The organism is Pseudomonas sp. B10, assembly GCF_900156235.1.
GTDB classification, from domain to species: Bacteria; Pseudomonadota; Gammaproteobacteria; order Pseudomonadales; family Pseudomonadaceae; genus Aquipseudomonas; species Aquipseudomonas siliginis.
In genome coordinates this window covers 3,749,006-3,979,691 of record NZ_LT707063.1, presented here as the reverse complement: position 1 = coordinate 3,979,691, position 230,686 = coordinate 3,749,006, and the positions used below count along the sequence as shown (strand labels likewise).

Below are 230,686 nucleotides of genomic sequence, written 5' to 3'. Positions count from 1 at the left end.
GTCGTAGTTGAGGTCGATGATCGCCCGTTCGAAACCCGGACGGTCGAGGTTCATCAGCGAGCGCCACTTGGCCGGCGAGATCACTGGCGAGCTGAGGATCACGCGCGAGGCGTGTTCCGGCGACTCCTGGAAAATGTTGCGCTCGGCACCGAGGCAGATTTCCAGCGACATCACGATCGCTTCACGCAGCGGGTCGATCGGCGGGTTGGTCACCTGCGCGAACTGCTGACGGAAATAGTCGTACGGCGTGCGTACACGCTGGGACAGCACGGCCATCGGCGTGTCGTCGCCCATCGAGCCCACGGCTTCGTAACCTTGCTCGCCAAGCGGGCGCAACACCTGATCACGCTCTTCGAACGTGACCTGATACATCTTCATGTACTGCTTGAGCTGATCGACGTCGTAGAAAGCCGAACCGTGGTCGTTGTCTTCCATGGTCGCCTGAATGCGCAGGGCATTCTTGCGCAGCCATTGCTTGTACGGATGACGGGATTTCAGACGGTTGTCGATCGCATCGGTGTCGAGGATCTGCCCGGTTTCGGTGTCCACGGCGAAGATCTGGCCCGGGCCGACGCGACCCTTGGCGAGCACGTCTTCAGGCTGGTAGTTCCACACGCCGATTTCCGAGGCGAGAGTGATGAAACCATTCTTGGTGGTCACCCAGCGCGCCGGACGCAGACCGTTACGGTCGAGCAGGCACACCGCGTAGCGACCATCGGTCATCACCACGCCGGCCGGGCCGTCCCACGGCTCCATGTGCATCGAGTTGTACTCGTAGAACGCACGCAGATCCGGGTCCATGGTTTCGACGTTCTGCCACGCTGGCGGAATGATCATCCGCACGCCACGGAACAGATCGATGCCACCGGTGACCATCAGTTCGAGCATGTTGTCCATGCTCGACGAGTCGGAACCGACACGGTTGACCAGCGGGCCGAGCTCTTCCAGATCCATCAGATCATTGGTGAACTTGGTCCGACGGGCCTGCGCCCAGTTGCGGTTACCGGTGATGGTGTTGATTTCGCCGTTGTGGGCGAGGAAGCGGAACGGCTGCGCCAGCGGCCATTTCGGCAGGGTGTTGGTGGAGAAGCGCTGGTGGAACACGCAGATCGCGGTTTGCAGGCGCTCGTCACTCAGGTCCGGATAGAACGCGGCCAGGTCGGCCGGCATCATCAGGCCTTTGTAGATGATGGTCTTGTGCGAAAAGCTGCAGATGTAGTGATCAGTGTCAGCGGCGTTGGCCACCGACGAACGGCGACGGGCGCTGAACAGCTTCACGGCCATGTCCTGATCGCTCAGGCCTTCGCCGCCGATGTAGACCTGCTCGATCTGCGGCAGGCGCTCAAGGGCCAGGCGGCCGAGGACGCTGGTGTCGATCGGCACTTTGCGCCAGCCGATGAGTTGCAGGCCTTCAGCAAGGATCTCGCGGTTCATGTTCTCGCGAGCGGCTTCGGCCTTGGCCGGATCCTGATTGAAGAACACCATGCCCACGGCATATTGCTTGGGCATATCGACGCCGAAGCTTTCCTGGGCAATGGCTCGCAGGAAGGCGTCGGGTTTTTGAATCAGCAGACCGCAACCGTCACCGGTCTTGCCGTCGGCATTAATCCCACCGCGGTGGGTCATGCAGGTCAGGGCCTCGATGGCCGTTTGCAAAAGGGTATGACTGGGCTCGCCCTGCATATGAGCTATCAGGCCGAAACCGCAGTTATCCTTGAATTCATCTGGTTGGTACAGACCTGCTTTCATAGACACTTTCTCACCAGGCTGCCTCTACTCGAGGCAAATTTCTTTTCAATTCAACCACTTGCGTTCCGCGCCGAACGTACGCCGGCTTAGCGGGGGCAAAAGGGTGGTCATTGTACACAGCGACACAGAGGCTCACAAATTTGACGACGAACTGTCGCAAATTCATGTCGCATTTGTGAAAGGTTTAAAGCGATCTGCTGTGCTAGTCAAAACTTTTTTAAATTCTGACCGCAACGACTCAAAAACTACTGTGACGCAGACACCACAAGGCACGCGGCCCTTACAGGCGGCGCGCACTCGTGGAGATTTTGAGGTGCCGGGAGAGGCGGCCTGGGTAAGGCCGCCGAATCTTCAGCGAGTTGTTGCCAGTTCCTGTTGGACGCTGGCGACAGTGCGAGGCCAAGGTTTACCAGCCTGAACCTTCGCTGGCAAGGCCTTGATGGCAGAAACGGCCGCATCACGATTGGCAAAGTTGCCGTAGGTGATCACGTAAAGCGGCTTGCCGTTGAGGACTTTCTTGAAATAACGGTACTCGCCGCCCTGCTCCTTGACGAAGTTCTGCGCGGCGGTCTCCGAGCTGGTGCCGAGGATCTGCACGACATAGTTGCTGGTCGGCTGACCGGCGTACCAGCTGCCACCGGCAGCCTTGGCCACGGTAACGGGCTTGTCGGCAGGCTTGGCCGGAGCAGGAGCCGGTTTCGCAGCTGGCGCCGGGGTGGCCGGAGCAGGCTTGGCTGTGGCGATCTGCGTCGGTGCCGGGGTTGGCGCCGGTTTGGCGGCAGGAGTCGGAGCCGGTGTCGGCGCAGGACCGGCCGGAACGCCAGCAGGCGGCGCGGAGGTGGTTACGGTCGGCGGCGTATCGCTGGAGCCTTCCAGCGGCACGCCGTCGTCGCCTTCGGTAATGCCACCGGCAGCTTCTGCCAGCGGGCCACGCATGACCGGCTGCGAGTTGCCGACCAATGGCAGCGGCATCGGCTGGGTGTTGCCGGCGAATTCGACGGACGGGTTGGCGCCGTTCGCTGCGCCCTGACCCAATGGCAATTGCGCCTGTTCATTGGCCGGAGCACCGGTGGTCGGTGCCTTGCTGCGACCCGGCATCAGCCAGGCGGCGGCAACCGCGACCACAACGACGGCGGAAATCGCCAATACGTGTTTCTTCGGCATGTTGAACCCCATACTTGGACGCTTGACCGCGGAGCGGCTGGCAATCATGACTTCGATCAGTGCATCGCGAGCGACCTGGTTGATGTTGCCCGGCCAGCCCTCGGAGCTTTCGTGAATATCAGAGATCTGATCTGCGGTGAAAAGTTCGACACCCCGGCCCGCGCCTTCCAGCCGCTGGTCGAGATATTCGCGGGTCTCTTCTTCGGTGTACGGCTGCAATTCGATGACATGGAAACGCTCTTCTTCGAGCTGCAACGCCTCAAGCTGAGCGATCAGCGACGACTCGCCGAACAGGAACACATGCGGACGACCTTCCGGCGTGCCGGCGCCGAGCGCCATCAACGCTTCCAGCGCGGACTCGTCGAGCTGCTCGGCATCGTCCACCAGCAGATAGACTTCCTGCCCGGTCAGACCCAGTTGCACTACCTGCTCGAGAATCGCGCCGACTTCAGCCTGAGCGACATCCAGCGCCTGCGCCACCTGGCGCAGCACGCCGGCCGCATCACCGGCGCCACGGGCGGAAACCACCACGCTTTGCACCGATTGCTTGTTGGTACTGGCAACGAGCGCCTGCCGCAGCAGGGTCTTGCCGCTGCCTTGCGGGCCGGTGACCACCAGCAGCAACTGGCTGTAGCGCGCTAGGTGATGCAGTTGACCCAGCACCGGTTTGCGCTGGGCCGGGAAGAATTTGAAGCCCGGCACCCGTGGCGCGAACGGGTCGTGACTTAACTGGAAATGGCCGAGAAACGCCTCGTCGGCATGCAAACTAGTCATCGGAATCGTTTTAACCTTTAAGCTGAGCCAGGGCGCGGTAATCCGCTCCCAGCGTGGCCTGTAGAACCTCTTTCGGATAATCGTCGGTCACTACCGCTTCGCCCATCCGGCGCAGCAGCACCAGGCGCAGACGACCGTCGATCACTTTTTTATCAATTGCCATGTGTTGGAGAAAATCGGCTTCGGTCATTTCTGTCGGCGGAACGACCGGCAAGCCGGCGCGCTGGAACAGACGAATGCCACGATCACGCTCCTGCTCGCTGATCCAGCCCAGGCGCGCGGACATTTCCAGCGCCATCACCGTGCCCGCCGCCACCGCCTCGCCATGCAGCCAGACACCATAGCCCATGTGGGTTTCGATGGCGTGGCCGAAGGTGTGGCCGAGGTTGAGCGTAGCGCGGACGCCGGTTTCCTTTTCATCGGCACCGACCACCGCAGCCTTGGCCGCGCAGGAACGCTCGATCGCATAGGTCAGCGCGGTTTGATCCAGCGCGCGCAGGGCGTCGACGTTTTCTTCGAGCCAGGTCAGGAATGGTTCGTCGCAGATCAGGCCGTACTTGATGACTTCCGCCAGGCCCGCCGACAGCTCGCGCTGCGGCAGGGTTTTCAGCGATGCGGTATCGATCAGCACCACGTTCGGCTGATAGAACGCGCCGACCATGTTCTTGCCCAGCGGATGGTTGATGCCGGTCTTGCCGCCGACCGAGGAATCGACCTGCGACAACAGCGTGGTAGGAATCTGGATGAAATCGACACCGCGCTGATAACAGGCGGCCGCGAAACCGGCCATGTCGCCGATCACCCCGCCGCCCAAGGCGATCACGGTGGTGCGGCGGTCATGACGGGCGGTCAGCAGACCATCGAAAATCAGTTGCAGGGTTTCCCAGTTCTTGAAGGCTTCGCCATCAGGCAACACCACCGAGATCACCGAGAACTGCGCAAGGCTGCGGGTCAGACGTTCGAGATAGAGCGGCGCGACGGTTTCGTTGGAGATGATTGCCACCTGCCGCCCATGGATATGCGGCGCCAGCAGTTCCGGCTGATCCAACAGACCTTCGCCAATATGAATCGGGTAGCTGCGCTCGCCTAGATCGACCTTGAGTGTCTGCATGTGTCCCCACAGTGAAGATGGAAGCAGGCATCCTGCCCTGAAATTATTGGTGTTCTGCGGCTCGTAGCGGTATGACGCCGCTCGCCCGGCATCCGCCACACCCTCGGCGGGCGCTGACAGGACGCCGAGGATAGCGCATTTCGGGCAACGCTTTAACGGGGTGGCAGCTGCGCGAGGCGGTCGAGAATGTCGAGCACCACCATGCGTGGCGGCCGCTCGTCGGTTTCCACCACCAGATCGGCAATTTCCCGATAAAGCGGATCACGGATCTCGAGCAGGTCGCGCAGGGTTTTCGCCGGATCGGCGGTACGCAGCAGCGGCCGATTGCGGTCGCGGGAGGTGCGGCCGACCTGCTGCTCGACGGAGGCGTGCAGATACACCACGCGCCCGCCTTCATGCAGGGCCTTGCGATTGGCATCACGCATCACTGCGCCGCCGCCGGTCGCCAGCACCACGCCATCGAACGCGCACAGCTCGGCGATCATCGCCTGCTCACGGTCACGAAAGCCGGGCTCGCCTTCCTTGTCGAAGATCCATGGGATATTGGCACCCGTGCGCAGCTCAATTTCCTTGTCGGAATCCTTGAACGGCAGGCGCAGCTCTTTGGCCAGCAATCGGCCGATGGTGCTTTTGCCAGCACCCATCGGTCCTACAAGTATCAAATTTCGCACAGAATCAACGACTCACAGCAATCGCCTGGTTATTCATGATACGCGGAGTGAGAAATACCAGCAGCTCGGATTTTTTCTCCGAAACCACATCACGCCGGAAAAGGCGGCCAAGATACGGCACATCGCCAAGAAATGGCACCTTATCTACGACCTTGCTCTGAGTATTTGAAAAAACACCGCCGATTACGATGGTCTCGCCGTCATTTACCAGCACTTTGGCGTTGACCTCGTTTTTCTTGATCGGCGGCACATCCTGCACTTTGTTCAGGTAGTCGGGCTCATCCTTGGTGACCTTGACCTCCATGATGATGCGGTTGTCCGGGGTGATCTGCGGGGTGACTTCCAGTGACAGCGAAGCCTCCTTGAACGACACCGAGGTCGCGCCGCTGGAGCTGGCTTCCTGATAGGGAATCTCGGTGCCTTTGAGGATCTTCGCGGTTTCCTTGTCCGAGGTAACCACCTTCGGCTGCGAGACGATTTCACCGTTGCCGGTCTTTTCCATCGCCGTCAGTTCGAGATCCAGCAGCACGTTGTCGGTGATGAAAGCAATGCCGATCCCCGAAGTGTTATTGACCGTGCCCATGTCGACGAACGGCGAGTTGGTGCCGGTGCTGCCCGGCGTACCGATAGTGCTCGACGAACCGTTGACCCCGGAGGCGTTCCAGTTGCCCTTGTTCTGCACCGAACCGCCCCAGCGCACGCCCAGGCTCTTGTCGTAATCGACGTTGGCCTCAACGATGCGCGCCTCGATCATCACCTGGCGCACCGGAATATCCAGCTGCGCGACGATCCGCCGGAGTTCGTCGAGGCGATCCTGGGTCTGGTAGGCAATGATGTTGTTGGTTCGCTCATCGACAGTAATCGAACCGCGCTCGTCGACCTTGGCCTCGGCGCTGGTCACCGACTGGAACAGCTTGGCGATGTCCGCTGCCTTGGCGTAATTGACTTGCAGCAGCTCACGACGCAGGGGCGCCAGCTCGGCGATCTGCTTCTGCGATTCCAGCTCCTGGCGCTCGCGGGCGGCAATTTCATCGGCCGGCGCGACCAGCAGCACATTGCCGATCTTGCGCTTGTCCAGGCCCTTGGTTTTCAGCACCAGATCCAGCGCCTGATCCCACGGCACGTTCTGCAGGCGCAAAGTGATACCGCCCTGCACCGTATCGCTTGCTACGAGGTTGAGGTTGGTGAAGTCCGCGATCAGTTGCAGCACCGAGCGCACGTCGATGTCCTGAAAATTCAGCGAGAGCTTGTCGCCGACATAGGCCTGACGGTCGGCGTTGCGCTTTTGCAGGTCGTCGATGCTCATCGGCCGCACGCTCACGGTGAGCTTGTTTTCGGTCTGAAACGTGGAGTAGTCGAAGGTGCCGCTGGGCTCGACACTGATCACGGTGCGATCGCCGGTGAGCGCTGCGTTGACGAACTGCACCGGCGTGGCGAAGTCCTTGACGTCCAGGCGCACACGCAGTTTTTCCGGCAATTGCGTGCGGGCGAAGCTGAGGATGATCTTGCCATCGTGCTCCTGGATATCCGGGGCGATGGTCGGATCAGAGAGGTCGATGACTACGTTGCCCTCGCCCTCGGTGCCGCGCTGGAAATCGACGCCGCGAATCGCCCTGCTGCGTTGCGCGGCTGGTCTGGCAGGTGCCGCAGCGGCCGTGGCGGCCGTGGCGGCCGGGCGCGGCGCAGTCGCGGAAGCGCCCTGACCGACCACCACAAACAGATTATTGCCCTCGACCCGCGTGCTGTAAGGCGCCAACTGCGTCAGGCTGACAATCAGCCGGGTGCGATCCTTGGCTTCGGCCACCGTTGCGGTACGCGCGTTGCCGCTGCCTAGATCAAGATTTCTGTTGGCCAACTGGCTGGTCACGCCCGGCAGATCCAGTGCAATGCGTGCCGGTGACTCGGTTGTGTAGCCCTTGGGCTGTGGTGGCGGGCCGTCGAATGACAGCTTCAGTTCGACGCGGTCACCCGGCAGCGCGGCAACATCCAGCGCTTTCAGACTGGCCGCCATTACCATCGGTGACACCAGCGCTATCCATAGCGAAAAACCGAGGGTGGAGAAAATCCTGTTCATTGTTCGACTTCCACTATGAGTGCTCTTTCAAAGGAATGGTGCGCGGCCGCTCCAGCCAGGCGCCGGCGCCGTCGGGCACGATCTCCACGACATCGACCTGGGTAGGGCTGATGGCGACGATGCGGCCGTCGTTGCGGCCCAGGTAGTCGCCAACCTTGAGACGATGCACCCCGCCTGCGCCGCGCAGCAGCGCGAACGAGCCCGAGGCATTGGCGATCGTGCCGACCATTTCGAACTGCTCGATGTTGAACCCTTCAAGATATTGCTTGACCCGGTTAGGGTCGGGTTTGACGTTGCGCGAGCCGTGCTTCTGCCCGGCCAGATCGACCCGCGCCTGCCGCGAAAACGGGCTGCGCAGGTTGGCGGCGCTGTAAGTGAATGTGGGGTAAGACCGGAATGTCGGCGTTGGTTCAATCTTGCCCGCCGGACGCAGGCGCACTTCGTTGAGGTAAGCGTCGAGGTCGCTGAAGTCATCACCGCCACCGCAACCGCTCAACGCCAGCACCATGGGCAGGACGAGATAACGAATCGGGGTCATTTCTCCAGCCCCTTGTCGTTATAGCGATACGTCTTGGCAAGAATACTCATGCGCAGCTTCGTCCCGCCCTCGGGATTGGCCGGCGCCAGTTCGAAATCGTGCAGAGTGACAATTCGCGGCAGGCCGGCGACGCCGCTGACGAAGGTCGCGAGGTCGTGATAGGCACCGGTCACGGTGATCTGGATCGGCAGTTCGATGTAGAACGGCTGGGTCACTTCCGGCAGCAGCTTGATTTCCTCGAATTCCAGGCCGCTGCCCAGACCAGTACGGGTGATGTCTTCGAGCAGGCCCGGCACTTCAGTGTCGCTGGGCAATTGCCGCAGCAGCACGCCGAAGGTGTTTTCCATTTCCTTCATTTGCTGGGTATAGAGCTCAAGGTTCGCCGACAGCCGCGCCTTGCTGGCGAATTGTTCCTTGAGGGTGATTTCTTCTTCGCGCTTGAGGTCGAGCTGATTTTCCATGTCGCTGATGAAGAAGTAATAGCCAAGCGCGAGGATCAACACCATCACCAGCACACCGCACAGGGTTTTCACGGCCGGCGGCCAGGAGCCGATGTTGCTGGTGTCGAGGTCATTGAAATCGATGTTGCGCAGGCTTTGCAGCCACTCGGAGGCGTTCATTGCTCGTCCTCCACAACCTTGGGCTGGGTCTGACGAACGGTCAGCTGGAAGACGTTGGCCTGTTCGACCTGATCGGCGCTGGTGGCCTTGACCTCATTCAGGCTCGGCGCGTCGAACCAGTCGGACGCGTCGAGATTGCGCATCAGCTCGGAGACCCGGTTGTTCGACTCCGCCGCGCCACTGATGGACAGGGTCTTGCCGGCCATTTTCACATCGGTGAAATACACGCCGTCCGGCAACGTGCGTGCCAACTGATCGAAGATTCGCCCGCTGATCTGCCGGTTGCCCTGCAGGTCCTGGATGATGCGCATGCGCTCGACCAATTGCTGGCGGCGCGCCTTGAGCTCGCTGATCTGCTTGATGCGTTCGTCGACCACGGCAATCTGTTTGCCGATGTAATCGTTGCGCGCCATTTGCCGCTCGATGGCCGCAGTGATGATCTGGTCAGCAATCAGCACCGCGCCGATCGAGCCGGCCAGCACGCCGATCAGGACCAGCAGAAAGCGCTTGCGCCGTTCTTCGCGGCGCTCCTCGCGCCAGGGGAGAAGGTTGATCCGCGCCATCAGTCGAAACTCCTGAGCGCGAGCCCGCAGGCAATCATCAAGGCTGGCGCGTCGCTGGCCAGCGCTCCTGCGTTGACCTTACTGCCCAAGGCCATGTCGGCGAAGGGGTTGGCGACCTGCGTCGGCGTGTCCAGCCGCTGTTCGATCAGACGGTCCAGGCCGGGCACCGAGGCGGTGCCGCCGGCCAGCAGGATATGGTCGACCGCGTTGTACTGGCCGGAGGCGAAGAAGAACTGCAGCGAACGCGAGACTTGCTGCACCAGCGCCTCGCGAAATGGCTGCAAGACCTCGCTGACGTAATCGTCAGGCAGCCCGCCCTGCTTTTTCGCCAGGCCCGCCTGTTCGACCGTGAGGCCGTAGCGGCGCTGGATCTCCTCGGTGAGCTGGCGTCCGCCGAACAATTGCTCGCGGGTATAGATGATCTTGCCGTTGTGCAGGACGCTGAGAGTGGTCATGGTCGCGCCGATGTCGACCACTGCCACGGTCAGGCGCTCCTGGGAGGCCGCCAGATGCGTCGCCAGCAGACCGAACGAGCGCTCGAGGGCGTAGGCCTCGACATCCACCACCCGCGCGGTAAGGCCGGCGAGCGCCAGCGCCGCTTCACGCACCTCGACGTTTTCCTTGCGACAGGCGGCAAGCAGCACGTTGACCCGATCCGGGTTGCGCGGCGAGACGCCCTGGACTTCAAAGTCGATGGCGACTTCATCCAGCGGATAGGGAATGTATTGGTCGGCCTCGATCTTGAGCTGGTTTTCCAGCTCGTCGTCGGACAGCCCGGCGTCCATCTCGATGACCTTGGTGATCACCGCAGAACCGGCCACCGCCACCGCCACGCTCTTGACCCCGGTTCGCGCCTTCACCAGCAACCGGCTCAGCGCCTGGCCGACGCCTTCGAGGTCGGCGATGTTCTTTTCGACCACGGCGTTCGCCGGCAACGGCTCCACCGCATAGGCCTCGACCCGGTAGCGCTCGCCCTGACGGCTCAGTTCCAGCAGCTTCACCGACGTGGAGCTGATGTCGATCCCCAGTAACGCATTGGTCTTTTTATTGAAGAGTCCCAGCACTACCAATTCCCTATGACTTTCCGTGAGTTACGGACTCTGTAATACGCATTGCGTTCCTTCACCCCCGTCTTGACAGAAGCGCCAATGACGCCCCCGACGGAAAAGTGCTTATAATGCCCAGCGATTTTTTCCGCTTTTTACTGCCCGCGCGGATGGCTCTGTGTGTAACCGCAGCCCCGTGCCAAATTCATTCTTTGCCCTGGATGTCCAAAAGCCTTGATTCGTCTGCTGAAATTTTTCGGTTGGTCCATCGTCGCCGTTTTCTGCGGACTGCTCTTAGGTCTCAGCGGCGCCTTTCTTTACCTTAGTCCGGGTTTGCCGTCTGTGGAGGCGCTGAGAAGCATTCAGTTGCAGATTCCTCTGCGCGTCTACAGCAGCGACAACAAGTTGATCGCAGAATTTGGCGAAATGCGCCGTACTCCGATCCGTTTCGCCGACATTCCGCCCAATTTCATCAATGCGTTACTAAGTGCTGAAGACGACAATTTTGCCAATCACTATGGCGTCGATCCGAGCAGCCTGATGCGCGCGGCAACGCAACTGGTCAAGAGCGGACATATTCAGTCCGGTGGCAGCACCATCACCATGCAGGTGGCGAAGAACTTCTTCCTTACCAGCGAGCGCAGCTTCTCGCGTAAAACCACGGAAATTCTCCTCGCCTTGCAGATCGAGCGACAGCTGACCAAGGACGAGATCCTTGAGCTGTACGTCAACAAGATCTACTTGGGCAACCGCGCCTACGGTATCGAGGCGGCGGCGCAGGTGTATTACGGAAAATCGATCCGTGACATCAGCCTCGCGCAGATGGCGATGATCGCCGGTCTGCCAAAAGCACCGTCGCGCTTCAACCCGCTGGCCAACCCGGCACGCAGCAAAGAACGCCGCGACTGGATCCTCGGGCGTATGTACAAGCTGGGCAAGATCAGCGAAGCCGACTACACCGCGGCGATCAACGAGCCATTGAACGCCAGCTATCACGTACCGACCCCGGAAGTGAACGCACCGTACATCGCTGAAATGGCCCGTGCCGAAATGGTCGGCCGTTATGGCAGCGACGCCTACACCGAAGGTTTCCGCGTCACCACCACAGTGCCGAGCAATCTGCAGGAAATGGCCAACACCGCGCTGCACGAAGGCTTGATGACCTACGACCAGCGCCATGGCTACCGTGGCCCCGAGTCGCGCTTGCCGGGCAAGACCCGCGAAGCCTGGGCCAGCGAACTGACCAAGCAGCGCACCATCAGCAGCCTCGAACCTGCGATCGTCACCCAGGTCGATAAAACCGGCCTGCAGGTGTTGACCCGCACCGGTGAAGAGCACGTAGCTTGGGACACGATGAAATGGGCGCGACCGTTCCTCAACACCAACAGCATGGGCGCCAACCCGCGCCAGCCGTCGGATGTCGCGCAGGTCGGTGATCTGATCCGCGTACAGCGCCAGACCGACAATTCGCTGAAATTCAGCCAGATTCCCCAGGCTCAGGGCGCACTGGTGTCGCTGGATCCGCAGAATGGTGCGATCCGTTCGCTGGTGGGTGGCTTCGCTTTCGAGCAGAGCAACTACAACCGCGCCATGCAGGCCAAGCGTCAGCCGGGTTCGAGCTTCAAGCCATTCGTTTACAGCGCCGCGCTGGATAACGGCTACACCGCTGCCAGCCTGGTCAACGATGCGCCGATCGTGTTCGTCGACGAGTACCTGGACAAGGTCTGGCGGCCGAAGAACGACACCAACACCTTCCTCGGCCCGATCCGCCTGCGTGAAGCGCTGTACAAGTCGCGCAACCTGGTGTCGATCCGCCTGTTGCAGGCCATGGGCGTGGGCAAGACCATCGATTACATCACTCGCTTCGGCTTCAACAAGCAGGACCTGCCGCCGAACCTGTCGCTGGCACTCGGCACCGCAACGCTGACACCAATGGAAATCGCCACTGGCTGGAGCACCTTTGCCAACGGCGGCTACAAGATCACCCCGTATATCATCGACAAGATCGAAAGCCGTAACGGCGACACGCTGTTCGTCGCCAACCCGCCGACCGTGCCACAGGGTGGTTCCGCGACCGACGGTATCGCTGCGCCAGCCACCGAGTCGTTCACGGTCAACGCCACACCAGTTGCCGGTGAAGCGCCCGGCAATCCGGCAGTGCCGCAAGCGCCGGCCGTGGCCGAGCGGATTGTCGATGGACGTACCACCTACATCCTCAACAGCATGCTGCAGGACGTAATCAAACTCGGCACCGGCCGCCGTGCACTGGCCATGGGCCGCAGCGACATCGCCGGCAAGACCGGTACCACCAACGAATCGAAAGATGCCTGGTTCTCCGGTTACAACGCTGATTACGTCACCACGGTATGGACCGGTTTCGACCAGCCGGAAAGCCTCGGTCGCCGTGAGTTCGGCGGCACCGTGGCGCTGCCGATCTGGATGAATTACATGTCGGCCGCGCTGAAAGACAAGCCGCCGCATGTGCAGCCTGAGCCAGAAGGCTTGCTCAGCCTGCGGGTGGATCCGGTCAGCGGACGTGCAGCAACGCCGAGCACACCGGGGGCGTACTTCGAACTGTTCAAGGCCGAAGACACACCGCCATCGGTGAACGAGCTGGGCAACGGCGCCGTGCCAGGCAGCCCGCTGCCGGCGGATGAACAGGCGCCAATCGATCTGTTCTAGGGGAGCAGCTGCAAGCGCCAAGCTACAAGCGGCAAGCAAAAGCGCGAACGATGCACGCTTGTAGCTTGCAGCTTGCAGCCCATAAAAAAACCCAGCACCAGGCTGGGTTTTTTTATGGGCGGCTGCTTTTAACCGTTGAACACGTCATCCACGCTTTTCAGCGGGTAGTTCTTCGGATACGGCAGGGTGGCCACGCCGGTCTCGATCGCGGCCTTGGCCACGGCGTCGGAGATCAGGGTGATCAGGCGCTTGTCCATTGGCTTCGGAATGATGTACTCACGGCCGAATTCCAGCGGAGCGCCACCGTAGGCATCGCACACGTCCTGTGGAACAGGCAGTTTGGCCAGTTCGCGCAGGGCGTTGGCGGCGGCGACTTTCATTTCTTCGTTGATGCGCTTGGCGCGAACGTCCAGGGCACCACGGAAGATGAACGGGAAGCCGAGTACGTTGTTGACCTGGTTCGGGTAGTCCGAACGGCCGGTAGCCATGATCACGTCGCTGCGGGTTGCGTGCGCCAGTTCCGGGGAGATTTCCGGATCCGGGTTGGAGCAGGCGAAGACGATCGGGTTGGCCGCCATCGACAGCAGGCCTTCGGCGCTCAGCAGGTTCGGACCGGACAGACCGACGAATACGTCAGCGCCTGCCAGTGCGTCTGCCAGGGTGCGCTTCTCGGTAGCGTGGGCGAACACGGCTTTGTACTGGTTCAGGTCGTCACGGCCGGAGTGGATCACGCCGGTACGGTCAACCATGAAGATGTTTTCGATGCGAGCGCCCATGCTCACCAGCAGTTTCATGCAGGAGATGGCGGCAGCACCGGCGCCGAGGCAGACAATCTTTGCTTCCGGCAGGGTTTTGCCCGCGATTTCCAGGGCGTTGATCATACCGGCAGCGGTCACGATCGCGGTGCCGTGCTGGTCATCGTGGAACACCGGAATATCGCACTGCTCGATCAGAGCGCGTTCGATCTCAAAGCACTCAGGCGCCTTGATGTCTTCCAGGTTGATGCCACCGAAGGTGATGGAGATGCGCTTGACGGTGTCGATGAAGGCCTGCGGGCTTTCGGAGTCGACTTCGATGTCGAATACGTCGATGCCGGCGAAACGCTTGAACAGTACGCCTTTGCCTTCCATTACAGGCTTGGAAGCCAACGGGCCGAGGTTACCCAGACCCAGAATCGCGGTGCCGTCGGAAATGACTGCCACCAGGTTGCCCTTGCCGGTGTATTTGTAGGCCAGTTCAGGATCGCGAGCGATCTCGCGCACTGGTTCAGCTACGCCGGGGCTGTAGGCCAGCGACAGGTCGCGGGCGGTAGCAGTGGCCTTGGTGAGCTCGACACTCAGCTTCCCCGGACGAGGATTGGCGTGGTATTCGAGAGCGGCAGTTTTCAGATCAGACATTTTGGCATTCCGCTTTTTTACTGTTGGACAGACTGGTCAGCGAGGATACGCGCCTCGCAAAGTCCCCACAAGACTGGGCAGTCACCGCTGTCAAGCGCCCTGCCTTACGACTTTGGGCCAAGAGCCACGGCGCACAAGGGCTGGACTGTTCACAATCAATCGGAAAAATGTCTACAATTTTTCTTCAGCGCGGTACGTGCAGCATCGAAGGATCGGTCAACGGCAGCAACCAGCGCGCCTGACCTTTTTGCAGACCACCTCGCCGGGATCGGTCAACCACCCAGCCACGCGCCTCGATCTGCCTGCCTTTCAATGCTTGCAAACCAGCACTGTCAAATTGTCCGAGCAGATTGGGTGCAACCCGCAATACAAGCGTGTCCTGCAACTCGATCCAGATTCCGCCGCGATTGCGCTGCACCTTGTTCACCCGACCGCTGACTACGGCAAAGCCCGAACGCTGGATCTCCTGCGCGTTCTGCACCGGCGATTGCCGCCAGAGACCAAGCCCGGCCTGTCGAGCGCTGCGTTCGGCGGCCTGCTGGCAGGCGACCAGGTCGACATTCGGCGCGACCGCAACGTGAAAACCCAGGCCATCGGCAAGCATCTGCGCTTCGAGATTCACTCCGCTGACGCTGTAAACATGCGCGAGCGTACGCCCGTAATGGTCTTTCGCCTGCCTGCCGGGCCGCAGACCGACCCGGCCGCCGCTGTCATCCACCAGCGCTTGCAGGCGTTTGCGCGCCGCCACGGCGAACGGTTCGTCGCTGCGGCCCTGCTTGCCCAGTTCCGGCGTATTGAGGCCGATCATGCGCACATTGCGCCCGTCGCTCAGGCGCAGGGTGTCGCCATCGACCACCCGCTGCACGGAGACGCTGGTCAGCCCTGCGGGTGTCGGGCAGAACGCCTGGGCGGCGGACAGCCAAATCGCAGACACAAAAAAGGCGCCCGCAAGGGACGCCTTTTTCATCAGTCTGGAGCAGTCGAAGCGACCTTCCAAAATGATCAGCCTCAGGCTTTTTTGCCGACGCCGAAAGTAGCGAAACGGTCTGCGAACTTCTGCACACGGCCGCCGGTGTCCAGAGTCTTCTGCTTACCGGTGTAGAACGGGTGGCATTCGTTGCAAACGTCGATCGACAGGGCTTTGCCGTAGGTCGAACGAGTTTCGAACTTGTTACCGCAGCTGCAGGTAACAGCAATTTCCGGGTAGTTCGGATGGATTTCGGCTTTCATGGTGTCTTCCTCAGGCTAGCGTGCCGCCACCCAACACTATTGTTGAATACCGCACGTAATTAGGCCGCGGATTCTACCAGACCTTTTCAATCGCGCAAGCTGTCACCGAGACCGACCGTCTGCTAGGCTCCCGGCCTTGAACGCACTTCCCTGTGGGAGCGAGCCTGCTCGCGAAGACGCCATGGCAGTCGACACATGTGTCGCCTGACCCACCGCCTTCGCGAGCAGGCTCGCTCCCACAGGTCATGCATATCCGATCATTTTGCGTATCGAGATCCCCCCGCGTGCCCGACGCCATTCTGCGCCTTGCCCTGCCTTCGCCTTTGCGCCGCCTGTTCGATTACCGGGCGCCGGCCGGGGTGCGGCGTGAGCAATTGCAGCCGGGCATGCGCCTGCGGGTGCCGTTCGGCCGGCGCGAGATGATCGGCATTCTGGTCGAGATCACCGACACCAGCGAAGTGCCGGCAGAAAAACTCAAACCGGCACTGGCCCTCCTCGACTCGACTTCACCGCTGCCGCCGGCGCTGTTCAAGCTGTGCCTGTGGACGGCGCAGTATTATCAGCACAGCCTCGGCGACACCTTGAACTGGGCCTTGCCGGTGCTGCTGCGTCAGGGCGAGCTGGCCGAGGCCCGACAGGAACGCTTCTGGTCGATTGCCCCCGGCGCCAGCGTTGACGACCCGCGAGTGGCCCGTGCGCCACGCCAGCGCGAGGCGCTGACCACGCTGGCCCAGCATATTCACGGCGTCGCCCATCAGTTGTTGAGCAAACTGATGCTGAGCAAGGACAGCCTCGATCTGCTGCTGGCCAAAGGGCTGGTGCAGGTCGAGATCCGTCGCCACGCCCCCGGCGCTCGCCATGAACACTGGCTGGCGCAACCGGAGCTGCCGCTCAACAGCGAACAACGCGCGGCGTATGAAGCGATTCGCGCCGGTTTCGACAGTTATCACGCGTTTCTGTTGGCCGGCGTCACCGGCAGCGGCAAGACCGAAGTCTATCTGCAGCTGATCCGCGAGACCCTCGAAGCAGGCAAGCAAGCCTTGGTGCTGATTCCGGAGATCAATCTCGGCCCGCAAACCCTGGCGCGTTTCGAACAGCGCTTCAATGCGCGGATCGCCCTGCTGCACTCGGCGGTGAATGATCGCGAACGCCTGGAAGCCTGGCTCGCCGCCCGAGATGGCGAGGCCGATATTATTATCGGCACACGCTCGGCACTGTTCACGCCAATGAAAAATCCCGGGCTGATCATCATCGATGAAGAACACGACGGTTCCTATAAACAGCAGGAAGGTCTGCGCTACCACGCTCGCGATCTGGCGCTGGTACGCGCACGGCAGGAAAACATCCCGATCGTGCTCGGCTCCGCCACGCCGTCGCTGGAAAGCCTGCATAACGCTTACACCGGTCGCTATGGCCTGCTGCGCCTGAACGAGCGCGCCGGCGGCGCCAAGCAACCGCGCTTCCTGCGTCTGGACGTCAAAAGCCGTCCGCTCGACAGCGGTATTTCCGGGCCGATGCAGCAAGCCATCGGCCAGACCCTCGCCAACGGCCAGCAGGTGCTGGTGTTCCTCAACCGGCGCGGCTTTGCTCCGACGCTGCTCTGCCACGATTGCGGCTGGATGTCGGAGTGCTCGCGCTGCGATGCGCGCATGACCGTGCATCAACGTTACGGCGAGTTGCGCTGCCACCACTGCGGCAACGTCGAGCGCACGCCGCGCCAGTGCCCGAAGTGCAGCAAGGTCGATCTGCGCCCGGTCGGTGCTGGTACCGAACGCGCCGAAGAACGCTTGGCGATTCTGTTCCCGGATTACCCGGTACTGCGCGTCGATCGCGACAGTACATCGCGCAAGGACGCGATGAATCAGCTGTTCGCGACAATCCAGAAAGGCCAGCCGTGCATTCTGGTCGGCACGCAGATGTTGGCCAAAGGGCACCATTTCCCACGGGTGACGCTGGTGTCGATTCTGGATGCCGACGGCGGCCTGTTCTCCGGCGACTTCCGCGCCAGCGAGCGCATGGCGCAACTGATCGTGCAGGTCGCCGGGCGCGCCGGGCGGGCTGAGGAACCGGGCAGGGTGATCATCCAGACGCATTTGGCCGACCACCCTTTATTGGTGCAACTGACCGAGCAGGGTTATTTCGCCTTCGCCGAACAAGCCTTGAGCGAACGCCGCGCCGCCGGGTTGCCGCCGTTCGCCCATCTGGCGCTGTTGCGTGCCGAAGCGCACAAACCGGGTCAGGCGGAAGGTTTTCTCGATGAAGCGTGCAGCGAGGCCGAACGCTTGCTGGCCGAATTGAATCTGAGCGGCATCGAATTGCTCGGGCCGGTGCCGGCACCGATGGAGCGCCGCGCCGGGCGTTATCGCGCCCAGCTGTTGTTACAGGCGACCGCGCGGGCACCGCTGCACCGCTTGCTGGCGAGCTGGATGCTGGTGCTGGAGCAGATGCCGAGTGGGCGGGCGGTGCGCTGGTCGCTGGATGTTGATCCGGTGGATCTGTATTGAGCTGAAGATCGCTTTCGCGAGCAGGCTCGCTCCCACAGTGGATCAGCGCCGTACATACCTTGTGTGTCCTGCGCAAAACCTTGTGGGAGCGAGCCTGCTCGCGAAAGCGGACTTTTTGTCACCACATATCCACATCCTGCCTGCTAAGGTTGGCAAGCCCGTCTTCGCAACGGATAATGCCCAGTTTTTCCACCCGCGCATCGATGCGCCCGCCGCGCTTGCGGTCGAAAGAGAAGACCATGAAAGACACCATTCGCCAGCTGATCCAGCAAGCCCTCACCCAACTCGTCAACGAAGGTGTGTTGCCTGAAGGCCTGACGCCGGCGATCCAGGTGGAGAACGCCCGCGACAAGACCCACGGCGACTTCGCCAGCAACATCGCCATGATGCTGGCCAAGCCTGCCGGCATGAAGCCGCGCGATCTGGCGGAGAAAATCATCGCCGCCCTGCCCGCTGACGAGAACGTCACCAAGGCCGAAATCGCCGGCCCGGGCTTCATCAATTTCTTCCAGAACACCCAGGCACTGGCCTCGCGCCTCGACGCCGCACTGGCCGACGCCCATGTCGGCGTGCGCAAGGCCGGCCCGGCGCAACGCACCGTGGTCGACCTGTCGGCGCCGAACCTGGCCAAAGAGATGCACGTCGGCCACTTGCGCTCGACCATCATCGGCGACGGCGTGGCCCGCGTGCTTGAGTTTCTCGGCGACGAAGTGATCCGCCAGAACCACGTCGGCGACTGGGGCACCCAGTTCGGCATGCTGATGGCGTATCTGCAGGAAAACCCGATCACCAGCGACGAATTGTCCGATCTGGAAAACTTCTACCGTGCGGCCAAGCAGCGTTTCGACGAGTCCGAAGAATTCGCCGATCGCGCCCGTGGCCTGGTGGTCAAGTTGCAGGCTGGCGATGCTGAATGCCTGGCGCTGTGGACCAAGTTCAAGGACATCTCGCTGTCGCACTGCCAGAAGATCTATGAACTGCTCAACGTCAAACTGACCATGGCCGATGTCATGGGCGAAAGCGCCTACAACGACGACCTGATCAATGTGGTCAACGACCTGAAAGCAGCGGGCATGCTGGTCGAGAGCAACGGCGCCCAGTGCGTGTTCCTCGACGAGTTCAAGAACGCCGATGGCGACCCGCTGCCGGTGATCATCGTCAAGGCCGACGGCGGTTACCTGTACGCCACCACTGACCTTGCCGCCGTGCGCTACCGCAGCGGCAAGCTCAAGGCTGATCGCGCGCTGTATTTCGTCGACCAGCGTCAGGCCCTGCACTTTCAGCAGGTCTTCGCGGTGGCGCGCAAGGCCGGTTTCGTCACCCATCCGATGGAAATGGAGCACATGGGTTTCGGTACCATGAACGGCGCCGATGGCCGTCCGTTCAAGACCCGTGATGGCGGCACCGTGAAGCTGATCGACCTGCTCACCGAAGCCCAGGAACGTGCCTACAACCTGGTGAAAGAGAAGAACCCGACCCTGGCCGAAGACGAGTTACGCAACATCGCCAAGGTCGTCGGCATCGGCGCGGTGAAATACGCCGACCTGTCCAAGCATCGCACCAGCGACTACAGCTTCAACTTCGACCTGATGCTCAACTTCGAAGGCAACACCGCGCCATACCTGCTGTACGCCTACACCCGCGTGGCCGGTGTGTTCCGCAAACTGGGCAAGGACTTCAGCGAAGTCGACGGCCAGATCGTCCTCGAAGCGGCGCACGAGCAGGAGCTGGCGGCGAAGCTGGCGCAGTTCGGCGAAGTGCTGAACAACGTGGCTGAAAAAGGCACGCCGCACATTCTCTGCACCTACCTGTACGATGTCGCCGGCCTGTTCTCCAGCTTCTACGAGAACTGCCCGATCCTCGCCGCCGACACCCCGGCGCAGATGCAGAGCCGTCTGCGTCTGGCCGCACTGACCGGTCGCACCCTCAAGCAAGGCCTGGAGCTGTTGGGTCTGGAAACTCTGGAGCGTATGTAAGTTGGCTGCCAAGAAAAAACCTGCACCCAAACGCGGCGCCAGCCGCTATCAGGCCCCGGCGAAACAACCGATTCCGGGCTGGCTGTGGATGGCCATCGGCCTGACCGTCGGCGCGTTCATCGTGTTTCTGATGAAACTGGAACCGGGCAAGGGCAGCGACACGGTCAAGCGCGAGAAAGTCGAACAGCAGCAGAAAGCGTCGAAGATCGCCGAGGCCAACAAGACCCCGCCGAGCCCGACGCAACCGGTGAAGCCGAAGTACGACTTCTACACCCTGCTGCCGGAATCGGAAGTGATCGTGCCGCCGGACGCGGTGCCGGAAAAGACCCTGCCGACGCCGCAAGTGCCGGCCGTCCCGACCACGCCGGTAACCCCGGCCGAAGCGGCGAAGATCGACACCGCGCGCGCACAGGCAGCTCTGGCGGGGATCACGCCGCCGCCAGCGCCACCGGTGAGCAAGGCCGCGCCAGTGACCAAGTTCTTCCTCCAGGCCGGTTCGTTCCGCAAGGAAACCGATGCTGACAAGGTACGTGCGCAGATCATTCTGCTCGGCCAAGCCGTGTCGGTGGAGTCCGGCACGGTCAAGGATGAAACCTGGTATCGCGTGCTGGTCGGCCCGTTCAGCAACCGTGAACAACTGACCACGGCGCAGAAACAACTGGCTGGTGCCGGCTTCAGCAACCTGTTGTTACAACAACGCCAGAGCCGCTGACTCATTGGCGATCGTTCCCACGCTCCGCGTGGGAATGCCTCAAGGGACGCTCTGCGTCCCCGGCAGCGAAGGGACGCGGAGCGTCCCGGGCTGCATTCCCACGCGGAGCGTGGGAACGATCAGTTGGCAGACACCGCTCGTCCTCTCACCTGCACCAAGGTTGAAATCCCCTCCAGCACCCCCATATGAATGGGCATAAGGCATTTTCGCCCCGCTGCGTGGAGACTCTTCCCTTGACCACCATCGTTTCAGTCCGCCGCCACGGCAAAGTCGTCATGGGCGGCGACGGCCAGGTTTCTCTCGGCAACACCGTGATGAAAGGCAACGCCAAAAAAGTCCGTCGCCTGTACCACGGCCAGGTCATCGCCGGCTTCGCCGGTGCCACTGCCGACGCCTTCACCCTGTTCGAACGTTTCGAAGGCCAGCTCGAGAAACATCAGGGCCACCTGATCCGCGCCGCCGTCGAACTCGCCAAGGAATGGCGCACCGACCGCTCCCTGAGCCGCCTCGAGGCGATGCTCGCGGTTGCCAACAAGGATGCCTCGCTGATCATCACCGGCAACGGTGACGTAGTCGAACCCGAAGATGGCCTGATCGCCATGGGTTCCGGCGGCGCTTACGCGCAAGCCGCCGCCAGCGCCCTGCTGAAAAAGACCGACCTGTCGGCGCGCGAGATCGTCGAAACCGCTCTCGGCATCGCCGGCGACATCTGTGTATTCACCAACCACACCCAGACCATTGAGGAGCAGGATCTCGCTGAGTAAGCCTGTTGCGGCCCGTGTGCCACGGCTTGTTTCTGCTTGAGGACCGTCAATTACTATGTCCATGACTCCCCGCGAAATCGTCCACGAACTCAACCGCCACATCATCGGCCAGGACGATGCCAAGCGCGCCGTCGCGATTGCCCTGCGCAACCGCTGGCGCCGCATGCAGCTGCCTGAAGAGCTGCGCGTTGAGGTGACCCCGAAGAACATCCTGTTGATCGGCCCGACCGGTGTCGGTAAAACCGAGATCGCCCGTCGCCTGGCGAAACTGGCCAATGCGCCGTTCATCAAGGTCGAAGCGACCAAATTCACCGAGGTCGGCTACGTCGGCCGTGACGTCGAGTCGATCATCCGTGATCTGGCCGATGCCGCGATCAAGATGCTCCGCGAACAGGAAATGACCCGCGTACGCCACCGCGCCGAAGACGCCGCCGAGGATCGCATCCTCGACGCGTTGCTGCCGCCGGCACGCATGGGCTTCAGCAACGAAGAAGCGCCGAGCTCCGATTCCAACACGCGTCAGCTGTTCCGCAAGCGCCTGCGCGAAGGCCAGCTGGACGACAAAGAAATCGAGATCGAAGTCGCCGAAGTCTCCGGCATCGAAATCGCCACGCCGCCAGGCATGGAAGAGATGACCAACCAGCTGCAATCGCTGTTTGCCAACATGGGCAAGGGCAAGAAGAAGTCGCGCAAGCTCAAGGTCAAGGAAGCGCTGAAACTGGTGCGTGATGAAGAAGCCGGGCGTCTGGTCAACGAAGAAGAGCTGAAGGCCAAGGCGCTGGAAGCGGTCGAGCAGCACGGTATCGTCTTCATCGACGAGATCGACAAGGTCGCCAAGCGCGGCAATGTCGGCGGCGCCGATGTCTCCCGCGAAGGCGTACAGCGCGACCTGCTGCCGCTGATCGAAGGCTGCACCGTTAATACCAAACTGGGCATGGTCAAGACTGACCACATCCTGTTCATCGCCTCCGGTGCGTTCCACCTGAGCAAGCCGAGTGATCTGGTGCCGGAGCTGCAAGGCCGTCTACCGATCCGCGTCGAGCTCAAGGCGCTGAGCCCGGAAGACTTCGAACGCATCCTCAGCGAACCGCATGCATCGCTGACCGAGCAATACTGCGCGCTGCTGAAAACCGAAGGCCTGAACATCCAGTTCCAGCCCGAAGGCATCAAGCGTCTGGCGGAGATCGCCTGGCAGGTCAACGAGAAAACCGAGAACATCGGTGCCCGTCGCCTGCACACCCTGCTCGAGCGCCTGCTCGAAGAGGTGTCGTTCAGCGCCGGCGACCTGGCCAGCGCCCACGATGACAAGGCGATTCTGATCGACGCCGAATACGTCAACAGCCACCTCGGCGAATTGGCGCAGAACGAAGATCTGTCCCGCTACATTCTGTAGAGCGGCAAGCTACAAGCTACAAGCGGCAAGCTGAGTTAAGCTTGCAACTTGTAGCTTGCAGCTGAAGGCTGTTTTTCATGATTCCCACCGACATCAAACTGCACAAAGCCTCGAAAACCCTGACGCTCACTTACGCGTCAGGCGAGGAATTCACCCTGCCCGCCGAGTTCCTGCGCGTGCACTCTCCCTCCGCCGAGGTCCAGGGCCACGGCAAACCGATCCTGCAATTCGGCAAGCTCAACGTGGGTCTGAGCAAGCTGGAACCGGCTGGCAACTATGCACTGAAACTGACCTTCGACGACGGTCATGACAGCGGCCTGTTCACCTGGGAATACCTCTACGAACTCGGCAAGCGCCAGAACGAACTCTGGGACGATTATCTTGCCGAGCTGCGCGCTGCCGGAAAATCCCGCGATCCGAACGAGTCGTTCGTCAAGCTGATGCTCTAGGCCGTGGCTCTCGCTCTTTAGAGGGCATTTTCTAACTTCATCTGTTTGAATGCTCCGCGCATATGGCCCCGGATCGGCCGCTTGCGAAAAAAATTAAACTCGGGTAACCAATGGAGCTGGCAAGTTCCCTGCAGTGCTCTACGACTGTAAAGCAGCTATGCAGAATCAACGGTCACCCGAGCAGTAGTACCCGGCATTGGCTGTGGAAGCGACAGCGTGAAACCGGGTACTCGTCTCAGGACAATGGAGCGTCGTAGATGAGTGACAAGAATAACGATGACCTGAAGTACCAAGCCTCGGAAAACACTCTGGGGCTTAACCCCGTCGTCGGGCTGCGCGGAAAGGATCTGCTGGCCTCTGCTCGGATGGTGCTGAAACAGGCCATCAGACAACCGATTCACAGCGTCAGGCACGTGACCCATTTCGGCCTCGAGCTGAAGAACGTGCTGCTGGGTAAATCCGCGCTGCAACCGGCCGGTGACGACCGCCGTTTTGCCGACCCGGCGTGGAGCCAGAACCCGCTGTACAAACGTTATCTGCAAACCTATCTGGCCTGGCGCAAGGAACTGCATGCCTGGATCGATGACAGCAGCCTGTCCGCCAAGGACATCGCTCGCGGGCATTTCGTCATCAACCTGATGACCGAAGCCATGGCGCCGACCAACACGGCGGCCAACCCGGCGGCGGTCAAACGCTTCTTCGAAACCGGCGGCAAAAGCCTGCTCGATGGTCTCTCGCATCTGGCCAAGGACCTGGTGCACAACGGCGGCATGCCGAGCCAGGTCAACATGGGCGCGTTCGAAGTCGGCAAGAGCCTCGGCGTCACCGAAGGTGCTGTGGTGTTTCGCAATGATGTGCTGGAGCTGATCCAGTACCGGCCGATCACCGAGCAGGTCCACGAGCGCCCACTGCTGGTAGTGCCGCCGCAGATCAACAAGTTCTACGTTTTCGACTTGAGTCCGGACAAAAGCCTGGCGCGCTTCTGCCTGCGTAACAATGTGCCGACCTTCATCATCAGCTGGCGCAACCCGACCAAGGCCCAGCGTGAGTGGGGTCTGTCGACGTATATCGAAGCGCTGAAGGAAGCGGTCGACGTAGTCACCGCGATCACCGGCAGCAAAGACGTCAACATGCTCGGCGCCTGCTCCGGCGGCATCACCTGCACCGCCCTGCTCGGCCACTACGCCGCGCTCGGCGAGAACAAGGTCAACGCCCTCACCCTGCTGGTCAGCGTGCTCGACACCACCCTGGACAGCGACGTCGCCCTGTTCGTCGATGAGCAGACCCTGGAGACCGCCAAACGCCACTCCTACCAGGCCGGCGTGCTCGAAGGCAAAGACATGGCCAAGGTCTTCGCCTGGATGCGCCCCAACGATCTGATCTGGAACTACTGGGTCAACAACTACCTGCTCGGCAACGAGCCGCCGGTGTTCGACATCCTGTTCTGGAACAACGACACCACCCGCCTGCCCGCCGCGTTCCACGGCGACCTGATCGAGATGTTCAAAAACAATCCACTGATCCGCCCCAATGCACTGGAAGTGTGCGGCACGCCGATCGACCTCAAACAGGTGACTGCCGACATCTTCTCGCTGGCCGGCACCAACGATCACATCACGCCGTGGAAGTCCTGCTACAAGTCGGCGCAGCTGTTCGGCGGCAAAGTTGAATTCGTGCTGTCGAGCAGCGGCCATATCCAGAGCATCCTCAACCCGCCGGGCAACCCGAAATCGCGCTACATGACCAGCGAAGAGATGGCGGCGACTGCCGATGACTGGCAGGAAAACTCGACCAAGCACACCGATTCCTGGTGGCTGTACTGGCAGGCATGGCTGGCCGAGCGCTCGGGCAACCTGAAAAAGGCCCCGACGAAACTGGGCAACAAAGCGTACCCGGCAGGCGAGGCTTCGCCGGGCACTTACGTTCACGAGCGGTAACTGACACCACCCATTGTGGGAGAGGGCCTTGTGGCGAGGGGATTTATCCCCGTTGGGTTGCGAAGCGACCCCGAATCCTGAAACCGTGATTTGTCAGACGCACCGCGGCTACTCGATTCACGACTGCTTCGCAGCCGAACGGGGATAAATCCCCTCACCACAAGGTCCGCTCCTACAGGAATACGGGTGGACTTGAAATCTACAGGGCCTGAAGCATGCCGCAACCGTTCATATTCCGCACCGTCGATCTGGATGGCCAGACCCTCCGCACGGCGGTGCGTCCCGGCAAGCCTCATTTGACGCCTCTGCTGATTTTCAACGGCATCGGCGCCAACCTGGAGCTGGTGTTTCCGTTTGTCGCAGCGCTCGACCCGGATCTGGAAGTGATCGCCTTCGACGTGCCCGGGGTCGGCGGGTCGTCGACGCCGAACCGACCGTATCGCTTCCCCGGCCTGGCCAAACTGACGGCGCGGATGCTCGACTATCTCGACTACGGTAAGGTCAATGTGATCGGCGTGTCGTGGGGCGGAGCTCTGGCGCAGCAGTTTGCCTACGACTATCCCGAGCGCTGCAAGAAACTGGTACTGGCGGCCACCGCCGCCGGTGCGGTGATGGTCCCCGGCAAACCGAAAGTACTGTGGATGATGGCCAGCCCGCGCCGCTACATCCAGCCATCCCATGTGATTCGCATCGCGCCGATGATCTACGGCGGCTCGTTCCGTCGCGACCCGACGCTGGCTGCCAGCCATGCGGCAAAAGTGCGCTCGGCGGGCAAGCTCGGTTACTACTGGCAGCTGTTCGCCGGCCTCGGCTGGACCAGCATCCACTGGCTGCACAAGATCCATCAGCCGACGCTGGTGCTGGCCGGCGATGACGACCCACTGATTCCGCTGATCAACATGCGCATGCTCGCCTGGCGCATTCCCAATGCGCAGTTGCACATCATCGATGACGGCCATCTGTTCCTGATCACTCGCGCCGAAGCGGTGGCGCCGATCATCATGAAGTTTCTCGAAGAGGAGCGTCTGCGCGCAGTCATGCACCCGCATCCGACCCCGCTCGGCGGCTGATCGCGGCGGCCTGCTTTATGCAGCACTTTTCAAATCAAGCGCGCGGCAGGACGCCGCGCAGGCAGCAACCGGTAACAGCGTCTATGGTGTTCTGGTTCGGTGAGTGTGTTTTTGCCCTGAAGACGAAGGAGTGTTGAGTCATGCGCGAAAAACCAGCGACGGGCGTGGTGCCCAGCCCCGCCGTGTTTATCAACGCCCAAAGTGCGATCGCCGGTCTGCGTGGCAGGGATCTGCTGTCGACACTGCGCAGCGTCGCCGCCCACGGCTTGCGCAATCCGTTGCACAGCGCAAAGCATGCGCTGAAGCTTGGCGGGCAGTTGGGCCGCGTGCTGCTCGGCGAAACCCTGCACCCGACCAACCCGCAAGACAGCCGCTTCGCCGATCCGGCGTGGAGCCTCAACCCGTTCTACCGGCGCAGCCTGCAGGCGTATCTGGCTTGGCAAAAACAGGTCAAAAGCTGGATCGATGAAGGCGACATGAGCCCTGAAGATCGTGCCCGTGCGCACTTCGCTTTCACCCTGCTCAATGACGCCGTAGCGCCCTCCAACACGCTGCTCAATCCGCTGGCGGTCAAGGAGCTGTTCAATTCCGGCGGGCAGAGTCTGGTGCGTGGCCTGAGCCATCTGTTCGATGATCTGTTGCACAACGACGGCCTGCCACGGCAAGTGACCAAGCAGGCGTTCGAGGTCGGCAAAACCGTAGCGACCACCACTGGGGCTGTGGTGTTTCGCAATGAAATGTTCGAGTTGATCCAGTACAAATCGATGAGCGAAAAGCAGTACGCCAAGCCGCTGCTGGTGGTGCCGCCGCAAATCAACAAGTACTACATTTTCGATCTGAGCCCGCAGAACAGCTTCGTCCAGTACGCCCTGAAAAACAGCCTGCAGACCTTCATGATCAGTTGGCGCAATCCTGATGTGCGCCATCGCGAGTGGGGCTTGTCGAGTTACGTCGAAGCGGTCGAAGAAGCGATGAATATCTGCCGGGCGATTACCGGCGCCCGCGAAGTCAACCTGATGGGCGCCTGCGCCGGCGGCCTGACCATCGCCGCCCTGCAAGGGCATTTGCAGGCCAAACGGCAATTGCGCCGGGTCGCCAGCGCGACGTACCTGGTCAGCCTGCTCGACAGCCAGATCGAGACCCCGGCCACGCTGTTCGCCGACGAGCAAACACTGGAAGCGGCCAAACGTCGCTCGTATCAGCGAGGCGTGCTCGACGGTCGCGACATGGCCAAGGTCTTCGCCTGGATGCGCCCCAACGATTTGATCTGGAGCTATTTCGTCAACAACTACCTGCTGGGCAAGGAGCCGCCAGCCTTCGACATCCTCTACTGGAACAACGACAACACCCGGCTGCCGGCGGCGCTGCACGGCGATCTGCTGGACTTCTTCAAGCACAACCCGCTGATCCACGCTGGCGGTCTCGAGGTGTGCGGTACGCCGATCGATCTGCAGAAGGTCAATGTCGACAGCTTCAGCGTCGCCGGCATGAACGACCACATCACGCCATGGGACGCGGTGTATCGCTCGACCCTGCTGCTCGGTGGCGAGCGACGTTTCGTGCTGTCCAACAGCGGCCATGTGCAGAGCATCCTCAACCCGCCGAGCAACCCGAAAGCTGCCTACGTCGAGAACGCCAAACTGAGCAGCGACCCGCGTGCCTGGTACTACGATGCCAAACACGTCGACGGCAGCTGGTGGCCGCAGTGGCTGGAGTGGGTCGCGCAGCGCTCCGGCGCCCTTAACGAGACCCGCACAACACTGGGTAACCCGAACTATCCACCGATGGAAGCGGCACCCGGCACCTATGTGCATGTGCGCTGACGCTCAACCGAAATTTTCTAAGAAGACTGGATGAAAACCCGCGACCGGATTCTCGAATGTGCGCTGCAACTGTTCAACGAAAAGGGCGAGCCGAACGTGTCCACCATGGAGGTGGCCAACGAAATGGGGATCAGCCCCGGCAATCTCTACTACCACTTCCACGGTAAGGAACCGCTGATTCTCGGCCTGTTCGAACGCTTCCAGCACGAGCTCGCGCCCCTGCTCGACCCACCGCCGGACGTGGAGCTCGCGCCGGAGGATTACTGGTTGTTCCTGCATTTGATCGTCGAGCGACTGGCGCAGTACCGGTTCCTGTTCCAGGACCTGTCGAACCTCGCCGGCCGCTTGCCGAAACTGGCCAAGGGAATTCGCAATCTGCTCAATGCGCTGAAGCGGACGCTGGCGTCGTTGCTGGCGCGATTGAAGGCTTCAGGGCAACTGGTCAGCGACACCCAGGCGCTGGGGCAACTGGTCGAGCAGGTGACCATGACGCTGCTGTTCTCGCTGGATTACCAGCGGATTCTTGATCGTGAGGGCGAGGTTCGGTTGGTGGTCTATCAAATCATGATGCTGGTGGCGCCGCATTTGCTGCCGCCAGTGAAGGTGGCGACAGAGCGGATGGCGCTGCAATACCTTGAGGATCACGACTGACCCGAGCGCTGCGCCTACTCACAATCCAATGTGGGAGCGAGCCTGCTCACGAATGCAAACTTTCAGCTGATGCCTGTGCAACTGATCCACCGCTTTCGCGAGCAGGCTCGCTCCCACAGGGACTTGCAGTGATCGAGATAATCTCCACAAACAAAAACGCCCGACCTTCACAGGCCGGGCGTTTTTGATTTGCCCTGAAATCAGGACTGACTGGATGGCGTCGACGGTGTCGATGCCGCAGTCGGAGTAGCTGCTGCCGTGGGTGCCGCAGCGGAGTTTGCCGCGTTGGCCAGAGCTGTTGGCGCCGTCGATGGTGCGGCGGCCGGTTTCGGCGCAGCGGCTTTCGGCGCGGCCGGTTTTTTCACTGCAGGCTTTTTCGCCGCAGCCGGTTTGGCGGCAGGCTTCGCAGCGGGTTTGGCGGCAGCAGTTTTCGCTGCTGGCTTGGCCGCTGGTTTCGCTGCAGCTTTAGCCGCAGGTTTTGCTGCTGCTTTGGTTGCCGGTTTGGCAGCGGCTTTGGCGGCAACCGGTTTGGCTGCCGCTTTGGCCGCAGGCTTGGCGGATGCAGTTTTTGCCGCAGCTTTCGCAGCCGGTTTTGCTGCCGCTTTGGCCAGTGGCTTGGCTGCGGTTTTCGCCGCAGGTTTGGCCGCTGCAGTTTTACTGGCAGGTTTCGCCGCAGCGGTTTTCGCCGCCACAGGCTGAGCTTTCAGACCGGTGAGTTTTTCGATCTGCCTGGTCAGCGTGTCGACCTTGGCGTTGAGTGCCTTCACCTCATTGCGGCTCGGCACACCCAGGCGCGAAATCGCGCTGTTCAGGCGCTTGTCGAAAGCCCCTTCCAGCTCGTCCCACTTGCCCAGTGCGCGATCTTTCACGCCACTGATACGCGACTTGGCCGAGGAGGTCGAGTCCTCGACTTTCTTGCCGACGGCAGTCTTGGTGAGCTTCTCGGCTTTCTCGCCGTCTTTGACCAATGCATCGAAGAGTTTGCTGCCGTCAGTGTCGATCTTCGAGTACACGCCTAAACCAGCCAGCCAGATTTTGCGGGAGTAGGACTCGACCTTCCCGACCCACGAGCTGCTTTCTTTATCGGTGTTCTTTTTGCCAGCCATCCCGTTCTCCTTAAGATTTTCGCGCGACGCGTTCGAGCAATGCCGTCAGCTCATCGAGCTTAGCAGAGAGTGCCTCAACGTCATGTTTAGACGGAATGCCGATCCGATTCAAGGCGCTGGCCACACGGTTGTCGAAGGCCTTCTCGACCTTGTCGAGCTGAACTTCAACGCGACCCTTGAACGAGCTGACCTGAGTGGCCGCGTCATCGATCTCGGCGTTGGCCGCATGGAGTTTTTCGCTGACGGCTTTTTTGCCTTTCTTTTCAACAGTTTGACCGGCGGCGACGAGTTCTTGAAAGTACTCGCTGCCCTCCTGGCCGACCTTGGTGTAGGCGCCCAGGCCTGCCAGCCAGATCTTGCGGGCATAGGATTTGACGTCGCTCAGGGTAGAAGTCGGAGCGTCGATTTTTTTCTTCAAAATGACTTTGGCCATGGTGCACCTCACGCGCAGAAGGTTTGAGGAACTGCCGGACGAGTGTCGGGCTCAGGCACAAAATAGGGAGAAAAATTAGAAAGGGCACCCTAACCAGCGGGAGCATCACTAAACAAATGTGGGAGCGAGCCTGCTCGCGAAAGCGGTTTGTCAGTCACGGATAATCTGACTGAAAGACCGCTTTCGCGAGCAGGCTCGCTCCCACAGGGGACTGGATTTCAACCTGGAAATCAGGCCAGGGCTTTGTCGAGGGCTTTCTCGATCTCGGCTTTGATCATGCCGCTCATGGCCGACATCATCAGGCCCAGTTCGACGTCGACCCTGATCGAATCGTCCGCCACATGCACCTCGCCTTTCACGCCCGAGCGCTTGAGGTTCAGGGTGTCGCCTGACCATTGCGGCTCCAGGCCGTATTGTTCATTGAGCTTTGCGGCCAGTTTGTCGGCCTTTTCGCGGGCGGCGTCCTTGCCCAGGGTATGGGCGCGCTCAACACTGATTTTGGCCATGGAATGACTCCTGATGATTGAATGGCTGACGTTGAATCTTGACCGCATCTGCGGCAAATCGTCCCGAAGGTTGCCCATCTTACCTTTAGCCATTCCAAGACAAAGCATGGCTTGGGGATTAGAATGTCGCGCATTCTCTTTTGGTGACAGCGATATGACTGATCAGCGCAAAGGCAGCGATGCCGAACCCACCACTCACTTCGGCTTCAAAAACGTTCCGGAAAGCCAGAAAGCGGAAAAAGTCGCTGAGGTTTTCCATTCCGTAGCCGCTAAATACGACCTGATGAACGACCTTCTGTCGGGCGGCATGCACCGTCTGTGGAAGCGTTTCGCGATCGAGCTTTCCGGCGTGCGCAGCGGCAACCGCGTGCTCGACATCGCCGGTGGCACCGGCGACCTGACCCGCAAGTTCTCGAACCTTGTCGGCCCGACCGGCCAGGTCGTGCTGGCCGACATCAACGAGTCGATGCTCAAAGTCGGCCGTGATCGTCTGCTCGATCTGGGCGTTGCCGGCAACGTCGAATTCGTCCAGGCCGACGCGGAAAAACTGCCGTTCCCGGACAACCATTTCGACTGCGTGACCATCGCCTTCGGCCTGCGCAACGTAACGCACAAAGAAGACGCGTTGCGTTCGATGCTGCGCGTACTCAAGCCCGGCGGACGCCTGCTGGTGCTGGAGTTTTCCAAGCCGACCAACGCACTGATGTCGAAAGCCTACGACGCCTACTCGTTCGCCTTCATGCCGCTGATGGGCAAGCTGATCACCAACGATTCGGAAAGCTATCGCTACCTGGCCGAATCGATCCGCATGCACCCGAATCAGGAAACCCTGAAGTCGATGATGGTCGAGGCCGGTTTCGACCGCGTGACCTATCACAACATGACCGCAGGCATCGTCGCCCTGCACCGCGGCATCAAACCCTGATGTTGCTCACCGGGCTGCTCGCCAGCGTCGAACTCGGCCTCAACCGGGTGCTGCGTCTCGACAGCACGGCGCTGCCGCGCCTGGCGCATTTGACCGGCAAAGTGATTGCCGTCGACTGCCGCAACCCGGCGCTGCAACTGTTCATCCTGCCCAGCGACGAAGGCCTGATGCTCGCTGCGCAGTGGGCAGCGGACGTCGATTGCACGTTGCGTGCACCGGCCTCAAGCCTGGTGAAACTGGCCCTGAGCAAAGACAAGACCGCGGTGCTGCACGCACCCGAAGTCGAGCTCGATGGCGACAGCGGTGTGTTGCTGGAGCTGGCCGGCGTACTGCAGGATCTTGAGCTGGACTGGGAGTACGAACTCTCGCGCTGGCTCGGGCCGGTCGCCACGCAATTGCTCGGCGGCCATCTGCGCAGCCGCGCGCGCTGGTATCAACAAGGATTTGCCAGCCTCAACCAGAATCTTGCCGAATACCTCGCCGAAGAATCGCGCACCCTCGTCGGGCAACGCGAAGCGGAAGCGCGGTTCAGCGAACTGGACCGGATCAAACTTGATCTGGAACGACTCGAGGCGCGTTTCGAGCGCCTTTCCCGATCCCTCGACCCAAGCGATAACGCATGAAGCTGCTTGCCGTCCGCCGTCTGTTGCGCATCCAGCGCGTCGTGATCCGCTACCGCCTCGATGACCTGCTGTTCGATCTGCCACTGCCCTGGTTCCTTCTGGCCGTGCGCTTTTTGCTGCCGTGGCGCTGGCTGCCGCGCAAGCCGCTGGAACTCAATCGTGGTGCGCGCTTGCGTCTGGCGTTGCAGGATCTGGGGCCGATCTTCATCAAGTTCGGGCAGATTCTTTCGACCCGCCGCGACTTGCTGCCGGAAGACATCGCCGATGAGCTGATGCTGCTGCAGGACCGCGTGCCGCCGTTCGATTCGCAAGTGTCGATCAAGCTGATCGAAGAACAGCTGGGCAAGAAAATCAGCGAAGTGTTCAGCCGTTTCGACGTTGCCCCGCTGGCCTCGGCCTCGGTGGCGCAGGTGCATGCGGCGCAGCTCAAAAGCGGCGAAGAAGTCGTGGTCAAGGTCATTCGCCCGGGCCTGAAACCGATCATCGCGCAGGATCTGGCATGGCTGTTCATCCTCGCCCGCGCGGCGGAAAAATTCTCCGCTGACGCGCGCCTGCTGCACCCGGTCGACGTGGTGCAGGATTACGAAAAGACCATTTACGACGAACTCGATCTGTTGCGCGAGGCGGCCAACGCCAGCCAGTTGCGCCGCAACTTCGAAGGCTCGCAGTTGCTTTATGTACCGCAAGTCTATTGGGACTGGTGCCGGCCGAAAGTGCTGGTCATGGAGCGCATCTACGGCATTCAGGTCACCGACCTGGCGACCCTCGCTGACCAGCGCACCGACATGAAAATGCTCGCCGAGCGCGGCGTGGAGATCTTCTTCACTCAAGTGTTCCGCGACAGCTTCTTCCACGCCGACATGCACCCGGGCAACATCTTTGTCAGCACGGTCAATCCGTGGAGCCCGCAATACATAGCGATCGACTGCGGCATCGTCGGCAGCCTGACCCCGGAAGACCAGGATTATCTGGCGCGCAACCTGTTCGCGTTCTTCAAGCGTGACTACCGCCGTGTGGCGCAGTTGCACATCGATTCGGGCTGGGTGCCGGCGGAAACCAAACTCAACGAATTCGAAGCGGCGATTCGTACGGTGTGCGAACCGATCTTCGAAAAACCGTTAAAAGATATTTCATTTGGCCAGGTGCTGATGCGCCTGTTCCAGACCGCACGCCGCTTCAACATGGAAGTGCAGCCACAGCTGGTGCTGTTGCAGAAGACCTTGCTGAACATCGAAGGTCTCGGTCGTCAGCTGTATCCGGACCTGGATCTGTGGAACACCGCGCAGCCGTTTCTCGAGCGCTGGATGCGCGAACGCGTCAGCCCGAAAGCCTTGCTGGGCAACGTGCAGAGCCAGCTGGAACAGATTCCGCACCTGTCGAACATGGCCCGCGATCTGCTCGAACGCATGTCGCAACCCCACGCCAAAGACCCTCCGCCGCCGTGGCGCAAACGCAAGGACGATTGGTTCCTGCGCCTGCTCGGCTGCGCGCATCTGGCCGGCGGCGCGATCCTCGCTGCAGGTGGTCCGTTGACCGAGTGGGCGCACTGGCCCGCCGGAATCATGGTGGCGGTCGGTTTGTATCTGGTCGTTCGCCGATAGCACGAATCAGCTGCAAGTTATAAGCTGCCAGCTGCAAGCTTGACGACACCGGAACACCGCAACCTGCTTTTACTTGCAGCTTGAAGCTTGAAACTCGAAGCTGCTTTTCAGGAATTGAAGATGAAAAACTGGCTGGACGAGATCAAGTGGGATGCTGACGGCCTGGTGCCGGCGATTGCCCAGGATCACAAGACCGGGCGCGTATTGATGATGGCCTGGATGAACCGCGAAGCGCTCGAACTGACCGCTGCGGAGAATCGTGCAATCTACTGGTCACGTTCCCGTGGCAAGCTGTGGCGCAAGGGCGAAGAGTCCGGCCATGTGCAGACCCTGCATGAAATGCGCCTGGACTGTGACGCCGACGTGATCATCCTGATGGTTGAACAGATCGGCGACATCGCCTGCCACACCGGCCGTCAAAGCTGCTTTTACCGGGTCTTCGAAAACGGCGACTGGAAAACGGTCGACCCGGTACTGAAAGACCCGCACGCTATCTATTCCGCAGGACACACACATGAGTGACACCCTGACCCGCCTCGCTCAGGTACTTGAAGAGCGCAAAGGCGCAGCCGCCGACAGTTCGTATGTCGCCAGCCTGTATCACAAGGGGCTGAACAAGATTCTGGAGAAAGTCGGCGAAGAGTCGGTCGAAACCATTATTGCCGCCAAGGATGCCGCCATCAGCGGCGATTGCAGTGATGTGATCTACGAGACCGCCGACCTGTGGTTCCACAGCATGGTCATGCTCGCCCAACTGGGGCAGCATCCGCAGGCCGTGCTGGATGAACTGGACCGTCGCTTCGGCCTGTCCGGACACGTCGAGAAAGCCTCGCGTCCGTCCGCCTGAACAACTTTTAGAGAGGAATCGCCACATGGGCATTTTTGACTGGAAACACTGGGTCGTCATTCTGATTGTCGTGGTGCTGGTATTCGGTACCAAGAAACTGAAAAACCTCGGCACCGACGTTGGCGAATCAATCAAGGGCTTTCGCAAAGCCATGAACGATGACGAAAAACCGGCCGAGCCGAGCGTGACCCCGCCGGCCCAGCCAGTGCCACCGGTGCAGCCGCAAACCACCGCTCAGGCCAACCCGCCGCACACCATCGACGTGCAGGCGCAGAAAGTCGAAGAGCCGATCCGCAAAGACGTGTGAGCACTGACTAATGTTTGGTATCAGCTTCTCTGAACTGCTGCTCGTCGGCCTCGTCGCCCTGCTGGTGCTCGGCCCCGAGCGTCTGCCGGGCGCGGCGCGCACCGCCGGTCTGTGGGTCGGCCGCCTGAAGCGCAGCTTCAACGCGATCAAACAGGAAGTTGAACGTGAAATCGGTGCCGACGAGATCCGTCGGCAACTGCACAACGAACATATTCTGTCGCTGGAGCAAGAGGCGCGGAAGATCTTCAATCCGAACCAGCAGGAGCCGACGCCGGCGCAGCCGCCCGCTGAGCCGACGACGCCTGCGCCTGTTGTCGCGCCGACACAATCCGCTCCCGCAGAAACGTCGGTTGAACACGTAGCCTCGAATACCGCGCCGATCACACCTGCGCCTCACGACACCACTTTGCCGCCGCGAGCCCCATGAGCGATCTCCCCGAAAACGACCAGCACATGCCGCTGGTTTCGCACCTCACCGAGTTGCGCACCCGCCTGCTGCGTTGCGTGGCGGCGATCTTCATTATTTTTGCCGGGCTGTTCGCGTTTACCCAGCAGATCTACACCTTCGTCTCGACGCCGCTGCGCCAGTACCTGCCGGTCGGCGCGACGATGATCGCCACCGACGTGTCGTCGCCGTTCCTGACGCCGTTGAAGCTGACGATGATGGTTTCGCTATTCCTCGCGATTCCGGTGATCCTGCATCAGATCTGGGGCTTTATCGCACCGGGCCTGTACAAGCATGAAAAACGCGTTGCGGTACCGTTGCTGATCTCCAGCATCCTGCTGTTCTACATCGGCATGGCGTTCGCCTATTACTTCGTCTTTCCGTTGATCTTCAAATTCTTCGCCGCTGCCACCCCGGCCGGCGTGGAAATGATGACCGACATCGCCAGTTACCTCGATTTCGTCATGACGCTGTTCTTCGCCTTCGGCGTGGCGTTCGAGATTCCGGTGGCCGTAGTGCTGCTGGTGTGGATCGGTGTGGTCGACGTCAAATACCTGAAGAAGATCCGCCCGTACGTGATCATCGGCTGCTTCGTGGTCGGCATGATCCTGACCCCGCCGGACATCTTCTCGCAGACCCTGCTGGCTGTGCCGATGTGGATGCTGTTCGAGATCGGCATCCTCTTCGGCGCGCTGGTCAGCAAGCGCGAACGCCCGGAAACGCCGGCCGACGACCACAACGACCAGCCGCCAGCGACCCAGGCATGAACCTGCTGCTGCTCGAAGAGGCCGACTTCATTGCGGCCGACCGCGTGATCCTGCGCGACCGGCGCCTGACCCACATGCAGGAAGTGCATCGCTCGGAAGTCGGCGACAGCCTACGCGTCGGGCGCATCAACGGACTGATGGGTTCGGCTGAGTTGCTCCGTCTGGAAGCGGGCGAAGCAGAGTTGCGTGTCAGCCTTGATCAGCCTCCGCCGGCCAAGCTGCCGCTGACCCTGGTGCTGGCCCTGCCCCGGCCGAAAATGCTCCGCCGCGTGTTCCAGACCGTCGCGACCATGGGCGTGGCCAAGGTGATTCTGGTCAACAGCTATCGCGTCGAAAAAAGCTTCTGGCAGACGCCATTTCTGGAGCCGGAAGCGATTCGTGAGCAGTTGATCCTCGGGCTCGAACAGGCTCGCGATACCGTGCTGCCAGAGATCGTCATTGAAAAGCGCTTCAAGCCTTTCGTTGAAGATCGCTTGCCGGCGATCGCCGAGGGCACACTAGGCCTGGTCGGCCACCCCGGCAACTTCCCACCCTGCCCGCGCGCCCTGGACGAACCGGTGACCCTGGCCATCGGCCCCGAGGGTGGCTGGATTCCTTACGAAATCGATCTGCTGGCCAAATCCGGCCTACAACCGGTGCAATTGGGCGAGCGCATCCTGCGCGTCGAAACCGCCGTCACCGCCCTGCTCGCACGCCTGTTCTGACGCGACCGCGTCGGACAAAAGGCGTTACAGATTGCCATCACCCAGCCGATACAGCCCCTATAAGTCCAATTAAGTGGTCCGAAGGGAGTGGTCGCATGTACCGTTGGTTAGCCGAGAGTCTTGGAAACGTCAGCGTCAAACGCAAGCTGGGCATCGGTTTCGGCCTGGTGCTGTTGCTGACGCTGTTGATCACTTTCACCGGCTGGACCGGCATGAGCGGCATCATTAGCCGTGGCGACAAGCTCGGCTTCATTTCCAGCCTCAATGAGCTGACCAAAGACCTGCGCCTGGCGCGCATGGACTACGACATGCGTCGTGGTGAACAGGGTCCGGGCGCGGTCAATGAATTGCTCAGCAAACTCGAAAGCGGTTTGCAATCGGCACGCGGCATGATCGAGCAGCCGTCCGATGTGGCGATGGTCGATCAACAGCTTGCTGCGGTCGCCGAATACAAACGCGCTTTCGGCGAAATGACCCAGGCCACCGTGCACCGTGAAGATGCGCGGAGCAAGCTTGGCGCCAACGCTGACAATGCTGTGGCCAAGGTCGGCGAAGTCGAAAGTGCGCTGCTGCAAGGCGACAGCGTTGCGCAGTACAACGCTGTCATCGAGCTGAGCAAACTGTTGCAGCAGGCGCGCTATCAGGTGCGCGGTTACACCTACAGCGGCAAGGCCGATGCCGAGCAACCGGCGCTGACCGCCATCGACAACGCCCTGAAAAATCTCGAGAGCCTGCCGACCCGCGTGCCAGAGCAGCACATCGCCAACCTGCAGCAGGCCACCGACTCGCTCAAGGCTTACCGCGCCGCTGTCGCTCAGTTCCGTGATTCACAGGTCAAGAACGCCGCCGCACTGGCCAACATGTCGGCTCAGGGCGACATCCTGATCGCGGCCAGCAAGAAGCTCACCGAATCGCAAACCGTTGTGCGCGACACCGATGCCGCCCATGCCAAGAACATGCTGCTGATCGCCACTGCGCTGGCGCTGGCCTTCGGTCTGATTGCCGCTTGGGCGATCACTCGGCAAATCATCATTCCGCTGACCCAGACCCTGAAAGTCGCCGAGCGCGTGGCCGCCGGTGACCTGACCCACAACCTGGTGTCCCTGCGTCGCGACGAACTCGGGCAATTGCAGCGCTCGATGCAAAGCATGACCCAAGGCCTGCGCGAGTTGATCGGCGGTATCAGCGACGGCGTCACGCAGATCGCCAGCGCCGCTGAAGAACTTTCGGCGGTGACCGAGCAGACCAGCGCCGGGGTCAACAATCAGAAGGTCGAGACTGATCAGGTCGCCACCGCCATGAACGAGATGGCCGCCACCGTGCAGGAAGTCGCACGCAACGCTGAAGAAGCCTCAGAGGCCGCTGTCGCCGCTGACCAACAGGCCCGTGAAGGCGACAAGGTCGTCGGCGAAGCCATCGCGCAGATCGAGCGTCTGGCAATCGAGGTGGGTCACTCCACTGAAGCCATGGGCGAGCTCAAGCGTGAAAGCGACAAGATCGGCAGCGTCCTCGATGTGATCAAGTCGGTGGCCCAGCAAACCAACCTGCTGGCCCTCAACGCCGCCATCGAAGCGGCCCGCGCCGGTGAAGCCGGACGTGGTTTCGCCGTGGTTGCCGACGAAGTGCGCAGCCTCGCCCAGCGCACCCAGAAGTCCACGGAAGAGATCGAGGAGCTGATCGTCGGTCTGCAAAACGGTACCCAGCAAGTGGCGACGATCATGGACAACAGCCGCAGCCTCACCGACAGCAGTGTCGAACTGACCCGGCGTGCCGGTGGCTCACTGGAGAGCATCACCCGCACCGTCTCGGCGATCCAGGCGATGAACCAGCAGATCGCCGCAGCCGCCGAGCAACAGAGCGCCGTAGCCGAAGAGATCAATCGCAGCGTGCTGAACGTGCGCGATGTGTCGGATCAGACCTCGGCGGCGAGTGAAGAGACCGCTGCGTCCAGCGTTGAACTGGCGCGGTTGGGCACGCATCTGCAGATGCTGGTGGGCCGCTTTAAAGTCTGAGTTGATGCACAACCTCGGTTCGCCTGTAACCGAGGTGACGCCATTCGCGAGCAGGCTCGCTCCCACAGGGAAACGCATTCCAAGGTGGGAGCGAGCCTGCTCGCGAAGGCAGCGGCGCGGTCTGCGCGCCCTAGTTAACGAGCGCGCCAATTCGGCGACGAATGCTATGCACTGGTTTTTTTGTTTAAGGCTTGATCGGGATTTGTTCGCAGCTCAACAGCGGACATAAAAAAACCCCGCTGAATCAGCGGGGTTCTCTTATCAGGCCGGCTGAGCCTGCAGGCTCACCGGTCGCAGCGGCAGCAACGGCGCATGCGGATCGGCTTTCACCGAAGCGCGCCAAGCATCCAGCCACTCAGCGTGACCTTCGGCCCAGACCTGCTCGTGCAAACGTGCCAGTGCAACAGGGTCGCTGAGCAGTTGCAGGCGATCATGGTTGTTCAGCCCGGCCGGGCCGACCTTGATCGCGTGACGCACACGTTCCTGACGCAGCCACTCGATCGGCTCGGCCTGGCCGTGACGCGAGGTCGCCAGCGAGCACGCCAAGGCATTCTGCTGAGGATCGACCACGGCGCGGACGAAGCCGTCGTTGAGGGCGTGATAGCGGTTCTCGTGGGTGTACTGATCGGTTGCCAGCAAAGCCTGTGGCGGATTGTATTCCTCGGGGATGAGGAACAGGCTCTCGTCACGGGTTTTCAGACCGAGGCCGACACGGCTGGAGATCACCGATACCGGGATCGACAGCATCAGCGAACCGACGATCGGCACCAGCCACCAGAGGAAGCTCGGGTTCAGCCAGATCACCAGCAACGCCCACAAGAAGCCCAGCAACGTCTGCGGACCGTGGCGCTTGACCGCTTCGCTCCACGGCGTCGAATCGTCGTCACGCTGCGGCGAGTTCCAGGTCGCGGCCCAGCCGAGGAACGCGGCGAGAACGAAACGGGTGTGGAAAATCATCCGCACCGGCGCCAGCAGCATGGAGAACAGCATCTCCAGGAGCATCGACAGGGTCACCTTGAACTTGCCGCCGAACTCTTTCGCGCCCTTGGCCCAGATCAGGATGATGCTCAACAGCTTCGGCAGGAACAGCAGCACGATGGTCGTCGAGAACAGCGCGATGGCCTTGTCCGGGTGCCATTGCGGCCACAGCGGATAGAGCTGGCGCGGTTCGAGGAAGTACTGCGGCTCCATCAGCGTGTTCACCGCCAGCAGCGCGGTCGACAACACCAGGAAGAAGAACCACAACGGCGCCGACAGGTAGGACATCACACCGGTCAGGAACACCGCGCGGTGCACCGGGTGCATGCCTTTGACCAGGAACAGGCGGAAGTTCATCAGGTTGCCGTGGCACCAGCGGCGGTCACGCTTGAGCTCGTCGAGCAGGTTCGGCGGCAGCTCTTCGTAACTGCCCGGCAGGTCGTAGGCAATCCACACGCCCCAACCGGCACGGCGCATCAGCGCAGCTTCGACGAAGTCGTGGGAAAGGATCGCACCGGAGAACGCGCCCTTGCCCGGCAACGGCGCCAAAGCGCAGTGGTCGATGAACGGCTTCATTCGGATGATCGCGTTGTGACCCCAGTAGTGGGATTCACCCAACTGCCAGAAGTGCAGACCGGCGGTAAACAGCGGGCCGTACACGCGGGTGGCGAACTGCTGCATGCGCGCATACAAAGTGTCCATGCCCGACGCACGCGGCGCGGTCTGGATGATCCCGGCGTCCGGCGTGGCTTCCATCAAGCGCACCAGACTGGTCAGGCACTCACCGCTCATCACCGAGTCGGCGTCGAGCACGACCATGTACTTGTAGTCACCACCCCAACGACGGCAGAAGTCGTCGAGGTTGCCGCTCTTGCGCTTCACACGACGGCGGCGACGGCGATAGAAGATCTTGCCGAAGCCCTTGGCCTCGCGGCAGACATCCAGCCAGGCCTGTTGCTCGGCGACGCAGATATCGGTGTCGTTACTGTCACTGAGGACGAAGAAGTCGAAGCGATCCAGATCACCGGTGGCCGCTACCGATTCGAACGTCGCGCGTAGACCGGCGAATACACGCGGCACGTCTTCGTTGCAGATCGGCATTACCAGCGCAGTACGCGCATCTTTCGGAATCGGCTCGTTACCGGCGCTTTTCCCGGAGATACGGTATTTATCGTGGCCGGTGAGCAACTCGAGGAAGCCCATCAGCGCGGTCCAGAAACCGGCCGAGACCCAGCAGAACAGAATCCCGAACAGAATCAGAATGCTGGTTTGCAGCGCATACGGCAGCACTTGCGTGGCGGTTTGCAGCAGCGGCTGATGCAGGACTTCTTCCAGATCGACGAACGACCAGCCCTGGTACGGCATGATGCCTTTCATATACCAGCCGGCAACGATGGTCTGGCCGAGCATCAGCAGCAACAGGATGTAGCGGCGGATCGAACCGACGGTGCGCCAGCGCGCGGCCGGCAGGACATTGGCGTCCTTCGGCGGCTGCGGCGGGTTGGTGCGCCCGGTCAGACGGCGCCAGCCACGCACCAGAATATTGGTGCGCCATGGCTCCGGCACGACCTTGGTGCGGCGGATCGGTGGAGTGGCCTTGAGGCTGACCCGACCACTGGCATCGAGCACCAGCATCTCCGCTTCAGCCAGTTCTTCGGCAGTGCTCAGGGTCAGACGCTTGCCCACCGAAGCCTGGGCGGCTTCGGCAGGGGCGTCGAATGTCGAGGACGACAGGCGTTCATGCAGCTCGCTGAACGACTGGCAACCCGCGAGTTCCGCGCGTTGCTCGTCGGTCATCGGCAGATGCGCCAGATACTCGGACAGAGTCTCTGGCTGTACTGGTGAATTACTCATCGGCAGGCAACTGATAGCTCCAGGTCTCGGTCAGGACTTCTTCAGTCGGCGCCGATTCCGGTGTGGCTGGGGCCGCGTCGGCAGCGACTGGCTGCTTGGCGTCTTTGTTGGCCTTGTCCTTGGCGTCGGCTGCAGGCTTGGCTTCAGCCTGTTTGGCTTCGGCGGCCTTGGCTTCCTTGTCGAGTTTTTCCTGTTGTTTGGCAGCAACCTTGTCAGCCTTGGCGACCGACGAGTTGGAGGCCGGGACCGATTTGCCCAGATCCGCGGTGACCACCGGCTGAACCAGAGCAGCGCGCATCTCGGTCGCTTTGCTCGGATCCTTGATCTTCATCCGCAGGGTCAAACGCCAGCCCTTGGTTTCCGGGTTGTAGCGCACGCTGTTCTCGACCAGTTCGGCGTTGTCACCGACGCTGACCTGACTGCGCACGTCGGCATCCGGCGTCAGTGCCGCCAACGACGGGCCTTCGAAGTCGACCAGATAGGCCACGCTGCCATCGGGCTGACGGATCAGGTTCGATTGCTTGACGTCACCGGTCGAACGCAGGGTCTGCGCCACCCAGGCGCTGTCCGGCGCATGGAGTGCTGCTTCGTCCATGGTCCAGTGCATGCGGTAGGCGAAGTCCAGCGGCTGACCTGGCTCCGGCATTTTTTCCGGGCTCCAGAACGCAACGATGTTGTCGTTGGTTTCGTCAGCGGTCGGAATCTCTACCAGATCGACAGTGCCCTTGCCCCACTCGCCCTTCGGCTCGATCCAGGCACTTGGGCGCTTGTCGTAGCGGTCGTCGAGGTCTTCGTAGTGGCTGAAGTCGCGGCCACGCTGCAGCAGACCGAAACCACGCGGGTTCTCGACGCTGAAGTTGCTCACGGCCAGATGTTTCGGGTTGTTCAGTGGGCGCCAGATCCACTCGCCGTTGCCGGCATGAATCGACAGACCGCTGGAGTCGTGCAGTTCACGACGGTAGTTGAGGACTTTCGACGGCTGGTTGGCGCCGAAAAGGAACATGCTGGTCAGCGGCGCGATGCCCAGTTTGCCGACCTTGTCACGCAGGAACATCTGCGCCTTGACGTCGACGATGGTGTCGCTGCCTGGACGCAGGATCAGACGGTAGGCACCAGTGGCACGCGGCGAATCGAGCAGAGCGAAGATCACCAGGTGCTTGTCGCCCGGCTTGGGCTGCTGAATCCAGAACTCGCGGAAACGCGGGAACTCTTCACCCGACGGCAGCGCGGTATCGATCGCCAGACCACGGGCCGACAGACCATAGGTGTGGCCCTTGCCGACGACGCGGAAGTAACTCGCGCCGAGCATGGTCATGATCTCGTCTTGCTTGTCGGCCTTGTTGATCGGGTACAGCACACGGAAACCGGCATAACCCAGTTGCTCGGTGGCTTTCGGATCGAATTTCAAATCGCCGAAATCGAAGCGGCTCGGATCGTATTTGATCTCCGAGACGGTATTGGTGGTGATTTCGTTGATTTTCACCGGTGTATCGAAGTGCATACCCTGGTGATAGAAGGAGAGCTTGAACGGCGTCTTCTGATCGGCCCACTCAGCCTTTTCGGTGAGGAAGCGGATCTTCTGATAGTCCGCGAACTTCATTTCGCGGAATTCGTTCGGCAGGTTGCTGCGCGGGGCTTCGAACTTCTGCCCGGCCAGCTCTTTGGCCTTGGCCGATACGTCGTCAAGATTGAACGCCCAAAGCTGACCGGCGCTGAGCAGGCACAGGAGCGCCGAACCCGCTACCAGAGCACTTCGCATGCGTTTGGCAGACATTTTTGCTGCATTACAGGGACTAACAATCACGAGCAACCCTCGCCGAAAACAGATCAATAAACCAACGGCCAGCTATCTTTATGCCAGGTTGGCGAGCATTGTTCCGACTCCGCCGGGGCAAAATGATTCCCCAATCGGATCCAGACAAGTCTCTACCTAAGTCAAAACGGATCAACGAATGTCGATCCCCGCAGCGCGCGATTATCTAGTAGCCCGGATGACAACGCATCAGGGGTAACAAAGTATTTATCGCGAAAACAGCCTAAAAACAGTCGAAATCACCGAAAAACATGTTTCAGGCACTGTCAGGTCTGTAACAGGAAGGTTACCGGGCCATCGTTGACCAGGTGCACCTGCATATCGGCGCCGAATCTACCTGATGCCACAGTGCCATGCACCTGTTTCGCCTGACTCAATAAATAGTCGAACAATTCTTCACCCAGCGCCGGCGGTGCGGCCTTGGAAAAGCTCGGACGCAGGCCGCTTTTGGTGTCGGCGGCGAGGGTGAACTGAGAGACCAGCAGCAACCCGCCACCCACATCCGCCAGGGACAGATTCATCTTGCCCTCGGCGTCACTGAATACCCGATAGTTAAGCAGCTTATGCAGAAGTTTGTCGGCGCTGGTACGCGTGTCGTCGGGTTCTACCGCCACCAGCACCAGCAAACCCTGATCGACCGCGCCGACTACCTCGCCGGCGACCTTTACCCGCGCGCCGCGTACGCGTTGCAACAGCGCCTTCATGCTTCTTCGAGCGGCAGGTCGAGCAGGCGCTGGGCCATTTTGCTCGCGGCGCGCACCAGCGCATCGGTGATGCCCGGCTCGGACGCGGCGTGGCCGGCGTCGCGGATCACCTGCAATTCGCTGTTCGGCCAGGCCTGGTGCAATTCCCAGGCATTGTCGAGCGGGCAGATCACGTCGTAACGACCGTGAATGATCACGCCGGGCAGATGAGCGATCTTGCCCATGTCGCGGATCAACTGGTTCGGCTCAAGGAAGGCGTTGTTGGTGAAGTAGTGGCATTCGATCCGCGCAATCGACAACGCGCGCTGCGGCTCGGAGAAACGATCGACCACCAGCGGATTCGGGCGCAGGGTCGCGGTGCGCCCTTCCCAAGTAGACCACGCCTTCGCCGCATGCATCTGGGCGATCTGATCGTTGCCGATCAGGCGTTTGTGGAAAGCGTTGAGCAGGTCGTCGCGCTCGTCCAGCGGGATCGGCGCGATATAGTCCTGCCAGTAATCCGGGAACAGACGGCTGGCGCCGGCCTGATAGAACCATTCGATTTCCTGCGGACGGCACAGGAAAATCCCGCGCAGAATCAGACCATGGACCCGCTCCGGGTGAGTTTGCGCGTAGGCCAACGCCAGGGTCGAACCCCAGGAGCCGCCGAACAACACCCATTTTTCGATGCCCAGGTGTTTGCGGATGCGCTCAAGGTCTTCGACCAGATCCCAGGTGGTGTTGTTTTCCAGGCTGGCGTGCGGGGTGGAGCGACCGCAGCCGCGCTGGTCGAAGGTGACAATGCGATACAGATTCGGATCGAAATAGCGTCGGCTCTGAGCGTCACAGCCGGCGCCGGGGCCACCGTGGATGAACACCACCGGCAAACCCTCCGGCGAGCCGCTTTCATCGACGTACAGCGTATGGGTGTCATCGACAGCCAGATCGTGCCGGGCGTGGGGTTTGATCTGCGGAAACAAAGTCTGCATTGCGCGCTCCGTAAGGGGTCGAGGTCATCCCTGGGGGGACTCGTATTATTCTGCCGTTGGGCATCATAAACCCGATTTGCGTCAATGAGCATGCTCCGGGGCCTGATCGTTCCCACGCTCTGCGTGGGAACGCCTCTTGGGACGCTCCGCGTCCAGTGACGCGGAGCGTCACGGGCTGCATTCCCACGCAGAGCGTGGGAACGATCAAAGATCGCAGCCTTCGGCAGCTCCTACAGGGGTGCATCAGGCGTTGTGGTGTTTTTCACCCCAAGCGAGCAGTCCCTGCAGCAATTCCCTGAGCACCACCCGCGTCGGTTCGGCCAGGTCGGCGCGGTAGCGGAACGGTTCGAACTCTTCCATGTAGGTGGACTGGCACAGTTCCAGTTGCAGGGCGTGGATGTTCTGCGCCGGGTCGCCGTACTGGCGGGTGATGTGCCCGCCCTTGAACCGCCCGTTCAGCACATGGGTGAACTGCGCGTGCTGCGCACAGATCGCTTCCAGTTGACTCGCCAGTTGCGCATCACAACTGGCGCCATTGAAGGTGCCGAGGTTGAAGTCTGGCAGTTTGCCGTCGAACAGGTGCGGGATGATCGAGCGGATCGAGTGCGCATCGAACAACAGCGCGTAGCCGAATTCGGCTTTCAATCGCGCCAGCTCTTGCTGCAAGGTGCGATGGTAAGGCGTCCAGATCTGCTCCAGGTAAGTCGCGCGCTCCTCTTTCGACGGTTCCAGACCTTGCTGAAACAACGGAATACCGTCGAACAACGTCGCCGGGTACAACCCGGTGGTCGCCCCGGCATACAACGGCTTGTCGTCGGACGGCCGGTTGAGGTCGATGACGAAACGCGAATACTCGGCAGCCAGGGTGCTGGCGCCCAGCTCCTCGGCAAAGTCGTAGAGCTGCGGGATATGCCAGTCGGTGTCCGGCAAACTTTTCGCGGCGGGGATCAACCCGGCTTCGACCGCCGGGGTCAGACGCACGCCGGCATGGGGCATGCTGATCAGCAACGGCACGCGGCCTTGTTTGAAACTCAGAACCTTGTCCACAACCGCCCTCCTAGAAATTCGATTCAACGCCGTGACGCACGACGCGCTTGTCCAGATCGCCACCGAGCCAATAGGCCAGATCCGCCGGACGCTCGATGTCCCACGCCACGAAATCAGCGACCTTGCCGACCTCCAGCGAGCCGTGGGTCTGCGCCATGCCCAGCGCCTGCGCGGCATGAAGGGTCGCCCCGGCCAAGGCTTCTTCCGGGGTCATGCGGAAACAGGTGCAGGCCATGTTCAGCATCAGACGCAACGACAGCGCCGGCGAGGTGCCGGGGTTGAGGTCGCTGGCGATGGCGATTTTCACCTTGTGCTTGCGCAGCGCTTCCATCGGCGGCAACTGGGTTTCGCGCAGAAAGTAGAACGCGCCCGGTAGCAGCACGGCGACGGTGTCGGCAGCGGCCATGGCGATGGCATCGTCCTCGTCCATGAACTCCAGGTGATCGGCGGACAAGGCTTTGTAGCGCGCGGCGAGGCTGGAGCCGTGCAGCGAGGACAATTGCTCGGCGTGCAGCTTCACCGGCAGTCCGAGTTGTTGCGCGGCGACGAACACCCGCTCGACCTGCTCCGGCGAAAACGCCAGGTATTCGCAGAACGCATCCACGGCATCGACCAAACCTTCGGCGGCAAGGGCCGGGAGCATCTGTTCGCAGACCAGATCGATGTATTCGTCGGCGCGATCCTTGTACTCCGGCGGCAACGCGTGCGCCGCCAGGCAAGTGCTGCGCACGCTGATCGGCAGCTCTTCGGCCAGGCGCCGGATGACCCGCAGCAGCTTGCGCTCGTTGGCCAGATCGAGACCGTAGCCGGATTTCATTTCCACCGTGGTCACGCCGTCGCGCATCAGGCTTTTCAGGCGCTTGGCGGCGCTGGCGAACAGCTCGTCTTCGCTCGCTTCACGGGTGGCGCGCACGGTGCTGGCGATGCCCCCGCCCTGCGCGGCGATCTCGGCGTAGCTGACGCCTTGCAGACGCTGCTCGAACTCGCCGCTGCGGTTGCCGCCGAACACGGTGTGGGTGTGGCAGTCGATCAGACCGGGGGTGACCCACGCACCCTGCAAATCATTGACCGCCGGGTATTCACCGGTCGGCAGTTGGGCGCGCGGGCCGATCCACTCGATCAGCGTGCCGGACGTCACGATCGCGGCATCCTCGATGATCGAATAGACCCCGTTGGCCATGGTTGCGACGTGGCAGTGTTGCCAGAGGGTTTTCATCCCGGTTCCTCTTATAGTGATCGTTCCCACGCTCTGCGTGGGAATGCAGCCCGTGACGCTCCGCGTCACTGGACGCGGAGCGTCCCTTGAGGCATTCCCACGCAGAGCGTGGGAACGATCAGTGGGTAGGGTTAAAGGCTCGGCAAAAGCTTCGCCGGCACCAGCTCGGTCAGACACCGCGACGCCAGCAATTGCGTCGCAGCATTGATGTCCGGCGCAAAGAAGCGGTCCTTCTCATAGAACGGCACTTCCTTGCGCAAAATCGCCCGCGCCTGTTCCAGCTTCGGCGAGGTCTTCAGACCGTTGCGCAGATCCAGCCCCTGCACCGCCGCCAGCCATTCCACGGCGAGAATGCCGCGAGTGTTCTCGGCCATTTCCCACAGACGCTTGCCCGCCGCTGGGGCCATCGATACGTGGTCTTCCTGGTTGGCCGAGGTCGGCAGGCTGTCCACCGAATGCGGATGGGACAACGCCTTGTTTTCGCTGGCCAACGCCGCAGCGGTGACCTGGGCGATCATGAAACCGGAGTTCACCCCGCCATTGGCCACCAGGAACGGCGGCAGTTGCGACATGTGCTTGTCCATCATCAGCGAGATGCGGCGTTCGCTCAGCGAGCCGATTTCAGCGATGGCCAGGGCCATGTTGTCAGCGGCCATGGCCACCGGCTCGGCGTGGAAGTTGCCGCCGGAAATCACGTCGCCTTCAGCGGCGAAGACCAAGGGGTTGTCGGAAACCGCGTTGGCTTCCACCGCCAGCACTTCAGCGGCCTGACGGAACTGGGTCAGGCAGGCGCCCATGACTTGCGGCTGGCAGCGCAGCGAGTACGGGTCCTGGACCTTGTCGCAGTTCTGATGCGAGGCGGAGACTTCGCTGCGCTCACCGAGCAGATCGCGGTAGGCCGCAGCGGCATCGATCTGACCTTTCTGCCCACGCGCGGCATGAATGCGCGCGTCGAACGGCGAGCGCGAACCGAGCACGGCTTCTACGGTGAGACTGCCCAGCGCCAGGGCACCGGCAAACAGGTCTTCGCCTTCGAACAAACCGCGCAGCGCAAAGGCTGTGGAAACCTGGGTACCGTTGAGCAGCGCCAGACCTTCTTTAGCCGCTAACGTCAGCGGCGCCAGGCCGGCGACTTTCAGCGCTTCGGTGGCCTCAAGCCATTCGCCCTTGTAGCGGGCCTTGCCCTCGCCCAGCAGCACCAGCGACATGTGCGCCAACGGCGCCAGATCCCCCGACGCACCGACCGAACCTTTCAACGGAATATGCGGATAGACCTCGGCATTGATCAGCGCGATCAGCGCATCGATCACCTGCCGACGGATTCCGGAAAAACCGCGGCTGAGGCTGTTGACCTTGAGCACCATGATCAGTCGCACCAGCTCATCGCTGATCGGCTGGCCGACGCCGGCCGCGTGCGAGAGCACCAGCGAACGCTGCAGGTTTTCCAGGTCTTCACTGGCGATGCGCGTCGAGGCCAGCAGACCGAAACCGGTGTTGATGCCGTAGGCGGTGCGGTTCTCGGCAAGGATCTGCTCGACGCAGGCGACGCTGGCCTCGATCTGCGCGCTGGCGCTGTTGTCGAGGGTCAGTGTGACCGGGTTCTGATAGACGTCACGCAGTTGGGCCAGGCTCAGTTGGCCGGGGATCAGGTTCAGCGCAGTCATTAAAATGCTCCTGTCAGGCATTGTTATTAACTACCAGTCGCTCCGGAGCATTCCGTTATCCGTCGTTTCTCGTCTTGTGAACGATCCACGCCTTGGCACGCTGGTATGGGTAGTTGTCAGTGCAAATTCGGTAGAACGTTGTGCGGCAGATTCGGGTCTTTCAGCACGGTCGCAGCGGCAACGATATCCGGCGCCAGCCAGCGATCCTGATCGTAGGCTGGGACCGTTTCGCGCAGCAGTTTCCACGCGCAGTCAGTGCCCACGCCAAAGCGCTGTTCCTTGAGGAATTCAAACGCCTGCGCCGCCAGCAGGTATTCAATCGCGAGGATCTGCGTGCAGTTTTCCAGCGCGCGATGCAGCTTCAGCGCGGCGTTGGTGCCCATGCTCAGGTGATCTTCCTGCAGGCCCGAGGTGATGTAGTTGTCGAGTACCGCCGGTTGCGCCAATTGACGGTTTTCCGCACACAGCGAGGCGGCGACGTATTGCACGATCATCATCCCCGAGTTGACCCCGGGATTGGCCACCAGAAACGCCGGCAGACCGCTGACGTACGGATTGACCAAACGGTCCAGACGGCGCTCGGCAATCGAGCCGATTTCGGCCATGGCAATCGCCAGCAGATCCGCCGCCATCGCCACGGATTGACCGTGCGGGTTGGCCTGCGACATCACCCGGAAATTGTCCGGGGTGCCGAGCAGTAACGGGTTGTCGGTGCAGCCGTTGAGTTCGGCTTCCACCTGTTTGATTGCGTGCTCCAGTTGATCACGCGCGGCGCCATGCACCTGCGGGATCGAACGAATGCTCAGCGCGTCCTGAGTGCGAATGCCTTTGCTCGCGGCAATCACTTCGCTGCCATCGAGCAAGGCGCGTAGGTTGTTGCCGACCTGCTGCATGCCCGGATGCGGCTTGAGCGCAATGATCTCGGCATCGAAGGCATCGATCTGGCCGCGCTGGGCTTCGAAACTCATCGCACCAATGACATCGGCCCATTGCAGCAGCCGCGTGGCATCGGCAATCGCCAGACAACTGAGGCCGGTCATGCACGGCGTGCCGTTGACCAGGCACAAGCCATCCTTCGCGCCGAGCTGCACAGGTTGCAGGCCCTCCTCGGCCAGCGCCTGTTGCGCCGAAATGATCTGCCCGCGATAACTGACATTGCCAACGCCGAGCAGCGCGATGCCGATGTGCGCCATGTGCGTCAGGTAGCCCACCGAACCCTGCGACGGCACCTGCGGGGTGATGCCGCGATTGAGCAGCGCCAGCAGCCCTTCGACCACACGCCGATGCAGGCCGGACTTGCCGTGGCTGTAGTTGTGGATCGCGGCGCAGATGATTGCGCGGGTCTGCTCGTCGCTGAGCACCGGGCCGACACCGCAGGCATGGCTGAGCAAGGTGTTGCGCGAGAGTTGGCTGAGCTGTTCGTCCTGCAGCGAGACGTTGGACAGACCGCCCAGACCGGTGTTGACTCCATAGGCGCGCTCGCCGCTGGCGACGATGCGCTGGACGATGGCCTGAGCGTTGTCGATGCGCGCCCAGGTTTCGCTGGACAGTTCCAGTGGCGCACCGTGCCGGGCGACGGCGACCACGTCCTGCCAACGCAGAGGGCTGCCTGTGATAACGATTTTTTCAGCCTGGGACATCTAAAACCTCATACCAATTCTGTTGATGCCGGTAACCCTGTGGCGAGGGGATTTATCCCCGTTGGGTGGCGAAGCCACCCCAAACCATGCCCGCAAATCCGTCAGACAGACCGCTGTGGCCGCTTTTACGACTGCTTCGCAGCCGAACGGGGATAAATCCCTCACCACATAGGCCACTCAGTGTCACACCACCGCCGCCCGCCGCTGCACGAACCGGTCGACATACTCATCCGCCGGCGAGTGCAGGATCTCTCTTGGCGTGCCCACCTGGATCAACCGGCCATCCTTGAGAATCGCGATGCGATTGCCGATGCGCACGGCTTCGTCGAGGTCGTGGGTGATGAAGACGATGGTTTTGTGCAGGGTCTTTTGCAGTTCCAGCAACTGGTCCTGCATCTCGGCGCGGATCAGCGGGTCCAGCGCACTGAACGCTTCGTCCATCAGGATGATGTCGGTGTCCGCCGCCAATGCACGGGCGAGGCCGACGCGCTGACGCATGCCGCCGGAGAGCTGGTGCGGGTATTTGTTTTCGTAGCCTTTGAGACCGACGGTGTTGATCCAGTGCAGCGCGCGTTCGGCGCAGACCTGCTTGCTCTCGCCGCGCACTTTCAGGCCGTAGGCGACGTTATCGAGCACGGTTTTGTGCGGCAGCAGACCGAAGCTCTGGAACACCATGCTGATCTTGTGTCGACGAAATTCGCGCAGGGCGTCCATGTCGTACTGCAGGATGTCCTCGCCATCGACCAGAATCGCCCCGCTGGTGGGGTCGATCAGCCGATTGAAGTGCCGTACCAGGGTGGATTTGCCCGAGCCGGACAGGCCCATGATCACAAAGATTTCGCCGGTGCCGATACTCAGCGACAAGTCGTTCACGCCGACCACGCAACCGGTTTCGCTGAGCACCTGGTCCTTGCTCTTGCCCTGGCCGACCATGGCCAGCGCATCCTTGGCGCGGTTGCCGAAAATCTTGAAGACGTTGCGCACTTCGATCTTGCTCACGCTTGCGTTGCTCATTTGCTCACCTCATGGCGTGGCCGACCGTACGCTTGAGTGATGCGGTCGATGACCACCGCGAGAATCACGATCGCCAGGCCGGCTTCGAGGCCACGGCCGACGTTAAGGGTCTGAATCCCCACCAGCACGTCTTCACCGAGGCCACGGGCGCCGATCATCGAGGCGATCACCACCATCGACAGGGCCATCATCGTGGTCTGGTTGATCCCGGCCATGATGCTTGGCAGCGCCAGCGGCAGTTGCACGCCGAACAGTTGCTGCCAGCGGTTGGCGCCGAAGGCGTTGATCGCTTCCATCACTTCACCGTCAACCTGGCGAATGCCCAGATCAGTCAAGCGAATAAGCGGCGGCGCGGCGTAGATCACCGTGGCGAAAATCGCCGGCACCTTGCCCAGGCCGAACAGCATCAGCACCGGAATCAGGTACACGAAACTCGGCATGGTCTGCATGATGTCGAGCAGCGGCATCAGCACCGAACGCAGGCGATTGCTGCGCGCCGAGAGGATCCCCAGCGGGATGCCGATCAGCACCGAAATGATCGTCGCGACCATCATCAGCGCCAGGGTCTGCATGAGTTTTTCCCACAGGCCGACCGCGCCCACCAGAAACAACAGACCGACAATCACGGCGGTGGTGACGACCTTGCGCGTGGCGTGCCAGGCGATGACACCGACGATTGCCAGCATCAACCACCACGGCGCCGCACGCAGCAAACCTTCGAGACTGACAATGGCCCACAGCAGCGTGTCGGAGATATGCCGGAACACGTCGCCGTAGTTGGTCACCAGCGAATCGACCCAACCGTTGACCCAGTCGGCGATGGAAAAGGTAAAGCTTTCGGGAAACATAAGGGACTCTCAATCAAGGGGTTGCGATCAAGCGTCCGGCTGCCGTGCTGGCAGCCGGGAAACCTGACCTACAAGGCCGCGTCGATTTTCTTGGCTGCGTCGTCGCTCACCCATGCGTGCCAGACTTCAGGATGTTCCTTGAGGAACATTTTCGCCAGTTTTGCCGACTCGATACGTTCCTTGGCCATGCGCCCGAGGTTCTGATTGAGCAGGTCGATCGGCAGGTTGACTTTCTCCAGCACGGCGACCAGTTCCGGGGCTTCGTCGTGGAAGGTTTTCGACAGGCCGACCTTGATGCTGACGGTCTTGTCGACGCCGGGTTTCTCTTCCAGTTTGACTGCATCGATCTGGCCCATCAGCGGCGTCGGCGACCAGTAGTAGAAGAGGATCGGCTCGCCGCGCTTGTAGCTCGACAGCACCGCCGCATCCAGCGCAGGTCCGGTGCCTGGACGGAAGTTGGTGTAGCTGTTTTCCAGACCGTAGCTCTTGAGCATTTCGCTGTTGTCGAGCTCGCAGGTCCAGCCGGCCGGGCAGTTATAGAAGCGGCCCTTGGATGGCTCTTCGGCGTCCTTGAACACGGCGGAATACTTGCCCAGGTCAGCGATGTTTTTCAGGTCCGGGGCTTTCGCCTCAAGCTTGCGCTTGGCGTCGCCTTCGATCACGTAACGCGGCACGTACCAGCCTTCGACAGCGCCCACCACCGGTGCACCGACGCCAACGACCTTGCCGGCCTTCTCGGCCTTGTTCCAGACCTCGCTGCGGCCGACCCACTCTTCGGCAAACACTTGAATATCGTTACTGCTCAGGGCGTTTTCCATGGTGATGGAATTGCCCGGCAGGCTGTCGGTCTTGCAGCCGTAACCTTTCTCCAGCACCACTTGCATAACGTCGGTCAGGAGCATGCCGCTTTCCCAGTTCAGCCCGGCGAATTTCACCGGTTTGCCCGATTCGCACCAGCCGGCGGCTTGCGTCGCACCGGCACTGGCCAACAGGCCCATGGACAGCAATGTGGTCAGCAGGGTCTTGTTCGATTTCATTGTCGTGACGCTCCTAATCATGAATGGGCTTACGGCAGTTCAAGAGGCATCCAGCCTGGTCCACGTCCAGATCAGGCCTGCGCCGCAGCGCGACCGGCCCCGCTCGTTTTTGCTTGTAGGGTGCTGTTCTGCTCGACCGGCAGAATCAGGCGATCGGGCACGGTGCTGTGCCATTTCTTTGCGCAGAAGTAATAGACGGCGGCCGGGAGAACCAGGCCGATGATCCAAGAGATATCCACATCCCCCAGCGCTGCTACCAGCGGCCCGGTGTAGAACTTGGTCGAGATGAACGGCAGCTGCACCAGTACACCGAACACATAGACGCTGATGCCGAGCAGGTTCCAGCGTCCGTAGCGACCGTTCGGATCGGCCAGCGCCGGCACGTCGTAGCGCTCGCGGGTAATGCAGTAGTAGTCGACCAGATTGATCGCGCTCCACGGGGTGAAGAAGGCGAGCAGAAACAGGATGAACGACTTGAACGCACCGAGGAACGAGTGCTGCCCGAGCAGGGCAATCAGCGTCGCCGCGCCGACGATGAACAGCACGAAGATCAGCCGCTGCATGCGCGTCACCGTCAGGTGCCCTTTGAAGCCACTGATGATGGTGGCGATGCACATGAAGCTGCCGTAGGAGTTCAGCGTCGAAATGGTCACCTTGCCGAACGCGATGCTGAAATACAGCAGCGCGGCGGTGGCGCCGGTGCCGCCTAAACCAACGATGTAAGCGACTTCGTGACCGGCGAATTGACCATTGGCCGAAGCGGCGGCAAATACACCGAGAATCATCGCGACTTGCGCGCCGATCACTGAACCTGCGCCAGCGGCGAAAAAGGTTTTCACCGATGAAGTGGCGCTCGGCAGGTAACGCGAGTAGTCCGCTACATACGGGCCGAAAGCGATCTGCCAGGACGCCGCCAACGACACCGCCAGCAGAAAGCTGCTCCAGCTGAAATGACGAATCTGCAGGAGCGCACCAACGTCGGTCTGGCTCATCAGCCGCCAGAACAGGAACACAAAAGCGATCACGCCAATCACGCTGGCGACGCGGCCGATCCAGTGGATCACCCGATAGCCGAGCACTGTGACCAGCACGATGACACTGGCGAAAATCAGGATGCCAACACTGTCGCTGACACCGAACAACTGCCCCAGCGCCTGCCCGGACAGCACCGTTCCGGTGGCGGTGAAGCCGAGGTACATCAGGCACACCAGCACGATCGGAATCGCTGCGCCATAAACGCCGAATTGCACACGGCTGGAGATCATCTGCGGCAAGCCCAGTTTCGGTCCCTGCGCGGCATGCAGCGCCATCACACCACCGCCGAGCAACTGACCGATCAACAGACCGATCAGCGACCAGAACACATCACCGCCGAGCACCACAGCCAAGGCCCCGGTGACGATCGCAGTGATCTGCAGGTTGGCGCCCATCCACAGGGTGAACTGACTGAACAGACGACCGTGTCTTTCCGCTTCCGGGATGTAGTCGATCGAACGCCTTTCGATCAACGGAGTACTGCCTGCACGTTCGTTGTTAACCGCCATGATTCAACCTCTGTGGATTGCTATTCGGGTTCACTGAAATTCCTCTGTGGGAGCGAGCCTGCTCGCGAATCGGTGTATCAGGCACAGCAGTAGCGACTGACACGACGCCTTCGCGAGCAGGCTCGCTCCCACATAAAACCAGAGCGTGTTACCCGCCAGTGATCATCGGCAGATTCAGCCCCTGCTCTTTCGCGCAGTCGATGGCGATCTGGTAACCGGCATCCGCATGGCGCATGACGCCGGTAGCCGGGTCGTTGTGCAGCACGCGAGCGATGCGCTCGGCGGCTTCATCGGTACCGTCGCAGACGATCACCATCCCCGAATGTTGCGAGAAGCCCATGCCGACCCCGCCGCCGTGGTGCAAAGACACCCAGGTCGCGCCGCTGGCGGTGTTCAGCAGGGCGTTGAGCAGCGGCCAATCGGAGACGGCGTCGGAACCGTCCTGCATCGATTCGGTTTCGCGGTTGGGGCTGGCCACCGAGCCGGAGTCGAGATGGTCGCGACCGATCACCACCGGGGCCGACAGCTCACCGCTACGGACCATTTCGTTGAAGGCCAGACCGAGCTTGGCGCGCTGGCCCAGACCGACCCAGCAGATACGTGCCGGCAGACCCTGGAAGCTGATGCGCTCGCGGGCCATGTCCAGCCAGTTGTGCAAATGCGCGTCGTCCGGGATCAGCTCTTTGACCTTGGCGTCGGTTTTGTAGATGTCCTGTGGATCACCCGACAGCGCCGCCCAACGGAACGGGCCGATGCCACGGCAGAACAGCGGACGGATGTAGGCCGGCACGAAGCCCGGGAAATCGAAAGCGTTTTCGACGCCTTCTTCCTGAGCCATCTGACGGATGTTGTTGCCGTAGTCGAAGGTCGGAATGCCTTGCTTCTGGAACTCCAGCATGGCTTTGACGTGCACCGCCATCGACTGCTTGGCGGCTTTGATCACAGCGGCCGGTTCGGTCTTGGCGCGGGCGCGGTACTCGTCCCAGCTCCAGCCGGCCGGCAGGTAGCCGTTGAGCGGGTCGTGGGCGCTGGTCTGGTCGGTGACCATGTCCGGGCGCACGCCGCGCTTGACCAGCTCCGGCAGGATTTCCGCCGCGTTGCCGAGCAGCGCGATGGAAATCGCTTTGCCTTCTTTGGTGTATTTGTCGATACGCGCTAAAGCGTCGTCGAGGTCTTTGGCTTGCTCATCGACGTAACGGCTCTTCAGGCGGAAATCGATGCTGACTTGCTGGCATTCGATGTTCAGCGAGCAGGCGCCGGCCAGGGTGGCGGCCAGCGGTTGCGCGCCGCCCATGCCACCGAGGCCGGCGGTCAACACCCAGCGACCCTTCAGGTCAGCGTTGTAATGCTGGCGGCCGGCTTCGACGAAGGTTTCGTAGGTGCCCTGAACGATGCCCTGGCTGCCGATGTAGATCCAGCTGCCGGCGGTCATCTGGCCGTACATGGCCAGGCCTTTGGCGTCGAGTTCGTTGAAGTGTTCCCAGCTCGCCCAGTGCGGCACCAGGTTGGAGTTGGCGATCAGCACGCGCGGCGCGTTGCTATGAGTCTTGAATACGCCGACCGGCTTGCCCGACTGCACCAGCAGGGTTTCGTCGTCGTTCAGATTAGTCAGGCTTTCGACGATCTTGTCGTAGCACTCCCAGTTCCGCGCAGCGCGGCCGATGCCACCGTAGACCACCAGTTCCTTCGGGTTCTCGGCGACTTCCGGGTCGAGGTTGTTCATCAACATGCGCAGCGGCGCTTCAGTCAGCCAGCTCTTGGCGGTCAGCGTGTTACCGCGTGCGGCGCGGATCTGCACGTCACGAAACTTGTTGCTGTTCTGGGTATTGTCAGTCACGAAAAAGACTCCTCAGCGATCAATTCAAACCAACCCTGGCAGTGGGCAGCAGCCTGCGCGCTGTGCTGCGCGACAAGCGAATCAGTGGACGCTGCGGAGAGTCTCGACCGACTCATACGCATACGTCTTTACTTGTACATACAAGCATATGCAATCGAGCGGCCAACTTGTTGGAGGAGTGTTCAGGAAAAATCACGGGCATGGCTGGAGAGCGCCTGAATCGAGGGTTCTGGCGTGGATGAAATTTTCCGGGAGGAGATTCTGAGGAGATGCGGCTGGGCCAAGTGAGCGTGTTTTTGCGCCACGCTGGGGCGTTCGGTAACAAGTTGGTGCGTGGAGGGAAACAAGAGTGGGGATGGCTTGTGGCGAGGGGATTTATCCCCACTGGGCTGCGCAGCAGACCGCTTTTTTCAATCTGGAATGAGGCCGCTTCGCGACCCAGCGGGGATAAATCCCCTCGCCACAGGGTGTGTTCAGTTCTGGAGGAGTTCGATCACGCAGCATGCGGCGTTGGTGGAGACTTCGACCAGCCCGCTGTTACCGTCCAGTTGCAGGCAATCATGCCGACCGAGCTGCGAAACGCCGTCGCCAACAAGCACGTCCATCCGCTCACTGACACTGAACACCAGCAGCGTCGATACCGAGCTGAAGAACCGCTGCTCGCCGTCCAGCCACTGCAACCGCGCGCTGTAACGTTGCGGCGCATAGATCAGATTGAAATCGCGAATCGCACCGCCGAGCAAGGTGCAGGACACTTGGCTTTCGCCGCTGAAAGCAAACGGGTCCAGGGGTAACAATGGCCGGGTATCGTCACCGTCGACGCACAAGGTCATGCCGTCGCCCTGCAACACGGTGATGACTCGCTGGTAACCGGCGAATGTCGAGAAACCGCCCGACTCGGTGATGTCGGCAATCGACAGACGCCAGCCGAAACCGTCCAGGCCAGCGCCGGCATCACGGGTGATTTCCTCTGTACTGCCGCCGCCGTTTTTCCACGGCATGCGCGGGTAGCCTTCGGCGCGTAGAACCTTCACTTGATAATTCATTTATGAAAGCGCCCTTCCAGACGATGACGTGAGCCCGGGTGGATCAAACGCGCCGCCGTCACCGGTTGACGCCCCGACCAGGTTCGCCGGCGGATCAGCAGGCACGGCTCGCCCTTTTCGATCTGCAGCAACTTGCACTCCGACGGCTCGGCAAGAATCGCTTCGACCACGTGCTCGCCCTCGGTCAGCGGCGCGACCTGATTGAGATAGGCATAGGGCGTTTGCAGGGTGAAATCCTGCTTGAGGTATTCCGGCGCGACCAGGGCGTTGACGAAACGGTCTTCGATCTGCACCGGAATGTCGTTTTCGTAATGCACGATCAGCGAGTGAAAGACCTTCTGACCTTCGCGCATGTCCAGCGCCAGCGCGCGTTCGGAACCGGCGGCCTCTTCTTCGAGGGTGATGACCTGGCAGGTGTGGCGATGGCCGCGCGAGGCGATTTCATCGGCGATGTTGTGCACTTCGAACAGCGCAGACTGGCTCTTCGGTTCGGCGACAAACGTGCCCACGCCTTGCATGCGCACCAACAGGCCGTCGGCGGTCATCTCGCGCAGGGCGCGGTTGATGGTCATGCGGCTGAAGCCGAGCTGGCTGACCAGTTCGCTTTCGGACGGCACGCGGTAGTGCGGCGGCCAGTTACCGCTGTCGATCTGCTGGGTGATCATCTGTTTGACGCGGGCGTACAAGGGCGCCGGACTGTCGCCCATGTTCGCGGCCAACGGAGAAACTGGAGGCGGAGTCGGCACGGTTGATCCCTGTTCATTGGATGAAAGTGACTAGCTTGCCGGAGTTTACCGAGCAGGCAAACGTCTGTATATGTATATACAAATAACACACGATGGGGTGCCGAACGATGTCCGCCTTCTTTGCCGAACGCGCACTGCTGCCTAACGGATGGGCCAACAATGTACGTCTCGAGGTCAGCGCCGATGGCCTGCTGACCCGAATCCAGGCCGATTCCAGCGCAGACGGCGCCGAACGGCTGCGCGGGCCGTTGCTGCCGGGAATGCCCAATCTGCACTCCCACGCCTTCCAGCGTGCCATGGCTGGATTGGCCGAAGTGGCCGGCAACCCCAACGACAGTTTCTGGACCTGGCGCGATCTGATGTATCGCCTCGTCGGAAAAATCAGCCCGGATCAGCTCGGCATCATCGCCCGTCAGCTGTACATCGAAATGCTCAAGGCCGGTTACACCTCGGTCGCCGAATTTCACTATGTGCACCACGACAGCAACGGCCAGCCGTATGCCGATCCTGCCGAACTGGCTTTGCGTATCAGCCAGGCCGCCAGCGAAAGCGGCATCGGTCTGACCCTGCTGCCAGTGCTCTACAGTCATTCCGGTTTCGGTGGGCAAACACCTAACGATGGCCAGCGTCGCTTTATCAACAGCACTGAGAACTATCTGAATCTGCAAGCGCGTTTGCAGCCATTACTGGCGCAGCAGAAGGCACAATCGCTGGGCCTGTGTTTCCACTCGCTGCGGGCGGTGACGCCACAACAAATCAGCGAAGTGTTGGCGGCCAGTGACAAACAATGCCCGGTGCACATACACATCGCCGAACAGCAAAAGGAAGTCGACGACTGCCTGAGCTGGAGCGGTCGTCGTCCGCTGCAATGGCTTTATGAGAATACTGAAGTCGATCAGCGCTGGTGTCTGGTCCACGCCACCCACGCCAACCCGGAAGAAGTCACGCTGATGGCCAACAGTCGCGCGATCGCCGGGCTGTGCCTGACCACTGAAGCAAATCTGGGCGACGGAATTTTTCCGGCGGTGGACTTTCTTGCCCAGGGCGGGCGCATGGGCATTGGCTCCGACAGCCATGTGTCGTTGAGCGTGGTGGAAGAGTTGCGCTGGCTGGAATATGGCCAGCGCCTGCGTGATCAGCGGCGCAATCGCTTGTATGGCGCGCAGCAGCCGATGGTCGGTCGCACCCTGTATGACGCGGCGCTGGACGGCGGTGCACAGGCACTGGGGCAGCCGATCGGCGCGCTGGAAGTGGGCAAGCGCGCGGACTGGATTGTCCTGGACGGTAGCGATCCGTATCTGGCGACGGCCAATGGCGACGGGATTCTGAATCGCTGGTTGTTCGCCGGCGGCGATCGCCAAGTGCGCGATGTGCTGGTCAATGGTCAGTGGGTGGTGCGCGATGGACGGCATGCCGGCGAAGAGCAAAGCGCCCGAGCTTTCACCCAGGTCCTGCGTGATCTCTTGGGCTGACCCAAAACCAAACTGTGGGAGCGAGCCTGCTCGCGAAAGCGGTGTATCAGTCAACATTCATATCGACTGATACACCCTCTTCGCGAGCAGGCTCGCCCCCACATTTGATTTGCATAGCGGCTTAATTGGATGTCTTGGCCATCTGCCGATCCGACGCCCGCCAGATCAGGCGTGTGGTGTCGTAACCCTGCTGACGCGCCTTGCTCAGCAATTCTTCACGCACTACGCCGTTGACGGTCGGTGTGCGTGACAGCAGCCACAGGTACTTGCGACTCGGATCGCCGACGATGGCGGTTTTGTAATCGTCGCTGACGTACAACACCCAGTACTCGCCCTTAGCCACACCCGGCACCAGGCGCGAGAACCAGTTATCGAATTCGACCCAGAGCTTGTCGGTCTTGCCCGGCACTTGTGGATAAGCCGTGCCCTTGGCTTCTTCCCACTGCCACTCCGGAGTCAGGCAACGGTTGAGCACGCCGACATTACCGTCAGGCTTGAGGGTGTAATGGGCTTCGGATTGCGCACAGTGGCGCTGGAAGTACATCGGCAAGCGGGCCAGTTCATACCAGGTGCCCTGATAACGCTTGAGATTGACGCTGTTGACGGTCTTGGGCGCCAACGGGTCGACGCCGGAAGTGGCGCAGCCAGCCAGTACCAGGCCAGCAAAAAGGATCAGCAATAACCGCTTCATTTTTTTCTCCGTGGGCGCGAAGCCCCGGTTTACTTCAGGCCTTGGCCGGAAAACATCAGCACTTTGTCACCGGCGTATTGCACGCTGATAAAGCTGTTCTTGTCGCCCCAGGTGCAGCTGGACATACCGAGCGCGCCCGAGCAATCGGTGGGCTTGCCGAGAAGGGTTTCCACTTCGGACTTGGCCATGCCGGCCGAGAGCTTGGAGTAGTTTTCCTGATTGACCTTGCTGCATGCGGCCAACAGCACGCAAAACGACAGCAGGGCGATAGATCGCAGCGACATGGTGAAACTCCTGGAACGAGGGGGGATGGCATGGTGCCAACCAGAAGCTTAGAAGAGAAAAGTGTCATCTGGTTCCGTGACCGAACGCCTATTTATCAGCCCGCCCGTCCGGCTTTTGCCGGTAAATCAAAAACTTTGTGAAGCCGTCGAGCATTTCGTCGACTTTCCCTGCAAGCGCCTAATCTTTGGCGCGGCGCGGTCGAAAATAAGAGCAGCGCAACGCTGCCGAATATGGCAAATTGCCGCCCCTTCCTGACCAGCCCCTTCGCGGTAGTTCATTCGATGACCAGAAACATGAAATTCAGCCACAAGATTTTGCTGGCTGCTGCCCTTGTGGTGGCCGTTGCGTTCGCCTGTTTCATCTTCTTCAACGACTATCGCCAGCGTCAGGCCTTGAGCAGCAGCACCGAGGCGACCATGCAGGAGCTGGGCAGCCTGACCACCAGCAACATCCAGACCTGGCTGGAAAGTCGGATTCAACTGCTGCAATCGCTGTCGCAGCAAGTCGCCGTCGACGGCAACGCGCCCGCCAGCCTGAAGCGCATCATCGACCTGCCCGCCTACACCGGCAATTTCCAGCTCAGCTATTTCGGTGGCGCTGACGGCGTGATGTTCTCGGTGCCGGCCGGCAACCGTGCGCCGGACTACGACCCACGGGCGCGTGGTTGGTACAAAGCGGCCAACAGCGCGCAGCAGACCATCGTCACCGAACCGTACATAGCCGCTTCGTCGGGCAAACTGGTGATCACCGTCGCCACCCCGGTGCAGCGTCAGGGCCAAATGCTCGGCGTCGCCGGTGCCGACATCGATCTGACCAGCGTCAGCGCGATCATCAACTCGCTGAACTTCGGCGGCCACGGTCACGCATTCATCGTCAGCGCCGAAGGCAAGATTTTGATTCACCCGGACAGCAAACTGGTGCTCAAAACACTGGCCGAGGCCTATCCGAACGGCGCGCCTCAAGTCAGCCCGGGTCTGAAAGAAGTCGAGTTCGACGGCAAGACCCAGTTGATTTCGTTCACTCGCGTCAACGGAGTGCCGTCGGCTGACTGGTACGTGGCGCTGGTGCTCGACAAAGACACCGCGTTCTCGATGCTCAGCGAATTCCGCACCTCGGCACTGATCGCCATGGTCATCGCCGTGCTGATCATCATCGGCCTGCTCGGCATGCTGATTCGCGTGCTGATGCAACCGCTGCTGACCATGGGCCGTGCGATGCATGACATCGCTGAAGGCGAAGGCGACCTGACCAAACGGCTGGTGATTCACGGCAACGATGAATTCGGCGCACTGGGTACGTCGTTCAACCGCTTCGTCGAACGCATTCATACGTCGATCCGTGAAGTGTCCTCGGCCACCGGCCAGGTCAACGAAGTCGCCTTGCGTGTGGTCGCTGCCTCGAACTCGTCGATGTACAACTCCGACCAGCAGGCCAGCCGCACCAACAGCGTCGCCGCCGCGATCAATCAGCTCGGCGCCGCCGCTCAGGAAATCGCCCAGAACGCCGCCCTCGCCTCGCAGCATTCCAGCGATGCGCGCAGCCTCGCGGTCGACGGCCAGCAGGTGGTGGATAGAACCATCCACGCCATGCAACAGCTGTCGGCAAAGATCAGCGATTCCTGCGGCAACATCGAAACGCTGAACAGCAACACGGTGAACATCGGCCAGATTCTCGAAGTGATCACCAGCATCTCCCAGCAGACCAACCTGCTCGCGCTCAACGCCGCCATCGAAGCCGCGCGCGCCGGTGAAGCCGGACGCGGTTTCGCCGTGGTCGCCGACGAGGTGCGCAACCTCGCGCACCGCACCCAGGATTCGGCGCAGCAAGTGCAGAAGATGATCGAAGAGTTGCAGGTCGGCGCACGTCAGGCAGTAACCATCATGACCGAGAGCCAGCGCGAGAGCGAAAGCAGCGTCGGCATCGCCAACCAGGCCGGCGAGCGTCTGGGCAGCGTGACCCAGCGCATCGGCGAAATCGACGGCATGAACCAGTCGGTGGCCACCGCGACTGAAGAGCAGACGGCTGTGGTCGAGTCGATCAACGTTGATATCAACGAGATCAACACGCTGAATCAGGAAGGCGTGGAGAACTTGCAGGCGACGTTGCGCGCCTGTTCGGATCTTGAGCAGCAGGCGGCGCGGTTGAAGCATCTGGTCGGCAGCTTCAGGATTTAAGCTGCGGCCTCAGGCCTCTTCGCGAGCAGGCTCGCTTCCACAGTGGAATGCATTTCAATTGTGGGGGCGAGCCTGCTCGCGAAAGCGGCATGAGCCGCACTGAAAATTCAAAATCTTGAACCGGGCCTGGACAGAAACTCCAACTCCTCAGTCGTAGACTTCCGCCCCAACACCGAATTGCGGTGCGGAAATCTTCCAAACTGCGCAATCACCTTCCGATGCCGCTCGGCATAGTCCAGGTTATCGGCAAACACCGCCCGCTCCGACTCTGGCTGTTCAGCCACCAATTCAATAAATCTGGAAACGGCTTCGTTCTGCACTGCGAGGTTTTCGCAGTGTTCGAACACCAGATAAATGAACACACGCTGAATCGGTTTCAACTGACGATCGAAATCCGCTGCAATGCCTTGAGCGACGAGCTTCTGTGCGAGCAGATCACCGGAAAACGCTTTGGGGGTGTCGCGATAGATCATGCGTGGCAGTTGATCAAGCAACAGCACCACCGCCAGCCAACCTTCGGGACATTGCGTCCACTCGGTCAATTCGCCGGCCAGGGCCTGATCGACAAAGACCCCGAAACGCGTCTGCGCTTCGAGGTCCTGGCTGTTTCGCTTGCCGAACCACAACTTGCCCTTTTCAGCCGCTACTTCGCTGGCTGATTCGGCGTGTCCGAACCACCAGTCGAGCAACGGCTGCCAGGGCGCGTGCATGGTTTATTCCTTGTGGTAGGCCGTAGCGCGGGCGACTTCTTCTTTCGAACCGAGGAACACTGCAACGCGCTGGTGCAGGCCTTCCGGCTGAATGTCGAGAATGCGCTGGTGACCGTCGGTGGACGCGCCGCCGGCTTGTTCGACGAGGAACGACATCGGGTTGGCTTCATACATCAGGCGCAGCTTGCCCGGTTTCGACGGCTCGCGGCTGTCGCGCGGGTACATGAACAGACCGCCACGGGTCAGGATGCGGTGGACGTCGGCAACCATCGCCGCGACCCAACGCATGTTGTAGTTCTTCTTCAACGGGCCTTCTTCACCGGCCAGCAGCTCGCCGACATAGCGCTGCACCGGGGCTTCCCAGTGACGCTGGTTGGACATGTTGATGGCGAATTCCTGGGTGGTTTCCGGGATGGTGATGTCTTCGTGAGTCAGGACGAAGCTGCCCATTTCGCGATCGAGGGTGAAGCCTTTGACGCCGTCGCCCAGGGTCAGCACCAGCATGGTCTGCGGGCCGTAGATGGCGTAGCCGGCGGCCACTTGCTGGGTGCCTGGCTGCAGGAAAGCTTTTTCGTTCAGCGGCTCGTTCTGGCTCAGGTATTCGTTCGGGCAACGCAGTACCGAGAAGATCGTGCCGACCGGGGCATTGATGTCGATGTTCGACGAGCCGTCCAGTGGGTCGAACACCAGCAGGTACGCGCCTTTCGGGTATTTGCCCGGGATCTGGTAGGCGTTGTCCATTTCTTCGGACGCCATGCCGGCCAGGTGACCGCCCCATTCGTTGGCTTCGAGCAGGATCTCGTTAGAGATCACGTCGAGCTTCTTCTGCACTTCGCCTTGCACGTTCTCGGTGCCCATGCTGCCCAGAACACCACCCAGGGCGCCTTTGGACACGGCGTGGCTGATCTCCTTGCAGGCACGCGCTACCACTTCGATCAAAAAGCGCAGATCGGCAGGAGTGTTGTTGCTGCGGGTCTGCTCAATCAAATAGCGACTCAAGGTAACGCGGGACATGGACGGCTCCGGTGGAATGGGGGGCGGAAAACCCGCGCAGTTTACAGGGAGTCTGAAAACCTAGCGAGCGAAGACGCCGGCTAACGTGCGCCTGGGTGTATTTGCCTGTATGAGACGTGATTGTCGGTGGAGAGTTCAGGTGTCGGATTGAGCGTAGTTCGGTTCGGCATGAGCGATTGAAGATTTTCAGTGTCTGCCCGGGCGCTTTCGCGAGCAGGCTCGCTCCCACAATGGAATGCATTGCCCTGTGGGAGCGAGCCTACTCGCGAACGGCGCAAAGCGCCGCCATGCTCAGGTGTTGGCAGGCGGCTTGCGCAACAGGCTGAACGCCATCGCCCCGAGAAACACCACACTGAGCAGCAACACTGCCCACAAGCCGAACTTCTTCCAGTTGGTCCCGGCCACCGCAGCCGTCGTCGCCGTTGAGGTTTGCGTGGCCACTGCTTCGCCCTGCACCGTCGCCTTGCCCAGGCTCGCCAGCTTTTCTGGCTTGAAGTCCGGAATCAACGTTGCCAGCGGCAGGTTCGCCGTTTTCACCGTGGCATTGCCCAAGGCCAGACTGTACGGCCCTTCGCCCCGGGCGAGGAAGATCACCTGCGTGGCGCGCACCGCATATTTCAGGTCCGGCGCCTGCTCACCCAGACCGCCGCCGCGCTCATCCACGGTCAGCTTGAGTTGCTGCACGGTCTGCCCGGACAGCGGGATTTCGTTCTGCACTACGTCCTGATTGTTCTGGCTCAGGCGATACAGCAAACCACTGTTCAGTGGCTGCCATGGCAAGTTGCTCTCGCGCCGGCCGGCCAACGTGACCGGCGCCAGACTGTTTGGCTGTTTCAGCTCGATCTGCACCCGCTCGACATTCAGCCCCATCGGCAGCTGCCACATGTATTCCCCGGACTTGGTGCTGCTGCCGGCCACGCTGGGCGACCAGACCAAGGGCAGCGGCAGGTTGCGCGGGTCGCTGCTTTTCAATTGCGCCGACGTCAGGACGGGCGCCGAACCCGGCGACTCCCACAGCAGGCGCACATAGCGCGCGGTCTGCCCCGGCAGGGTCACTTCATGCTGTTCGATGCGCTCATCGGAAAAGGTCAGCCGCGCCACTTGGCCCTCGCCCCATGACTGCCAGTGCTGCAGATCGTCGCTGGCCTCGATACTGAAACGCTGGAAACCGTCGCGCTCGCTGGTCCAGTCGAGGATCAACTGCTGCAACGGTGCCTTTATCGCACTGGCATCGAGCAGCCAGCCGCGCAGCACTTCTTCGCCCGCCTCCAGCTGCGAGGACGGTTGCACTTCGACCAAGGTGCCGTTGGTGGTCGACTGCACGCGCACATTCGGCGCGCGCTCGCTGGCGTCGGCGGCGTTGTACAGCGGGAACCATTTGACCTCGTGCAGCTTGCCGTCGTCGCGGGTCTGCGCCGATTCGCGAGCCAAGGCATAGGCCTGCGCTTCGCCGGCGGAGTTGAACACACGCAGGTCGCTGAGATCGGTCTGGCGCGCCTGCAATTGCGCGCTCAGCGGCAAGTCGAGGCGATACCACGGGCCATTGCCGCTCACCGTCAACGGCAACTGCGTGGCGAAGTCCGCCGGTTTTTCCTGAGCACCAGCGACCATCACCACGCCCAGCGCCAACCACCCCAGATTCAGCATGCGACTCAAGATGCAACTCCTTCGGTATCCGGCGCGGGTTTGTCCGCCACCGGTTCAGCCTCGACGCGTTTGGGTGGCAGCGGCGCGAAGTAGCCAACCACCAGCAGCAATACGCCGACACCGATAAACGAGACGATCCGGGCGAGACCGCCACGGTTGCTCAGTTCGACAAAAATCAGCTTGGCCACCACCAGCGCAATCAGCGCCGCGCCGATCAGCCACACTTCGCGGCGATGGCGCAGATGGCCGCCGATCATCAGTCCCAGCGCCATCAACGTCCAGACGATCGACAGGCCGGCCTGCACCAGCATCGACGCGAGCAGTTGATCGAGCTCGAACGGAATGCCGGCCCAGTGATGCGCCGCGCGGGTGACCAGTGCGGTGCAGAAGGCAAACAGCGACACACCGGCGATCAGTTGCGTGGCGTGGTCGGCGTAGTCCTGGCGGATCGACAACTGCGCAACCGCGCTGCGCGACCAGACGTATACGCCGAACAGCGCAAACAGCAGCCCCAACTCCAACGGATTAAGCAGCGGCACGTAAGGCAACGGCTCGGCATTGCCATCGCTGACGCCATTGGCCAGCCAGAACCACGCCAGCATCAGCACCGCCAGCGGTGCCGCCGCATACAAGCGGTACTCCCGAGCAAATGCGGCCACCGGCCACGGCCAGTTGCGCGGTGCAGCCATCAGCAACAGATAGAAGCTCGGCAGAATCGCCCAGCCCAGCCAGCGCCACGCGTTGTATTGCTCGGACAACAGCAGCAGGCCGTAACGCAACTCCAGCGCCAGCACGCCAATCAGCAGCCAGCAACCGAGCACATGGGCCGCACTCAATGCGCGCGCCGGCAACAGCGATGCCAAGCGGCGCAGGCTGAAGAAGTGCACCGCGAACAGCGCCGGCCACGCCAGCCAGCCAAAGTCGGCAGCCGGGTGATAGCGTGCATGCCACGCGCCGAGCAAAACCAGCGCCGCCGCCGGAATCAGCAAGGTGCAGAGCAACCCCAGCGCCGGCCATTTCAACCGCAGTGACAACAGCGTCCACAGCGCCACACTGATCGCAGCGACCAGCAGCAACAATGTGCCTTGCAGGTTCGGCGAAGCGAAACGCAGGATCTCGCTGACCCATGCCAGCGTCCACCAACCGGCGCCCCAGACCAGCAGCACTTGCGACAAGCGCTGCAAACTCAAGGCTTCGAAAGCACTGGCATGGTTGCCCAATTGCAAGCGCCACGCGCCGATCAGCGCGGCCAGCCCCAGCACCAGTGGCGTCCAGAACCCTCCATGGGCCAACGGTTTCAACCCTTCGCTAGACAGCGACCCGAGCCATTCGGGGCCGGCGAGCAGAAACGCTGCGCCGCCGACCACCTGCAACAGCAGGCCGAAAACGAAACTCAGACGCTGTTGCAGGTACAGGCTCAGCCAGATGATCAGCAAACCGCTGGCCGCCCACACCGCACTCGCGGTTTGCCACGGCAGCACGAACAGCACCGCCAGATTGATCAGCACCAAGCCGGCCAGCAGCACCACCGACAAGCCGCGCAGCAGGCGCACATCGCCGCGCACCATCTCGTCCCGCGCCGCCAGCAGCATGCCGCCAATCAAGGCCAGACCGATCAAGGACGCACTGAGCAAACCGCTCCAGCCAGCGCTGAACACCGCCGTCGAATCTTCGCCGGCCGTTTGCAGGCGCAGCAGGAACAACGCGCCGCCCAGCAACTGCACGGCGAACGCGGTGAACAGGAATGTGCGTGATTGAATCCGCAAGCCGACAAACAACGTTGCCAAGCCGGCCAAGGCCCAACTGATCGCCGTGCCCTGGATGAACAGGAACAACGGTGCCAGCAGATACAGGAACGTCAGGCCCAGACACGCCAGCACTGGCAGTCCTTGCCTTTCCCACGGCAATTTTTGCTCGGGCGTAGCCTTGCGCAGTTGGAAGAAACTGAACAGCAACGCGGCGCCAAGCATCAGCGCGCCCAGCGGTGCGCCGTCGAGCAGGCTGCTCTCGCCGGGCTGCAACTGGCTGAGAAATGCCAGCGCCGACCCCAGTTGCAGCAGTAAGGCAAAGGCCCGGGCAAACGGTCGATGCTGACGTAAACCAAGCCAGAAAATCCCTGCGCCTTCAACGGCCCACGCCGCAGAAGTCCAGCGCGCATCGAGCCCCAGCGGAATCGCGAGACTGGCAAAAATCACTCCCAGTGCCAGGCAGGTTTCACCTAGCAGCATCGCGCGCCCGCCCATCAAAACTTTGGCCAGCGCCATATAGATCATGCCCAGCGCCAACGCACTGAACGCCGCCGCAAATTCGAGGTGCTGGACCAACGCAAACTGCAAACCGAAGCCAATGATCGGCGGGCCGAACAGCATGGTGCCGTCGACATAATCACCCTTGCGGGCCGACCATTGCAGCAGCGCCTCGCGATCAGCCTCCGCCGGAGCATCCTGCAGGTCGCGCAATTTGCGCCGGGCGAAGAGCAGGCCGATGGCGAGGTACATGAGGAAAAACACAATCAGGAACGGCTCGGTGCTCCACAGCAGCTCCGGCGTGTAGGAACGCAGGCCCCAGGCGAAACCGATACCGAAGGTGCCGACGAAACCGATCAGGTTGAGCAGGCGCCAGGCCTTGAACCAGGCGATGGCGAGAATGCCTGCGTTGAGCAAGGCGAAATAACTGAACAGTGCGACGTGATTGCCTTCGCCGGTAGAAGTCAGAATCGGCGCGGCGAAACCACCGAGTACCGCCGCTGCGGCCAACCCCAGCGCGTCCTGGGTAATCGCCAGAATGGCCGAGAACACCGTCACCGCGACCAGCAGGCCCAGCGCGGCAGAAGGATCAAGCAACGGATGCAGACGCATCGCCGCAAACACCGTCAGGTACAACACCGCGATCCCGGTGCCTTGCAGCATCAACGCATAGCTGCTGTTGCGTCGGCGCAGCCACCAGCCCAGCGCAAGCAGAGCCAACGCCGCTGCCGCGACGCCGGCGTATCGCAACTCGATCGGCACCACCATGCCTTCAGTGGCGTAACGCAGTAAAAATGCCAGACCGAAAAACAGCAGCACCACACCGACGCGCAGCACTGTATTGCCGCCAAACAGCCAGTTGCGCGCAGCGCCGATGCCGCGTTCGATCAGGTTCGGGCCACGGGGTTCGGCGGGTTTTTGTGGTGGTGCAACGGGAGCCGGTTCGGCGCGCCAGACATCGGCGGGCAGCGGCTGGCTGGTTTCGCGGGCGACGGCGGAAATTGGTTCGAGTTCGGGGGGCAGTTCCCAGATCAGCTCAGGGGTCGGGGCAGCCTGCTCAGCCATTTCGACAGGTTCGGCGACTGGCTCGGCTTCAGGTGGCGGCGCGGGCGCATGCGAGGGCGAACCCTCCAGCACAAACAGCCGCTGAGCCACGCCTTGCAAGGCTTCGCGCACCTGCTCGAGTTGACGCTGTTGCTCCGCCGCCTGCGAGCCAAGGCGCGCAATGCGTAGCGCCTGGCCAATGACCAGCCCCAGCAGCGCACCCAACAGCGCGCCGCTGAATGACTCATCGAGCAGTCCACCGAGCACCAGCCCGATCAACATGAACATCCATTGCATGGTCGATATCCCTAAGCAGCCCCGGGGCGGGGCGATTCCGGCGATGGCTTCAGTCTAGGCACAAACCGTGTGGGAGCGAGCCTGCTCGCGAAGGCGGATTGTCAGCCAACATTTCTGTTTAAGTCGACGATCGCTTCGCGAGCAGGCTCGCTCCCACAGGGTACGGCGGTGATTGATGCCTTTTAACCGGCGCTCAGTATATCGATCCGGCCCAACAAACGTGGGGCCTTGCGCAGATTTGTCGGGGAAAGTTACTCCAGCGCTTTCCAGATATCCGTGGCGTACTCGCGAATCGTCCGGTCGGAAGAGAACCAGCCCATCCGCGAGGTATTGAGCACCGCCGAACGCCACCAGTTCTGCGAGTCATGCCAGTGCGCGTCGACGCGCTTCTGCGCTTCCCAATAGGAGTCGAAGTCGGCGCAGACCAGGAAGCGGTCATAGTCGATCAACGAGTCGATCAGCCCGGTATAACGCGAGGTATCGTCCGGCGAGAACACACCGCTGCGAATCGCTTGCAGCACATCGTTCAAACGATGGGAGGCGGCGATGTCGGGTACGGCGCTGAACTCGTGGTTCTGTTTACGCGCCTCAACCTGTTGCGCGCTGAGACCGAAGATGAACATGTGCTCGGCACCGATGCGCTCGCACATTTCCACGTTGGCACCGTCAAGGGTGCCGATGGTCAGCGCGCCGTTGAGGCCGAACTTCATGTTACTGGTGCCTGACGCCTCGAAACCTGCGGTGGAAATCTGCTCGGACAAATCCGCCGCCGGAATGATGCTTTCGGCCAGGCTGACGTTGTAGTTGGGCAGGAACACCACTTTCAGCAGGCCGCGCACGGTCGGGTCGTTGTTCACCACCCGAGCGATGTCGTTGGTGAGTTTGATGATTAGCTTGGCCTGGTGGTAACTCGCCGCCGCTTTACCGGCGAAGATCTTCACGCGCGGCACCCAGTCGACTTCCGGCTCGGCACGAATCGCCTGATACAACGCCACGGTGTGCATCAGGTTGAGCAACTGACGCTTGTATTCGTGAATACGTTTGACCTGCACGTCGAACATCGCTGCCGGGTTGACCGCGATCCCGAGGCGCTCGTGAATCAGATAGGCCAGCGCCTTCTTGCTGTGCAACCGCTGCTCGGCGAAGGCTTTGCGGAACGCGGTTTTCTCGGCGAACGGTTCAAGTTCGAGCAGGCGCTCTTCGGGATGGTCGAGCACATCCGGGCCGAGAGCGTCGATCAGCATCGAGGTCAGTTCCGGGTTGGCCTGATACAGCCAGCGGCGGAAGGTGATGCCGTTGGTTTTGTTGTTGATCCGCTCCGGATAGAGCTTGTGCAGTTCGGCGAATACGGTTTTGCGCATGAGTTGCGTATGCAGACCGGACACGCCGTTGACGCTGTGGGAACCGAGGAACGCGAGGTTGCCCATGCGCACCCGGCGGCCGTTGTCTTCTTCGATCAGCGACACCGCGCGCAACACGTCGAAGTCATGAATGCCCTTGGCTCGCAACGAATCGATGTGCTGTGCGTTGATCAGGTAAATGATCTGCATGTGCCGTGGCAGCATGCGTTCCATCAGCCCGACCGGCCAGGTTTCCAGCGCTTCCGGCAGCAGCGTGTGGTTGGTGTACGACAGCGTGTCGACAGTGACTTGCCATGCTGCGTCCCACGCGACGTCGTAGACGTCGACCAGTTGGCGCATCAGCTCGGCCACTGCAATCGAGGGGTGAGTGTCGTTGAGCTGGATCGCCGCGTGGTCACCGAGGGTCAGCACCGAGGTGTGCATGTTGCGGTGACGGCGCAGCAGATCCTGCAGCGAAGCGGCGACAAAGAAGTATTCCTGACGCAGGCGCAGTTCTTGCCCGGCTTCGGTGCTGTCGGCCGGATAAAGGACGCGGGAGATACTCTCGGCGCGGGCCACTTCCGCCACGGCGCCCAGGTGGTCACCGGCGTTGAAGCGCTCCAGGTGCAGATCTTCCATGGCGCGGGCACGCCACAGACGCAGGGTGTTGACGCTGGCCCCGCGCCAGCCGACCACCGGCGTGTCATAAGCAATTGCGCGCACGGTTTCCGCTGGCGACCAGACCTGACGAGTCTTGCCGGAGGCATCGGTAACGGTTTCGACGCTGCCGCCGAAGCCGATCGGGTACGCCACTTCCGGCCGTTCGAATTCCCAAGGGTTGCCGAAATCCAGCCAGTGTTCGGTCTGTTCCTGTTGCCAGCCATCGACGATCGCCTGACGGAACAAGCCGTGCTCATAACGAATGCCATAGCCATGGCCGGCGATGCCGAGGGTCGACATGCTTTCCATGAAGCACGCCGCGAGCCGACCAAGGCCGCCGTTGCCGAGCGCCGCGTCGGGCTCCAGCAGACGAATGCGCTCCAGATCGACGCCCAGTTCGGTCAACGCTTCACGGGCGACGTCGAGCAGGCCGAGGTTGCTCAGGCTGTCGTAGAGCAAACGGCCGATGAGAAATTCCAGCGAGAGGTAATAAACCCGCTTCTGGCCTTTGCGATAGATCTGTCGGGTGTGGTCCATCCAGTGTTCGACCATGTGATCACGCGCAGCCAGGGCGATGGCTTCGAACCAGTCATGGTCAAAGGCGTGATCGGGGTCTTTGCCCACGGCGTAGGTGAGTTTGGTCAGGACGGCGTCGCGGAACGCGGCCACCTCTGCTTCGCGAACTAGTGGTTCTTGAGTCATCAACAGGACCTCGAGCGAGCGGGAATTTTCTGAGCCTAGACGGTCTGACCGGCGCTAACGGCTCTGGTTCGGCAGTATTTGCCCGGACTGTGCGCCAGTGCGACATAACCTTGGCGGATGAGCCAATGAATGCAGGGGCCGTGCCGTCCTGTCGGGCAAAATGCGGCCGCTGCGAAAATATCCGGCGAAAGGTTGTTCAAAATTCCACCGCTCCCGGTATGATCGCGCGCCCTGATGCATACACGCCTGGTAACTCCCGATGATGAAGCCCAACCTGATCGCCGCCGCCGAGATTGATCGTCTCGATACGTGGGCCAAATATTCGGCACCGATGTGCGGCTCGTGCATGTCCAGCTGCTGCACGCTGCCGGTCGAAGTGAAGATCAAGGATCTGGTGCGCATCGGCGTGGTCGACGAGTTCGAACTGGGCGATCCGCCGAAGAACATCGCCAAGCGCCTGCAAAAGGAAGGTCTGGTCGAGCGCTTCAATCAGAAGTCGGGGATCTTCACCCTGCAGCGCATGAGCAACAACGACTGCTATTACCTGGATCGTAAAACCCGCCTGTGCACCATTTATGACAAGCGCCCGGACACCTGCCGCAACCACCCGAAGATCGGCCCGCGGCCGGGGTATTGCGCTTATAAGCCGAAAGAAGTCGAGCGGGTGCAGAATTTCAGGGCCATCGACAAATTTTGATCGCTGCTGAAGTTTACGGCGGCTGATCGGCCACTTTCGCGAGCAGGCTCGCTCCCACAATAGAGATCAGTGAACACGGATTTTGTGTGCACCCGAAATCCCCTGTGGGAGCGAGCCTGCTCGCGAAAGGGCCAGTGCAAACACTGCATAAACGCCAGACAAACAAAAACGCCCCCGGTCTCGCGACCGGGGGCGTTTTCTATTCCAGGGCTGGATTACGCCTTGGCTTTCTTGGCAGCGCGGGTACGCTCGCTTTCGTCGAGGATCTTCTTGCGAAGACGGATCGACTTAGGCGTGACTTCGCACAGCTCGTCTTCCTGGATGTATTCCAGAGCCTGTTCCAGGGTGAAGCGAACAGGTGGGACCAGAGCGATGGTTTCGTCTTTACCCGAAGCACGCATGTTGTCGAGCTTCTTGCCTTTGGTTGGGTTCACACCCAGGTCGTTGTCGCGGCTGTTCTGACCAACGATCTGACCGTTGTAGATCTCCTGGCCGTGTTCTACGAACAGCTTGCCACGAGCCTGCAGGGTTTCCAGCGAGTAGGTCAGAGCCTTGCCGGTTTCAACCGAAACCAGAACGCCGTTCTGACGGCCGGACATGTGGCCCGACTTCACTGGAGCGTAACGGTCGAAGATCGAGGTCAGGATGCCAGCACCGTTGGTCAGGGTCAGGAACTGGTTACGGAAACCGATCAGACCGCGAGCAGGGATGTTGTATTCCAGACGAACACGGCCCTTGCCATCCGGCACCATGTTGCTCAGGTCGCCCTTACGCAGACCCATCTCTTCCATGACCTTGCCCTGGGATTCTTCAGGGATGTCGATGGTGACGTTTTCGAACGGTTCCTGCTTCACGCCGTCAACTTCACGGATGATCACTTCAGGACGGCCCAGGGCCAGCTCGAAGCCTTCGCGACGCATGGTTTCGATCAGTACCGAGAGGTGCAGCTCACCACGGCCGGACACCTTGAACTTGTCAGCCGAGTCGCCTTCTTCAACGCGCAGTGCAACGTTGTACAGCAGCTCTTTGTCCAGACGATCCTTGATGTTACGGGAGGTCACGAACTTGCCTTCTTTACCGCAGAATGGCGAGTCGTTTACCTGGAAGGTCATGGAAACGGTTGGCTCGTCAACGGTCAGCGGCTTCATCGCCTCGACGGTGTTGATGTCGCACAGAGTGTCGGAGATGAACAGCTCGTCGAAGCCGCTGATGCAGACGATGTCGCCGGCTGCTGCTTCGTCAACGTCGATGCGGTGCAGACCGTGGTGACCCATCAGCTTCAGGATACGACCGTTGCGACGCTTGCCGTCGGCGCTGATAGCGACAACCGGGGTGTTCGGCTTGACGCGACCGCGAGCGATACGGCCAACACCGATAACACCCAGGAAGCTGTTGTAGTCCAGAGCGGAGATCTGCATCTGGAACGGACCGTCACGGTCAACGGCCGGAGGCGGAACGTGGTCGACTACTGCCTGGTACAGCGGAGTCATGTCTTCCGCCATGGCGGTGTGGTCCAGACCGGCAATACCGTTCAGGGCCGAAGCGTAAACAACCTGGAAGTCCAGTTGTTCTTCGGTCGCACCGAGGTTGTCGAACAGGTCGAAGATCTGGTCCAGAACCCAGTCCGGACGCGCGCCTGGACGGTCAACCTTGTTGATGACCACGATTGGACGCAGGCCGGCTTCGAAAGCCTTCTTGGTCACGAAACGGGTTTGCGGCATAGGGCCGTCTTGAGCGTCAACCAGCAGCAGAACGGAGTCGACCATCGACATTACGCGTTCAACTTCGCCGCCGAAGTCGGCGTGGCCCGGGGTGTCCACGATGTTGATGTGGTAGCCGTTCCAGTTGATGGCGGTGTTCTTCGCCAGAATGGTAATGCCGCGCTCTTTTTCCTGGTCGTTGGAGTCCATCACGCGCTCGTCGTTGAGCTCGTTGCGCTCCAGGGTGCCGGATTGACGCAGGAGTTTGTCTACCAGGGTGGTTTTACCGTGGTCAACGTGGGCAATGATGGCGATGTTGCGTAGATTTTCGATCACTTGTGTATCTCGATCAGAGGATTCGGTTTGCTGACAAGTCATGGCAGCGATTAGCAGTAGTGTCCGGCATGGCCGTTACAGCTTGACGGCGGTGTCGGGGGGCCGGTGACGCAGGCCACAGGCAAACAGCCCCGGGCACTTAGCTCGGTCGATAAACGCGCACATTGGCATGCCCCTCACTGAGCAAATGGTGGGCATGCAGGCGACTCATCACGCCTTTGTCGCAATACAGCAGGTACTGGCGAGTAGGGTCCAGTTCCTTGAAACGTGCGTTCACTGCATAGAACGGCATCGTCTGTACCTCTATGCCGGCGAGCTCCAGCGGGCCATCCTCGGCGGCATCCGGGTGGCGGATGTCGATCACGATCTGACCGGCCAGCGCTTCGCTGACTTCTTCAATCTGCAAATCCTGGCCCAACTCGTCGATTACCCGATCGATCGGCACCAGTTTGGCGTTAGCGAGCGCGCGCTCGAGTACCGCCATGTCGAATTCTTTCTCTTCGTGCTCAACCCGGCCACGCTTGGCGGCGGTCTTGGGGTTGACCGAAATCACGCCGCAATATTCCGGCATGTGCCGGGCGAAATCGGCGGTGCCGATCTCGTTGGCAGTGTCGATGATGTCCTGCTTGTGCGCGACGATCAGCGGTCGCAGCACCAGTTTGTCGGTCACGCAGTCGATCACCGACAGGTTCGGCAGCGTCTGGCTCGACACCTGGGAGATCGCTTCACCGGTCACCAGTGCATCGATGTGCAGGCGTTCGGCGATCTCGGACGAGGCGCGCAACATCATACGCTTCAAAACCACGCCCATATGACTGTTATCGACTTTGCCGAGAATTTCGCCCAGCACTTCCTCGAACGGCACACTGACAAATAGCACGCGTTGCGAGCTGCCGTACTTCTTCCAGATGAAGTGCGCGACTTCCATCACGCCCAATTCGTGGGCACGCCCGCCGAGATTGAAGAAGCAGAAGTGCGCCATCAGGCCGCGACGCATGATCTGGTAAGCCGCCACGGTCGAATCAAAGCCGCCGGACATCAATACCAGCGTCTGCTCCAACGCGCCGAGCGGATAGCCGCCAATGCCGTTGTGCTGGCTGTGAATCACGAACAACCGTTTGTCGCGAACTTCGATACGGACTTCGATTTGCGGTGCTTTAAGGTCGATTCCGGCCGCACCGCACTCGCGACGCAGCTTGCTGCCGACGTATTTTTCCACGTCCATCGAGCTGAACGCATGCTTGCCTGCGCGCTTGCAGCGCACCGAGAAAATCTTCCCGGCCAGTGCATCGCCGTAGTGCTGTTTGCACTTTTCGGTGATGTCGTCGAAGTCGCCCAGCGGGTACTCGTCGATCTGCAGAAAGTGCGCGATACCCGGCATGCAGGTCAGGCGCTCGCCCATCTCTTTCAAGGCTTTGGGGTCGGTAACGCGGGTTTCCAGCTCGAGATTGTCCCACACGCCGTTCACCACCACGGCCGGGTCCAGGTCACGGAGCACGGTGCGGATGTTCTTGGCCAACTGGCGGATGAATTTCGTCCGGACAGGTCGGCTTTTGATGGTGATCTCGGGGAAGACTTTTACGATAAGTTTCATGAAAACAGCGCGCGAACGGCCAGCCGAAAAAGGGGGGCGCGGATTATAGCGGAAATTGCTCAAGGTTTAACCAGTTAATGTGCAGAAGGTTTTGCGCGCACCAAAACAGGTCATTTATGGAATTAAACGCAACATTACGGGGCGGGATTTGTCGATTCAGAACCTCGCACGCCTTAATAAGCGTGAATTTGGGGCAAAAAACCCATGCTGGGGCACTGGCATGCAATTTGCTCCCTTGTGAGGCAGGTTGCCTTGGCAGAGTATTCGCGCCGGCATCACCATTATTAAGGGCATCCACTACCCGCCCTAATTCACCCGGAGGACACTATGTCGAAGTCGGTTCAACTCATCAAAGATCATGACGTCAAGTGGATTGATCTGCGCTTCACGGACACCAAAGGCACTCAGCACCACGTGACCATGCCGGCTCGCGATGCGCTGGATGACGACTTCTTCGAAGTCGGCAAGATGTTCGACGGTTCCTCCATCTCCGGCTGGAAAGGCATCGAAGCCTCCGACATGATCCTGATGCCGGTCGACGAAACTGCCGTACTCGATCCGTTCACCGAAGACCCAACCCTGATTCTGGTGTGCGACATCATCGAGCCTTCGAGCATGCAGGGCTACGATCGCGACCCACGTGCGATCGCCAAGCGCGCCGAAGAGCATTTGAAAGCCACCGGTATCGGTGACACCGTATTCGCCGGTCCAGAGCCTGAGTTCTTCATCTTTGACTCGGTGAAATTCAAGTCGGACATCTCCGGCTCGATGTTCAAGATCTACTCCGAGCAAGGTTCGTGGATGTCCGACCAGGACATCGAAGGCGGCAACAAGGGTCACCGTCCAGGCGTGAAAGGCGGCTACTTCCCGGTTCCACCGTTCGACCACGACCACGAAATCCGTACCGCCATGTGCAACGCACTGGAAGAAATGGGTCAGTCGGTTGAAGTTCACCACCACGAAGTGGCGACTGCCGGCCAGAACGAAATCGGCGTCAAGTTCAACACCCTGGTGAAGAAAGCTGACGAAGTTCAGACCCTCAAATACGTTGTGCACAACGTTGCTGACGCTTACGGCCGCACCGCGACCTTCATGCCGAAGCCACTGTACGGCGACAACGGTTCGGGCATGCACGTACACATGTCGATCTGGAAAGACGGCAAGAACACCTTCGCAGGTGAAGGCTATGCCGGCCTGTCCGATACCGCTCTGTACTTCATCGGCGGCATCATCAAGCACGGTAAGGCCCTGAACGGCTTCACCAACCCGGCGACCAACTCCTACAAGCGTCTGGTGCCAGGCTTCGAAGCTCCGGTAATGCTGGCCTACTCGGCGCGCAACCGTTCCGCTTCGATCCGTATTCCTTACGTGTCGAGCCCGAAAGCCCGCCGTATCGAAGCACGCTTCCCGGATCCGGCTGCCAACCCGTACCTGGCCTTCGCAGCACTGCTGATGGCAGGTCTGGACGGTATCCAGAACAAGATCCACCCAGGCGATGCCGCCGACAAGAACCTGTACGACCTGCCGCCTGAAGAGGCGAAAGAGATTCCACAGGTTTGCGGCAGCCTGAAAGAAGCCCTGGAAGAGCTGGACAAGGGCCGCGCATTCCTGACCAAGGGCGGCGTGTTCTCCGACGACTTCATCGACGCTTACATCGCGCTGAAATCGGAAGAAGAAATCAAGGTTCGCACCTTCGTACACCCACTGGAATATGAGCTGTACTACAGCTGCTGATCCGGTAGCGCTGCGTAAAGTGGCGTGACACAAGAGGCCTCCTTCGGGAGGCCTTTTTTATTGCCCGGCGCAACGCATTTTCCATGTGGGAGCGAGCCTGCTCGCGAAAGCGGTGGGTCATTGATCATTCCCACGCTCCGCGTGGGAATGCAGCCCGTGACGCTCCGCGTCACTGGACGCGGAGCGTCCCAGGAGGCATTCCCACGCAGAGCATGGGAACGATCAGTGTTTTGGCTACCAGTCTTTTCAATTCCAGTTATTAACGGTTTTGGCCAACCGCCCCACCTGTCCTATGCTGCTACCCATCGCTTCCAACCCCGGTCGATTTCATGGGTCGCTCGTTTCTCTACATTCTGCTGCTGATCGCCCTGCCCGCCGCTGCGCAGATCTACAAGTACACCGACGCCAACGGCAACACTGCTTACAGCAATCAGCCGCCGGACGGCGTGCAGGCGCAACCGGTCGAGTTGCCGCCGCTCAATCGGGTCGAGCCGCAAGCACCGAGTGCGCCGCAAGCACCCACCGCAGAACAACCGCAACCACCGCGCAACGCCTATGAAATCCTCGAGCTCGCCGGTCTGCCCACTGACGAGGCGCTGCGCGCCAACAACGGCACCTTCACGGTCAACGTCCTGATCAAGCCGCGCCTGCAACCGCCGCATCAATTAAGGCTGCTGCTCGACGACCAGCCCTATGGCCAGCCGAGCAACGTGCCGGTTCTGCAACTGGTCAACATCGATCGCGGCGAGCATCGCCTGGCCGTGCAGGTGATCGACGGCCAGACCGTCATTCAGCAGAGCCCGCCCGCGGTCTTCACCGTGCAACGGGTGCATACGCCATGATCCGCGCGGGGCTGGTACTCATTCTGGCGCTGATGTCGACGTCCGCCTCGGCGGAGGTCTTTACCTACATCGACGCACAGGGCAACCGCGTCTATACCGATCAGCCGCGCGCCAACGCCAAGCGAGTGCCGATCGCGACAAGCAATCGCATGGGTGTCCCTGCCAACACCGCAGCGCCGATCACCACAGCGAAAAAATCCGCCGAACCAGCGCCCTTTCACTACGACATGCTGCGCATTCTGATCCCGGAGCCTGATGCCACTCTGCGCAGCAGCGCCGGCGAGTTGATCGTCAGCGTCACCAGCGAGCCCGGCCTGCAAAGCGGCCATCGTTATCGCTTGCTGCTGGATGGCAAGGCCACTGGCGAGCCCGGCGCCAGCCCGGTGTTTGCGCTGAGCAACATCGATCGCGGCAGCCACAGCCTTTCGATCGAAATCCTCGACGCCGCCGGTCGTACCGTGGAACGCACCGCCAATCAGCCGTTCCACATGCTGCGCATTTCCCTGGCGCAGAAACGTCAGGTCAAACCCTGTGTCACCGACGACTATGGCGTGCGCCCGGAATGTCCGCTCAAGGACAAACCTGCAGAGCCGAAAAATCCATTCCTGCGCTTCTTTTAACCCCCACAGCCGCGCGCACTCTATTGGTGCACTAAACTGCATCTCGCCCACAACCCAACCCATTTTGGTTCGAAACTTCCCGTTTGAGCTGGCTTCGTGCCATACAAACGCGCGTCAAACGCCTGTTTCAGGGCTTAAACGCTTCTTTTCGGAGCCTTGGTTTGGTTTTTGCATTTTCCCGACATCAGCGCTTTGTTCTCGCGCACGCCTTGCTCCAAAAGGGGTCCAGATGACCATAAGCGACGCTATTCACCGTTTGCTGCTCGACAACCTGACCACGGCGACCATCCTGCTCGACGCCGAATTGCGCCTGGAGTACATGAACCCGGCGGCGGAGATGCTATTGGCCGTCAGCGGTCAGCGCAGCCACGGCCAGTTCATCAGCGAGCTGTTCACCGAATCCCCCGAGGCGCTCAATTCCCTGCGTCAGGCCGTGGAGCAGGCGCACCCTTTCACCAAGCGTGAAGCGATGCTCACCGCCCTCACCGGCCAGACGCTGACCGTGGATTACGCGGTGACGCCGATTCTCAGTAACGGCGAGACTTTGCTTTTGCTTGAAGTGCACCCGCGTGATCGTCTGCTGCGGATCACCAAGGAAGAGGCGCAGCTGTCCAAGCAGGAAACCAGCAAGATGCTGGTGCGCGGCCTCGCTCACGAGATCAAGAACCCCCTCGGCGGCATCCGTGGTGCGGCGCAATTGCTCGCCCGCGAGCTTCCGGAAGAGAGCCTGCGCGATTACACCAATGTGATCATCGAAGAGGCCGACCGCCTGCGCAATCTGGTCGATCGCATGCTCGGCTCGAACAAACTGCCATCGCTGGCCATGTGCAACGTCCACGAAGTGCTCGAACGCGTCTGCCATCTGGTCGAAGCCGAAAGCCAGGGCTGCATCACCCTAGTGCGCGATTACGACCCGAGCATTCCCGACGTCCTGATCGACCGCGAGCAAATGATTCAGGCGGTGCTGAACATCGTGCGCAACGCGATGCAGGCCATCAGCAGCCAGAACGAGCTGCGCCTGGGCCGCATCAGCCTGCGCACCCGCGCCATGCGCCAGTTCACCATCGGCCACATCCGCCATCGTCTGGTGACCAAGATCGAGATCATCGACAACGGTCCCGGCATTCCGGCGGAACTGCAGGAAACCATTTTCTTTCCCATGGTCAGCGGCCGCCCGGACGGTACCGGGCTGGGCCTGGCCATTACCCAGAACATCATCAGTCAGCACCAGGGCCTGATCGAGTGTGAGAGCCATCCAGGCCACACCACCTTCTCGATCTTCCTGCCACTGGAACAAGGAGCCACATCGACATGAGCCGTAGTGAAACCGTGTGGATCGTCGATGACGACCGTTCTATCCGTTGGGTCCTGGAAAAGGCCTTGCAGCAGGAAGGCATGACCACCCAGAGCTTTGACAGCGCCGACGGCGTGATGAGTCGTCTGGCCCGGCAGCAGCCGGACGTGATCATTTCCGATATCCGCATGCCGGGCGCCAGTGGCCTGGATCTGCTGGCGCGAATTCGCGAACAGCACCCACGGCTGCCGGTCATCATCATGACCGCTCACTCCGATCTGGACAGCGCTGTCGCCTCCTATCAGGGCGGTGCTTTCGAGTACCTGCCCAAGCCGTTCGACGTCGATGAAGCGGTTTCGCTGGTCAAACGCGCCAATCAGCATGCGCAGGAACAGCAAGGCCTGGAGGTTGTGCCGGCGCTGACGCGCACCCCGGAAATCATCGGCGAAGCGCCGGCGATGCAGGAAGTGTTTCGCGCCATCGGGCGCCTGAGCCACTCCAACATCACCGTGCTGATCAACGGCGAATCCGGTACCGGTAAAGAATTGGTGGCCCACGCCCTGCACCGCCACAGCCCACGCGCGGCCTCGCCGTTCATTGCGCTGAACATGGCGGCGATTCCCAAGGATCTGATGGAGTCGGAGCTGTTCGGTCACGAGAAAGGCGCGTTCACCGGCGCGGCGAATTTGCGTCGCGGGCGCTTTGAACAAGCCGACGGCGGCACGCTGTTTCTCGACGAAATCGGCGACATGCCGGCGGACACCCAGACTCGCCTGCTGCGCGTGCTGGCCGATGGCGAGTTCTATCGCGTCGGCGGCCATGTACCGGTCAAGGTCGATGTGCGCATCATCGCTGCGACACACCAGAACCTGGAAACCCTCGTCCACGCCGGCAAGTTCCGCGAGGACTTGTTCCACCGCCTCAACGTGATCCGCATCCACATCCCGCGCCTGTCGGATCGTCGCGAAGACATCCCGACCCTGGCCCAGCACTTCCTCAGCCGCGCCGCTCAGGAACTGGCGGTCGAGCCGAAGCTGCTGAAAAGCGAGACCGAGGAATACCTGAAAAACCTGCCTTGGCCGGGCAACGTGCGCCAGCTGGAGAACACCTGCCGCTGGATCACCGTCATGGCCTCCGGTCGCGAAGTGCACATCAGCGACTTGCCACCGGAACTGCTCAACCTGCCGCAGGATTCGGCGCCAGTGACCAACTGGGAACAGGCCCTGCGCCAATGGGCCGATCAAGCCCTGGCTCGCGGCCAGTCGAGCCTGCTCGACAGCGCAGTGCCGGCGTTCGAGCGGATCATGATCGAGACGGCACTGAAGCACACCGCAGGACGTCGGCGTGATGCGGCGGTGCTGTTGGGTTGGGGGCGGAACACCCTGACGCGCAAGATCAAGGAACTGGGGATGAAGGTTGATGGTGGGGATGATGATGAGGGGGAAGAGGGTTAAGTCTCCGGTTCTGCGCTGAACCCATTCGCGAGCAGGCTCGCTCCCACAATTGAAATACGCTCCTCTGTGGGAGCGAGCCTGCTCCGGGCGGCGCTCCGACGAAGCTTTTTGCGCCAGCATGCACCGCATCAATGCACGATGACCCGGGATCGCGCAGAGCCATATCGCCAACCCAGCATCGAAAGGTGCTGAAAAACCCAGACTACAGATAAGCGAAAGCCCCGAGTCCCGGGGCTTTCGCGTTTTCGAAGCGTTTTTTGTTTCAGCAAATTAAAACCTGGCACGCCGCCTGCAATACCTATCTCAGGTGATTCGTTTCACCACCCGTTTCGGGGACCTTGGTACAGGCAGGCCGGGGATTCCCCTCTTTACATCGGGCTCATACCGCAACGGATGAGCCTACCCTTTTGGGATCCTTGGTACAGGCAGGCCGGGGGTTCCCTCTTTACACCGGGCTGACGCCGCAAGCGCAGCCCATGCTTTTGGGAACCCTGATACAGGCAGGTCAGGGATTCCCGCTTTTACACCGCAATGCGCCCCGCCCCTATTCAAATCTGGGGCGCTTGGGCAAAGGGTGCAGTGGCTGACTCTGTCGCCCTCCGTCATAGTTGCGGATTTCATTCTCCAGCCTGTCCAGCATTCTCCCGGGACTCGTTTCCGTATAAAGAATGGCGTCGAGCCTGGCCCGCTCGTTGACTTCGGCGCTGTCATACATTTCCAGAAACCACCACACGCGCCGCTGCAGAAGCGGGCGCTCCACGTGAAACTCGGGCGTTCGACTCAGTCGACGAAGAATTCCGGTCACTGCCAGTGGCATTGCGGCGTTATGCCTGTCCCACAGCGCTTGTTTTTCCGCTATCTGTTCCTGTGGCACATTGCGCAGCCAGAGATCGGCAGTTACATCGCTGCTTTCCTGCCCAAGCCAGATATCGGTGCCTGTCTCTACACGTGCTCGTATCAACCGCCGTAAAGAGGCTGGGTCCATTATCGGATTGCCGATGAGATTGAAGCCCGCTCTGAGCTCCACGGATTCGGGGATCGACCTGATGTGATTGTCCGCAAGATTCAGTTCTCTTGCGGGAATCCTGTCGGTAATGCCCTCGGGAAATCTTTGCAATCGTGTATTGGAAAGATCCAGCTCCTGCAGTGCGGTCATGTGTTCGAGTGAGGGGCTGATCGAAAGCGGATTGCCCCCCAGTCTCAACACTTCCAGCTTCGACGCCACGTCGATGGCATCAAGTCCGGAAGGCAGCAGGTGTATTCCGGTGCGGCTCAGATCCAACACCCGCAGTTCAGTCATGCCTCTGATGTCAGCTGCCACTTGCAAAAAGGTGACTTGCTCCTGATGCCGCATCTGCATGTCCAGGCTGTTCACCGGGGCCTCGAATGTGTTGCAAAGCCATAGCTCGTTTAGCCTGGCAAGGCCTCGTACTGAAAAGTCAGACGTTAGTTCACAGTCCTGCAGGTGCAGCCTTTGCAAACGCGGGAATCTTTTCAATTGCTCGGCAAAGCGCGAATCCAGCCTGAATTTCGAATAAGCCCGTTCGATCACGTTCCATCCTTGAAACCGCCCTTCCACTTCGATTGCCTGACTGGTAATGGTCAGACTTTCAAGATTGGGAAACTGTGCGCAAAACACGTCCGGGTCCAGCCGGCCACGGCCTCTTAAAGTCAGAGAAACCACTGAGCTGAATTTCAAGGAAAGCGGTTTTTGAACTGGCCATATCGTCAGATCGATTTCCAGCTTGAAGCCCACATGCCGCCCATCACGGTAGACCCGCTGTTCGGGCTGGCCTTGCCATCGGTACAACTGGCGAAACGTCGCCCACATATTCCGCGCCTCATGCAACTCCTTGTCCGATGAAATGCGACCTCGACTGATCGGCAGGTCAAAACGCGTCGAGTCCAATTGCGCCAGCCCGAGCTCGATATGCTTGAGCTCAAGCTCTGCCACGTCCTTGTCATCGAACCGGGCGATGAAGGCATCCGCGTCCTCGTCGGTCGTGTCGGGCAGGTACTTGCGGATCTGCTCCCGGGTGGTGGGTTCCACGACTTCACGCGCATACCAAAGTCCGCTGTGCACATCGCGCAGCATCACCGGGCCGGATGGGAGCAACTCGCTTGGCCGCCGGGCTCGATACAGACCCGTCGCAGGATCCACTGCGACAGGCACCAGGTCGCCGTTGACCAGGTCTGCGTAGGTTCGCCGACTGATCACCCGCAAACCCTCACTGTTGACCTGTGGAAGTATCGCTCGGGCGTTGGTGACGTAATTGTCCAGCGAAGGCTGGGTGGCGGGAGGGCGAATACCTTCCGCGAGTGCGCGCACCACAACGGCCGCGGCAGGGGGTATGGCATCCAGGGTCGCGTCACTGGATGATCCGGCGCGCGGCAGCAAATGATGCGGAGCAAAATTCACATCGACGCCTGTGCGACCCGGGTGGCCGTGGAGCGAAATGTCGGCGTCCGCAGCCCGCAGCGGGCTGCCCGGAACGTCCACGTGGGTACCGCCACCGCGAGGGGGTTTGACTGGCATATCTTCATCCTTGAAAAAGACGCCCCATGCAGTCAAGCAAGGGGACGACGGGTTTCGGCATCCTGCCGTTTGAAGGGGCAAACGATAGCGTGGACGAGCATCGGACGGAGATGGGAAAGGGAGACGGCCGCAGTGGGAAACGACCTCAAACAGTGTCGGAGCGCGCCCAGTGATGAGGACTTGCCCCTAGGGCTCGCTCAAGCGAATCTCCAGTCGCCAGCGATCATCGACCTCGCTGCCGACCCAGTCGCCCTGCAACGGGCGCGCTGCCAGCACCGTCAGCAACAATCCGCCATCACTCTTGCGCGTGCGCCAGTTGACGTCCTTGCCGTTGAGCCTGAGCTGGCCTTTCTGCGGTCGACCTTCGGCCTGAAACAGCAGCGCGACGGTGCCATCGATAATCTCGCCGTGCAGTTTCGGCTCGTTGTTGAACCACGCCACCAGGCCGCCATCGGTGACCTCGACACGCTCCAGCACGCTTGGATCGGGCGTGGTCAGACGGCCGATCATCAAGCCGACAATCGCCAGCGAGGCGATGACTCGCGGGAATAGTTTCGAACGGTTGTCCACAGGCGGCGTAGAATGCCGCTCATCTTTACCTTCGGAGCCGTGCATGTTTCACGTCATCCTTTTTCAACCAGAAATTCCGCCGAACACCGGCAACGTTATCAGGCTGTGCGCCAACAGCGGCTGCCACCTGCATTTGATCGAACCACTGGGTTTCGAGATGGACGACAAGCGCCTGCGCCGTGCCGGTCTCGACTACCACGAATATGCCACGTTGCAGCGTCACGCTGACCTGGCCAGTTGTCTGGAAAGTCTGGGCAACCCGCGCGTGTTCGCCTTCACCACCAAGGGCTCGCGGCCGTTCCATGATGCCGCGTTCGTGCCCGGCGATGCGTTTCTGTTCGGCCCGGAAAGCCGTGGCCTGCCGGCGGACGTGCTCGACGCCCTGCCTGGCGAACAGCGCCTGCGCCTGCCGATGCGCGAAGGCTGCCGCAGCCTGAACCTGTCCAACACCGTGGCGGTCGCCGTGTACGAAGCGTGGCGGCAGAACGACTTCAAGTAACGCCGCAAAACAAATGTGGGAGCGAGCCTGCTCGCGATTACGGGGTGTCAGTCAACATTGATGTGTCTGACAGACCGCTTTCGCGAGCAGGCTCGCTCCCACATGGGGTATTGCTGAACCGTCTTACTGAACGGTCGGAGTCTCGCCGCTTTCCTGCATGCGCTGCAGCTCTTGCGCGTACAGGGCATCGAAGTTCACCGGGGCCAGCATCAGCGCCGGGAACGAGCCACGGGTAACCAGGCTGTCCAGGGTTTCGCGGGCATACGGGAACAGAATGTTCGGGCAGAACGCACCGAGGGTGTGGCTCATCGAAGCCGCGTCCAGATTCTTGATCAGGAAGATACCGGCCTGTTGCACTTCAGCAATGAAGGCCACTTCTTCACCGTTTTTCACGGTAACGGACAGGGTCAGCACCACTTCGTAGAAGTCGCCTTCCAGCGCTTTCTGGCGGGTGTTCAGATCCAGACCGACCGCCGGATCCCACTGCTGGCGGAAGATCGCCGGGCTTTTCGGGGCTTCGAAGGACAGGTCGCGTACGTAGATGCGCTGCAAGGAAAATTGCGGTGCGGTTTCTTCTTCGCTGGCTGCAGTGTTCTGTTGGTCAGTCATCTCAGATCCTTATCGATCTTGGGTCTTTTAGGGAGTGCTGTACGTGGGTGCAGCCGTTCAGCCCTTGAGCAGCGCGTCGAGTTTGCCGGCGCGCTCCAGGGCGTATAAATCATCGCAACCGCCGATGTGTTTTGCGCCGATCCAGATCTGCGGCACGGACGTGCGCCCGGCCTTTTTGGTCATTTCGGCACGCAGCTGCGGCTTGCCATCGACCTTGATCTCTTCGAAGGCCACGCCTTTGCTGGCGAGCAGATGCTTGGCGCGCGAGCAGTAAGGGCAGTAATCGCTGGAATAGACGATGACTTCGCTCATGTCATTTCACCAGCGGCAGGTTGTCGCCTTTCCAGCTGGAAATCCCGCCGGACAGCTTGGCGGCGGTGAAGCCGGACTTCATCAGCTCGCGGGCGTGGGTGCCGGCGGTCTGACCGAGGGCGTCGACCAGAATGATGGTCTTGGCCTTGTGCTTTTCCAGCTCGCCGACGCGGGCGGCCAGTTTGTCTTGCGGGATGTTCACCGCGCCGACGATGTGGCCTGCGGCATAATCCTTGGCCGGACGGATGTCCACCACCACGCCCGCGTCTTTATTGACCAGTGCGGTCAGTTCGCCGGTGCTCAGGCTCTTGCCGCCGCCCTGCATCGTGTGCGCCAGCAACAGAGCCAGAAGTACGACGAAGATACCGACAAGAATGTAGTGGTTAGTGGCAAATTCAATCAGGTGAGCAACCATCGAAGGAGGTTCCAAGGCGTTAAAATGTCGGCCAGTATACACAGCCACTATGGTCGGCCAAACCCCGTCCGGCGGTGACGCGGTCGGAACTTCGCTTTAAACTCCAACTCCGTTTTCCATCGCCCTCTTCTTTATCAGCCACGAGTGGATTCCATGACGACTACGCCCAAACCTTTGGTCCTGATGATTCTCGACGGCTTCGGTCACAGCGACAGCCCCGAATCCAATGCCGTGTTCGCGGCGAAGAAACCTGTGCTGGATCGTCTGTGGGCCACCGTGCCGAACGGCTTGATCTCGGGCAGCGGCATGGACGTCGGTCTGCCGGACGGCCAGATGGGCAACTCCGAAGTCGGCCACATGAACCTCGGCGCCGGGCGCGTGGTGTATCAGGACTTCACCCGCGTGACCAAAGCGATCCGCGACGGCGAATTCTTCGACAATCCGACCATCTGCGCCGCCGTGGATAAAGCCGTGGCCGCTGGCAAAGCCGTGCATTTCATGGGCCTGTTGTCCGATGGCGGCGTGCACAGCCACCAGGATCACCTGATCGCCATGGCCGAACTGGCCTTCAAGCGCGGCGCCGAAAAAATCTATCTGCACGCCTTCCTCGATGGCCGCGACACGCCGCCGAAAAGCGCCGCTTCGTCGATCGAACTGCTCGACGCGACTTTCCAGGCCTTGGGCAAAGGCCGGATCGCCAGCATCATCGGCCGCTATTTCGCCATGGACCGCGACAACCGTTGGGATCGCGTCGCCCAGGCCTACAACCTGATCGTCGACGGCAACGGCGAATTCAACGCCTCCACCGCTCAGGAAGGTCTCGAAGCCGCCTACGCCCGTGGTGAAAGCGACGAATTCGTCAAAGCCACTTCCATCGGTGAGCCGGTCAAAGTCGAAGACGGCGATGCCGTGGTGTTCATGAACTTCCGTGCCGACCGCGCCCGCGAGCTGACCCGGGTGTTCGTCGAAGACGATTTCAAGGAATTCGCGCGCGCCCGCCAGCCAAAACTGGCCGGTTTCGTCATGCTTACCCAGTACGCCGCAAGTATTCCGGCACCGTCGGCCTTCGCCGCCGGCAGCCTGGAAAACGTTCTCGGCGATTACCTGGCAAAAAACGGCAAGACCCAGCTGCGCATCGCTGAAACCGAGAAGTACGCTCACGTGACCTTCTTCTTCTCCGGCGGTCGTGAAGAACCGTTCCCGGGCGAAGAGCGCATCCTGATCCCGTCGCCGAAAGTCGCTACTTATGACTTGCAGCCGGAAATGAGCGCCCCGGAAGTCACCGACCGCATCGTCGACGCTATTGAAAACCAGCGCTACGACGTGATCGTGGTCAACTACGCCAACGGCGACATGGTCGGCCACAGCGGTGTGTTCGATGCGGCGGTCAAAGCGGTCGAGTGCCTGGACACCTGCGTCGGTCGCATCGTCGAGGCGCTGGATAAAGTCGGCGGCGAAGCGCTGATCACCGCCGATCACGGCAACGTCGAAAAAATGGCCGATGAAGAAACCCACCAGGCGCACACCGCGCACACCACCGAGCCGGTGCCGTTCATTTATGTCGGCAAGCGTGACCTGAAAGTGCGCGAAGGTGGCGTGCTGGCGGACGTGGCACCGACCATGCTGATGCTGCTGGGTCTGGAAAAACCGGCGGAGATGACCGGTACCTCGATCCTGGTGTAACGCGAATCCAGAAAACGGCGAAACCTGTTGGAAATGACTTTGTGGCGAGGGGATTTAGCGAACCGTCGCACCGCCCCGCTGGGTGACGCAGCCGCCCTGAAATCGAACACCGCGGTATCTCTGGTACACCGCGTGTGCTGGTTTTACGACTGCTGCGCAGCCGAACGGGGATAAATCCCCTCGCCACAGGTCACTCCTGCATTGGTGTGCAGTGTTTTTCTGTCCAGTTATCACACAGCCCCAATTGGGCGTTTTTTTTGCAGCCTCGGGCGGGCATACTAGGCCGTCCCTTACCCTGGTGCCGCCCGCCCCTATGCTTCGCGTCCTGATCGCCCTTGCTCTGACCTGTCTGCTCCAGCCGGCCTTCGCCGACGAGCGCGCGCAAACCCAACAGCAGTTGGAGGCCACGCGTCAGGATATAGCCGAGCTGAAAAAACTCTTGGGCAAGCTGCAGGAAGAAAAGTCCGGCGTGCAGAAAGAGCTCAAGGGCACTGAAACCGAGATGGGCAAGCTGCAGAAGCAGGTCGACGCGCTGCAGAAAGAACTGCAGAAAAGCGAATCCGAGCTACAGCGGCTCGATGCAGAGAAAAAAAAACTCCAGAGCGCGCGCACTGAACAGCAGCGACTGATCGCCATTCAGGCCCGAGCGGCGTACCAGAACGGCCGCCAGGAATACCTCAAGCTGCTGCTCAATCAGCAGAATCCCGAGAAATTCGCCCGCACCCTCACCTATTACGACTACCTGAGCCAGGCACGCCTGGAGCAGTTGAAGAACTTCAACGAAACCCTGCGCCAACTGGCCAATGTCGAAAAAGACATCGGTCTGCAGCAAGCGCAGTTGCTGGTGCAGAAAAGCGACCTCGACACGCAGCGCGAAGCACTCGAGAAAGTCCGCAAGGAACGCCAGCAGGTTCTCGCCAGACTCAATGACGACGTCAAGGCCCGCGACCAGAAACTCGCCGCCCGCGAGCAGGATCAGGCAGACCTGTCTAAAGTCCTTAAAACCATTGAAGAAACCCTGGCCCGTCAGGCTCGTGAGGCAGAAGAAGCGCGGCAGAAAGCGCTGATCGCCCAGCAGGAAGCGGAAAAAAAGCGTTTGCGTGAGGCGCAGGCTGAAAACAGCGACGCCCCACGAAAACCCGTCAGATCAAGCCCCGGCGCGCTGGTATCGAGCAGCGGCGAAACGTTTGGCGGGCCATTTGCTGCAACCCGGGGAAAACTTCCGTGGCCGGTTGATGGTCGATTACTCGCACGCTTCGGTGAAAGCCGTGGCGACGACGCCCGCACCAAGTGGGATGGCGTGATGATCAGCGCCTCCGCCGGCAGCCAGGTGCACGCCGTACACGGCGGGCGCGTGGTGTTCGCCGATTGGCTGCGCGGTGCCGGTTTGCTGGTGATTCTTGATCACGGCAACGGTTTTCTGAGTCTTTACGGCCACAACCAGACGCTGCTCAAGTCGGCGGGTGATGTGGTCAAGGCGGGCGAGTCGATTTCCACTGTCGGTAACAGTGGCGGTCAGGACACGCCAGCGCTGTATTTCGCAATTCGTCAGCAGGGTCACCCGAGTGATCCGGCGCAATGGTGTCGTGCGCAAGGATAAGCGCACCACCTAATTCAGGAGTTCGTTCGACATGCTGCATTTGTCCCGCCTTACCTCGCTGGCCCTGACGATCGCCCTGGTGATCGGCGCGCCTCTGGCGTTCGCCGCGCAACCGGCCCCGACCGTCGCTCCGGCAGGCACTGCCGCGACCGCCAAGGCGCCGTTGCCACTGGAAGAGCTGCGCACCTTCGCCGAGGTCATGGACCGGATCAAAGCCGCGTATGTCGAGCCTGTAGACGACAAGACCCTGCTGGAAAACGCGATCAAGGGCATGCTCAGCAACCTCGATCCGCATTCGGCCTACCTTGGCCCGGAAGATTTCACCGAACTGCAGGAAAGCACCAGTGGTGAGTTCGGCGGTCTGGGCATCGAAGTCGGCGCCGAAGACGGCTTCATCAAGGTCGTCTCGCCGATTGATGACACGCCAGCGTCGAAGGCCGGCATTCAGGCTGGCGACTTCATCGTCAAGATCAACGGCCAGCCGACCCGTGGCCAGACCATGACCGAAGCCGTCGACAAGATGCGCGGCAAGATCGGCCAGAAAATCACCCTGACCCTGGTTCGCGATGGCGGCACACCGTTCGACGTGACCCTGGCCCGTGCAGTAATTCAGGTCAAGAGCGTCAAGGCGCAGCTGCTGGAATCGGGCTACGGCTACATCCGCATCACCCAGTTCCAGGTCAAGACCGGCGAAGAAGTCTCCAAGGCTCTGGCCAAACTGCGCAAGGACAACGGCAAGAAGCTCAACGGCATCATTCTCGACCTGCGCAACAACCCGGGTGGCGTGCTGCAATCGGCGGTGGAAGTGGTCGACCACTTCATCACCAAAGGCCTGATCGTCTACACCAAGGGCCGCATTGCCAACTCCGAATTGCGCTTCTCCGCCACCGGCAAGGACGAAAGCGAAGCGGTGCCGATGGTCGTGCTGATCAACGGCGGCAGTGCCTCGGCTTCGGAAATCGTCGCCGGCGCCCTGCAGGACCAGAAACGTGCCGTGGTCATGGGCACCACCAGTTTCGGCAAGGGCTCGGTGCAGACCGTGCTGCCGCTGAACAACGACCGCGCGCTGAAGATCACCACCGCGCTGTATTTCACGCCGAACGGCCGCTCGATCCAGGCTCAGGGCATCGTGCCGGACATCGAAGTGCGCCGCGCGAAGATCACCAACGAAGCCGACAGCGAATACTTCAAGGAAGCCGATCTGCAAGGTCACTTGGGCAACGGCAACGGCGGCGCCGACAAACCGAGCGGTTCCGGCGGCAAGGCCAAAGCGATGCCGCAGGATGACGATTACCAACTGGCCCAGGCCCTGAGCCTGCTCAAAGGCCTGAGCATCACGTCCGGCCGCTGAGGATGTTGCTGCGTTCCCTCTGCGTTCTGTTGTGCTGTCTGGCGGGTTTTGCCCAAGCAGAGCCCGCCAGCTCCTCGCCGCACAAGGCCTACCTGACACTGATCATCGATGACCTGGGGCAGAACCTGCCCCGGGATCGTCGCGTGCTCGCCCTGCCCGGCCCGGTCACGGCGGCGATCATGCCCGATACCCCCCACGCCACCGAATTTGCCCGCGAAGCCCATCGCGCCGGCAAGATCGTCGTCCTGCACATGCCCATGGACCCGGCCACCGGGCCGTACGCCTGGCACCCCGAACTGCCCATCGAAGAGCTGCAGAAACGCCTGAATGCCGCGTTTGAAAAAGTCCCGTTCACCGCCGGCATCAACAATCACATGGGCAGCCGCATGACCGCGCAGCCTGCGGCGATGGCGTGGTTGATGGGCGAATTGCAGCGTCGGCACAAGTTCTTCGTCGACAGCCGCACCAGCGCTCAGACGGTCGCTGCGCAGCAGGCGCAGAAAATCGATCTGGCCAGCGTTTCCAGAGACGTGTTTCTCGATGATGAGCGCACCGAAGCGGCCATTGCCACCCAGTTGCAGACCGCGATCGCCCTGGCGCACAAACAGGGTTCAGCGGTGATGATCGGCCATCCGTATCCGCAGACCCTGGCGGTGCTGGAGCGCGAATTACCCAAGCTCAAAGCGCAGGGCATCGACTGGATCGATATCCGGCAGATGATCAGCGTGCGCAGCAACCGCGCCATGGCCGGGCATGGCAAGGATGGCGTTTACCGGTAACACCCGGTCACGTTGCAATACATAGTTACCACCGAACGCCCCTCCCCCTTCCGGATAGTGAGACCTGCAACAGGTCGCGGCTCCTTTGAGTCGCTTGCAACTATCAGGAGTGCCCATGACAAATAACGCCCCGATTATCCCGCCCGTTGGGCGGACTGAACCGATCCGCATCGATAACCTGCTGATCAACTTCACAACAGAATTTCTGCGCATCTGGGACACCAACGGTTTGTCGGCCAGACCCGCGTCGTTCTGGCGCCCGACCCCGGCTCCCGACGCGCTGCCCGGTTATTTCCCCTTGGGCGACTTCGTCACCAGAGGCGTTGGCAACATCAACGGCGAACGCGTGGTCGCGGTTGTTTGCGAGGCAGACATTGCCAGCACTGAACCCGGCAAAGGCAGGGCACTGCAACGTCCCGATGATTACGAGCTGGTCTGGAAGGACTCCGGATCAGGCTCGAAAAGAGATCTGTCGATCTGGCGACCGCTAGCTCCCGCAGGCTACGTAGCGCTGGGGTCGGTGTGCTCGAACGATCATGAAAAACCGTCGCTCAACGCGGTGCGCTGCGTTCGCGAAGACCTGGTGATCGCGTCGAATACCACCGATCTGATCTGGGACGACAAGGGCAGCAAGGCCCGACAGCGCGTCAGCACCTGGAGCGCCGTTCCTCCAGCCGCTTTGCCGGGCGAGGTCTACTTGGCATCGGGCAGTTTTTTCAGCCTGAGTGACTATACCCGACCGGCCAGTTTCCCGGTCTACTGCTTGCGCTTGCAGATAGGCCTGCAGATGTCTACACGCCCATCGCCACCGGTGCTGTGCGGCGAGACGCCAACACCTGTAGAGCCAACGGACGATGCGACTTACACCGCCAGCCTCCCCTGGTTCACGGTCAACGATCCGCGTTACACCGCCGCTGAGCAATGGCGTCACTCGCCCTTCTATCTGCTTGAACGCAAGGATCGCTACATCCTCGTCGGTCACGCACGTAATAGTGGCAACGACAGCCAGATATTCAGGTGGAATGCGCAGCGCGCCCAGCGTACTGGCGGCTTGCGTACTTTCACTCAAACCACTTGCATCGAATTCGGCGCCCAATGGCAAACCCGACAGCCCGGCGCGCTGATGTTTTCCGCACGGCTGGGCCACGATTTCACCCAATGCGAACTGCATTCGAACGAATGGCTCAATACAGCGACCATCGAAGTGGTTGCGGTGGTGGACAAAAACCGCTCCGTGGCGGCTTATCTGGCGCAGAGCGAATACAGCCTGGTGCGCGCAGACGGTACGTCAGTGACGGAAGGTTTCAGCTACACCGATGGCAATAGCCTGCACATCAGCCAGTACGCACCCACCGAGCCTGCAACCATCGTCGCGTCGGAGCCAGAGGCGGTCGAAGATCAGACTGTGCTTGCGCCTGCGACCGAGGGCGAAATCAGCGCCTCCCTGCCAGAGCCAGAGGAGTCAGCCGTTACAGATAGCGCGCCATGATTTCATCGACCACGCCTTCCTTGCGCAGTTGATCCAGTGCGGTCTGAAGCTTGTTGACCACCTCATCGGAGACGTCCTTGTTCAGCGCCAGGTACAACTCGGCGCTGTTGAAGCGCAGCACGGTCTTCAGACCGGTCACGCCATCCTGCCGTGCCAGATAACGGCCGGCAGGATCACCCGTGGCCCACAGATCGATCTGGCCATTGAGCAGTTTTTTTGCGTTGTCCTGATCGCGCAGCACTACTACCGGTTTGAGGCCTTGCTTGGTGAGCGTCTCGGCAATCGCATCGCCCTTGTAGGCGCCGATCTTGTATTTGCGCGCGTCGTTGAGGTTTTCGAGGGTGATCTTGCTGTCAGACTTGGCCAGCAAAATCCAGTCGTCCGGGCCGATTGGGCCGACCCATTTGAACAGTCTTTCGCGATCAGGCAGGCGCGCCATGACGAAGGCCCCGTAGCCGGGATTCTCCAGGGCGAGCTTGTAGACACGCTCCCAGGGGAAACGCAGGGTCAGGCTGTAAGTGAGGCCGGCGCGCTGGAACATCTCGCGAACGATGTCCGTGGCAATGCCGTTGATGTTGTCGCCCTGGGCGAAATTCTTGCCGTTCTTCGCCATGTTGTACGGCGGGAAATTTTCGGTGAGCAGCACCAGATCGGTGTCGGGACTGGTTTCGGCCCGGGCATTGCTGATGAACAACAACGAGGCGCTGGCGAGAACAACAAGCAGGCGTTTGATCATGTCGGGCTACCGGAATCCATGGCGTGCCCAAGAGTGCCTTGGGCGCGCCATGCTGTCCACTGGCCTGTACGCTTTAGCGCATGACGATGCCGCGATGCGACATGTAGGCCTTGGCTTCCTGCACGGTGTATTCGCCGAAGTGGAAAATACTCGCCGCCAGCACCGCACTGGCATGGCCTTCGAGAATGCCATCGGCCAGATGCTGCAAATTGCCGACACCACCGGAAGCGATCACCGGAATGCCCAACGCATCGCTGATGGCGCGGGTCACGCCGAGGTCGAAACCGTTTTTCATGCCGTCCTGATCCATGCTGGTCAGCAGGATTTCACCGGCACCGAGGCCTTCCATTTTCTTCGCCCACTCGACTGCGTCGAGACCGGTCGGCTTGCGCCCGCCGTGGGTGAAGATTTCCCAGCGCGGGGTTTCGCCGGGACCGGAGACTTTCTTGGCGTCGATGGCGACGACGATGCACTGCGAGCCGAAATGCTGCGCGGCCTCGCCGACGAACTCGGGGTTGAACACGGCAGCGGTGTTGATCGACACCTTGTCCGCGCCGGCATTGAGCAGGTTGCGGATGTCCTGCACGGTACGCACGCCACCGCCGACGGTCAGCGGAATGAACACCTGGCTGGCCATGCGCTCGACGGTATGCAGCGTGGTGTCACGGCCATCGACGCTGGCGGTGATGTCGAGAAAGGTAATCTCGTCGGCGCCCTGCTCGTCGTAGCGACGGGCGATTTCCACCGGGTCACCGGCGTCGCGGATGTTCTCGAACTTCACACCTTTGACGACCCGGCCGTTGTCCACGTCCAGGCAAGGGATGATGCGTTTGGCTAACGCCATGGGCTTAATCTCCGATTAAGAGTTGCAAGCTTCAAGCTACTAGCTGCAGGAAAGAGCCGATCGCGGTCGAGTTTCTAACTTGCAGCTTGCAGCTTACAACTTGGAGCTGGCCGCGTAGCCATCACAAAAAGCTTGAGCCTCTGCAACATCCAAAGTGCCCTCATAGATCGCGCGGCCCGTGATCGCGCCGATGATGCCCGGTGCCTTGGCGTCGAGCAGCGACTTGATGTCACCCAGATTGTGGATGCCGCCGGAAGCGATCACCGGAATCCTGGTGGCAGCGGCCAGCGCAGCGGTGAACGGTACGTTGCAGCCCTGCATCATGCCGTCTTTGGCGATATCGGTATAAACGATCGAGGACACGCCGTCGGCTTCGAACTGCTTGGCCAGGTCAATGACCTGCACGGTGCTGATCTCAGCCCAGCCGTCGGTGGCGACGAAACCGTCTTTCGCATCCAGACCGACAATGATCTTGCCCGGAAACGCACGGCAGGCTTCAGCAACGAACGCCGGATCCTTAACGGCTTTGGTGCCGATGATCACGTAGCTCACGCCCGCCTTGACGTAATGCTCAATGGTTTCCAGCGAACGGATGCCGCCACCGATCTGGATCGGCAGGGTCGGGTAGCGCTTGGCGATCGCGGTGACCACTTCGCCGTTGACCGGCTGGCCTTCGAACGCGCCGTTGAGGTCGACCAGATGCAGACGACGGCAACCGCCCTCCACCCACTTGGCAGCCATGCTCACCGGGTCATCGGAGAACACCGTGGAATCTTCCATGCGGCCCTGGCGCAGACGTACGCAGGCACCGTCTTTGAGATCGATAGCGGGAATAATCAGCATGCTTTTTCCTTCGTCAAAAGAGCGGCAAGCTGCAAGCCATAAGCTGCAAGCGCGCACGCGCGTCTATCTCTTGCAGCTTGCAGCTTGACGCTTGCCGCTGCTCTTAATTTTTTTCGAGCGCCCACAGGTCGCTTTCGATGCTTTCAAACCGTTCCTTGAGGTGGGTCTGCACATCGAAAATCGCCCTGTTGTAATAGTGCGGAGCAATCTCGCGGGTAAACAGCTCAAGAATTTCCGCCGCCTCGAACGAACCCAGATCCAATTCGAAACGGTCTTCCATGAACCGCTGAATCTTGCGATTGGCCTCGCTCTCCTGCTCGGGAGTGAGGGTCAGGATCGGCGGTCTGGACTTCTTGACAGCCATTTACCAGCGACCGTCCCACGCAGCGAAGTTCTGCAGCAGTTGCAGGCCGTGGGTATGGCTTTTCTCCGGGTGGAACTGCACGGCGAAACGCGAACCGTCGGCCAGCGCTGCGGCGAAATCGACACCGTAATGACCGCTGCCTACCACCTGACGCGCATTGGCGGCGGCGATGTAGTAGCTGTGCACGAAGTAGAAACGCGCCAGATCCGGGATGTCATGCCACAGCGGGTGACTGATGTTCTGCTTCACCTCGTTCCAGCCCATGTGCGGGACCTTCAGGTGCTCGCCGTCTTCGTGCAGATCCTTGCCGAAGAATTTCACCGCGCCCGGAAACAGGCCGATGCAGTCGACGCCGGCGTTCTCTTCGCTGGTATCGAGCAGGGCTTGCATGCCGACGCAGATGCCGAGGAACGGCCGATCCTGGCTGACCTCACGGACCAGCGAGTCGAAGCCGAGGCGACGGATCTCCGCCATGCAATCGCGAATCGCGCCAACGCCCGGGAATACCACACGGTCGGCTTCGCGAATCACGTTCGCGTCGCTGGTAATCAGCACCTTGCCGGCGCCGACGTGCTCAAGAGCCTTGGCCACCGAGTGCAGATTGCCCATGCCGTAGTCGATAACTGCAACCGTCTGCATTACAGAACGCCTTTGGTCGACGGCATTTGCCCGGCCATGCGCTCGTCCAGCTCGACGGCCATGCGCAGCGCGCGGCCGAAAGCCTTGAACACGGTTTCGATCTGGTGGTGGGTGTTGGTGCCGCGCAGGTTGTCGATGTGCACGCTGACCAGCGCGTGGTTGACGAAGCCCTGGAAAAACTCCTGGAACAGGTCAACGTCGAAACCGCCGACGGTGGCGCGGGTGTACGGCACGTGCATCTGCAGGCCCGGGCGACCGGAGAAATCGATCACCACGCGCGACAGCGCTTCATCGAGCGGCACGTAGGCATGGCCGTAGCGACGGATGCCTTTCTTGTCGCCGATGGCTTTGGCGAACGCCTGGCCGAGGGTGATACCGACGTCTTCCACCGTATGGTGGTCGTCGATATGCAGATCGCCCTTGCATTCGATATCCAGGTCGATCAACCCGTGACGGGCGATCTGATCCAGCATGTGCTCAAGAAAAGGTACACCGATATCGAATCGGGCCTTTCCGGTGCCATCAAGGTTGATCGAGGCTTTGATCTGGGTTTCCAGAGTGTCGCGCTCGACAGACGCCTTACGTTCGGCCATCACCAGCTCCGCAAAATCATTGGGCGAAAAAGGCAGCCATTATAGGCACGCAGGAGGCAAACAGAAACACGAGAGGTGAGATGCCTGACGGATAGAACGCCCGGCTGTCGCGGGTAGACATGTCCATACAAGCCATTACAGGCATGCCAGAAACAAATGTGGGAGCGAGCCTGCTCGCGAATGCGGCAGGCCAGCCAACATTGCTGTCGACCGGTGCTCCGTCTTCGCGAGCAGGCTCGCTCCCACAGGTTCGGCGTTTATTCAGCTAACACCTTAGTGAAACAGTACCGCCGTCTTCTGCAGGGTCACCCACACGCCCCACGCCAACGGAATACCCACCACCAGCCAGGCAGCGATCGCCAGAGGCTTGGTGCCCGGCGCAGCTTTCCACTCCAGAACGGTGCTGGCATCGGCACCCTTGTCGTGGCCCAGCGCCTGTTCGGCGGCCAGTTCAGCGTCGGTCATGAAGTACTTGTCGGCCACCGGGCGCACCATCAGGTTGCACAGGAAGCCCAGCACCAGCAGGCCGGCAAGGATATACAGAGTGATGTCGTAAGCAGCAGCGCGTTCAACGCCGATGCTCAACTGATATTCACGCAGGTAGTTCACCAGCACCGGACCGAGCACCCCGGCAGCAGCCCAGGCAGTCAGCAGACGACCGTGGATCGCACCGACCATCTGTGTACCGAACAGGTCGGCCAGATACGCCGGAACGGTGGCAAAACCACCGCCGTACATCGACAGGATGATGCAGAACGCCGCCACGAACAGCGCAACGTTGCCCAGATGGCCCATGTTCGGAATCAGCGCGTACAGGGCAAAACCCAGCGCGAAGAACACGAAGTATGTGTTCTTGCGCCCCAGGTAGTCGGAGAACGAGGCCCAGAAGAAGCGGCCACCGATGTTGAACAGGCTCAGCAGACCAGTGAAGCCCGCTGCGATCGCCGCGATCGAGGCCAGTTGGCCAGCGTCGAGTTGACCGAACGGCACATCGACGCCCAGCAGTTTGCCGCCGAACACTTCCTGCAACAGTGGCGAAGCCATGCCGAGGATACCGATACCCGCCGACACGTTCAGGCACAGCACCAGCCAGACCAGACGGAATTGCGGGGTTTTCCACGCTACGTTCACGTGGACGTGACGGTTGGTGATCATGGCGTTGGAAGCTTTCTTCGCCGGAGCGGTCCAGCCTTCAGGTTTCCAGCCGGTTGGCGGCACGCGGTAGGACAATGCGCCACCGATCATGAACACGAAGTAAATGGCCGCCATGGCCACGAAGCTCTGCCATACGCCCACGCCTTCTGGCGATGCGAAGTGGCTCATCAGTGCAGTCGCCAATGGTGCGCCGACCATCGCGCCGCCACCGAAGCCCATGATCGCCATGCCGGTCGCCATGCCGCGCTTGTCCGGGAACCACTTGATCAGGGTCGACACCGGCGAGATATAGCCCAGGCCCAGACCGATACCGCCGATCACGCCGGAGCCGATCCACATCAGCCAGATCTGGTGGGTATAGATACCCAGCGCGGAAATCAGCAGACCGCCGCACCAGCACAAGGCCGAGACCACGCCCGCTTTACGAGGCCCGGCGTGTTCCAGCCAGCCACCCCAGATCGCTGCCGAGCAGCCGAGGAAGATGAAGAACAGCGTGTAGATCCAGCCGAGCATGGAGATCGGCCAGTCGCAGTTCGACGAAAATACCTGTGCGATGAAGCTCATGTCCGGCGCGCAAGCCACCGGTGCGGTAACGCCGAGTGCCTTGGACAGCGGCAACCAGAACACCGAGAAGCCGTAGGCCATGCCGATGCACAGGTGAATGGCCAAAGCGGCCGGTGGAACCAGCCAGCGGTTGAAACCGGGCTTGGCGATGATGCGTTCCTTGGACAGGAACGCAGGCTGGTCGGCCTTGAGGCCGTCCGCCGTGATGCTCGTGCTCATTGTGTATCCCCCAATTGTTAGTATGGTTCGCCAGCCACTGCTCACCCTCGGCCTTATGCACGCAGGCATGACCGTTTTTTTAGGTGAAGCTCCTTGAAGGCGCGACGTTAAGTCGCAGACGGGCGGACGAACTGGCGAAGGTTACCATTCTCAGGTGACAGAAAAACCAAACTGATATCACCTTTTTTCAAGTCATCTGTTCTCGTACGACTCGGGAAGCCGCCAACCCCGCGTCTGCAAAGGCACCACGCCGCTTGCTACTTGTCCCATTTATGCGTGCGAAAAGTTACCCGTCGTCTGGGCGTGACTGAACGACGGGTGAACCAAGCGCAAAAAATGGCGTCGCAAGCGGGGGCCGGATTGCGCCCTCTGGCGCCCGCCGGGCATCCTCAAGCGCAGGCCCTGTGGCGAAGTTGCAGGTGCCGCCGCCGACCCTCGGCAGATGACGCCACACCGAACCGGGCGCCGGCAGCGCTATACTCCCCGGCCATATGACCAATTCGACTAACTACAAGGACTCGCCCATGAAAGCGTTCGGCAAAATCCTGGGTCTGGTACTTCTCGGGCTGTTGCTGATCATTGTGGCGGCAGGCTTTGCCCTGACCCACCTCTTCGATCCCAACGACTATAAAGACGAGATCCGCCAGATTGCCCGCGACAAGGCCCACATCGAGCTGACGCTCAATGGCGATATCGGCTGGAGCCTGTTCCCGTGGCTTGGTCTGGAACTGCACGAAGCCAGCGTCGCCACCCTGGCCAAGCCTGCCGAACCGTTTGCCGACTTGCAGATGCTCGGCCTGTCCGTGCGCGTGCTGCCGTTGTTGCGCCGCGAAGTGCAGATGAGCGACGTGCGCGTCGAAGGCCTCAACCTGCGCCTGAACCGCGACAAGAACGGCCACGGCAACTGGGAAGACATCGGCAAGGTGCCAGTGGCACCCGGCTCGACGCCACCCGCCACAACGGGCACGACCGCCAGCGAGCCGACCGTCGCCGTGGAAAAACCGGCGCAACCGATCCGCCTCGACATCGACAGCCTGACCGTCAACAACGCCCGCGTTGAATACACCGATGAGCTGACCGGCAAGCAGTTCAGTGCCGAAAGCATTCAGTTGAGCACCGGCCCGGTACACGATTCGACCAATATCCCGGTGAAAGCCACCGCGTTCCTCGGCACCAATCAACCGGTGCTGCGCGTGCGCACCGAGCTCAACGGCGAGCTGCGCTTCGAGCGCGCCCTGCAGCGCTACAAGTTCGAAGATCTGAAGCTGACCGGCGAGCTCGCTGGCGATCCGCTGCAAGGCAAGACCATGACCTTCTCTGCTCAAGGCCAGTTATTGCTGGATAAAGCGGCGAACGTCGCCGAATGGACCGGCATCAAAATTTCCGCCAACCAGTTGCGCGCCCTGGGCGAGTTGAAAGCCAACGACCTCGACAAGACGCCACAGATCAGCGGCGGCATTTCCATCGCCCAGTTCGATCTGGCGAAATTCGTCGACAGCATCGGCCAGACACTGCCGGCGATGGGCGAAGGCAGCCTGAGCAAGGTCGAACTGGTCAGCCGCGTTGCGGCCACCCCGACCAGTCTGTCGTTCGACAATATCAACCTGAAACTCGATGACAGCAGCTTCAGCGGCCGCATCGCCATCGAGGACTTCGCCAAACAATCGCTGCGCGCGATTCTCAAGGCCGACACGTTCAACGTCGACCGTTACCTGCCACCGAAATCGGCCCAGGCCAACAACGCCACGCAAACCCGTCAGGCCGAAGTCGCCAGCACCGAGGCCGGCGCCGTCGCGGGCACCACGCCGCTGCCGGACAAACCGAGCAAAACCGCCTGGAGCACCGAGCGTCTGCTGCCGGTCGAACGCCTGGCCAAACTCGACGTCGATGCCGACCTGGCCTTCGGCCAACTGACCCTCGACAAACTGCCGATCCAGAACGCCGCGCTCAAAGCCACCGGCCAGGGCGGCTTGCTGACGCTGACTAACCTGAGCGGTGATCTGTACAACGGCGGCTTCGTCGCCAACGGCACACTCGACGTACGCCCAAGCGCGCCGGTGCTCAACCTGCAGACCCGGCTCAACCGTGTGCCGGCGGAAAAAATCATCGAAAGCCAGGGCAAGACTCCGCCGGTCAAAGGTCTGGTAACGCTGACCAGCAGCCTCACCGGCAGCGGCAACAGCCAGCAGGCGCTGATCGACACGCTCAACGGCAACGCCAGTTTCGTCATCAACAACGGCGTGCTGCTCAACGCCAATCTTGAACAGCAATTGTGCAAAGGCATCGCCACCCTCAACCGCAAGACCCTGAGCGGCGAGCCACGAGGCAAGGACACGCCGTTCGAGGAGCTCAAGGGCAACCTGACCGTGCGCAACGGCGTCGCCAGCAACCCCGACCTGAAAGTGCGCATCCCCGGCATGACCGTCAACGGTGACGGCGACATCGATCTGCGCGTGCTCGGCATGGATTACCGCGTCGGCATCATCGTCGAGGGCGATACCAGCGCCATGCCCGACCCGGCCTGTCAGGTCGGCGAGAAGTTCGTCGGCATCGAGTGGCCACTTCGCTGCCGTGGCCCGCTGGAACTGGGCGCCAAGGCCTGCCGTGTCGACAATGACCGTCTTGGTCAGGTCGCCAGCAAAATGGCCGGCAACAAACTCAGCGAAAAGATCGACGAGAAACTGGGCGACAAAGTCAGCCCGGAATTGAAAGACGCGTTGAAGGGGCTGTTCAAGCGATGACAGCGGAGCAATTTTCCACGGCGGTGCTGGAGTGGTTCGACCGCCATGGCCGCCACGACTTGCCTTGGCAGCAGGACATCAATCCGTATCGGGTCTGGGTGTCCGAGATCATGTTGCAGCAGACTCAGGTCAGCACCGTGCTCAATTATTTCGAGCGTTTCATGGCGGCGCTGCCAACAGTCCAAGCGCTGGCCGAAGCGCAGGAAGACGAGGTGCTGCACCTCTGGACCGGGCTGGGTTACTACACTCGCGCACGCAATCTGCAGAAGACCGCGAAGATCGTCGTCAGCCAGTACGCTGGCGAATTCCCGCGTGACGTGGAAAAACTCACCGAGCTGCCAGGCATCGGCCTGTCCACCGCCGGGGCGATCGCCAGCATCAGCATGGGCCTGCGCGCGCCAATCCTCGACGGCAACGTCAAACGCGTACTGGCGCGCTTCACGGCGCAAGAGGGCTACCCCGGCGAACCGAAAGTCGCCAAACAGCTGTGGGCCAACGCCGAGCGCTTCACCCCGCACGATCGGGTCAACGCTTACACCCAGGCGATGATGGATCTTGGCGCCACACTCTGCACGCGCAGCAAGCCGAGCTGCCTGCTGTGTCCGCTCAAGCGTGGCTGTGAAGCGCACATGCTTGGCCTGGAAACACGTTATCCGATTCCCAAGCCGCGCAAGGCCATCCCGCAGAAACGCACGCTGATGCCAATGCTGGCCAACGGCGAAGGTGCGATTCTGCTTTATCGCCGCCCGTCGACGGGACTGTGGGGCGGTTTGTGGAGCCTGCCGGAGCTGGATGATCTGGAAGATCTGCAACATCTGGCCGATCAGCACTCGCTGACCATGGGCCAGCAGCAAGCACTGCCGAGCCTGGTGCACACCTTCAGCCATTTCCAGTTGTCCATCGAACCGTGGCTGGTCCAGGTGCAGGAAGCCAGCCATCACGTGGCCGAGGCCGACTGGCTCTGGTATAACCTCGCCACCCCGCCGCGCCTGGGCCTTGCTGCCCCGGTCAAGACCTTGCTCGAACGCGCGGCCGCCGTCTTGAATGCAGGAGAGTCGCCATGACCCGCACCGTAATGTGCCGCAAGTACAAAGAAGAGCTGCCCGCGCTGGAGCGAGCCCCTTTCCCGGGCGCCAAGGGCCAGGATATTTTTGACCACGTCTCGGCCAAGGCCTGGGCCGACTGGCAGAAACACCAGACCCTGCTGATCAACGAAAAGCGCCTGAACATGATGAACGCCGAAGATCGCAAATACCTGCAGGGCGAAATGGACAAGTACTTCTCCGGCGAGGAATACGCCAAGGCCGAAGGCTACGTGCCGCCAGCCGAATAACACGCAGATTTCGTAAGCGACGGAATTAATTTAAGAAATTTTCAAAAAGTCGTTGACGTAAATCCGAAAAACCCTTTTAATGCGCCCCGTTGCCCAGATAGCTCAGTCGGTAGAGCAGGGGATTGAAAATCCCCGTGTCGGCGGTTCGATTCCGTCTCTGGGCACCAAATACCGAAAACCCTGAATCGCAAGATTCAGGGTTTTTTTATGTCTGCGATTTGATGTCCGGAGGAAAATACCTGACATCTGGCTGGTCTCTGCATACCTGACATTCGCTACCGAGATACCGGCATGCTATAGATGATGGGATAACCCGTCGGTTGCGACACAGCCTGTACGGATGTACAGTTTCAACCGTCAGGTGGAGATGGAATCTGCCGTTCGGAAGAACCGGATGATTTTGTGCTTGACTAACCTATTACCGAGCCGATAATTCGGCACCATTTTCAGCATGTCCCTATGGATTGGGGAAAGGGGTTTAATTGTGATCTTCAGCGAACAAAAAGTAGCCCAAATGGCGGCTTACTTTTTGCAAAGACGCGGCGGACGCATGGCCTACATAAAACTCATGAAGCTGCTGTACCTAGCGGATCGTGAGTCGATGGATCGCTATAGCGCCCCCATTTCGCACGATTCGCATGTCTCAATGGCGCAGGGACCTGTCCTCTCTGCAACGCTTAATCTCATCACTGGTCAAATTCAGTCGCCCATCTGGCGAAGCTGGGTCACCTCTGAAGCCCAATTCGAAGTCTCTTTGACCCGTGGCCCGACTGACATTGAAGAACTGGACGAGTTGTCCGATGCAGACATTGAGATCATGGATCATGTCTGGCATCAGTTTGGGCGAATGAAGCGCTGGGAGCTGGTGGATTACACTCATGACCACCTGCCGGAATGGATCGACCCAGGGCGTTCCTCTACTCCCATCAATCCTCGAGCAGTGTTCAGGGCGCTAGGCAAGGACGAGAATCAGGCGGAAGCGCTGGCTCGAGAATTGTTTGAGCGTAAAAGTCTAGGAAGGGCCGTTTCTGAGTTGATCTGATGCCAGGGAATATTTTAAGGAAAGGAACTCTACTGATACTCAGCGGCCCGGCTAACCACCTTCACATCGTGATGAACAACCCTGTTTATTCACATGAACATGGATACGACGGTGTTTTGGCTGTAAACATTTCCTCAATCAAGCCTGGGATTTACCATGATCCTTCATGCATTTTGACTACGGAATGTCACCCTTACGTACGGTGGGACAGCTGGGTAGTCTACAAAGAGGCCGCCGTCTTTGACGCATCTCGGCTTGATCTAAAAGTGGACGCTGGGGAAATCGTAGCTCATCACCCCGTAAGTGATGATTTGTATGAACGAATTCGATCCGGGTTCGATGTCTCCATACACCTCCCAAGAAAGATCGGCAGATTCATTCGTCATAATCATCTCTAAAAACATACGCGTTGGGCACCAAATACCGAAAACCCTGAATCGCAAGATTCAGGGTTTTTTTATGCCTGCGATTTGATCCCCCTCCTCTCTTCGTCCTTCAATACACCCGGATTCCAGCTGTACTGGAAAAAACCGGAAATCTGTATCTCTCCGCGCAAATGGCGTTTCGCCAATACTTCAAGCAAGCCTTGGCGAGCCAATGACTGGCTCTACTTTGCGCCCCGCAACACTCTGGACTCCTGTAGCCCTCAGAGCGCAAAACCCTGATTTTTTGAATCGATCGGCGTCGCCCGCAAGGTCACTTCCTGTCCAGCGAAAAATCTGAAACCCAACCCACAGGCGAACTGCAGTTAGTGCTTTTCAAACATTCCAGGATGAATGCTGGCGCCCCCGTGCGCCCGGCAAAAGAGCGAAACGGACGACGTATGATCAAGCAACTCATCAATGAAGACAGTTATGTGCAGATCGGCGATCTTTGCAGCGCAACGATCCAGCTGAAAATCGAAGGACTGAATCCCGCCGGCTCCATCAAGCTGAAGACCGCGCACGCGCTGATCACTGATCTTGAAGTCCGCGGACTGATCAACCACAAGACCCGCCTCATAGAATCCTCATCGGGCAATCTGGGCGTTGCGCTGGCCATGGTCTGCGCCGCCAAGGGTTACCAGTTCGTTTGCGTAATCGACCCGAATATTTCCGCGCCGAACCGCAAGCTGATTCAAGCCCTTGGCGCGCAAATGCTCATGGTCGATCAGCGTGACGAGAACGGCGGTTACCTGAATTCGCGGATTCGCCTGATCGAACAACTGGTCGCTGACAACGCCGACTACATCTGGCTCAACCAGTACAAGAATCCGACCAACCCCCTCGCCCACTATCAAGCGACTGCCAGGTCCATCGCGCGCAAGTTTCCCCAGGTGGATTACCTGTTCGTCGGCGCGGGAACCACCGGGACGCTGATGGGCTGCAAGAACTACTTCGCCGAACATCATCCACAGACCAAAGTCATTGCCGTCGATACCGTCGGCTCGGTGACGTTCGGCCTGCCGGGCGGCACGCGCCATATTCCGGGGCTCGGCACCAGCCGCCTGCCGGAGATATTCGAGTCGTCGGGCATTCACGACTTCCTGTCGATTCCCGAGGAACAGACGATCAAGGTCTGCCGTTGGCTGGCGCAACGCTACGGCCTGCTCTTCGGCGGCTCCACCGGCACTGTGCTCGCCGGCATCCGCCAGTGGGCGCCGCATATCCGGCCCGACGATGTCGTGGTGGCGATCTCCCCCGACATGGGTGAGCGCTATCTCGAAACCATCTATTCCGACGACTGGGTCACCCAGCGGATCGGCGCAACCGCACTGCTGCCCCTTTTCCCTGAAATCGCTCTGGCACTCTCGGCGTAATCCTCATGACCACACAGAATCCGATCCAGCCGTTCCACGTCATCCCAGGCACTGTCGTCAAAGACATCCTCAACGGGCTGCGGCATGCAACCATCGACATGGTGGCGCAGACCTACCTGACCCACGAGCGTGGCGAAACCGTTAACCCCGACAGTTATTTCCTGCGTTTCCTTGCGCAACCGGCGAACCGGATCATTGCGCTGCCGGCGGCCATCGTCGACAGCGAGGGCGATCAATCCGTCTCCGGGATCAAGTGGATTGCCAGTTATCCCGACAACATCAAGTCAGGCATTCCGCGCGCATCTGCGGTGCTGATTCTCAACGACCCCGAGACCGGCTACCCCTACGCGCTGCTCGAAGGTGCGCTGATCAGTGCCGTGCGCACGGCGGCGTCGGCAGCCTTGGGTGCCTGGTGGCTGAATGGCCAGAACCGCCACGCGGCGACACTTTCGATCATCGGTGGCGGGGTAATCTCAAGAAATATCCTCGAGACTTTCGTCGCCGACGACTGGTCCTTCGACAGCGTGGGCATTCACGATCTCAACGCGGAGTCGGCGCAAGCCCTCGCGGAATTTGGCGGACAACTGGGCCTACCGGATGTACGCCTGCTGTCGCTCGAAGAAGCGCTGACTGCCGACATCGTGGTGTTCGCCACCAGCGCGGGCGAGCCGTACGTAAAAGGCCAGGGCACGTTCCGCCCGGGGCAGATTGTTCTGAACATCTCGCTGCGGGATATCGGCGCTGAAATCATCGCGGAAAGTTACAACTACTTCGACGACATCACCCATTGCCTGAAGGCCAATACCTCACCGCATCTGGCCGAGCAGCAATACGGCCATCGCGACTTTGTAACCGGCACAGTGGCGCAGCTGATTCGCGGTGACCTGCATGTCGCCCTGGACAAACCGCTGATCTATTCGCCATTCGGCATGGGCATTCTCGATCTCGCGATTGGCCGGATGATCCACGACATTGCAGTCGCGGCCGGTACGGCAATTGCCATCCCGTCATTTTTTGGCGAGGAGCGCAGATGGTGAAGGCGCCTGTGCACATCGGCCTGATCGGCTGCGGTTCGCGCGGATTGTCGGTATTCGAGCGCCTGTTGAGCCGCGCCGAGGAACGCCCGCAACAACCGATGGTCATCGACATCTTCGAGCCCAACGTGCTCGGCAGCGGCGCGCACTGGCCCGATCAACCGGACTACCTGTTGCTCAACACCGTCGCCGGTCAGCTCGGGGTATTTCCCGACGCAGCAGCGTTCGGTGATCTGACCGACGCCCGGGAACGGCCAGGGCCGGACTTTCTCGCGTGGTGCCGAGCACAGCGCGTCAAGGTTGACCCCGACAGCGGCCTGCTCGCCGCCGACGGTCGCGACGTCGAGCCGGAGGATTTTCTGCCACGGCACCTGCTCGGCGCTTATCTGGCCGACGCCTTCACGCGGATCCTCGCGACCGCCCCCGCCTGGGTAACGGTCAATCTGCATCGGCATCAGGTCACGGCGGTCGAGCGCCGCGAGAATCAGCAATACCTTCTGCTAACCGCCGACGGCGCTGCGGTGACGGTGGATCGTCTGGTGCTGACCGTTGGCCACACCGGACGCCTGCGCCTGGCGGGGCAGAACCGGGTCGATAATGTCTATCCGCTGCCCGGCAGCCTCACCACCGTTGAGCCCGGCGAAACGGTGTTGATCGAAGGGTTGGGCCTGGGCGCCATGGACACCCTGGCGGCGCTGACGGCTGGCAGAGGCGGGATCTACAAACCCATGGCCGATGGCAGTCACACTTACCAGCCTTCGGGTCAGGAGCCGGTGATCTTCATTCAGTCGCGGGACGGGCTGCCGTTTCGCACGCGTCCCAATGGCTTGATCGGCTGCCCCCGCCATAGCGCCGTGCTGCTCACGAGCGAGCGCATCGAGTCGTTGCGGGTCAACGCGCATAACCGTCGGCTGGATTTCGAACGGGACATTCTGCCGCTGATGCTGCTGGAGATGCGTGCCGCTGCGGTCGCCGTTCTGCATAAACCCTCAGCGCCACAACAGCTGCTTGAGCAGCTCAGAACCGTCAGCGTTGCCGGCCCAGCAGGTGTTGTCGCCTGCGAAGCTTTGCTGCGCGAGTTCGAAGCGATTGCCGGGGCAATCAATCCGCTGGAGCTGATCGGCCACAAACTGCCCGACAGCGTTACGCCTTACAACTATCACGCATGGATTTACGACACCCTCGAAGCCGACTTGCAAGAAGCGCGTCTGGGGCGCGGCGCGTCGCCGATCAAAGCCGCCATCGAAGTCTGGCGCGACTTGCGTGACCGGCTGCGTGAGGCGGTGGATTTCGACGGGCTCACCGAAGATTCGCATCGGCAGTTCTATGGCCGCTGGCACAAGGCGATCAACCGTCTGGTCGCCGGCCCGCAGAAGGAGCGCCACGCCGATCTGCTCGCGCTGTGTGATGCCGGCCTGCTGACCTTCCTCAAGCCCGGCTCACGCCCGGCTATCGAACACTTCAAGCGAGTCGCCGGTTACGTCCAGAGCAGCGGCGTCAGCCACAGCGACTGTGCACCTGTGCGCGACCTAGCACGCCTGGGCCTTGTGCGTCCGCGCACCGATGTGCCGGGCATCGACGGCATCGATGTCGACGCGGCGTCCAACCCCAAGTCGAACAGCGGCGAGACGGTGCGCGACATCTGGGTGTTGGGTCCGCTCGCTGAAGGCTCCTGTTATTACAACCACTACGTCACCTCGGCGGGCGCACCTTCGCGGCTGTTCATGGACGCCCATCGAGTCGCCACCGCCATCCTTGAGACAGGAACTCGCGCATGAAACTTTACTATCAGACGCATTCGCCGTACGCCCGCAAGGTGTTGGTGCTGGCTCACGAACTTGGCATCGCATCGAGCCTTGAGGTGATACACCACGAGACCAGCCCGACTTCACCGAACGCGACCATTTACCAGGCCAACCCCTTGGGTAAAGTGCCGGTGCTGATGCTGCCCGACGACACCGCACTGTTCGATTCCATCGTGATTTGCGAATACCTCGATGACCTGAGCAACGGCCATAAATTCATCCCGGCAAGCGGCCCCGAGCGCTACAAGGCGCTGCGCCTGCAGGCATTGGCGCAGGGCATGTGCGACGTCGGCATCAAGCTGCGCTGGGAAGTCGAGCGGCGCCCCGAGGCCCTGCGTTATCCAGCGTACGCCGAGGGTCAGGCGTACAAACTCAAGGAGGCGTATCGCTTCATCGAAGAGCACGTCGACCTCAATGGTCCGATCACCGTCGGCCACATCGCCTTGGCGACCGCGCTGGACTGGATCGCTTTCCGTCAACTCTCGGACTTCTCGGCGCAAGCACGCCTGAGCGAGTGGTATCAGACGTTCTGCCAGCGCGCGTCCATGCGGGCGACCGAGTACAGCGGACAGACGCACGATTAAGCCAAGGAAACCGCTATGAGCTCTCTCTTGCTGCAAATGTCACCGATCGCGCTGGTGATCGCGCTGATCCTGATCCTCCGGCGTCCGCCGGTACAGGCCGCGCTGGCCGGTGTGGTGCTGGTGCTGGTGCTGTGGGCACTGGGCGCTGCCGGGCCGGTGTCGGCGGCCATCTCCTCGGCGATTTTTCAAGACACCACGATCCTGTTTCTCAGCACCGCGTGCGTCATCGTCCCGGGGCTGGCCTTCGTCATTCTGGTCGAGCGCGGCGGCGCGCCACAGGCCATCGGCGCGTGGGTCAAGGAACTCGGCTGGACACCCCCGGCGCAGGTGATTTTCATCGTGCTGGGCCTGGCGCCGCTGCTGGAAGCGATGACCGGCTTCGGCGTTTCGCTGATCGCCACGGTGCCGCTGCTGATGGGGCTTTTCACTCGCCAATCGGGGATGAAAATCGCTCTCGCCGGCATGGTGATCATGCCGTGGGGTACGCTGGGCCTGGCAACGGTGATCGGTGCCTTGCTGGCGCATTTGCCGGCGCAAACCCTCGGTAGCCATTCGGCGCTGATCAGCGCGCCGGTGTTCCTCTGCCTGGCGTCGCTGGCCCTGTGGCAGGCCGGCATCCGCGGGATCACCGCGTGGCTGGGGCTGATCGTCGTGACTGCCCTGTTCGTTGCCGTGCTGTTTTGCGTCAACCTGTGGCTCGGCCCGGAAGTCTCCGGTGTGCTGGCCGGGCTGGCCGTGGCTTGCGTCGGACTGGGTATCTCCTGGGCGCAACGGAAAAAACTGGTGCGCTGGCCGAGCGCGGCATGGCCTTATCTGGCCTTGCTGGGAGTGATTGTGGCGTCGCGCGGACTGTTCGTGCTGTCGGGCTGGGATGGCCTGTGGGTTGTCAGGGGCGAACACGTTTCATGGAAGCCGCTGGCGTCTCCAGGGCTGGCGCTGCTGATCGTGACCGTGCTGATGGCGTTCAGGCAAACCGCGGGGGCGGGTTTCCCGTGGCAAGCGCTGTTGAACCGGGCGAAGTTTCCGGTCACGACAATCTTCCTGTTCCTGTTGCTGTCCCAGGTGATGGTCAACGCCGGATTCCTTGTCGAGGCGCAAAGCGCGTTGCAATCCATGTCGGGTATTTCGCTGGCGCCGACGATCGCTCTGCTGGCGGGGATTGCCGGTTATGTCACCGGCTCCAACGTCGGCGGCAACACGCTGGTGATGCCGTCCATTGCCGCGCTGAGCAGCGAACACGGGGCGTGGCTGGCGGCAATGGTCAACAGCGCCGCCGGCCATGGCGCACTTGGCTCGCTGTCGATTCTGTCGTTGATCGCCGGACTTGCCGGGGCCAACCGCCAGGAAGAAAACAGCCTGATCCGCTTCGCCTTCGGTCTGGTGGCGCTGAACATCGTCATAGTTGCTGCAACGGGGATCGTTTTGCTCTACTTTCTGTGAATTGTTTCGAATCATCACAGAGAACTTATGGACAGGTTTGATTTGCCGGACAAGCGCTGGCGGATAGTCAAGGACTGGATTATTCGCCAGATCGACAGCGGTGACCTGGCGGCCGAAGCGAAACTGCCGTCAATCCGCGTTCTGGCTCGGATGTTCGAGACCAGCATCACCACGGTGCAGCGGGCGCTGGCCGACCTCGAGGCCGACGCCTACGTCTCGACGGTGCCGCGCGTCGGCTACTTCGTCTCGGCATCAGGGCGGGCAAAACCGTCCGGCGCTTTCGACTTTTCCAGTGTCACCGTCAACGTCAATCATGCGGTGGTCGCGATGCTCTCCGAAGCAGCGTCGCGCACCACTGCATCGCTGAATTCGGCGGTTCTGCACAGCGATCTCACGCCCAACGTGTTGCTCAACAAATGCCTCTCGGTGTTGGCCGCCAGGACCGACAACGCGCTGAGCGGTCTGGTCGCGCCACCCGGCCTGCCGGCGCTGCGACGGCGCATCGCCGGGCTGATGCTGACCCGCGGTGAAGTCTGCGGGCCGGACGATATTCTGGTAACGTCGGGCGACACCATCGCTCTCGAACTGGCCCTCGAAGCCGTCGCGTCGAAAGGCGCTACCGTAGCCATCGAAACCCCGACCTATTACGGCATTCTGCAGACCATCGAACGCCTGGGCATGCGCGCCTTGCCGATCCGCACCGACGGCCGCACAGGCCTGGATGTCGATCATCTGGAAGAAGCGCTGAAGCAAAAAAAGGTCGCGGTGATTTTTCTCAACCCGACGCTGCAGAATCCGCGTGGCTTCATCATGCCCGACGAAGCGCGCGCCCGACTTTCACGGATCGCCCGGGAAGCGGATGTGCCGATCATCGAAGACGACATCTTCTTCGACCTGGTGCCCGAAGCTGATCGACCGCGCGCCCTCAAGAGCTACGACAGCAGCGGCCAGACGATCTACTGCTCGTCCTTTTCCAAAACCATCGCGCCGGGTTATCGCGTCGGCTGGTGTCTGGCCGGCAAATACCGCAATGCCATCCTCGCGCAGATGTTTTCGCGCAACCTGGCCGTTTCCAGCCTTGCGCAAAACGTCCTCAATGAATTCATCGGCCGTGGCTACATGGACGAGCACTGCGCCAGATTGAGGTCGCAACTGTCCTCGCTGGCGAGTTTTGTCGAAGCACTGGTGCGCACGGATTTCCCGCTCGGGACCGTCTATGTGCCACCGCGCGGCGGCTTCATCCACTGGGTCGAAATGCCGGCACACACCGACATGTCTGCGCTGCAGCAACTGGCCACGGAGCGTGGTTGCCACGTGGCTGGCAGCGGCATCTTTTTCGCCGACGGCCAGGCTTCCACAGGCGTGCGCATTTGCCTCGGCACTACGCTGACCCCGGCGGTGATCGGCATTCTCAAGGTGATCGCCGAATGCGCCTGCCTTGCCGCACGCCCGACGAGCCTGCAACAGATGCCGACTGAACAACTTCAAGAGCTGGCAGTTTCCTGACCGGCTTGCGCGAGCCTCGCTTATGAATCAGAAAAGAACCCGTATTCGCTTGCCGCATCCCCGGCCGTATCGCCCGAGCCGCTGGACGTTCTGGCTTACCGTGCTCGCTGGCGTACTGATTGCCTTAGCCGTGTGTCTTTCGATCTACATGCTGATCGAAAGCTGGATCAGCGGCTCCATCACCACCAACAATCGCGGACCGCGCAGCACCTACACCTTGGCACTGCAACCTCGGCGATACTGGTTCGAGTTCATGTGGCAGAGCTTCTGGACCGCGTTCATGTTGGCCATCGGTGTGTTTGGGCTGTGGATTTATCGCAAAGGGCGGGTGCGTGAGCAGAGGCCGAAGGGCAAGCGCTCGCGATGATGCAACTGGGGCGCTTTTTTGAAGCAGCCTCTTACCTGCCTGTTCTTTCATTCCAGCGCAACACCAGATCGCTCACCGCAGCGCTGCCAACTCTGCGGCGATTGACTGGGCAAAAGTACGAAATGGACTACGGACATTTACCCTGATACGCGCCTTTCGGTGGCAATGTCCTGCAACGCCTGTCCCACCCTTCCTTCCGAACTCGCAGGTTCGCCCGACATACCTGCGCCGCCTTCCCCGGCATGCTTGCGTCTCTGTTTCCAGAATGCGGAAGACCCGATGAGCCAGCTCAAACCTGCTGATACGCAAGGCCATAAAATCGATTCACTGCTGGGCGAACTGGGCGAGCTGATTCGCCAGGCGCGGCAAAAAGTGCTACGCGCGGTCGATACGATTCAGGTGCAGACTTGTTGGCAAATCGGCCGGCATATCGTCGATTTCGAACAGAAAGGCGCTCAGCGTGCGGGTTATGGCCAGCAGTTGCTCGCGCTGCTGGCGAAGGATCTAACGGGGCAATTCGGGAAGGGATTTGATGAGCGCAATCTGCGATATATGCGTAGTTTTTATCAGTCTTTTCCAATTTGGAACGCAGTGCGTTCCGAATTGAGCTGGACCCACTACCGCCGCCTGCTACGCGTCGAGAACGAGAAAGCGCGCCTGTGGTACATGAACGAATGCGCCGACATCAACTGGTCAAGCCGCGCCCTTGATCGTCAGATCCTGACGCTCTACTACGAGCGCCTGCTGATGAGTCAGGACACAGCCGAGGTGGTCGAGGAAGCCACGACCAACATCGACGCGATGAAATGCAATCCGCGGGAATTCATTCGCGATCCGGTCATGCTCGAATTCCTCGGCCTGCCCTCGGCAGGCAAAGTCAGGGAAAGCGGACTCGAACAAGCCCTCATCGATCACTTGCAAAGCTTTCTGCTTGAACTTGGCAAAGGCTTTTCCTTTGTCGCCCGCCAACAACGCATCAGCACTGACGGCGTCGACCTCTATATCGATCTGGTGTTCTACAACTACCTGCTCAAGTGCTTCGTGATCATCGACCTGAAACGCGGCAAGCTCAGCGCCCGCGATGTCGGGCAGATGGACATGTATGTGCGCATGTACGACGAGCTCAAGCGCAGCGAAGGTGACAAGCCAACCGTCGGTATCATTCTCAGCGCGGAAAGCAATGACTCGGTGGCGCGTTATTCCATGCTCAAAGGCAATGAGCAACTGTTCGCCAGCAGCTACAAGACGATACTGCCGAGCGAAGAAGAGTTACGTGCTGAACTCAACCGCGAACAGGCGTTGATCGAAGAACGCATGCTCATTCAATCCAGTGAATGAACCGGCCGGATTGTTCTTGATCAGCGCGGCGACTATGGTTGGCACCTAACCGCCGAGGTCAAGCACCATGAGCTGTCAGCAGACATCCGATGTGGGCGACCCAGAGTTGAGCCAAGCAGCTTTGACTGTAACTAAAGCTACGCCCTTCAAGGAAACCGCAGTCGACGGCTACGCACTCGGCGGCTTCACCTGGCGCCACAGTTCGCCCGATCCTCAGCGCCCGGTGGTCATCATCAACGCCGCCACCTCGGTGCGCTGTTGGCACTATTCACGGTTCGCGGCCTACCTGTTCAGCCATGGCTGCGATGTGATGACCTACGATTACCGGGGCATTGGCGAATCACGCAGCGAATCGATCAAAGGGCTGCGCGCTTCGTGGACTGACTGGGGCGCTCTGGATTTCGAAGTGATGCTCAAACGCGCGCAGCGGGAGTTTCCCGGTCAGCCAATCGATGTGGTCGCCCATAGTTTCGGCGGTTGCGCGGCGGGCTTGGCGGAGTCGGGCAAGGTGATCCGACGGTTGGTAACCGTCAGTGCGCAGTTCGCTTATTGGCGCGATTATGCTTCCGAACAGCGCTGGCGGATGTTCGGCAAGTGGCATGTGATCATGCCTTTGATGACGCTGCTCTGCGGCTATTTTCCAGGCAAGCGGATCGGCTGGCTGGAGGACACGCCAACCGGCGTAGTCTGCGACTGGAGCACACCCACTGCACGGTACGAGGATCGTCCAAGCGGTCGGGTGCTGATGAAAAAGGCGGGCGCCCTGCCCTTCGATGGCGTCCGCGCGCAGACCCTCGCCATCAGCCTCAGCGATGATCCTTACGGAACGATCCCGGCGATCGAACGCCTGCTCGGCTACTTCAGCAACGCGGCAAAAACCCATCTGCGCATTGCGCCGCAGGACATTGGCGAACGACAAGTCGGACATTTCGGCTTTTTTCGCAGCGCATACCAAGCCACACTATGGCCCATTGCTCTGACCTGGCTGCAGACCGGCGCACTGGCCGCCGATACACCCGGCCGACAAGTGCCACGCAGCTGAGCCCCTCTCAACGCACGACGGAACACATCATGGCCTCCGCCAACAAGCAGCAAAAACGCGCCACCCGGGCCAAAGCCAAGGCCAAGCAGAACCGCACCAAGCGCGCCGAAGCGCCGGTCGAGCTCGACCCGAACGACGACCGCATCGATTTCGAATCGGTGGACCTGACCGAGCTGTTCAAGAAAATGATCGACGCCGAGAAGATCAGCCAACAGGCCATGTGCACCGCGTTCCTTGAAGATCCGCTGCTGGAACTGGTCTATGAGCAGGAAGGTGAAGAAGGCGCGATGGATTTCATCCTCGCCGCGCTGATCGAGTATCGCCAGTGGTCGCAGGAAACCGACGAGGCCGGCGCGCTGGCGTGGATCGAATCTCCGGCATTCCAGGCTGACTATGTAGCGGCATCCGACGCGATCGCTGCACAAACCCAACAGAAGAACTGAGCTCCCATGGCATCCCTGAACAAGCAACAGAAACGCGCCAAACGCGCCAAGGCCAAAGCCAAGCAGATCCGTATGGTCGGGCGCAAACCGCTGGATCAGGACGAAGATCTCGGCCACCTCGCCGAGCCGATCCCGGAATACACCCTGGCGATGTTCAGCAAAATGCGCGATGCCGAAGCCGTCAGCCGCAACGAAATGCTGCTGACCCTGCTGCGCGAACTGGCCTTCATCATCGTCGACCATCCTGAACTGCTCGACATGGAAAACGCCGACAACGAAGGCATGGCCGCCACCCACCTGGCCGCCGACATGCTCATCGACTACCGCATGTGGGCCGACGGCATGACCATCGAACAAGCCCAGGCCTGGCTGAGCGAGCCACAGTTCATTACGGATTTCGGGGTGGCGCTGGATGCTTATGGCAAGTCGGTAGAGACCCAGGAAGACAAGAGCGAATAAGCCCTTCTCAGAAACAAAAAACGGCCGCTAGTCATCCCTGACAGCGGCCGTTTTTGTTTGGATGGCCTAGCTACTCTTTGTCCGGTGACGATGTATATCCCATTGACATATCCCCAGCACGATCTATCCTGAGCTAATCACAGGAACAGACCCGGGAGCTCGAATATGGAGCAGACCACAATTTTCATGAGCAACAGAAGTCAGGCAGTCCGACTGCCAAAGGCAGTTGCGATGCCCGCCGACGTTAAACGAGTGGAAGTCATCGCGATTGGCAGAACACGCGTCATTACGCCTGCTGGAGAAAGCTGGGATAGCTGGTTTGATGGCGACAGCGTCAGCCCTGATTTCATGGCTAACCGTGAGCAACCCACTGAACAGGAGCGCGAGTCGTTCTGATGATCAAGTACATGCTGGATACAAATATCTGCATCTTCACCATCAAGAACAAACCACAAATTGTCCGGGAAGCCTTCAATCGACATTCCGGGCAGTTGTGCATCAGCGCTATCACCCTTATGGAGCTTATTTACGGTGCTGAAAAGTCGGCGGCCCCGGAGAAAAATCTGGCAATTGTTGAAGGATTTGTCGCGCGACTGGATGTCTTGCCTTTCGATAACGACGCAGCCGCACAGGCCGGGATGGTTCGATCTGAACTCGCGAAGGCTGGAACGCCGATCGGGCCATACGACCAAATGATCGCTGGCCACGCACGCTCACTTGGACTTATTGTAGTGACGAACAACGTAGGGGAGTTTCAACACGTTTCCGGTTTGCGAATCGAGGACTGGGTTTAACCTGACTGGAAAGCTCAGAAACAAAAACGGCCGCTAGTCATCCCTGACAGCGGCCGTTTTTACATCACGCGTTACGACTCAGTTCAACACCACCGCACCACGTTTCTCCAGCTTGCGCCGGCGCGACACCAGCAGACCGGCAGCCACCACCATCAGACTCAGCAGGCCCGTGGCAAGGATTTCCACGCGGTGGGCTTCCTGGAACAGCATGATGGTCAGCGCGGCGACAATGAAGATGATCACCGCCCAGGTCAGACCCGGGAACAGCCACATGCTGAAGACGATTTTCTCGCCGCGCGCCATGCGCTGCTTGCGCATGCGCAGTTGCGAGAAGGCGATCACCAGATACACCAGCAGGGCGATGGCGCCGGAGCTGGCCAGGAGGAATTCGAACACCGCGGCCGGAGCCACATAGTTGGCGAAGGTGCAGAGGAACGCTGCGCCGGTCGACAACATCACCGCCCAGTAAGGCGTACCGCTCTTGTTGGTGCGGGTCGACATGGCCGGGGCATCGCCGCGCTTGCCGAGGGAGAACAGCATGCGCGACGAGGTGTACAGCGCCGAGTTCAGGCAACTGGTCACCGCGACCAGTACGACGATGTCGACGATCATCTTGGCGTTGGGAATGCCCATGCGCTCAAGTACGGTCTGATAGGAGCCGAGGTTGGCCAGGGTAGGATCGTTCCACGGCACCAGCGCAACCACGATGAAAATCGACACCAGATAGAACAGGCCGATCCGCCAGATCACCGAGTTGGTCGCTTTGGAAATCTGCTTGCCAGGGTCCTTCGATTCCGCCGCCGCGATGGTGACGATTTCGGTGCCCATGAACGAGAACATGGTGGTCAGGATCGCGCCCAGCACAGCACCCATGCCATTGGGCAGAAAGCCGCCGCTGTCGAACAGGTGCGAAACGCCACTGACCTGGCTGGTCGGCAGGAAGCCGAAAATCGCTGCAAGGCCGAGGCCGATGAAGCCGATGATCGCAAGCACCTTGATCAGGGCGAACCAGAACTCGAACTCACCGTAATTCTTCACGCTGAAGAGGTTGGTCACGGTCAGCAGCATGGTGATCACCAGCGCGAAAGCCCAAATGTCGACACCCGGGAACCACGCATGCAGGATGGTCGCGGCGGCGTTGGCTTCCAGCGGAATCACCAGCACCCAGAACCACCAGTACAACCAGCCGATGGTGAAACCGGACCAGTGACCGATCGCGCGGTCAGCGTAAGTCGAGAACGAACCGGTGTCCGGCGAAGCCACGGCCATTTCGCCGAGCATGCGCATCACCAACACCACCAACGTACCGGCGGCGGCGTAAGCCAGCAGCACGGCCGGGCCGGCGGCAGCGATGGCGTGGCCGGATCCGACGAACAGGCCGGCGCCGATCACACCGGCGATCGACAACATGGTCACATGACGCGGTTTGAGCCCCTGTTCGAGGCCAGTGGAGCTTGGGGTACTGCTCATAGAGACTACCTTTGCAAGGAAAGCGAGTGCGTCCGGCGCGTCTGAAAATTCTTTCTCGTAAAAAGAATCCAACGGCCTGTTCCTTATTCTGCACGCAATATTTGCGCCAAAATGTTTCAAGTCCTTGAGGGCCGGGGGCTCCGGCATCCGATGCAAGTCATTGAGTTTAATGGCTATTCGCCAGAACGTTACCCGGCGACTCACTTTCAAGACGAATCCGCGCACCAGAAACACACAGAAAAAGTGTGCAGCGCATAGAAAAAGGGCGAATAAGGAACGTTCGGCCGGATAGCGCTTCCAACACCCCGCCAAAGCTGGCAACATCGCGCCTTTTTTTACGCGGCACCCACGGGTTTGCACGATCAAACACCCGTTCGGTTGTTGATGGGGCGACAGTCTGCTGCGCCGATGCGACAACCCGCCACATGCCACCCGTTTACCGCTCGTAGCGCTGTTGGCTGCCATTGAAACGCTATGCTAGCTTGGCCGCCTCGCCAGGAAGGCCCGCCAACAGCAGGAGCGCAACATATATGAGGAACGCACATGGCTGAGGCCACGCCCGCGCTGGAAATCCGCAACTTGCACAAACGCTACGGACAGCTGGAGGTGCTCAAAGGCATCTCGCTGACCGCCCGCGACGGCGACGTGATCTCGATCCTCGGCTCTTCCGGTTCCGGCAAGTCCACGTTCCTGCGTTGCATCAACCTGCTGGAAAACCCGCACCAGGGCCAGATCCTGGTGGCCGGTGAAGAACTCAAGCTCAAAGCCGCGAAGAACGGCGAACTGGTCGCCGCCGACGGCAAGCAGATCAATCGCCTGCGCTCGGAGATTGGTTTTGTATTTCAAAACTTTAATCTGTGGCCGCACATGAGCGTGCTCGACAACGTCATCGAGGCCCCGCGCCGCGTGCTCGGCCAGAGCAAGGCCGAGGCCATCGAAGTCGCCGAAGCGTTGCTGGCCAAGGTCGGCATCGCCGACAAGCGCCACGCCTACCCGGCGCAATTGTCCGGTGGTCAGCAACAACGCGCAGCCATCGCCCGCACGCTGGCAATGCAGCCGAAGGTGATCCTGTTCGACGAACCGACCTCCGCGCTTGACCCGGAAATGGTTCAGGAAGTACTTAGTGTCATCCGCGCATTGGCCGAAGAAGGCCGCACCATGCTGCTCGTGACCCACGAAATGGGCTTCGCCCGCCAGGTCTCCAGCGAAGTGGTGTTCCTTCATCAGGGCCTTATAGAAGAGCAAGGATCGCCACAGCAGGTGTTCGACAACCCGCTTTCGGCGCGCTGCAAACAATTCATGTCCAGCAACCGCTAACGGAGCAACATGCATGCAGAATTTCAAAAAGGTCTTCCTGGCCGCCGCCGTCACCCTCGCGTTCAGCGCCGGTGCCATGGCTGAAACCCTGAAGATGGGCATCGAAGCGGCCTACCCGCCGTTCAACAATAAAGACGCCAGCGGCCAGGTGGTCGGCTTCGACAAGGAAATCGGCGACGCCCTGTGCGCGAAGATGAAAGCCGAATGCTCCGTCGTCACCTCTGACTGGGACGGCATCATTCCGGCGCTGAACGCCGAGAAGTTCGACTTCCTGATCTCCTCGCTGTCGATCACCGAAGAGCGCAAAGCCGCGGTGGACTTCACCGACCCGTACTACTCGAACAAATTGCAGTTCATCGCGCCGAAAAACGTCGACTTCAAAACCGACAAGGACTCGCTCAAGGGCAAGACCATCGGCACCCAGCGCGCAACGCTGGCCGGCACTTGGCTGGAAGACACCTACGGTGACGACATCAAGGTCAGCCTCTACGACACCCAGGAAAACGCCTACCTCGACCTGACCTCCGGTCGTGTCGACGCGATCCTCGCCGACAAGTACGCCAACTATGACTGGCTGAAAACCGACGCCGGCAAGAACTACGAGTTCAAGGGCGACCCGGTAGTGGAAAGCGACAAGATCGGTATCGCCGTGCGCAAGGGTGACAACGAACTGCGCAACAAGCTGAACGCCGCTCTGAAGGAAATCGTCGCTGACGGTACCTACAAGAAAATCAACGACAAGTACTTCCCGTTCAGCATCTATTGATCTGACCTGTGGGACCGGCGCCGTGATCAAGCGGCGCCGGCTCCCGACTTTGCCTGCCGCAGTTTGAACAGAAACCCATGATTATCGACCTCTACGGATTCGGCCCGGCGCTCGCCGCTGGTGCGCTGATGACCGTCCAACTGGCCCTCACCGCCCTGTGCCTGGGTCTGGTGCTCGGCCTGCTCGGCGCCTTGGCCAAGACTTCCCCGTACAAGCCGCTGCAATGGCTTGGCGGCACTTATTCGACGCTGGTACGCGGCGTCCCGGAATTGCTCTGGGTGCTGTTGATCTACTTCGGTACGGTCAACCTGATGCGCACCCTCGGTGAGTACTTCGGCAACCCCGACCTGCAACTCAACGCCTTTGCCGCCGGTGTCATCGCACTGGGCCTGTGCTTCGGCGCCTACGCCACGGAAGTGTTTCGTGGCGCCCTGCTGGCCATTCCCAAAGGTCACCGTGAGGCCGGCCAGGCCCTGGGCCTGTCGAAGTGGCGGATCTTCACACGGTTGATCATGCCGCAGATGTGGCGCATCGCCCTGCCCGGCCTGGGCAATCTGTTCATGATCCTGATGAAGGACACCGCGCTGGTATCGGTCATCGGTCTGGAAGAAATCATGCGTCACGCGCAGATCGGTGTGACCGTGTCGAAACAACCGTTCACCTTCTATATGGTCGCCGCGATCATGTACCTCGGCCTGACGGTGCTGGCGATGACCGGCATGCACCTGCTGGAAAAACGCGCCGCTCGCGGCTTTGCGAGGAGCGCGCAATGAACTGGGAAGTCATCATCAAGTGGCTGCCAAAACTGGCACAGGGCGCGACCCTGACGCTGGAACTGGTCGCCATCGCGGTCATTGCCGGCCTGCTGCTCGCCATTCCGCTGGGCATCGCGCGCTCTTCGAAGCGCTGGTACGTGCGCTCGCTGCCTTACGCCTACATCTTCTTTTTCCGCGGCACGCCGCTGCTGGTGCAGCTGTTCCTGGTCTATTACGGCCTGGCGCAGTTCGACGCGGTGCGTGAAAGCGCGTTGTGGCCCTACCTGCGCGATCCGTTCTGGTGCGCGACCGTGACCATGACGTTGCACACGGCGGCGTACATCGCCGAGATTCTGCGCGGTGCCATTCAGGCAATTCCACCCGGTGAAATCGAAGCCGCGCGAGCCTTGGGCATGTCCAGGCCCAAAGCGATGTTCTACATTATCCTGCCCCGTGCCGCGCGCATCGGCCTGCCAGCCTACAGCAACGAAGTGATCCTGATGCTCAAGGCCAGCGCCCTAGCCAGCACCGTGACCCTGCTGGAACTCACCGGCATGGCCCGCACGATCATCGCCCGCACTTATCTGCCGGTGGAGATCTTCTTCGCCGCCGGTGTGTTCTATCTGGTCATGGCATACGTGCTGGTTCGCGGCTTCAAGCTGCTGGAACGCTGGCTGCGCGTCGATGCCTGCCAAGGCCGCTGATACTTCCCACGTGCTGACGGGCGAGGCTCTACTCGCCCGTTTCGCGGCGCTGGATGCTTTTTTGATTAAGCATCAGGCGCTGTGGAAACCTCGACCGTTCACCCATCTTTCGCTTTCCTGGGAAGCGTCTTATCCCGAGTTGTCTGCGTGGCTACGCGGGCGGTCGCTGGAAGATGCAGAACGCGCGCATAACCATCCTGCTGATCTTGTCGATGCGCCAGAGCCGTTCGCTTCATTGGCGAAGTTGTCGGCAGAGTTGAGTGCGGTCGGTGAATTGCCGGGACGTGCGCTTGAAGCTGCCGGACATCGCTTGAATGTCGATGTGCCCGGGCGCAAGTGGCAGCAAATTGAAGCGTTTGCCAGTCGTTTGTCTTTTGCCTCGCAGCCGACGCATTGGCTGGACTGGTGCTCCGGCAAAGGGCATCTGGGACGGCGCCTGTTGGGTGACGGGCAACAATTGACTTGCGTTGAATACGATCCTTTCTTGGTCGCCAGCGGTCAGGCACTGAGTCAGCGTCATCACTTGCACGCCCTGCATGTCGAACAGGATGTACTCGCGATGGATGCCCCAGCCGTATTGAACGCCGCCCACACCCCCGTCGCCCTCCACGCCTGCGGTGATCTGCACGTGCGCTTGATGCATTTGGCCAGTGCTGCCGGCTGCCAACAAATGGCGATCGCACCGTGCTGTTACAACCGCATCAGTCGTAACGAATACCAGGCCTTGTCCTGCGCAGGATCGACATCACTCCTACAGCTCTCGCTGGAAGATCTGGCGTTGCCAATGAGCGAAACGGTAACCGCCGGTGCACGGGGCCGACGTCAGCGCGACACCTCCATGGCTCGTCGCTTGGCTTTCGACTTGCTGCAACGGCAACTGCGCGGCGTCGACGAATACCTGCCAACCCCATCATTACCCAGCGCTTGGTTGGATAAACCGTTTGCGGACTATTGTCTTGATCTGGCAGCACTGAAGGAGTTATCCACAGTCGGCTCGCCAGATTGGTCGACACTTGAAGCCGCCGGTTGGCAGCGGTTGGCCGAAGTGCGCAACCTGGAATTACTTCGCGGTTTGTTCCGACGACCGCTGGAGCTTTGGCTAAATCTGGATCGGGCGCTTTTCCTCGCAGAACAGGGATACGTCGTACGCCTCGGCACCTTTTGCGGCGCCTGCCTCACGCCGCGTAACTTACTACTGCTCGCCGAACGCGCTTAAAACGTTACAGCCTGTGGATAACTCTGTTGATGGATTTTCCGTGGATCCAATATCTGCGCCTGTTTCGTGGACTTAACAACACTGGTCATTTTTTGTTCATATGAATAAAAACCGGTAAAACAGGGATTTGCGAACAAGATGAGAATGGGTTCACAAAACCTCGCCCAAGCAGTCCTCGCGCCCCTCAGTTGTGCATAAGCTGCCAATCAAAACGACATAACCGACGAATATTGGGCTAGCCGAGTGAATAACTGCAAGGCCCCGAAAGCCCAGACTCAACCGTACGCCCTGCATAAATGCCTTACTGCGCTTGAGGTACAAAAGCCGCATATCGATTTGGTCAGGGCCTATTTTTCCGGAATGCAAAAATAGTCTGAATTCAGGGGTTTACAGGATCTACCCAATCGCTATAATCGTCGCCCACACGCCGGTATAGCTCAGTTGGTAGAGCAACTGACTTGTAATCAGTAGGTCCCGGGTTCGACTCCTGGTGCCGGCACCATACAAAACAGAGCCCCTGCAGAAATGCAGGGGCTTTGTTGTTTCTGCAACAGACGAAAGCCAAGGGCTTTAACCGGATTCAGGCAGGATACAAATTCCGCAACGCCTCCGGATGCTGACTTGCAACCCGCAAGAGAGTTTGCGCCGCACCCGTCGGCTGCCGCCGACCCTGCTCCCAATCCTGCAAAGTCCGCAGTTTGGCAAACGCACTTTGAGAAGCGCCCACTTTGGCACGTGCTTCCGCAGCCATAGAGAGCGGCACCTGTCTTAAGCGCGCGGCCTTTCCGGCCTTCATCTGACTCACAGATTCCAGCAAGTCCTGCCGGAATTGCTCCAGTTCATCGACCATCGCTGATTTCCTTCTTCAGTTGCTTAAGGAAGGATACGGGCAAGTTGCGGCGCTTTGCCTTGGTGTAAGCATGAGCAACCAAATCGAGCCTTTAAAAGGCGCACCATACGGCGCCGCCGTATAAACAAACCATAAACGCTCGTGGGTAAGATCGACGAAAAGCATGGCGTTAAGCGTTGCGAAATCTGTTGTAACGAGAAGCCACCACTAGCCACCGTTGCTCATTCGCCCCTCGCAAAGCTACCGTTCAGCTCGTCGCTGCCAATTCAGCGACCGGGCCTGAGAACCCGCGTAAGATACAGGCGCACCAGCGCCCCAACCCACGATTGCCGGCGCTTTTTTGTGTCTGCATTCACGTGTAATGGCGGCTGTGCGTGGGAGACCTTCCGGTCTGCCGGGTTCCTGTATCTCCGGTTTCTCAGCCTGCGCATAGCTGCCACCCTTTCGCCTGAGAACGAAAATGGCGGCTCTCATTTGATACAGGGAGTTCACAAATGAATGCCATTGATCCGTCCGTAATCCGCAACGCTGCGACATCGGTCACATCACTCCACATCCCTACGTACGGCAGGTGAAGCGAAATGACCGACACCCTCGATTTGAAAACCCCAGGCCTCACCCACTTCTCCTTCCAATCCAACCAAGCGATGTTCCGCACCAACCGCGGTGTGCCCGTGATCGCCGCCCTCGCACACGCCTCACACCTGCTTCACATCTCCAAGCTACTGACCGCTGACTCCACAGTCTCTCGCGACCCTGACCTTCACGCCTACGCCTCCCAATATCTGCAAGAGTTAAGCAAGGCGCTGATCGATGATGTGGTTAAAGTAATGGATGCGCCGCCAGACAAGCCGTTGATGTAAATCACATATGAAGCCCTCGTTGATGCGAGGGCTTTTTGCGTTTCATACCTGACTGATCTCGAGCACATACGAAATCCTCTGCTCGTTCGCACTCCAGACATAGCGCAAGTGCTTGCCCTGCTTCGGAATCGATACCGCCGGCGGCCGAAACGCTGCAACGCATTCATGCCCAGGCAACCGCACGCTGTTATAAAGCAAGCCCCACGACTCGGCGTCGCGCAGTTGCCGCGCGAACAGTTGTGATGGGCCATAGGCTTCAGGATCAGGCTGATGCAGATGATCAAAGCCATGGCGAATATCATGCAGCGGCCTGATCACCTGATTGATGTAAGTACGCATGGTCAATTCGAGATCGGCTTCCTGGGTCGCCGCCAGAAAGCGTTCCTGATGAAAACAGGTTTCAGCGATGGCCGCACTCTGGCTGCTGGCGGCGTAATAGACGCCGAAGGTGCCGTCACTGAAACGGCTGCGTTTGCCGACGTGAGTGAACGCGGCCATCACCGGGCTGGAACCGGGGCCGGACAGGCGATCTTCGGGACGTACGCGGGCAAGGACGCCGGCCTGTTCGACCAGCCGATCATTGGTCAGCGCTTCGATGGCGTAGGCAACTTCGAGGTCCTCGGGGTCGAGGACGTCTTCGAACAACGCAATCGGCGGGAAGCTGCTGTTGACGATGCGATACGCCCGCGGCCATGGCACATCCACCACCAGCGCCGGCGCTTTCAACCGCGCACTCCGTCGAGGTAGCGGCGTACATCGGCGATATCGACCACCCGGCCCGCCAGCATGTAATCCAGCGCGGTTTTGCCATTGAACGGTGCCGCGTTGTTCGGGCTGCTGACCCACTTGTAGGCGCGCTCGCGACTATTGCTGAAGATGATGCTCAACGCCTTGTGAATACCCATCAGGTAAGAGATGCGCTCGAGGGTGTCATGGGGCAGGCGTATGCTTGGCAGGTGTTTGTATTTATAGAACGTGGTGTTGCCGACTCCTCCGAGCAGGGTGCGTTGTTGCTCGGCGTTGCAGCCCCAGTGCTCCATGAGATAGAAAAAGAACTTCAGCGCAACCCGGCCGGCTTCGGGGGCGTCGAGTTGTTCGCGTGGGGTGAGAGCTGGGGATGAGGTAGGCATAGACGCCTCCTGATTTTTTGTCTTAGCTGAAGACTAGTACATAACTGTAATTTTTTAGCGTTTTGATACACAAATGAACGATCGCAACAATCAAACGCACAGAAGCCGGAGTTAAGTCGGCTTATGTATTTCTGCGCTATTTAAACAGTTCTGAATGACTCCCTAAATCCACGAACGTGATCAGGTCTGGACGTGTGTTCTCGTAAACCATCAGAAAATCGCCACCGATATGACACTCGCGGAATCCAGACCAATCTCCAGTCAGCGCATGATCCAGATATTCTGCCGGTAACTGCTGCCCCAGAAATAACATTGCCATCACCTTCTGAACGTCGTTCATATCTCGCCTTCCGGCACGGTTATAGCGATCCCAAGACTTCTTGAATTCAGAAGTCTGTGCACACTGTTTAGGCCGATCAGCGCGTTTTTGCGTTTTCTCCTGTTTCGCCATCAGCATTCCTCAGCATGTCGTCTATCGAGTCGAAACGCTGACGGATTTCTCGTGCTTCCATCATTGCGCGGGCTGTCTTCTCCGATGGAACTCGCACCTCGAAGGGAAGCCCCTGAGTAGCAACAACCTGTCGCAGAAAAAGTCGCATGGCGTCGCTAATGCTCAGCCCGCAAGCGTTCAAGACTTCAGTGGCACGCGCTTTCAAATCCTCATCAATGCGGCAGCGCACATCGGTAGTTTTCAGTAGTGCAGCCATTTCAATTACCTCATCGTGGTTTTGTAGCTACATCAGCGCTACCTCTGCATTGTGTTCGGAGTGATCTTCGTCGGTCAACGCGAAGTTGATAGGTGGTTATCTACCACCATGGCTCGCATGCCAGATATCCATTTCAACTCCTTTGACTGTTGGGCGCTATCAGCTAAATGGTTACTTTACCTGAGAGCTATCTGCGTATGACGCAGGCAAAAAGCTAGGAAGATGTAAGCTGTTTCTCTTCGAAAAGAATCTCCCCGCGCACCAAAACCACGCACTTTTTTGACCTTCATCACCCCCACATCATCAAAAACCCCGATCCTCTGTCAGCCTCCAGCCATCGGCGGGGAAATCAATTCGCTACTAAATCCGCGACAACTATGCTCAGGTGCAGGAATATAGCCGGCATATGGCGCCGTTTCGGTCGTTTCGTAAACAACAATACCCAGCCCACTTCAGAGGGCATTACCCATGGATAGCAGAACCTTACGCAACCTCATGCGCATCGTGCAGACCGGCTCGTTGTCGGCCGCAGCCGAGCATTCGTGCCTGACCGTGCAGGCGTTGGCCGCACAGTTGAACAAGGTCGAAGAGCAGTTCGGTTTCCGCTTGTTTCGCCGCTCCAACAAGGGCCTGACGCTGACGCCGCAAGGCACGGAGCTCACCCCTTACATCGACAAAGTGTTGATCGCCACGCGACAGATGGAAGAAAAGGTCGAGGCGCTGAAGGTGCCCGGGCAGCGGACGTTGAAGGTGGCGTTGAACAACACGCTGTCGCCTGATTTCAACCGGCGCATGATCGGTCGCCTGATCGAGGTGTTTCCTGATTACCAGATGGAATTCAGCTACGCCGAGTCGATGGAAAATCTCAGCAAGCTGAAGAACGAGGATTTCGACCTCGCCGTGCTGATCGGCCCGCAGCGGCCGGGGCTGCCGAGTATCGTGCTGCCAGAGGTGCAGGTGCAGGTGGTCGGTGCGCATTGCGGTCAGGAGAACGATCCGCTGACCTTGCTGGGCAACAAGTTTCAGGTGCGTCCTGCGGAAGATTGTCCGTATTCCCACAGCTTCTTGCGGTTTCTCGACGCCGGGCTGGGCAATCACGAGAACGGCCAGCGCATGGTCTATTCCTGCAGCGAAACCCTGACGCTGTCGTTGATCACGCAGATGGACGCGGTGGGTATGGTCTCGCGCGATGCAGCGCAGAAGAACGGTCTGACGATTTTTCCCGGTTTCGAGGATTTCCTCGAAGTGCGCCTGGCGGTAAACAATCCGGAGCTGTCGCACCAGGCGCTGAACGACGTCGTTGATCTGCCGCTACATGAACGAGCCGAGCGCAATGTACGCAGCCGTCCCCACCGCCACACTGAGAAAGAGGTTTTTGCTGAAATACGCACATAGCAACGTCGGAATCGCAGCATAGAATTCCGGGCGATCGAGCTGGATCTGCCGGTCCTTGATCAACAAGGGCGTGAGGCTGATTGCAGCGACGATCGCCACCGGCAGATATTCCAGCGCCCGCGCCACGAATGGCGGCCAGTGTTCGGTGTTGATTTGCAGTGGCAAGGCGCGCGGCAGGAAGGTCACCGCCATCATCAGCACCACCACCAGAATCAGGAACGTTTGGTCAGGCATACACCCACTCCGCAGCCCACAAATGTGGCGATAAATACGTTGAAGGGCGAACTGCCGATCAGGCTCAGTGCCCCCATGCAGACCACGGCGGCAGCGGCGGCCATCAGTTTGTTGCGCGTGTTGCACAGCGAGACCAGCACGTAGAGCATCATCGCCGTCAGCGCGTAGTCGAGCTGATATTTGATCAAGTGCGCCGCGTACTGCGCGCAGACCGCACCGAGCAAACCGCCGAGCACCCACGAGGTGTGACAGAACAGGTTGAAGCCGATCAGGTAACGCACATTGACCGGTGCGCCCGTGCCGAGCTTGACGCTATGAAAGGCGAAGGATTCATCCGTCAGGCCACCGGCGTAAGCCCAACGCTCCATGCGGCTCAAGCCAAGGGCGCGCAGCGCCTTGGCCATGTACACCGACATCAGCATGTGCCGCGCATTGATCAGGAAAGTGGTCAGCACAATGGTGGTCAGCGATGCGCCGCTGGAGATCAGCGCCAGCGCGGCGAACTGCGAAGCGCCGGCATAGACGAACAAGCACATCGCTACTGGCAGCCACATCGGCAGGCCGGCGTTGACCGCCATCAGCCCGAAGACAAACGACACGGTAAAATACCCGGCGACCACCGGGCTGGCTTCGGCAAACGTGCGCGACGGCTGATGAGTCGCCATCAGCGGCGCGCTGCCGGACCTTTCATTCATAGATCCCTCTCAAATGTCCGTTCGCCGTGAGGCTCGCAAAAACCCTGGGCAGTCCAGAATCGCTTGCCCGCGAGGTTAGCATCGTCGACGAACAGAAACATCCGCAGCACCCCGACCCGTTTCATGTCGGACGACGCTGCTTCGACCAGACGCTGGCCCACGCCCTGACTGCGGTAGCGCGGGCTCACGGCCAGATGGTTGATCGTGCCGCGACTGCCGAGCATGCCGCCGAGCACCGCGCCGACGATCTCGCCAGCCACATCGAAAGCCAGATACGCCGTGGTGGTTTTCTGGATCAACACGCCGCGCAGGCATTTGGCGTCCTGCCATTCGCAGAACGACACTTCGTCGAACTGGCGGAAGAAGCGCTCCATGCGTTGCGCATCCTTGGCGGTGGCGCGGCGCAGCACCACTGGCGTCGAGCACTCGACGCCGTCGATTAGGGTGATCTGATTAGCGAACAATGTCGAAAGCGGTCCCGGGCCGCGAGAAGGAAATCGCCAGAATCTGCCGGTACGCCATGGCATGGGTGTGGGTATTGCGCGCCGGGGTCACGTAATGGCGCATGTCGCGGTCGAGGAAGAAGGTGGTATCGAGAATTTCCTCGTAGGTGGTCGCCGCCAGTTGATGCTCGTGGATGTCGTACAGTCGACTCTCGGCACCCTCTACGTTACTGCGGCCCCAGAAATGCACACCGCTGAACGGATAGCCGTCGCAATGAATGCCTTCAGGGGTGATTTCCAGCTGTTTGCCGGGTTTGATCTCGATGCGGATCTGATGGATCTGGCACTGCCAGATTTCATCGTGCAACTCTTCCGGCAGCACACTTTTGTACACTTCGAAATCGGTGTCGATCAGGCTGCGCATCACCGGCGAGGAGATCACTTCCTCGGAAAAGTCCTGGAAGTGGCGCACCACGCCACCGACGTAAGCGTTGTTCTCTTTCGATTGCACATAGGCGCGATGCTCAAGTTGCTTGAGCTCGCGAGTTTTCGGGTTGTATTCAAAGTCGCTGTAACGACGATAACGCATGCCGGCTTCGGCCTGACCGTAATAGCTGTCAGGCTCCATGTTTTCCCAACTTTTGGTCAGTCTGACGAAGTCGGCAAAATGACCGTAGAGATTGAAGTCACCACCCTGGACGTTGACAAACTTGTCGCGCCGTAGCGATTCGCCCACTTCTCTGTTCAAAACGATCATTACCAAATTCTCCGCTGCGTTGAACGCCCTAATCTATTGGGTGGAGAATTTGCGTCCATGAGAAAGAATTTCAGGCATTTGAAGCACTGCTTGAAACGGAATCTGCAGCGCTTGAAAAACGACTTTTACATGACAAGAACACCGGTTATTTGCGGTTTTCACTAAAAAACGGGCGAAAAAAAACCCCGAACGAATCGGGGTTTTCTCATTTTTCTTACAGCGGATCGATCATCAGAAGATGTTGATCGGATAGTCCACGAATACACGCAGCTCGTTACCGCTGACGTTGTACTCGCTGGATTTCTGCGACACGCGCAGGATCGAGCTGCGCAGCTTCACGCTCAGGTCTTTGGCCGGGCCACTCTGCACGACGTACTTGAACTGGTTGAAGATTTCGCGCTCGGTGCCGCCTTCGCTGGTGGACGTGGTGATGTTGTCGCCGCGCACGTAAGCGAAGTTGTAGCTCAGACCCGGAACGCCGAACGAACCGAAGTCCAGGCCGTAACCCAGCTGCCAGCTGCGTTCGTCTTCGGCGTTGAAGTCAGACCAGTAGGAGTTGGCCAGGTAGATGGAGTTACCGCCGTCGCCGACACGACCCTGGTCTTTCTGATAGCCGCCATAGGCGTAGCCCAAGTTGCTGTCGCCAGTGGAACGCTGATGCGCCACGGTGAACGAGTGCGGGCCAGTGGCGAAGGTGGCTGCCAGGCTCCAGATCTTGTTGTCGTCGCCAGTTACACCGTTTTCGCGGACATAGGAGCTGTCCAGCTTGGTGCGATAGCCGTTGAAATCCAGGGTCAGGGACTGATCCTTGTTGAACGGAATCACATAGTTGGCGTTCACGTACTGTTTCTTCAAGACGTCTTCAACGTCGGACGCATACAGCGCGCCTTTGAAGTGTTCGGTGAACTGATAGCTGCCGCCCAACACGTTGATCGACTTGAGACCGCCGCTGTCACGGCCCTCATCGCTTTTGCGCGACTCGGCAGTGAAACGGCCGGCGTTCAATTCCAGGCCTTGGATTTCACGGGAAGTGATCAACGTACCGGTATAGCTTTCCGGCAGCAGACGCACGTTGTCGTAGCTCAGCACCGGCAGGGCCGGCATCTGGTCGCCATAGGTCAACACGGTGTTGGAAACACGGAATTTGACCGCTGCGCCGCCCTTGGCGATGTCGTGGTTCGCACGACCGTCATTTTCCTGTCTGAAAAAATCGATGCCGCCGGCGCCGCTACGGCCCTTGCCGCCGTCGAGGCGCAATGCGTACAGACCGAAAGCGTCCACGCCGACACCGACGGTGCCTTGAGTGAAGCCCGACGAGAACGTACCGATGGCCGCTTGGCCCCATTCGGCCTTGTCCTTGTTACCGTCTTTGTAATCACGATTGATGTAGGCGTTGCGCAGCAGCACTTTCAGGCTGCTGTCTTCAACGAAACCCTTGGATTCGGCCTGGTCGTTAGCCATGGCCTGTGTAGCACTCAACATCCCCAGTGCGATCAGACTGATTCGCTTGTTCAACATTTTGTTTTCCTTATTACGGGTTGAAACGCGCTGTGTCGAACGGCTGAAACGGCGCTTTCTGCACTCTTGTATTCACCCCGAAACAAAAAAGCCCGCCGACGTTAACGTCATGGCGGGCCTGCTCCTTATTTTGAGTCATGGCGGTTAGCCACAGGCGTTGGGCCGAATCGTAGCCGCGCCCTGAACTGTGTGTCAATTTCAAGAATCGTCTTTAAATAGGCGAAAAACGTCTAAGAAACGTAATTTTCTTGCTGGGCGGTTGCAGAAAAATTAGGTTAAGCAGGGAGTTCTGAACTGTGGGAGCGCGCCCGCTCGCGAACGCGCTGGATCAGTCAATAAAGTCATTGGCAGGACTGACGTCTTCGCGAGCAGGCTCGCTCCCACTTCTGAATACCTGTGGATAAAAATCAGGCAAAAAAAAGCGCCGCCATCCCGGCAGCGCTTTTACCAATCCCTATTGTTCTTATCCTTCCATCACATCCCACAAGGCTTCCAGCTCGGCCTCGCTGAACAGGCCAGCGGGGTAACGCTCGATCATCATCCGGCGCGGATCAGGTTGTCTGATCTGACGCGTTCCATTGGACTTCAACCAGTGCGCGACAAGCTGGAGCGATTCGCCGTTGACGGCCATGGGATGCACAGTCCGCTCGCTGATTACGTTCACTTCGGCGTTCATTTCAGCGCTCTCTCCCCGTTCGTGAGCGGCTACGTTATCCAAGGTTTGTGACAGAACTGTTGAAGTTCCCCGCCCTCCCTAGTGCATAAGGAGCAATACAAGAGCTATGCCAAGGCGACTCGAATGTCGACCGGCGGATACAAACAAGCCCGCGGTCCTGACGGGCCGCGGGCTTGCTTTCATGCAGAGCGAGCTAATCATTGCCTGGCTGATTTGTGAATCAACTCAAGCTGTTACGACTCAACTCACTCTTTGTGCGGCGCTGGCTGCTGTTGGGTAAGGCAGTGAATATTGCCGCCACCCAGTAACAGTTCACGGCCCGGCACCATCACTACTTCGTGTTGCGGGAACAGCTTCTGCAGGATTTCCCTGGCCGGGGCATCCATCGGGTCGTCGAAGCTCGGCGCGATGATGCCGCCGTTGACGATCAGGAAGTTCACGTAGGAACCGGCCAGTCGCACGGAAGGATTGCGCTCCTGCGAACCGTCCACCGCATCGACGCCGGCACACTCTTCTTCGGTCGCGTACAGCGGCCCCGGAATCGGCATTTTGTGCACCGTGAACGGGCGGCCCTTGGCGTCGGTGCTGCTTTGCAGCACTTTCATTGCGGCCTGGCAGCGTGGGTAGTTCGGATCCTGCGGATCGTCGGTCCAGGCCAGCAGCACTTCGCCCGGACGCACGTAGCAGCAGAAGTTATCCACATGGCCGTCGGTTTCATCGTTGAACAAGCCATCCGGCAACCAGATGATCTTGTCCACAGACAGGTTGTCGCTCAGTACGGCTTCGATTTCTTCGCGGCTCAGGTGCGGGTTGCGATTGCGGTTGAGCAGGCATTCTTCGGTCGTGATCAGCGTGCCTTCGCCGTCGACATGAATCGAGCCGCCTTCGAGCACGAAACCTTCGGTGCGGTAACGCGGGCTGCGCTCGATCTCGAGGATCTTGCCGCCGACCTGCGAATCACGGTTCCACGGTGCATACAGGCCGCCATCGAAACCGCCCCAGGCGTTGAAATCCCAGTTCACACCGCGCACTTCGCCCTGGTTATTGATAACGAAGGTCGGGCCGCTGTCGCGGACCCAGGCGTCGTCGCTGGACATTTCCACCACGCGGATATTCGGCACATCGAGGCGCGCGCGGGCGTTTTCGTATTGGCCGGCGGAGACGGCAACGGTGACCGGCTCGAAGCGGGCGATGGCTTTGGCCACCGCGGCGTGCGCGGCCTGCGCCGGTTTGCCACCCAGACGCCAGTTGTCCGGGCGCTCGGGCCAGATCATCCAGGTCTGGGTTTGTGGCGCCCACTCGGCCGGCATGTAGAAGCCGTCGGCGCGCGGGGTACTTTTCAATGTGGTCATCAGGACTCCAGGGAACCGTCGAGGGTTTTCAACGCGCCGTACAGATTCGGTCGGCGGTCGCGGAATGAACCCCACGCGCTGCGAATATGTTCCAGCTCGTCGAGGTTGAACGTGTGCACAAGAATACCTTCTTCGGTTTTATTCAGCTCCTGCACTTTTTCGCCGAACTGGTTGGCGATGAACGAAGAGCCATAGAAGGTGATGTCGTAGCCGTCCTGTTCTTCGTTGCCGATGCGGTTGCTGGCGATCAGCGGCATCAGGTTGGCGCCGGCATGGCCCTGCTGGACCCGCTGCCAGTGATCGCGCGAAGAAATGGTCTTGTCGTGCGGCTCGCTGCCGATCGCGGTTGGATAAAAGAGAATTTCCGCGCCTTGCAGGGCCATGCTGCGTGCCGCTTCCGGGAACCACTGGTCCCAACAGATGCCAACGCCAATTTTCGCGTAACGGGTGTTCCATACCTTGAAGCCGGTGTCGCCCGGGTTGAAGTAATACTTCTCGTGATAGCCCGGGCCGTCCGGAATGTGGCTTTTACGATAAATCCCGAGGTTGCTGCCGTCGGCGTCGATGATCGCGATGCTGTTGAAGCGTGCACGCCCGGCCAGTTCGTAGAAGCTGATCGGCAGCACCACTTGCAGCTCTTTGGCGATTTTCCGGAAATGCTTGATGGCGACGTTTTCTTCAACCGTCGTTGCCAGTTGCAGGTAATCCGGATTGGGCTTCTGGCAGAAATACGGCGCCTCGAACAGTTCCTGAATGAGGATGATCTGCGCGCCTTTGCCGGCGGCTTCACGGACCAGTCTTTCAGCGGTTTCGAGGTTGGCTTCCAGGTCCCACGAACAGGCCATCTGCGTGGCGGCGACGGTAACGATACGGCTCATGAATCATCTCCGGGCTAGTGCTTTGACGGTCGAAGAATTCGACCGAAAAGAAAACGCGCGCACCGGACAAGAGATCACCATGCCGGAGCAATGGCGACTTTATAACCGATAAATATCGGCTTTAGAAGCTGCAAGGAAGGAATCTCTCTGTTTGAACGCTAATTAAATCGATACAAATCGAACTTTGACCCTAAAACAAATGTGGGAGCGAGCCTGCTCGCGAATGCGCTGTGTCAGTCACCGCATGTGGCGACTGATACACAGCTTTCGCGAGCAGGCTCGCTCCCACAGGGGATGTGCCTTGCTTACAGGCCTTCGGTAAGCACCCGATCCAGCATGTCGACAAAGAAATCCACGCTCTGGCGCGACGTCACCATTGGTGGTTTGATTTTGAGGATGTTCAAGTCATCGCCCGTCGGCTGCATGAAGATCCCCAACTCGCGCAGGCGGTCACACAGCAACGCAGTCTCGGCGGTTGCCGGTTCCAGCGTCTGCCGATTGCGGATCAGCTCCAGCCCCAGATAAAACCCGGAGCCGTGCACCGCGCCGACCAGCGGATGTTTATCGATTAACGCTTCCAGGCGCGCCTTGAAGTAGCCGCCGACGACCTGGGCATTTTCCCAGAGCTTTTCTTCCTCCATCACATCGAGCACCGCCATACCAATCTGGCAACTGACCGGACTGCCGCCCGCCGACGAGAAGAAATAGCCTTCGGCCTCCAGCGCCTCGGCGATTTCCCGGCGGGTGATCACCGCGCCAAGTGGCTGGCCGTTACCCATGCCTTTGGCCATGGTGATGATGTCCGGCACTACGCCCTGCTCTTCGAAGCCCCAGAAAAAATGGCCCATGCGCCCATAACCGACCTGCACTTCGTCAGCGATGCACACCCCGCCCTGCGCGCGGACCTTTTCATACACCTGCGGCAAATAGCCCGGCGGTAAAGAAATACCTCCGGCATTGCCGTAGACCGGCTCGCAGATGAAACCGGCCAGTTGCCGCTTTTGCTCGGCCAGTTTTTGCAGGTGATGTTCGACGCTGCGCACGTAATCCGGCGCCGAATCGGCGCCACGGAATTCGCCGCGATACGTGTTCGGCGCCGGCACTGGGTGCACCCAGTCCGGGCGACTTTCCAGCGCCTTCGGGTTGTCAGCAATCGACGTCGATACCGCATCGGCGCCGATCGTCCAGCCGTGATACGCCTCAAGCACACTGATCATGTCGCGCCCGCCGCTGTAGGCCCAGGCCAGGCGAATCGCCAGGTCATTGGCCTCGCTGCCGCTGTTGACCAGGAACACGCGATCCATGCCCTTCGGCGCCAGCTTCAGCAAGCGCTCGGAAAACTCGGCGACCGCCGCGTAGTTGAAACGCGAATTGGTATTGAGCAACGACCACTGCCGCGCCGCGACCGCCGCCATCCGAGGGTGGCCGTGGCCGAGCACCGCGACGTTATTGAGCATGTCCAGATAGGATCGGCCGTGCATATCAATCAGGTGATTGCGCCAGCCGCGTTCAATACGCGGCGGGTCAACGTAATAGTGTTTTTGCGTGCGGGCAAAACTGGCATCGCGGCGTTCGAGCAGGGTTTTCGCGTCCAGCTCAGGCTCGGCGTCGCAGGCCAGCCCGAGCAGCATCGCCGGTGACGGGCACAACGCTTGCCACGCCGATGCACGGGACGGCGTGCAGAACAGCGGCGCGTCGAGCTCTGCTTCTCGGCACAACTGCACAATCAGCGGCCCAGTGACTTCACCGAGTTTCTGGCCTCTATCAACTGCCACCCCATGTTCAAGAACAGGCGTCACGCCCCACAGGCGAACGCTGAACTGTGGGCCATCGAGTTGCAGCGCACCGTTTGCCGCTTGCTTCAGAACGCCGGCGAACGGTGCTTGAACTTCGGTTCCGGTCGGCACACGCAATTCGACATGCAACGGGAACGTGTCCGGCTCAGTCGCGCTGTCTGGCCGAGTACGTGACAAGCGATACTGGCCATAACGCGTCGCCGCCAGCCCGTGCACCGCTGCGGCCTCTGTCAGCAAGTGCTGATCAATGCCCGGCTGCTCCCAATTGCCCGCCTCGAAGTGCGGGCTCAACACGCCCAGATCGATCAGCGCGAATTCGCGCCCGACCAGCCCGGGCAACAACGGTGCAAATTCCGGGTTTTCGACCTTCGGCACGGTCTCGTCCACGGCGCTGAGAATCGCCGCTTCCATCAGCGCCTGTGGCACCGATGTCGCGACGCGAAAAATTTCCCACTCGTGACTGAGGTTGTCGCGGCTATACGTATTGGTGGGGTCGATACTCACCTGTTGCTCGCCACTGAGCACCAGCACCGCCGCCCGCGCCACGATCAATGGCCACAGCGCTTGCAGCTCAGCGTACTGCAACGGATTGACCGCGTGATAAGCCTTGACCGCCGGCAGGATGCCAAACGGATCGCCATCGGCGTGATGCAGCAAAGCCGCACAGGTCACCGACAGATCGGTGATGCGCCAGGTGCGCACCAGATCACCGAAGTCGATCACACCCTGCAATTGCCAATGCCGCTGGGCGTCACGCGCCCAGACGACGTTGTCATCGGTGATATCCATGTGAATCGCCTGCACCGGCAGTTTGTCCAGCAACGGCTGCAAACGGCGTTCGGCCTGCTCGGCGGCAGCGCTGATCACCGCACGCTGCTGCACGTCCGAGATCACCGGCAACAGATGACTGATCAAAGCGTTGGCGTGACGCGCGTCCCACTGCAAGGTGCGTTCAAGGCCGGGGTGATCGAAACCTGCCAGGGCCAGATCCATCTCGCCACAGAGTCGGCCAAACCCGGCGACCACGTCCTGACCAAGATGATCGAAATCGGTCAACGGCTGGCCGTCGATGTACTCCAACAACCGCACATGCACCGTTTCGCCATTGGCTTGCAACGACAACAGATCGGCACCGTTATTGGCTGCGATGACGCGCGGCACCTTGATCGCCGAATGCTCGGCCAAGTATTTGAGCCCGGCGTGCTGGGCTTGCAGCTCCACAAGAGCGTAGTCGCCACGACAGACTTTCAGCACGAAGCGTCCACTGCCACCGTCGACGCGATAATTCAGATCCTGCTGGCTGCCCAGCGCCTGCAACGTGCCGCTGAGCCCGTAATGTTCGGCCAGCCATTGCAGCGCCTGCGCCTCTGAAACCTGCGGACCGGGCAAACTGGCGCGATGAATCAACGTGGCGAGCGGCATGAAACGACCCCTGAAATTTTATTAGGCGCTTATATCGCCATTGCCTTGGCGGTTACGCAACCCCTTAAGACGTTGCCCGGTCAACCGAAAACGGAAATGCGATCATGAAAGACTTCCAGGCAAACTTTCCTGCAAGACTTTCAGATTGTTTTTCAGCGCAGCTCTGTGCAATCTGCGCCACAAATTCACAGCACGGATGCAAGCCCACGTCATGTCCCATCGTCGCCTCGCCCTTACGAACAAAAAAGTCCGCAATATCCCTCGCCGCTTGCGAGCTCTCGCCGCTTGGGCCGCCGATTTCGAAGGGTATTTTCCTGCTGACCTTACTCTTGAGGACAAATACTGGAACTGGAAAATTCCGATCCACATGGCAATGGTGGAAGGAAGGCAGGCAACAACCGAGCTGAAAAAGCAATGTGCCCAGCACTTGATCGACGCGGCGCAGCATTTACGCCTGGCTCGCCCGGTGCATGCGCTTGACTGCCGAGTGGTCGCAGCCATTTGTGTTCCCGGCATGTTTTCCAGCGAAATCTGTATCTATACGGATCTGGAATACCACCGCGGTCATAACCCTGCCTCCGACAGCGAATATGTCGAAACCGGCAAAAGCCTGGCTCAAGAATGGGGTCTTGTGTTGCCACAGGGCATGCGCGAACGAGGTTTGCGCTACGAGGTTGAAGGCTGGGATGGGCAGACTTATGAAGAGGAACGCTGGTATTTTGGCGAGGTCGATTGACGCTCCGGCGTAGTCCGCACTCGCGCCCCGCAGCGCTTTGCGCAAGAATGTCGGCCATTCACACCTATCAATGGAATTCCCCATGAATGTCATCACCACCGATCTGCCCGGTGTTCTGATCATCGAACCCAAGGTGTTCGGCGACGAGCGCGGTTTTTTCTACGAGAGTTTCAATGCCAAGGCGTTTCAGGACGCTACCGGTCTGGAAACGCAGTTTGTGCAGGACAACCATTCGCGCTCGCAAAAAGGCGTGCTGCGTGGCCTGCATTACCAGTTGCAGAACACCCAGGGCAAACTGGTTCGTGTGACCGCAGGTGAGGTGCTCGACGTGGCGGTGGACATCCGTCGCAGCTCGCCGCATTTCGGCAAGTCGGTTGCGGTGCGTCTGTCGGCGGAAAACCATCGTCAACTGTGGGTACCGGAAGGTTTCGCTCACGGTTTCGTGGTGCTGAGCGAGTTCGCCGAATTTCTTTACAAGACCACCAACTACTACGACCCGTCTTCCGAGCGCAGCATTCGCTGGGACGATCCGGCGCTGGGCATCGATTGGCAACTGGAGGAAGCGCCGAAGCTGTCGGCCAAGGACCAGGCGGCTGCGCTGCTCAAGGACGCTGACGTCTTCGCCTGAGGCCGGGCATAATGCGCCTGTCCCTACAGGCGCTACCGGCTCATGAAAGCATCTCTCCCTCGCAGACCTCGCTGGCGCAGCCTCGCACTGTTGGCCCTGTGCCTGGCGCCGCTGCTGTGGCCGCTGGAACACCTCGCCGAACGCTATTACCGCAGCGAACTCGCCGGGCAGAATCGCCAGACCCTCGACCTCTACGTCGCCAATCTGCTCGGCACCCTGCATCGCTATGAAGTGTTGCCGCAGATTCTCGGCGATCTGCCGGCCCTGCGCGCGGTGCTCGGTGCGCCGGACGACGGCGTGACCCAAGGCAACGCCAATCGCCTGCTGAAAAACATCGCCGCGCAGACCGGCGCTGAAGTGATGTACCTGATGGACACGTCAGGCCAGACTCTAGCGGCGTCGAACTGGGACAAACGCGACAGCTTCGTCGGCCGCAACTTCGCCTTCCGCCCGTATTTCAGTGAAGCCATGGCCGGGCGCCTCGGACGCTTCTTCGGCCTCGGCACCACCTCGGCCAAGCGCGGTTATTTCTTCGCTGCGGCTGTGCGCAGCGGCGAGAAAATCATCGGCGTGCTGGTGATCAAGGTTGACCTCGACCACACGGAAAGCCTGTGGGGCAAAACCCCGGAACAACTGCTGGTGACCGACCATAACGGCGTGGTCATCCTGACGTCGCGCCCGGAATGGCGTTTCCGCTCCACTCGCGAGTTGAGCGATGCCGAGCGCGCCGCGATCACTGCGATCCAGCCCTATCCGACCCGTGAACCCCGGCCGCTGAACCTGAGCCCTGACGCCTGGCTGACGCAGACCCACGACATCGCCGAGACCGGCTGGAGCGTGAGCATCCTCGCCCCGCGCACGCTGATCGATCGTCCGGTGCGCACGGTTGTCGCGATCGGCGGCGCCACACTGTTGGTGGTGATGCTGCTGGTGGGTTTGATGATGCAACGTCGCCGGCATTATCTGGAGCGCATCGCGTTCGAGGCCAAGGCCCGCCGCGAACTGGAAGGCCGGGTGGCCGAACGTACCAGCGATCTGGAAGGCCTCAACCGGCGTTTGAAGCAGGAAGTGCTCGAGCGTGAGCAGGCGCAGCAGGAGCTGGTACGCGCCCAGGACGATCTGGTCCAGGCCGGCAAACTGTCGGCGCTGGGGACCATGTCGGCGAGCATCAGTCACGAACTCAATCAGCCGCTGGCGGCGATTCGCAGCTATGCGGAAAACGCCGAAGTGCTGCTCGATCATCAGCGCACCGAGGATGCGCGCGGCAACCTCAAGCTGATCAGCGAACTGACCGGGCGCATGGCCTCGATCATCGCCCATCTGCGCGCCTTCGCTCGGCGCGATCGCCACGCACCGGAAAGCGTCGCTCTGCAACCGGCGCTGGACGATGCGCTGGCATTACTCGCCAAACGTCGCCGCAGCATGGAAGTCGAACTGATCCGCGATCTGCCAGCCGCGACGCTTTGGGTCGAGGCCGGCGAAACCCGCTTGCGCCAAGTGCTGGGCAATCTGCTGGCCAACGCCCTCGATGCGCTTACCGAAAAAGCCCCGCCGCGCAAATTGTGGCTGAGTGCCGAAGCCACCGCCGACGGCGTCAATCTGTACATTCGCGACAACGGCCCCGGGTTCTGCATGGAAGCTCTTGGCCGCGCCAGCGAGCCCTTTTACACCACCAAGACCCGCACACAGGGTCTGGGTCTGGGACTGGCCATTTGTGAAACGCTGATGCGCGCATTTGGTGGCGAGCTGTCGTTCGCCAACCACAAACAAGGCGGTGCCCTGATTACCCTGCGCCTGCGCGCCGGCGCGCCCGGAGTCAGCCTCCAACCGTCCGAGGATCGAAGTGCATGACCATCGACAATCGCATCCAGGTAGTGTTGATCGACGACGATCCGCACTTGCGCCAGGCTCTCGGCCAGACCCTGGACCTGGCCGGCCTGAAAATTCTGCCGCTGTCCGAAGCCAAGGGCCTCGCCGCACAGCTTGAGCGTGACTGGCCGGGGGTGGTGGTCAGCGACATTCGCATGCCGGGAATGGACGGCCTCGAGCTGCTCAGTGAATTGCACGCACAGGATCCCGAGTTGCCGGTGCTGCTGATCACCGGCCATGGCGACGTACCGCTGGCGGTGCAGGCGATGCGCGCCGGCGCTTACGACTTTCTGGAAAAACCCTTTGCCAGCGATGCACTGCTCGACAGCGTCCGTCGCGCCCTCGCGCTACGGCGGCTGGTGCTGGACAACCGCAGCCTGCGTCTGGCCTTGAGCGACCGCAACGAATTGAGCGCGCGACTGGTCGGCCATTCGACACCGATGCTGCGTCTGCGTGAGCAGATCGGTGCGCTGGCGGCGACCAAGGCCGATGTGCTGATCCTCGGCGAGACCGGTGCCGGCAAAGAAGTCGTGGCCCGCGCGCTGCACGACTTGTCGAGCCGCCGTAACGGTCCGTTCGTAGCGATCAACGCCGGCGCCTTGGCCGAATCGGTGGTGGAAAGCGAACTGTTCGGTCACGAGCCCGGCGCTTTCACCGGCGCGCAGAAACGCCGCATCGGCAAATTCGAATTCGCCAACGGCGGCACGCTGTTTCTCGACGAAATCGAGAGCATGAGCATGGACGTGCAAGTGAAGCTGCTGCGCATGCTGCAGGAGCGCGTCGTCGAACGCCTGGGCGGCAATCAGTTGATCCCGCTGGACATCCGCGTCATCGCCGCGACCAAGGAGGACCTGCGTCAGGCGGCGGATCAGGGTCGCTTCCGCGCCGACTTGTATTACCGCCTCAACGTCGCGCCGCTGCGCATCCCGCCGCTGCGCGAAAGGGGCGAAGACGCGCTGGTGCTGTTCCAGCATTACGCCGATGAAGCCAGCGCCCGTCACGGCTTGCCGCCCCACGAGCTGCAACCGGCACACCGCGCCCTGCTGCTGCGCCACACCTGGCCGGGCAATGTACGTGAACTGCAAAATGCTGCCGAACGCTTCGCCCTTGGGCTTGAGCTGGCACTGGACAACAGCGCTGACGGCAGCGGCGGCGCGCCCGTAGAAGTGGTCAGCGGCGGCCTTAGCGAGCAAGTCGAAAACTTCGAAAAATCGTTGATAGCCGCTGAACTGGCGCGCTCGCACAGCTCGGTACGCAGCCTCGCCGAAGCCTTGGGTATTCCGCGCAAGACCCTGCATGACAAGCTGCGCAAACACGGTCTGAATTTCGGCGACAGCAGTCACGGGGAAGACAACGAATGAGCAGCGAAAGCGAATACCTGCAAACGGTGCTGCATCACGACATTCCGCTGACCGCCGAGATGGGCCTCGAGGTGCTTGAGTGGCGCGAGCAGCAACTGAGCCTGCACCTGCCGCTCGCACCCAACGTCAATCACAAGAGCACCATGTTCGGTGGCAGCCTTTACTGCGGCGCGGTGCTGGCCGGTTGGGGCTGGTTGCATTTACGTTTGAAGGAAGAAGGGATTGCCGACGGACATATCGTCATTCAGGAAGGACAGATCAGTTATCCGCTGCCGGTGACCGGGGACGCCGTGGCAGTCTGCCCGGCGCCGGATGCGGCGGTGTGGAAGCGGTTTGTGGCGATGTATCGGCGCTATGGACGGGCGCGGCTGACGCTGGATACGCGGATACTGAATGCGGGAAGCGAGGACGAGGCGGTGAGATTTACCGGGCAGTACGTTTTGCACCGTTGAGGCAAAAAGATCGTCCGAAGGCTCGGGCCGCGTTCGGACGAACTTTTGATCTCAGGAGCGGGCCAACTCCAACAACCGCCCGCGCCACGCAGCCTTCGCCGGCAGCGCCAGAAAGAACTCATTCAACAGCGATTCCCGCGCAGGGTAACTGAACGCTTCACCCTTCAAATCCAGCACCTCGCCCCCCGCCCCTTCCAGCACGCCCTGCGCTGCCGCCGTGTCCCACTGCGAAGTCGGCGCCAGTCGCGGATAGCAATCAGCAGCACCTTCGGCCAATAGACAGAACTTCAAGGAACTGCCGATATTGGCCAGTTGCAACTCACCAAGACTCGCGCTCAACCCGGCCAGCAAACGCTCTTGCTCGGGACTTGAATGGCGACGGCTGGCCACCACAGTAAACGCCTCGCCCGGTGCAGGCACATCACGCACCTGAATCGCCGTCGGCGTACCACCCTCGTCGCCACGCCAGGCTCCAAATCCGGCACCGCCGACGTAAAAACGACCGTTGGTCGGCATCGTCACCACGCCAAACACCACCCGGCCATTTTCGATCAGAGCGATGTTCACAGTGAATTCTTCGCTACCGCTGATGAACTCCTTGGTACCGTCCAGCGGATCCACCAGCCACCAGCGTTGCCAACCGGCGCGCACGCTTTGCGGGATGTCGGCGTCCTCTTCGGACAGCACCGGAATGCTCGGATCCAGCGCCGTCAGCCCGGCAACGATAAGGTGATGGGCGGCCAGGTCGGCGGCGGTGACCGGCGAATCATCGGACTTGGCCGTGACTTCAACGCCGGCGCGCCAGAACGGCAGAATCGCCTCGCCAGCCTGTAAAGCCAGCGCAACCACAGGTGCCATCAGCGGATGGGGAAAATTCATCGACGTCTCACTCATAGCTGAACACCCCGCGCTGGCTTAGCAGGTCGCGGGTCAAATACAGCGCCGCCAACGCGCGGCCCTCGGAAAATTGCGGATTCTGCGCCAGCGCTGACAGTTCGCGAAGGTTGACCTTGTCGACCCGCATCGGCTCCGGCTCATCACCTTCCAGCCGCTCTTCATACAGGTCGGTGGCCAGCACCACCTGGATTTTCTGGCTCATGTAACCGGGCGACAGCGACAGCTCGGTCAGATGTTCCAGTTGACGCGCGCCATAACCGGCCTCTTCCTTGAGCTCCCGCTCGGCCGCTGCCAGCACGTCTTCGCCCGGCTCGATCAGGCCTTTGGGCAGAGACAGTTCGTACTCGTCAGTGCCGCCGCAGTATTCCTCGATCAACACTGCGTGTTCGGCATCAAGCATCGCGACGATCATCACCGCGCCGTAGCCCGCGCCCTTGCCGACCAGACGCTCGTAAGTACGCTCCACGCCATTGGAAAATCGCAGCTTGAGTTCTTCGACGCGAAACAGGCGACTGGTGGCGACGATCTCGCGGGCGAGTACGGTGGGTTTCTGGCGCATGCAAAGCTCCTTGGCGTGAACGCGCTACTATAACGCGGCTTTCCCGATTGTTTGCGTCGGATATCTTTTCACCGTTCGAGACGTTGCCATGCCTTCTTTACCGTGGTCCGACATCGATACCGTTCTGCTCGACATGGACGGCACGCTGCTGGACCTGCACTTCGACAACCATTTCTGGCTCGAACACCTGCCCCAACGCTACGCCGAACTGCACGGCATCAGCCGGGCCATGGCCGAGCTGGAATTGCAGCCGTTGTTCGAGCGCCACGCTGGCCAGTTGCAGTGGTACTGCCTGGATTTCTGGAGCGCGGAACTGAAATTGTCGGTGCGCGAACTGAAACAGGAAACTGCCCACTTGATCGCCCTGCGCGCCGATGCCGATACCTTTCTCGGCGCAATCAAACGCGCCGGCAAGCGGGTGATCATGATCACCAATGCGCACCGCGATTCGCTGTCGTTGAAACTGGAACGGATCGAACTCGCACCATACTTCGAGCGGCTGATCAGTTCGCATGACTATGGTTATCCCAAGGAGAACCCGCAGTTCTGGGATGCCTTGCAGGCGGACATCGGTTTTGATCCGGCGCGCAGCCTGTTTATCGACGACACCTTGCCGATCCTGCGCAGTGCACGGGATTTTGGCGTGGCGCACTTGCTGGCGGTGAAAGAACCGGACAGCCGCAAAGGGCCGAAGGACACAGCGGAGTTTGCCGCAGTCGAGGATTACCGCGATTTGATTGCAGGGCTTTGACGTCGCGTTGCTGCCATCGCGAGCAGGCTCGCTCCCACACTGAAATGCGTTTCAAATGTGAGAGCGAGCCTGCTCGCGAAAGCGCTTTCGAGTGTTATTCAGGAATACGCAGTACTTGTCCCGGGTAGATCTTGTCTGGATGTTTGAGCTGAGGTTTGTTGGCCTCGAAAATCTTGTTGTACTGGTTGGCGTCGCCATACACGCGCTTGGAAATCGCACTCAGCGTGTCGCCCTTCTCGACCGTGACAAATTTTGCAGCAGCGGCAACGCCACCCGTCACGGTGATCTGATCGTCCACACCACTCACGCCGGCGACGTTACCCAGGGCCAAGAGAATCTTTTCTTTCTCTTCCTGACTCGCCGCTTCACCCGTGGCGATGACTTTCTCGCCCTCAACCTTGACCTGGATCTTCGACGTATCGATACCGGTCAGCGCTTCCTGCACATGCTTGGTCAGCGCTGCGCTGTTGGCCTCGGCCTTGTCCGGCGTCAGTGCATCGAGAATCTTTTCACCGGCTTCTTTCAAAAAACTGAACAGGCTCATCGCATTCACTCCATGTAGTAAAGGGTCAGTCGTCCAAGCCTAGACCACCCCGGCCAAACCCGGTTCCAGTCCGACCAATGACGCTGCCGCGCCGCAGGCGGTAGAATTGCCACACCCCGCCAACCGCCCGGAGCGAAGATGGACATCAAGCAACTGAAATTCCTCATCGCCCTCGACGAAACCCGCCATTTCGGCCAGGCCGCCGCGCGCTGCCACATCACCCAGCCGACCCTGTCGATGCGCTTGCGCAGCCTCGAAGAAGAACTCGACTTGCCATTGGTCAATCGCGGCCAGCGCTTCGAAGGCTTCACCGCACCGGGCGAACGCGTGCTGGCGTGGGCGCGTACGGTGCTGGCAGCCTATGACGGCTTGCAGGCGGAAGCGGCGGCCTGTCGCGGCAACCTGATCGGTACGCTGCGCCTGGGCGTGGTGCCGCTGTCGAGCTTCGATCCCTTGCCGCTGATGCAACGTCTGCACGCGGCGCACCCGGACTTGCGCTTCGAGCTGTCATCGCTGAGCTCCGAGCAAGTGCTCGAACACTTGGCGAACAACCGCATCGACATTGGCGTGTCGTATCTGGAGCGCCTGGACAGCGAGCGCTTCGATTCGCTGGCCTTTAACGAGACGCGCATGGGCTTGCTCTATGACGAGCGCTCGTTCAGTTTCGGCGATGAACCCCTGAGCTGGGAATCGCTGATCGAACTACCGCTGTGCATGCTCACCAGCGGCATGCATTTTCGCCAGTCCATCGACCACAACTTCCACAGCCGTGGCCTGACGCCGCAACCGCTGTTGCAAACCGACGCCGTGCATCAACTGCTGCAAGCGGTGCACGGCGGTTTTTGCTGCGCGATCATGCCCCTCGACGGCGGCGCGGAAACCCTCGCCGATCACCTGCGCCTGCAACCGATCGAGAACGCCCACACCCTCGCCCCGCTGGGGCTGATCATGCGCCGTGGCGCGCCGCGTTCAGCGCTGGCAGAAGCCTGTTTCGCGCTTTATCAGAAATCGCCAAAAGACGCTTGATCGACGGTATCTATCGGTAGATCGGTAATAGCGATTAGACGCGACAACTTGCCGCGCCTAGTCTTGACCTAGATCAAACCGTCGGTGATGCCATGAACGCCAAGCGCCCAGCCTGCGCGGCGCCAGCAATTGAAACGCCCGCGCCAGCCGCCAGCCAGACCTACAGCTACAGCGATCTACCCTTTGAGGCATCGGCCAGCACCGCGCTGGCCGAGGAAGTCGCGTTGGCGATCGCCTACAACGGCATCAGCCAGGCGGTGATGCTGGTGACCCCGACCGATCTGGAAGACTTCATTGTCGGCTTCAGCCTCGGCAGCGGCATCATCGAAGACGCCAGCGATATCTACGATCTGCAACTGACAGGCGCAGGCTCGGCGCAATACGCGCAAGTGACCATTGCCAACCGCGCGTTCTGGAACCTCAAACAGCAGCGTCGGCAGTTGGCCGGCACCAGCGGCTGCGGACTGTGCGGCGTCGAAGCCGTCGAACAGGCGCTGCCTGATCTCAAGGTGTTGCCAGGCGCAGCGTTGCCACCGATCGAGTGGCTTGATGGTCTGCGCCAGCGCATCGGCGCGTTCCAGCCGCTGGGCCAGCATTGCGGCGCGGTGCACGCGGCGGTGTTCATGAACGCCAGTGGTGAACTGCTGCTCGGTCGTGAAGACATCGGTCGGCATAACGCGCTGGACAAGCTGATCGGCGGACTGATCCGCCAGAAGATATCCACAGAGGGCGGGCTGGCGATCGTCACCAGCCGTTGCAGCCTCGAATTGATCCAGAAAGTCTTGCGTGCCGGCATCCAGACCCTGGTCAGCCTGTCGGCGCCTACCGGCCTTGCCGTGCAATGGGCCCGGCGCCACAACCTCAATCTCATCCACCTGCCGCAGAAAAGTGCGCCGCGGGTGTACAGCCCCGCGATGGAGAATCAAGCGTGAGCCAACATCATCAAGCCGACCAGAAACCTGTCCCGCGCTACAAGCCTTACAAAGGTGCCGCCGGCGGCTGGGGCGCCCTGATCAGTGTGGCCCAGGCGTGGCTGACCAGCGACAACGCCCTGAAAAACCTGCGCATGATGCTCAAGACCAACCAAAACGGCGGCTTCGACTGCCCGGGTTGCGCCTGGGGTGATTCGCCGGAGAGCGGCATGGTCAAGTTCTGCGAGAACGGGGCCAAAGCGGTGAACTGGGAAGCGACCAAGCGTCGCGTCGATGCGAAATTCTTCGCCAAGCACAGCGTCACTTCGCTGCTGGAGCAGAGCGATTACTGGCTGGAATATCAGGGTCGCCTGACCGAGCCGATGGTCTACGACGCCGAGTCCGATCGCTACAAGCCGATCAGTTGGGAAGATGCCTTCGCTCTGATCGGCAAGCACCTGCGCAACCTGCCAAGCCCGGATCAGGCCGAGTTCTACACCTCGGGGCGCGCCAGCAACGAAGCGGCGTATCTATATCAGCTGTTCGTGCGGGCTTACGGCACCAACAATTTCCCTGACTGCTCGAACATGTGCCACGAGGCCAGTGGCGTGGCGCTGGCGCAGAGCGTCGGTGTCGGCAAAGGTACGGTGACCTTCGACGACTTCGAACACGCCGACGCGATTTTCGTCTGGGGCCAGAACCCTGGCACCAACCATCCGCGCATGCTCGAACCGTTGCGTGAAGCGGTGAAACGCGGCGCCCAAGTGGTGTGCATCAATCCGCTGAAGGAGCGCGGTCTGGAGCGTTTCCAGCATCCCCAGCATCCGATCGAAATGCTCACCAACGGCGACAAGCCGACCAACACCGCGTATTTCCGCCCGGCACTCGGCGGCGACATGGCGGTGCTGCGCGGCATGGCCAAGTTCCTTCTGCAATGGGAACGTGAAGCACAGAAGGCTGGCGAACCGGCGGTGTTCGACCATGATTTCCTCAATGCCCACAGCGCTAACGTGCTGGAGTATCTGGCCATCGTCGACGACACCTCGTGGGAGCAGATCGTCGAGCAGTCCGGCCTGACCCTGGTCGAGATCGAGCAAGCCGCGCGCATGTACGCCAAAGGCAAGAACGTGATCATGTGCTGGGCCATGGGCATCACCCAGCACCGTCATTCGGTGCCGACCATTCAGGAAATCGCCAACCTGATGCTGCTGCGCGGCAATATCGGCAAACCTGGCGCCGGTCTGTGCCCGGTGCGTGGTCACAGCAACGTGCAGGGCGACCGCACCATGGGCATCAACGAGCGTCCACCGGTGGCGTTCCTCGATTCGCTGGAGCGTCGCTTCCAGTTCAAGGTGCCGCGCCACAATGGCCACAACGTGGTCGAGGCGATTCATGCGATGGCCGAAGGTCGTGCCAAGGTGTTTATCGGCTTGGGCGGCAATTTTGCCCAGGCCACGCCGGACAGCTCGCGCACCTTCGAAGCGCTGAGCAACTGTGACCTGACTGTGCAGATCAGCACCAAACTCAACCGCAGCCACCTCGCTCACGGCAAAGACGCGCTGATCCTGCCGTGCCTGGGCCGTACCGACATCGACATCCAGACCGAAGGCCCGCAAGCGGTGACTGTGGAAGACTCGTTCAGCATGGTCCACGCTTCCAACGGCCAGTTGCAGCCGCTGTCGAACCAGATGCGCTCGGAGCCGTCGATCATCGCCGGCATCGCTGCCGCGACGTTGGGCAGCCAACCGGTGGACTGGAACTGGCTGGTAGCCGATTACGGGCGCATTCGCGAACTGATCGCCGACACCATCCCGAGTTTCAAAGACTTCAACGACAAGATCAAAAACCCGGGCGGCTTCTATCTGGGCAACTCGGCTGGCGCCCGCAAGTGGAACACGCCATCGGGCCGTGCCAATTTCCGCGCCAACCAGTTGCCGAAAGATCTGGTTCACGAACGCACCCGCGCCACCGGCCAGGTGCCGGATCTGATCCTGCAATCGATGCGCTCACACGATCAGTACAACACGACGATCTATGGTCTCGACGACCGCTACCGTGGCGTGAAGGGCCAGCGCAACGTGCTGTTCGCCAATGAGGCCGACATCATTCGTCTGGGCTTCCGTCCAGGGCAGAAGGCCGACATCGTGTCGATCTGGGACGACGGTCGCGAGCGTCGGGTGAAAGGTTTTACATTGTTGGCGTTCGATATTCCTGCGGGGCAGGCGGCGGCGTACTATCCGGAGGTCAATCCGCTGGTGCCGCTGGAAAGTACGGGGGATGGCAGCCACACGCCGACGTCGAAGTTCATTGCGATCCGGCTGGAAGCGGCGAGTGAGACTGGGTTGATCATGGCTAAATCCGCTTAACCGCGGAGCCAGATCCGGCCCCTTCGCGAGCAGGCTCGCTCCCACACTTGGAATGCATTTCAAATGTGGGAGCGAGCCTGCTCGCGAAAGCCATCGACCTGTCAACAGATCTGCCGTGGCAAAGATTTTCGACCGCCCACAAAAAAGGCCGTTTCTGCATGAAAACGGCCTGTCCGAAGTAGCTAAAGACCGGCGAAAATCGGTTAAGTTCCGGTGAAAAAACAGTAACTTGCAATATTGTATACAAGTCGTGTTATTCGTCGGATTTTGATTGTCACGCCCATTGCAGAGCTTCAGGATCGGCGCCGTCATCCCTTTGAGGCTCATCCTCTATGAAGTTCTCCTCGATTCTCTTGTTGTCCCTTGGCCTGGTCAGTGGCTTCGCTTCTGCCGGAGGCACCACCGAAGCAGGTGTGGGCGGCGCATTGGGCGGGGTTCTTGGCTCGGTCGTCGGTCAATCGTTAGGCGGCAATACAGGTTCCACCATCGGCGCAGCCCTGGGCGGCGCGGGTGGTAGTGCGGTCGGCGCAGACAAGCGCAGCCGTGGCGAAGCGGCCATCGGCGGTGCACTGGGTGCAGCCGGCGGTAACGTGGTTGGCCGCAGTCTCGGCGGCACCACCGGCAGCCTGATCGGCTCCGCCGCTGGTGGCGGCGCAGGTGGCGCGCTGGGTAACTACATGGGCAACAAGAGTGACGACGATGATCGTCGCTACGACCGTCGCCATGATGACCGTCGCTACTACCGCGACCGTGGTCATCCAGGTCGCGGCCATGCCTACGGCCACCGTAAGCATCACAAGTACTATCGCCACCACTAAGGCGAAGGCTTGTACGAAAATCGCAGCCCTTGGGGCTGCGATTTTTTTTGCGCGTCTAGACGACCAACCGCTCCAGCGCCCCACGCAAACCGGCAGGAATCGGCACCGGCTGATTGCTCGCCCGATCGACAAACACATGCACAAAACGCCCAGCCGCACACGCCTCGCTTTCGCCGACCTTGAACACAGCCAATTCATATTGCACCGAACTGTTGCCCAGCTTGCCGACCCGCAGTCCGATCTCGATCAGATCGGGGAAAGCGATCGAGGCAAAGTAATCGCAGGCGGAACTGACCACGAATCCCACCACTTCGCCGTCATGAATATCCAGGCCACCGACCTGAATCAGATAAGTGTTCACCGCCGTGTCGAAGAAACTGTAGTAGGTAACGTTGTTGACGTGACCGTAGGCATCGTTGTCGTGCCAGCGTGTGGTGATGGGCTGGAAGTGGGGGTAGTCGGAGCGTTGATTCATGCAGGGTTCTCGCATTTTCTTAATTGAATTTGATCGTGATGACGAACACTTTGCCTGTGGGAGCGAGCCTGCTCGCGAAGGCGTCAGCACAGCCGACCGGCGTCAACGATCAGCAAACCCCTTCCCCTGCGCCGCCAGTTCGCCAATCAACCGCGCCGGCGTCCACTGATCGCCCTGGCGCGTCTCCAGCGCCAGCAAGCGCTGATGGATATCCGCCAGCCCCTGCTGATCCGCCCAGGCCATCGGCCCACCCTTATCCGCTGGAAAACCATAGCCGTTCAAGTACACCAGATCGATGTCATGGGCCGAGCCGGCAATGCCTTCCTGCAGAATCTTCGCGCCTTCGTTGACCAGAGCCAGCAAACAGCGCTCAAGGATTTCTTCGGGACCGATGTCGCGACGCTGGAAACCCAGCTCTTCGCTGACCCGCAGTACCAATGCATCGACCTCGGGATCATGCTCGGCCTGACGACTGCCCGGCTCGTAATGGTAATAACCGTTACCGGCCTTCTGCCCGAACCGGCCCATCTCGCACAGGCGGTCATCCACCTGAACTTCGGGCGCATCCTGCCCCTTGCCAGCTAGCTCCCGAGCACGCCATTCCAGATCGATGCCAACCACGTCGTACATGCGAAACGGCCCCATGGCGAAGCCGAAGCCTTGCAGCGCGGCATCCACCTGCTGTGGATAAGCGCCTTCGAGAAGCATCTTGCGCGCTTCCAGTACATACGGATGCAGCATGCGGTTGCCGATAAAACCGTGACAGTTGCCCGACACCACACTGACCTTGCCCATGCGCTTGCCGAGTGCCAGCGCTGCCTCGAGCACCGCTGGCGAGGTCTGCGCACCGCGCACGATTTCCAGCAGTTTCATGATGTGCGCGGGGCTGAAGAAATGCAGACCCAACACCTGTGCCGGGCGCCGGGTCGCAGCCGCGATGGCGTCGATGTCCAGCGCCGAGGTGTTGCTCGCCAGCAGAGCCTCAGGCTTGAGCAGGCCATCGAGTTCGCGAAAGATCTTCTGCTTCAGTTCGAGGTTCTCGTACACCGCTTCGATCACCAGATCTACGTTGCGAATCGCCGCGTAATCCGCCGCTGCAGATACGCGAGCCATTCGCGCATCCGCCTCGGCCTGATCAATGCGGCCCTGACGCACGTTGTGTGCATAAGTTTGCGCGACCGTCGTCAGAGCCTGCTCAAGCATCTGTGGATTGTTATCCACCCATTGCACGTTCACGCCAGCATTGGCCAGGCACATGACGATGCCACGGCCCATGGTGCCCGCGCCGATCACGGCAGCCTGCTGAATCTCGAAGCTTGTCTGGCTCATGTTGTTCTCTTGTGAGTGGCCCGAAGACAGATTCCAACCTTAGTCAGGCCACGACGCTTTTTGAAGTTTATTAGCGTGATGATCGACATTCAGCGGATGGATGCAGCGCCCACAGACTCTCTGCTTAATCGAGCAAGTGAGTGTCCGCCCACTCGCGGACCTTTGCGTAGGGATACTCTTCCAACGCAGCAAAACCCGGTATCGCCCGCGCCTTGAGTTTGGTGAACAACGGCACGCTGATTCCGCACAGGAAGCGTGTCAGGCGTTCGGCCGTCGGAAGGCTGCCTGTGTGCTGCTCATGCCTGTGGATAAATTCACCACACAATTGCGCGAAGTTTTTATCCACAAGCGCTGGCAACGGCGGTGGCTCAGGCAATCGCGCGATCTGGCCGTGACATACCGAACAATGCCCGCAATGTTCAGGGGCATTGTGGTCACCGAAATACTCGGCCAGGCGATAACCCAGGCAGCGTTCGGTGGCGAACACCTCAAGCATGGCGTGAATTCGCGCCACTTCAGTCTCTTCGTGACGAGTGAAGTACTCGTGCAGCTCAGCGCTCAGGGCGTCGCTGGCAAAATCACTTTGCAGCAGGCTGTAAACCTCGGTCATTTGCTTGCTTTCAAGCTCGACCCAGCCTTTTTCCTGGAAGTAATCAAGCGCTGTCACCACGCGATTGCGCTCGGCGGAATACTGCGAATACATCGCCTCGAAATCTACTGTGGCCCAGGTGCGTGCTCGCGTGGACGTTCTGATGATCGCCGCAACGAAATCCCTGCGCTCGCCTTCGAAGCGCTGGAGCAATGCTTCGGGCTCAAGCAGATATTTGAAGCGGTATTCAGCGTAATAAGCGTAGCGCGGCGCGATCAGGCCTCGCAGTTCCAGCTGCACTAGCAGAGTCTTCAACGGCAACGAGCGAATGTTGCTCTGATCCGCCAATGGCCCAAGCAGAAACTCCCATTGTCCGTCCGGCACTGCGGCTTTGAGCTCTTCGAGCACATAACGAATCCCGTCGCGCTCGGGCGTATCACCGTAGACGAAGTTCTCCAGCACATTGAGACTGTCGCGATTCGCCAGTACCAAGCAATCCGAAGGCTGCCCGTCACGCCCGGCGCGGCCGATTTCCTGACTGTAGTTTTCGATGGATTTGGGCAGATCGAAATGCACCACGTTGCGGATGTCGCTCTTGTCGATGCCCATGCCGAAGGCGATGGTGGCGACGATGCAATTGGACTGCCCGGCCATGAAGCGGCGTTGAATGTCTTCACGCTGATCGTGGGGCAAACCCGCGTGGTATGCCTCGGCCTGGATTCCGTTGCGTTGAAGATGCTCGGCGATATGCTCGGCGGTCTTCTGCAACGTCACGTAGACAATGCTCGGTTGCCCGGGACGCTCGCTCATCCATTCGACCAGACGCCGGCGCTTGTCCTGACCGCGTACAGGCTCGACCAGCAGGTTGAGGTTGGGCCGATAGAAACCGGTGGTCACTACATCGTCCGGAGATATGGCGAATTTCGCCTGCATGTCGGCGATGACTTTTGGTGTCGCCGTGGCGGTGAGCAGCAAAGCCTGCGGAATGTTGAACTGACGCTGGTAGTCGGGCAGTTTCAGATAGTCCGGCCGAAAGTTGTGGCCCCATTCGGAAATGCAGTGCGCCTCGTCGACCACCAGCAACGAGATCGGCACCTGCTGCAGGAAATTGCGGAAGCGCTCGTTCTTCAAGCGCTCGACGGAGATCATCAGAATTTTCAGCTCGCCCGAACGCGCACGGGCCATGACGTCGTTGGCATCCTCGCGGCTCTGCGCCGAATCGATACTGCCTGCGGAGATCCCGTGGCGCTTGAGAAACGCCAGTTGATCCTGCATCAACGCCAGCAACGGCGAAACCACCAATGTCAGGTGTGGCAGTAAAAGTGCCGGCAGTTGGTAGCAAAGCGATTTGCCGGAGCCGGTGGGAAAGATCGCCGCCGCCGAACGTCCCGCCAGCACCGCGCTGATCGCGGCCTCCTGACCGGGGCGAAACTGTGGATAACCAAAAACCTGTTCCAGGGTGTGTTGCATTTGCTGTCACTCCTTTGACTGCTGCCATGCCCAAAGCCTAGCGGGCGATTGCGGCGAGTCGAGAAAAGGTCGGGGTTGAATCAATACTGAATGATACATGGGAAGCGAAAACCAAGCGTTTAACAATCGAAGCGCCTCGACATACTTTCGAAAAGCTCAGCTACATATATGTAACAAACTTCACATTACAAACACGGATACAACAGCGCCCTTTATTTTTTACACCACCTAAAACTAACTTGACTGCTCTTATACATAAGCAAGAGCAACGAAATGACAACTTTAACAATCTTTTTCTGCGGCACCGGCTCCAACAAGTTTGATGACAAAAATAAAAGCTTCTGGGACGGCGAAATCGTTTCTACGCTCGCTGCACACCACAGCGGACGCGAATTTGCCGAGTGGATCGTCGTCGATGGCCCTGGCAGCGGCAATCTGCAAGCCGACGACCTGTTCACCAAGACCTCTGAATACGGCTTGTCCGGCACGCTGTTCGGCAAAGGCTGGGATGAAAACGTGCAGCACGCGTTGAATATCATCAAAGGCAAATGCGATTGGCAACGTAAACAACTTACCGAGGCAGAATACAACCGTCTGAAAGCCGCAGGCATTCCTATTGAAGATGTAAAAGAGGAGGGTTCCTGGTTCTGGCGCCAGTATAACTATGGCGACCGGAGTATCACGCAACAGAAGTTGCAGGAACAGATCATCAAAACTTTCCGCAAGGACGGCGTTATTCCGACGCGCGTCAATCTGCTCGGCTGGAGCCGTGGCGGTATCAGTTGCCACATGCTCGCCAATGCAATGTTCAAGGACGCTGCGCTCAAACATATTCCGGTGAATATATTTGCGATTGATCCAGTCCCGGGCATCGGCAACTTCCAGGAAAACCGCGTCAAACTCCAATCCAACGTCAAGGAATACATCGCCTTCTATGCCCGCGACGAGCGCTCAAAAGGCTTCAGCTGCGTGATCCCGCAAACCGTTACCGGCACCAAGACTTCGATCTATCCAATGGCCGGTCGCCACGCCACCCTCGCTGGCAACGCCACATCGCTCGGCGGCGAGCCAAGCGGCAGCGGCGACCTCAACGCGCTGATCGAGCCCGGCCGCATCGTTCGCCATCTGGCGGAAACATGCCTCAAGCGTTGGGGCGTGCCACTGAGCAAAACCCTCAACCTGAGCGATGCCGACCTACTGCGCTTCACCGGCACCATCGTCAGCGACGAAGCCCGCTACAAGAAGATGCACAGCCAGTCCTACACCTATTTCACCGAACTGGACAAAGGCGAGCGCTATGTCTCGCTGGGAAGCAAAGGCGTGCCGTTTTCAGCAGTCAAAGGCACGATCTACCACCCGGCAACCGGACTGACCACAAGCCTGCTGGATATTTCCGGTTACCAGCATCTGCGTTGAAAGGCGTTGAAGAATCGGTAGCAACGTCTGGCGAATTGTTCGTCCCGTTCCTACTTCACGCGATGCCTTGTCGGCTATCGCGAGGCGGTGGTGCGAACCTATAGTCGTGGGTGTCGCTGCTTTGGTCAGTGACCCCCACATCACCCACGCTCTGTACCTGCTGACAGGTCGGCTGCGAGCTGCTGCAAGTCGCGCAGACACAGATGCTCAACTGGAAAGCCCCTGCCTAAGCCGAGCAGCCTGATCGCCGCCGATCAGCTGTCGGCGACCAGGCACCAGTCATCGTTATCAACACTTCAGCATTGCCTGAAAGTAAGTCACTGGCGTACATTGACCATGATTTTTATTGAGACTTCAGTCTTCACCCCGCCGAGTAAGAGAGTTACTGGACGACGATGCCTACGCCACCTTTCAAAAGCAGTTGGTCGCAAACCCCTCCATTGGCGATGTAATCGAAGGAACCGGCGGGGTGCGTAAAGCACGAGTCGCCTCCAAAGGCCATGGCAAACGGGGTGGCGCACGGGTTATCTACTACCACTTCGTTTCAGCATCAAAGATCGCGTTGTTGATGATTTATCCAAAAAACGAGCAGCAGGATCTTACCCATGACGAACGGAAAGCACTGAAGGCCATGATTGGAAACTGGAGGTAACCATGAGCAAGTTTTTTGATGAGCTGATGGAAAGCGTGCAGGAAATGGATGAGATTCTTCGGGGTGAAAAAAAGCCGTCCCGCGAATTCCATGTGGATGCATTACAGGTTAAACAGATTCGCAAAGCGACGGGAATGACGCAGGCAAAGTTCGCAGCCTTGATCGATGTCCAATTGGGAACCTTACGCAATTGGGAGCAAGGTCGTCGTCAGCCGACGGGGCCGGCCAAAGCACTACTCAAGGCCATTCATAACGATCCTGTCCATGTGCTGAGTGCACTGGCTGATTGACACATAGCCAGGGCAAGCCACGTCTTTGAGTCCAACCAAGCTGCATTTCAGATCGGAAATAAAAAACCGCCCCAAAGGGCGGTTTTTTATTCACTGCAAACTACTGCTTACAACTTCGGCCCAGCCGCCTTGATCGCGTCGCTCACTTCGAACTTCTTGAAGTTCTCGATGAACAGACCGGCCAATGCTTTCGCTGCCTCGTCGTACGCAGCCTTGTCAGCCCAGGTGTTGCGTGGGTTGAGCAGGTTGGTGTCGACGCCTGGTACGGCCAGAGGCACGTCGAGGTTGATGGTGTCGAGGTGCTCGGTGGCAGCACCGATCAGAGCGCCGCTCTGGATCGCTGCGATCACCGCGCGGGTGGTCGGGATGTTGAAGCGTTGGCCGACGCCGTAGCCGCCGCCGGTCCAACCGGTGTTGACCAGGTAGACCTTGGAGCCGAAGCCGCGGATGCGCTTGATCAGCAGTTCTGCGTATTCACCCGCCGGACGCGGGAAGAACGGTGCGCCGAAGCAGGTGGAGAAGGTCGACTTGATGCCGCTGCCCGAACCCATTTCAGTCGAGCCCACCAGTGCGGTGTAGCCGGACAGGAAGTGGTAGGCCGCTTGCTCTTCGTTGAGGATCGACACTGGCGGCAGCACGCCGGTCAGGTCGCAGGTCAGGAAGATCACCGCGTTTGGCTCGCCACCGAGGTTCTTCTCGGAGCGCTTGGCAACGTGCTCCAGCGGGTAGGCGGCGCGGCTGTTCTGGGTCAGGCTGACATCGGCATAGTCGGCGTGCTTGGCGTCGTCGATGACGACGTTTTCCAGCACCGCGCCGTGCTTGATGGCTTTCCAGATAACCGGCTCGTTCTTCTCGGAGAGGTCGATGCACTTGGCATAGCAACCACCTTCGATGTTGAACACCACGCCTTCGCCCCAGCCGTGTTCGTCGTCACCGATCAGGTAACGGCTTTCGTCGGCCGACAGGGTGGTTTTACCGGTGCCCGACAGACCGAAGAACAGGGTCACGTCGCCGTCTTCGCCGATGTTGGCTGCGCAGTGCATTGGCAGCACGTCAGCGGCCGGCAGCAGGAAGTTCTGCACCGAGAACATGGCTTTCTTCATCTCGCCGGCGTAACGCATGCCAGCGATCAGCACTTTCTTCTGCGCGAAGTTGATGATCACGCAACCGTCGGAGTTGGTGCCGTCACGCTCAGGCACGCACTCGAAGTTGGCAACGTTGAGCACTTGCCATTCTTCACGGCCAGCCGGGTTGTACTGGGCCGGGTTGATGAACAGGCAACGACCGAACAGGTTCTGCCAGGCAGTCTGTGTGGTCATTTTCACGGCCAGGTAGTGATCTTCCGCCGCGCCTACATGCACGTGGGAAACGAAGTGCTCTTGCGCGTTGTTGAAGGCCTCGACGCGAGCCCACAGGGCATCGAACTTGTCGGCCGGGAACTTGCGGTTGATCGGGCCCCAGGCAATAGCGGCCTGGGTGGAAGGCTCTTCAACGATGAAACGGTCGACTGGCGAACGGCCGGTGCGGTGACCGGTGCGAACAACCAGAGCGCCGGTATCGGCAAGCTCGCCTTCACCGCGATTCAGGGCTTCTTTTACCAGATCATCAACACTCAGATCGGTGTACACGGCGTTATTGGCTTGCGTCATGAGGTTCCCCGTCGGCCAGTGGCCGAGTGTGCTCCAAACGTTTTGTAGTAGAAAGTCGTGCACTACTACCGCGAAAAAAGTGGGCCGGATTATGCCAGAAAAGCCCAAAAAGAGTAGGGTCCTCCCGTCGTAACGGCGATATTCCGTCATTCCGCAGTGAATTTACCTGCGCTGAACCGTTTTAGTGACGGGTATCTGACGGCGTATCGACGCCCGCGCCAGCGAACAATTGAGCAATATCGGCCGCGTCGAACAGGTACTGCTGATTGCAGAACTGGCAATCGATCTCGACTTTGCCGCCCTGCTCGGCGGCCAGCGCCAGCGCATCTTCCAGCCCAAGACTGACCAGCGCATTGCCGGAGCGTTCCCGCGAGCAACTGCAACTGAAGCGCAGATGCTGCACATCAAACAGGCGCACTTGTTCTTCGTGGTACAGGCGATGCAGGACGGTTTCGTTGTCCAGGCTCAGCAGCTCATCGGCGCTCAGAGTGCTGGCCAACGCGGTGAGGTGCTGCCAGCTGGCGGCGCGATCCTCTTCGTCTTTCAAGCGATCGGCGGGGAGTTGTTGCAGCAACATGCCACGGGCACGACGACCGTCGGCGAACAGCTTGAAGCGCGTGCCGACCTGTTGTGACATGACGAAATAGTTGGTGAAACAGTCCGACAGTGTCTCGCCGTCAAGATCAACAATGCCCTGATAACGCTGGCCAACAGTCGGGTCGACGGTCAGGGCCAGAACGCCGTTCGGCATCAAGTCGGCAAGGGTCGCGTCAGCCGCGATCTGCTCGGCGTCGTAACGCGCCAGGCCACGGATTTCGCGCTCGCTGGAGCACTCGATCATCAGCAGCGGAATCGGCCCTTCCGAACGCGCCTGCAAAATCAGCAAGCCATCGAACTTGAGCGTGCCGACCAGCAACGAAGCGGCCGCCATCAGTTCGCCGAGCAATTGCGCGACCGGCTCCGGGTACGGGTGTTTGGCGAGGACTTCGGCGTAGCTGCGCTCCAGCGCTACCAGTTCGCCGCGAGTGTCGCTGTCATCGAAGATGAAGCGTTGAGTGAAATCGGTATCCGCTAGGTCGGTCATAGGTCTGGGTATCTGAATGTGATGACAAAATGATTACAAAACGTGAAAATTTGCGCTTGCTGGCACTTTTTTTGGTGCCGGCGCTTTTTCGCCATGGGAGGCATTTTATGAACAATCCGGGTTTGTTCCAATCAAGGTGGAACCTCGGCCGGCTGGTTCTGTGTAACGTAGTGCCGTTGGCGCTACTGGCTTTCTGGTTATGGCCTACCGGCCAGATGCTGTGTGTGATTTTCGACGAGTGGCTGTTCCGCTCGCTGAATGCACCGCTGGCCAGCAACCCGATATGGCTCCACATCTGGGCAATTGCAAGTCTGCGCCCGTTCGATATCGTCGTCGGACTGATTCTGCTGACGCTGCTGATCAAGGGCGACTGGGTCTTCAGGGCGATCGACGTGCGTCGCGCGTTCTTCGGTTTTTTCTCGATCCTGCTGCTGATGGTGGTGATCCGCGCGCTGTTTTCCAAATTCGCCGATCACATGGGCTGGCAGCACAGCAGCCCGTCAATGGTGCTTGAGGGCGCCGTGCACATCAGCGATTACTTTCCGCACCTGGAAAAAACCTGGGAGCTGAAGGACCGTTCCGGCCAGAGTTTCCCTGGTGATCATGCCTCAGTGTTGTTGATCTGGGCGTTGTTCATGGGCGTGTTCAGCCGCACCGTCGGACAATTTCTAACAGTATGGGGTCTGGCCGTGTTGTTCATGCTGCCGCGTCTGGTGGCCGGCGCGCATTGGGGACAGGACGACTACATCGGCGGCGTGCTGCTGGCGGTGTGGGCGTTGGGCTGGGGTTACTACACGCCGTTTGCCTGGCACGCGTCGAACTTCTGGTTGAAGCTGACCGCCCCGGTTTTCGCGTTGCTGGGCAAGCTGCCGATGGTGTCGCGGATGAGTGTGGTGCGTAGCGCCTGATACCGCGTCGTACTCGATTCGCGAGCAGGCTCGCTGCCACAGACGACTCGATCGAATGTGGCAGCGAGCCTGCTCGCGAAGAGGCCGGCACAACGTTTCAATCTTCGTTGCTGCTACCGCGAAACTTGAACAGATCACGCCGCTGTTTCTTGCTCGGCTTGCCATCGGTGCTCACGCCCAACGACCCCGCCTTGCGCATTGCCGCAGCCGCTTCACGCTTGGCGACACTCGCTTCGGTCTCCGCGTACAAGGTTTGCGCCTCGGGTGCGCCACGACGCACGATCGACAATGCCTCGACCCTCACCGTGCGCACTTCGAAGCCGGTGCGAATCTCGAACTCGTCGCCAATGCGCGGCTCCTTGCCCGGTTTGCAGCGCTCGCCACGACAATGCACTTTGCCGCTTTCGATTGCTGCTTTGGCCAAGGCGCGGGTCTTGTAGAAACGCGCCGCCCATAGCCATTTATCGAGACGGACCTTGTCGTCCTCCTCCTGCTTCTGTCCCATATGAATTCCTCGCTCAGCCAGTAGTCGGAACTGTACTACCGTTTCTGTCGGGCGCAAGAACTCGGCCCTCCAGATTGACTGTGATCTTCGCCGCCCGACCGGCCTGGAGTGACCGCGTGACTAAATTTCCAACTTCGTTGACCTCACCCAGGGGCGGTTGCCAGGGCTGCCAGCAGAGCGAACCGCTGGATTTCGATTTTGCCTTCGCCTACCAGCCGATCGTCGACCTGCGCGACCAATCGGTATTTGCCCACGAAGCGCTGGTGCGAGGCGTGGCCGGGGAAGGTGCACTCTCGGTGTTAAATCAGGTTACAGAAGACAACCGCTACCGTTTCGACCAGCTCTGCCGGACCCGCGCCATCGAAGGCGCGGCGAGCCTTAATATGCAGACACACTTGTCGATCAACTTTTTGCCCAACGCCGTCTACCGTCCAGAGCTATGCATTCGCAGCACACTGGAGGCCGCACGCAACCACAACTTTCCGATCGACCGACTGATTTTCGAAACCCTGGAAATCGAGCACGTAGATAATTATCGCCATTTGACCAATATTCTGCGTGAATACCGCGAATTCGGCTTCAAGACCGCCATCGACGATTTCGGTGCCGGTTATTCGGGGCTCAATCTGCTGGCTGATTTCCAACCGGATCTGATCAAACTCGACATGGCGCTGATCCGCGATGTCGACCAGGACCGTGTCCGTCAGGTGATCGTGCGGGGGATTGTCACAATGTGTGCGGAGTTGGACGTTACAGTCATTGCCGAAGGCATAGAAAGCGCCGGGGAACGGGATTTCCTCGCGGACTGTGGAATTTTCCTGATGCAGGGCTACTGGTTCGCCAGACCTGCATTCAAAGCGTTGGCCCAGGTGCCGGACGAGGCCTGGAAGCGTTAACCCTTGGTTTTTTTCTTTGAAGACATTTGATCATTTGACCGTTGTCGGTCTGCGCGAGTGGGTGGCGCTCCCGGGTTTGGGAGTTGCGGGCCTGCGCGCAAAAATCGACACCGGCGCCAGCACCTCCAGCCTGCACGCCACCGACATCGAACCGTTCGAACGCGACGGCGAGAAATGGGTGCGCTTCACTGCGCATCTCGGCACCGTGGTGCAGTTGCGTCACCGGCGCTGTGAAGCACCGCTGGTCACGCGCAAAACCATCAAAAGCTCCAACGGCCATGCGCAAGTGCGCTATGTGATCAGCACCACGCTGGCCCTGGGTGATCGGGTCTGGCCGGTGGAGTTCACCCTGGCCTGCCGCAAGTCCATGCGCTACCGCCTGTTGCTCGGTTCCAAAGCCCTGATCGATGGCCAGTTGGTGGTCAATCCGGGCATCAAATATGTACAAGACAAGCCGGTGTTCCCGGTATCTACCTCCTCCACAGGTGTTGCATGAAGATCGCTGTGCTGTCGCGTAATCCGCGTCTGTATTCCACCCGCCGTCTGGTCGAAGCCGGAATCGAGCGCGGGCATGAAATGGTGGTGATCGACACCTTGCGCGCCTACATGAACATTGCCAGCCACAAGCCGCAGATCCATTACCGCGGCAAACCGCTGGAAGGTTTTGACGCGGTGATCCCGCGGATCGGCGCATCGGTGACGTTCTACGGCTGCGCGGTGTTGCGGCAGTTCGAAATGATGGGCGTGTTCCCGCTCAACGAGTCGGTGGCAATTGCCCGCTCGCGGGACAAATTGCGTTCGCTGCAGCTGCTGTCGCGGCGCGGCATCGGTTTGCCGGTCACCGGTTTTGCCCACTCGCCGGACGATATTCCCGACCTGATCGCCATGGTCAACGGCGCACCGCTGGTGATCAAGGTGCTCGAAGGCACTCAGGGCATCGGCGTGGTGCTGTGCGAAACAGCCACGGCGGCAGAGTCTGTGATCGAAGCGTTCATGGGCCTGAAGCAGAACATCATGGTTCAGGAATACATCAAGGAAGCCGGCGGTGCGGATATCCGCTGCTTCGTGGTCGGCGACAAGGTGATCGCGGCAATGAAGCGCCAGGCCAAACCGGGCGAGTTTCGGTCCAACCTGCATCGCGGCGGCAGCGCCAGCCTGATCAAGATCACACCGGAAGAGCGCATGACCGCATTGCGCGCGGCCAAGGTCATGGGGCTGGCGGTGGCAGGTGTGGATATCCTGCGCTCGAATCACGGACCGCTGGTGATGGAAGTGAATTCGTCACCGGGACTGGAAGGCATCGAAACCACCACTGGCAAGAATGTCGCCGGAATCATCATCGAGCATCTGGAAAAGAATGGCGGGCCGAATATGACCCGCACCAAGGGCAAGGGCTAGAGAAGCAGCTGCTAGCGGCAAGCTTCAAGCGGCAAGTGAAAAGCGCTCTTGCTTGTAGCTTGCAGCTTGCAGCTGCCTCTAAACCGCATCTCGGGGCAACATCAATCCCAGCGGCAATCTCACCCGCGCCTCCAGTCCACCCCCGGACCGGTTGCGCAATTCGACATTGCCGCCATGCATCGCCGCAATCCTTTTCACGATCGCCAGCCCCAGCCCGGTGCCTTTGCCACCGCGAGCCCGATCACCTCGGGTAAACGGGTTGAAGATCGCTTCAAGCTCGGACGGATCAATTCCCGCGCCCCGGTCCATCACACTCAGAACCACATACGGCGCGCTGGTATCTCCCGATACATACGCCGCTACTTCAACGCCGGTACCGGCATGGTTCAAGGCATTGCCGATCAGGTTGTTGAGCAGGCGTTTCATCGACACGCGACGCAGCGGAAACGGCTGGATCGGTTCCAGGCGCAGGCGCACTTTCTCTTCGTTCTGGTTGTACGGCGCGGCGACTTCACGCACCAGATCGCTGAGGTCGACCTCTTCCACCGACTCGTCACGACCGTCGCGAATGAACGCGAGGAACTGGTCGAGAATCGCGTCCATGTCCTCGATGTCGCGGACCATGTCGTCGGTGAGGTCGGTGTGATCGCCCATCAGTTCCAGCGACAGGCGCAAGCGCGTCAGCGGTGTGCGCAAGTCGTGGGAAACCCCCGCCAGCATCAGCTCCCGCTCGCGTCCGGCCTGTTCGACGTCCTCGGCCATCTGGTTGAAGGCGCGATAAACCTCGGTCATTTCGCTCGGCGTGTCGCTGATCGGCAAACGCACGCTGCGGCCCTGGCCGAGTTGCCGCGCGGCATACACCAGGCGCTTCAAAGGCTGGTTGAGCTGGCTGACGAATATCCATGCCGACGCCGTCGATAGCAGGCCGATGGCGAGGAACCAGCCGAGCACGTTCCAGATTTTCTGGCCGCGCAGCGGATGCGGATACAACGGCACTTTCAGCCAGCCATCGCCCAGGCTCGGTGCCCTCACCCACAGTGCCGGCGGCGAATGCATGCGCAAACGCACCTCGGTGTCGGCACCCAGTTCCGCCTGCATCTGACGTTGGTAGATTTCGCTGTACGGCCAGTGCTGCTCGCCTTCCGGCACACCGGCGCCGACCACACGAATCAGGGTCGCGGCATCGGCAATTTTTGCGCGGTTCTCTTCGTCGGCGGCCCAATAGGCGCGCAGCGTCAGAGCGACACCATGGCTGTATTGGCGGTCCACCAGCACGTCCTCGTTCATCAACAGATAAACCAGGGTCAGCGCCTTGGAAAACAGCACGACGATCAGCACCAGCCAGAGGGTGCGGGAGAAAAAACTTTGGGGGAACCAGACGGGGGTTTTCATCTTTAACCGCTACACACTTGCAGGAGCGAGCAATGCTCGCATATTGCGGATTGCGAGTCTGTGGCAATGGCCGTGCGACCAGAGCCCTGCAGACCCGCTCCTACAAATCACCGATCACTTGGTGGCGGTGCCATCCGGTACGAACACGTAACCCACGCCCCAGACAGTCTGGATGTAGCGCGGTTTCGACGGATCGGGTTCGATCATCCGGCGCAGACGCGAGATCTGCACGTCGATGGAACGCTCCAGCGCATCCCATTCACGGCCACGGGCGAGGTTCATCAGCTTGTCGCGGGTCAGCGGCTGACGGGCGTTCATCACCAGCGCCTTGAGTACCGCGAACTCACCGGTGGTGAGCATGTGCACTTCATCGCCACGCTTGAGCTCGCGGGTCGCCAGCGACAACACGTAATCACCGAAGGTGACGTTTTCGTCTTCACTGCCCGGTGCGCCCGGAACCGGTGCGGCCTGACGGCGCAACACCGCTTTGACCCGCGCCATCAGCTCGTCGGGGTTGAACGGTTTGGCCAGGTAATCGTCGGCGCCCAGTTCAAGGCCCTTGATACGGCTCAGCTCATCGCCCTTGGCGGTGAGCATGATGATCGGAATCTGGTTGTTCGCGCTGCGCAGGCGGCGGCACGCGGTCAGGCCGTCTTCGCCCGGCAGCATCAGGTCGAGAACGACCAGATTGAACACTTCACGCGCCAGCAGACGGTCCATCTGCTCGGTGTTCGGAACGGTACGGGCACGGTAGCCCTTGCTGACGAAGAAACGCTCCAGCAGGCTGCTCAGCCCCGGATCGTCATCAACGATTAGAATTTTTTCGCCTTCAGCCGTTTGTGCAGTGCTGCTCATTGGATGCTCCTTTTAGCTCGGCGCGCATTATGGCGTAGCTGTCGTTATACGCACCGTGTGCATTGTTAGCAGATTTTTCCTTCACTGCCAGAAAACCGGGGTTTATGCCTACAGCCTGCAACGCCCCCGAATGACAGAACGCTGGTTATAATGCGCGGCGTTTTGCGCCAGGCAACGTCTGAATCGTTACCGTAAGTGGCCGGTATTTTTTCCGGCCCTGTGCAGTAACTGTTCGATTTCACGGGTCAATGGGCAGCTTCTTGATCCAGGCAGCGGCAATTTTCCAGCCGCTCAATCAGCCTCCAGGCCATTATCTGCGTGCCTGCGAGCCTGCTTTCATACTATGTCAGGTGGTTTTATGGACAGCATCAACAGCCGCATCGCCGAGGAACTCGGCGTACGCCCACAACAGGTCGAAGCGGCCGTCGCGCTACTCGATGAAGGTTCTACCGTCCCCTTTATCGCCCGTTACCGGAAAGAAGTCACCGGCAGCCTCGATGACACCCAGTTGCGTCATCTGGAAGAGCGCCTGCGCTACCTGCGAGAACTCGACGAACGGCGCATCAGCATCCTCGCCAGCATCGAGGAGCAAGGCAAACTCACCCCTGCCCTTGAGCGCGACATCAAGCTCGCCGACACCAAGACCCGTCTCGAAGACTTGTACCTGCCGTACAAGCAGAAGCGCCGCACCAAGGGCCAGATCGCCCTCGAAGCCGGCCTCGGCGAACTGGCCGACGGCTTGTTCAACGACCCGAACCTGTCGCCGGAAACCGAAGCCGCGCGCTTCGTCGACGCCGAAAAAGGTGTAGCCGACGTCAAGGCTGCGCTGGAAGGCGCCAAATACATTCTCATGGAGCGCTTCGCCGAAGACGCCAGCCTGCTGGAAAAGCTGCGTAATTTCCTCAAACAGGAAGCGATCCTCAGTGCCCGGGTCATCGCCGGCAAGGAAGAGGAAGGCGCCAAGTTCCGTGATTACTTCGAACACGACGAGCCGCTGAAAAGCATGCCATCGCACCGTGCCCTGGCGATTTTCCGTGGCCGCAACGAAGGCATTCTCAGCTCCGCGCTGAAAGTCGGCGACGAACTGCCCGGCACGATGCACCCGTGCGAAGGCATGATCGCTCAGCAGTTCGGCATCCAGAACCAGAACCGCCCGGCGGACAAATGGCTCGGTGAAGTGGTGCGCTGGACCTGGAAGGTCAAGCTCTACACCCACCTGGAAACCGACCTGCTTGGCGAGCTGCGCGACGGTGCCGAAACCGAAGCGATCAACGTGTTCGCGCACAACCTGCACGACCTGCTGTTGGCCGCTCCGGCCGGCCCGCGCGCAACCCTGGGCCTCGACCCGGGCCTGCGTACCGGCTGCAAGGTGGCCGTGGTCGACTCGACCGGCAAGCTGCTCGACCACGCCACGGTTTACCCGCACGTGCCACACAACAAGTGGGATCAGACCATCGCCATCTTGGCCGCCCTGTGTGCCAAGCACTCAGTGGACCTGATCGCCATCGGCAACGGCACTGCAAGCCGCGAGACCGACAAGCTGGCGATCGAACTGATCAAAAAATATCCAGCGATGAAAATGACCAAGGTCATGGTGTCCGAAGCCGGCGCCTCGGTGTACTCGGCTTCGGAACTGGCGGCCAAGGAATTCCCGGACCTCGATGTGTCGATCCGTGGCGCCGTGTCGATCGCCCGTCGCCTGCAGGATCCGCTGGCCGAGCTGGTGAAGATCGATCCGAAATCCATCGGTGTCGGCCAATACCAGCACGACGTCTCGCAGCTGAAACTGGCGCGCGGTCTGGATGCCGTGGTCGAGGATTGCGTGAACGCCGTGGGCGTGGATGTGAACACCGCCTCCGTGGCCTTGCTGGCACGGATTTCCGGCCTCAATGCGACGCTGGCGCAGAACATCGTCGCTCACCGTGACGAACACGGCGCGTTCAAGACCCGTGCAGCGCTGAAGAAAGTCGCGCGTCTGGGCGAAAAAACCTTCGAACAGGCCGCCGGTTTCTTGCGCGTGATGAACGGCGACAACCCGCTGGATTCGTCGGCGGTTCACCCGGAAGCCTATCCGCTGGTGCAGCGCATTGCCGCTGAAACCGACCGCGACATTCGCTCGCTGATCGGCGATGCCGCGTTTCTCAAGCGTCTGGATCCGAAGAAATTCACCGACGAAACCTTCGGTCTGCCGACCGTCACCGACATCCTGCAAGAACTGGAAAAACCTGGTCGCGATCCGCGTCCGGAGTTCAAGACCGCCGAGTTCCAGGAAGGCGTCGAGGACCTCAAGGATCTGCAACTGGGGATGATCCTTGAAGGCGTGGTGACCAACGTTACCGCGTTCGGTGCGTTCGTCGACATCGGCGTGCATCAGGATGGTCTGGTGCACATCTCGGCGCTGTCGGAGAAGTTCATCAAGGACCCGCGCGAAGCGGTCAAGGCCGGTGACGTGGTGAAAGTGAAGGTCATGGAAGTCGATATCCCGCGCAAACGCGTCGGCCTGTCGATGCGCATGAGCGACACTCCGGGCGAGAAGATCGATGGCGCCCGTGGCTCGCGTCCGGGCTCGGCACCGCGCCAGTCTTCGGGCAACGCGCCGCGCAAAGAAACCGCCACCGCCGCGCCGGTGAACAATGCGATGGCCTCGCTGTTCGCCAACGCCAAGCAGTTGAAGAAACGCTGATGGACATGCCGGCCGGGCTCGTCGAGAGCGCGTTTTTCAAGCTGTTGGGCTGTCGCCTGCACAGTCTCGAAACCGGGGTGGCGCAGGTCGCCTTGGCGCTTGAGCCCGAACTGCGCAACCGCGGCGGCAAACTGCACGGCGGCGCGCTGTTCAGTCTGGTCGACATTGCCATGGGCCTGGCGTGTTCCAGCAGCCATGGTTTCGATCAGCAGAGCGCGACCATCGAATGCAAGATCAACTACATCCGCGCCGTTTCCGAGGGCGAGGTGCTGTGCACGGCGCGGGTGATCCACCCGGGCCGGCGCACGCTGGTGGTCGAAGCCGAGGTGATGCAGGGCGACAAACTGGTCGCAAAAGCGCAAGGCACCTTCGCTGTCCTGTAGATGTTGCTCATCATTTTGAGTTAATTTCGGCGCAATGAATCCTGTGGAAGCGAGCCTGCTCGCGAAGACGGTGTGTCAGTCGACGGTGATATTGACTGCAACCCCCTCTTCGCGAGCAGGCTCGCTCCCACAGGGATTGTGCAGTTCTTGACTGACCGGCAAATGGCCTGCCGCTACAAACCAGGCGATAACGCCAGTTTCAACTTCACCCTTGTAGACCGTCCTGCCCACCCCCATATTGGGGCGACTGACGCGTGAAGGAATCCAAATTGAGCGAACTTCTCAACCGCCGCCTGGCTCTGCTTGGCGAGCGCGCTAACCTCTCTCTGCTCAAGCAGTGCCTGCACGGTATCGAACGTGAATGCCTGCGCGTGACCAGTGAAGGTCGCCTGGCGCAAACGCCGCACCCCGAAGCCCTGGGTTCCGCGCTGACCAACGAACAGATCACCACCGACTACTCCGAGTCGCTGCTGGAATTCATTACGCCTGCCCTGCCGGATCCTGCCGACACGCTGGCGAGCCTGGACAAGATTCATCGCTTTGCCTACAGCAAACTCGGCAACGAGTATCTGTGGAGTCCATCGATGCCGTGCCCGTTGCCGGCCGAGGAAGACATCCCGATTGCCTATTACGGCACCTCCAACATCGGTCAGCTCAAGTACGTCTATCGCAAGGGCCTGGCCCTGCGTTACGGCAAGACCATGCAGTGCATTGCCGGGATTCACTACAACTTTTCCCTGCCGGAACAGCTCTGGCCATTGCTGCGCGAGGCTGAAGGTTTCGTCGGCACCGATCGCGATTTCCAGTCGGTGTCCTACATCGCCCTGATCCGCAACTTCCGTCGCTACAGCTGGCTGCTGATGTACCTGTTCGGTGCCTCGCCGGCGCTGGACGCCGGCTTCCTGCGCGGGCGTTCGCATCAGCTCGAGCAGCTCGACCCGGACACGCTGTATCTGCCGTACGCGACCAGCCTGCGCATGAGCGATCTCGGTTATCAGAGCAACGCTCAGGCCGGCCTGACGCCGTGCTACAACGACCTGGCGAGCTACACCGACAGCCTGCGCGAAGCGGTGGCCACGCCCTACGCGCCATACGTGGAAGTCGGCACGCACAAGGATGGCGAGTGGGTGCAGCTCAACACCAACATCCTGCAGATCGAAAACGAGTACTACTCCAACATCCGCCCGAAACGCGTGACCTACACCGGCGAGCGGCCGATCCAGGCGCTGATGGCGCGCGGCATCCAGTACGTCGAAGTGCGCTGCCTGGACATCAACCCGTTCCTGCCGATGGGCATCGACCTCACCGAGTCGCGCTTCATCGACGCCTTCCTGCTGTATTGCGCGTTGAACGACAGTCCGCTGCTGACCAACACTTCGTGCGGCAACGCCACCTCGAACTTCCTCAGCGTAGTCAAGGAAGGTCGCCGTCCGGGCCTGCAATTGCAGCGTGACGGTGAGTCGGTCGAGATGAAGCAATGGGCCGCTGAACTGCTGGAACAGATTGCTCCGCTGGCGGCGATGCTCGATCAGAGCGTCGGCGGCGATGCCCACAGCAAGGCGCTGGATGCGCAACTGGCCAAGGTCAACGACCCGTCGCTGACGCCATCGGCGCAGGTGCTGGCGGCCATGGCTGAGCACAAGGAAAGCTTTGCGCAGTTCTCCCTGCGCCAGAGCCAGACTCATGCCGAGTTCTTCCGCAGCGAGCCGCTGGCAGCCGACGAGCAAGCGAAGTTTGAAGAACTGGCGCGCGCGTCGCTGGCACAGCAGACCGAGCTTGAGCAGAACGAGGTCGGCGATTTCGATGTGTTTGTCGGCGCGTATCAGGCGAGCATCCTCGCCATCAGCAATTAAAGCCGCCCCGGCCTTGATCGTTCCCACGCTCTGCGTGGGAATGCAGCCTGTGACGCTCCGCGTCACTTTTGACGCAGAGCGTCCCTTGAGGCGTTACCACGCAGAGCGTGGGAGCGATCAGTCAAAGGCTCACATCCTCGCCTGTCTTAGATTTTTCCGCTCATAAGCTCATTCGAAAAAGTTATTTATTTCGCGATTCTTAGATCATTTAGTCTCCACTCATGCCGACATTCGGTCGCCTGATCTGGAGCTCGCCCTTGAAACTGAATTTCCCGCTTCGCCTGCTCGCCGCCGCCTCGCTGGCCGCTGCAAGCTTCCTGGCCCAGGCGGCCGATCTCACCGTCGCCTACCAGACCACCGTCGACCCGGCCAAAGTCGCGCAGGCCGACGGCGCTTACGAGAAAGCCACCAAGGCTGACATCAGTTGGCGCAAATTTGATAACGGTGCCGACATCATTGCCGCCATCGCGTCCGGCGATGTGCAGATCGGCTATCTCGGTTCGAGTCCGTTGACCGCCGCGATCACCCGCAAAGTGCCGGTCGAAACCTTCCTCATCGCCACGCAGATCGGCGCCGCTGAAGCACTGGTCGCGCGCGATGGTTCCGGCATCAAGACTCCGCAGGATCTGATCGGCAAGAAAATCGCCGTGCCGTTTGTGTCCACCGGGCACTACAGCCTGCTCGCCGCGCTCAAGCACTGGAACATCGACCCGTCGAAAGTCACCGTGCTCAACCTCGCGCCGCCAGCCATCATCGCGGCGTGGAAACGCGGCGACATCGACGCCACTTACGTGTGGGATCCGGCACTGGGCGTGGCCAAGGAAAACGGCAAAGTGCTGATCACCTCCGGCGAGTTGGCCAAGTTCGGCGCACCGACCTTCGACGCGTGGATCGTGCGCAAGGACTTCGCCGAGAAGCACCCGGAAATCGTCACCGCATTCGCCAAGGTCACCCTCGACGCCTACGCCGATTACCGCAAGGATCCGCAGGCCTGGCTGGCCAACCAGAGCAACGTCGACAAACTGGTCAAACTTTCCGGCGCCAAGGCCAGCGACATTCCATTGCTGCTGCAGGGCAACGTCTACCCACTGGCGGCGGATCAGGTCAGTGACCTCGGCGCGCCGACCACCAAAGCCATCACTGACACCGCCGCGTTCCTCAAGGAGCAAGGCAAGGTCGAAGCCGTCCTGCCGGACTACGCGCCTTACGTCAGCGCCAAATACATCACCAACTGATCGGGAGATACAGCGATGGCCTTGCTACAGCTGGAGCGCATCAGCGCACAGTACCCGGGCAGCCCGGAGCCGGTGCTGGCGGATATTTCTCTGACCCTGGGGCCGCAGCAATTGCTGGTCGCCCTCGGCCCGTCCGGCAGTGGCAAGACTTCGCTGTTGAACCTGATTGCCGGCTTCGTCGAACCGAGTGCCGGGCGCATCACCCTAGACGGCGTGCCGGTCAAAGGCCCGAGCGCCGAACGTGGCGTGGTGTTTCAGGACGACGCTTTACTGCCTTGGCAGGACGTGCTGGCCAACGTCGCCTTCGGCCTCGAACTGGCCGATGTCGGCAAGGACAAGCGGGAAAAAATCGCCCGTGAAATGCTCGCGCTGGTCGATCTCGCCGGCTTCGAAGACCGGCGCATCTGGCAATTGTCCGGTGGTCAGAAACAACGCGTCGGCCTCGCCCGTGCCCTCGCCGCCGACCCGCGCGTGCTGCTGATGGACGAGCCTTTCGGCGCCCTCGACGCGTTCACTCGCGAACAGATGCAGGAGCTCTTGCTGCAAGTCTGGCAGCGCACTGCCAAACCGGTTTTCCTGATTACCCACGACATTGAAGAAGCGGTGTTCCTCGCCACGGACCTGATTCTGCTCGCACCGAATCCGGGGCAGATCGTCGAGCGCCTGCAATTGGATTTTGGTCAGCGTTATGCCGCTGGCGAGTCGGCCCGCGCGATCAAGTCCGATCCGCGTTTTATCGAAACCCGCGAGCACGTGCTGAGCAAAGTCTTCTCGCAACGCAGCGCCGTACCCCGGCAGGAGCGCGCATGAGCAGTTACGACGTTTCCGCTGCGGCGGTGAAAACACCTTCGGTGAGCATCCAGGTGCGTCGCAGCCTCAGCACTCGCTGGATCAGCCTGCTGACCATGTTCGGCCTGTTGGCGGTCTGGTGGGCGGTGACCGCTACCGGACTGATCGAACCGCTGTTCCTGCCGCCACCCTCTGCCGTCCTGCAAAAGGGCTGGTTGCTGGCGACCTCAGGGTACATGGATTCGACGCTGTGGCAGCACCTCGGTGCCAGCCTCAGCCGCATCGGTCTGGGTCTCGCTTTTGCGATTCTCACCGCCGTGCCGGTGGGCATTGCCATCGGCGCCAACCGCATCGCCCGTGGCGTGCTCGATCCGCTGATCGAGTTCTACCGCCCGATCCCGCCGCTAGCGTATTTGCCGCTGATCGTGATCTGGTGCGGCATCGGTGAGTTGTCGAAAGTGCTGCTGATCTATCTGGCGATTTTCGCCCCGATTGCCATTGCCACCGCGACTGGCGTGCGTACCGTCGACCCAGCAAAACTGCGCGCGGCGCAGTCGTTGGGCGCGACGCGCGTGCAGTTGATTCGCCATGTGATTCTGCCCAGTGCCCTGCCGGACATTCTCACTGGCGTACGCATTGGCCTGGGGGTTGGCTGGTCGACCCTGGTCGCCGCTGAACTGATCGCGGCCACCAGTGGCCTGGGTTTCATGGTGCAGTCGGCTGCGCAATTCCTGGTCACCGATGTCGTGGTGCTGGGGATTCTGGTCATCGCCCTGATCGCCTTCGCCATGGAAATGGGCCTGCGCGCATTGCAGCGCAGACTGGTGCCATGGCACGGCCAGGCGCACTAAATCGCCTTGTGAAAATTCCCCTGTGGGAGCGAGCCTGCTCGCGAAAGCGTCAGATCAGTCACTGCACTGTCGCCTGACACTCTGCGTTCGCGAGCAGGCTCGCTCCCACAAAAGCATGACACTCCGAATTCGAAGAGAACGACCATGAGCACCCTCGACATCACCCCGTTAAGCTCGGCCCTCGGCGCGCAGATCAGTGGCGTCGACATCAGCCAGCCGCTGAGCCTGGAACACCGCGACGCCATCGAACAGGCGCTGCTCAAATATCAGGTGCTGTTCTTCCGCAACCAGCCGATCGAGCCGGCACAGCAGGCACGTTTCGCGCATTATTTCGGCGACCTGCACATTCATCCGATCTACCCGAACGTGCCGGAACAACCGGAAGTGCTGATCCTCGACACCGCCGTCACCGACGTGCGCGATAACGCGATCTGGCACACCGACGTGACCTTCCTGCCGACGCCGGCGATGGGCGCAGTGCTCAGCGCCAAGTTGCTGCCGGAGTTCGGTGGCGACACGTTGTGGGCCAGCGGAATCGCGGCATATGAAGCGTTGTCGGCGCCGATGAAAAACCTGCTCGAAGGTCTGACGGCCACCCACGATTTCACCCGATCGTTTCCGCTGGAGCGCTACGGCAACACGCCTGAGGCGCTGGCGCAGTGGGAAGAAGCGCGGCGCAAGAATCCGCCGCTGTCGCACCCGGTGATTCGTACGCATCCGGTGAGCGGCCGGCGCTCACTGTTCGTCAATGAAGGGTTTACCTCGAAGATCAACGAGCTGTCCGAAACCGAGAGTGAGGCGATTCTGAAGTTTCTGTTCGCCCACGCGACACGGCCGGAATTCACCATTCGCTGGCGCTGGCAGAAGGACGACATCGCTTTCTGGGACAACCGCGTGACGCAGCATTACGCGGTGGACGATTACCGCCCGGCGCGGCGGGTGATGCAGCGGGCGACGGTGTTGGGGGATGTGCCGTTTTTCAAGTGATAGCTGATGATCGTTCCCTCGCTCTGCGTGGGAATGCATCAACGGACGCTCCGCGTTCGGCTTTAGATGGGACGCAGAGCGTCCCGGGCGGCATTCCCACGCAGAGCGTGGGAACGATCCTCTCAGCGGCTTATTCGGCTGTCGAAGGCTTCTCCCACAGATTGATCCCGCCCTCCTGGGCAAACCGGTCAATCTCCGCCAGCTCTTCAGCACTGAAATGCAGATTCTTCAGCGCACCGACGTTCTCGATGATCTGCTCCGGCCGGCTCGCGCCGATCAGTGCCGAGGTCACTCGTGGATCACGCAGGGTCCACGCCAGTGCCAGTTGCGCCAGGCTCTGCCCGCGACGCTGGGCGATCTCGTTCAACGCTCGCACGTGAGCGATGTTGGCCTCGGACAAGTGCGAAGCCTGCAGCGAGCCGCCGCCCGGGCGATTGACTCGCGCATCGGCCGGCACGCCGTTGAGGTATTTGTCGGTGAGCAAGCCCTGCGCCAGCGGCGTGAAGGCGATAACGCCCGTGCCGAGTTCATCGGTGGTGTCGAGCAGATCCTTTTCCACCCAGCGATTGAGCAGGTTGTACGCCGGCTGATGAATCAGCAGCGGCACTTTCCACTCTTTCAGCAGCGCGGCCATTTCTCGGGTTTTCACCCCGGAGTAGGACGAGATGCCGATGTACAAAGCCTTGCCCTGCTGCACAGCGGTGGCGAGGGCGCTGGCGGTTTCCTCCAGCGGGGTGTCCGGGTCGAAGCGGTGCGAGTAGAAGATGTCCACATAGTCCAGGCCGAGGCGTTGCAGGCTCTGGTCGAGGCTGGCCAGCACGTATTTGCGCGAACCGCCGCCCTGACCATACGGGCCGGGCCACATGTCCCAACCGGCCTTGCTCGAGATGATCAGCTCGTCGCGATACTGCTTGAAGTCTTCGCGCAGCAGGCGACCGAAATTGATCTCGGCGCTGCCATAGGGCGGGCCGTAGTTGTTGGCCAGATCGAAATGGTTGATGCCCAGATCGAACGCGGTGCGCAGCAAGGCACGCTGGGTCTCGATCGGTGTGCTGTCGCCAAAGTTGTGCCACAGGCCCAGCGACAAGGCCGGCAGCACCAGACCGCTGCGGCCGACGCGGCGGTAGGGAATGGAGTCGTAGCGATTTTCGGCAGCGGTGTAAGTCATCGAATCCTCTCTTGTCTGTCTTTTAGTCATCTGCAACCGGACACCTTTGTGGCGAGGGGATTTATCCCCGATGGGTGGCGAAGCCGCCCCAAAACCTGAAACCTCGGTAAATCAGGTGTACCGAGTGCGCTGGTTTTACGACTGCTTCGCAGCCGAACGGGGATGAATCCCCTCACCACAAAAGCCCCATCAATCATGCAAAGCGATTTGCAGGTCGAACCAGCCCCAGGTTCTGCCGCAACGTCCGGTCTTCATATCCAGCTCTGAACAACCCGCCCAGCATACGCCCAAGCAGCGCGACGCCGACCTCGGGTTCGACCAATTGCTGAAACGTTTCACATTTTTTCCTGGGCTTCAGCCTCGCTGGATTGGCGATGCTCAAAGTGACACCGAGTTGGCCCCTTCGCGAGCAGGCTCGCTCCCACAGAGTTCTCCTGTGAACATGAAATTCATGTCCACCCGAGATCCATTGTGGGAGCGAGCCTGCTCGCGAAGGCGGCCGAGCAGGCAACACCCATTCACCAGGCCAAAACTGCCATGCACATCACCATCATCACTTTCTCCGGCCTGGTCCTGCTCGCACTGATGCTTTACATCGGCGACCCCATTGGCTTCAGCCGCCAGACCATGGCCTACCGCTTCGCAGCGCTATGGCTTGCGACGACCCTGATCAATGGCGCAGTCGGCGTAGTTCATGCGGGCGGCCGCTGGGTTCGGAAATAGCGCTTGGCAGCGCGGTATTCGGCATGCCGGCAGCAGCAATGGTATTGTTCATGCTGCTGAGCGCCGAGTCCCGAGCAGACCCGGCGCTCAGCCGTCGATCAACGCACCAGATGCAGGAACTGCATGTGCCGTTCGTACTGGTCGAGGATGTCGTTGATGATCTGCTCTTTGGTGTAACCGACCAGATCGTAGTCCTGACTGCCCTCGCTCAAGTGCACTTCGGCGCGGTAGTAGCGGCGATTATTGAGTTGCTTGGAACCCATGCCGCCGCGCGCGAACGATGGCGTGAAGTAGCCGCGCATCTGCACCTGATAGATGAACGGATGCTGCTCACCATGGCCGATTTCCAGGCTGACGTTGTCATGCGCCGGATCCGGCTGGGTGACGACGTGCAGACCTTTTTCGACGAACACGGCGGTCACTTCTTCGATCGCCGGGCGGACGGTGCTTTCCATGAAGCGGTACACCTCGTCGCGGGACGGGAAGTGCACGGCCTGACTCAGACGCTGACGCCAGCCACCGGTGCCACGCCGCGAACCGGAGACCGGCGCCAGCGAATGCAACTGCGCAATCTGCTTCTGCGATTCCAGATAGAACGCCTTGTGCAGGCCCCACATCATCAGCAGCAGAATCAACGAGAACGGCAATGAGGTCAGCACCACCGCTGACTTCAGCGCATCAATGCTGCCGGAGAACAGCAGCGCGCTGGTGATCAGCGCGGTCATCGCACCCCAGAACACCCGCAGCCATTTCGGCCCGTCTTCATCCGGGTTGCCGCCCTTCGCCGACAGGGTCGAGAGCACCACGGTGCCGGAATCCGCAGACGTCACGAAGAACACGAAGCTGATGAACACCGTCACGGCGATGACGGTCTTGCTCCACGGATAGGTTTCCAGCAGCAGATAAATGCTCATCGACGGATTGTCGATGGCCGACATGCCCAGCGCACTCATGCCGTGATTGAGCACTTGATCCAGGGCGCTGTTGCCGAAGATCGACATCCACGCCAGGGTGAAACCGAGCGGAATCAACAGCACGCCGAAGACGAATTCACGGATGGTGCGGCCACGGGAGATCCGCGCGATGAACAGACCCACGAACGGCGACCATGCAATCCACCAGGCCCAGTAGAACACTGTCCAGCCACCCAGCCAGTCACTCGGTTTGTCATAGGCGTAGAGGTCAAAACTCTTCATCGGCAAAGCGCCGAGGTAGTCGCCGACGTTCTGGATCAGCGTGTTGAGCAGGTGCTGAGTCGGCCCGGCAAACAATACGAACAGCAGCAGCCCGCAGGCCAGCAGCATGTTGATGTCCGACATCACCCGCACGCCTTTGTCGACGCCGGAGACGGCCACAATGATCGCCGCACCCATCATCAGCGTGATCAGGCCGACCTGAATCCACTGGGTGTGGGCGATGCCGAACAGATAATCCAGACCGGAATTCAGATGCAACACGCCGAAGCCCATGTCGGCACCAAGGCCGAACACCGTGGCGATGATGCCGAAGCCGTCCACCGCATAGCCGATCGGGCCGTTGATGCGTTTGCCGATCAGCGGATACAGCGCCGAACGCAGGGCCAGCGGCAGATTGTGCCGATAGGCGAAATAGGCCAGCGCCATGCCGACGAAGGCAAATACGCCCCAGCCATGCAGGCCCCAATGCAGGAACAGGATCTGCATCGCCTGGCGCGCCGCATCCGCCGTGCCCGCGTCGCCTTGCGGTGGCTGGAGCATATGGGTCAGCGGTTCGGAGACGCAGAAGAAGAACAGCGTGATGCTGATCCCAGCGGCGAACAGCATGCCGGCCCAGGACAGGTAACTGAATTCGGGTTCGTCGTGGTCGGCACCGAGTTTTATCTTGCCGTAGCCGGATAAGGCGGTGACCACCACGAAGACCAGATACAGGGTCATCGCGAGCATGTAGTACCAGCCGACCGTGTTGGCCGCCCAGTTTTGCGCTTCCAGCAACCAGGCGCCGGCCTGCTCGGGGATGGCGATGACGACAAGACCAAACAGCAGAATGACCGTCGCGGCGAAGTAGAACACCGGCGGATTCATGCGCACCAGACCGCTGGCGGGGGTAGACGATGCACTCATGAAAGGTGCACCTCGAAGGGTTGAAACGTGGCTGAAATGATCGGACTCAGCAAAGGCAAGCCTCCTGTTGTGAGCGGGCAGCGAACCACCGGTTTAACTTGAATGAACGTTCAAGTTAAACATGAATGGGGTGGTAAGGACTAATCGCAGGGCTGGGCGGTAGGTTTCCTACAGCGCCCAAAGAGGGGTATGACGCGGGTTTGGAGGGATTCGTTCACTGATGAATTGGCTGAAGGCCATTACTTCGATCCAGCCTGCTCGCGAAGAGATCCGATACAACAACACAGACTCAACACCTACTTCTGCGTCCCGTCATCATGCTGCAGATTCGCCTGCGTCAGATTCGCCCCCGCCGGCACACTGCGCGTCAGCCAGACGTTGCCGCCAATGGTCGAGCCCTTGCCGATGGTGATCCGTCCGAGAATCGTCGCCCCGGCATAAATCACAACGTCATCCTCAACGATCGGATGGCGCGGGTGGCCCTTCTGCAATTGGCCGTCCTCATCCGCCGGAAAGCGCTTGGCACCCAAAGTCACCGCCTGATAAATGCGCACCCGCTCGCCAATGATCGCGGTTTCGCCAATCACTACACCGGTGCCGTGATCGATAAAGAAACTGCGGCCGATCTGCGCGCCCGGGTGAATATCGATGCCGGTCGCCGAGTGCGCGATTTCCGCGCTGATCCGCGCCAGCAGCGGCAGCCCGGCACGGTATAAATGGTGCGCCAGGCGATGGTGAATCACCGCAAGAATGCCCGGATAGCACAGCAGCACTTCATCAACGCTGCGTGCCGCCGGGTCGCCGTGATAGGCCGCCAGCACATCGGTGTCGAGCAGCGTGCGCAGGCCCGGCAAGGCCAAGGCGAAATCCTGCACGATCTGGATGGCGCGGGTCTCGACTTCACTGTCGTCCTGCGCGCTGTGGCGGGCAACGTAACGCAACTCCAGGCGCGTCTGCGCCAGCAATGCATTCAGCGCTACATCAAGCGTGTGGCCGACGTAGAAGTCTTCACTTTCTTCACGCAGATCGACCGGCCCCAGACGCATCGGGAACAGCGCACCACACAGCGCCTCGAGGATTTCCGCCATCGCCGCACGCGACGGCAACTCGCGCCCACCCTGCTCCCCTGAAGCGCGACCGTTCTGTGCGCGCCACTGATCCCGCGCGCTGCGCAGCTGGCTGACGATGGTCTGCAATTGCCAATGGCTGGAACGCTCGCTCACGGTAAAGACTCCTCACGGGCGGCCGGACTGTCTGGCCGCGTCATCGGCGCCTACTTTACGGCATGGCTTTGCCGACGAATTAAGAACCGATAGTGCTGGCCTCAGTCCATTTGGCTATAAGCGATTGGCGGTTGCCCGGGCAAAATCGCGTGCCTATAGTCCTTTCATTCTTCTGCGCCAGTACGGACTCATGATCAAACAACAGCTGCAACGTTTCCCCCGTCTCGAACTGCTGAGCCACCCCACGCCGCTGGAAAAACTCGAACGCCTGTCCACCTGGCTTGGTCGCGAGGTGTACATCAAGCGCGATGACCTGACGCCGCTGGCGATGGGCGGCAACAAGCTGCGCAAACTCGAATACCTGGCCGCCGACGCGCTCGCGCAAGGTGCTGACACGCTGATCACTGCCGGTGCGCTGCAATCGAACCACGTGCGCCAGACCGCCGCGCTGGCGGCGAAACTCGGCCTCGGTTGTGTGGCGCTGCTGGAAAACCCGCTCGGCACTGATGATGGAAATTACACCGGCAACGGCAACCGCTTACTGCTGGATCTGTTCGACACCAAAGTCGAGCTGGTCGACAACCTCGACAATGCCGACGAACAACTGGCCGCCCTCGCCGTGCGCCTGCGCAGCAACGGCAAGAAGCCGTATCTGGTGCCGATTGGCGGCTCCAACGCGCTCGGCGCCCTGGGCTATGTGCGCGCCGGGCTGGAGCTGGCCGAGCAGATCAAGGACAGCGGCCTCGATTTCGCCGCAGTGGTGCTGGCGTCGGGCAGTGCCGGTACTCACAGTGGCCTCGGACTGGCGCTGAGTGAGGCGCTGCCGCAACTGCCGGTGATTGGCGTGACCGTTTCGCGCAGTGAAGAAGATCAGCGGCCGAAGGTGCAGGGTTTGGCCGAACGCACCGGTGAGCTGCTGGGCGTCGAGTTGCCGGCCAGCTTCAAGGTCGAGCTGTGGGACGAATATTTCGGCCCACGTTATGGCGAACCGAATGCCGGTACTTTGGCGGCGGTGAAACTGTTGGCGGCTCAGGAAGGTCTGTTGCTTGACCCGGTATACACCGGCAAGGCCATGGCCGGCCTGTTAGACGGGATTGGCCGGCAACAACTCGATGACGGCCCGATCATCTTCCTGCACACCGGGGGCGCGCCAGCGTTGTTTGCCTACAAGGATTTTCTGTAAGAGCAGATCAAGAGATGGTGATTGTTCCGCACGCAGAGCGTGGGAATGATCTTATGCAGAAAGCGAATATCAAAATTGATATTAAGTATTTTCAAGTCTAACGATCACATCTTATAGTCTCGCCGCAGGCGAATTTCGGGCGAGACGCTTAAGCTGCTTTAAGGCAGGATAGCGCTGTCGTTCAAATCACCAATTTGCCTACATTCCTTAAGCGTCTTCCATAAGAAAACACAGGGGCTTGTCATGAATTTTTCCGCACTACGTCGCACTCTGCTGGTCGGTTCGCTGGGTCTCGCGCTCAGCGCTGGCCTGATCGGTCAGGCAGTGGCCGGTGAGCAGTTGCAACAGATCAAGGACAAGGGCGTTCTCAATGTCGGCCTGGAAGGCACTTACCCACCGTTCAGCTACGTCGACGAGAACGGCAAGCTGTCGGGTTTTGAAGTGGAGCTGTCCGAAGCGCTGGCGCAAAAACTCGGCGTCAAGGCCAAGATCCAGCCGACCAAATGGGACGGCATCCTCGCCGCGCTGGAATCGAAGCGTCTGGATCTGGTGGTCAACCAAGTGACCATCTCCGACGAGCGCAAGAAGAAGTATGACTTCTCCGAACCGTACACCGTGTCCGGCATCCAGGCCCTCGTGCTGAAAAGCAAAGAGTCGGCGCTGAACATCAAGACCGCCGCTGACCTGTCCGGCAAGAAAGTCGGTGTCGGCCTGGGCACCAACTACGAGCAGTGGGTTCGCGCCAACGTGCCGGGTGCTGACGTGCGCACCTACGATGATGATCCGACCAAGTTCGCCGACCTCAACAACGGTCGTACCGATGCCATCCTGATCGACCGTCTGGCTGCCCTCGAATACGCCAAGAAAGCCCCGAAAACCGTAGCTGCCGGTGAGGCCTTCTCGCGTCAGGAATCCGGTATCGCCCTGCGCAAAGGCGAGCCTGAACTGCTGGCTGCGGTGAACAAGGCGCTCGACGAACTGCGTGCTGACGGCACTCTCGAGAAACTGTCGAAGAAATACTTCAACGCAGACGTCACTAAATAATGGAAGAGGCTTTCCAACTCGCGCTGGATTCCGCGCCCTTTCTGTTGAAGGGCGCGTACTACACGGTAGTCCTCAGCCTCGGCGGGATGTTCTTCGGTCTGCTGCTGGGCTTCGGCCTCGCGCTGATGCGCCTGTCGCGCTTCAAATCGGTCAGTTGGCTGGCCCGCATCTACGTGTCGTTCTTTCGCGGTACGCCGTTGCTGGTGCAGTTGTTCGTGATCTATTACGGCTTGCCGCAACTGGGCATGGAGCTTGATCCGCTGCCGGCAGCGCTGATCGGATTCTCGCTGAACATGGCCGCCTACGCCTGTGAAATCCTGCGTGCCGCGATCGGTTCGATCGAACGCGGTCAGTGGGAAGCCGCTGCGAGTATCGGCATGACCCGCGCGCAGACCCTGCGCCGGGCCATCCTGCCGCAAGCGATGCGCACGGCATTGCCGCCGCTGGGCAACAGCTTCATTTCCCTGGTCAAGGACACGGCGCTGGCCGCGACCATTCAGGTGCCGGAGCTGTTCCGTCAGGCGCAGCTGATTACCGCCCGGACTTTTGAAGTCTTCACCATGTATCTTGCCGCCGCGCTGATCTACTGGATTCTGGCCACGGTGCTTTCGCACTTGCAGAACAAGTTGGAAGAGCGGGTCAATCGGCACGACCAGGAGTCCTGACGCGATGATTGTCGTGGAAAAACTGACCAAGCAATTCAAGGGTCAGGTCGTGCTAAACGGCATCGACCTTGAGGTAAAGGAAGGCGAAGTCGTCGCGATCATCGGCCCCAGTGGTTCGGGGAAAACGACGTTCCTGCGCTGCCTGAATTTCCTCGAAGAACCCACCAGCGGCCGGATCAAGGTCGGCGATATCGAAATCGATACCAGCCGCCCGCTGAACCAGCAGCAAAGTCTGGTGCGCAACCTGCGCCAGCACGTCGGCTTCGTGTTCCAGAACTTCAACCTGTTCCCCCATCGCACCGCCCTGGAAAACGTCATTGAAGGCCCGATCGTGGTCAAGAAGATGCCGCGCGACCAGGCAGTTGCTCTGGGTAAAAAGCTGCTGACCAAAGTGGGGCTTGCCGGCAAGGAGGACGCGTATCCGCGTCGTCTGTCCGGTGGCCAGCAACAGCGCGTGGCAATCGCTCGGGCGCTGGCGATGGAGCCGGAAGTCATTCTGTTCGACGAACCGACCTCCGCCCTCGACCCGGAACTGGTCGGCGAAGTGCTGGCGACCATTCGCGGTCTTGCCGAAGAAAATCGCACCATGGTGATTGTCACTCATGAAATGGGGTTTGCCCGTGACGTGGCCAATCGCGTGGTGTTTTTCGACAAGGGCGTAATTGTTGAACAGGGTGAAGCCAAGGCACTGTTTGCCAACCCGAAAGAAGAACGCACCAAACAGTTTCTCAGCAAGTTTCTGAATCACGCCTGAGAACTTTCTCTGCCACAGCCCTCAACTTCCACGGACGGAAGTTATCCCTCCCCGGCATTTCATTCTTCTGAACATTTATTACTTGTGCGCGCAGATATACATTGCGCAACGATGACGCACATTCTCGATTCGTCATATTTCCATACGTTTGCCGGTGAACGAACCCGCACAAAACGCCGCGAAACCGCTGTTTATCTGTAGCTGATTTCGCGCTTACGCCTAGGCTTAGTGCCTCGATGACGTAGGAGCTTTCTGATTAACTTGTAATTTACGCATTAACTAACCCCCTCTATTGACACCCCTCTCCGCAGACTTTTATCTAGTCGGCAACCGGCGCCCCTTAGTTCAAACAACCCGCATTAATATCGAGCAAATACTTGTCGCTTTTATTGCCAGTTGATTCGCGCCTTTTTTGTTTTCCAGAAACGGATTTCGCTGCAAGACTTCAAGGAGAGAAACCGATGACCCGCACTTCGCACACCCCCGAACTTGCAGCGCCAACGCTGGCATGCGCACAAAAAACCGGCATCAACCTGGCTACAGCAGCCCACCTGCTCATCGACGTGCCGCCCTACAGCGGCATGGACAATGGCGATCTGATCGAACTGTTCTGGAACAAATGTTATGTCGCGTCAAAAGTCCTCAGCGCGGCCGATGTGGGCGAGTCGGTCAGCCTGCGGGTGCCGGAGAGTTTCATTGCCAACGGCACCGCGCGCATTCACTACCGCGTGATGCAGGTCGGCCAGGGCGCCGCGGTTTCGGCAACGACGCGGATACAGGTCAAACTCGATTGCCCGGGTGGCCAGCCCGCTGCGCACTGCGAAGATGAAAACCAGCAACTGGCACCAGTGATCATCCCCGAAGCGATTCGCCGCCAGGGCGTCAACCCCAGCCAGATCAAACGCGGCGTGCCGCTGACCATCGAGCCGTACCTGAACATGGCCGAAGACGACGCCATCACATTGCGCTGGGGCGATGTGCGCATGGATCTGGCGGCGCTCACTGCGGCCGACGTCGGGCTGCCGATTCAGGTCTGGGTGCCACCGGCGGTCATTGTCGAAGCGGGCGAAGACCTGCGACTGGACGTGACGTACTGCATCCTCGACCGGGTCGGTAACAACTCGCGCTGGGCACCGCCGCGCACGTTGAAAATCGGTTGCGTGAATCCGTACGTGAAAGTCCCGCTGAAGCCCGAATTCAAGGCTGCTGAATCACGTACCAAGTGAGACCTGCTCAGGGGTGGGAGGTCAGTTATCTCTCACCTGAACCTCGTTAACCAACACGAACATTCCACCCTTATATGTATATTCCTAAAAGTTAGTTTATTTAATTTTTATACACGCTTAGGGTATATGCACCGGACCACCGGACATTCTTTCAATCGCCGCACTTCGCGGCGTTTTTCATGAAATGTGAGGTAGGTATGGTCCGGAACACAATCACCCCAGTGCAGATCGCCAGGGCATTGCGTGCAGCCAGGGAGCGGCACTGATGTCCAGTCTGGCAGATGCGAATCTGCAGTCCGATCTGGACATCGCCCCACTGTTGTTGCCCGCGCAAGTACTGCGCAACGACGCTCAAGCCATCAAGGCCGCCCACGAGCTGGCGCAAGCCGCCCGTGTGCAAGCGGCCAAACGTGACCGTCAGCGCAAGCTGCCGTGGTCGGAAATCGAACAGTTCACCCGCAGCGGTCTGGGCAGCATTGCCATCCCGCGCGAATACGGTGGCCCGCAGGTTTCCTTCGTCACATTGGCCGAAGTATTCGCGATCATTTCTGCCGCCGACCCGGCGCTCGGACAGATCCCGCAGAACCAGTTCGGCATCATCCATCTGGTGCTCGGCACCGCCACCCAAGCGCAGAAAAAGCAGCTGTTCCAGAGTGTTCTGGAAGGCTGGCGCATCGGCAATGCCGGCCCGGAACGCGGCACCAAAAACACCTTGGAACTGAAGGCGCGGATCACCGCTGACGGCGACGACCACGTGATCAACGGCCAGAAGTTCTATTCCACCGGCGCCCTGTTCGCCCACTGGGTCGCGGTGAAAGCGCTCAACGATGACGGTAAACAGGTGCTGGCCTTCGTCCGTCGCGGCACGCCGGGGTTGCGCATCGTCGATGACTGGTCGGGCTTCGGTCAGCGCACCACCGCCAGCGGCACGATCCTGCTGAACAACGTGCGCGTCGAGTCGAGCCTGGTTATCGACAACTGGAAGATCAACGACAAGCCGAACACCCAAGGCGCGGTGTCGCAGCTGATTCAAGCGGCCATCGACGCCGGCATCGCCCGTGGCGCCATCGACGACGCCATCGACTTCGTCAAAACCCGCGCGCGGCCATGGATCGACGCCAAGGTCGAGCGCGCCAGTGATGACCTCTATGTGATTGCCGATATCGGCAAACTGAAAATCGAACTGCACGCCGCCGAAGCGCTGCTGCGCAAGGCCGGGCAAGTGCTTGATCAGGTTCACGCGGCGCCACTCACTGCTGAGTCCGCTGCTCGCGCTTCGATCGCCGTGGCTGAAGCAAAAGTACTGACCACCGAGATCTCGCTGCTGGCCAGCGAAAAGCTCTTCGAACTGGCCGGCAGCCGCGCGACCCTCGCCGAATTCAATCTCGACCGCCACTGGCGCAACGCCCGCGTGCACACCCTGCACGACCCGGTGCGCTGGAAATATCACGCGGTCGGCGCCTATCGCCTGAACGGCACTTTGCCGGCTCGCCATTCCTGGATCTGAGACGACCAGTCATCTGGAGAACCCCCTATGACGCTTTCCCATCACGTCGCGCTCATCACCAGCGATGAGCAAGCCCTGATCGTCGCCAGCGACCTGGCTGAAGATTTCAAACGCGACAGCGCCCTGCGCGACCGCGAACGCCGCCTGCCATTGGCCGAGCTGGAAGTGTTTTCCCGCTCCGGCCTGTGGGGCATCAGCGTGCCGAAAGAATATGGCGGCGCGGGCGTATCCAACGTCACCCTGGCCAAAGTCATCGCACTCATCGCTCAGGCCGACGGTTCACTCGGGCAGATTCCGCAGAACCATTTCTACGCACTGGAAGTGCTGCGCGTGAATGGCAGCGATGAACAGAAACAGCGCCTGTACGCCGAGGTGCTCGCCGGCCAACGCTTCGGCAATGCGCTGGCGGAACTGGGCACCAAAACCGCTCACGACCGCGTCACCCGTCTCACCCACGACGGCGCTGGTTATAGGATCAACGGTCGCAAGTTCTACTCGACCGGGGCGATTTACGCGCAGCGCATTCCGACGTCGGTGGTCGATGAAAACGGCGTACAGCAACTGGCCTTCGTCCCGCGCGAAAGCAAGGGCCTGACGGTGATCGACGACTGGAGCGGCTTCGGCCAGCGCACCACTGGCAGTGGCTCGGTAGTGTTCGAAGATGTGTATGTAGCGGCGGAAGACGTGCTGCCGTTCCAGAGCGCTTTCGAGCGCCCGACCACGGTCGGCCCGCTGGCGCAGATTCTCCACGCCGCCATCGACACCGGCATTGCCCGCGCCGCTTACGAAGATGCCTTGCATTTCGTGCGCAGCAAAACCCGTCCGTGGATCGATTCCGGCAACGACAAGGCCACCGAAGATCCGCTGACATTGAAGAGCTTCGGCCACTTGAGCATTCGGCTGCACGCCACGGAAGCCTTGCTCGAACGTGCCGGCGAAATCCTCGATGCCGCGCAAGCCGAGACCAACGCCGAAACCGTCGCCGCCGCATCGATCGCGGTTGCCGAAGCGCGGGCGATCAGCACGGAAATTTCCCTCGCCGCCGGCAGCACGCTGTTCGAACTGGCCGGCAGCCAGGCGACGCTGAGCGAACACGGCCTCGACCGGCACTGGCGCAACGCGCGCGTGCACACCCTGCACGACCCGGTGCGCTGGAAATATCACGCAGTAGGCAATTATTACCTCAACGATGAAAACCCTCCGCTGCGAGGGACGATCTGATGAGCGCTGCGAAAAAGAAAATTCTGCTCAACGCGTTCAACATGAACTGCATCGGCCATATCAACCATGGCCTGTGGACGCATCCGCGCGACACATCGACCCGCTACAACACCATCGAGTACTGGACCGAACTGGCGCAGTTGCTTGAGCGTGGATTGTTCGATGGCTTGTTCATCGCTGACATCGTCGGCGTCTACGACGTCTACCAGAACTCGGTGGACGTCACGCTGAAAGAGTCGATCCAGTTGCCGGTCAACGATCCGCTGCTGTTGGTTTCAGCGATGGCTGCTGTAACCAGAAACCTCGGCTTCGGCCTGACCGCCAATCTCACTTACGAGCCGCCGTATCTGTTCGCCCGGCGCATGTCGACGCTCGATCATCTGAGTCGCGGCCGGGTCGGCTGGAACATCGTCACCGGTTACCTGGACAGCGCCGCCAAAGCCATGGGCCTGCGCGAACAGGTCGAACATGACCGCCGCTACGACCAGGCCGAAGAGTATCTGCAGGTTTTGTACAAGCTCTGGGAAGGCAGCTGGGAGAACGGCGCGGTGCTCAACGACCGCGAGGAGCGTATCTACGCCAACCCGGACAAAGTGCACAAGGTCGAGCACAAGGGCGAGTTCTATGAGGTCGAGGGTTATCACCTCTGCGAGCCGTCCCCGCAGCGCACGCCGGTGTTGTTTCAGGCCGGTAGCTCCGATCGCGGCTTGCTGTTTGCCGGGCGTCACGCCGAGTGCGTATTCATCAGCGGCCAGAACAAGCCGTCGACCAAAGTGCAGGTCGACAAGGTTCGCGCCAGCGCCGTCGAAGCCGGGCGCAATCCTGAGGACATCAAGGTGTTCATGGGCCTCAATGTGATCGTCGGCGCCACCGAAGAAGCGGCGTGGACCAAGCATGCCGAGTATTTGAGTTACGCCAGTGCCGAGGCTGGCGTGGCGCACTTTTCCGCCTCCACCGGTATCGACTTTGCCCAATACGAAATCGACGAACCGATCCAGTACGTGAAGAGCAACGCGATTCAGTCGGCGACGAAAAACCTGCAGAACAACGACTGGACCCGGCGCAAATTGCTCGACCAGCACGCCCTTGGTGGTCGTTACATCACCGTGGTCGGTTCGCCCGAGCAAGTGGCGGATCAACTCGAATCGTGGATCGCCGAAACCGGGCTGGACGGCTTCAACCTGACCCGCATCGTCACCCCGGAAAGCTATGTCGATTTCATCGAACTGGTGGTTCCGGAGTTACAGCGGCGCGGCTCTTACAAGACTGCGTATGACAGCGGGACCTTGCGCGAGAAGTTGTTTCACGGTGAGGCGCAGTTGCCTGAGCAACATACCGGCTCTTCGTACCGACGCTAAAAGCATCGCTGGCAAGCCAGCTCCCACAAGGGTCTGCGGCGCACACAAAACCTGTGGGAGCTGGCTTGCCAGCGATGAGGCCACAACAGACACACAAATCTTATGCACTGACTGGAAAAACCACCATGACCAAGAAAACCCTGTCCCACCCAGTCAAAGCACTGGCTCTGGCCTTCGGCCTGTTCAGCTCGGCGGTATTCGCTGCCGATGCGCCGCTGAAAATCGGCACCACCGCCGCTTTTGCCATCCCGCTGGAAGCCGCCGTCGAGGAAGCCTCCAAACAAGGTCTGAAAGTCGAACTGGTGGAATTCACCGACTGGATCGCGCCCAACGTCAGCCTCGCCGCTGGCGACATCGACGTGAATTACTTCCAGCACATCCCGTTCCTGGAAAACGCCAAAGCCGCGTCCGGTTTCGATCTGGTGCCATTCGCTCCTGGGATCATTAACAACGTCGGTCTGTATTCGAAGAAATACAAAAGCTTCGATGAACTGCCCGAAGGCGCCAGCGTCGCCATCGCCAACGACCCGATCAACAGCGGACGCGGTTTGCAATTGCTCGCCAAGGCCGGGTTGATCACCCTGAAACCGGGCGTCGGCTACAAAGCCACCGAGGACGACATCGTCGCCAATCCGAAGAACGTCAGGATCCTGCAGGTCGAAGCCGTGCAACTGGTGCGCGCTTATGACGACGCTGATCTGGTCCAGGGTTATCCAGCCTACATCCGTCTGGCGAAAACCTTCGATGCCGGCTCGGCGCTGCTGTTCGACGGTCTCGATCACAAGGAATACGTGATCCAGTTCGTCATCCAGCCGAAGAGCAAAACCGACCCGCGCCTGATCAAGTTCGTCGACATCTATCAGCATTCACCGGCCGTCCGCGCGGCGCTGGACAAGGCCCACGGCAAGCTCTATCAGGCCGGTTGGGAAAGCTGAACATGACCGCAGCGATCCAACGGCGACTGGAGCTTCCAGAGCCACACAATGCTGAGAAAACCGAGCTGCATCCCGAGTTGAATCGCGCCCACGTTCGCTTTATCGGCGTGGGCAAAACCTACGACGGCCGACAAGGCCCGGTCGCGGCCTTGCAGGGCATCGACCTGGCGATTCAGCGTGGTGAAGTGTTCGGCATCATCGGCCGCAGCGGCGCCGGCAAGTCGTCGCTGATCCGCACGATCAATCGCCTGGAACAGCCAACGTCGGGCCGGGTGCTGATCGATCAGGTCGACATTGGCGAGTTCGATGAAGACCGCCTCGTCGCCCTGCGCCGGCGTATCGGCATGATCTTCCAGCACTTCAATCTGATGTCGGCCAAGACCGTCTGGCAGAACGTCGAGTTGCCACTGAAAGTCGCCGGCGTGCCGAAGGAACAGCGCGACAACAAGGTGCGCGAACTGCTCGAACTGGTCGGCCTGCAGAGCAAGCACAAGGCCTATCCGGCGCAACTCTCCGGCGGGCAGAAACAGCGTGTCGGCATTGCCCGCGCGCTGGTGCATGACCCGGACATTCTGCTCTGCGATGAGGCGACATCGGCGCTGGATCCGGAGACCACGCAGTCGATCCTCGGCCTGCTGCGCGAGATCAACAAACGCCTCGGCCTGACCATTGTGCTGATCACTCATGAGATGGCGGTGATTCGCGAGATATGCGACCGCGTCGTTGTGCTCGAGCATGGCCAGGTGGTCGAGCAAGGCCCGGTATGGCAAGTGTTCGGCAATCCGCAACACGCAGTCAGCCAGACTTTGCTCGCGCCGCTGCAACACGCCTTGCCGGAAGAATTGCAAAGCCGTTTGCAGGCGGCATCCACGGCGTCTGATGCAGCGGTGGTGTTGCGTTTGCAGTTCACCGGCAGTGCCGCTGATGAGCCGGATCTGGCCGCGTTGTTTGCGGCGTTGGGTGGCCAAGTGAAGCTGCTTCAGGGCGGCGTGGAAAGGATTCAGGGACACGCGCTGGGGCAGCTTTTACTGGCCGTCAGCGGCTCGGCGTACAGCGCCGGACAATTGCGCGAACGCGCCGGGCAATGGGCGCAACGAGTGGAGGTATTGGGCTATGTGGTTTGATCGCTTGCTGCAGGGTTTTATCGACACCTTTTTGATGGTCGGCGTGTCATCGCTGATCGCGCTGCTGGTGGGGATTCCCATGGCGGTGATTCTGGTCACCAGCGACAAAGGCGGGATCTATGAGGCGCCGCTGTTGAACCGTGCGCTGGGCGCCTTCGTCAACCTGTTCCGCTCGATTCCGTTCCTGATTCTTATGGTTGCGCTGATTCCGTTCACCCGCTTGATCGTCGGCACTACCTATGGCGTGTGGGCCGCTGTGGTGCCGCTGACAATCGCCGCAACGCCGTTCTTCGCGCGGATCGCCGAAGTGAGTCTGCGCGAGGTCGATCAGGGTCTGATCGAAGCCGCACAGGCCATGGGTTGCCGGCGCTGGCATATCGTCTGGCATGTGCTGCTGCCCGAGGCGCTGCCGGGGATTGTCGGCGGTTTCACCATCACCCTGGTGACGATGATCAATTCGTCGGCCATGGCTGGGGCAATTGGTGCTGGTGGGCTGGGGGATATCGCTTATCGGTACGGCTATCAGCGCTTCGACAGCCAGATCATGTTGACGGTGATTGTCTTGCTGGTGGCGTTGGTGGCGGTGATTCAGTTGGGTGGGGATCGGTTGGCGCGGGGGTTGAACAAGCGGTGAGCAAATCTTGTGATGTTGGCTACGTGAAGTGAGCCAACACTAAAACCGGCCGACCACCAACTGCTACGTAAAACCCGCAACTAACATTTGCATCTTCGACTTTGCTCCGCTGGTGCACGTCGCTTACAACGATAAACGAGTGGAGCAGGGCACTACTAGCGGATAGGCAATAAACCTGAACTCTAAGGCTTGCGCAATATAAATTCACCGCCGCTGAACTTGATCCCTCCCGGAACCAAAATTTGCGGACGATAAAAAACATTAATTATTTCGGTCATATTATCAATTGTACGATCTCCATCAGCCCACTCAATCACCGCCTCCTGTACGAAATCGTTCAGAGACCCGAGATCCACGGCAACTTTCAAACCCAAACCTTGAAGCATATCCTTTCCGTAAAACAACAAATCTTTCTCTTTGTCAGGCCGAAGCCCCGCTCTATTTTTAAAATCTATTAACTCATCGTCACTGGCGGCAGCTAACCAAGGCAAGCTTTTGGCTCGCCCGATACTAATATCACGAGAGTTCGGTCTCAATAAGTCTCCTATCTCCATATGCGTATATTGATACTTGGCATTCAAGGCTGCGAAAGATGCGTGGTAGCGAAACTCCCCGAATTTTGAGGTAGTCTTTTGGGGCTGAGCACCAGCGTCCAAGGCAAAAAAAACAAAATCGTGATTTCCATAACGCGAAATATTAATTGTTCCTGAGTTACCCAGATAATCCTCTTTGGTTCTTTCGCTTCGCAACGTGAATAACGTTTTGAAATGAACTCCATCCTGATCAGTAAAATCTGCGTTACTGAAATGTGTAATTGAATAATCATCGATCGAAAAACGCGAAAAACTCTTAACAAGCTTTCTTTGTCGCTCACTATCAACCTCGCTATCCAAGAGAATAACATTAGCACAGGAGACACGTGCAATCGTGTCAACTCCACTTTCAGATACCAAACTCAATCCGTCCCATACTTCACCCTCACTGAACATGAGATCGTAAGCATGAGCCACATCAAGAGGAGGCGTGGAGTTCGCACCAAAAAAGTCCAACTTGGACACCGGATTATTAACCGTAAACAAATAACGATTGGGGCCGTCAATATCACCAAGAGGATCGGAGTTCAACCACCGCTGTAACCACGGCGCGTAATAACGATATCCATAATAGTAAAGACCGGTCGCATCCCGCTCTTTGCCTGAGTAACGAATCGTTTTGTTTTTCGCCGCCAATGCATTTTTACCCGCCCAGCACGCGGTGCCACCAAACGGGTAATAGTGCTCCTGAGTCAAAATCCCCGCACCATCATCCAATTCCAGCGTGCTGGAACCAAGATGATCACTGAGGCTGTAACGCAGTTGGGCTCCGTCCACCGCGCTTGGCCAGTGCAGCAGTCGTACCTGATTGCGCCCGGTGTCGACATTGACGACATGTCGCTCGACACCATCGACTTCGCGATGAATCTCGAGCCCCGGCAGATAACGAACTTCTACCGTCAGTGTCTGACCGGACGCTTGGCTGACAGTCGTTTTACGCAACCGATGGCCAGGCTCGTCGTAGCCATAACACTCGTAGTCATCGCTTTCATTCGCACGCTTCACCAACACAACCCGGCTTAACTCATTGCGTACGTTCCAGTACATGGCCTGACCGCGTTGCAACTCCAACTGATTACCCGCCGCATCAAATCCCAGCGCTATCTCCGCTTCCCCGGGCAAGGAACCATCGTCGCGCTGCATCAGGCTTCGGTTGCTGCGCTGGGAGGTGTACATCGAAAAACCCGGCTCACCGCTGTGATGGCGAGTGATGAGGTTGCCCGCTGCGTCGTAGTCAAATTTCTGCGTGTAGTTGCGCCGTTGATTGGGGTCCAGTGGTGTGGGCAGCAGCTCCGGCAAGGCCGGACCATGGCTGGGCTGGCTGACTTCCCAACCGCTGGCCTCGACCAGTTGATAAAGGCTGTCGTAGCGATACCGACTGACCGGATCGATGCGCTGATTGTTGAGCCAGGACACGGCTTGAGTTTTATCTTCCAGGCTGACGATGTTACCCACCGGATCGTAGACGTAATTCAGATCCTGCAACGGAGGGTGCGTGCCGACGCTGGCGAGCAGTCTGAGCAACCGGCCGTCATCGCGGCTGTATTCGGCGCGGGCGATGACGCCGTTGCCGGCCGTTTCGCTTTCGATCTGACCCTGCGCGTTGTAGCGAATGGCGCTGACCAGGCACTTCGGCTGCCTGTCCTCGCCGGCCTGCAACAGCCAGGTCGCGCAAGCTTGCCCGGCGATGTTGTAATGCTGGGTCCGGAGGTTGCCTACCGCGTCGGTGTGATGCTGCAAGTCGCCGGTTGGAGTGAACGTCTGCCGGGTGACGTAGGTGGTTTCCTCGAGATAGTCATCCCGCCGGTCGGGTTCGAGCGGCCAGTCAGGCGTCTCGAGCTCGATCAAAAAGCGTCGCGACTCCACCAGCACTGCGCCACCGAGGCCGTAGTCATCGAAGTGCCGATTGCCGGCCGGGTCGTCGTGGCGGATCGGTCGACCGCACTGGTTGTGCAGCGCGTGATCATCGGTGGCTTTTGCATAGGTCCAGCGCTCGACCACGTGAGGCTGCCCTTCGTGCGCCTGCTCGGTGAGGGCTAGCGGTCGCAGCAGATCATCGTATTGGCGGTGACTCTGACTGCCCCGCGCATCCCAGCCAGAACACATCGAGCCCGCTTCATTCAACAGCCGCACCTGCCAACCGGCGTCGACGCTGTCTGCGAGTAAGTCTTGACCGCTCAATGCGTAGATCGTGGCCAGATTCGGCTTGGGCGCAACGCCGTACAAACGCGGATCCCACGACGCTACCTGACGCCCCGCCTCATCAAAGATCTGCCGGGTGATGCGCGATTCGATGTCGGCTTTATCCGGGTGTCGGCAATAGGCAACGCTGCGAACCACCAGTGCGCGCGGGTCAATGACCGACAAGGTCGGAGTGGCGGTGTCATGGCGGGTATTCACGGCTACGCGAGTCCCTGATGTCTATACGCCGAGACTGAACCAGTTTTCTCCATCCCGATACTGTAAGAACTACCAGATGCATTCAGGTTTGCGCACCCGTGCGGTCATTCAGACGGGCTGGCGCGAGGACTGAATAAGCGCTAAGGTCGATGGCGGCAGGTGGCCATCAATCAGGCCCTTGTGATCGCGATATCTTAGGCAACGCCCTTCGCAAAAATCAGATGCTTCCTACACCACTTTTGTCGTTTCGCCAGCCCGAACCACGGGGGTTTGCAGGACGATTCCTAGAATAATTTGCCCGCTTGTACCCGAAATATCCTGTAGCTAATCTCCGGTCGTCACTGTTTTGCGGTGACTGGATTCAGTTGTCCGGCCGGCGACTGATCCGCGTGCAGCCGCCGTCCTGCTCGTTTAGTCGCGAAATGGTTGGCTCCCACTTGAAGTCAGGAGTTTACCCATGGAAAAAAATCTTGCCGATCCGCCACTCAGCCTTACCTCAAGCAAGCGGTTCACCGAGGATTTGCTCAAGGATCGCTCTGCACTGTGCCGCGCCGTCGACTCGCATCTGGCCGGCAATCAGGTCACGTTGGCGGGACAGAAACGCGTCTACAGCATCAGCGAAGATGTGACGCTGGAGGACGCCCAACTGTATGTTGCCGATCTGCTGCGCTGCGCCTCGGTGACCGTCCATCAATGCGGTGACCAGCTCGGGGGCGCGGATCGAGCCATGGTGTTCTCGGTCTGGCATCTGCTGGAAATGGCCAAGGCGATGATGGACCGCTCGATCGATTGTCTGGGAGCGAAGCAGCACTGAAGCCTGGCACCCATTGCCGCCTGCACTGGCCCCAGCGCAGGCGGCGTTTTTTTGCCGGTGAAAAAGCTTATAGTCCGCCCTCACACCGCCAATACAGCATCGATCATGAAGCAAACGCCCAGCGACCTCGAACAGATCACCGCCACCACCCTTGGACACTACAACTCGGTGGCCGAGGATTTCCGTGAAGGCACGCGCGACCACGATGTCAGCCAGAACATCGAGGCCTTGCTGCGCCACATTCACGGTGAAGCACCCTTCACGATTCTCGATTTCGGCTGCGGGCCGGGGCGGGATTTGCAAACCTTCACGCGCATTGGCCACGTCGCGGTCGGCCTCGATGGCTCGCAGGAGTTCGCGCGCATGGCCCGCGAAGACAGCGGTTGCGAAGTCTGGCAGCAGGACTTTCTCAAGCTTGATCTACCCGCCAAGCGCTTCGACGGGATCTTCGCCAATGCCGTGCTGTTTCATGTGCCGTTGCAGGTGTTGCCGCAAGTGCTACGGCAACTGCACGGCACCTTGAAACCGGGTGGCGTGCTGTTCAGTTCCAATCCGCGTGGCGACAACCAAGAGGGCTGGAACGGGCCGCGCTACGGCTCGTATCACGATCTCGAGGCCTGGCGCGGGTTGCTGACGGCGGCGGGGTTCGTCGAGCTGGAGCATTATTACCGGCCCGCCGGGTTGCCGCGTGAGCAGCAGCCGTGGCTGGCGAGCGTGTGGCGTCGAGTTGATTGAAGATCAAAAGATCGCAGCCTTCGGCAGCTCCTACGTTGGAATGCGTTTCCCTGTAGGCGCTGCCGAAGGCTGCGATCTTTTGCTTTTGCTTCAAGAAGATTCTTTTTCAGGCTCGCGAATCTTGTACCAGGCCACATACAGCGCCGGCAGGAACAGCAGCGTCAGCAGGGTCGCCACGACGATGCCGCCAATCATCGCGTAGGCCATCGGCCCCCAGAAAACTTCGCGGGCGATCGGGATCATGCCCATGCTCGCTGCCGCTGCGGTGAGCAGGATCGGCCGGCGCCGGTGTTCGGTGGCTTCGACCACCGCGTCCCACGGCGCATAGCCTTTCTGCTCGAACTCATCGATCTGCGTCACCAGAATCACCGAGTTGCGGATAATGATGCCGATCAGCGCGAGAATCCCGAGGATCGCCACGAAGCCCATCGGCGTGCCGGTCGGCACCAGCGCCAGGACCACGCCGATCAACCCCAGCGGCGCCACACTGGCGACCAGAAACATCTTCTGCACGCTGTGCAACTGGATCATCAGGAACGTCGCCATCAGGAACAGCATCAGCGGCAACACCTTGGCAATCGGTCCCTGGGCCTTGCCGCTTTCCTCGACCGTACCGCCGGTGGCGACCTTATAGCCGACCGGCAGTTTCGAGGCAAAAGCATCGATCGACGGCTTGAGCAATTTCACCAGATCGGTCGGCTGAATCTCGTCGCGCACCGAGGCCTTGATGGTAATGGTCGGCAAGCGGTCGCGACGCCAGACCAGCGGTTGTTCCAGTTCATAGCGCACGGTGGCGAACGCCAGCAGCGGAATCGAGATGCCGCTCGGCGTGACGATCTGCAGGTTCTGCAGGGTCTCCGGCGTGCCGCGCTCGGAATCCACCGCGCGACCGACCACGTTGATCAGGTAGATATCGTCATCGACCTGGGTCAACGGCGAGCCGCTGACAATGCTGTTCATCAGGTTGGCCACATCTTCGGACGACAGCCCGAGTTGCCGCGCCTTGTCCTGGGCAATATCGATGCGCAGGACTTTGCCGGGCTCGTTCCAGTCGTAAATGATCTCGCCGATGTGCGGGTTCTTGTCCAGTTCGGTGGCCAGGTCGATGGCGTGTTTGCGCACCTGATCGACATCTTTGCCGCTGACTCGATACTGAATCGGACGCCCCACCGGCGGGCCCATTTCCAGGGCCTGCACGTAGCTGCCGATGCCGACGAAGTCTTTGTGCAGGCGCTCACGCAAGCGCTGACTCAGGGCCTCGCGGGCTTCGAAATCCTTGCTGACGATCACCAGCTGCGCGTAGTACGGGTTCTGCAATTGCTGGTCCAGCGGCAGGTAGAAACGGATCGCGCCCTGACCGATGTAAGTGCTCCAGCGCACGATGTCCGGGTCGCCCTTGAGCGTCGCTTCGAGCTTGTCCACCGCTTTGCGGGTTTCGTCGATGGAAGCATTTTGCGGCAGGTTCAGGTCGACCAGAATTTCCGGGCGGTCGGAAGCGGGGAAGAACTGGTTCTGCACAAAACGCATGCAGAACACCGCCAGCACGAACAGCAGCACGGTGACGCCGATCGCCCACCAGCGATTGCGCATGGCCCACAACAGGCCGCCGTTGAACGCCCGGCCGACGCGACCCGGCTCGGCATCGTGGGCCTTCACCTTGTCGCTGAGGATGTGCACGCCGATCACTGGTGCGAAGAACACCGCCACCACCCACGAGACGATCATCGCCACGGCAATCACCGCAAACAGCGTGAAGGTATATTCACCCGCCGAACTGGCGTTGAGACCAATGGGCACGAAACCGGCGACGGTCACCAGCGTACCGGTGAGCATCGGGAATGCCGTCGAGGTGTAGGCGAACGTCGCCGCCTGCTCCTTGCTCTCGCCCATTTCCAGGCGCGTGACCATCATTTCCACGGTGATCATCGCGTCGTCCACCAGCAGACCGAGGGCGATGATCAGCGCGCCGAGGGAAATCCGCTGCATGGTGATGCCGCTGTATTCCATGAACACAAACACCATCGCCAGCACCAGCGGAATCGAGCAGGCCACCACCAAGCCAGCGCGCACGCCGAGGCTGATGAAACTCACCACCAGCACGATGATGACCGCTTCGAACAGCGCGCTGGTGAAACCGCCGACGGCCTCTTCCACCACCACCGCCTGATCGGACACCGTGTGCACGCCGACGCCGACCGGCAAATCTGCGGTGAGCTGGTCGATGCGCTCATGCAGCGCTTTACCGAACTCCTGAACGTTGCCGCCCTTCTGCATGGCAATCGCCAGGCCGATCGCCGGTTTGCCGTCGAAGCGGAATTCCGGTGTCGCCGGGTCGACGTAGCCACGGCTGATCTCGGCGATGTCGGCCAGACGATAGAAGCGATCATTGAGCTTGAGATTGACCTCGGCCAGATCTTTCTCCGACTCGAACTGGCCCGAGGTGCGCACGGAAATCCGCTCCGGCCCCGCCTCGATCACCCCGGCCGGAGTCACTGCGTTCTGCGATTGCAGGCTCTGCACTACTTGGCGCTGGTCGATACCCAGTGCGGCAAGTTTGCGCGTGGAGAAATTCAGGTAGATCGTTTCGTCCTGCTGGCCGACCATTTCGATCTTGCCCAGCCCCGGCACGCTGCGGATTTCTGCGCGCGCCTGTTCCACGTAATCGCGCAACTGGCGCATGGTCAGGCCGTCGGCGGTGAAGGCGTAGACCGAGCCGTACACGTCACCGAACTCATCGTTGAACCCCGGCCCCTGAATGCCCTGGGGAAACTGGCCGCGAATGTCGTCGATCTTCTTGCGCACCTGGTACCAGATTTGCGGAATGTCCTCAGCGCCGGTGGTGTCGCGCAGGTACACGTACACCGTCGATTCGCCGGGGCGGGTGTAGCTTTTCACGTAGTCGAGGGAATCGAGCTCTTCGAGTTTTTTCTCGATGCGGTCGGTGACCTGCTTGAGGGTTTCTTCCTGGGTCGCGCCCGGCCATTTGGTCTGGATCACCATGGTCTTGATGGTGAATGACGGGTCTTCTTCGCGGCCGAGATTGAAGTACGAAAACACCCCCATCAGCAGCCCGACGAACATCAGGTACCAGACGAATGACTGGTGCTTCAAGGCCCATTCGGAGAGGTTGAAAGAGCCTTTCATTGACTGTCCTCGTCAAGTTTTACCGATTGTCCGGGTTTGAGACTGTTGACGCCGGCGCTGACCACGCGCTCGCCGTTCTGCACGCCACCGGCCAGCACCACGCTGTTGTCGCCACGGCTGACTACGCTGACGTCGCGCGGGTTGACGGTTTTGTTTTGCGTATCGATCACCCAGATTCGGGGTTTGCCATCGACTTCCTGCAACGCCGTCAGCGGCAGTTCGATGCGCGGCTTGATCGCCGAGCTGAGGGTCACGCTGATCGCGGTGCCGAGGCGGAAACCGTCCGGCGTTTCCGACAGGGTCAGGCGCGCGCGGCGGGTGCGCGTGGCGCTTTGCGCCTGGGGTTCGATCTCGCGGATGATCGCCGTGGTGTTGATGCTCGGGTCGAGTTGCGCAGCCACCGAGAACACCACGTCGCTGGGCAACTGATCGACCAGGGTATCGGGCAGATCGATCACCGCTTCCTTGATGTCCGGTTGCGCCAGCGTCACCACTTGTTGCCCGGCAGTTACCACTTGCCCGGCTTCGGCGTTCCACGCGGTGACCACGGCTTTGTGATCGGAGCGCAGCTCGGTGTAGCTCAGTTGATCCTTGCTCTGGCTGACCGCCGCGCGTGCCTGGTCGAGCGAGGCCTGGGTGGTTTTCAGATCGGTATTGGCGACGTCCAGTTGCGCCTGCGCACCGACGCCGCGATCAAACAGCGCTTGCTGACGACGTGCATTGGCCTGGGCGTTGATCAGTTGCGCCTGGATTCTCGCCAGATCGCCCTGGGCCGAGCGCAACTGGTTCTGCTGATCGGACGGATCAAGGGTGGCGAGCAAGGTGCCCTTCTGCACCTCGGCGCCGACATCGACGTTGCGACTGGCGATGCGTCCACCGACGCGGAAACCGGTGTTGCTCTCGTAACGCGCCTGAATGCTCCCGGCAAAGCGTCCGAGGCTTTCTTCGTTGAGCGCTTTGACCGTGACCGACAGCACCGGACGTACCGGTTCCGGCGGCGTTTCCTTTTCCGAGCAGGCGCCCAGCAGCAACGCCATGCACAACAGGCCGAGGCGCTTCATGGCTGCGCTCCCGGTTGCAGATCCTTGTAGGTGTTTTCGGCAATCTCGACTTTCATGCCGGGGTGCAGCAACTGGCCGCCGGCGACAATGACTTTCTCACCGCCCTTGAGGCCTTCGCTGATGATCACTTTGCCGGTCAGGTAACGGCCGACCGTGACCGTATGCAACTGCGCCTCGCCCTTGTCATCAACCAGCCATACCGCCGGGTCGCTGATGTTTTTTGTCAACGCCGACCAGGGCAGTTCCACCGCCGATTTGCCGGTGCCCTTGGCGGTGGCACTGACCACCGAGCCGAGTTGCATGCCCGGCGGCAGCTTGTCGAGGCTGACTTTGACCTGCACGGTGCCCGATTGCGCCGACACCGACGGCGTGATTTCACGCACGGTGCCGGTGGTCTTGATCTCGGGATTGTCGAGCAGGCTGACCACGATCGAACGATCGGACGGACGCTCGGCCAGCAGCGATTCGTAGACATTGAACACCGCGTCGCGGTCGCCATCGCGGGCGAGGCTGAAAATCGGCGCGGTGGCCTGCACCACCTGACCGACTTCGGCCTGGCGCTCGGTGATCACCCCGGGTGCATCGGCGATCAGCGCGGTGTAGCCGAGCTGGTCCTTGGCGTTCGCCAGTTGCGCCTGCGCCGCGCTCAATGCGCTCTGACTGCTGCGCAGCGCGGCTTGTGCCGAATCGTATTCGCTCTGGCTGGTGTAGCCCTTGGGCAGAAGTTTTTGCTGACGCACGAAAGCGGCTGCCGCTTGCTTCACGCGGGCCTGTTCGGCGACGACTTGGGCCTGAGCGGAATCGACATTGGTCTGCAGATCCTTCGGATCGAGTTTGGCCAGCACCTGTTTGGCCGTGACGGGGTCGCCGACATCGACCATGCGCTGGATGATCTTGCCGCCGACGCGAAATGACAGCTGGGTCTGCACCCGCGCCTGCACATCACCGGTGAGGGTCACCGCTGCGGCGTAGTTGGCCGGTTCGACCTCTTGCACAAAGACCCGTGGCAAGTATTCCTCAGCAGGCTTCTTGTCGCCGCAAGCGGTGAGCAACGCCATGGCGCTCACGGCCATCAGCACTTTCAATCCGGGACCCGCCATGCACACTCCTTGGCCTTAAATGCTGCTGTCGAGACGATACGACTTCAGAGCTTAGAACAGGGTTCCACGGTTGCGGACGCCAACACCAGATTTATCTCATTAAAGGTATGCTGCCCGCGTGTCGCAGTGACCCGGAGAAGGATTTCATGCTCAACACCCTGGCGGTGGCCAATTACCGCTCGATCAACAAACTGGTGATTCCGCTCGGGCGCCTGAACCTGATTACCGGGCCAAACGGCAGCGGCAAGTCCAATCTCTACCGCGCCTTGCGCCTGCTGGCGGAAACCGCCCAGGGCGGTGTGGTCAATGCACTGGCGCGTGAGGGCGGGCTGGAATCGACGTTCTGGGCCGGGCCGGAAACCATCAGCCGACGCATGCGCAACGGTGAAGTGGCGATCGAGCCGACGGTGCGCCACGGCGTCAAGAGGTTGCGCCTGGGATTTGCCGGCGAGGATTTCAGTTACGCCATCGGCCTGGGCCTGCCGGAGCCAAGCACTTCATGCTTTTCCCTCGACCCGGAAATCAAACGTGAGTGCATCTGGGCCGGTCCGGTGTTTCGCCCGGCAAGCCTGCTGGTCGACCGCAACGGCCCGATGATCCGCGCCCGTGAAGGTCGCGCCTGGGATGTGCTGGCGCAACACACACCAAACTTCGACAGTCTGTTCGATCAGGTCGGCAATCTGCGCAGCTCGCCGGAAGTGTTTCAGATGCGCGAATTCATCCGGCGCTGGCGCTTTTATGATCACTTTCGCAGCGACGCCGACGCGCCGGTGCGTCAGCCGCAACTGGGCACACGCACGCCCGTGCTGCACCACGACGGCCGCGATCTGGCGGCAGCCTTGCAGACCATTATCGAAATTGGCGATCCGCAAGCACTGAGCGCGGCGATCAGCGATGCGTTTCCCGGCGCGCGGCTGAACATTGCACTGTTGGCCGGCGGACGCTTCGCCATCGAGTTTTATCAGGAAGGCTTGTTGCGACCGCTGTCAGCGGCAGAGCTGTCGGACGGCACTTTGCGTTATCTGCTGCTGATCGCCGCCCTGCTGACCCCGCGACCGCCATCGCTGATGGTGCTCAACGAGCCGGAAACCAGCCTGCACCCGGACCTGCTGCCGGCGCTGGCACGGCTGATCATTCGCGCTTCGCAGCAGTGTCAGGTGTGGGTGGTGTCACATGCACGGCGATTGATCTCGGCGCTGCAGGAAGACCCGGAATGCAATTGCATCGTGCTGGAGAAGACGCTGGGACAGACCGGGATTGTCGGGCAGCGGGTGCTGGATGAGCCGGCGTGGCATTGGCCGGATTGAGCGGTGACTGAAAAATTCGCGAGCAGGCTCGCTCCCACAATCGTACGCGGTCGAATGTGGGAGCGAGCCTGCTCGCGAAAGCGATTCAAGCGTCACCGCTGAATCAAGGCACTAGCCCTGCCACTTGCCCCCTTCAACAATCACACTCTCAGGCCGGGTGTCATCACTCAGTTCTTTGCGCACATATTGGTCATACAGCTTGAGCAGGTACTTCTCCTCGCCCAATTTGGCCAATTCGCTGTTGACCCAATCACGCAACTCGAGATTGCCCTTTTTCACTGCCGGCGCAATCGGCGCCTCGGCTCCGAGCTTTTCCTCAAGCACGCGATACCCCGGGTTCTGCTTGGCCCAGCTGAACAGCACGAGATTGTCCTGCGCATAGGCATCGCCACGACCATTGGCCAGGGCTTGCAGCGACTCGGAGTTTTTCTCGAACTTGAGCAGTTTCCAGTCCGGGTGGTTCCTGGTCAGCCAGATATCCGCGGTGGTGCCGGTGGTGACAATCGTGGTGCGCGTCGCCAGATCATCGAGTTTTTTCACTGAACTGCCCTGCGACACCAGCGCCTGCACGGCGACCTTGAGGTTCGGGTTGGTGAATTCCACCGCTTCCTTGCGCTCCGGGGTGACGGTCATGTTGGCGAGGATCAGGTCGACCTTGTCGCTCTGCAAAAACGGAATGCGACTGGCCGGCTCGACGGCGACGAACTCGACCTTGTTTTCGTCGCCGAGCAGATCTTTGGCGAAGCGCCGGCCAATGTCGGTGTCGAAGCCGACGTAACGCCCGGCCTCATCGACGAAACCGAACGGGGGCTTGTCAGTGAAGACGCCGACAATCAGTTTGTCGCGGGCCTTGATCTTGTCCAGATAACCGGCCGGCGCGGTGTTTTCGCTGGCGACTTTCGGCTTTGACGGCTCTTCGGTTTTACCGCAACCGGCAAGCAGGGCGAGGCTGAGCAGGGGCAGTAACAAAGCGGCAGTTTTCATAGCGGTTCCAGTTCCTTTTTCGGATTCGTTTCTGGCGATGTTGCAACGAAGGAGAATTTCTCCAGAAACTGCTGCGCGCGTGCGGTTTGCGGGTTCGTAAAGAAAATCTCGGGCGGGTTCTGTTCGAGGATGCGCCCGGCATCCATGAACACGATGCGGTCGGCCACCGCGCGGGCGAAGGCCATTTCGTGGGTGACGATCAACAGGGTCATGCCTTCGCGGGCCAGGCCCTGAATGACTTGAAGTACTTCCTTGACCATTTCCGGATCGAGGGCGGCGGTGACTTCGTCGAAGAGCATGACCCGCGGGTTCATGCACAGCGAGCGGACAATGGCGATGCGTTGCTGCTGGCCGCCGGAGAGCTGACGCGGGAAAGCATCGCGCTTGTCCAGCAGGCCGACACGCTCAAGCAAGGCTTCGGCCTGCTGCTGCGCTTCGCGACGCTGGCGCTTCTGCACCTTGAGCGGGCCGAGCAGCAGATTGTCGAGCACGCTCATGTGTGGGAACAGGTGATAACTCTGGAACACCATGCCGATCTGCTGACGGATTTCGCGCCAGTCAGTGGCCTTGTCCAACAGCTCTCGGTCGAGGAATCTGAGGCTGCCGCTGTGGGCCTCTTCCAGACCATTGAGGCAACGCAGCAAGGTGCTTTTGCCGCAACCGCTGGGACCAAGAATGACGAGCACTTCGCCGCTCTGCACTTGCAGGTCGATGCCATCGAGCACCTGCTGCGCGCCATAGAATTTGTTGAAACCGTGAAACTCGATCAGTGCGCTCATGCTTGCGTCCAGCGTCGCTCCAGCACGCGCGAAGCGGCAGAGAGCGGGTAGCAGATGAAAAAGAAAAACAGGAACAGCGCACCGTAGATCAGTACCGATTCATAGGTGCGCTCGATGATCTGCTGGCCGACCTTGATCACATCCACTACGCCGATCAGCACCGCCAGGGAACTGGTCTTGATGATCCGCGTATAGACGTTGATGGTCGGCGGCGTCATGCGCTTGAGCGCTTGCGGCAGCAGCACGTAGCCATAGAGTTGAGCTGCATTGAGGCCGATCGACAGCCCGGCTTCACGCTGTCCGCGCGGCAACGAATGCAGCGCACCGCGCGCTACCTCGCCAACTTCGCTGGCGCCCCACAGCGACAGCACCAGCACCGCGCACCAGAAGCTCGGCAGGCTCAGGCCGAAGAAAATCGGCAGACCGAAGAACAGCAGATACAACCAGACCAGCACCGGAATTGCCCGGAACAGCTCCAGATAGATGCGCAGAATCGCGTTCAGCCACGTGACGTTCAACGTGCGCAACACACCGTAGAACACGCCGCCGATCGTGCTGATGGCGATGCTCAGAAACGAGATCGACAGGGTTTGCCCGGCGCCTTTTGCCAGTTGCGGCAACGACACCCAGAGCAGTTCAAGACCCGAACTGGCCATGCTGGAGCCTCCTTTCCAGACGGCTGAGCAACAGCGACAGCGGCAAGAACAGCAGCACGCAGATCAGCGTCAGCACGGCGAGCATTTCGTAAGTTTTGTAGTAGAGCGCGATATAGCTCTTGGTGGTGTAGAGGATTTCCGGCACCGCCACGGCCGAAACCACGGTGGTTTCCTTGAGCAGGAAGATGAAATTGGCGAACAGTGACGGCAAGCTGAGGATCCCCGCCTGCGGCAGGATCACATAGCGCAGCAACTGGCCGTGGGACAGGCCAATCGACCGCCCGGATTCCAGTTGTGCCTGGGGCACCGCATCGACGCCGGCGCGCAGCACTTCGGTGAGATAGGCACCGCCAAGGAAGGTCATGGTGATGATCGCCGCAGTGAAACCGGAAACCTGGATCCCCACTGCCGGCAATGCGAAGTAGACGAAGAACAGCTGAATCAGCAACGGCGTGTTGCGCGCCAGCTCTACGTAGAAGCCGACCAGTTTTTGCAGGTATGGCGTGCGAAACACCAGAATCGTCGCGTTGAGCAGCGCGACCAACAGCGAAGTGGCGATCGCAATCAAACCGACCTGCAGAGTCACGCCGACGGCTTTGAGAAAAGCCGGCAGAGTGCTGAGGATAAAGGCGTAGTCGAAAGTCATGAAGCGTCCTGACGCTGCTTGGTAAGCGGCGATGATGCAATCCATGGACGGCGGATGGCCGTCCGGCAGGCACTGACTTTATAGATATAAAAACCATAATTTAAATACCTTTAAAGCATATTGATATCACCCAAAAAACTATCCTGTGGGTTTGCCGGGAACGAATAAGACGGCTATTTTTCTTTGCGCTGTAGGACGGATCTTTTTTTCAGGAAAGACCTCCAAGGAACCACAGCTTTTGGCCAGACTCTCCGGCCCATCCATCACAAGGAAGAACAACATGGACGTAAAAGTGCCGCAGCGGCTGGATCCGCAGGACATTGTGAAATTGTTAAGGGCGTTGCGCCGGGCGTTGAAGACGCAGGTTGCCTGAGCCTTTGATCGTTCCCACGCGCAGCAAAGGAATGCAGCCCGGGACGCTCCGCGTCCCATTAAGAGCCGAACGCGGAGCGTCCGATGAGGCATTCCCACGCAGAGCGTGGGAACGATCTTTTCAACGGCTTGAAACGCACACACAAAAACGCCGATGACCATCACTGGCCATCGGCGTTTTCACGTCTGAAGCGGATTCACTCAAGTCAGATCAGAACGCCGGCAATACCGCGCCGCTGTACTTCTTCTCGATGAACGCTTTGACTTCCGGGCTGGTCAGGGCCTTGGCCAGTTTCTGGATCGCATCGCTGTTCTTGTTGTCCTCACGGGCCACCAGGAAGTTCACGTATGGCGAGTCAGCGCCTTCGATCACCAGCGCATCTTTCTGCGGGTTGAGCTTGGCTTCCAGCGCGTAGTTGGTGTTGATCATGTCCAGATCAACTTCTTTCAGAACGCGCGGCAGCAGGGCCGATTCCAGTTCCTTGAACTTGAAGTTGTGCGGGTTCTTGGCGATGTCTTTTGGCGTTGCCAAAGCGTTTTTCGGATCTTTCAGTTCGATCAGGCCGGCCTTTTGCAGCAGGATCAGGGCGCGGCCGCTGTTGCTGCCTTCGTTGGGGATGGCGATGGTTGCGCCGTCCGGCAGCTCAGCCAGAGTCTTGTACTTGCTCGAGTAGCCACCGAACGGTTCAACGTGGACGCCCTGCACGGTCACCAGGTACTTGGATTTGTCATCCTTGTATTTACCCTGGTTGAAGCTGTTCAGGTACGGCAGGGTCTGGAAGTAGTTGGCGTCGAGACGCTTTTCGCCAACCTGTACGTTCGGTTGCACGTAATCGGTGAAGACCTTGATTTCCAGATCCACGCCTTCTTTGGCCAGGGTCGGTTTGATCAGCTCAAGGATTTCAGCGTGGGGCACCGGTGTTGCGGCAACTACCAGTTTCTCGCCGGCGTTGGCGAAAGAAGCCGTCAGAGCAGCCGCCAATGCGGTAAACAACAGAACCTTTTTCATGCAGTGTCCTTATCGAAAATCACGGTCGTCATCGACGACGGCATTTAATACGTGTGCCAGTGAAGTGATATCGCTGGCGTGAGGCGGACAATACCCGGATTTTTTATTCCCGGACAATAACGTTTATTCAGCTTCATATTCCATTTTGTTCATGTTGAAGAAAATGCTCACACCGCCTCGCTCAAGCGAATCAGCCAATCTTTCAAGGCCTTACGCTCTGCACTGCTACCACCTATATGGGTCTGCCTGACCAGACGTTCGATCTGAACCTGCGGCGCAGACGCGTCAGGCAGGTTCAGATGTTCCGGCAGGATCTCGTCGCCGGTGCTGACCAGCAGGGCAAAGTGGATGACGTTTTCCAGTTCGCGGGTGTTGCCCGGCCAGCTGTGTTGTTCGAGCACATGTTGCGCGGCTTCGCTGATCAGCGGCACGGGCAGGTCAAGACGCTGGCTGTAGATGCCAAGGAAATACTCGGCCAGCGAGAGAATGTCGCCGATCCGCGCGCGCAACGCCGGCAGCTCCAGATGGCCCTCGCTGAGATAGTGATAGAGCCGCTCGTGGAATTTCCCGGCGTCCACGGCCTGGGCCAGATCGATGCTGGTCGCCGCGACCAGACGCACATCCACCGGGCTGGGCTGATGCGCACCGACGCGGGTGACTTCGTGGTTTTCCAATGCCGCGAGCAATTTGATCTGGATCGGCAGCGGCAGATCGCCGATCTCATCCAGATACAAGGTGCCGCCGTTGGCCGAACCGAACCAGCCGGCGCGGCTGCTGGCCGAACCGCTGTAGCTGCCGGCGGCGTAGCCGAACAGTTCGGCGTCGGCGTAGGTCGGGCTGATCGCGCCGCAGTTCACCGAAACGAACAGACCGCTGCGGTCGCTGGCGCGATGGATATGCCGAGCGAGCAGCTCTTTACCGGTGCCAGTCTCACCGCGAATCAACACTGAAATCGAACGGGGAGCCAACTGCTCCAACTCCTCGCGCAATTGCCGCGAGCGTGGGTCGACGAACACCAGCGCCTTGGCGCGAATGCTCAGGGGGCTCTTTTCCGCATCGGGAAAGGTCAGCAAGGGCTGACCGAAGGTTTCAAAACTCATGGCAGGCTCCCGCCCAAAACCGCCAGCCGACGGGGGCGTTGAAAATCAGATCAGGCGCGACGGCGGGCGTGGTGTTCCAGGCGGTTTTGCAGGCGATAGAGATAGGCGAAACCCTGCTCCCAACGCTGATGCCCGGACTTGACGTTGATGTGCCCGGCACCGGCAAGAATCCCCGCCTCCGCGCCCCAGTTGCGCGCCAGTTCCAATGCGCGCGGCGCACTGACGGCGGCGTCGTTGTCGGAGCTGACGACCTGACTGGGGAATGGCAACAGATCGGTCGGAATTGGTGCGAAGTTGCGCAGTACCGGCGCACAGGCAGGACGCTCGACGTCGGCCGGCGCAACCAGCAACGCTCCGCGCACCTGACGCAGATATTGCAACGGCGCAGTCGCCGCCCAGTGGGCAACGGTGATGCAGCCGAGGCTGTGAGCGATGAGAATGACCGGCGTGCTGTCGGCGGCGATCGCTTCGGCCAGCGCGGCGACCCAGTCCTCACGGCGCGGCGTCAGCCAATCGGCCTGTTCCACCCGTGCGCTGTTCGGCAGGCTGTTCTGCCAATGGCTTTGCCAATGATCTTCTGGCGATCCTTGCCAGCCCGGCACAATCAGGTAACGGATTGATTCATTGCGCATGGGGAAGCTCTCCTGCGTCGTGTCTGTTCCGGGTCGAGTATAGGGAGGGGAGTTATATCCGTTAAGGAATAAGAAGCTATTTATCAATACCCATAATGCATATGAGGCGCGAATCCTGTGGGAGCGAGCCTCCTCGCGAATGCGGTGCATCAGTCGACGCTGATGTTGCGGCGAATGGCGTCTTCGCGAGCAGGCTCGCTCCCACAGGGCGAGTGTGTTGCGGCAATAACGCGGGATAAAAAAAGGGCCGCACCCTGCCAAGGAGACGGCCCCGGAAAAACGACAGTCTGTTACCGCGCGGTGATCACCGACAATTTGGTAATCCCCGCCCGTTCGATCGAAGCCATGGCTCGCGCCACTTCGCCGTAGTTCACCCCGTCATCGGCCTGCAATTGCACGCGCACTTCCGGGTCCTTGGCCTTTGCCGACTTGAGGTTGAATTCCAGCAAGTCGGGCTGAATCTCGTCCTTGTTGATAAACAGCTTGCCGGCGCCGTCGATGCTCACCACCAGCGGATCCTTCTGCTCGACCGGTGCCACCGCTTCGGTCTTCGGCAGGTTGATCGGGATCGCGTTGGTCAGCAGCGGCGCGGTGACGATAAACACCACCAGCAGCACCAGCATCACGTCTACCAGCGGCGTCACGTTGATTTCACTGAGCACCTCATCGGTGTCTTGCGTGGAGAAGGCCATATCAGGACGCCTCCTTCACTTTTGCCGCGTTGCCCGACGTTGCCACCTTGTGTGCGGTCGGGTGGATCAGCACGCGGAACGCGCTCTTCTGCGCCAGGCTGTAGAAGTCGTGGGCGAAGTCATCGAGATCCGCTGCGGTCAATTTCAGACGACGCAGAAAGTAGTTGTAAACCAGCACCGCCGGCACCGCGACGGCGATCCCCACGCCAGTCGCGACCAGTGCCGCACCGATCGGCCCGGCCACCGTTTCCAGGCTCGCCGAACCGGCGGCGCTGATGCCTTTCAAGGCCTCCATGATTCCCCACACCGTGCCGAACAAACCAATGAACGGCGAGGTGCTGCCAATACTCGCGACCACCGCCAGACCGGTTTCCAGGGAACGGCGCTCGCGCACGATCTGCTGGCGCAAGGCGCGTTCGAGGCGATCCTGATGGTTGATCGCCTGGCTCAGGTCATTTGCCTGCGGCGCCTCGCCCACCTGGATCGCCGCGTAACCGGCCTGCGCCACCCGCGCTGCGGCGCCGGGCTGGGTTTCGCTCAACTCGGCGGCGGCATCCAGGCTCGACGCCGCCCAGAAACGTTTGTGAAAGCGCCGATCCTGTGCTTTCAAACGACCGAACTGCACAGCCTTGAGCAATGCCAAACCCCAAGTGGCGACGGAAAAAACCACCAGCAGCCAGATCACCGCGCTTTCGATGGATTCCAGTGGAGATGCCAGTAACGTCATGATGTGTTCCCTCGTGTAAACATTTCGCGCGAATTTGGTTTCGGTTTAATGAATCTTGAAATCGATGGGCACGCTGACCCAGCCGTCCTGGGCGACATCACCCTGCTTGGCCGGGACGAAACTCCAGCGCTTGACGGCATTCAGCGCCGCATCGTCGAGCTGCTGGCGGCCGCTGCTTTTGGCAATCTGGATCTCGCCCGGTTTGCCGCTGGCCAACACATGCACCCGTAACAACACCGTGCCTTCCCAACCGCGCCGCTGGGCCAGCGACGGATATTCCGGCGCCGGGTTTTTCAGGTATGCAGCATTGGCTGAAGCCGGTGTAACGGGCGCAGGTGCCGGCGGCGCGGGGGGCGCTGGCGCTGCGACCGGGGCTGCCGGTTTCGTTGGCGCTGGCGGCTGCTCTACCGGCTTCGGCGCGGGTTTGGGCGGCAGTTTCACCACCGGTTTGGGTTTGGCGATTGGCTTGGGCGGCGGCGGTTTCACCGCCAACTCATCCTCCACTGGCGGTGGCGGTTCGACCACGGGCGCCGGTGGTGGCGGCGCAACAACCGGCGGCGCTGGCGGAGCCGGGCGCGAAAACTCGATGGTCATCGGCGGAATTTCCGGCGGCACCACCGGCAGCACCGGCGTCGGTTTCTGGCTGACCCAGTAAATCACCGCGCCATGCACCACCAGCGCGAGGACACCGAGCAGAAGGGTTTCGCGCCGACTCAAAATACCCTTGGGCGCTCGCTGCAAACGCAACTGCCCCAACGGCACCCGGTGCGGCCGGCCAAGATCGACCAGTTCGCCACTCGGCGTATGCCGCCACAGCAATTCCCCTGCGCTGACGGCGGTCTGGACATTGCCCATTGTTCAACTCCCTGCGGTCTCTTTCGTTCTACGAGCCAAAGCGATCGACCCGCCAATCCTGACGCCCCCACGGCGTAGTCGATGGGGCGATCATTGGCTGTGGCCGCTTATCACCGAAAGTAATCTTTAACGTTATGCATAGGCCTTCAAGGAATATGCAAATCGCCCGTTTTTACCGAAGCCGCGCACCACAAGGGCTGCAGCGATCTGCCATAAACCCCATGCTTTTGCGGCATGAAAAGTATTCGGATACGGCATCCGTTAACGCCTTAAAAGGCTGGTTTTGGTTCGCTGAATGCCGACGTTAGGCGCGATTGCCGCCGTCGCTGTCGATCAGCTGCGTCTGCTTGCCGGCGCCGCTGAGGATTGGTTGAACGGCCATGTCCAGGTCAGCGCCTTGAAAGCTCAATTAAAAGTCGTAGCGACCGGTAACGCCGAGGGTTCGCGGGGTGCCGAGCAGGCCTTCATAGCCGCCGTTGCCGCCGGTCCACAGAGTCGTGTAGTAGGTTTTGTCGAAGGCGTTTTTCAGCCACAGCGAGACATCCCACTGGCCCTGATTGAAATCACCGCGCAGGCCAGTAGAAAAGTTGACCACCGCGTAACTGGGGATCTGCCCGTAGTCGGAATCCTCGACCGTGCCCACCGCTTTGGAGCGGAACGCGTAGCTGCCGGTGACGTAGGGTTCGAAGCCGTTAGCCAGATTCCATTTGTATTCGCCGTTGGCGTTGCCGATCCATTTCGACGCGCCGACCACTTGATGGCCGCTGAGGTCGCACGAGGCCGGCGCACCCGGGGCCTGGCTGACTTCCGGCGGGCACGGTGCATCCTTGTACGAGAGGTAGCTGACGTCGTTGTACGAACCGTTGAAGTTCAGCGTCAGGCCACGCAACGGCACCACGGTGCTTTCGAACTCGATGCCGCGCGAGCGCACCGAACCGGCGTTAGTAAGGTATTGCACGCGGTTGGCGGCGTCGTAGGCATTGGTCTGATAAGCGTTGACTTGGGTCCAGAACACGTTGGCGTTGAGTTGCAGCCGGTGATCCCAGAGGGTGCTTTTGAAACCGAGTTCGGCGTTGTTGGCGCGCTCGGTGCCGATCAGTAACGAGTCGGCGCCAGCGGTAGGTGCGGAGCCGACCGCGAGGTTGACCCCGCCGGATTTCTCGCCGTGGGACAGCGTCGCGTAACCGAGCACGTCGTCGGTAATGCGATAGCTCAGGTTGAGCAGTCCCGAGGGGCTGGAGCTGTACTGATTCAAATCACCGGAATCGTAGACGCCGGCACGCCCCCGACGCGCATTGGCTGCCGCACCCGCCACCGCCACACCGCCGACCGGCGCGTTGCGGCCGACCGAGGCGTTTTTCTCTTCGTAGGTGCCACGCACCCCGGCGGTGAAATCGAGACGTTCGCTCAGGTGCCAGGTGCCTTGGGCAAACAGGGCGAAACTGTCGGTCTGGATATGGCCGTTGCCGACGCTGGTGACGTTGGCCAGGCTGCCCGCCGGTGTGCCATTCCAGATGTCGGCCTGCGGGCCGTAATAGGAGAAGGATTTGTTGTCCAGATCCGAGCCGAAATAGTAGGCGCCGACCACATAATCGAAGAACTCACCCTTGGGCGAGGCCAGGCGAAATTCCTGCGAATACTGTTTGTCTTCCACCGACACGCCGGCGTTGTAACTGGCCGGCACGTTGAGGCCATCGTCGTTGCGCGGGGTGAAATTCCAGAAACGATAAGAGCTGACCGACGTCAGGGTGAAGTCGCTCGGCAACGTCCAGTTGGCTTCCACTGAAGTGCCGCCCTGATGCACGGTGACGTGCTGGTCGTTATCGAGATTGACCTTGCGATGCCGGCCGTTGACCAGCGTCGCCCCGGCCGCACTGGCCCGCGATTCATACAGGTTGACGCCGTTGATGGTCGGCCCGGTGTTGTACAACACGCGAGTGCCGGCGCTGGAATCTTCTTCGTTGTAATCGCCGATCCAGCGCAGATTGAAATCTTCATTGGGCTTGAACAACAGCTGCGCGCGGAAGCCCTCGCGGGAGCCGCCGTTGAGGTCGTGGCCGTCGTATTCGTTCTTGATGTCGCCGTCACTGCGCGTGCGATACGCCGAGAAGCGCCCGGCCAGTTGATCGTTGAGCGGTCCGGAAATCGTACCCTTGGTCTGGAAGTAACCGTCCTCGCCGACCGAGGTTTCGATGCTGCGTTCCGGCGTGAAACTGGGCGCGCGGGTGCTGATGTTGATGACCCCGGCGGTGGTGTTCTTGCCGAACAGCGTGCCTTGCGGACCGCGCAAGACCTCGAGCTGTTCGATGTCCATCAGGTCGAACACCGCCATCCCCGGACGGCCCAGATAAACGTTGTCGATGTACAGGCCAACGCTGCCTTCCAGGCCATCACTGGCCGGGTTGTTACCCAGGCCACGGATCGACACGCTGGACTGGCGCGCATGCATGTAAGCGACGTTGACGCTGGGCACCAGTTGCTGCAAGTCCTGAATCCGGTAAACCCGTTGCGTCTCCAGATTCTGCCCACTGACCACGCTCATTGGCGTCGGCACGTCTTGCGAACTTTCTTCGCGGCGGCGGGTGGTGACGGTCACGGTTTCCAGCTGCGAACCGTTGGCCGCCGCTGTGCCTGCGGGGACGGGCGGAGGGGTTTCGGCTTCGGCGGCATAGCCGTGAGTCCAGCTGGCGCTGCCTGCCAGCAACAGCGCCAAAGGCAGGCGTTTGAGCCGTCGGGGTGATGGGGGTAACGCGAGATTCAACGGACTCATGGCGCGGCTCCTGGTCAAAAAACACACAGACATCTTCAGTGCTGCATATTCTTTTAAGTTATTTATTTATGGATTTAGAAATATTTACTGCATAAGAGATTGCCTTTATAAGGAGTCGACCTAATGCATATCCAATGCATTTCCCGGATATTTTTTATGTGAAAAATGCATATCGACTTGCGCCAATTGCGTCACTTCATTGCTCTGGTTGAGCAACGCAGCTTCGTCGCTGGCGCGCAGGCGGTGAACCTGTCGCAGTCGGCATTCAGCCGCAGCATCCAAGCACTGGAACACAGCGTCGGCTGCCAGTTGGTCGACCGTGGGCGCAAGGAATTGCCGCCTACCAAACAGGGCCATGTGCTGCTCGAACATGCGCGGCGACTGGTCAGCGGTGCGCAGCAGATGGCCAATGAGATCAGCCAGTTCAATGGCCTCGAGGCCGGGGAATTGCGCTTTGGTTGCGGGCCGGCGCCAGCCGCTGGATTGATCCCACGCGCGATCGGCGCATTCATCGGCCGCTACCCGAAAGCGCGGGTGCAATTTCAAGTCGATGACTGGCAGAGCCTGAGCAAACGCCTGCTCAGCGAAGAGTTCGAATTCTTCGTCGCCGATACCCGGCAATTCGAGGCCGATCCGGATTACCAGACCTACCGCTTGCGGGCACGCAAATGGCATTTCTGCTGCCGCGCCGGGCATCCACTGACGGCGTTTGAACGCATCACTGCCGAGCAATTGCTGAGATATCCACTGGCGGTCAGCATCCGCCCGCCGAACCTGCGCAAGGTCATCGTCGACCTCAGCGGTCGTCCGGATTTCGCCCCGAATGTGGAATGCGAAAACGGCTCGAGTCTATTGAGTGTGGTGTTGCGCTCGGAGGCGATCGGAATTGTCGGCGCGTATTCCGATGCGCTGCATCTGGCCAAGGGTGAGCTGGTCTGTTTGAAGATCGAAGGCCTGGCCGATGATCTGGAGGAGCTGTACACCCGCTATGGCATCGTCAGCCGCGCCGGGTATCGGTTGTCACCGTTGGCCGAAGCGATGATTGAGCAGATCAAAGTGGTTGATGCGGAGGATCAGGAAGTGTGTTCGCTGGAGAATTTTGCTGTCTGAGCTGGCCCCTTCGCGAGCAGGCTCGCTCCCACAGGAATACGCATTTCCAATGTGGGAGCGAGCCTGCTCGCGAAGAGGCTGATGCAATCGCTGCATAAAAACCATTCCCCAAATGCACTTGCCGAAAACCCCCACCGACAGCGAAAACCCTCACCTGTCCCACTGACCGGTGAACTCCATGCCCACTCCTCCCAACCCCGTGCGCAACGTGCTGTACATCATGTGCGATCAACTGCGCCGCGATTATCTGTCCTGCTACGGCCACCCGCATCTGCACACACCGAACATCGATCGCCTCGCCGCCGAAGGCGTTCGTTTCAGCCGTGCCTACACCCAAGGCACGATCTGCGGCCCTTCGCGGATGTCGGCCTACACCGGGCGCTATGTCAGCAGTCATCAAGTGGCCTGGAACTCGGTGCCGTTGCCGCTGGATGAATTGACGATCGGCGATTACCTGCGACCCCACGGCATCCGCACTGCGCTGGTCGGCAAGACCCATGCGACGGCCAACGTCGACGCCTTGCAGCGTCTGGCGATCAACCCGCAAAGCGCGCAAGCCGAGTTGCTCAATGAGGTCGGCTTCGAACCGTACCTGCGCCACGACGGCATCTACCCCGACGATCCGTCATTCGACGACAAGCGCGAATCCGCGCCCTATACCCAATACCTGCGCGCGCAGGGCTTCGATGGCAAGAATCCCTGGCATGACTGGGCGAATGCCGCCGAAGGCGAGAACGGTGAAATCCTCAGCGGCTGGAAAATGCGTCATGCGAATTTGCCAGCACGAATTCCCGAGCAACACTCAGAGACTGTCTACACTACAAATCGCGCCATCGACTTCATCACCGAGCAAGGCGAGAAATCCTGGTGTTTACACCTCTCGTACATCAAACCACATTGGCCTTATATCGTACCGGCGCCATACCACGCCTTGTACAGTACGAAATCGATTCTTCATCCGGTCCGCGCGACGCCCTCCGTAGCCAGCAAACACCCCGTATACATTGCCTTTCGCCAGCATGAGGAAAGCCTCAACTTCTCCCGCGACTCAGTACGATTGAATGTAATCCCCACCTACATGGGCCTGATCAAGCAAGTGGATGATCAGTTGGGGCGGCTGTTCGATTTTCTGCAGAGCAACGGGCGTTGGGATGACACGTTGATCGTGTTCACTAGCGATCACGGCGATTTCCTTGGCGATCATTGGCTCGGTGAGAAGGAGTTTTTGCTCGAGCAGGCGGTGGGCGTGCCGTTGATCGTGCGCGACCCTCGGGCGGCGGCGGATGTCACTCGCGGCACTGTCGATGAGCGGCTGGCGGAAACCATCGATGCGCTGCCGACGTTTCTTCAAGCGTTGGGATTAGCGGGCGCGGAACACCGGCTGGAAGGGCGTTCCTTGATCCCGCTACTGCACGGGGAAAATCCCGATTGGCGCCGCTATGCGATCAGCGAATACGACTACGCCTTCCAGGCCCCGGCGCGGGAACGCCTCGGCCAGCCGATCGACCGGTGCCGCATGACCATGGTGCGCAGCGAGCGCTGGAAATACCTGGCGTACGACGGGTTTAGACCGCAGTTGTTTGATCTGTTGAATGATCCGCAGGAGCTGAATGATCTGGGTGAGGACCCGGCCTACGCGGCGGTGCGCGAGGAGCATGCGGGGTATCTGTTTGAATGGGTACGCGCACTGAAGCGGCGGACGACGATCAGCCATCCGGAGATCGATTTGCGCGGGCAGCGGTTTCGTTATGGCGAACCGGAAACCGAGAAGGTTGTTCAGATTGGTGTGTGGTAGCTGTGATCAAATGATCGTTCCCACGCTCCGCGTGGGAATGCAGCCCGGGACGCTCCGCGTCCCAAAACCGGACGCAGAGCGTCCGTTGAGGCATTCCCACGCAGAGCGTGGGAACGATCAATGTGGGAGCGAGCCTGCTCGCGAAGAGGCCAATCAGACGCCGACGATATCCGCGCCCTTAATGGTCAGACTCCGCTGCCCACTCACCCCCACTGGCACCTCGCCCTTGAGCGTCACCCGGCGCACCACGCGATCCTGGGTGCCGTAATCATCAATCGCGTAATGCTGCGTCGAGCGGTTGTCCCAGATCGCCACATCTCCAGCCTGCCAGCGCCAGCGCACGGTGTTTTCCTGGCGGATCACATGGCTCTGCAGCAAGCCGAACAGGTGTGCCGAATCGGCCTGTGAATAACCTTTGATGCGTTTGACGAAATGCCCCAGCAGCAAGCTCTTCTCGCCGCTGATCGGGTGCACACGCACCACCGGGTGCTCTGTTTCGTAAACAGTCGAGGTGAAGACTTTGCGGTAGCGTTCCAGCTTCTCCGCCGAGACGTCCGGCTTCGCACCGGCGTAGTCGTACTCGTTGCTGTGCACGGCGGTCAGTTTGTCGGCCAGCTCACGCAGCTCGATCGGCAAGCCGCTGTAAGCGGTCGCGGTGTTGGCCCAGAGCGTATCGCCGCCGAAGGCTGGGGCGACTACCGAGCGCAGGATCGAGGCTTTCGGGTAGGCGTCGACGAAGGTCACGTCGGTGTGCCAGGAATTGGCGCGCTGGCCTTCGGCGCCGTCCAGCTCCAGAAGGTAGCGAGTGCCTTCACGCACCGGCACGGTCGGGTGCGCCACCGGTTCGCCAAGCAGATGGGCGAAGGCTTCCTGACGCTGATCGTCGAGTTGCGTCTGCTCGCGGAAGAACAGCACTTTGTATTCGACCAAGGCTTGCTGGATGGCTTCGACAGTGGCGGCGTCCAGCTCACCGGACAGATGCACGCCGCGGATTTCGGCACCGATACGACCGGCTACCGGGTGAATTTCCAGCGCGTGAGAAACGGGTTTTACGGCGAGTGCGGCATTGCTCATGGGAAGACCCTCATCGACGGTTTGCGGTTTTGGCGGCAGCGAAACAACGCTCTATCTATATTCCAATTACATCTAATAGATATTCATATGCTTCGTTGACGGAATAAGAGCTTGCATTTAAAACCTCAAGCAACCCTCGTCGCAAATGCCTTCGAGCTATTTTTAGGATGCCGGAAAAGCATATGGATCTTCGCCAGTTGCGCTACTTCATCGCCCTCAACGAACACCGCAGTTTTGTCCGTGCGGCAGACGCCATGGGCATCACTCAACCGGCGTTCAGCCGCAGCATTCAGGGGCTGGAGCAGGAATTCGGTTGCGTGTTGGTCGATCGCGGCAACAAGGATCTGCGCCCGACGCCCGAAGGCCAGGTGGTGCTGCAACACGCCCTGAGCCTGGTGCAGGGCGCGGCATTGCTCAGCGCTGAAGTGACGCAAATGACCAAGCTCGACGCCGGCGAAGTGCATTTTGGTTGCGGGCCGGCGCCAGCGGTGAAACTGGTGCCCGATGCGGTGGCGCAGTTCATCAATGCGCATCCGAAAGTGCGCACCTGTTTTCAGGTGGATAACTGGGAAAAACTCAGCCGCGCGCTGAGCCGCGAAGAGATCGAATTCTTCATCGCCGATATCCGCCATTTCGAGTCCGATCCTAATTTCCAGACGCAACCGCTGACGCCCAAGCGCGGCGTATTTTTCTGCCGACCGGGGCATCCGTTGCTGGCCAAGGAAAGCCTGTCGACCAACGACATGTTCGACTTTCCCCTAGCCGCCACCCTGATCCCGCCAGGCATTCGCAAGCTGCTGGCGAACCTCAGCGGGCGCATCGATTTCTCACCGACCATCGAGACCGAGCACTTTCCGGCGCTGGTCAAAGTGGTACTGCAATCCAACGCGATCGGCGTCGGCACGGAGGAGGCGTTTATTGAGGATGTCGCCAAGGGTTCGCTGGTGCTGCTGCATTGGCGCAACCTGCCGCAGAACCTCGAAAGCATGAACGCCCGCTGCGGCATCGTCAGCCGCACCGGGTTTCGACTATCACCAGCAGCGAGGGCAATGATCGAGACGTTGATCGCGTTGGATCGGCAGGACGTCAGCGTCGCTGTCTGAAAAACCTTCGTGGCACACGCCGATCGTTCCCACGCTCTGCGTGGGAATGAATCCCGTGACGCTCTGCGTCACAAAGGACGCGGAGCGTCCTCGGCTGCATTCCCACGCGGAGCGTGGGAATGATCTGGAAGCTAAAGCCTGGCTGCAGAAAGCTCTGGCGCCACCCAATCACTGACCTTGAACGGCTTGCGGATCAGCTTCTGCTGCGCCGCCAGGTCGACCTTGTCCTGCAGGCCGCTCAAGAACACCGGATCCAGTGTCGACGGGAAAATCTCGCTGAGATTCTGGTCCTTGAGATCCTGAGCCAGAATCACCGGCGGATAACTGGCCAGCCCTGATACCAGCTGCACATAGGCGTCCTTGTTGCTGTCCTGCGTCAGCCACTCGACCGCTTGCTGCTGCGCCTTGAGCAGTTTCGCAATGACCTCTGGATGGGCGTCGACAAACTTGCCATTACCCAGCAACACTGCCTGCACGCTGCCAGCGCCGCCGAGGTCCTTGGTGTTGAGCGGCAATTCCGCCAGACCTTTGGCTTGCAAGGCACTCAGCGCGGAGCTGCCCCACGAGGCATCGACCTGCTTGGCCGCGAGTGCCGAGACCGCCGCGTTGAAATCCAGGTTGATGACCTTCAGATCCTTCTCGCTCAGGCCCTGACTGGCCAGCGCCGCATCGAACGACAGTTGCGTTGCCGTCCCGCGAAAGATCGCCACGCGTTTGCCCTTGAGATCCTGCAGGGTCTTGATTCCCGAGCCGGGCACCACGCCGAGGTATTGCTTCACGCCACGCGCCGTGGCGCTGAGCAGGCGCGTGTCCAGACCATTGGATTTGCCGATGATCGCGGCCAGATCGCCAAGATAGGCCAGATCGACCTGCCCATTGGCAAACGCCTCATTGATCACCGGCCCGGCGCCCTTGAAGAAACTCCACTGGATCTTGATGCCCTGCTCGGCGAAGGCCTTTTCGAAGATCTGCTGATCGCGCAGCACATCGACGATGCCGCCGCCGCTGTGTTGAGTGCCGGCGCTGAGGTCGGGCACGGCGATGCGGATTTCCTTGAGTTCTTCGGCTTGGGCGCCAAGCGCAAGAAAGCCCGCAAGCGCCGGGGCGGCCAGCAGGCTGATGATTCGTTTGAAGGGAAGGTTCATGGGTGCGGCTCCTTGATCGCTGAGGAGCCGAAAGTAGGCTGGATGCATACCTTCACTTAAATACTATAAATGCACATTTTTATATCAATATGAACTAAGCGAGGGCGTGTGCGGTTTGCAGCGCGATATGCATTAACAGCATCGAAAATATTCTTCGAATGCATTGGATGCGCGTAAGCAGGCAAGCCTTAAATGGATTCGCTTATCTCCCGATAGCATCTAACGCAAGTTTGTTAGATCAGTTTCATATATGACGAAACCCAGTGTGGGAGCGAGCCTGCTCGCGAAGAGGCAATGCCAGCCGCCATCAATGCTGCCTTAAACAGCCATTTCGCGAACAGGCTCGCTCCCACATGAAAAGCGGTTCGCCATGCAACCCGACAACGGAGGTCACCCATGGCCCGTCAATCTCTGCTCAGCCTGCCGCTGGCCGCGCCGCCGCTGAAAAGCCGTCGCACCTGGCCGAGCCTGAATCAACGCCTGTTGCCCTGGCTGTTGCCCGTCAGCCTGTTCGTCCTGTGGTGGCTGGCCGCGCGCAATCAGTGGATGAGCGAGCAGATCCTGCCGGCGCCATCGCTGGTGTGGAGCAGCGCTGTGGAACTGGCCCAAGGCGAGTTGTGGAGTCATTTGTGGATCAGCCTGCAACGGTTGATCTGGGGTTTGTTGGCAGGCGTTTCGACCGGCGCGGTGCTTGGCGCCGCACTGGGTTTCAGTCGGCGTCTGGAGCGCCTGGTTTTTCCGACATTCGCTGGATTGGCGCAGGTGCCGACGCTGGCGTGGATTCCGCTGTTCATGGTGTTCTTCGGCATCGGCGAACTGCTGAAACTGGTGGTGCTGATCAAGGCCATTGTGGTGCCGGTGACCTTGCACACACTGGTTGGCGTGCGCGATGCGCAACCGAAACTGCGCGAAGCCGCCGCCGTGTTGCGCCTGCCGCCGCGTCTGCTGATTCGTCGTCTGGTGCTTCCCGCTGCGCTGCCGGCGTTCATGGCTGGCGTGCGCCTGGCACTCGCCGCCGGCTGGACCTCGTTGCTGGCGGTCGAGCTGCTGGCCTCCAGTGAAGGCATCGGCTATCTGATGGTCTGGGCGCGGCAGCTGTTCATGCTCGACATCGTGTTCGTGTGCATCGTGGTGATCGGTCTGATCGGTGTGGCCATGGATCGCGGCATCGGCCTGCTCGACCGCAGACTGGTGCACTGGCCGCACCCGGCCACCGCGCAAATCACTCGCGGCCCGCGCTATCAGGGCTGGCAACGCCTGCAACCGTGGCTGTTGCCGCTGGGCTTGTTGGCGCTCTGGCAAACGGCCAATGATCAGCAGTGGGTCGACGCGAATATTCTGATCAGCCCTGCGGCTGTGCTGAGCACGACATGGGACGGACTGCTCGACGGCACGCTGGTCAACGGCATGGCGCTGAGCCTGAGCCGCACCCTGGGCGGCTTGCTGATCGGTGGCGGCCTCGGTTTCGCTGTGGGCTTGCTGCTCGGCCTGTCACGTCTCAGCGAACGCCTGCTCGGCCCGACACTCGCCGCACTGCGGCAGATTGCGATTTTCGCCTGGGTGCCACTGCTCACCGCGTGGTTCGGTCTCGGCGAACTGGCCAAGTGGGTGTTCGTCGCTCTCGCCGCGTTCTTCCCGCTGTTCATCGCCACCCAGCGCAGCGTCGCCAACCTCTCGCCGCAACTCAACGAAGCCGCGCAAGTGCTGCGCCTGAGCCTCGGCCAGCGCCTGCGTCGACTGGTCCTGCCCGGCGCTGCGCCGGGGATCTTCGCCGGGCTGCGATTGAGCCTGATCTACGCCTGGCTCGGCACCATCGGCGCTGAATATTTCATGCCGTCCAATGGCGGCATCGGCAGTCAGATGATCGGCGCGCAGCAGCTGCTGCGCATGGATCTGATCATGGCCGGCATGCTGCTGGTCGGCCTCACCGGCGCCCTGCTCAATCTGATCGGCCAACGCCTGGAAATTCGCGCGACCCGCTGGAGACACGCATGAACGCACCGATTGTCAGCTTCAACCACGTAGGCAAATCCTTCGCCGTCAACGGTTTCGAACTGGAGGCGATTCGCGAATTCAACCTGGACATTGCCGAGGGCGAATTCGTCGCCATCGTCGGCTCCAGCGGCTGCGGCAAATCCACTTTGCTGCGTTTGCTGGTCGGCCTCGACACCGAGTTTCGCGGACATATCAGTGTCGATGGCAAGGCCGTCAGCGGCATCGGCGGCGAGCGCGGTATCGTCTTTCAGGAACATCGTCTGTTTCCGTGGCTGACAGTCGCCGACAACATCGGCCTGGGCCTGGTCAATGAACCGCTGAGCGGGGCGCAGAAACAACAACGCATCAAGGATTTCATCGAACTGGTCGGCCTCAGTGATTTCACCCAGGCCTATCCGCATCAACTCTCCGGCGGCATGGCGCAACGCGTGGCGATCGCGCGCGGCCTCGTCGCCAGCCCGCGAATCCTGTTGCTCGACGAACCCTTCGGCGCCCTCGACGCACTGACCCGCCAGCAAATGCAGGACGAACTGCTGGCAATCCGCGAACGGGCAAAGATCACCACGATTCTGGTGACCCACGATGTCGAGGAAGCGATTTTTCTCGCTGATCGCGTGGTGGTGATGGAGCCGCGTCCGGGGCGGATCAAGCAAGTGGTCGACATCGCCCTGCCGCACCCGCGCCAGCGCAGCAGTTACGACTTCCATCAGTTGCGTGAAGAACTGCTGCACGAACTGACCAGTGATGACCATTACCAACCGAGCGCACCGGTGCAGATCCGCGATCTGCCGCTGACGTTCATTGCCTGCTGAACAGGAGTTTCGCGATGCCGCAACGTCCCAACTTTCTAGTGATTCTGGCCGACGACCTAGGCTTTTCCGACATCGGTGCGTTGGGCGGTGAAATCGCTACGCCGAACCTCGATGCGCTGGCCCACAACGGTCTGCGTCTGACCGATTTTCACACCGCACCGACCTGCTCGCCGACCCGTTCGATGCTACTGACCGGCACCGATCACCACATCGCCGGCATCGGCACCATGGCCGAAGCGTTGACCCCGGAACTGATCGGCAAACCCGGTTACGAGGGCTACCTCAACGACCGCGTCGTCGCCCTGCCCGAACTGCTGCGCGAGGCCGGCTATCAAACCTTGATGAGCGGCAAATGGCACTTGGGGCTGAAGGCTGAACTGGCGCCCCATGCGCGTGGTTTCGAGCGCTCGTTTTCACTGTTGCCGGGCGCTGCCAACCACTATGGTTTCGAGCCGACCTACGATGAGCAGACGCCGGGCCTGCTGAAATCCACCCCGGCGCTGTACATCGAGGACGATCAGTTTGTTGACGAGTTGCCGAAGGATTTCTATTCCTCCGATGCCTTCGGCGACAAGCTGCTGCAGTACCTCAAGGAACGCGATCAGACCCGGCCGTTCTTCGCTTACCTGCCCTTCTCCGCGCCCCACTGGCCGTTGCAGGCACCGGCCGAGATCGTCGAGAAATACCGTGGCCGCTATGACGCCGGCCCGGAGGTGCTGCGCCTCGAACGTCTGGAAAAACTCAAGGCGCTGGGCCTGATCGAAGCGGATGTCGAGCCGCACCCGCTGATTCAGCTCAGCGCGCAGTGGGACGCGATGAGCGATGAGCAAAAGCAGATTTCCGCACGAGCCATGGAGGTCTACGCGGCGATGGTCGAGCGCATGGACTGGAACATCGGCCGGGTCGTCGATTACCTGCGCCAGCAAGGACAGCTCGACAACACCTTCATCCTGTTCATGTCCGACAACGGTGCCGAAGGCGCGCTGCTGGAAGCGTTCCCCAAGTTCGGCCCGGAGCTGATGACCTACCTCAACCAGCATTACGACAACAGCCTCGACAACATCGGCCGGGCCAATTCCTACGTCTGGTACGGGCCGAACTGGGCGCAAGTGGCAACCGCGCCGTCACGCTTGTTCAAGGCTTTCACCACCGAGGGCGGGATCCGCGTGCCGGCGCTGCTGCACTATCCGCAACTGACGCTCAAAGGGCAGATCAGCCATGGTTTCGGCACGGTGATGGATATCACCCCGACCATTCTCGATCTGGCTGGCGTGCGGCATCCGGGCAAACAGTGGAAAGGCAAAGCCGTGGCGCCGCTGCGCGGTAAATCGTGGCTGGGGTTTCTGTCCGGCGAGACCGCGCAGGTGCATGACGAGCATACGGTCACCGGTTGGGAATTGTTCGGACGTCGGGCGATTCGCCAGGGCTCGTGGAAAGCCGTGTGGATTCCCGGACCGGTCGGGCCGGCGACCTGGCAGCTTTATGATCTGGCGAGCGATCCAGGTGAGATTCATGATCTGGCGTTGAGTCAGCCGCAGAAACTCACTGACTTGATCGGGCATTGGCAGCGGTATGTGGAAGAGACCGGAGTGATCCTCAGTGCTTCGCCGTTTCAGCCGGATTGATATCGTTTGACAGAGCGTATTCGCGAGCAGGCTCGCTCCCACAGCAAACCGGATTCCAACTGTGGGAGCGAGCCTGCTCGCGAAGGGGCCCTTGAGCGCAACCCATCAAGCCCGGGCTGAACTCACCTCTTCATGCACCATTCCAGCCGGACGCACAAACCGGTTCGCTCGGCCAAACGTGCCGAAATCATTAAAGCGCACGCCCATCTCGCGCATCACCTTGTGCGCCACCGGCACGGTCATCTGGCGAATGTAAAACGGCTCCTTGACCACGAAATGATGAATCCCGTGACTGCTGCCGAAGTTGAAGCAGAACGCTTGCAACGGCCACAGCCACCAAGGGTTCAGCACCTGGCATTGCTGCAGCACATTGCCCGGTTCGACGTCGCCGTAGTAATGCATGTTCGAGCTGATGAAGTGCAGGCAAAAAGTGCGCAACACATTCGGGCCGATGACCACCACGGCGGCGATATCGATCACCTGCATCACCGAAAGCGTGGTGGCCGACCACTCGATGGGCGAGCCGAGCAAATGCGCAATGCCATTGGCCGCGTGAAAGCCGAGAAACACATACCACGCGCCCCAATGCAGCAGCGCCAGCGGTGCGTAGACCTTGAGCACGCGTTTGCCGATGCTCCACTTGTGTGCCCAGGTCCTGGCGCGGAGCAGGCGGATAAACGCCGACATGACGTTATCGCCAACCATCAGCAGACGGGCAAAACCCCACGGCTCGCCGTTGGTGATTGCGCGCTCTTCCATGTCGGCTTCAGTGCCGGAAACCTTGTGATGGTTGAGGTGCAGATGACGACGGATCCACGGGTTGATTGTGCTCGGCCGCGCCAGCCAGACCAGGCCCATCATCAGGTTGTGCGGTACGCGCTGTTTGCGGAAGTACATGCTGTGGATCAGGTCGTGTTCCAGCTCATGGGTCAGCGAGGCGAAAAAAGCATTGAACAGCAGGCACACCCACCAAGCCATATGGCCAGTGATGTACAGCGCCGCCGAGCCGATCATCCCGGCCAGCGCGAACGCCAGAATCCCCGCACCAAGGGCATCCTGATGCTGAAGAATCGGGTAGCGCTCACGTAATTGCACGCCTTTGGCCAACACCACCTGGCGAATATGTGCCGAGCGCTGCGCCGCATTCAGTCGTTCAGGGCTTGCAGAAGTACCGTCCATGCTTCCATCCTCGGGTCTAAGATGAATGCATCGTGCCTTGCCGGGGTTCGATCCGCGCTAGCCAAAAACGCCAACCTGTTGACCGGACGCGCCAATTCGCATGAAGGAACCGACCTCCCTCGCCAGCTGGACCCGCGCCTTGCGCAAACAACTCGACGCGCTCGGGCTGGACAGCCTTGCCTTGTGCCAACAGGCCGGGCTCGACCCAGCGCTGATGGACGACCCCAATGCGCGCTATCCGCTGTCCGGTACCACGCGCCTGTGGGCACTCGCCGTGCAGGCCAGCGGCGACCCGGCGCTGGGCTTGCGCGTGTCGCGTTTCGTCAGCCCGACCACGTTCCACGCGCTCGGTTATGCGCTGGTGGCCAGCGGCAGCTTGCGCGAAGTGTTCGAGCGCATCGTGCGTTATCACCCGGTGGTCAGCGATGCGCTGGAGCTGGAGCTGAGCCGCAGCGAAGACCGCTATCAATTCCGCCTGAAAATCCCGCCCGGCAACCCGGCGCCGGCCGTCGAAGCCATCGACGCCTTCGCGGCGATCTACGTGCGCACCTGCCGCAATCGCCTCGGCCGTGACTACGCACCATTGGCGGTGTACTTGCGCCGCCCCGAACCGAGCGACGCCCAGCAATGGCACAAAGTCTTCCGCGCGCCGGTGCATTTTTGCGCCACCGAAGACCGCCTGGAATTCGCCCTCAGCGACTTCGACAGCCACCTCGACGACGCCAACCCGGAACTGGCCGAACACAACGAAGCCGTACTCAAACGCACCCTCGCCCAGCTCAAACCGCTGACTTGGGAGCGCAAGGTGCGCGATGCCATTGAAGAACAACTGCCCGAAGGCGAACCGAGCGCCGAGCGCATCGCCCAGGCCTTGCACCTGAGCCTGCGCAGCCTGCAACGGCATCTGGCAGATGAGGGTTGCCGCTTCGACACCCTGCTCAACGAAAGCCGCGAGAATCTGGCGTTGCTGCACCTGCGTGACCCGCAGTGTTCCTTGAGTGAAGTCAGCTATCTGCTGGGATTCGCCGACACCAGCAGCTTCAGCCGCGCGTTCAAGCGCTGGACAGGGATGACGCCGGGGCAGTTTCGCGATCAGTTGCGCTGATCCGAAATCACCATTGTGTGATCCAGCGCCTTCGCGAGCAGGCTCGCTCCCACAGTTGGAATGCGTTTCCTTGTGGGAGCGAGCCTGCTCGCGAAGAGGCCGTCAGACCACCACAAACCCCAGCTCAAAAACAGTGCCGTCGGCGTCACTCCTCACCCGCACCTGCCCGCCATGCAACTGCATGATCGACTGCACGATCGCCAAACCCAGCCCACCCGAATCTCCCGGTTCCGCACGTGAAGGATCGACGCGGTAGAAGCGGTCAAACAGTTTGCCCAGATGCTCAGGCGCGATGACCGGGCCGTGGTTGTGCACTTGCAGCCAGCACATACCCGGTTCATCGAACCGTTGCAGGCTGATCAGGGTGCCGGGGTCGGCGTGGCGTACGGCGTTGGCCAGCAGATTGCCGAGGGCGCGTTGCAGCAGTTGCTGGTCGGCGAGTAGCTCACCGTGCATGCGGTTTTGCAGTTGCAGGTCGCGGTCATCGGCCAGGGCTTCGAAGTAATCGCAGAGTTCGTCGCCGACGTTGCGCAAGTCCAGTGTGTGCAGATTGAGCGCACGTTCGGCCTGTTCGGCGCGGGCGAGGAACATCAGGTTCTCGGCCATGCGCTTGAGCCGTTCGAACTCTTCCATGTTCGAGGCCAGCACTTCCTGATATTCGGCCGTGCTGCGCGGATGGTTCAGGGCCTGGCCGTTGCTGGCCAGCAAGGTGTGCAGCGGCGTGCGGATTTCGTGGGCAAGGTCGGCGGAGAACTGCGACAGGCGCTGCACGCTGTCGTCCAGCCGCGCCAGCATGGTGTTGAGCGCGTGCACCGGTTCGCGCAGTTCGGTCGGCGTGCCCTCGGTAGGCAGACGTCGATCGAGGCTGCGCAGATCGATACTGCGCACCGCTTCGCTCAACTGATGCAAGGGCTGCAAGCCACGCCGCAGCAATAATAGGCCCAAGGCAAATGCGAGCACCGCGCCGAGGCCGACGGACAGGTACAGACGCAGGCGATAACTGCCGAGCATCTGCTCGCGCTCGCTGAGCACTTTGCCGGCGATCACCGTGAGGGTTTCACCGTTGGGGCCTTGAGCCTGGCCGGACAGCAAGGCCAACTCGGCGCCGTCGCTGGCCTGCCAGGTGAGCACGTCACGGCGCTGCGGCATTTGCTCTCGCGCTAATGCATTGAGCGCGGGCAGTTCACGCTGACGCGGGTTGATCGCGATCACGCTGGAACCGTCGGCCCGGCGCACCAGCAGCAGGCTGTCGAGATTACCGAGCATGTTCTGATACAACCGTGGCCGCGCCTGCAAGGCGTCGAGGCTGTCGCTGTCGGCGAGCAAGGCGCGTACTTGCTCAAGGCGACCGAGCAAGGCCATGTCGTCACGAAAGGCCAGTTCCGAGGCCAGCGAGCGGTAGAGAAACACGCCGATTGCGCTCAGCACCAGCGCGCAGACCATGGCGAAGGCCAGCGCCAATCGCCAGGCGATCGACTTACTCCACATCGTCCGGCGCTTCCAGTTGATAACCGACGCCGCGCACGGTGTGGATAAGTTTCGGCATGTACGGATCATCAACCTTGGCGCGCAGACGCCGGACGGCGACTTCGACCATGTTGGTGTCGCTGTCGAAATTCAGGTTCCACACCTGCGAGGCAATCAGCGTGCGCGAAAGCACTTCGCCCTGGCGGCTGGCGAGCAGCTGCAACAGGGCGAACTCCTTGTTGGTCAGGGCAATGCGCTGGCCGCCGCGACTGACCC

The 230,686-nt window shown here is 60.4% G+C and carries 204 protein-coding genes, 2 tRNA genes and 4 pseudogenes (2 of these 210 cut by a window edge); 109 read left to right on the top strand and 101 right to left on the bottom strand.

Annotated elements, in window-relative coordinates:
* From gltB to BXA01_RS18040, 9 genes are all read right to left on the bottom strand, one after another.
* Positions 1–1,749: the 5' end (the start) of a glutamate synthase large subunit gene (gltB, locus tag BXA01_RS18085; protein ID WP_076565238.1), read on the bottom strand. Its footprint begins 2,697 nt before the window's first position; 1,749 of the gene's 4,446 nt are visible here — the first part of the coding sequence; the start codon lies at positions 1,747–1,749; its stop codon lies off the left edge, out of view.
* A gap of 351 nt (positions 1,750–2,100) precedes the next feature.
* The gene (locus BXA01_RS18075; RefSeq protein WP_056787348.1) at positions 2,101–3,687 is read right to left on the bottom strand and encodes an AAA family ATPase; all 1,587 of its coding nucleotides are present in this window, start codon (positions 3,685–3,687) and stop codon (positions 2,101–2,103) included.
* A 10-nt stretch (positions 3,688–3,697) separates the two neighbouring features.
* Positions 3,698–4,798 carry a 3-dehydroquinate synthase gene (aroB, locus tag BXA01_RS18070; protein ID WP_024011271.1) on the bottom strand — a complete coding sequence of 367 codons (1,101 nt, stop codon included), beginning with the start codon at positions 4,796–4,798 and terminating at the stop codon, positions 3,698–3,700.
* A 152-nt stretch (positions 4,799–4,950) separates the two neighbouring features.
* Positions 4,951–5,469 carry a shikimate kinase AroK gene (gene aroK, locus BXA01_RS18065; RefSeq protein WP_024011270.1) on the bottom strand — a complete coding sequence of 173 codons (519 nt, stop codon included), beginning with the start codon at positions 5,467–5,469 and terminating at the stop codon, positions 4,951–4,953.
* Positions 5,470–5,473: 4 nt separating this feature from the next.
* Positions 5,474–7,543 (bottom strand): type IV pilus secretin PilQ, encoded by a 2,070-nt coding sequence (gene pilQ, locus BXA01_RS18060; RefSeq protein WP_076565236.1) that lies wholly within the window; start codon positions 7,541–7,543, stop codon positions 5,474–5,476.
* A gap of 13 nt (positions 7,544–7,556) precedes the next feature.
* Positions 7,557–8,081 carry a pilus assembly protein PilP gene (locus BXA01_RS18055; RefSeq protein ID WP_071174144.1) on the bottom strand — a complete coding sequence of 175 codons (525 nt, stop codon included), beginning with the start codon at positions 8,079–8,081 and terminating at the stop codon, positions 7,557–7,559.
* On the bottom strand, positions 8,078–8,701 hold the full coding sequence (gene pilO / locus BXA01_RS18050) for a type 4a pilus biogenesis protein PilO (RefSeq protein ID WP_076565234.1): 624 nt from the start codon (positions 8,699–8,701) through the stop codon (positions 8,078–8,080). Before pilO ends, BXA01_RS18055 begins: the two co-directional genes overlap by 4 nt.
* Complete coding sequence (locus BXA01_RS18045) at positions 8,698–9,264, bottom strand: PilN domain-containing protein (RefSeq protein ID WP_016772051.1); 567 nt, start codon at positions 9,262–9,264, stop codon at positions 8,698–8,700. The genes pilO and BXA01_RS18045 overlap by 4 nt, the downstream gene beginning before the upstream one ends.
* A complete protein-coding gene (locus tag BXA01_RS18040; protein ID WP_056787331.1) occupies positions 9,264–10,328 on the bottom strand; it encodes a pilus assembly protein PilM in 1,065 nt (354 codons plus the stop codon). Before BXA01_RS18040 ends, BXA01_RS18045 begins: the two co-directional genes overlap by 1 nt.
* A 219-nt stretch (positions 10,329–10,547) precedes the next feature.
* Between BXA01_RS18040 and BXA01_RS18035 the strand changes: the two genes are divergently transcribed.
* Entirely contained in the window at positions 10,548–12,992 is a 2,445-nt protein-coding gene (locus tag BXA01_RS18035) for a penicillin-binding protein 1A (RefSeq protein ID WP_437180902.1), read from the top strand.
* Positions 12,993–13,120: 128 nt separating this feature from the next.
* Here BXA01_RS18035 and BXA01_RS18030 read toward each other — a convergent pair whose 3' ends face one another.
* The 3 genes from BXA01_RS18030 to rpmE form a co-directional block, all read right to left on the bottom strand.
* Complete coding sequence (locus BXA01_RS18030) at positions 13,121–14,389, bottom strand: malic enzyme-like NAD(P)-binding protein (protein ID WP_016772053.1); 1,269 nt, start codon at positions 14,387–14,389, stop codon at positions 13,121–13,123.
* 184 nt (positions 14,390–14,573) lie between these two features.
* On the bottom strand, positions 14,574–15,356 hold the full coding sequence (locus BXA01_RS18025) for a thermonuclease family protein (protein WP_076565231.1): 783 nt from the start codon (positions 15,354–15,356) through the stop codon (positions 14,574–14,576).
* Between the two features lie 41 nt (positions 15,357–15,397).
* The gene (gene rpmE, locus BXA01_RS18020; protein WP_076565230.1) at positions 15,398–15,619 is read right to left on the bottom strand and encodes a 50S ribosomal protein L31; all 222 of its coding nucleotides are present in this window, start codon (positions 15,617–15,619) and stop codon (positions 15,398–15,400) included.
* Between the two features lie 284 nt (positions 15,620–15,903).
* Between rpmE and BXA01_RS18015 the strand changes: the two genes are divergently transcribed.
* Positions 15,904–18,123 carry a primosomal protein N' gene (locus tag BXA01_RS18015; protein ID WP_076565228.1) on the top strand — a complete coding sequence of 740 codons (2,220 nt, stop codon included), beginning with the start codon at positions 15,904–15,906 and terminating at the stop codon, positions 18,121–18,123.
* 118 nt (positions 18,124–18,241) lie between these two features.
* Here BXA01_RS18015 and BXA01_RS27420 read toward each other — a convergent pair whose 3' ends face one another.
* Positions 18,242–18,364 (bottom strand): hypothetical protein, encoded by a 123-nt coding sequence (locus BXA01_RS27420; RefSeq protein WP_016772057.1) that lies wholly within the window; start codon positions 18,362–18,364, stop codon positions 18,242–18,244.
* Between BXA01_RS27420 and argS the strand changes: the two genes are divergently transcribed.
* The 9 genes from argS (at position 18,363) to BXA01_RS17970 (ending at position 28,898) form a co-directional block, all read left to right on the top strand.
* A complete protein-coding gene (gene argS / locus BXA01_RS18010) occupies positions 18,363–20,099 on the top strand; it encodes an arginine--tRNA ligase (RefSeq protein ID WP_041477563.1) in 1,737 nt (578 codons plus the stop codon). The two genes, BXA01_RS27420 and argS, sit on opposite strands and share 2 nt — an antisense overlap.
* A 1-nt stretch (position 20,100) precedes the next feature.
* Complete coding sequence (locus BXA01_RS18005) at positions 20,101–20,811, top strand: SPOR domain-containing protein (RefSeq protein ID WP_076565226.1); 711 nt, start codon at positions 20,101–20,103, stop codon at positions 20,809–20,811.
* 233 nt (positions 20,812–21,044) lie between these two features.
* Positions 21,045–21,575, top strand: a complete 531-nt coding sequence (hslV, locus tag BXA01_RS18000; RefSeq protein WP_007968352.1) for an ATP-dependent protease subunit HslV — start codon at positions 21,045–21,047, stop codon at positions 21,573–21,575.
* A 55-nt stretch (positions 21,576–21,630) separates the two neighbouring features.
* A complete protein-coding gene (gene hslU, locus BXA01_RS17995; protein ID WP_076565225.1) occupies positions 21,631–22,968 on the top strand; it encodes an ATP-dependent protease ATPase subunit HslU in 1,338 nt (445 codons plus the stop codon).
* A 77-nt stretch (positions 22,969–23,045) separates the two neighbouring features.
* Positions 23,046–23,417, top strand: coding sequence for a gamma-butyrobetaine hydroxylase-like domain-containing protein (locus BXA01_RS17990; RefSeq protein WP_041477560.1), 372 nt, complete (start codon positions 23,046–23,048; stop codon positions 23,415–23,417).
* Between the two features lie 257 nt (positions 23,418–23,674).
* Positions 23,675–25,354: a class II poly(R)-hydroxyalkanoic acid synthase gene (phaC, locus tag BXA01_RS17985; protein WP_076565222.1), complete on the top strand. Its 1,680-nt coding sequence runs from the start codon at positions 23,675–23,677 to the stop codon at positions 25,352–25,354.
* Between the two features lie 215 nt (positions 25,355–25,569).
* Positions 25,570–26,424, top strand: a complete 855-nt coding sequence (gene phaZ, locus BXA01_RS17980; RefSeq protein WP_076565220.1) for a poly(3-hydroxyalkanoate) depolymerase — start codon at positions 25,570–25,572, stop codon at positions 26,422–26,424.
* A 140-nt stretch (positions 26,425–26,564) separates the two neighbouring features.
* Positions 26,565–28,247 (top strand): class II poly(R)-hydroxyalkanoic acid synthase, encoded by a 1,683-nt coding sequence (gene phaC / locus BXA01_RS17975; RefSeq protein ID WP_056787316.1) that lies wholly within the window; start codon positions 26,565–26,567, stop codon positions 28,245–28,247.
* 30 nt (positions 28,248–28,277) lie between these two features.
* Positions 28,278–28,898, top strand: coding sequence for a TetR/AcrR family transcriptional regulator (locus BXA01_RS17970; protein WP_024011259.1), 621 nt, complete (start codon positions 28,278–28,280; stop codon positions 28,896–28,898).
* Positions 28,899–29,098: 200 nt separating this feature from the next.
* Here the strand turns inward: BXA01_RS17970 and BXA01_RS17965 are convergent, their stop codons facing one another.
* The 3 genes from BXA01_RS17965 to BXA01_RS17955 all read right to left on the bottom strand — a co-directional run bounded on the left by BXA01_RS17965 (position 29,099) and on the right by BXA01_RS17955 (position 30,943).
* Positions 29,099–30,004, bottom strand: a complete 906-nt coding sequence (locus BXA01_RS17965) for a phasin family protein (RefSeq protein WP_076565218.1) — start codon at positions 30,002–30,004, stop codon at positions 29,099–29,101.
* Positions 30,005–30,014: 10 nt separating this feature from the next.
* Positions 30,015–30,437, bottom strand: a complete 423-nt coding sequence (locus BXA01_RS17960) for a phasin family protein (RefSeq protein WP_076565216.1) — start codon at positions 30,435–30,437, stop codon at positions 30,015–30,017.
* Positions 30,438–30,667: 230 nt separating this feature from the next.
* Positions 30,668–30,943, bottom strand: coding sequence for a polyhydroxyalkanoic acid system family protein (locus BXA01_RS17955; protein WP_076565213.1), 276 nt, complete (start codon positions 30,941–30,943; stop codon positions 30,668–30,670).
* 154 nt (positions 30,944–31,097) lie between these two features.
* Between BXA01_RS17955 and ubiE the strand changes: the two genes are divergently transcribed.
* From ubiE to BXA01_RS27725, 11 genes and pseudogenes are all read left to right on the top strand, one after another.
* Positions 31,098–31,868 carry a bifunctional demethylmenaquinone methyltransferase/2-methoxy-6-polyprenyl-1,4-benzoquinol methylase UbiE gene (gene ubiE / locus BXA01_RS17950; RefSeq protein WP_016772069.1) on the top strand — a complete coding sequence of 257 codons (771 nt, stop codon included), beginning with the start codon at positions 31,098–31,100 and terminating at the stop codon, positions 31,866–31,868.
* The gene (locus tag BXA01_RS17945; protein WP_076565210.1) at positions 31,868–32,491 is read left to right on the top strand and encodes a ubiquinone biosynthesis accessory factor UbiJ; all 624 of its coding nucleotides are present in this window, start codon (positions 31,868–31,870) and stop codon (positions 32,489–32,491) included. Before ubiE ends, BXA01_RS17945 begins: the two co-directional genes overlap by 1 nt.
* Positions 32,488–34,092 (top strand): ubiquinone biosynthesis regulatory protein kinase UbiB, encoded by a 1,605-nt coding sequence (ubiB, locus tag BXA01_RS17940; RefSeq protein ID WP_073471592.1) that lies wholly within the window; start codon positions 32,488–32,490, stop codon positions 34,090–34,092. Before BXA01_RS17945 ends, ubiB begins: the two co-directional genes overlap by 4 nt.
* 120 nt (positions 34,093–34,212) lie before the next feature.
* Positions 34,213–34,614: a phosphoribosyl-AMP cyclohydrolase gene (gene hisI / locus BXA01_RS17935; RefSeq protein ID WP_007899278.1), complete on the top strand. Its 402-nt coding sequence runs from the start codon at positions 34,213–34,215 to the stop codon at positions 34,612–34,614.
* The gene (locus BXA01_RS17930) at positions 34,607–34,939 is read left to right on the top strand and encodes a phosphoribosyl-ATP diphosphatase (RefSeq protein WP_003220849.1); all 333 of its coding nucleotides are present in this window, start codon (positions 34,607–34,609) and stop codon (positions 34,937–34,939) included. The genes hisI and BXA01_RS17930 overlap by 8 nt, the downstream gene beginning before the upstream one ends.
* Before the next feature lie 25 nt (positions 34,940–34,964).
* On the top strand, positions 34,965–35,246 hold the full coding sequence (locus tag BXA01_RS17925; protein WP_016772073.1) for a twin-arginine translocase TatA/TatE family subunit: 282 nt from the start codon (positions 34,965–34,967) through the stop codon (positions 35,244–35,246).
* A 10-nt stretch (positions 35,247–35,256) separates the two neighbouring features.
* Complete coding sequence (gene tatB / locus BXA01_RS17920) at positions 35,257–35,673, top strand: Sec-independent protein translocase protein TatB (RefSeq protein ID WP_076565208.1); 417 nt, start codon at positions 35,257–35,259, stop codon at positions 35,671–35,673.
* Positions 35,670–36,458: a twin-arginine translocase subunit TatC gene (gene tatC / locus BXA01_RS17915; RefSeq protein WP_076565206.1), complete on the top strand. Its 789-nt coding sequence runs from the start codon at positions 35,670–35,672 to the stop codon at positions 36,456–36,458. The genes tatB and tatC overlap by 4 nt, the downstream gene beginning before the upstream one ends.
* Entirely contained in the window at positions 36,455–37,162 is a 708-nt protein-coding gene (locus BXA01_RS17910) for a 16S rRNA (uracil(1498)-N(3))-methyltransferase (RefSeq protein ID WP_076565204.1), read from the top strand. Before tatC ends, BXA01_RS17910 begins: the two co-directional genes overlap by 4 nt.
* Positions 37,163–37,257: 95 nt before the next feature.
* Positions 37,258–38,271 (top strand): annotated as a pseudogene (locus BXA01_RS27730) (methyl-accepting chemotaxis protein); the annotation flags it as partial.
* A gap of 30 nt (positions 38,272–38,301) precedes the next feature.
* Positions 38,302–39,174 (top strand): methyl-accepting chemotaxis protein, encoded by an 873-nt coding sequence (locus tag BXA01_RS27725; protein ID WP_370695128.1) that lies wholly within the window; start codon positions 38,302–38,304, stop codon positions 39,172–39,174.
* A 261-nt stretch (positions 39,175–39,435) separates the two neighbouring features.
* On the opposite strand, the gene mdoH is transcribed toward BXA01_RS27725, so the two are convergent.
* The 15 genes from mdoH to hutC all read right to left on the bottom strand — a co-directional run bounded on the left by mdoH (position 39,436) and on the right by hutC (position 59,091).
* Positions 39,436–42,006 carry a glucans biosynthesis glucosyltransferase MdoH gene (mdoH, locus tag BXA01_RS17900; RefSeq protein ID WP_073471586.1) on the bottom strand — a complete coding sequence of 857 codons (2,571 nt, stop codon included), beginning with the start codon at positions 42,004–42,006 and terminating at the stop codon, positions 39,436–39,438.
* Complete coding sequence (locus tag BXA01_RS17895; protein ID WP_162098724.1) at positions 41,999–43,780, bottom strand: glucan biosynthesis protein G; 1,782 nt, start codon at positions 43,778–43,780, stop codon at positions 41,999–42,001. The genes mdoH and BXA01_RS17895 overlap by 8 nt, the downstream gene beginning before the upstream one ends.
* Before the next feature lie 305 nt (positions 43,781–44,085).
* The gene (dtd, locus tag BXA01_RS17890) at positions 44,086–44,523 is read right to left on the bottom strand and encodes a D-aminoacyl-tRNA deacylase (protein ID WP_076565201.1); all 438 of its coding nucleotides are present in this window, start codon (positions 44,521–44,523) and stop codon (positions 44,086–44,088) included.
* Positions 44,520–45,491 (bottom strand): prolyl aminopeptidase, encoded by a 972-nt coding sequence (gene pip / locus BXA01_RS17885; RefSeq protein WP_024011249.1) that lies wholly within the window; start codon positions 45,489–45,491, stop codon positions 44,520–44,522. The genes dtd and pip overlap by 4 nt, the downstream gene beginning before the upstream one ends.
* A gap of 243 nt (positions 45,492–45,734) precedes the next feature.
* Complete coding sequence (gene hutG / locus BXA01_RS17880) at positions 45,735–46,538, bottom strand: N-formylglutamate deformylase (RefSeq protein ID WP_076565199.1); 804 nt, start codon at positions 46,536–46,538, stop codon at positions 45,735–45,737.
* 10 nt (positions 46,539–46,548) lie between these two features.
* The gene (gene hutI / locus BXA01_RS17875) at positions 46,549–47,754 is read right to left on the bottom strand and encodes an imidazolonepropionase (protein ID WP_076565197.1); all 1,206 of its coding nucleotides are present in this window, start codon (positions 47,752–47,754) and stop codon (positions 46,549–46,551) included.
* A gap of 131 nt (positions 47,755–47,885) precedes the next feature.
* On the bottom strand, positions 47,886–49,418 hold the full coding sequence (gene hutH, locus BXA01_RS17870) for a histidine ammonia-lyase (RefSeq protein WP_076565195.1): 1,533 nt from the start codon (positions 49,416–49,418) through the stop codon (positions 47,886–47,888).
* A gap of 116 nt (positions 49,419–49,534) precedes the next feature.
* Positions 49,535–51,058 carry a histidine ammonia-lyase gene (gene hutH / locus BXA01_RS17865; protein WP_076565193.1) on the bottom strand — a complete coding sequence of 508 codons (1,524 nt, stop codon included), beginning with the start codon at positions 51,056–51,058 and terminating at the stop codon, positions 49,535–49,537.
* A 183-nt stretch (positions 51,059–51,241) separates the two neighbouring features.
* Entirely contained in the window at positions 51,242–52,072 is an 831-nt protein-coding gene (locus tag BXA01_RS17860; RefSeq protein ID WP_076565191.1) for a quaternary amine ABC transporter ATP-binding protein, read from the bottom strand.
* Entirely contained in the window at positions 52,069–52,920 is an 852-nt protein-coding gene (locus tag BXA01_RS17855; RefSeq protein ID WP_076565189.1) for an ABC transporter permease, read from the bottom strand. The genes BXA01_RS17860 and BXA01_RS17855 overlap by 4 nt, the downstream gene beginning before the upstream one ends.
* Before the next feature lie 68 nt (positions 52,921–52,988).
* Positions 52,989–53,957 (bottom strand): ABC transporter substrate-binding protein, encoded by a 969-nt coding sequence (locus BXA01_RS17850; protein WP_076565187.1) that lies wholly within the window; start codon positions 53,955–53,957, stop codon positions 52,989–52,991.
* A gap of 71 nt (positions 53,958–54,028) precedes the next feature.
* Complete coding sequence (locus BXA01_RS17845) at positions 54,029–55,501, bottom strand: purine-cytosine permease family protein (RefSeq protein ID WP_076565185.1); 1,473 nt, start codon at positions 55,499–55,501, stop codon at positions 54,029–54,031.
* A gap of 148 nt (positions 55,502–55,649) precedes the next feature.
* Positions 55,650–57,338 carry a urocanate hydratase gene (gene hutU, locus BXA01_RS17840; RefSeq protein WP_016772090.1) on the bottom strand — a complete coding sequence of 563 codons (1,689 nt, stop codon included), beginning with the start codon at positions 57,336–57,338 and terminating at the stop codon, positions 55,650–55,652.
* Between the two features lie 473 nt (positions 57,339–57,811).
* Positions 57,812–58,384, bottom strand: coding sequence for a HutD/Ves family protein (locus BXA01_RS17835; protein WP_076565183.1), 573 nt, complete (start codon positions 58,382–58,384; stop codon positions 57,812–57,814).
* Complete coding sequence (gene hutC, locus BXA01_RS17830; RefSeq protein WP_162803449.1) at positions 58,381–59,091, bottom strand: histidine utilization repressor; 711 nt, start codon at positions 59,089–59,091, stop codon at positions 58,381–58,383. The genes BXA01_RS17835 and hutC overlap by 4 nt, the downstream gene beginning before the upstream one ends.
* Positions 59,092–59,237: 146 nt before the next feature.
* Between hutC and BXA01_RS17825 the strand changes: the two genes are divergently transcribed.
* Positions 59,238–60,602 (top strand): formimidoylglutamate deiminase, encoded by a 1,365-nt coding sequence (locus BXA01_RS17825; protein ID WP_076565181.1) that lies wholly within the window; start codon positions 59,238–59,240, stop codon positions 60,600–60,602.
* A 121-nt stretch (positions 60,603–60,723) separates the two neighbouring features.
* On the opposite strand, the gene BXA01_RS17820 is transcribed toward BXA01_RS17825, so the two are convergent.
* Positions 60,724–61,293, bottom strand: coding sequence for a lipocalin family protein (locus BXA01_RS17820; protein WP_016772094.1), 570 nt, complete (start codon positions 61,291–61,293; stop codon positions 60,724–60,726).
* 29 nt (positions 61,294–61,322) lie between these two features.
* Positions 61,323–61,577, bottom strand: coding sequence for a hypothetical protein (locus BXA01_RS17815; protein WP_016772095.1), 255 nt, complete (start codon positions 61,575–61,577; stop codon positions 61,323–61,325).
* 282 nt (positions 61,578–61,859) lie between these two features.
* On the opposite strand from BXA01_RS17815, the gene BXA01_RS17810 reads away from it, so the two are divergent.
* Positions 61,860–63,752 carry a methyl-accepting chemotaxis protein gene (locus BXA01_RS17810; RefSeq protein WP_197685567.1) on the top strand — a complete coding sequence of 631 codons (1,893 nt, stop codon included), beginning with the start codon at positions 61,860–61,862 and terminating at the stop codon, positions 63,750–63,752.
* Positions 63,753–63,859: 107 nt separating this feature from the next.
* Here the strand turns inward: BXA01_RS17810 and BXA01_RS17805 are convergent, their stop codons facing one another.
* The 5 genes from BXA01_RS17805 to BXA01_RS17785 all read right to left on the bottom strand — a co-directional run bounded on the left by BXA01_RS17805 (position 63,860) and on the right by BXA01_RS17785 (position 73,412).
* Complete coding sequence (locus BXA01_RS17805) at positions 63,860–64,462, bottom strand: DUF924 family protein (protein WP_076565177.1); 603 nt, start codon at positions 64,460–64,462, stop codon at positions 63,860–63,862.
* A 3-nt stretch (positions 64,463–64,465) separates the two neighbouring features.
* The gene (locus tag BXA01_RS17800; RefSeq protein WP_016772098.1) at positions 64,466–65,476 is read right to left on the bottom strand and encodes a class 1 fructose-bisphosphatase; all 1,011 of its coding nucleotides are present in this window, start codon (positions 65,474–65,476) and stop codon (positions 64,466–64,468) included.
* A gap of 291 nt (positions 65,477–65,767) precedes the next feature.
* Entirely contained in the window at positions 65,768–67,132 is a 1,365-nt protein-coding gene (locus tag BXA01_RS17795; RefSeq protein WP_076565175.1) for a DUF3999 domain-containing protein, read from the bottom strand.
* Positions 67,129–70,710 carry a DUF2339 domain-containing protein gene (locus tag BXA01_RS17790; protein WP_076565173.1) on the bottom strand — a complete coding sequence of 1,194 codons (3,582 nt, stop codon included), beginning with the start codon at positions 70,708–70,710 and terminating at the stop codon, positions 67,129–67,131. The genes BXA01_RS17795 and BXA01_RS17790 overlap by 4 nt, the downstream gene beginning before the upstream one ends.
* A gap of 251 nt (positions 70,711–70,961) precedes the next feature.
* On the bottom strand, positions 70,962–73,412 hold the full coding sequence (locus BXA01_RS17785) for a glycogen/starch/alpha-glucan phosphorylase (protein WP_041477535.1): 2,451 nt from the start codon (positions 73,410–73,412) through the stop codon (positions 70,962–70,964).
* 259 nt (positions 73,413–73,671) lie between these two features.
* On the opposite strand from BXA01_RS17785, the gene BXA01_RS17780 reads away from it, so the two are divergent.
* A complete protein-coding gene (locus tag BXA01_RS17780; protein ID WP_016772101.1) occupies positions 73,672–74,109 on the top strand; it encodes a YkgJ family cysteine cluster protein in 438 nt (145 codons plus the stop codon).
* A 215-nt stretch (positions 74,110–74,324) separates the two neighbouring features.
* Here BXA01_RS17780 and typA read toward each other — a convergent pair whose 3' ends face one another.
* Both typA and thiI read right to left on the bottom strand, forming a co-directional pair.
* The gene (typA, locus tag BXA01_RS17775) at positions 74,325–76,145 is read right to left on the bottom strand and encodes a translational GTPase TypA (RefSeq protein ID WP_016772102.1); all 1,821 of its coding nucleotides are present in this window, start codon (positions 76,143–76,145) and stop codon (positions 74,325–74,327) included.
* Positions 76,146–76,284: 139 nt separating this feature from the next.
* The gene (gene thiI / locus BXA01_RS17770; RefSeq protein ID WP_076565171.1) at positions 76,285–77,739 is read right to left on the bottom strand and encodes a tRNA uracil 4-sulfurtransferase ThiI; all 1,455 of its coding nucleotides are present in this window, start codon (positions 77,737–77,739) and stop codon (positions 76,285–76,287) included.
* Between the two features lie 327 nt (positions 77,740–78,066).
* Here thiI and glnA point away from each other — a divergent pair, with 327 nt between their 5' ends.
* From glnA to ntrC, 5 genes are all read left to right on the top strand, one after another.
* Positions 78,067–79,473 (top strand): type I glutamate--ammonia ligase, encoded by a 1,407-nt coding sequence (glnA, locus tag BXA01_RS17760; protein WP_016772104.1) that lies wholly within the window; start codon positions 78,067–78,069, stop codon positions 79,471–79,473.
* Positions 79,474–79,802: 329 nt separating this feature from the next.
* Positions 79,803–80,315, top strand: a complete 513-nt coding sequence (locus tag BXA01_RS17755) for a DUF4124 domain-containing protein (protein ID WP_076565167.1) — start codon at positions 79,803–79,805, stop codon at positions 80,313–80,315.
* Entirely contained in the window at positions 80,312–80,935 is a 624-nt protein-coding gene (locus BXA01_RS17750; protein WP_076565165.1) for a DUF4124 domain-containing protein, read from the top strand. Before BXA01_RS17755 ends, BXA01_RS17750 begins: the two co-directional genes overlap by 4 nt.
* A 229-nt stretch (positions 80,936–81,164) precedes the next feature.
* Positions 81,165–82,250 (top strand): nitrogen regulation protein NR(II), encoded by a 1,086-nt coding sequence (glnL, locus tag BXA01_RS17745; RefSeq protein ID WP_024011230.1) that lies wholly within the window; start codon positions 81,165–81,167, stop codon positions 82,248–82,250.
* Complete coding sequence (ntrC, locus tag BXA01_RS17740) at positions 82,247–83,683, top strand: nitrogen regulation protein NR(I) (RefSeq protein WP_076565163.1); 1,437 nt, start codon at positions 82,247–82,249, stop codon at positions 83,681–83,683. The genes glnL and ntrC overlap by 4 nt, the downstream gene beginning before the upstream one ends.
* 544 nt (positions 83,684–84,227) lie before the next feature.
* Here ntrC and BXA01_RS17735 read toward each other — a convergent pair.
* Positions 84,228–86,219, bottom strand: coding sequence for a leucine-rich repeat domain-containing protein (locus BXA01_RS17735; protein WP_231990985.1), 1,992 nt, complete (start codon positions 86,217–86,219; stop codon positions 84,228–84,230).
* Positions 86,220–86,405: 186 nt separating this feature from the next.
* A complete protein-coding gene (locus BXA01_RS17730; RefSeq protein WP_076565161.1) occupies positions 86,406–86,834 on the bottom strand; it encodes a hypothetical protein in 429 nt (142 codons plus the stop codon).
* On the opposite strand from BXA01_RS17730, the gene BXA01_RS17725 reads away from it, so the two are divergent.
* Positions 86,833–87,288, top strand: coding sequence for a tRNA (cytidine(34)-2'-O)-methyltransferase (locus tag BXA01_RS17725; protein WP_076565159.1), 456 nt, complete (start codon positions 86,833–86,835; stop codon positions 87,286–87,288). The two genes, BXA01_RS17730 and BXA01_RS17725, sit on opposite strands and share 2 nt — an antisense overlap.
* Positions 87,289–87,411: 123 nt before the next feature.
* On the opposite strand, the gene secB is transcribed toward BXA01_RS17725, so the two are convergent.
* The 3 genes from secB to BXA01_RS17710 are packed head-to-tail and all read right to left on the bottom strand — an operon-like array spanning position 87,412 to position 88,624.
* Positions 87,412–87,897, bottom strand: a complete 486-nt coding sequence (gene secB / locus BXA01_RS17720) for a protein-export chaperone SecB (protein ID WP_016772114.1) — start codon at positions 87,895–87,897, stop codon at positions 87,412–87,414.
* A 57-nt stretch (positions 87,898–87,954) separates the two neighbouring features.
* Positions 87,955–88,209 (bottom strand): glutaredoxin 3, encoded by a 255-nt coding sequence (gene grxC, locus BXA01_RS17715; protein ID WP_016772115.1) that lies wholly within the window; start codon positions 88,207–88,209, stop codon positions 87,955–87,957.
* A gap of 1 nt (position 88,210) precedes the next feature.
* Positions 88,211–88,624 carry a rhodanese-like domain-containing protein gene (locus BXA01_RS17710; RefSeq protein ID WP_016772116.1) on the bottom strand — a complete coding sequence of 138 codons (414 nt, stop codon included), beginning with the start codon at positions 88,622–88,624 and terminating at the stop codon, positions 88,211–88,213.
* 153 nt (positions 88,625–88,777) lie between these two features.
* Here BXA01_RS17710 and gpmI point away from each other — a divergent pair, with 153 nt between their 5' ends.
* The 5 genes from gpmI to BXA01_RS17685 all read left to right on the top strand — a co-directional run bounded on the left by gpmI (position 88,778) and on the right by BXA01_RS17685 (position 95,526).
* Positions 88,778–90,307, top strand: a complete 1,530-nt coding sequence (gene gpmI / locus BXA01_RS17705; protein ID WP_076565157.1) for a 2,3-bisphosphoglycerate-independent phosphoglycerate mutase — start codon at positions 88,778–88,780, stop codon at positions 90,305–90,307.
* Positions 90,308–90,620: 313 nt separating this feature from the next.
* Positions 90,621–91,907, top strand: a complete 1,287-nt coding sequence (locus BXA01_RS17700) for a murein hydrolase activator EnvC family protein (RefSeq protein ID WP_076565155.1) — start codon at positions 90,621–90,623, stop codon at positions 91,905–91,907.
* Positions 91,908–91,938: 31 nt separating this feature from the next.
* Entirely contained in the window at positions 91,939–93,258 is a 1,320-nt protein-coding gene (locus BXA01_RS17695) for a S41 family peptidase (RefSeq protein ID WP_039756590.1), read from the top strand.
* Positions 93,259–93,260: 2 nt separating this feature from the next.
* Entirely contained in the window at positions 93,261–94,037 is a 777-nt protein-coding gene (locus BXA01_RS17690; protein WP_076565153.1) for a divergent polysaccharide deacetylase family protein, read from the top strand.
* Positions 94,038–94,152: 115 nt separating this feature from the next.
* Complete coding sequence (locus BXA01_RS17685) at positions 94,153–95,526, top strand: Vps62-related protein (protein WP_076565151.1); 1,374 nt, start codon at positions 94,153–94,155, stop codon at positions 95,524–95,526.
* On the opposite strand, the gene BXA01_RS17680 is transcribed toward BXA01_RS17685, so the two are convergent.
* From BXA01_RS17680 to BXA01_RS17650, 7 genes are all read right to left on the bottom strand, one after another.
* Positions 95,507–96,262 carry a substrate-binding periplasmic protein gene (locus tag BXA01_RS17680; protein ID WP_076565149.1) on the bottom strand — a complete coding sequence of 252 codons (756 nt, stop codon included), beginning with the start codon at positions 96,260–96,262 and terminating at the stop codon, positions 95,507–95,509. The two genes, BXA01_RS17685 and BXA01_RS17680, sit on opposite strands and share 20 nt — an antisense overlap.
* Positions 96,263–96,335: 73 nt before the next feature.
* Positions 96,336–97,106 carry an imidazole glycerol phosphate synthase subunit HisF gene (gene hisF / locus BXA01_RS17675; RefSeq protein ID WP_016772122.1) on the bottom strand — a complete coding sequence of 257 codons (771 nt, stop codon included), beginning with the start codon at positions 97,104–97,106 and terminating at the stop codon, positions 96,336–96,338.
* Between the two features lie 93 nt (positions 97,107–97,199).
* Positions 97,200–97,949 carry a 1-(5-phosphoribosyl)-5-[(5-phosphoribosylamino)methylideneamino]imidazole-4-carboxamide isomerase gene (gene hisA, locus BXA01_RS17670; RefSeq protein ID WP_076565146.1) on the bottom strand — a complete coding sequence of 250 codons (750 nt, stop codon included), beginning with the start codon at positions 97,947–97,949 and terminating at the stop codon, positions 97,200–97,202.
* A gap of 103 nt (positions 97,950–98,052) precedes the next feature.
* The gene (locus BXA01_RS17665; RefSeq protein WP_056787227.1) at positions 98,053–98,313 is read right to left on the bottom strand and encodes a DUF2164 domain-containing protein; all 261 of its coding nucleotides are present in this window, start codon (positions 98,311–98,313) and stop codon (positions 98,053–98,055) included.
* Positions 98,314–98,952, bottom strand: a complete 639-nt coding sequence (hisH, locus tag BXA01_RS17660) for an imidazole glycerol phosphate synthase subunit HisH (protein WP_016772124.1) — start codon at positions 98,950–98,952, stop codon at positions 98,314–98,316.
* Positions 98,952–99,545: an imidazoleglycerol-phosphate dehydratase HisB gene (gene hisB, locus BXA01_RS17655; RefSeq protein WP_016772125.1), complete on the bottom strand. Its 594-nt coding sequence runs from the start codon at positions 99,543–99,545 to the stop codon at positions 98,952–98,954. The genes hisH and hisB overlap by 1 nt, the downstream gene beginning before the upstream one ends.
* Before the next feature lie 273 nt (positions 99,546–99,818).
* Positions 99,819–101,483, bottom strand: coding sequence for an OFA family MFS transporter (locus BXA01_RS17650; RefSeq protein ID WP_016772126.1), 1,665 nt, complete (start codon positions 101,481–101,483; stop codon positions 99,819–99,821).
* A 228-nt stretch (positions 101,484–101,711) separates the two neighbouring features.
* Between BXA01_RS17650 and BXA01_RS17645 the strand changes: the two are divergent.
* The 19 genes and pseudogenes from BXA01_RS17645 to vapC form a co-directional block, all read left to right on the top strand.
* Positions 101,712–101,929 (top strand): annotated as a pseudogene (locus BXA01_RS17645) (acetyl-CoA sensor PanZ family protein); the annotation flags it as partial.
* 78 nt (positions 101,930–102,007) lie between these two features.
* Positions 102,008–104,224, top strand: a complete 2,217-nt coding sequence (locus BXA01_RS17640) for an AsmA family protein (RefSeq protein WP_076565144.1) — start codon at positions 102,008–102,010, stop codon at positions 104,222–104,224.
* Positions 104,221–105,288 (top strand): A/G-specific adenine glycosylase, encoded by a 1,068-nt coding sequence (mutY, locus tag BXA01_RS17635; RefSeq protein WP_076565141.1) that lies wholly within the window; start codon positions 104,221–104,223, stop codon positions 105,286–105,288. The genes BXA01_RS17640 and mutY overlap by 4 nt, the downstream gene beginning before the upstream one ends.
* On the top strand, positions 105,285–105,557 hold the full coding sequence (locus BXA01_RS17630; RefSeq protein WP_016772129.1) for an oxidative damage protection protein: 273 nt from the start codon (positions 105,285–105,287) through the stop codon (positions 105,555–105,557). Before mutY ends, BXA01_RS17630 begins: the two co-directional genes overlap by 4 nt.
* Before the next feature lie 91 nt (positions 105,558–105,648).
* Positions 105,649–105,724, top strand: a tRNA-Phe gene (locus BXA01_RS17625).
* 317 nt (positions 105,725–106,041) lie between these two features.
* A complete protein-coding gene (locus tag BXA01_RS17620) occupies positions 106,042–106,599 on the top strand; it encodes a Panacea domain-containing protein (protein WP_231990984.1) in 558 nt (185 codons plus the stop codon).
* An 823-nt stretch (positions 106,600–107,422) separates the two neighbouring features.
* Positions 107,423–108,397 carry a 2,3-diaminopropionate biosynthesis protein SbnA gene (sbnA, locus tag BXA01_RS27330; RefSeq protein WP_231990983.1) on the top strand — a complete coding sequence of 325 codons (975 nt, stop codon included), beginning with the start codon at positions 107,423–107,425 and terminating at the stop codon, positions 108,395–108,397.
* Positions 108,398–108,402: 5 nt separating this feature from the next.
* Positions 108,403–109,434, top strand: a complete 1,032-nt coding sequence (gene sbnB / locus BXA01_RS27325; protein WP_231990982.1) for a 2,3-diaminopropionate biosynthesis protein SbnB — start codon at positions 108,403–108,405, stop codon at positions 109,432–109,434.
* The gene (locus tag BXA01_RS17605; protein ID WP_076565136.1) at positions 109,428–111,209 is read left to right on the top strand and encodes an FAD/NAD(P)-binding protein; all 1,782 of its coding nucleotides are present in this window, start codon (positions 109,428–109,430) and stop codon (positions 111,207–111,209) included. The genes sbnB and BXA01_RS17605 overlap by 7 nt, the downstream gene beginning before the upstream one ends.
* Positions 111,206–111,820, top strand: a complete 615-nt coding sequence (locus tag BXA01_RS17600) for a glutathione S-transferase family protein (RefSeq protein WP_076565133.1) — start codon at positions 111,206–111,208, stop codon at positions 111,818–111,820. The genes BXA01_RS17605 and BXA01_RS17600 overlap by 4 nt, the downstream gene beginning before the upstream one ends.
* 15 nt (positions 111,821–111,835) lie before the next feature.
* Entirely contained in the window at positions 111,836–113,260 is a 1,425-nt protein-coding gene (locus tag BXA01_RS17595; protein ID WP_076565124.1) for an L-lactate permease, read from the top strand.
* Positions 113,261–113,287: 27 nt separating this feature from the next.
* A complete protein-coding gene (locus BXA01_RS17590; protein WP_076565123.1) occupies positions 113,288–114,766 on the top strand; it encodes an aminotransferase-like domain-containing protein in 1,479 nt (492 codons plus the stop codon).
* Between the two features lie 22 nt (positions 114,767–114,788).
* Positions 114,789–115,133 (top strand): hypothetical protein, encoded by a 345-nt coding sequence (locus BXA01_RS17585; protein ID WP_076565121.1) that lies wholly within the window; start codon positions 114,789–114,791, stop codon positions 115,131–115,133.
* A 279-nt stretch (positions 115,134–115,412) separates the two neighbouring features.
* Positions 115,413–116,471 carry a PDDEXK nuclease domain-containing protein gene (locus BXA01_RS17580; protein WP_076565119.1) on the top strand — a complete coding sequence of 353 codons (1,059 nt, stop codon included), beginning with the start codon at positions 115,413–115,415 and terminating at the stop codon, positions 116,469–116,471.
* Between the two features lie 67 nt (positions 116,472–116,538).
* Positions 116,539–117,513 (top strand): alpha/beta hydrolase family protein, encoded by a 975-nt coding sequence (locus BXA01_RS17575; protein WP_083957556.1) that lies wholly within the window; start codon positions 116,539–116,541, stop codon positions 117,511–117,513.
* 29 nt (positions 117,514–117,542) lie between these two features.
* Entirely contained in the window at positions 117,543–117,956 is a 414-nt protein-coding gene (locus tag BXA01_RS17570; protein WP_016772137.1) for a hypothetical protein, read from the top strand.
* Between the two features lie 6 nt (positions 117,957–117,962).
* On the top strand, positions 117,963–118,415 hold the full coding sequence (locus BXA01_RS17565) for a hypothetical protein (RefSeq protein WP_041477513.1): 453 nt from the start codon (positions 117,963–117,965) through the stop codon (positions 118,413–118,415).
* Between the two features lie 165 nt (positions 118,416–118,580).
* A complete protein-coding gene (gene vapB, locus BXA01_RS17560) occupies positions 118,581–118,811 on the top strand; it encodes a type II toxin-antitoxin system VapB family antitoxin (RefSeq protein WP_076565118.1) in 231 nt (76 codons plus the stop codon).
* Entirely contained in the window at positions 118,811–119,209 is a 399-nt protein-coding gene (gene vapC, locus BXA01_RS17555; protein ID WP_076565116.1) for a type II toxin-antitoxin system tRNA(fMet)-specific endonuclease VapC, read from the top strand. The genes vapB and vapC overlap by 1 nt, the downstream gene beginning before the upstream one ends.
* A gap of 78 nt (positions 119,210–119,287) precedes the next feature.
* Here vapC and gabP read toward each other — a convergent pair whose 3' ends face one another.
* Positions 119,288–120,679, bottom strand: coding sequence for a GABA permease (gene gabP, locus BXA01_RS17550; RefSeq protein WP_076565114.1), 1,392 nt, complete (start codon positions 120,677–120,679; stop codon positions 119,288–119,290).
* Positions 120,680–121,222: 543 nt separating this feature from the next.
* Here gabP and BXA01_RS17545 point away from each other — a divergent pair.
* The 6 genes from BXA01_RS17545 (at position 121,223) to BXA01_RS17515 (ending at position 125,939) form a co-directional block, all read left to right on the top strand.
* Complete coding sequence (locus BXA01_RS17545) at positions 121,223–121,996, top strand: ABC transporter ATP-binding protein (RefSeq protein ID WP_024011209.1); 774 nt, start codon at positions 121,223–121,225, stop codon at positions 121,994–121,996.
* A gap of 13 nt (positions 121,997–122,009) precedes the next feature.
* On the top strand, positions 122,010–122,762 hold the full coding sequence (locus BXA01_RS17540; protein WP_056787192.1) for an ABC transporter substrate-binding protein: 753 nt from the start codon (positions 122,010–122,012) through the stop codon (positions 122,760–122,762).
* 77 nt (positions 122,763–122,839) lie between these two features.
* The gene (locus BXA01_RS17535; protein WP_024011207.1) at positions 122,840–123,535 is read left to right on the top strand and encodes an ABC transporter permease; all 696 of its coding nucleotides are present in this window, start codon (positions 122,840–122,842) and stop codon (positions 123,533–123,535) included.
* Positions 123,532–124,221, top strand: coding sequence for an ABC transporter permease (locus BXA01_RS17530; protein WP_016772145.1), 690 nt, complete (start codon positions 123,532–123,534; stop codon positions 124,219–124,221). The genes BXA01_RS17535 and BXA01_RS17530 overlap by 4 nt, the downstream gene beginning before the upstream one ends.
* Positions 124,202–125,437, top strand: a complete 1,236-nt coding sequence (locus BXA01_RS17525) for a methyltransferase (RefSeq protein ID WP_076565112.1) — start codon at positions 124,202–124,204, stop codon at positions 125,435–125,437. The genes BXA01_RS17530 and BXA01_RS17525 overlap by 20 nt, the downstream gene beginning before the upstream one ends.
* A 426-nt stretch (positions 125,438–125,863) precedes the next feature.
* Positions 125,864–125,939: transfer RNA gene (locus BXA01_RS17515), tRNA-Thr, on the top strand.
* Positions 125,940–126,017: 78 nt separating this feature from the next.
* Here BXA01_RS17515 and BXA01_RS17510 read toward each other — a convergent pair.
* Complete coding sequence (locus BXA01_RS17510) at positions 126,018–126,287, bottom strand: helix-turn-helix domain-containing protein (RefSeq protein WP_076565109.1); 270 nt, start codon at positions 126,285–126,287, stop codon at positions 126,018–126,020.
* A 581-nt stretch (positions 126,288–126,868) separates the two neighbouring features.
* On the opposite strand from BXA01_RS17510, the gene BXA01_RS17505 reads away from it, so the two are divergent.
* Positions 126,869–127,150 (top strand): DUF3077 domain-containing protein, encoded by a 282-nt coding sequence (locus BXA01_RS17505; protein ID WP_076565108.1) that lies wholly within the window; start codon positions 126,869–126,871, stop codon positions 127,148–127,150.
* Positions 127,151–127,192: 42 nt separating this feature from the next.
* Here the strand turns inward: BXA01_RS17505 and BXA01_RS17500 are convergent, their stop codons facing one another.
* The 4 genes from BXA01_RS17500 to BXA01_RS17485 all read right to left on the bottom strand — a co-directional run bounded on the left by BXA01_RS17500 (position 127,193) and on the right by BXA01_RS17485 (position 128,987).
* Positions 127,193–127,858: an RES family NAD+ phosphorylase gene (locus tag BXA01_RS17500; protein WP_083957581.1), complete on the bottom strand. Its 666-nt coding sequence runs from the start codon at positions 127,856–127,858 to the stop codon at positions 127,193–127,195.
* A 14-nt stretch (positions 127,859–127,872) separates the two neighbouring features.
* Positions 127,873–128,280 carry an MbcA/ParS/Xre antitoxin family protein gene (locus BXA01_RS17495; RefSeq protein WP_076565104.1) on the bottom strand — a complete coding sequence of 136 codons (408 nt, stop codon included), beginning with the start codon at positions 128,278–128,280 and terminating at the stop codon, positions 127,873–127,875.
* Positions 128,281–128,416: 136 nt separating this feature from the next.
* Complete coding sequence (locus BXA01_RS17490; protein WP_076565103.1) at positions 128,417–128,731, bottom strand: type II toxin-antitoxin system YafQ family toxin; 315 nt, start codon at positions 128,729–128,731, stop codon at positions 128,417–128,419.
* A complete protein-coding gene (locus BXA01_RS17485; RefSeq protein WP_056787159.1) occupies positions 128,697–128,987 on the bottom strand; it encodes a type II toxin-antitoxin system RelB/DinJ family antitoxin in 291 nt (96 codons plus the stop codon). Before BXA01_RS17485 ends, BXA01_RS17490 begins: the two co-directional genes overlap by 35 nt.
* Before the next feature lie 468 nt (positions 128,988–129,455).
* Between BXA01_RS17485 and BXA01_RS17480 the strand changes: the two genes are divergently transcribed.
* On the top strand, positions 129,456–130,382 hold the full coding sequence (locus BXA01_RS17480) for a LysR family transcriptional regulator (RefSeq protein WP_076565101.1): 927 nt from the start codon (positions 129,456–129,458) through the stop codon (positions 130,380–130,382).
* Here the strand turns inward: BXA01_RS17480 and BXA01_RS17475 are convergent.
* The 9 genes from BXA01_RS17475 to BXA01_RS17435 form a co-directional block, all read right to left on the bottom strand.
* A complete protein-coding gene (locus BXA01_RS17475; RefSeq protein WP_024011198.1) occupies positions 130,299–130,616 on the bottom strand; it encodes an AzlD domain-containing protein in 318 nt (105 codons plus the stop codon). The genes BXA01_RS17480 and BXA01_RS17475 overlap by 84 nt on opposite strands.
* Positions 130,595–131,311, bottom strand: coding sequence for an AzlC family ABC transporter permease (locus BXA01_RS17470; protein ID WP_076565099.1), 717 nt, complete (start codon positions 131,309–131,311; stop codon positions 130,595–130,597). Before BXA01_RS17470 ends, BXA01_RS17475 begins: the two co-directional genes overlap by 22 nt.
* On the bottom strand, positions 131,308–131,685 hold the full coding sequence (locus tag BXA01_RS17465; protein ID WP_008080517.1) for a GNAT family N-acetyltransferase: 378 nt from the start codon (positions 131,683–131,685) through the stop codon (positions 131,308–131,310). Before BXA01_RS17465 ends, BXA01_RS17470 begins: the two co-directional genes overlap by 4 nt.
* Before the next feature lie 79 nt (positions 131,686–131,764).
* Positions 131,765–132,511, bottom strand: coding sequence for a 2OG-Fe dioxygenase family protein (locus BXA01_RS17460; protein ID WP_041477502.1), 747 nt, complete (start codon positions 132,509–132,511; stop codon positions 131,765–131,767).
* 231 nt (positions 132,512–132,742) lie between these two features.
* Positions 132,743–134,029: an OprD family porin gene (locus BXA01_RS17455; RefSeq protein ID WP_076565096.1), complete on the bottom strand. Its 1,287-nt coding sequence runs from the start codon at positions 134,027–134,029 to the stop codon at positions 132,743–132,745.
* A 463-nt stretch (positions 134,030–134,492) separates the two neighbouring features.
* Complete coding sequence (locus BXA01_RS17450) at positions 134,493–134,705, bottom strand: hypothetical protein (RefSeq protein ID WP_016772156.1); 213 nt, start codon at positions 134,703–134,705, stop codon at positions 134,493–134,495.
* Positions 134,706–134,950: 245 nt separating this feature from the next.
* Positions 134,951–136,057, bottom strand: a complete 1,107-nt coding sequence (gene aguA / locus BXA01_RS17445) for an agmatine deiminase (RefSeq protein ID WP_076565094.1) — start codon at positions 136,055–136,057, stop codon at positions 134,951–134,953.
* Positions 136,057–136,935, bottom strand: a complete 879-nt coding sequence (gene aguB, locus BXA01_RS17440) for an N-carbamoylputrescine amidase (RefSeq protein ID WP_073471536.1) — start codon at positions 136,933–136,935, stop codon at positions 136,057–136,059. The genes aguA and aguB overlap by 1 nt, the downstream gene beginning before the upstream one ends.
* A 305-nt stretch (positions 136,936–137,240) precedes the next feature.
* Complete coding sequence (locus BXA01_RS17435; protein WP_076565093.1) at positions 137,241–140,153, bottom strand: aminotransferase; 2,913 nt, start codon at positions 140,151–140,153, stop codon at positions 137,241–137,243.
* A 211-nt stretch (positions 140,154–140,364) separates the two neighbouring features.
* On the opposite strand from BXA01_RS17435, the gene BXA01_RS17430 reads away from it, so the two are divergent.
* From BXA01_RS17430 to BXA01_RS17410, 5 genes are all read left to right on the top strand, one after another.
* Positions 140,365–140,889 carry a DUF3916 domain-containing protein gene (locus BXA01_RS17430; protein ID WP_076565091.1) on the top strand — a complete coding sequence of 175 codons (525 nt, stop codon included), beginning with the start codon at positions 140,365–140,367 and terminating at the stop codon, positions 140,887–140,889.
* An 82-nt stretch (positions 140,890–140,971) separates the two neighbouring features.
* Complete coding sequence (rfbC, locus tag BXA01_RS17425; RefSeq protein WP_076565089.1) at positions 140,972–141,517, top strand: dTDP-4-dehydrorhamnose 3,5-epimerase; 546 nt, start codon at positions 140,972–140,974, stop codon at positions 141,515–141,517.
* Positions 141,518–141,559: 42 nt separating this feature from the next.
* Positions 141,560–143,368 carry a sensor histidine kinase gene (locus BXA01_RS17420; protein WP_076565086.1) on the top strand — a complete coding sequence of 603 codons (1,809 nt, stop codon included), beginning with the start codon at positions 141,560–141,562 and terminating at the stop codon, positions 143,366–143,368.
* Complete coding sequence (locus tag BXA01_RS17415) at positions 143,365–144,747, top strand: sigma-54-dependent transcriptional regulator (RefSeq protein ID WP_041477494.1); 1,383 nt, start codon at positions 143,365–143,367, stop codon at positions 144,745–144,747. The genes BXA01_RS17420 and BXA01_RS17415 overlap by 4 nt, the downstream gene beginning before the upstream one ends.
* Complete coding sequence (locus BXA01_RS17410) at positions 144,744–145,199, top strand: YiiD C-terminal domain-containing protein (protein WP_076565084.1); 456 nt, start codon at positions 144,744–144,746, stop codon at positions 145,197–145,199. The genes BXA01_RS17415 and BXA01_RS17410 overlap by 4 nt, the downstream gene beginning before the upstream one ends.
* Before the next feature lie 51 nt (positions 145,200–145,250).
* Here the strand turns inward: BXA01_RS17410 and cysQ are convergent, their stop codons facing one another.
* Positions 145,251–146,078: a 3'(2'),5'-bisphosphate nucleotidase CysQ gene (gene cysQ / locus BXA01_RS17405; RefSeq protein WP_076565082.1), complete on the bottom strand. Its 828-nt coding sequence runs from the start codon at positions 146,076–146,078 to the stop codon at positions 145,251–145,253.
* Between the two features lie 7 nt (positions 146,079–146,085).
* Complete coding sequence (gene nudE / locus BXA01_RS17400) at positions 146,086–146,655, bottom strand: ADP compounds hydrolase NudE (RefSeq protein WP_016772166.1); 570 nt, start codon at positions 146,653–146,655, stop codon at positions 146,086–146,088.
* Positions 146,656–146,743: 88 nt separating this feature from the next.
* On the opposite strand from nudE, the gene yrfG reads away from it, so the two are divergent.
* Entirely contained in the window at positions 146,744–147,406 is a 663-nt protein-coding gene (yrfG, locus tag BXA01_RS17395) for a GMP/IMP nucleotidase (RefSeq protein WP_056787135.1), read from the top strand.
* 94 nt (positions 147,407–147,500) lie between these two features.
* On the opposite strand, the gene lysM is transcribed toward yrfG, so the two are convergent.
* The gene (lysM, locus tag BXA01_RS17390) at positions 147,501–147,950 is read right to left on the bottom strand and encodes a peptidoglycan-binding protein LysM (protein ID WP_016772168.1); all 450 of its coding nucleotides are present in this window, start codon (positions 147,948–147,950) and stop codon (positions 147,501–147,503) included.
* 138 nt (positions 147,951–148,088) lie between these two features.
* Between lysM and BXA01_RS17385 the strand changes: the two genes are divergently transcribed.
* The 4 genes from BXA01_RS17385 (at position 148,089) to BXA01_RS17370 (ending at position 153,071) form a co-directional block, all read left to right on the top strand.
* Positions 148,089–148,976: a LysR family transcriptional regulator gene (locus BXA01_RS17385; protein WP_076565079.1), complete on the top strand. Its 888-nt coding sequence runs from the start codon at positions 148,089–148,091 to the stop codon at positions 148,974–148,976.
* Positions 148,977–149,068: 92 nt separating this feature from the next.
* A complete protein-coding gene (gene fdhD / locus BXA01_RS17380; protein WP_016772170.1) occupies positions 149,069–149,908 on the top strand; it encodes a formate dehydrogenase accessory sulfurtransferase FdhD in 840 nt (279 codons plus the stop codon).
* The gene (locus BXA01_RS17375; RefSeq protein ID WP_076565077.1) at positions 149,905–152,253 is read left to right on the top strand and encodes an FdhF/YdeP family oxidoreductase; all 2,349 of its coding nucleotides are present in this window, start codon (positions 149,905–149,907) and stop codon (positions 152,251–152,253) included. The genes fdhD and BXA01_RS17375 overlap by 4 nt, the downstream gene beginning before the upstream one ends.
* A 332-nt stretch (positions 152,254–152,585) precedes the next feature.
* The gene (locus BXA01_RS17370) at positions 152,586–153,071 is read left to right on the top strand and encodes a glycine zipper domain-containing protein (RefSeq protein WP_039756448.1); all 486 of its coding nucleotides are present in this window, start codon (positions 152,586–152,588) and stop codon (positions 153,069–153,071) included.
* A 55-nt stretch (positions 153,072–153,126) separates the two neighbouring features.
* On the opposite strand, the gene BXA01_RS17365 is transcribed toward BXA01_RS17370, so the two are convergent.
* From BXA01_RS17365 to BXA01_RS17355, 3 genes are all read right to left on the bottom strand, one after another.
* On the bottom strand, positions 153,127–153,546 hold the full coding sequence (locus tag BXA01_RS17365; RefSeq protein ID WP_231990980.1) for an acyl-CoA thioesterase: 420 nt from the start codon (positions 153,544–153,546) through the stop codon (positions 153,127–153,129).
* A 102-nt stretch (positions 153,547–153,648) separates the two neighbouring features.
* Positions 153,649–154,875 carry a 3-hydroxyacyl-CoA dehydrogenase gene (locus BXA01_RS17360; protein WP_076565073.1) on the bottom strand — a complete coding sequence of 409 codons (1,227 nt, stop codon included), beginning with the start codon at positions 154,873–154,875 and terminating at the stop codon, positions 153,649–153,651.
* A 124-nt stretch (positions 154,876–154,999) separates the two neighbouring features.
* On the bottom strand, positions 155,000–156,934 hold the full coding sequence (locus BXA01_RS17355) for a RecQ family ATP-dependent DNA helicase (protein WP_076565071.1): 1,935 nt from the start codon (positions 156,932–156,934) through the stop codon (positions 155,000–155,002).
* Between the two features lie 273 nt (positions 156,935–157,207).
* Here BXA01_RS17355 and BXA01_RS17350 point away from each other — a divergent pair, with 273 nt between their 5' ends.
* The 3 genes and pseudogenes from BXA01_RS17350 to nadS all read left to right on the top strand — a co-directional run bounded on the left by BXA01_RS17350 (position 157,208) and on the right by nadS (position 159,292).
* Complete coding sequence (locus BXA01_RS17350; RefSeq protein ID WP_076565070.1) at positions 157,208–158,350, top strand: hypothetical protein; 1,143 nt, start codon at positions 157,208–157,210, stop codon at positions 158,348–158,350.
* Positions 158,351–158,686: 336 nt separating this feature from the next.
* Positions 158,687–159,002 (top strand): annotated as a pseudogene (locus BXA01_RS17345) (type II toxin-antitoxin system RelE/ParE family toxin).
* A gap of 2 nt (positions 159,003–159,004) precedes the next feature.
* Positions 159,005–159,292 carry a NadS family protein gene (nadS, locus tag BXA01_RS17340; RefSeq protein WP_064363398.1) on the top strand — a complete coding sequence of 96 codons (288 nt, stop codon included), beginning with the start codon at positions 159,005–159,007 and terminating at the stop codon, positions 159,290–159,292.
* Between the two features lie 107 nt (positions 159,293–159,399).
* Here the strand turns inward: nadS and BXA01_RS17335 are convergent, their stop codons facing one another.
* Both BXA01_RS17335 and hslO read right to left on the bottom strand, forming a co-directional pair.
* On the bottom strand, positions 159,400–160,941 hold the full coding sequence (locus tag BXA01_RS17335) for a phosphoenolpyruvate carboxykinase (protein WP_016772179.1): 1,542 nt from the start codon (positions 160,939–160,941) through the stop codon (positions 159,400–159,402).
* Positions 160,942–161,122: 181 nt separating this feature from the next.
* Positions 161,123–162,025, bottom strand: coding sequence for an Hsp33 family molecular chaperone HslO (gene hslO, locus BXA01_RS17330; RefSeq protein ID WP_076565069.1), 903 nt, complete (start codon positions 162,023–162,025; stop codon positions 161,123–161,125).
* 107 nt (positions 162,026–162,132) lie between these two features.
* On the opposite strand from hslO, the gene BXA01_RS17325 reads away from it, so the two are divergent.
* Positions 162,133–162,933 carry a phosphatase PAP2 family protein gene (locus BXA01_RS17325; protein WP_076565068.1) on the top strand — a complete coding sequence of 267 codons (801 nt, stop codon included), beginning with the start codon at positions 162,133–162,135 and terminating at the stop codon, positions 162,931–162,933.
* A gap of 97 nt (positions 162,934–163,030) precedes the next feature.
* On the opposite strand, the gene BXA01_RS17320 is transcribed toward BXA01_RS17325, so the two are convergent.
* Positions 163,031–163,438 carry an RNA-binding S4 domain-containing protein gene (locus BXA01_RS17320; RefSeq protein WP_016772182.1) on the bottom strand — a complete coding sequence of 136 codons (408 nt, stop codon included), beginning with the start codon at positions 163,436–163,438 and terminating at the stop codon, positions 163,031–163,033.
* 116 nt (positions 163,439–163,554) lie between these two features.
* Here BXA01_RS17320 and rimA point away from each other — a divergent pair, with 116 nt between their 5' ends.
* The 3 genes from rimA to rimK are packed head-to-tail and all read left to right on the top strand — an operon-like array spanning position 163,555 to position 165,732.
* Complete coding sequence (rimA, locus tag BXA01_RS17315) at positions 163,555–164,334, top strand: S6 modification regulatory phosphodiesterase RimA (RefSeq protein ID WP_076565066.1); 780 nt, start codon at positions 163,555–163,557, stop codon at positions 164,332–164,334.
* Between the two features lie 16 nt (positions 164,335–164,350).
* On the top strand, positions 164,351–164,830 hold the full coding sequence (rimB, locus tag BXA01_RS17310; RefSeq protein ID WP_016772184.1) for a retropepsin-like aspartic endopeptidase RimB: 480 nt from the start codon (positions 164,351–164,353) through the stop codon (positions 164,828–164,830).
* On the top strand, positions 164,827–165,732 hold the full coding sequence (gene rimK / locus BXA01_RS17305) for a 30S ribosomal protein S6--L-glutamate ligase (protein WP_024011184.1): 906 nt from the start codon (positions 164,827–164,829) through the stop codon (positions 165,730–165,732). The genes rimB and rimK overlap by 4 nt, the downstream gene beginning before the upstream one ends.
* 78 nt (positions 165,733–165,810) lie before the next feature.
* Here rimK and BXA01_RS17300 read toward each other — a convergent pair whose 3' ends face one another.
* Both BXA01_RS17300 and ompR read right to left on the bottom strand, forming a co-directional pair.
* A complete protein-coding gene (locus tag BXA01_RS17300) occupies positions 165,811–167,124 on the bottom strand; it encodes an ATP-binding protein (RefSeq protein ID WP_016770645.1) in 1,314 nt (437 codons plus the stop codon).
* 114 nt (positions 167,125–167,238) lie between these two features.
* Positions 167,239–167,979: an osmolarity response regulator transcription factor OmpR gene (gene ompR / locus BXA01_RS17295; RefSeq protein WP_016772186.1), complete on the bottom strand. Its 741-nt coding sequence runs from the start codon at positions 167,977–167,979 to the stop codon at positions 167,239–167,241.
* A gap of 358 nt (positions 167,980–168,337) precedes the next feature.
* Between ompR and BXA01_RS17290 the strand changes: the two genes are divergently transcribed.
* The 7 genes from BXA01_RS17290 (at position 168,338) to tauD (ending at position 176,760) form a co-directional block, all read left to right on the top strand.
* On the top strand, positions 168,338–170,662 hold the full coding sequence (locus tag BXA01_RS17290; RefSeq protein ID WP_056787091.1) for a Tex family protein: 2,325 nt from the start codon (positions 168,338–168,340) through the stop codon (positions 170,660–170,662).
* The gene (locus BXA01_RS17285) at positions 170,662–171,045 is read left to right on the top strand and encodes a PaaI family thioesterase (protein WP_071174065.1); all 384 of its coding nucleotides are present in this window, start codon (positions 170,662–170,664) and stop codon (positions 171,043–171,045) included. The genes BXA01_RS17290 and BXA01_RS17285 overlap by 1 nt, the downstream gene beginning before the upstream one ends.
* Before the next feature lie 269 nt (positions 171,046–171,314).
* The gene (gene gshA, locus BXA01_RS17280; RefSeq protein ID WP_076565063.1) at positions 171,315–172,898 is read left to right on the top strand and encodes a glutamate--cysteine ligase; all 1,584 of its coding nucleotides are present in this window, start codon (positions 171,315–171,317) and stop codon (positions 172,896–172,898) included.
* Positions 172,899–173,155: 257 nt separating this feature from the next.
* Positions 173,156–174,133 carry a taurine ABC transporter substrate-binding protein gene (gene tauA, locus BXA01_RS17275; protein ID WP_076565061.1) on the top strand — a complete coding sequence of 326 codons (978 nt, stop codon included), beginning with the start codon at positions 173,156–173,158 and terminating at the stop codon, positions 174,131–174,133.
* Positions 174,134–174,148: 15 nt separating this feature from the next.
* On the top strand, positions 174,149–174,943 hold the full coding sequence (gene tauB, locus BXA01_RS17270) for a taurine ABC transporter ATP-binding subunit (RefSeq protein ID WP_076565059.1): 795 nt from the start codon (positions 174,149–174,151) through the stop codon (positions 174,941–174,943).
* Positions 174,940–175,773: a taurine ABC transporter permease TauC gene (gene tauC, locus BXA01_RS17265; protein ID WP_076565057.1), complete on the top strand. Its 834-nt coding sequence runs from the start codon at positions 174,940–174,942 to the stop codon at positions 175,771–175,773. The genes tauB and tauC overlap by 4 nt, the downstream gene beginning before the upstream one ends.
* 144 nt (positions 175,774–175,917) lie before the next feature.
* The gene (tauD, locus tag BXA01_RS17260) at positions 175,918–176,760 is read left to right on the top strand and encodes a taurine dioxygenase (RefSeq protein ID WP_076565054.1); all 843 of its coding nucleotides are present in this window, start codon (positions 175,918–175,920) and stop codon (positions 176,758–176,760) included.
* A 130-nt stretch (positions 176,761–176,890) separates the two neighbouring features.
* Here the strand turns inward: tauD and mgrA are convergent, their stop codons facing one another.
* Positions 176,891–177,928 carry an L-glyceraldehyde 3-phosphate reductase gene (mgrA, locus tag BXA01_RS17255; RefSeq protein WP_076565051.1) on the bottom strand — a complete coding sequence of 346 codons (1,038 nt, stop codon included), beginning with the start codon at positions 177,926–177,928 and terminating at the stop codon, positions 176,891–176,893.
* 537 nt (positions 177,929–178,465) lie between these two features.
* Between mgrA and BXA01_RS17250 the strand changes: the two are divergent.
* Positions 178,466–178,722 (top strand): annotated as a pseudogene (locus BXA01_RS17250) (hypothetical protein); the annotation flags it as partial.
* Positions 178,723–178,749: 27 nt separating this feature from the next.
* Here the strand turns inward: BXA01_RS17250 and betT are convergent.
* Both betT and epsC read right to left on the bottom strand, forming a co-directional pair.
* A complete protein-coding gene (gene betT / locus BXA01_RS17245; protein ID WP_167333564.1) occupies positions 178,750–180,711 on the bottom strand; it encodes a choline transporter BetT in 1,962 nt (653 codons plus the stop codon).
* A gap of 335 nt (positions 180,712–181,046) precedes the next feature.
* Positions 181,047–181,973: a serine O-acetyltransferase EpsC gene (gene epsC / locus BXA01_RS17240; protein WP_024011175.1), complete on the bottom strand. Its 927-nt coding sequence runs from the start codon at positions 181,971–181,973 to the stop codon at positions 181,047–181,049.
* 190 nt (positions 181,974–182,163) lie between these two features.
* Between epsC and BXA01_RS17235 the strand changes: the two genes are divergently transcribed.
* The 11 genes from BXA01_RS17235 to BXA01_RS17185 all read left to right on the top strand — a co-directional run bounded on the left by BXA01_RS17235 (position 182,164) and on the right by BXA01_RS17185 (position 193,624).
* Positions 182,164–183,156: a D-cysteine desulfhydrase gene (locus BXA01_RS17235; RefSeq protein WP_076565049.1), complete on the top strand. Its 993-nt coding sequence runs from the start codon at positions 182,164–182,166 to the stop codon at positions 183,154–183,156.
* A 243-nt stretch (positions 183,157–183,399) separates the two neighbouring features.
* Positions 183,400–184,200: a cystine ABC transporter substrate-binding protein gene (gene tcyJ, locus BXA01_RS17230; protein WP_016772199.1), complete on the top strand. Its 801-nt coding sequence runs from the start codon at positions 183,400–183,402 to the stop codon at positions 184,198–184,200.
* Complete coding sequence (gene tcyL / locus BXA01_RS17225; RefSeq protein ID WP_016772200.1) at positions 184,200–184,865, top strand: cystine ABC transporter permease; 666 nt, start codon at positions 184,200–184,202, stop codon at positions 184,863–184,865. Before tcyJ ends, tcyL begins: the two co-directional genes overlap by 1 nt.
* A 4-nt stretch (positions 184,866–184,869) precedes the next feature.
* Complete coding sequence (tcyN, locus tag BXA01_RS17220; RefSeq protein WP_076565047.1) at positions 184,870–185,619, top strand: L-cystine ABC transporter ATP-binding protein TcyN; 750 nt, start codon at positions 184,870–184,872, stop codon at positions 185,617–185,619.
* A 461-nt stretch (positions 185,620–186,080) separates the two neighbouring features.
* Entirely contained in the window at positions 186,081–186,845 is a 765-nt protein-coding gene (locus BXA01_RS17215) for a hypothetical protein (protein ID WP_076565044.1), read from the top strand.
* 265 nt (positions 186,846–187,110) lie between these two features.
* Positions 187,111–188,352 (top strand): SfnB family sulfur acquisition oxidoreductase, encoded by a 1,242-nt coding sequence (locus BXA01_RS17210; protein ID WP_076565041.1) that lies wholly within the window; start codon positions 187,111–187,113, stop codon positions 188,350–188,352.
* Between the two features lie 27 nt (positions 188,353–188,379).
* Positions 188,380–189,573, top strand: a complete 1,194-nt coding sequence (locus BXA01_RS17205; protein ID WP_076565040.1) for an SfnB family sulfur acquisition oxidoreductase — start codon at positions 188,380–188,382, stop codon at positions 189,571–189,573.
* Positions 189,573–190,931, top strand: a complete 1,359-nt coding sequence (locus tag BXA01_RS17200; protein WP_076565038.1) for an LLM class flavin-dependent oxidoreductase — start codon at positions 189,573–189,575, stop codon at positions 190,929–190,931. Before BXA01_RS17205 ends, BXA01_RS17200 begins: the two co-directional genes overlap by 1 nt.
* A 125-nt stretch (positions 190,932–191,056) precedes the next feature.
* Positions 191,057–191,866, top strand: coding sequence for a MetQ/NlpA family ABC transporter substrate-binding protein (locus tag BXA01_RS17195; protein WP_076565036.1), 810 nt, complete (start codon positions 191,057–191,059; stop codon positions 191,864–191,866).
* A gap of 2 nt (positions 191,867–191,868) precedes the next feature.
* Positions 191,869–192,990 carry a methionine ABC transporter ATP-binding protein gene (locus BXA01_RS17190; RefSeq protein WP_076565034.1) on the top strand — a complete coding sequence of 374 codons (1,122 nt, stop codon included), beginning with the start codon at positions 191,869–191,871 and terminating at the stop codon, positions 192,988–192,990.
* On the top strand, positions 192,980–193,624 hold the full coding sequence (locus BXA01_RS17185) for a methionine ABC transporter permease (RefSeq protein ID WP_076565032.1): 645 nt from the start codon (positions 192,980–192,982) through the stop codon (positions 193,622–193,624). Before BXA01_RS17190 ends, BXA01_RS17185 begins: the two co-directional genes overlap by 11 nt.
* Before the next feature lie 182 nt (positions 193,625–193,806).
* Here the strand turns inward: BXA01_RS17185 and BXA01_RS17180 are convergent, their stop codons facing one another.
* The gene (locus BXA01_RS17180; protein WP_076565030.1) at positions 193,807–196,617 is read right to left on the bottom strand and encodes an RHS repeat domain-containing protein; all 2,811 of its coding nucleotides are present in this window, start codon (positions 196,615–196,617) and stop codon (positions 193,807–193,809) included.
* 457 nt (positions 196,618–197,074) lie between these two features.
* Here BXA01_RS17180 and BXA01_RS17175 point away from each other — a divergent pair, with 457 nt between their 5' ends.
* Together BXA01_RS17175 and BXA01_RS17170 are read left to right on the top strand one after the other, a co-directional pair.
* On the top strand, positions 197,075–197,431 hold the full coding sequence (locus BXA01_RS17175) for a DUF6124 family protein (protein WP_041477463.1): 357 nt from the start codon (positions 197,075–197,077) through the stop codon (positions 197,429–197,431).
* 105 nt (positions 197,432–197,536) lie between these two features.
* Positions 197,537–198,166 (top strand): class I SAM-dependent methyltransferase, encoded by a 630-nt coding sequence (locus BXA01_RS17170; RefSeq protein ID WP_076565028.1) that lies wholly within the window; start codon positions 197,537–197,539, stop codon positions 198,164–198,166.
* Between the two features lie 90 nt (positions 198,167–198,256).
* Here BXA01_RS17170 and BXA01_RS17165 read toward each other — a convergent pair whose 3' ends face one another.
* The 3 genes from BXA01_RS17165 to BXA01_RS17155 are packed head-to-tail and all read right to left on the bottom strand — an operon-like array spanning position 198,257 to position 203,471.
* Positions 198,257–201,310, bottom strand: a complete 3,054-nt coding sequence (locus BXA01_RS17165) for an efflux RND transporter permease subunit (protein WP_076565026.1) — start codon at positions 201,308–201,310, stop codon at positions 198,257–198,259.
* Positions 201,307–202,371 (bottom strand): efflux RND transporter periplasmic adaptor subunit, encoded by a 1,065-nt coding sequence (locus BXA01_RS17160; RefSeq protein WP_076565023.1) that lies wholly within the window; start codon positions 202,369–202,371, stop codon positions 201,307–201,309. The genes BXA01_RS17165 and BXA01_RS17160 overlap by 4 nt, the downstream gene beginning before the upstream one ends.
* Positions 202,368–203,471 carry an efflux RND transporter periplasmic adaptor subunit gene (locus BXA01_RS17155; protein WP_076565019.1) on the bottom strand — a complete coding sequence of 368 codons (1,104 nt, stop codon included), beginning with the start codon at positions 203,469–203,471 and terminating at the stop codon, positions 202,368–202,370. The genes BXA01_RS17160 and BXA01_RS17155 overlap by 4 nt, the downstream gene beginning before the upstream one ends.
* 146 nt (positions 203,472–203,617) lie before the next feature.
* On the opposite strand from BXA01_RS17155, the gene BXA01_RS17150 reads away from it, so the two are divergent.
* Entirely contained in the window at positions 203,618–204,778 is a 1,161-nt protein-coding gene (locus BXA01_RS17150) for an AAA family ATPase (RefSeq protein WP_076565016.1), read from the top strand.
* 111 nt (positions 204,779–204,889) lie between these two features.
* Here BXA01_RS17150 and BXA01_RS17145 read toward each other — a convergent pair whose 3' ends face one another.
* The 11 genes from BXA01_RS17145 to BXA01_RS17095 form a co-directional block, all read right to left on the bottom strand.
* The gene (locus tag BXA01_RS17145; RefSeq protein WP_076565013.1) at positions 204,890–205,762 is read right to left on the bottom strand and encodes a transporter substrate-binding domain-containing protein; all 873 of its coding nucleotides are present in this window, start codon (positions 205,760–205,762) and stop codon (positions 204,890–204,892) included.
* Entirely contained in the window at positions 205,759–206,541 is a 783-nt protein-coding gene (locus tag BXA01_RS17140) for an amino acid ABC transporter ATP-binding protein (RefSeq protein WP_076565011.1), read from the bottom strand. The genes BXA01_RS17145 and BXA01_RS17140 overlap by 4 nt, the downstream gene beginning before the upstream one ends.
* Positions 206,538–207,197 (bottom strand): amino acid ABC transporter permease, encoded by a 660-nt coding sequence (locus BXA01_RS17135; RefSeq protein WP_071174043.1) that lies wholly within the window; start codon positions 207,195–207,197, stop codon positions 206,538–206,540. Before BXA01_RS17135 ends, BXA01_RS17140 begins: the two co-directional genes overlap by 4 nt.
* The gene (locus BXA01_RS17130) at positions 207,178–207,843 is read right to left on the bottom strand and encodes an amino acid ABC transporter permease (protein WP_076565008.1); all 666 of its coding nucleotides are present in this window, start codon (positions 207,841–207,843) and stop codon (positions 207,178–207,180) included. The genes BXA01_RS17135 and BXA01_RS17130 overlap by 20 nt, the downstream gene beginning before the upstream one ends.
* Before the next feature lie 583 nt (positions 207,844–208,426).
* Positions 208,427–209,224, bottom strand: a complete 798-nt coding sequence (locus BXA01_RS17125; protein WP_016772222.1) for a MetQ/NlpA family ABC transporter substrate-binding protein — start codon at positions 209,222–209,224, stop codon at positions 208,427–208,429.
* A 167-nt stretch (positions 209,225–209,391) separates the two neighbouring features.
* A complete protein-coding gene (locus BXA01_RS17120) occupies positions 209,392–210,324 on the bottom strand; it encodes a sigma 54-interacting transcriptional regulator (protein ID WP_076565005.1) in 933 nt (310 codons plus the stop codon).
* Between the two features lie 50 nt (positions 210,325–210,374).
* Positions 210,375–210,956: an alpha/beta hydrolase gene (locus BXA01_RS17115; RefSeq protein ID WP_076565002.1), complete on the bottom strand. Its 582-nt coding sequence runs from the start codon at positions 210,954–210,956 to the stop codon at positions 210,375–210,377.
* Between the two features lie 290 nt (positions 210,957–211,246).
* Positions 211,247–211,648 carry an ExbD/TolR family protein gene (locus tag BXA01_RS17110; protein WP_007972930.1) on the bottom strand — a complete coding sequence of 134 codons (402 nt, stop codon included), beginning with the start codon at positions 211,646–211,648 and terminating at the stop codon, positions 211,247–211,249.
* A 1-nt stretch (position 211,649) separates the two neighbouring features.
* Positions 211,650–212,375 (bottom strand): MotA/TolQ/ExbB proton channel family protein, encoded by a 726-nt coding sequence (locus BXA01_RS17105; protein WP_041477454.1) that lies wholly within the window; start codon positions 212,373–212,375, stop codon positions 211,650–211,652.
* 45 nt (positions 212,376–212,420) lie between these two features.
* A complete protein-coding gene (locus tag BXA01_RS17100) occupies positions 212,421–213,230 on the bottom strand; it encodes an energy transducer TonB (protein ID WP_076564999.1) in 810 nt (269 codons plus the stop codon).
* Between the two features lie 409 nt (positions 213,231–213,639).
* The gene (locus tag BXA01_RS17095; protein ID WP_076564996.1) at positions 213,640–216,000 is read right to left on the bottom strand and encodes a TonB-dependent receptor; all 2,361 of its coding nucleotides are present in this window, start codon (positions 215,998–216,000) and stop codon (positions 213,640–213,642) included.
* Positions 216,001–216,165: 165 nt separating this feature from the next.
* Between BXA01_RS17095 and BXA01_RS17090 the strand changes: the two genes are divergently transcribed.
* Together BXA01_RS17090 and BXA01_RS17085 are read left to right on the top strand one after the other, a co-directional pair.
* Positions 216,166–217,110, top strand: coding sequence for a LysR family transcriptional regulator (locus BXA01_RS17090; RefSeq protein ID WP_076564993.1), 945 nt, complete (start codon positions 216,166–216,168; stop codon positions 217,108–217,110).
* A gap of 178 nt (positions 217,111–217,288) precedes the next feature.
* Positions 217,289–218,905: an alkaline phosphatase family protein gene (locus BXA01_RS17085; protein ID WP_076564991.1), complete on the top strand. Its 1,617-nt coding sequence runs from the start codon at positions 217,289–217,291 to the stop codon at positions 218,903–218,905.
* Positions 218,906–219,058: 153 nt separating this feature from the next.
* On the opposite strand, the gene BXA01_RS17075 is transcribed toward BXA01_RS17085, so the two are convergent.
* A complete protein-coding gene (locus BXA01_RS17075; protein WP_076564985.1) occupies positions 219,059–219,979 on the bottom strand; it encodes a TauD/TfdA dioxygenase family protein in 921 nt (306 codons plus the stop codon).
* Positions 219,980–220,161: 182 nt separating this feature from the next.
* Between BXA01_RS17075 and BXA01_RS17070 the strand changes: the two genes are divergently transcribed.
* Positions 220,162–221,082, top strand: coding sequence for a LysR family transcriptional regulator (locus BXA01_RS17070; RefSeq protein WP_076564982.1), 921 nt, complete (start codon positions 220,162–220,164; stop codon positions 221,080–221,082).
* Positions 221,083–221,213: 131 nt separating this feature from the next.
* Here the strand turns inward: BXA01_RS17070 and BXA01_RS17065 are convergent, their stop codons facing one another.
* On the bottom strand, positions 221,214–222,227 hold the full coding sequence (locus BXA01_RS17065) for an ABC transporter substrate-binding protein (protein WP_076564980.1): 1,014 nt from the start codon (positions 222,225–222,227) through the stop codon (positions 221,214–221,216).
* A gap of 396 nt (positions 222,228–222,623) precedes the next feature.
* Here BXA01_RS17065 and BXA01_RS17060 point away from each other — a divergent pair, with 396 nt between their 5' ends.
* Genes BXA01_RS17060 through BXA01_RS17050 form a run of 3 tightly spaced genes read left to right on the top strand, consistent with a single transcriptional unit; the run spans position 222,624 to position 226,659 of the window.
* Positions 222,624–224,222 (top strand): ABC transporter permease, encoded by a 1,599-nt coding sequence (locus BXA01_RS17060; protein WP_076564978.1) that lies wholly within the window; start codon positions 222,624–222,626, stop codon positions 224,220–224,222.
* Entirely contained in the window at positions 224,219–225,034 is an 816-nt protein-coding gene (locus BXA01_RS17055) for an ABC transporter ATP-binding protein (RefSeq protein WP_076564976.1), read from the top strand. The genes BXA01_RS17060 and BXA01_RS17055 overlap by 4 nt, the downstream gene beginning before the upstream one ends.
* 14 nt (positions 225,035–225,048) lie before the next feature.
* Positions 225,049–226,659, top strand: coding sequence for an arylsulfatase (locus tag BXA01_RS17050; RefSeq protein ID WP_076564974.1), 1,611 nt, complete (start codon positions 225,049–225,051; stop codon positions 226,657–226,659).
* 105 nt (positions 226,660–226,764) lie between these two features.
* On the opposite strand, the gene BXA01_RS17045 is transcribed toward BXA01_RS17050, so the two are convergent.
* Positions 226,765–227,838: a fatty acid desaturase gene (locus tag BXA01_RS17045; protein ID WP_076564972.1), complete on the bottom strand. Its 1,074-nt coding sequence runs from the start codon at positions 227,836–227,838 to the stop codon at positions 226,765–226,767.
* A gap of 100 nt (positions 227,839–227,938) precedes the next feature.
* Here BXA01_RS17045 and BXA01_RS17040 point away from each other — a divergent pair, with 100 nt between their 5' ends.
* Positions 227,939–228,943: an AraC family transcriptional regulator gene (locus tag BXA01_RS17040; RefSeq protein WP_076564969.1), complete on the top strand. Its 1,005-nt coding sequence runs from the start codon at positions 227,939–227,941 to the stop codon at positions 228,941–228,943.
* A gap of 102 nt (positions 228,944–229,045) precedes the next feature.
* Here the strand turns inward: BXA01_RS17040 and BXA01_RS17035 are convergent, their stop codons facing one another.
* Positions 229,046–230,431 carry a heavy metal sensor histidine kinase gene (locus tag BXA01_RS17035; protein ID WP_076564967.1) on the bottom strand — a complete coding sequence of 462 codons (1,386 nt, stop codon included), beginning with the start codon at positions 230,429–230,431 and terminating at the stop codon, positions 229,046–229,048.
* Positions 230,421–230,686, bottom strand: the end of a protein-coding gene (locus tag BXA01_RS17030) for a heavy metal response regulator transcription factor (RefSeq protein ID WP_041477440.1). It continues 415 nt past the right edge of the window; only the last 266 of its 681 coding nucleotides appear in the window; the start codon falls outside the window, past its right edge — the gene reads right to left on this strand; the stop codon is at positions 230,421–230,423. Before BXA01_RS17030 ends, BXA01_RS17035 begins: the two co-directional genes overlap by 11 nt.

Excerpts from the sequence above, each read along its gene's own strand:
- yrfG (WP_056787135.1), top strand. The coding sequence starts at position 146,744 with ATGCCTTCTTTACCGTGGTCCGACATCGATACCGTTCTGCTCGACATG.
- gpmI (WP_076565157.1), top strand. The coding sequence starts at position 88,778 with ATGACGACTACGCCCAAACCTTTGGTCCTGATGATTCTCGACGGCTTC.
- pilO (WP_076565234.1), bottom strand. The coding sequence starts at position 8,701 with ATGAACGCCTCCGAGTGGCTGCAAAGCCTGCGCAACATCGATTTCAAT.
- hisI (WP_007899278.1), top strand. The coding sequence starts at position 34,213 with ATGAAAAACTGGCTGGACGAGATCAAGTGGGATGCTGACGGCCTGGTG.
- BXA01_RS17510 (WP_076565109.1), bottom strand. The coding sequence starts at position 126,287 with ATGGTCGATGAACTGGAGCAATTCCGGCAGGACTTGCTGGAATCTGTG.
- thiI (WP_076565171.1), bottom strand. The coding sequence starts at position 77,739 with ATGAAACTTATCGTAAAAGTCTTCCCCGAGATCACCATCAAAAGCCGA.
- BXA01_RS17860 (WP_076565191.1), bottom strand. The coding sequence starts at position 52,072 with ATGAGCAACGCAAGCGTGAGCAAGATCGAAGTGCGCAACGTCTTCAAG.
- BXA01_RS17545 (WP_024011209.1), top strand. The coding sequence starts at position 121,223 with ATGGCTGAGGCCACGCCCGCGCTGGAAATCCGCAACTTGCACAAACGC.
- BXA01_RS17790 (WP_076565173.1), bottom strand. The coding sequence starts at position 70,710 with ATGCAATGGATGTTCATGTTGATCGGGCTGGTGCTCGGTGGACTGCTC.
- sbnB (WP_231990982.1), top strand. The coding sequence starts at position 108,403 with ATGACCACACAGAATCCGATCCAGCCGTTCCACGTCATCCCAGGCACT.
- BXA01_RS17590 (WP_076565123.1), top strand. The coding sequence starts at position 113,288 with ATGGACAGGTTTGATTTGCCGGACAAGCGCTGGCGGATAGTCAAGGAC.
- BXA01_RS17210 (WP_076565041.1), top strand. The coding sequence starts at position 187,111 with ATGTCCAGTCTGGCAGATGCGAATCTGCAGTCCGATCTGGACATCGCC.
- BXA01_RS17480 (WP_076565101.1), top strand. The coding sequence starts at position 129,456 with ATGGATAGCAGAACCTTACGCAACCTCATGCGCATCGTGCAGACCGGC.
- BXA01_RS17650 (WP_016772126.1), bottom strand. The coding sequence starts at position 101,483 with ATGAGCACGAGCATCACGGCGGACGGCCTCAAGGCCGACCAGCCTGCG.
- BXA01_RS17575 (WP_083957556.1), top strand. The coding sequence starts at position 116,539 with ATGAGCTGTCAGCAGACATCCGATGTGGGCGACCCAGAGTTGAGCCAA.
- BXA01_RS17070 (WP_076564982.1), top strand. The coding sequence starts at position 220,162 with ATGGATCTTCGCCAGTTGCGCTACTTCATCGCCCTCAACGAACACCGC.
- BXA01_RS17895 (WP_162098724.1), bottom strand. The coding sequence starts at position 43,780 with ATGTCTGCCAAACGCATGCGAAGTGCTCTGGTAGCGGGTTCGGCGCTC.
- pilQ (WP_076565236.1), bottom strand. The coding sequence starts at position 7,543 with ATGAACAGGATTTTCTCCACCCTCGGTTTTTCGCTATGGATAGCGCTG.
- ubiB (WP_073471592.1), top strand. The coding sequence starts at position 32,488 with ATGAAGCTGCTTGCCGTCCGCCGTCTGTTGCGCATCCAGCGCGTCGTG.
- gabP (WP_076565114.1), bottom strand. The coding sequence starts at position 120,679 with ATGAGCAGTACCCCAAGCTCCACTGGCCTCGAACAGGGGCTCAAACCG.
- tauC (WP_076565057.1), top strand. The coding sequence starts at position 174,940 with ATGAGCAGTTACGACGTTTCCGCTGCGGCGGTGAAAACACCTTCGGTG.
- BXA01_RS17090 (WP_076564993.1), top strand. The coding sequence starts at position 216,166 with ATGCATATCGACTTGCGCCAATTGCGTCACTTCATTGCTCTGGTTGAG.
- BXA01_RS17350 (WP_076565070.1), top strand. The coding sequence starts at position 157,208 with ATGACAACTTTAACAATCTTTTTCTGCGGCACCGGCTCCAACAAGTTT.
- BXA01_RS17820 (WP_016772094.1), bottom strand. The coding sequence starts at position 61,293 with ATGAAGCGGTTATTGCTGATCCTTTTTGCTGGCCTGGTACTGGCTGGC.
- BXA01_RS17695 (WP_039756590.1), top strand. The coding sequence starts at position 91,939 with ATGCTGCATTTGTCCCGCCTTACCTCGCTGGCCCTGACGATCGCCCTG.
- BXA01_RS17055 (WP_076564976.1), top strand. The coding sequence starts at position 224,219 with ATGAACGCACCGATTGTCAGCTTCAACCACGTAGGCAAATCCTTCGCC.
- BXA01_RS17535 (WP_024011207.1), top strand. The coding sequence starts at position 122,840 with ATGATTATCGACCTCTACGGATTCGGCCCGGCGCTCGCCGCTGGTGCG.
- BXA01_RS18025 (WP_076565231.1), bottom strand. The coding sequence starts at position 15,356 with ATGAAAAAGGCGTCCCTTGCGGGCGCCTTTTTTGTGTCTGCGATTTGG.
- BXA01_RS17685 (WP_076565151.1), top strand. The coding sequence starts at position 94,153 with ATGACAAATAACGCCCCGATTATCCCGCCCGTTGGGCGGACTGAACCG.
- BXA01_RS17465 (WP_008080517.1), bottom strand. The coding sequence starts at position 131,685 with ATGGAGCGCTTCTTCCGCCAGTTCGACGAAGTGTCGTTCTGCGAATGG.
- hisF (WP_016772122.1), bottom strand. The coding sequence starts at position 97,106 with ATGGCGTTAGCCAAACGCATCATCCCTTGCCTGGACGTGGACAACGGC.
- BXA01_RS17450 (WP_016772156.1), bottom strand. The coding sequence starts at position 134,705 with ATGAACGCCGAAGTGAACGTAATCAGCGAGCGGACTGTGCATCCCATG.
- mdoH (WP_073471586.1), bottom strand. The coding sequence starts at position 42,006 with ATGAGTAATTCACCAGTACAGCCAGAGACTCTGTCCGAGTATCTGGCG.
- BXA01_RS17135 (WP_071174043.1), bottom strand. The coding sequence starts at position 207,197 with ATGGCCAGTTCGGGTCTTGAACTGCTCTGGGTGTCGTTGCCGCAACTG.
- hslU (WP_076565225.1), top strand. The coding sequence starts at position 21,631 with ATGTCCATGACTCCCCGCGAAATCGTCCACGAACTCAACCGCCACATC.
- BXA01_RS17815 (WP_016772095.1), bottom strand. The coding sequence starts at position 61,577 with ATGTCGCTGCGATCTATCGCCCTGCTGTCGTTTTGCGTGCTGTTGGCC.
- BXA01_RS17850 (WP_076565187.1), bottom strand. The coding sequence starts at position 53,957 with ATGAAATCGAACAAGACCCTGCTGACCACATTGCTGTCCATGGGCCTG.
- BXA01_RS17735 (WP_231990985.1), bottom strand. The coding sequence starts at position 86,219 with ATGCCAGTCAAACCCCCTCGCGGTGGCGGTACCCACGTGGACGTTCCG.
- tcyJ (WP_016772199.1), top strand. The coding sequence starts at position 183,400 with ATGAATTTTTCCGCACTACGTCGCACTCTGCTGGTCGGTTCGCTGGGT.
- mgrA (WP_076565051.1), bottom strand. The coding sequence starts at position 177,928 with ATGACTTACACCGCTGCCGAAAATCGCTACGACTCCATTCCCTACCGC.
- BXA01_RS17160 (WP_076565023.1), bottom strand. The coding sequence starts at position 202,371 with ATGAAGCGCCTCGGCCTGTTGTGCATGGCGTTGCTGCTGGGCGCCTGC.
- BXA01_RS17755 (WP_076565167.1), top strand. The coding sequence starts at position 79,803 with ATGGGTCGCTCGTTTCTCTACATTCTGCTGCTGATCGCCCTGCCCGCC.
- ompR (WP_016772186.1), bottom strand. The coding sequence starts at position 167,979 with ATGAGCAGCACTGCACAAACGGCTGAAGGCGAAAAAATTCTAATCGTT.
- BXA01_RS17205 (WP_076565040.1), top strand. The coding sequence starts at position 188,380 with ATGACGCTTTCCCATCACGTCGCGCTCATCACCAGCGATGAGCAAGCC.
- phaC (WP_076565222.1), top strand. The coding sequence starts at position 23,675 with ATGAGTGACAAGAATAACGATGACCTGAAGTACCAAGCCTCGGAAAAC.
- secB (WP_016772114.1), bottom strand. The coding sequence starts at position 87,897 with ATGACTGACCAACAGAACACTGCAGCCAGCGAAGAAGAAACCGCACCG.
- BXA01_RS17335 (WP_016772179.1), bottom strand. The coding sequence starts at position 160,941 with ATGACGCAAGCCAATAACGCCGTGTACACCGATCTGAGTGTTGATGAT.
- BXA01_RS17725 (WP_076565159.1), top strand. The coding sequence starts at position 86,833 with ATGTTTCACGTCATCCTTTTTCAACCAGAAATTCCGCCGAACACCGGC.
- tcyL (WP_016772200.1), top strand. The coding sequence starts at position 184,200 with ATGGAAGAGGCTTTCCAACTCGCGCTGGATTCCGCGCCCTTTCTGTTG.
- aguB (WP_073471536.1), bottom strand. The coding sequence starts at position 136,935 with ATGAGCCGTATCGTTACCGTCGCCGCCACGCAGATGGCCTGTTCGTGG.
- BXA01_RS17365 (WP_231990980.1), bottom strand. The coding sequence starts at position 153,546 with ATGAATCAACGCTCCGACTACCCCCACTTCCAGCCCATCACCACACGC.
- BXA01_RS17420 (WP_076565086.1), top strand. The coding sequence starts at position 141,560 with ATGAAAGCATCTCTCCCTCGCAGACCTCGCTGGCGCAGCCTCGCACTG.
- BXA01_RS17730 (WP_076565161.1), bottom strand. The coding sequence starts at position 86,834 with ATGCACGGCTCCGAAGGTAAAGATGAGCGGCATTCTACGCCGCCTGTG.
- BXA01_RS17495 (WP_076565104.1), bottom strand. The coding sequence starts at position 128,280 with ATGCCTACCTCATCCCCAGCTCTCACCCCACGCGAACAACTCGACGCC.
- BXA01_RS27725 (WP_370695128.1), top strand. The coding sequence starts at position 38,302 with ATGCAAAGCATGACCCAAGGCCTGCGCGAGTTGATCGGCGGTATCAGC.
- sbnA (WP_231990983.1), top strand. The coding sequence starts at position 107,423 with ATGATCAAGCAACTCATCAATGAAGACAGTTATGTGCAGATCGGCGAT.
- hisH (WP_016772124.1), bottom strand. The coding sequence starts at position 98,952 with ATGCAGACGGTTGCAGTTATCGACTACGGCATGGGCAATCTGCACTCG.
- phaZ (WP_076565220.1), top strand. The coding sequence starts at position 25,570 with ATGCCGCAACCGTTCATATTCCGCACCGTCGATCTGGATGGCCAGACC.
- BXA01_RS17100 (WP_076564999.1), bottom strand. The coding sequence starts at position 213,230 with ATGGGCAATGTCCAGACCGCCGTCAGCGCAGGGGAATTGCTGTGGCGG.
- BXA01_RS17910 (WP_076565204.1), top strand. The coding sequence starts at position 36,455 with ATGAACCTGCTGCTGCTCGAAGAGGCCGACTTCATTGCGGCCGACCGC.
- BXA01_RS17455 (WP_076565096.1), bottom strand. The coding sequence starts at position 134,029 with ATGTTGAACAAGCGAATCAGTCTGATCGCACTGGGGATGTTGAGTGCT.
- BXA01_RS17970 (WP_024011259.1), top strand. The coding sequence starts at position 28,278 with ATGAAAACCCGCGACCGGATTCTCGAATGTGCGCTGCAACTGTTCAAC.
- rfbC (WP_076565089.1), top strand. The coding sequence starts at position 140,972 with ATGAATGTCATCACCACCGATCTGCCCGGTGTTCTGATCATCGAACCC.
- BXA01_RS17800 (WP_016772098.1), bottom strand. The coding sequence starts at position 65,476 with ATGTCCCGCGTTACCTTGAGTCGCTATTTGATTGAGCAGACCCGCAGC.
- BXA01_RS17125 (WP_016772222.1), bottom strand. The coding sequence starts at position 209,224 with ATGAAAAAGGTTCTGTTGTTTACCGCATTGGCGGCTGCTCTGACGGCT.
- BXA01_RS17750 (WP_076565165.1), top strand. The coding sequence starts at position 80,312 with ATGATCCGCGCGGGGCTGGTACTCATTCTGGCGCTGATGTCGACGTCC.
- BXA01_RS17630 (WP_016772129.1), top strand. The coding sequence starts at position 105,285 with ATGACCCGCACCGTAATGTGCCGCAAGTACAAAGAAGAGCTGCCCGCG.
- BXA01_RS17120 (WP_076565005.1), bottom strand. The coding sequence starts at position 210,324 with ATGAGTTTTGAAACCTTCGGTCAGCCCTTGCTGACCTTTCCCGATGCG.
- BXA01_RS17930 (WP_003220849.1), top strand. The coding sequence starts at position 34,607 with ATGAGTGACACCCTGACCCGCCTCGCTCAGGTACTTGAAGAGCGCAAA.
- BXA01_RS17410 (WP_076565084.1), top strand. The coding sequence starts at position 144,744 with ATGAGCAGCGAAAGCGAATACCTGCAAACGGTGCTGCATCACGACATT.
- aroB (WP_024011271.1), bottom strand. The coding sequence starts at position 4,798 with ATGCAGACACTCAAGGTCGATCTAGGCGAGCGCAGCTACCCGATTCAT.
- hslO (WP_076565069.1), bottom strand. The coding sequence starts at position 162,025 with ATGACCGACCTAGCGGATACCGATTTCACTCAACGCTTCATCTTCGAT.
- BXA01_RS17290 (WP_056787091.1), top strand. The coding sequence starts at position 168,338 with ATGGACAGCATCAACAGCCGCATCGCCGAGGAACTCGGCGTACGCCCA.
- BXA01_RS17095 (WP_076564996.1), bottom strand. The coding sequence starts at position 216,000 with ATGAGTCCGTTGAATCTCGCGTTACCCCCATCACCCCGACGGCTCAAA.
- BXA01_RS17785 (WP_041477535.1), bottom strand. The coding sequence starts at position 73,412 with ATGACTCAAGAACCACTAGTTCGCGAAGCAGAGGTGGCCGCGTTCCGC.
- BXA01_RS17565 (WP_041477513.1), top strand. The coding sequence starts at position 117,963 with ATGGCATCCCTGAACAAGCAACAGAAACGCGCCAAACGCGCCAAGGCC.
- BXA01_RS17085 (WP_076564991.1), top strand. The coding sequence starts at position 217,289 with ATGCCCACTCCTCCCAACCCCGTGCGCAACGTGCTGTACATCATGTGC.
- grxC (WP_016772115.1), bottom strand. The coding sequence starts at position 88,209 with ATGAGCGAAGTCATCGTCTATTCCAGCGATTACTGCCCTTACTGCTCG.
- BXA01_RS17145 (WP_076565013.1), bottom strand. The coding sequence starts at position 205,762 with ATGAAAACTGCCGCTTTGTTACTGCCCCTGCTCAGCCTCGCCCTGCTT.
- vapC (WP_076565116.1), top strand. The coding sequence starts at position 118,811 with ATGATCAAGTACATGCTGGATACAAATATCTGCATCTTCACCATCAAG.
- BXA01_RS17075 (WP_076564985.1), bottom strand. The coding sequence starts at position 219,979 with ATGAGCAATGCCGCACTCGCCGTAAAACCCGTTTCTCACGCGCTGGAA.
- BXA01_RS17190 (WP_076565034.1), top strand. The coding sequence starts at position 191,869 with ATGACCGCAGCGATCCAACGGCGACTGGAGCTTCCAGAGCCACACAAT.
- BXA01_RS17490 (WP_076565103.1), bottom strand. The coding sequence starts at position 128,731 with ATGGCGAAACAGGAGAAAACGCAAAAACGCGCTGATCGGCCTAAACAG.
- BXA01_RS17530 (WP_016772145.1), top strand. The coding sequence starts at position 123,532 with ATGAACTGGGAAGTCATCATCAAGTGGCTGCCAAAACTGGCACAGGGC.
- fdhD (WP_016772170.1), top strand. The coding sequence starts at position 149,069 with ATGAACGCCAAGCGCCCAGCCTGCGCGGCGCCAGCAATTGAAACGCCC.
- ubiE (WP_016772069.1), top strand. The coding sequence starts at position 31,098 with ATGACTGATCAGCGCAAAGGCAGCGATGCCGAACCCACCACTCACTTC.
- mutY (WP_076565141.1), top strand. The coding sequence starts at position 104,221 with ATGACAGCGGAGCAATTTTCCACGGCGGTGCTGGAGTGGTTCGACCGC.
- BXA01_RS17110 (WP_007972930.1), bottom strand. The coding sequence starts at position 211,648 with ATGGCCTTCTCCACGCAAGACACCGATGAGGTGCTCAGTGAAATCAAC.
- BXA01_RS17385 (WP_076565079.1), top strand. The coding sequence starts at position 148,089 with ATGGACATCAAGCAACTGAAATTCCTCATCGCCCTCGACGAAACCCGC.
- BXA01_RS18030 (WP_016772053.1), bottom strand. The coding sequence starts at position 14,389 with ATGTCTGATCTGAAAACTGCCGCTCTCGAATACCACGCCAATCCTCGT.
- glnA (WP_016772104.1), top strand. The coding sequence starts at position 78,067 with ATGTCGAAGTCGGTTCAACTCATCAAAGATCATGACGTCAAGTGGATT.
- BXA01_RS17505 (WP_076565108.1), top strand. The coding sequence starts at position 126,869 with ATGACCGACACCCTCGATTTGAAAACCCCAGGCCTCACCCACTTCTCC.
- dtd (WP_076565201.1), bottom strand. The coding sequence starts at position 44,523 with ATGAAGGCGCTGTTGCAACGCGTACGCGGCGCGCGGGTAAAGGTCGCC.
- BXA01_RS17060 (WP_076564978.1), top strand. The coding sequence starts at position 222,624 with ATGGCCCGTCAATCTCTGCTCAGCCTGCCGCTGGCCGCGCCGCCGCTG.
- BXA01_RS17040 (WP_076564969.1), top strand. The coding sequence starts at position 227,939 with ATGAAGGAACCGACCTCCCTCGCCAGCTGGACCCGCGCCTTGCGCAAA.
- BXA01_RS17600 (WP_076565133.1), top strand. The coding sequence starts at position 111,206 with ATGAAACTTTACTATCAGACGCATTCGCCGTACGCCCGCAAGGTGTTG.
- nudE (WP_016772166.1), bottom strand. The coding sequence starts at position 146,655 with ATGCGCCAGAAACCCACCGTACTCGCCCGCGAGATCGTCGCCACCAGT.
- hutC (WP_162803449.1), bottom strand. The coding sequence starts at position 59,091 with ATGGGCGACAGTCCGGCGCCCTTGTACGCCCGCGTCAAACAGATGATC.
- BXA01_RS17700 (WP_076565155.1), top strand. The coding sequence starts at position 90,621 with ATGCTTCGCGTCCTGATCGCCCTTGCTCTGACCTGTCTGCTCCAGCCG.
- BXA01_RS17525 (WP_076565112.1), top strand. The coding sequence starts at position 124,202 with ATGCCTGCCAAGGCCGCTGATACTTCCCACGTGCTGACGGGCGAGGCT.
- tauD (WP_076565054.1), top strand. The coding sequence starts at position 175,918 with ATGAGCACCCTCGACATCACCCCGTTAAGCTCGGCCCTCGGCGCGCAG.
- BXA01_RS17035 (WP_076564967.1), bottom strand. The coding sequence starts at position 230,431 with ATGTGGAGTAAGTCGATCGCCTGGCGATTGGCGCTGGCCTTCGCCATG.
- BXA01_RS17955 (WP_076565213.1), bottom strand. The coding sequence starts at position 30,943 with ATGGCCAAAATCAGTGTTGAGCGCGCCCATACCCTGGGCAAGGACGCC.
- pip (WP_024011249.1), bottom strand. The coding sequence starts at position 45,491 with ATGCAGACTTTGTTTCCGCAGATCAAACCCCACGCCCGGCACGATCTG.
- BXA01_RS17140 (WP_076565011.1), bottom strand. The coding sequence starts at position 206,541 with ATGAGCGCACTGATCGAGTTTCACGGTTTCAACAAATTCTATGGCGCG.
- BXA01_RS18055 (WP_071174144.1), bottom strand. The coding sequence starts at position 8,081 with ATGACCCCGATTCGTTATCTCGTCCTGCCCATGGTGCTGGCGTTGAGC.
- BXA01_RS17470 (WP_076565099.1), bottom strand. The coding sequence starts at position 131,311 with ATGAATGAAAGGTCCGGCAGCGCGCCGCTGATGGCGACTCATCAGCCG.
- BXA01_RS17805 (WP_076565177.1), bottom strand. The coding sequence starts at position 64,462 with ATGCACGCGCCCTGGCAGCCGTTGCTCGACTGGTGGTTCGGACACGCC.
- BXA01_RS17485 (WP_056787159.1), bottom strand. The coding sequence starts at position 128,987 with ATGGCTGCACTACTGAAAACTACCGATGTGCGCTGCCGCATTGATGAG.
- BXA01_RS17215 (WP_076565044.1), top strand. The coding sequence starts at position 186,081 with ATGACCCGCACTTCGCACACCCCCGAACTTGCAGCGCCAACGCTGGCA.
- betT (WP_167333564.1), bottom strand. The coding sequence starts at position 180,711 with ATGAATCCGCCGGTGTTCTACTTCGCCGCGACGGTCATTCTGCTGTTT.
- BXA01_RS17155 (WP_076565019.1), bottom strand. The coding sequence starts at position 203,471 with ATGGCGGGTCCCGGATTGAAAGTGCTGATGGCCGTGAGCGCCATGGCG.
- argS (WP_041477563.1), top strand. The coding sequence starts at position 18,363 with ATGAAAGACACCATTCGCCAGCTGATCCAGCAAGCCCTCACCCAACTC.
- BXA01_RS17835 (WP_076565183.1), bottom strand. The coding sequence starts at position 58,384 with ATGAATTATCAAGTGAAGGTTCTACGCGCCGAAGGCTACCCGCGCATG.
- BXA01_RS17540 (WP_056787192.1), top strand. The coding sequence starts at position 122,010 with ATGCAGAATTTCAAAAAGGTCTTCCTGGCCGCCGCCGTCACCCTCGCG.
- BXA01_RS17165 (WP_076565026.1), bottom strand. The coding sequence starts at position 201,310 with ATGAAAGGCTCTTTCAACCTCTCCGAATGGGCCTTGAAGCACCAGTCA.
- BXA01_RS17680 (WP_076565149.1), bottom strand. The coding sequence starts at position 96,262 with ATGATCAAACGCCTGCTTGTTGTTCTCGCCAGCGCCTCGTTGTTGTTC.
- BXA01_RS17045 (WP_076564972.1), bottom strand. The coding sequence starts at position 227,838 with ATGGACGGTACTTCTGCAAGCCCTGAACGACTGAATGCGGCGCAGCGC.
- BXA01_RS17430 (WP_076565091.1), top strand. The coding sequence starts at position 140,365 with ATGTCCCATCGTCGCCTCGCCCTTACGAACAAAAAAGTCCGCAATATC.
- ntrC (WP_076565163.1), top strand. The coding sequence starts at position 82,247 with ATGAGCCGTAGTGAAACCGTGTGGATCGTCGATGACGACCGTTCTATC.
- BXA01_RS17285 (WP_071174065.1), top strand. The coding sequence starts at position 170,662 with ATGGACATGCCGGCCGGGCTCGTCGAGAGCGCGTTTTTCAAGCTGTTG.
- BXA01_RS17825 (WP_076565181.1), top strand. The coding sequence starts at position 59,238 with ATGTCCGCCTTCTTTGCCGAACGCGCACTGCTGCCTAACGGATGGGCC.
- BXA01_RS17355 (WP_076565071.1), bottom strand. The coding sequence starts at position 156,934 with ATGCAACACACCCTGGAACAGGTTTTTGGTTATCCACAGTTTCGCCCC.
- BXA01_RS17415 (WP_041477494.1), top strand. The coding sequence starts at position 143,365 with ATGACCATCGACAATCGCATCCAGGTAGTGTTGATCGACGACGATCCG.
- BXA01_RS17185 (WP_076565032.1), top strand. The coding sequence starts at position 192,980 with ATGTGGTTTGATCGCTTGCTGCAGGGTTTTATCGACACCTTTTTGATG.
- glnL (WP_024011230.1), top strand. The coding sequence starts at position 81,165 with ATGACCATAAGCGACGCTATTCACCGTTTGCTGCTCGACAACCTGACC.
- BXA01_RS17170 (WP_076565028.1), top strand. The coding sequence starts at position 197,537 with ATGAAGCAAACGCCCAGCGACCTCGAACAGATCACCGCCACCACCCTT.
- BXA01_RS17845 (WP_076565185.1), bottom strand. The coding sequence starts at position 55,501 with ATGGCGGTTAACAACGAACGTGCAGGCAGTACTCCGTTGATCGAAAGG.
- rpmE (WP_076565230.1), bottom strand. The coding sequence starts at position 15,619 with ATGAAAGCCGAAATCCATCCGAACTACCCGGAAATTGCTGTTACCTGC.
- BXA01_RS17945 (WP_076565210.1), top strand. The coding sequence starts at position 31,868 with ATGTTGCTCACCGGGCTGCTCGCCAGCGTCGAACTCGGCCTCAACCGG.
- cysQ (WP_076565082.1), bottom strand. The coding sequence starts at position 146,078 with ATGAATTTTCCCCATCCGCTGATGGCACCTGTGGTTGCGCTGGCTTTA.
- hutH (WP_076565195.1), bottom strand. The coding sequence starts at position 49,418 with ATGACTGCGCTGAACCTGATCCCCGGCCAACTGAGCCTGGCCCAACTG.
- BXA01_RS17990 (WP_041477560.1), top strand. The coding sequence starts at position 23,046 with ATGATTCCCACCGACATCAAACTGCACAAAGCCTCGAAAACCCTGACG.
- BXA01_RS17605 (WP_076565136.1), top strand. The coding sequence starts at position 109,428 with ATGGTGAAGGCGCCTGTGCACATCGGCCTGATCGGCTGCGGTTCGCGC.
- BXA01_RS17050 (WP_076564974.1), top strand. The coding sequence starts at position 225,049 with ATGCCGCAACGTCCCAACTTTCTAGTGATTCTGGCCGACGACCTAGGC.
- BXA01_RS17460 (WP_041477502.1), bottom strand. The coding sequence starts at position 132,511 with ATGATCGTTTTGAACAGAGAAGTGGGCGAATCGCTACGGCGCGACAAG.
- hisA (WP_076565146.1), bottom strand. The coding sequence starts at position 97,949 with ATGCTGATTATTCCCGCTATCGATCTCAAAGACGGTGCCTGCGTACGT.
- BXA01_RS17200 (WP_076565038.1), top strand. The coding sequence starts at position 189,573 with ATGAGCGCTGCGAAAAAGAAAATTCTGCTCAACGCGTTCAACATGAAC.
- BXA01_RS17585 (WP_076565121.1), top strand. The coding sequence starts at position 114,789 with ATGAATCAGAAAAGAACCCGTATTCGCTTGCCGCATCCCCGGCCGTAT.
- BXA01_RS17325 (WP_076565068.1), top strand. The coding sequence starts at position 162,133 with ATGAACAATCCGGGTTTGTTCCAATCAAGGTGGAACCTCGGCCGGCTG.
- BXA01_RS17235 (WP_076565049.1), top strand. The coding sequence starts at position 182,164 with ATGATCAAACAACAGCTGCAACGTTTCCCCCGTCTCGAACTGCTGAGC.
- rimK (WP_024011184.1), top strand. The coding sequence starts at position 164,827 with ATGAAGATCGCTGTGCTGTCGCGTAATCCGCGTCTGTATTCCACCCGC.
- BXA01_RS17195 (WP_076565036.1), top strand. The coding sequence starts at position 191,057 with ATGACCAAGAAAACCCTGTCCCACCCAGTCAAAGCACTGGCTCTGGCC.
- nadS (WP_064363398.1), top strand. The coding sequence starts at position 159,005 with ATGAGCAAGTTTTTTGATGAGCTGATGGAAAGCGTGCAGGAAATGGAT.
- BXA01_RS17580 (WP_076565119.1), top strand. The coding sequence starts at position 115,413 with ATGAGCCAGCTCAAACCTGCTGATACGCAAGGCCATAAAATCGATTCA.
- tatB (WP_076565208.1), top strand. The coding sequence starts at position 35,257 with ATGTTTGGTATCAGCTTCTCTGAACTGCTGCTCGTCGGCCTCGTCGCC.
- BXA01_RS17435 (WP_076565093.1), bottom strand. The coding sequence starts at position 140,153 with ATGCCGCTCGCCACGTTGATTCATCGCGCCAGTTTGCCCGGTCCGCAG.
- BXA01_RS17965 (WP_076565218.1), bottom strand. The coding sequence starts at position 30,004 with ATGGCTGGCAAAAAGAACACCGATAAAGAAAGCAGCTCGTGGGTCGGG.
- tcyN (WP_076565047.1), top strand. The coding sequence starts at position 184,870 with ATGATTGTCGTGGAAAAACTGACCAAGCAATTCAAGGGTCAGGTCGTG.
- BXA01_RS17595 (WP_076565124.1), top strand. The coding sequence starts at position 111,836 with ATGAGCTCTCTCTTGCTGCAAATGTCACCGATCGCGCTGGTGATCGCG.
- BXA01_RS17570 (WP_016772137.1), top strand. The coding sequence starts at position 117,543 with ATGGCCTCCGCCAACAAGCAGCAAAAACGCGCCACCCGGGCCAAAGCC.
- vapB (WP_076565118.1), top strand. The coding sequence starts at position 118,581 with ATGGAGCAGACCACAATTTTCATGAGCAACAGAAGTCAGGCAGTCCGA.
- BXA01_RS17665 (WP_056787227.1), bottom strand. The coding sequence starts at position 98,313 with ATGGCTGTCAAGAAGTCCAGACCGCCGATCCTGACCCTCACTCCCGAG.
- BXA01_RS17370 (WP_039756448.1), top strand. The coding sequence starts at position 152,586 with ATGAAGTTCTCCTCGATTCTCTTGTTGTCCCTTGGCCTGGTCAGTGGC.
- BXA01_RS17320 (WP_016772182.1), bottom strand. The coding sequence starts at position 163,438 with ATGGGACAGAAGCAGGAGGAGGACGACAAGGTCCGTCTCGATAAATGG.
- BXA01_RS27420 (WP_016772057.1), bottom strand. The coding sequence starts at position 18,364 with ATGGTCTTCTCTTTCGACCGCAAGCGCGGCGGGCGCATCGATGCGCGG.
- hisB (WP_016772125.1), bottom strand. The coding sequence starts at position 99,545 with ATGGCCGAACGTAAGGCGTCTGTCGAGCGCGACACTCTGGAAACCCAG.
- hutH (WP_076565193.1), bottom strand. The coding sequence starts at position 51,058 with ATGTCCCAGGCTGAAAAAATCGTTATCACAGGCAGCCCTCTGCGTTGG.
- BXA01_RS17960 (WP_076565216.1), bottom strand. The coding sequence starts at position 30,437 with ATGGCCAAAGTCATTTTGAAGAAAAAAATCGACGCTCCGACTTCTACC.
- BXA01_RS17925 (WP_016772073.1), top strand. The coding sequence starts at position 34,965 with ATGGGCATTTTTGACTGGAAACACTGGGTCGTCATTCTGATTGTCGTG.
- BXA01_RS17810 (WP_197685567.1), top strand. The coding sequence starts at position 61,860 with ATGACCAGAAACATGAAATTCAGCCACAAGATTTTGCTGGCTGCTGCC.
- tauB (WP_076565059.1), top strand. The coding sequence starts at position 174,149 with ATGGCCTTGCTACAGCTGGAGCGCATCAGCGCACAGTACCCGGGCAGC.
- phaC (WP_056787316.1), top strand. The coding sequence starts at position 26,565 with ATGCGCGAAAAACCAGCGACGGGCGTGGTGCCCAGCCCCGCCGTGTTT.
- BXA01_RS17130 (WP_076565008.1), bottom strand. The coding sequence starts at position 207,843 with ATGACTTTCGACTACGCCTTTATCCTCAGCACTCTGCCGGCTTTTCTC.
- aguA (WP_076565094.1), bottom strand. The coding sequence starts at position 136,057 with ATGACCACATTGAAAAGTACCCCGCGCGCCGACGGCTTCTACATGCCG.
- BXA01_RS17150 (WP_076565016.1), top strand. The coding sequence starts at position 203,618 with ATGCTCAACACCCTGGCGGTGGCCAATTACCGCTCGATCAACAAACTG.
- BXA01_RS18045 (WP_016772051.1), bottom strand. The coding sequence starts at position 9,264 with ATGGCGCGGATCAACCTTCTCCCCTGGCGCGAGGAGCGCCGCGAAGAA.
- tatC (WP_076565206.1), top strand. The coding sequence starts at position 35,670 with ATGAGCGATCTCCCCGAAAACGACCAGCACATGCCGCTGGTTTCGCAC.
- BXA01_RS17175 (WP_041477463.1), top strand. The coding sequence starts at position 197,075 with ATGGAAAAAAATCTTGCCGATCCGCCACTCAGCCTTACCTCAAGCAAG.
- BXA01_RS17105 (WP_041477454.1), bottom strand. The coding sequence starts at position 212,375 with ATGACGTTACTGGCATCTCCACTGGAATCCATCGAAAGCGCGGTGATC.
- BXA01_RS17710 (WP_016772116.1), bottom strand. The coding sequence starts at position 88,624 with ATGGTTGCTCACCTGATTGAATTTGCCACTAACCACTACATTCTTGTC.
- lysM (WP_016772168.1), bottom strand. The coding sequence starts at position 147,950 with ATGAGCCTGTTCAGTTTTTTGAAAGAAGCCGGTGAAAAGATTCTCGAT.
- BXA01_RS17360 (WP_076565073.1), bottom strand. The coding sequence starts at position 154,875 with ATGAGCCAGACAAGCTTCGAGATTCAGCAGGCTGCCGTGATCGGCGCG.
- BXA01_RS17855 (WP_076565189.1), bottom strand. The coding sequence starts at position 52,920 with ATGTTTCCCGAAAGCTTTACCTTTTCCATCGCCGACTGGGTCAACGGT.
- BXA01_RS18075 (WP_056787348.1), bottom strand. The coding sequence starts at position 3,687 with ATGACTAGTTTGCATGCCGACGAGGCGTTTCTCGGCCATTTCCAGTTA.
- BXA01_RS17475 (WP_024011198.1), bottom strand. The coding sequence starts at position 130,616 with ATGCCTGACCAAACGTTCCTGATTCTGGTGGTGGTGCTGATGATGGCG.
- BXA01_RS17690 (WP_076565153.1), top strand. The coding sequence starts at position 93,261 with ATGTTGCTGCGTTCCCTCTGCGTTCTGTTGTGCTGTCTGGCGGGTTTT.
- BXA01_RS17300 (WP_016770645.1), bottom strand. The coding sequence starts at position 167,124 with ATGAAAACCCCCGTCTGGTTCCCCCAAAGTTTTTTCTCCCGCACCCTC.
- BXA01_RS17640 (WP_076565144.1), top strand. The coding sequence starts at position 102,008 with ATGAAAGCGTTCGGCAAAATCCTGGGTCTGGTACTTCTCGGGCTGTTG.
- BXA01_RS17115 (WP_076565002.1), bottom strand. The coding sequence starts at position 210,956 with ATGCGCAATGAATCAATCCGTTACCTGATTGTGCCGGGCTGGCAAGGA.
- BXA01_RS17065 (WP_076564980.1), bottom strand. The coding sequence starts at position 222,227 with ATGAACCTTCCCTTCAAACGAATCATCAGCCTGCTGGCCGCCCCGGCG.
- hutI (WP_076565197.1), bottom strand. The coding sequence starts at position 47,754 with ATGAAAACCCTCTGGCAACACTGCCACGTCGCAACCATGGCCAACGGG.
- BXA01_RS17780 (WP_016772101.1), top strand. The coding sequence starts at position 73,672 with ATGATGAAGCCCAACCTGATCGCCGCCGCCGAGATTGATCGTCTCGAT.